This is a genomic window from Embleya sp. NPDC127516 (assembly GCF_044765325.1).
Lineage (GTDB): Bacteria > Actinomycetota > Actinomycetes > Streptomycetales > Streptomycetaceae > Embleya.
In genome coordinates, this window is record NZ_JBIWJT010000002.1 from 413,377 (window position 1) to 619,297 (window position 205,921).

Below are 205,921 nucleotides of genomic sequence, written 5' to 3' on the forward strand. Positions count from 1 at the left end.
TGCTGCTGCGCCCCGGCGACGAGAGCGACATCGCGGTGACCCGGTCCCAGGGATGGGCGGATCGGTGGCGCACCGCACTGTGGCTGGTGCTGCGGGTCGAACTGGCCTGGCTCGGCCTCGCGGTCGTGGGCCAGGCGGTGTTCACCGGGATCGCGATGATCGTGGCACCGGCCACGGACGGGGGCTTGAAGTTCAGCGGGCTCACCTTCGCGGGCGGTGCCGGGCACTGGTGGTTGATCCCGCTCGGCCTGCTCGTCATCGTCGCGGCGATCTACTACCTGGCGGGCGTGGGTTGGCTGCTGACCCGGCTCGGTACCAAGCTGCTCGGGCCGTCCGCGAGCGAGCGGCTCGCGATAGCCGAGCGTCGGACCGAGCAACTGCTCGAACACAATCGGCTCGCCCGAGAGCTGCACGACTCGATCGGCCACGCGTTGTCGGTGACGGTGCTCCAGGCCGGCGCCGCCCGGCAACTGCTCGACACCGACCCCGGCTTCGCGGACCGGGCACTCGAGGCGATCGAGGAGACCGGTCGGCAGGCCCTGGAGGATCTCGAACGCATGTTGTTGCTGCTGCGCGACGCGCCGGAGCCGGCCGCGCCCCGGCCGGGCCTGCCCGAGGTCAAGACGCTGGTCGACACCACGCGCGGCGCGGGCGCCTCGGTCGCACTGCGGATATCGGGCGCCCTCGACGCGGTGCCGGCGGTGATCTCGCGCGAGGGTTATCGCATCGTGCAGGAGTCGCTCACCAACGTGCTGCGGCACGCGGGCCCGGTTCCGGTCGACGTCACCGTGGCGGTGGACGACCACGACGTCGAGTTGACCGTGCTGAACAGCGCACCCGCCGCCGGTGCGGAGCGATCGGTGGTCGGCGCGGGCAGCGGCAGCGGGCTGCGCGGGATTCGCGAGCGGGCCGCGTTGCTCGGCGGCGAGGCCACCGCCGGCCCCCAGGACGGCTACTGGCGGGTGCACGTGCGGCTACCTCTACGGTGGGCGTCGTGACGATCACGATCATGCTGGTGGACGACGACGAACTGGTTCGGGCGGGCCTGCGGGCCATCCTGGGCGCGCAGCCCGATTTCGAGGTCGTGGGCGAGGCCGACGACGGAGCGGGCGTGCTCTCGCTGGTGCGTTCGCTGCGCCCGGACGTGCTCGTGATGGATGTGCGCATGCCGCGCGTGGACGGCATCCAGGCCACCCGGGATCTGCTCGCCCATCTCGACCAGCCGCCCAAGATCCTGATCATGACCACCTTCGAGAACGACGAGTACGTCTACGAGGCGTTGCGGGTGGGAGCGCACGGCTTCCTGCTCAAGCGGGCCCGTCCGGACGAGATCACCGGAGCGGTGCGGGCGCTGGCCACCGGGGACTCGCTGCTGTTCCCGGCCAAGCTACGGGCGTTGGTCGAGCGCCACCGGAACGCGGCCCGCGCCGACGCGGTGGCCCGGGCCAACCTGACCGACCGCGAGGCCGAGGTGCTGCGGGCGATGGCCCGGGGGCTGAACAACGCCGAGATCGCCGCCGAGTTGTTCCTGGGCACCGAGACGGTCAAGAGTCATGTGAGCGCGCTGCTGGGCAAGTTGGGTGCCCGCGACCGCACCCAGGCGGTGATCGCGGCCTACGAATCGGGCTTCGTCGGACCCGGGTGATCCGACCTGGCCGCCCGGCGGCGTCGAAGCCGATCGCTTCGAGCAAAAAACGACATAAAAAGAGATGTTCGTACTATGTGTGACCCCTCCGGGTGGTGCTCGTTGGCCATCGTGCGCACGGGCCCCGTACCGATTCGCGGGAGCCGACGAAGGCGCGGCGAAAAGGGGGCCACACATGCGACACGGCGGCGACGAGAACACACCGGACCCGGCGACCCGACCCGACCCGAACGGCCGCGGCTCGCAAGCCGACCACGGCGGTCCCGACGACCGCGCCGGGCACACCGACCGCAGTGCCCTGGGCCGCATCCGCCGCACCCGGGTCGACCTCGTCGAGCTGTGCCGACGCCGGCTGGACCAGGGGGCGGTGCGCCGCACCGAGGCCCTGCTGGTCGGGCGCTACCCCGAACTCGTCCGGCTCGCCTACCTGATCCTGCCACCCACGATGGAGCGGCACCGACGGGTGCTGGCCGCGCACGCCCTGGTCCAGGACGCGCTGCCGGGCCGACTGCGCGACCTCGGACGCGGTGCCGGCGGCCCCGACGGCGCGGACATGAGCGACGCCGACCTGCTCCGGCTGCGCGTCGTGCGCGGCGCGCTGCGCCTGAATCGTTCCACCCGGCGCCGGGTGCTGCTGCCGCAGGTCTGGGGGCTGCGCCTGTTCCCGCCGACCGGCGGCGCGGACGCGTTGGCGATCGAGCAGGCGCTCGGCCGACTGTCCGGCCCCGCCCGCGCGGTCCTCGTGCTGCGCGCGCTGGACGGCCTCGACCCCATCGAGGTGGCCGAACTCCTGCTCGCCGCCGGTGTCGAGGACGTCCTGGCCGCCGAGGCCGAGGCGGATACCGCCGAGCCCGCGCTGCGCCCGGTCGAGGCTCCGGCCGGCCCCGGGTTAGCGGCCGACCGGCTGCTGCGCGCCGACCAGTTCGACCCGTGCACGCTCCGGGCCAGCCCCTCGGACCTGCTGCGCCGCCGCCGACGCCGGCGCACCGCGCTGGGCGTACTCGCCTCGACCGGCGCGATCGCGATGATCGCCTGGTACGCGACCGACCGCACCGCTCCCTCGGGCGACCGCGGCCGGAGCGACCAGGCCGCACCCGCCGCGCAGGTGGTCGCCGGGCCGCCGCGATCGATCCCGGCCGGTGCCTGGAACACCACGACCCGGCTCGACTTCGAGGTCTGGTCCACCCGAGGCGCCCGGGCCGGTGACGAGGCGCTGACCCGGCGCGCGGTCCGGGCATGGACCGATCCCGAAGACGGCACCCCCGTCACCCTCGGCCCGGACGCCGCGGTGGGCCCGCCGTCGGGCACCCCACGCCTGCTGTATGCGGGTGACGTCGCGGGCGCCGCCGTGGTGTTGCTCGCCGACGGCACGCGCCTGGCCCGCTACACCGAGGAGCACGGCCGACACCGACTCGACGTCGCCTCGTCCGACGACTCGGACGAGCGCTCCGCTTCCGCCGTGGTGCTGCGCCGCGACCCGGCCGGCGTGCGCATGCTGCTCGCGCCCTGGGTCGACGAGGCCGCCGTGCGCGACCTGCGTCGTCCCGAGGACAAGGGCAAGCCGCTCGCGATCACCGGCGGCATCACCGCCCCGATGCCCGATCTCGGCACCGCCGCGAAGGACTGCGCCACCGTACCCGTGCTCGAACTGCTGTCCGGGCGCGCCGCCGACAACCACCCCTACCTGCTCGCGGACCTGGGCGAACTGACCGCCACGCACCTGACCTACATGCCGCCGCCGGACTACTTCCACACCGGTCGCCCCTCCGAAGCCGCCTCCAGTGAACGCGCCCTCAACACCTGGTCGCGGACCGCGTGCGCGTTGGCCACGCTGCGCGGACGGGGCCTGCGGCTGGTCAACAACTGGGAGTTCGCGCATTTCGACCTGCCCGAGTCCGCGGGGGAGGCGATGTGGTCGTGCCTGCACGCGTTCGACCGCAGGGGCGGCGGTGACGTCGTGGTCCAGTTCCTGCCGCCGGGGGCGAGCGCGACCGGCGCGCAGACCGTCAACCGGCTCACCGATTCGCCCGCGTGCAGCCGCTCCGGCAACGACATCGTCACCTCGACCTGGTGGCGCTCGCGCACCGGCACCTGGTATCTGGTCGCGGCGGGCACCCGCGACGTGGTCAAGGTGAGCGCGTCCGGCTCGGTCACCGGCTCCGCCGACGCCCGGCAACTCGTGATCAAGGCCCCTCCCGGCGCGCTTCCGCCCGCGCCGGCGCTGGCGGCCAACGTCCGCAACGGCACCACGATCAAGTCGCTCGGCTGATCGACGGGCCGCCCACACGGACGACCGGCCGGGCCGCGGGCACGATCGAGGTTTCTCCCTTGCCTAAAAGTGATATCACTTTGCTATGGTGGTGATGGCACATCGAAGCGATCGGGGAGTGACCTCATGAGCAACATCGGCTCCGAGACCATTGTGGAAATGCCGGCCCCCCAGGTCCGGGAGAAGTTGGTGACCGGCGCCCCCGGGCTGTCCGCGCTCACGGTCGGTCTGCTCTGCGTAGGCGGCGGCGTAGGGCTCACCGTCTTCGGCGCACTGCAGCACGGCGGACAGAAGGCCGCGGGCATCACCGCGGGCATCGTGATCATCGTCGTGTCGCTGTTCTCCCTGCTGGGGCTGACCACCGTCGCCCCCGGCGAGGCCCGGGTGCTCCAGTTGTTCGGGCACTACAAGGGCACGCTGCGCAAGGACGGCCTGCGCTGGGTGAACCCGTTCACCAACCGCACCAAGATCTCCACCCGCATCCGCAACCACGAGACGCAGACCGCCAAGGTCAACGACAACGACGGCAACCCGATCGAGATCGCCGCGGTCGTGGTGTGGCAGGTCAAGGACACCGCGCAGGCCAGGTTCGAGGTGGACGACTTCGAGGAGTTCGTCGCGATCCAGACCGAGACCGCGGTGCGGCACATCGCCAACAGCTACCCGTACGACGACCACGGCAACGGCGGCATGTCGCTGCGCGACAACGCCGACGAGATCACCGGCAAGCTCTCCGCCGAGATCGGCGCGCGGGTTGCCTCCGCCGGGGTCAGCGTGGTCGAGTCGCGGATCACCCGACTGGCCTACGCGCCGGAGATCGCCCAGGCGATGTTGCGCCGCCAGCAGGCGGGTGCGGTGGTCGCGGCCCGGCAGCGGATCGTCGAGGGCGCGGTGGGCATGGTCGAACTTGCACTGACCCGGCTCGAGGAGGGCGACATGGTGGAACTGGACGACGACCGCCGCGCGGCGATGGTCAGCAACCTGCTCGTGGTGTTGTGCAGCGAACAGGCCACCCAGCCGGTGGTCAACACCGGTTCCCTGTACGCGTAGTCGGTCCTCGTGACCGAGCGCAAGAAGATCCTGCTCCGACTGGACCCCGCGGTGCACGACGCGATCGCCAAATGGGCGGCGGACGAACTGCGCAGCACCAACGCGCAGATCGAGTTCCTGCTCCGGCGCTCGCTGGGCGACGCGGGCCGGATGCCGGGCAACGCCGGCCGTCCGGCCCGCCGGGGCCGACCACCCAAGGCCGACCCCGCGTCCTCCGGGCCCGCGTCCCGCGAGTCCCGGTCTTCGGAGCCCGAGTCCGCGTTCCGCGAGTCGGAGTCCTCCGAGTCCGAGTCCTCCGAGCCCGAGTCCTCCGAACCCGAGTCCTCCGAACCCGAGTCCTCCGAACCCGAGCCCGGGTCCTCCGAGTCCGTATCCGATACCGAGCCCGGCGGAGGCGACGGTGGCGATCGAGGCGACCCTGGCGGTGCTGGTCGGCGTGGTGGCCGCCGTGGCGACCCTGGCGACCTCGGTACCGCGCCGTGACGACAACCCCGACGACGATGTGACGTCCTGGCGCCGAGGAGGCCGACGTGAACCAGTCCCTGGAGGTCGACATGAACGTTTCCATGGCCCGGCAAGTGTTCCTGCTCGCCTACAGTCCCGAGCGACGCCGACTGCTGAGCCGGGCGCACCTGGGGGTGACGCTCCAGGCGGCGGCCCTGTACGACCTGTACGAGCGGGGCCTGATCCGTGACGACGACGGAAAGGTGACGGTGACCGCCCGCCGGGGCACCGTCGTCGCGCACTGCGATCTGGCTGCCGACCTGCTGGCCAGGATCACCGCGAGCGAGCGAGCGCACCGGTGGCGCCACTGGGTCAAGAAGGGCGCGCGACAGGCCGTCGGCCGAGTCGGTGCCCACCTCGAACGCGAGCGGTTGATCAGGTACGAGACGTACCGCCTGCTGGGCATCATCCCGACCCGACGCATCGTCCTGCGCCAACCGCGCCTGCGGACCGAGGCGACCAAGGCGATGTGGGGTGCGCTCAAGGGCACCCAGCCGATCACGCGCGTCCCGGCGGCGGACGCCGCGCTCGCCGCGCTGGCCTTCGAGGGCCAACTGCGCGTGGTGCTGGGCGGTCGGGAACGCCGGGCCGCCAAGGGCCGGATCCGCGAGTTGGAGGCCGGCCTGGGTCCGGTGCCCGAGACCCTGCGCAAGGTGGTGCGGGATCGGAATGCCGCCGACGCCGGGGCCGGCGCGTGAAGTGGCTTGACGATGTCCGTAGTGTCGGAGAATGACCTCCCGCACCACCGCCGACGCGACCTCGCGAGCGCTACCCGCATTCGTCGACCGGCTCCGGCCGGGAGCGCAGGGTCGCGCGGTGTTGCTGGTGCTGGCGAGCGCGTGCTCGATCCAGTTCGGCGCCGCCTTCGCGGCCCGGCTGTTCCCGTACGTGGGCCCGGCCGGCGCGGTCACCCTGCGGCTGGTGCTGGCCGCGACCATGCTGCTCGCGTTCTGCCGGCCGCGACTGCGCGGGCGCACCCGTGCGGACTGGCTCGTGGTGGTCGGCCTGGGCGTGATGTTCGCCGGCATGAACATGTTCTTCTACGAGGCCATCGCCCGGCTGCCGCTGGGCCCGGCCGTCACCCTCGAGTTCCTCGGCCCGCTCGGTCTGGCCGTGGTGTTGTCCCGGCGGCTGCGCGACATGGTGTGGATCGTGCTCGCCGCCGGCGGCGTGCTGCTCCTGGGCCGCGGCGGCTTCAGCGGTCTGGACCCGGTCGGCGTCGCCTTCGTGATGGCTGCGGCGGCCTGTTGGGCCGGCTACATCGTGGTCGCCTCGAAGATCTCCAAGCGTTTCGACGGCATCGAGGGCTTGGCGCTCGGCTTCGCGGTCGCCGCGGTCCTGGTCACCCCGTTCGGCGTGACCTCCGCCGGTACCGCGCTGTTCGAGCCCAAGGTGCTGGGCCTCGGCCTGTGCGTCGCGCTGCTGTCCTCGGCGCTGCCGTACAGCTTCGAGATGCTCGCGATGAAGCACCTGCCGACCGCGACGTTCGGGCTGCTGGCCAGTCTGGAGCCGGCCGTGGCCGCGATCGCCGGCTTCGTCGTCCTGCATCAGTCGCTGGTACTGATCCAGATCGGGGGCATCGCGCTGGTGGTCATCGCCAGCGCCGGTGTCACCGTCGCCCAGTCGCCCAGACGGGCTCGGGCGAAGTCCGATACAGCCGGGCCCGGGCCCGATCCACGACCAGTTCCCGCCGCAGGTGCCATCCCCACTCCGGCCGCAGCACCGGACGCTTGTGCGGAGTCACCACAACGAACGCGGACGTGACCTCGGTCAACGCGTACGCCAGCGCGGGCAGCCGGGACTCCGCGAGCAGGTGCAGCGCGTAGCTGCACACCACGAGCGAGTACGTGCGACCCGTCAGCGCGCCCGCCGCCACCTGCTCGAACCGCAACGGCTCGGCGTCGCGCCCGGTGCGCTCGCGGTAGGCGACGCCGGTGTACGGGTCGACGCCGGTGACCTCGCGCGCGCCGAGTTCGCGCAGCGCGAGGGTGGCCTCGCCGCTGCCGCACGCCAGGTCGAGCACGGTGTCCAGCAGTTCCGGCTCGGCGGCCGACGGCTCGGCCAGTACCTCGGCCAGCACCGCCCGGACGCGGGGCTCGTGCGGATTGCGGTACCGCGCACCATGTGAGGCGTAGAAGCCCTCGGCGCCCAGTTCCTCGTACGCGGGCCGGATCTTGTCCATGCCCTCGATTGTCTACTCCTCGCCCTCCCGCGTGGCCCCGGGTGTGCGGCCGAAGCGGAACCAGCGCTTCCAGGCGCCCTTGGGTTTGGGCGTGTCGCGCATCCGGACGTACGGCTCCAGAGTCGGCGGGTGGCCGCCGGCGATCGCGCGGGCCCGCTCCATCTCCGCGTTGTACTCCGCGCCGAGCAGGATCGCCATGTTGGTCAGCCACAGCCAGACCAGGAACACGATCACCGCGGCGAGCGTGCCGTAGGTCTTGTTGTAGGTGCTGAAGTTGGCCACGTAGTACGCGAACGCGGCGGAGAACAGCGCCCACAACAGCACCGCGAGCACGCCGCCGGGAGTGATCCAGCGAAAGCCCTGCTTGGCGTTCGGCGCGGCCCAATACAGCAGCGCGAACAGGAAGTTGACCACCACGATCAGCACCGGCCACTTCGCGTAGTCCCACAGCAGCACGCCGGCCTCGCCCACGCCCAGCGCGTGCCCCGCCTGTTTGGCCAGCGAGCCGGTGAACACCACCGCGATCGCGCAGACCGACAGCAACACCAGGGTCACCACGGTGACCGCGATCCGGGTGGGCACCGTCTTCCACAGCGGCCGGCCCTCGGGCACGTCGTAGATCGTGTTGCACGCGCGCATGAACGCGGCCACGTAACCGGACGCCGACCACAGCGCCAGGCCCAGGCCGGCCAGGGCCAGCGGGCCGGCGGCACCGCGGCTGTTCTCGAGGTTCTGGATCGCGTTGATCACGATCTGGTGCGTTTCGGTGGGCGCCACGTTCTGCACGTTCTCGGTCAGCGCGTCGGTGGCGGAGCGGCCGGCCAGGCCGACCAGGGAGACCACGACCAGCAGGGCGGGGAAGATCGACAACACGCTCTGATAGGTGAGCGCGGCCGCCCAGATGTTGAGGTCGTCCTCCTTGAATTCGCGGATCGTGCGCCACGCGGCTCGGAACCACGACGAGGTGGGCAGGTCGGTGGGGCGTTCGGGGAGGTGCGACTCGGGGGGTGGTTCGTCGGCTGTGTCGGGCTTGTCGAGGTCCACTGGTGGGGTGGGCCGGTCTTGGTTTCGGTCTTGGTCCCGGTCCCGGTCCCGGTCCCGGTCCCGGTCCCGGTCCCGGTCCCGGTCCCGGTCCCGGTCCCGGTCTCTGTCCCGGTTCCGGGGCTTGGGCTTTTCCGCGTCGCGCGGGCCCGGGAGCCGTCCGGTCTCGTCCTCGGTTCCGCCGCGCGGGGGTGGTTCCTTGGCCCGGTCCGTGCCCCCGCGCAGTGCGCGGGCGATTCGCTCCTCCCGCTCGGCGCGTTCTCTGCGTGCGTTTCGCGCGTCCTGCCGCCTGCCCATGAGCCCGCCCCCAAGGTCGTCCCGCGATGGCCGGCGTCTACCCGGCGGCGGGCGGCACATGCGATGCCGGGCACGGGTTGTGACGCGGCGTCAGCGCCGGGCGCGGACACGATCGGGGCGACGCCGACCAGGCGGACGGTTGTCCCGGCGAGGTTCCGGCGGCCCGGACGGAAACCGTGCACGATGGTCCCTCACACGAGTGAATCGGTGACGAAGACTCCGTCATACGCGGCCAGGATCCGGCCGAGGCTCGGGTTCGAGACGTACGGTGGCGATGTGTCGGGACGGTGGCGATGTGTCGGGACGGTGGCGACGTGTCGGGACGGTGGCGACGTGTCGGGACGGTGGCGAAGCGGGCTCGGGCACGGGTGTCCGGCCCGCTCTCGCGGCGCCGGTGCGGGGCGTGATCACGGACGTACGTCGAAGGCGGCTCCGGCGGCTCCGGCGGCTCGGTAGACTCGCCGCTCGTGACGTACGCGGGGCGTGATCACGGACGTACGTCGAAGGCGGCTCCGGCGGCTCGGTAAACTCGCCGCTCGTGACGTCCCAGCCTGTGCGCAAGCCCCGCATTCCGAACGTTCTGGCCAACCGCTACGCCTCCCCGGCGCTGGCCACGCTGTGGTCCCCCGAGCACAAGGTGGTGCTGGAGCGCCGACTGTGGCTCGCGGTGCTGCGTGCCCAGGCCGACCTGGGCATCGAGGTGCCCGAGGGCGCGGTCGCCGACTACGAGCGGGTGATCGACCAGGTCGACCTGGCCTCGATCGCCGAGCGCGAGCGGGTCACCCGGCACGACGTCAAGGCCCGGATCGAGGAGTTCAACGCTCTCGCCGGCCACGAGCACGTGCACAAGGGCATGACCTCGCGCGACCTGACCGAGAACGTCGAGCAGTTGCAGATCCGCTCGTCGCTGGAACTGGTCCGGGACCGTGTGGTGGCCCTGCTGGTGCGATTGGCGGAGTTGTCCGCGCAGCACGCCGAGCTGGTGATGGCGGGCCGTTCGCACAACGTCGCCGCGCAGGCCACCACGCTGGGCAAGCGGTTCGCCTCGGCGACCGACGAGCTGCTGGTCGCCTACCACCGGCTCGACGATCTGATCACCCGTTACCCGCTGCGTGGGATCAAGGGCCCGGTGGGCACCGCGCAGGACATGCTCGACCTGCTCGGCGGCGACGAGGACAAGTTGGCCGAGCTGGAGGGGCGCGTCGCGGCGCACCTGGGCTTCGAGCACGCGTTCGTCTCGGTCGGCCAGGTCTACCCGCGCTCGCTCGACTACGACGTGGTCACCGCGCTGGTGCAACTGGCCGCCGGGCCGTCGTCGCTGGCCAAGACGATCCGGTTGATGGCCGGGCACGAGCTGGTCACCGAGGGCTTCCAGCCCGGCCAGGTCGGCTCGTCCGCGATGCCGCACAAGATGAACACGCGCTCGTGCGAACGGGTCAACGGCTTCACCGTGATCCTGCGCGGCTACGCCTCCATGGTCGGCGAGTTGGCCGGAGACCAGTGGAACGAGGGCGACGTGTCCTGCTCGGTGGTGCGGCGGGTGGCGCTGCCGGACGCGTTCTTCGCGTTCGACGGCCTGATCGAGACGTTCCTGACCGTGCTCGAGGAGTTCGGCGCGTTCCCGGCGGTGGTCGCGCGCGAGCTGGACCGCTACCTGCCGTTCCTGGCCACGACCAAGGTGCTGATGGCCGCGATCCGGGGCGGGGTGGGTCGTGAGGCCGCGCACGAGGTGATCAAGGAGCACGCGGTCGCCTCCGCGCTCGCGCTGCGCGAGGGCGTCGAACGCAACGAACTGCTCGACCGGCTGGCGGCGGACGAGCGGCTGCCGCTGGACCGCGCGGCGCTGGACACGCTGCTCGCCGACCGCCTGTCCTTCACCGGCGCGGCGGCGGCCCAGGTGGCAGAGGTGGTCCGCCGCGTGGAGACGGTCGCCGCCAAGCACCCGGAGGCGGCAAAGTACCGCCCGGGCGCGATCCTGTAAGCGACCGACGACGGCGATGGGCCGGGCCGCGGGGCACACCCCCGGGTCCCGGCCCATCGCCGATTCCGAACCACGACCGGGACGCACCCGGACACCCCGCGCCCCGAGGCACGGGCCACCCACCACCCACTCCGCGCCGCTGCGGCGCGCGCCGCTGCGCCGCTGCCGGACCACCCGCGTCCCCCGTGGGTATCGCGCTTCGAACGTCTGTGTCGCTGCTGCCTGTTGTGGTCTGCGTTGACTGCGTTGAGGCGTGCATGGGCCGTTCGCTGCGCGCGCGGGTTGCATGCCCGCTACGCGGTCGCGGTCGGGCCGTTCGCTGCGCGCGCGGGTTGCATGCCCTCTACGCGGTCACGGTCGGGCCGTTCGCTGCGCGCGCGGGTTGCATGCCCTCTACGCGGTCACGGTCGGGCCGTTCGCTACGCGCCCGCACTGCCTGGTGCCCCGTCCAGGCGCCGGCGGTTTGCCTGCCTCGCCCTCGTCGGCTGTACATCGGTGGCCCGTTTCTGCTCGGGTGTTGCGCGTCGCCTGTTGCGCTCCGCTTGTCTTGCGTGGCCGTGTGGGCTGCGGATTGCCTGCCTCGTCTGGGCTGCGGGTCGTGCGTCGGTTGCTGCCGTCCGGGCGCCCGGCTCGGCCCGCGTCCGTTGTTGCTCGCTGTGGTCCGCCCGTTCCGCGTCTGCGCCCACGGCGCTCTGTCCGCCTCGCCCGCTGCGCTTCGCTCGCCATCTCCGCTCGCGCGCCGTTCTCGCTTGCTGCGGCCGGTTCGTTCTGCGTGCCTGGGGCGACTGTGCTCTGCCCTCGGCGGCCCGTCTTCGCTCGGGTGTTGCGCGTCGCCTGTTGTGCTTCGCCCGTGCGTGTCGGTGTTGCCTGTTGCGCTCCGCCTGTCTTGCGTGGCTGTGGATCGTCCGCCCGCGCGGTGTGCATCGCTCGCTCTGTGTTGGCTCGTTTTGTGTTTCGGCTGCCTTGGGCTGCGTTTCGCGGGCGGCTTTGGCCACCTTTGGCTTGCCGCGTTGCGCTTGGGCATGACAGGTCTTTGCGCCTGGGGCGTGTGGTTCGTGTGGTTTGGGGGTGGGTGGGGGCTCGGCCGGATGGGTGTCGGGGGCATGAGTCAGGGTGGGGTGGGCGATGGGGGTGGGGGGCTTGGGCGTGAGGAGTTGTGGCGTGGGGTCGCTGTTGTTTTGTGACGTGGCGGTCGTGTCGCGGGAGATCGCGGGCGAGGCCGGGCGGACCGCGAAGGCGGAGTTGGTGGCCGGGTGTCTGCGGCGGGCGGATCCGGCGGAGGCGACCGTGGTGGTGGCCTATCTCGCGGGCGCGCTGACCCAGCGGCAGATCGGGGTCGGGCCGGCCGCGTTGCGTGACGTGCCGGAGCCGGCCGCCGAGGCGTCGCTGACGCTGCTGGAGGTGGACGCCGCGTTGGAGGCGATCGGGACCACCACCGGCCCCGGGTCACAGGCTGCCCGGCGGGCGCTGATCGAGGCCCTGTTCGCCCGGGCCACGCAGGTCGAACAGCGGTTCCTGGCCGGTCTGTTGATCGGCGAGGTGCGTCAGGGCGCGCTGGACGGGGTGATGGCGGACGCCATCGCGCGGGCGGCCGAGGTGCCGGTGGCGGCCGTGCGCCGCGCGCTGATGTTGCGTGGGGCGGCCGGCCCGGTGGCCTCCGCGGCGCTCGTCGGCGGCAAGGCCGCGCTCGCCGCGTTCACGCTGGAGGTGGGCCACGCGGTGCGCCCGATGTTGGCCGCCTCCGCGCCGGATGTGTCCGCCGCGCTGGCCAAGTTGCGGGCCAAGGACCCGGAGGCGAGCGTCGCGCTGGAATGGAAGATCGACGGCATCCGGGTGCAGATCCACCGCGACGGCGAACACGTCGCGGTGTTCACCCGCAGCCTGGACGACATCACCTCGCGCGTGCCGGAGCTGGTCGAGGCCGCCCGCGCGCTGCCGGTGCGCACCGCCGTGCTCGACGGCGAGGCGATCGCGCTGCGCGCGGAGGGCCGGCCGCACCCGTTCCAGATCACCGCGTCCCGGACCGGCACCCACGACGCCGCGCGGTTGCGGGCCGAGACACCGTTGACGGTGTACCTGTTCGACGTGCTGCATGTGGACGGCGCGGACCTGATCGACCGCCCGGGCGCCGAGCGCTGGGCCGCGCTCCAGGCGCTCGCGCCGAGCGAGCTGTTGGTGCCCCGGTTGGTCACCGGCGACGCCGGCGCCGCGGACGCGTTCTTCGTCGACGCGGTCGCGCGCGGCCACGAGGGGGTGGTGGTCAAGTCGTTGGACACCCCCTACACGGCGGGTCGGCGCGGCGCCGGTTGGGTCAAGGTCAAGCCGCGGCACACCCTGGACCTGGTGGTGCTGGCCGCCGAGTGGGGGCACGGGCGGCGGCGCGGGACGCTGAGCAACCTGCACCTGGGCGCGCGCGACCCGGGCGGGGACGGGTTCGTGATGCTGGGCAAGACGTTCAAGGGGCTCACCGACGAACTGCTCGCGTGGCAGACCGAGCGGTTGCAGGAACTGGAGGTCCGTCGGGACGACTGGACGGTGTGGGTGCGGCCCGAACTCGTGGTCGAGATCGCCTTCGACGGGTTGCAGCGCAGTACCCGCTATCCGGGCGGGCTGGCCCTGCGGTTCGCCCGGGTGCTGCGTTATCGCCAGGACAAGACGGCGGCGGACGCGGACGACATGGATACGGTCCGAGCGCTGGCGTCGGACGAGTGAGACCGGTTCCCGCCGCCCACATCACCCGGACCCGGGCGCCTGGATTTTGATGGGGCGGTACAGGGCGCGCGCGTTGTCGTGCATTACGGCGGGGGCCAGGTCGACGCCGACCGCCTCGGCGATGACGTCCAGGTCGGCGTCCCGGAACGGCCTGGGCGCGCGGGTGGAGGGCAGGTCGGTGCCGGCCAGGAGCGCGCGCGGGGAGACGGCGGCCACGGCCCGGAGCGTGGCGGGCACGTCCAGGTCGACCCGGCCGAAGCCGGTGGCCTTGACGTGGGCCCCGCGTTCGACCAGGCGCAGCAGGTGCGGCAGGCCCTCTCGGGACAGGCCCAGGTGGTCGATGCTCACCTTCGGCAGCGCGGTGAGCATGGGTGCAAGGTCGGGCAGATCGCGCGCGTCGAGGTACAGCTCCGCGTGCCAGCCCGCCAGCTCGTATACGCGTCGGGCGAGCCGATCGAGCCCTTCCAGCGCGGCCGAGCCGCCCCGGCGTACGTTGAACCGGATCGCGCGCACACCCGCCGCGTCCAGCTCGCGGATCGTGTGGTCCGCGACATCGGCGCGAAGGTGCGTCACGCCGACGAAGCCGGGCCCGAGCCGGTGCAGCGCGTCGAGCAGATGGGCCGGGTCGAAGCTTTGGAACGAGCCGGACACCACGGCGCCGCCGGTGACGCCGACCGACGCGACGCGGGCGAGGTAGTCGGCGACGGTGAAGGTCGGCGGCAGGTAACCCTGGTTGACGGTGAGCGGGAAACGCGGGTCGACGATGTGCAGATGCGCGTCGAACACCCGGCGCCGGGCCGCGGGGCCGGGTACGGCGGGTCCTCCGGCCGGGAGGTGTGCCGGCGGGTCGGGCGACGCGGTGGGCGAGGGGGGCACGGCGCGGCCTCCGGGTTCGGATCGGGAACGCCGCATACCGTAGCGAAGGGTTCGTGGCCGCGGCGGGCATTGGCGTCGGCCGTGCGGGGCAGGCACATGCCACGGAAGACGTCGATACGAGGGTGGGGAGGGCAAAGGACCATGGCCGAGTTGCTGCTCGGTCCCGTGCTGCGGCACGTGGATCGTACGAGTGCCACCGTGTGGGTGGAGACGGACGCGCCGTGTGTGGTGACCGTGGCGTGCGAGGACGGTGTGGCCAGTGCCGCCACCTGGAACGTGTTCGGTCACCACTATGTGCTCGTGGTCGTCGAGGGGCTCACGCCCGGGCGATCACGGGAGTACCGGGTCCTGCTGGACGAGCGGGTGTGCTGGCCGGACGCGCGCTCGGGTTATCCGCCCAGCGCGGTGCGTACCGCCTCGGCCCACGGCGACGAGCGGGATCTGAATGTCGTGTTCGGGTCCTGTCGCTGGTCGAGCCCGCCGAGCACCGAGGCCGGTGAGGAGCGCCGGCTCGACCCGGACGCGCTGGACACGCTCGCTCGCCGACTGATGCGGGCCCCCGACGAGCCTTTGCCGGACGCGCTGCTGTTGCTCGGTGATCAGGTGTACGCGGACGAGACCTCGCGCGCGATGCAGAACCGGTTGGCGCGGCGGCGCGATCTGAGCAAGGCGCCGGGCCCGCAGATCGCCGACTTCGAGGAGTACACGCTGCTCTATCGCGAGTCCTGGTCCGATCCGCAGATCCGCTGGTTGCTGTCCACCGTGCCGAGCGCGATGATCTTCGACGACCACGACGTGATCGACGACTGGAACACGTCGCACGCGTGGCGATCCGAGATGGCCGCGACCGATTGGTGGTCCGAGCGGATCGCGGGCGCGCTCGCGTCGTACTGGGTCTATCAGCACCTGGGCAATCTCGATCCGGCCGCGTTGGCGCGCGACGAGTTGTTCGCGACGGTCAAGGCCGCGGCGCCGGGCGAGGACGTGGGGCCGCTGCTGCACGAATTCGCGCTGCGCGCGGACGCGGAGGCGGAGGGCAAGACGACCACGCGGTGGAGCTTCCGGCGCGACTTCGGCCGGACCCGGCTGCTGATGATCGACTCGCGCGCGGGCCGGGTGCTGACCGGGGACGCGCGGGCGATGATCGGTGCGGACGAGTTGGCCTGGATCACCGAGCAGGCGGACGAGGGCGGGTACGACCACCTGCTGATCGGCACGTCGTTGCCGTGGTTGTTGCCGCACGGCATCCACGACCTGGAGTCGTGGAACGAGGCGTTGTGCGCGGGCGAGCGGGGGCCGCGGGTGGCGGGCTGGAGCGAGTGGTTGCGGCGGGCGAGCGACCTGGAGCACTGGGCGGCGTTCCGCGACTCGTTCGAGGCGTTGTCCGCGTTGATCGGCCGGATCGCGCTGCACGGCCCCCGGGCGGGCGGCCCGGCGCCGGCGACGGTGTGCGTGTTGTCGGGGGATGTGCACCACGTCTACGCGGCCGAGGCGCGCTGGGTCAGTGCGGGGGAGGGGCCGCGGGCCGGGGAGGATTCGGCGGACCTGGCCCGGGTCTACCAGTTGACCTGTTCGCCGGTGCACAACTCGGTGCCCCCGGCGATTAGGGTCGGATTCCGGTTCGGGTGGGGCCGGATGGCGACCCGCATCGGGCGCGCCCTGGCCCGGCACGCGAGGCTGGCCCCGCTGCCGGTCGAGTGGACGAAGCTGGGCGGTCCGTGGTTCGGCAACCACCTGATGACGCTCACCCTGCACGGGCGCCGGGCCGTCCTGTCCCTGGATCGGGCCGAGGGCGACCGGCACAACCGGGCCGCTCGGCTGCGCCGCGTGGGCCGGGCGACGCTCCGGGAGGGGTGAGGCACGGTCCGCGCGCGGCCCCGGCGAGTCGTGGGTCGGCCGCCTCTCGTGAGGGGCTCGTCTCGTGGAAGTTGCCGAGCGCAACTAACATCTTTTATGGTGGTGGCGAGTCGCCACGAAGAGGAGCCTCGCCATGGCCACCCGGGAAGCCTGCCGGTACCTGCTCACCGAGTTCGAGGGCATCGTCGGCGTCCACCGCAGCCTCGCCAAGGCGGTTCCGATCGGCAGCCTGCCGCCCGGCTCCGCAGTCCTGTTCGCGCTTGCCCGCAGTACGCGGCCGCTGCGCGCCGGGCACGTCGCCGAACTGCTCGACTTGGACATGTCCGTGGTCAGCCGACACATCGCACACCTGGTCGAGCACGGGTGGGTGGAGCGCCGGCCGCACCCGCACGACGGCCGCTCCTTCCTGCTCGGCCTCACCCCGGAGGGTCGCGCGGTGGTCGATCGGGCCACCGACGACCGCCTGACGGTGATCGCCGAGCGCCTCGACGACTGGTCCGACGAGGACGCCCGGACGCTGTCCGAGCTGCTCGCGCGACTGAAGGCCGGGTTGGCACACCGGCCGGTATCGGTGCCGGTGGTCGTGTCACACTGACCCGCATGCCGAAGTCCGCCGCAGAGGCGCGCGCCCACTTGGAGATGTTCTACGACGCGGTGGCCCGCCGAGCCACCCGCACGGAAACGTTCGGCGCGCTGACCCTGTTCATTCGTGAGGGCCAAGGGTGGCCCTTCTACGCACGACCCACGCTCGGCAGCTCCGTCGAGCCCACCGTCGCGGACGTCCGCGCGGTGCGGGCGCGGCAGAGAGAGTTGAAAGTGCCCGAGACGTTCGAATGGGTCGACGAGACCACCCCGGCGCTGCGCGCGGCCGCGATCGAGGCCGAACTGCACGTCCACGAGCACCCGTTGATGGTGCTCGACCCGGCCGAGCTTCCGGCCGAACGCCCGGCCCTGCCCGACCTGGTGACGGTGCGTCGGATCCGGGCGGACGCGACCGACCTGGCGATCGTGCACAGCGTCGCGGCGGTCGGCTTCGCGAACCCGGGGACCGCGTCGGGGACCGACGGCCCGACCGAACGGGATACCGCCGCGCTCGGCCAGGACCCGGGACTGCTGTCCTACCTCAACGAGCGCCTGCGCACCGGCGAGACGGTGATGTTCGCCGCGTACGGCCCGGCCGGGCCGCTGTGCGTGGGCAGTTATCAGCACCTGTACGGCACCACCGAGATCGTCGGTGTGGCCACCCTCCCCGCGGCCCGACGTGGCGGCCTCGCGGCGGCGGTGACCTGGGAGCTGGCCCGGCACGCGCTCACCGACGGGAGCGAGACGGTGTTCCTGTCGGCGGGCGACCAGGACGTGGCCCGCGTGTACGACCGGCTCGGCTTCCGGTCGGTGGGGACGGCGCTGATCGCGGAGGCGCCGTGAGCACCCCGGCGCAGCCCGGACCGCCCGCGAAGCCCGTCGTGCTGCCGATCCCGCCCGGGCGCAATCCCACCGCCGCCGAAATGGCCGCCGCGCACGGCCGGACCATCCCCGACGTGATCGGACCGAACCTGCGGGTGTTGTTCTGCGGGATCAACCCCGGCCTGTGGTCCGGTGCGACCGGGCGGCACTTCGCCCGCCCCGGCAACCGGTTCTGGCCCGCGCTGTACGCCTCCGGGTTCACGCCCCGCCTGCTCGCGCCCGCCGAGCAGGACGCGTTGACCGCGCTCGGTCTCGGCATCACCAACGTGGTGGCCCGCACCACCGCCCGTGCGGACGAGTTGAGCCGGGACGAGTACGTCGCCGGCGGCGCGGCGCTCACCGCCAAGGTGCGCACGTACCGGCCGGCCTGGCTGGCCGTGCTCGGCATCGGCGCGTACCGGACCGGTTTCGGCCGGCCCAAGGCGGTGGTCGGTCGACAGGCCGAGACCATCGGCGACACCCGGATCTGGGTGCTGCCGAACCCGAGCGGCCTGAACGCGCACTGGACGGCGGCGGCGCTCGGCGAGGCGTTCGCCGAACTGCGCACGGCGGCGGCCCAGATCGAAAGCACCCGACCGGAAACGCCACGCACCGAAACCGCCGGGACCGAAAGCACCCGGACCGAAACCACCTGACCGGAAGGCACCCGGCCGGAAACCCGCCGAAACCCATCGAAGGCGGTCGAAGGCTGCCTGAATGCGGCCCGAGGACGACCCGAAGGGGCGCGACCGCCCCAGGGCGCGGTCGGTGCGCCCGGGCCGGTCCGCGCGCCTGTATCCGAGTCGATTCGTCCATCGACCGAGTGGGATCACCCGGTTGGTGGTTACTTCGCGTTCCCTCGCGCGGTTGGGTCGGCATGGAGATCCTGCGGGCCCCGTTCGGGCCGTGGCCCACCGAGGCGTTCGAGACACCCGTGTACGAGGCGTTGGTCGCGGAGTGGCGCGACTCGGGCCGGGAGGTACCCCGGCCGGTGGACCGATGCCCCGACCGCCCGGCGCGACACGCGCGCCCATCCGGGGCCGGCCCCCGCACCGGCCGCCCCTGAGGACGCCGCCGAGGCCACCTCCGAGGCAGCCCACACCGGCCGCCGGAGGCACCCGCCGACACGCCCGGCTCCCGCCTCGCCGACCCGCCCGTCGGACGCCGTACATGCCAGGCACGCCCCGCGGCCGACCGTACGCTCCCAATGCCTCGCCCTCGCCCGCTCGGCCGCCCCGCGAAGGTCTTTCCCTCGACGCCCGGACACCACGTTCGACAGGGGCTCGGCGACGCGCGCCGCGCACAACGCCGGCGTGTCGTGCAGCCATTCGGCGGCCCGCGCGCGAGTACCGTCATGCCGGGCGTACGCCGGGAGGAGACGATTCCGCTCGGCTCGGGAGGCGCCGCGACACCCGGTGTGGACGGCATCGCCGCCGGGAGTGGGCCCGTCCCGGCCGAAATCGTGGTACGTCGGGAATCGCGACACGACACAACACCTGGGGGTGCGACGACCACCCCGCCACTACATATATGCTCTGCGACGCAGCTGGTTCGCCGTTCCGGTTCAAACGGAAAGGCGACGCAAGAGGGAACCCGGTGTGAAGCCGGGACTGCCCCCGCAGCGGTAAGCGGGAACGAATGTCGTCCTGCGGCGCCGAACGCCCGGAGGGGTTCGGCGCGCGACGACCACGGGGAACTCCGCGGCCCGCCGAGCACATCGTGCCCGGTGGCGCCCCGGCATGCCCGCGAGTCCGAATACCTGCCGGCTGTCCGCGCCTTCGGGCGCGGGGTCACTGTACGTACGAGCTCGCGAGGAGAGAGCACGTGACCGTTGTGGACAGCGTGGGCGCGACCCGGATGCGGATCGACGAAAGCCCCGAGGACCAACTGGCTACCCTGGTGCGCACCCAGGCGCGCGATCTGCCGGAGGTCGATCCGGATCGGGTCGTCCGCCGGGTCGTCGCGGGTCTCAACGAGGGCGCGGACAAGGGAGCGGCCGCGGACCTGGCGGTGCGTACCGCCGCCGAGCTGATCGCGGAGGAGCCCGCCTACTCGCGGCTCGCCGCGCGCCTGCTCGCCGGCCGGATCGCGGACGAGGCCCTCGACGCGGGGGTCACCTCGTTCAGCGCGGGCATCGCGCTCGGCCGGCGCGAGGGCGTCATCGGCGCGGAGACCGCGGCGTTCGTCGCCGAGCACGCCGCCGAGTTGGACGCCGCCGTGGACGTCGACGGCGACCGGCGGTTCGAGTACTTCGGCCTGCGCACCGTGTACGACCGCTACCTGTTGCGCCACCCGGTCTCGCGCAAGGTGGTCGAGACCCCGCAGCACTTCCTGCTGCGCGTGGCGTGCGGCCTGGCCCAGGAGCCCGGCGAGGCGATCGGCTTCTACCGGCTGATGTCCTCGCTCGCCTACCTGCCCAGCTCGCCGACGCTGTTCAACTCCGGCACCGTGCACACCCAGATGTCCTCGTGCTACCTGCTCGACTCGCCCAAGGACGAGCTGGAGTCGATCTACGACATGTACGGGCGGATCGCCCGACTGTCGAAGTTCGCCGGCGGCATCGGCGTGGCGTGGTCGCGGGTGCGTTCGCGCGGCTCGCTGATCCGCGGCACCAACGGGCACTCCAACGGCATCGTGCCGTGGCTCAAGACGCTCGACTCGTCGGTGGCCGCGGTCAACCAGGGCGGCCGGCGCAAGGGCGCGGCCTGCGTGTACCTGGAGACCTGGCACCCGGACATCCTGGAGTTCCTCGAACTGCGCGAGAACACCGGTGAGGACGCGCGCCGCACGCACAACCTCAACCTGGCCAACTGGGTGCCGGACCTGTTCATGCGCCGGGTCGAGGAGGACGGCGTCTGGTCGCTGTTCGACCCGAACGAGCTGCCCGAACTGCCCGACCTGTGGGGCGCCGAGTTCGACAAGGTGTACGAAGCCGCCGAGCGGGACGGCCGGTTCGTCCGGCAGATGCCCGCGCGCGACCTCTACGCCCGGATGATGCGCACGCTCGCGCAGACCGGCAACGGCTGGATGACCTTCAAGGACGCCGCCAACCGCACCTGCAACCAGGCCGCGGAGCCCGGCAACGTGGTGCACCTGTCCAACCTGTGCACCGAGATCCTCGAGGTGACCAGCGACGGCGAGACCGCCGTGTGCAACCTCGGCTCGGTCAACCTCGGCGCGCACGTGATCGCCGGCGAGGGCATGGACTGGGACAAGCTGCGCGCGACGGTGCGCACCGCGGTGGTCTTCCTGGACCGCGTGATCGACATCAACTACTACCCGACCGACCAGGCCGCGGCGTCCAACCCGCGGTGGCGCCCGGTGGGCCTGGGCCTGATGGGCCTGCAGGACGTGTTCTTCACGCTCGGCATGCCGTTCGACTCGGTCGAGGCGCGCGAGTTGTCCACGCTGATCTCCGAGGAGATCTACCTGACCGCGCTGGAGACCTCCTCGGCGCTCGCCGAGGCGCACGGCCCGCACCCGGCCTACGCCGAGACGCACGCCGCGCGCGGCCGGCTCCAGCCGGACCTGTGGGAGGGCGTGTACCCGACCCAGACCAAGCGCTGGGACGCGCTGCGCGACCGGGTCGCCGAGCACGGCCTGCGCAACTCGCTGCTCGTGGCGATCGCGCCGACCGCGACCATCGCCTCGATCGCCGGTGCCTACGAGTGCATCGAGCCGCAGGTGTCGAACCTGTTCAAGCGCGAGACGTTGTCCGGCGAGTTCCTCCAGATCAACGCCTACCTGGTGCGCGAGCTCAAGGCCCGCGGCCTGTGGACCCCCGCGGTCCGCGACCGGATCAAGCGCGCCGAGGGCTCGGTCCAAAGCATCGCCGAACTCCCGGAGGACGTGCGGGAGTTGTACCGCACCGCGTGGGAGCTTCCGCAGCGTGCGCTGATCGACCTGGCGGCGGCCCGCTCGCCGTACATCGACCAGTCGCAGTCGCTGAACCTGTTCATGGCCGACCCGACCATCGGCAAGCTGTCCTCGATGTACCGCTACGCGTGGTCCACCGGCCTCAAGACCACGTACTACCTGCGCTCGCGCCCCGCGACGCGGATCCAGCAGGCGACCGTGCCGGCGCAGGCCTCGGCCGCGCCCGTCGAGGAGATCTCGGACCTCGAGGTCATCGCCTGCTCGCTGGAGAACCCCGAAGCCTGTGAGGCGTGCACGTGAGCCTGCTCGATCCCGGAATGAACCTCACGCTGCGCCCGATGCAGTACCCGGACTTCTACGAGAAGTACCGCGCGGCGATCCGCAACACCTGGACGGTCGAAGAGGTCGACCTGCACAGCGACCTCGCCGACCTGGACAAGCTCAGCCCGGCCGAACGACACCTCGTGCAGCGCCTGGTCGCGTTCTTCGCGACCGGTGACACGATCGTGGCGAACAACCTGGTGCTGAACCTGTACCGGCACATCAACTCGCCCGAGGGCCGGCTGTATCTGTCGCGGCAACTCTTCGAAGAGGCCGTCCATGTGCAGTTCTACCTGACCCTGCTGGACACCTACATGCCCGACCACGAGGAGCGCGAGCAGGCGTTCGCCGCGGTCGAGCACATCCCCTCGATCCGGCGCAAGGCGGAGTTCTGCTTCCGCTGGATCGACTCGGCGATGGGCCTGGACCGGCTCGAATCGCGGGACGACCGGCGGCAGTTCCTGCTCAACCTGATCTGCTTCGCGGCGTGCATCGAGGGTCTGTTCTTCTACGGCGCCTTCGCGTACGTGTACTTCCTGCGCTCGCGCGGTCTGCTCAACGGCCTTGCCTCGGGCACCAACTGGGTGTTCCGCGACGAGTCCGCGCACATGGACTTCGCGTTCTCCGTGGTCGAGACGGTGCGGGCCGAGGAGCCCGACCTGTTCGACGACGAGCTCGCCGAGGACGTACGGCGGATGCTCGCCGAGGCGGTCGAGGCGGAGACGGCGTTCGCCGAGGACCTGCTCCAGGGCGGCGTGTCCGGGATGACGGTCGCCGACATGCGCTCCTACCTGGAGCACGTGGCCGACCGCCGGCTGGCCCAGTTGGGCATGGCACCGGTGTACGGCTCGGCGAACCCGTTCGGCTTCATGGAACTGCAGGACGTGCAGGAACTCTCGAACTTCTTCGAGCGGCGGGTCTCGGCCTACCAGGTCGCGGTCACCGGCTCGGTGTCGTTCGACGAGGACTTCTGAGTCCGGACGCCTTCGCGCGATCGCGCCGCCACCGCCCTGCCGTCCCGGTCCCGGGACGGCAGGGCGGTTTCGCGTTGTCGGGGGCGTGCCGGCTCGGCGGCGGCATGATGGGGGCGGGTCAGGACCGTTCGGCCGCGCGGCCGCGCAGCGCTGTGGCGGTGGCCTCGTCGGCCGGCAGGAACGCCTCCAGGTGCAGTTCGGCCAGCGTGATGTCGGTGGCCGTCGCGAAGGACGTCAACGTGGTCAGCAGCCGCAACTCGCCCGGGCCTTCCTCCGGGTCGCGCAGCCGCAGCGGGACCGCGAAGCCCAGGTGGTCGGGGCCCAGTCGGGCGTCCGGGACATAGCCGCGCAGTTCCTCGATGAACGCGTCGAGCAGCGGGTCCGGGCTGCGCAGCGCCTGTGCGCGCATGTTCTCCAGGACGTGATGCCCCCAGGCGTCGAGGTTCGCCACACGTGGCGCCATGCCCTCGGGATGCAGCATCAGGCGCAGCATGTTCATCGGCTCCCGGAGCAACTCCGGTGACGCCCCCTCGGTCAGCACGTCGATCGCCGTGTTGGCGGCGACGATCTGCCCGTACGGGCGCAGCACCATCGCCGGGTAGGGCAGGTGGCCGTCCAACACCGCGCGCAGCGCCTCGCGCACCGGGCGCAACATCGGTGCGTCCAGGTCCGATTCGGGGAAGACCGGCGCGTACCCGGCGGTGTGCAGCAGTGCGTTGCGCTCGCGCAGGGACAGGCCGAGCGATTCGGCGAGGCGGATGATCATGGTGCGGCCGGGACGCGATCGGCCGCTCTCGATGAAGCTGAGGTGGCGCTGGGTGGTGTCCGCGCGGGCGGCGAGTTCCAGTTGGCTCAGCCGCCGGGCGGTACGCCAGCGCCGCAGCTCGGCGGGGAAGTCCGGACCGTGGGTCATCGTGCTCATGAGGGCAGTTCTAGGCACTCGGAGGTATCGCCGGCAATTCCCCGGCGGGAATTGCCGGGCTCGGGCGCCTGTCGCAGGATCCTTCCCACGGCCGCCGAACGGGGCGGTTCGTGATCGGTCGAGAGAGGCACAACGCGATGAAGAGCTACCACCTGACACCCGGCGCCGGTATCGACGGTGTCACCCTCCGTGCGCACGACGAGCCGGACCCCGCGCCCGGGCAGGTGTTGCTCCGGGTCAGGGCGACCTCGCTGAGCATGCGCGAACTGCTGGTGCTGGACGGCGACTATCCGCTGCCGGTGTCGCCCGACGTCGTTCCCGGGTGCGCCGGGGTCGGCGAGGTGGTCGCGATCGGGGCGGGCGTCACCCGGGCCCGGGTCGGCGACCGGGTGGCGGCGACCGTGTTCCCGGACTGGATCGACGGGCCGTTCGCCCTGGACCACGCGGCGCAGCTCGGTAGTTCGCGCAACGGCATGCTCACCGAGTTCGCCCTGGTCGGCGAGCGGGCGCTGGTACACATCCCGGCGCACCTGTCGTTCGCGGAGGCCGCCACCCTCCCGCTCACCGCGGTCACCGCGTGGAACGCGCTGACCGGTGGCCGACCGCCGGTGCCGGGCGAGAGCGTGCTGACGCTCGGCACGGGAGCCGTGTCCCTGTTCGCGGTACAGCTCGCCAAGGCGTCGGGTGCGCGGGTGATCGCCACCACGTCGAGCCCGGAGAAGGCGGAACGACTGCGCGCGTCGGGCGCGGACGAGGTGGTCGACTACCGGGAGCACCCGCGCTGGGGCGAGGAGGTACGGCGGGTGACCGGCGGGCGCGGGGTGGACCGGGTCGTGGACGTCGCGGGGAATCTGACCCAGTCCCTGGCCGCGACGGCGCTCGGCGGCGAGATCGCCTTCGTCGGCCACTGGTTGGGGTCGGACGCGCCCGACGCGTCGCCGTCGCCGGCCATGCTGTTCAACGCGGGCGTGGTGCTGCGTCCGCTCGCGGTGGGCAGTCGGGCACAGTTCGAGGCGCTGAACAGGGCGGTGGACATGTGGCGGCTGCGGCCGTGCGTGCACCGGGAGTTCGGCTTCGACGAGGTTCCGGAGGCGTTGCGTTACTACCGCAAGGGTGGGTTCGTGGGGAACGTCGTGATCGACCACGGGTGATGGACTGCGGCTCGCGGCTCGCGGTTCGCGGCGGTCGGGCGGTTGGCGGTTCGCCGTGGGCCTGGGCCGTTCGGCCGATCCGACGCGGCCGGTAAATCCTTTGGGGCGATCGATTCGGGGTCGCACAATGGCGGGCATGGCCATTTCGCTGCACCACATCGTCATCGACGCACACGACCTGCCGGGACTCGCTCGTTTCTGGGCCCAGGTGTTGGGGTGGGAGGTGTTGTCGGAGCGCGAACGCGAAGTGGTCATCGGGACCGAGCCGGAAGCACCGATCGGGATCTGCTTCATGCCGGTGACGGACGTGAAGAAGACCAAGAACCGACTGCACCTGGACCTGACCCCCGGAGCGGGCCCCGGCGAACGGGAGGCGGAGATCGAGCGGGTGATCGCACTCGGCGCACGCCGCGTGGACGTCGGCCAGACCGGCACGGAATCGTGGACGGTACTCGCCGACCCGGAGGGCAACGAGTTCTGCGTGGTCCGGGCGAAGCGCACGCTGATCGCCTAGGTGTCCCGACGCCCGATCGCCGCCACGCCGAAACCCGCCTGCGGGCCTGTCTGTTGCGGGCAGGCCGACCCGTGGGCGGGTTTCGGGTGAGGTGGGATGGGACCGGACGAGGGCCGGGCGTCCCGGAGTTCGCCGTGCGGCCTGGGGTGGGGCGCCGGCGTCGGTGTGGCCGGGCCGGGCAAGCGCGCTTCGAATTCGCGGGTGAGCGACGTGAGTTCGTCCCGGGGCGACGGGTCAGCCGGTGCCGGTGGGCGGGTTGCCCGAGCCGGTGCCGCCACTGCCGCCACGACCACCGCGGCGGCGGGCGAGTCGGTCCCGCACGAGCCGACGGCCCTGCTCGACCTGGCGCGGATTGCGCCGGATGTATCCCTGGATCTTCTTGATGGTGTTCGACAGCGAACTCATGCCGTGGTCCCTCCCTGAAGCCCGGGCGCCCGGGCCTCGGCGTCCCCGAGGGCGCCGATAACTGGTGTTTGCCCGAGTTCGGCCCGGGATACGCGGTGATCGAGGGCGCAATTGCCGGGATTCGGCGGTGAATCGGCTCGCCGGCGCCTTCGCGAGCCGGCCCGGTAGCCTGCCGGTATGCCGCATGTGATCTCCGTCAACCTGGCCCACCCCCGACCCAACCCGACGAAGTCCGACGTCACCACGACGGGGATCGACAAGCGGCCGGTCGACCGCCCGGTCGCCGTGCGCGCACCCGGCCCCAAGGATTCGGGACTGGGCAGCGGACTGGTCGGCGACGGGGTGTACGACCGACGGCACCACGGCGGCGACGATCAGGCCGTCTACGCGTACGCGCGGGAGAACCTGGACATGTGGGCCCGCGAGTTCGGCCGCGAACTGGGCAACGGCGGCTTCGGGGAGAACCTCACCACGTCCGGCCTGGACCTGGAGGCCGCGCTGATCGGCGAGCGCTGGCGCGTGGGCGAGGCGGGTCCGCTGTTGGAGGTCTCCGTCCCGCGCATCCCGTGCGCGACCTTCGCGCACTGGTTGGACGAGCGGCGATGGGTGCGGCGATTCACCGAACGGGCTCTCCCGGGCACCTACCTGCGCGTGATCGAACCGGGCGAGGTGCACCCGGGAGCCCCGATCACGATCGTGTCCCGCCCGTCCCACGACGTCACCATCGGCATCTGCTTCCGAGCCCTGACCCTCGAACCCGACCTGCTGCCCCGGCTCCTCGACATAGCGGAACTCCCGCACGACGTCCGCGACATGGCCCACAAACGCATCACCCCGGACGTACGCACGGGCCGACATTCCCGTCTGTCTGCTCATCGATCGTGACTTCGGCAAGGCCGTGGTGCATACGCTGCCGGGGCTCGATCGCGAAGGCCACCCCGTCCATCGGGCCCGTGCGGAAGTCGACCCGGCGGAACGGATCGTGCTGCCGCCTCCTTATCCGGAGCTGGAGTTGGGGGCTATTCGTCGACGAAGGTCGGGGGTGTGCGGTGGTGCCAGGGGAGGGCTTGTTCGAGGAGGCCGGCGAGGCGGAAGAGGGTGTCCTCGCGGCCGTAGGGGGCAACCAGTTGCACGCCGATCGGTAGTCCCGAGCTGCTTTGGGCCAGGGGCAGGCTGAGGGCGGGTTGGCCGGTGATGTTGAAGACGACGGTGAACGGGCCGTACGCGAAGATGGCCTCCAGCCAACCGCGGACCGAGTGCTTCGGGTCGTCGTAGTCCAATGTGCCGTGTGGCGCCGGGAGTTGGCCCAGCGTCGGGGTGATCAGCAGGTCGTACTCGGTGAAGAAGGTACCCACCGAGCGGGAGACCCGGTTGTGCGCGCCGAACGCGGCGAACAGGTCGAGTGCGCTCAAGTCCCCGGCGTCGCGCAGGATCTGCCGGGTGACCGCTTCCAACCTGTTCGGATCCGGTGCGCGCGGAGCGCCCAGGAGCGGTGCCGCGATGAAGGCGACCACCTCCGGGACCAGGCCGCTCAGCACGCTTTCCCAGTCGACCGTCGGGCTCGCGTCGTCGACGTGGTGGCCCAGTCCCGCGAGCAGTGCGGCGACCGACTCGGCCGCCTGGGCCACCTCGGCGTCGACCGGGACGCCGGACCACGCCCGGGTGGTCACGCCGATCCGCAACGGCGCGACGTCCGCGCCGAGTTCGGTGGCATAGGGCCGACGCGGCGGCGGCGCGGTGTACTTGTCGCCGACGCCCGGTCCCTCGACCGCGTCCAGGAGGTGCGCGGCGTCGCGGACCGTGCGGGTGAGCGCGAAGTTGTGCGAGATCCCGAAGAACGCCTCGTCCAGGTCCGGGCCGCACGGGGTACGTCCCCGGCTGGGCTTGAGCCCGACCAGGCCGCACGCCGAGGCCGGAACGCGGATCGAGCCGGCGCCGTCGGTGGCGTGCGCGACCGGTACCGCGCCGGCCGCGACCAGGGCCGCCGCGCCGCCGCTGGAGCCGCCGACCCCACGATCGAGGTCCCAGGGATTGCGGGTGACGCCGTACTTGGCCGACTCCGTCGCGAAGCTGATCGCCATCTCGGGCGCGGTGGTCAGTCCCAGGGTGACCAGACCGGCGGCCCGGAACCGGGTCATCAGGTCGCTGTCGTGCGGCGGGACGACGCCCGGTACGGCGCGGCTGCCCAGGAAGAACGGGACGCCCGCCGCGACCGGCCCGGTGTCCTTGATCAGGAACGGCACGCCGGCCAAGGCGGCGTCGGGGTCGGGCGAGCGTTCGAGCGCGGGCTCGAAGGCGGGCAGCGCGAGGCCGTGCACGGCGGCGTCGGCGACCTCGATCGCCTGCCGGGCGGCCTCCTCGACCTCGGCCGAGGTGACCTCGCCGGCGCGGATCAGGTCGCGCAGACCGATCGCGTCGTACCTCGCGTACTCGCCGAGCCGCATGCCGCTCCTTCGTTTCGCTGTGTGTCAGGCGGTCGCCGGGTGGCTCCGGTCGGTGGCCAGCTTGATCGCGAGCCCGCCGAGCACCGTGCCCATCACGTAGCGCTGGATGCGCAGCCAGGACGGCCGCCGGGCCAGGAACACCGCGATGGACCCGGCCGCAAGGACCAGGATCGAGTTCACCGTCAGGCTGATCACGATCTGGATGCTGCCCAGTGCGAAGCCTTGGAGCAGCACGTGCCCGGCGTTCGGGTCGACGAACTGGGGGATCAGCGACAGGTACATGATCGCGGCCTTGGGGTTCAGCAGGTTCGTCAGCAGGCCCATGGTGAACAGCCGCCGATTCGAGTCCGGCGCGAGCTCCTGCGGACTGAACGCCGAGACGCCACCGGGCCGCAGCGCCTGCCAGGCGAGCCAGCCGAGGTATGCCGCGCCGGCGATCTTGACCGCCATGTACAGCTCGGGCACGACGATGAACACGGCGGAGAGGCCGAGGTTGGCCATCGACATGTAGATCAGGAAGCCGAGCCCGACACCGAGCAGCGACACCAGGCCGGCCCGACGCCCCTGGGTGATGCTGCGCGAGGTCACGTACATCATGTTCGGGCCGGGCGTCAGCACCATCCCGAGCGCGACGGCGCTCACTCCGAGTATCGCGCTGGTCTCGATCACGCTTGCCCCCACTGGTGGTACGGGCGGTCGCCGCGGTCGTCGCCGCCGCCCTGGGTCGATCGCTGGTCGCGCAATTGTGTCCGGTCTGCGGTTTTCCGGGCAACCGGGTTGTCCGCCGCCGGCGCGGCGTGACGGGTGTCAGTCCCGACCCGGACCGAGCCGCGACCGCCAGGCGGGGGACAGCCGGGGGCGGAGGAGCACGACGCCCTGCCGCGTGGCGGCGGCCATGTCGGTCTTCCGCCTCCGGTACCGGCCCCCCGGCCACCCTTCCCCGGCGCGAGTGCGCTCGGGTCGCCGATCGGCAGTGGCTTCCTGGTCGTCTCCGGCGCGGTACGCGCCGCCGCGCGCGAACGCGGCGGCCCGGCGGCCTTCGAGATCGAGTACGACGAGGACGACGAACAGGGCGACGAGGTGTTGACCGCACCATGGAGGCGGGCGACGCACGCCCTGCTGCACGCCGCGATGGCCCTCGGCGCGCCACACCTGACGGCCGAGCCGGACCGGGCGATCCTGACCGGCCCGTGGCGGGCGATCGGGAACGCGGACGTCGGCCCCGGGCGCGGTCCGGCACGCTGAGCGGGACACGCGCCGCACTCACCGCGCCGTACCGCCCCAAGCGCGCCGCCCGCCGTACCGCCACGCCAACCGCGCCGCCCCCGAAACCGCTACGCCAAGCGCGCCGCGACCGCCGAGACGAACGCGTCCGGGTCCGCGGCCGGACCCGGACCCAGGTTCAGGTGGGCTTCCTCGTCCCACGCGCCCAGGACCGTGGCCCGCTCCCGCGTCACCACGTCCAAGCTCTCCTCCAGCACGAAGTAGCGCGGCTCGCCCACCACATCCGGCCCCAGCACGAGCGCGAAATGTGCCTCCGGCGGGAACAGCGCGGGCGGGAGGCGAACCAGCAACCCGGAACCCGCGCCCAACGGGACGTGGTTCATCGCGAGACCTTCGGCGGACAGCCGCTGTTCCTCGGGCAGTCGGCTGCCCACCCCGATCCACAGGTTCGTCGTACGCGCGGTCAACTCGTCGAGAGGCGCGGCGAGCAGCGCGGCCGCGTTGCGCAGGGCGATCGAGCGGAAGACCACGTGGGCGAATCGGTAGTGGTGCTGACGGGTGCTCATGGGCGAACCTTCCGGACGACTCGTCGGGGTGGCGGGTGCCGGCCCCGGAGGCGAGAAAAAACCCGTGGCAGGCCAGGCGTTCATCCGTCATCCTGTTCCGCGATGGGGATGATGGACAGCATGGCCGCCAAGGTGGCGCACGGCGCCACCGTCGAGTTTCGCCCGCGCGGGGCCTCCATGGTCCCGCTTATCCGCAGTCGCCAACTCGTGACCGTCGCGCCGGTCGACCCGGCCCGCCTCGAAATCGGGGACATCGTGCTGACCCGGGTCGCGGGGAAGATGTACCTGCATCTGGTCTCCGCGCTGGATCGCGCCCGCGCGCGCGTGCAGATCAGCAACAACCGGGGCCGCGCCAACGGCTGGACCTCGCAGGCCCGGGTGTACGGGATCTGCGTGGCGGTGGACGGCGTACCGCGACCGGGCGCGTCCCGGAAGGTACGCGCACCGGTGTCCACGGAGTAGCGCGAGCCGGGTCCGGTCGCCGGCCCGCGCGGCGGCGTCGCGGTGGTTCAGTGCAGCGAGGGGACCACGTCCCAGCAGCCGATCGTGTGCCACGATCCGGGCCCGGAGCCGATCTCCATGACCAGGTACATCACCTCGCCCACCACCGGATCGACGATGCCGTCCTCGGGCAGGCCCAGGATGCGTTCCAGCCGCCGGGTGTCGGCGGCGGTCTCGGGGCCGTAGACCCGGTCGGGGTAGTGCGTGCTGAAGCCGGTCGAGTAGTAGATCGCCTGGACGCACTGGACGCCGAACCCGGGTGCGGTGTCGGGACCGATGTCCGGCACACCCGGGGCGGCACCGGCCGGTACGACGGCGGGGCCGGCGAGGGCCAGGGACAGGGCCAGGGCCGCGCCGGCGAGCACGCGGATCACTGGTCGGCGGGTGGAGTTCCTCGGCATGGCGTTCTCCGCTCCGGCCGACCGCGCGGCGGTGCGGGCCGGCCCAGGGTGGGGGAGAGGTGCTCGACCGCAGCAGTGTCCGCTCACCGGGGCGGCCGCGGAAGGCGAATCCCGCGTCGAACCGAATCGGCACGAGTCCATGCCGGTCGGGACGGTTCGTGCGGGACGGGTCATGCGGGACGCGTCGCGCGGGGCAGGTCGTGCGGGACGGTTCGTGCGGGACGGTTCGTGCGCGGCGAGGGCTCGGCGGGCGCGTACGTTCGCCGGCCCGGTGGACTCGCCGATCGCCGCCTGGTGGACGCGTACGGTCGCCCGGGCCGATCCCCGTCCGGGCTCGGTGCGCGGAGTCCGGCTCGTGGTGGAAGTCCTGAGGAGGAACCACTTCCGCCACGAGCCGGGCGGCCGGTTCGGCCACGGCGGTGGCCGGCCGTGCCTGGGGACCGGATCGGCACGTGTGCTGTCGGCCCCCTGTCCTGGACACGCGGGTGCCGCCCGTCCGGTTGCCGGCGATCCGCGACCCCCCGGTGGGGTTGGTCCGGCGCGCATTCAGGTAGAGATTCAGCCATGAAGAAGCTGATCAATGCCGCCCGCGACGTCGTCCCCGAGATGCTCGAAGGGTTGGCACTGGCCAATCCCGGCATCGCCTTGCTGGCCGGGGAGAACGTCGCGCTGCGCGCGGACGCCCGGGCCCACGCGGAGAGCGGGCGGGTGGCGGTGATCTCCGGCGGAGGTGCCGGCCACGAACCCGCGCACGCGGGGTACGTCGGGCCCGGGATGCTCACCGCGGCCGTGTCGGGGGACGTGTTCACGTCGCCGTCCACCGACACGATCCTGGCCGCGATCCGCACCGTCGCCGGGTCGGCGGGCGTGTTGCTCGTGGTCAAGTCGTACACCGGGGACCGGCTCAACTTCGGGCTCGCCGCCGAGTTGGCGCGGGCCGAGGGGATCGCGGTGGAGCTGGTCGTGGTCGCCGACGACGTGGCGCTCGCGACCGGCGACGACACCGCGGGCCGGCGCGGGATCGCCGGGACGGTGTTCGTGCACAAGGTCGCGGGAGCGGCGGCGGAGGCCGGCGCGAGCCTGGCCGAGGTCAAGGCCGAGGCCGAGGCGGCGGCGCGCGCGGTGGGCACGATGGGCGTCGCGCTGACCCCGTGCACGGTGCCGGCGGCCGGCCGACCGGGATTCGAGCTCGGCGAGGACGAGGTCGAGCTGGGCCTGGGCATCCACGGTGAGGCGGGCGTGCGGCGGGACAAGATCGCGCGCGCCGACGAGTTCGTCACCGAACTGCTCGACCGGATCGTCGCGGAGACCGCACTGGCCGCCGGCGACCGGGTCGCGTTGCTGGTCAACAACCTCGGCGGCACCCCCACGATGGAGTTGGACATCGTGCTGCGCGGCGCGGTACGGGACCTGGCGGGTCGCGGCCTGGTGCTCGAACGGGCCTGGCGCGGCTCGTTCCTGACCGCGTTGGAGATGGCGGGCATGTCGTTGTCCCTGCTCCGGGTCGACGACGCCCGGCTCGCCCGCCTGGACGCGGCCACCTCGGCGCCCGCGTGGCCCACCCCGGTGGTCGGCCGGGTGGGTGAGGTCACCGTGCTGCCGGCCGCACCCGCACCCGGCACCGCCGACGCGGGGACCGCGCTGACCGAACCCACGCAGCTGACCCGCGCGATCGAGGCGGTGTGTGCGGCGCTGGTCGAGGCCGAACCGCACCTGACCGAGCTGGACCGGATCGTCGGCGACGGCGACCTGGGCATCAGCCTCTCGCGTGGAGCCGAGGCGATCGGGCGCGAGTTGCCCGGCTACGGCGGCGGCACCCCGGCCGCCGTGCTGCGCGGCCTCGCGGACACCGTGCGCCGGGCGCTCGGCGGCACGTCCGGGCCGCTGTACTCGGTGCTGTTGCTGCGCGCGGCCGGCGCCGTGGAGCAGGACGCGGGAACGCGCGGTTGGCGCGAGGCACTGGCCGCCGGCGCGCGGGCGATCGGCGAACTGGGCGGCGCCCGGGTCGGCGACCGCACCATGCTGGACGCGCTGGTGCCGGCCGGCGAGGCACTGGTCGGCGGCGCGAGTCTGGTCGAGGCGATCGACGCGGCCGCGGCCGGCACCGAGGAGACCGCGACGCACAGCGCCCGTCGAGGCCGCAGCAGCTACCTCGGCGACCGCGCGATCGGCACCGTCGACCCGGGCGCCGAGGCGGTGGTGATCTGGCTCCGTGCGATCGCCGACTCGCTGGACGCCGAGGATTAGGCCCTGTCCGGCGGATCTCGGTGGGTCCGCGTCGTCCGGTGCCGCGCCTCGCCGCACCGGAGAAACAGCCGAATGGAAACCACTATGCGGCTGCTTCGCCGGCACGCCGATGCACGGCATCCGCCCTTCGGGCTCCTCGCTGCGCTCACGACGCGGCCCGATCCACCAAGATCCGCAGGACAGGGCCTTAGAACCGGCTCGGAATCGGATCGGATCGGATGGCCGCAGGGAAGACGCGGATCCGGCCGGGCCGGACAGCCTCCCGACCCGGCCGGACTCACGCCGGGACCCCGGTCGGACCCCCGGCGGCGATTCCCACACCGCACCCGCCGCGGCGGCCGGCGAGTGCGGCAGCGGGTGCGGCCGGCGAGTGCGGGCGGGACGCCCACGATCACGCCCTGGCTCCGCCGCGTCGTGGGCCCGGACCCGATCAATCCGCCATCGCCCCGGCGGCGAGTTCGCCCAGCGCGTCGTACGCGATCTGGAGGAACGGCGCCCTCGGTCCCGCCGCCGTGTTCACCAGTGCCGCCAGCGCGACCCCGGCCTGCGGGCTGAAGCCGACGAAGGCGGTGAATCCGCGCGTCGATCCGCCGTGGAAGATCAGGTCGTACCCGGGCCGGGCCCGCAGATTCCAGACCAGGCACAGCCGATCGCCGGTGTGCGGCGGGATCAATCGGGGCCGGCGCACTTCGACCAACGCCTCGGCCAACGAGGCGGGTTGTACCGTCGCCGGGTCCAGGTGCGCGGCCAGATACCGGGTCAGATCCGTCCCGGTGCTGCGCAGCGCTCCCGCCGCGGGCAGCCCCGGCATCTCCCACGGTGGCCGGGGCCGGCCGCGCAGATAACCGGTCACCTGCGGCCCGTTCGGGTCGCACGTGGTCATCGTCAGGCCCAGCGGCACACCCAGCCGGGTGACCACGAGATCGGGATACGGCTGCCCGGCGGCGCGCGCGAGCGCGTGTCCGAGCAGTCCCACCCCCAGGTTGGAGTAGGACACCCGGGTGCCCGGTCGACCGCGCGGCCGGGCCCGCCCGAGCAGCGCGAACAGCCGCTTCTCGTCGTAGCCCGCGTAGGGGTTCGTGTACCACGCGGGCAGCGCCGAGCGCAGCGAACCGCGCGGCAGTCGCGGCAGTCCCGAGGTGTGCGTGGCCAGGTGCAGCAGCGTGATGTCGGACGACCAGCGCGGCCGCGAGCCCGGCGGCAGGTAGGTGATCAGCGGGTCGTCCAGCCGCGCCTCGCCCCGCGCGACCGCGTCGGCGAGCAGCAGCGCGGTGAACGTCTTGGTCACCGAGCCCAGTTCGAACCGCGAGTCGGCGTCCACCGCCGTACCGCGACACACCACCGATTGCTCGCCGCCTCGGATGGTGGCCACGACCAGCGCACCCCCGGCCGGCACGGCCCGCAGCAGCGGCGCGATCGGCGCCGCGTTCGGGTCGCTCACCCGAGCGCGGGCGCGGGCGTGTTGCCCAGCGAACGGGCCAACGTGATGGTGCCGGCCACGATCGCGACCACCGCCGTGTGCTCGTGGTCCTTGAAGGCGCGTTGCGGGTCCTCGTCCACCGGATCCGCGTCGCGCGGCAGCAGCCCGTTCGGAAGCTGTGCCGCCGCGAGTGTCTCCCAGCCCTGCGCGTCGCACACCGGCTCGGGCAGGCACGCGTCGACGATCAGCAACTCGCCCACCAGGTCGTACTGGAAGACCTCGGCCCACACATCCACCCAGACCGGGAGCCATGCCCGCAGGTAGTCGGCGATCTCGGCCGGGAGCTGTTCGGGATGCGCGCCCCAGTCGGTGATGTGGAACACCGCGTGCGTCATGTGGTACGCGGTCATCCAGTCGATCACCCACGGCTCGGGAGTCATGCCCAGCCACGAGTCGGCGGCCAGCGCGGGCCAGTCCGGCCGGTGGGTCAGCCCCGCGACGCGGCTCGCGTTGGCCACCGCGAGGCGGCGGTTGGGCATCATCTCGATCGCGTGCACCGACCGCAGCCCGGACAGGTGCGCCAGCAGCGCGTCCATCGGCTCGTGCCGGATGCCCGCCCGCACGAAGTGCGCGTACGTCTCCAGCGGGTCGGTCAGCAGCGGGTGTCGCACCTGGCGTTCGTAGAGGAAGTCCCCGTCGCGGAACTGCTCCCAGGCGAACTCGATCAGCGCCCGCGCGGCGGCCAGGTCGGCGGGCCCGGCGACGCCCTCGCGCAGCACCAGCGAGGTGGCCAGCGCGGTCTCGCCGAGCGGCTTGTACGCGCTGTCGCGGTCGTTGAAGTCGACGACGGTGTGCGTGGGCAGCGGCCCGAACCGCGCGTTCTCGTGCAGCCAGCGCAGCGCCCGCGAACCGATCGTGTGGGCGGTCTTGAGCACGTCCGCCCGGACGAGTCCCCCGGTCATGAGTCCTCCCGTGCGGTCACGTGCTGGGCGATGCGGGTGTCGAGCACGGTGCGGGTGCTGCCGCCGCCGAAGAGTCGGACGTGCCGCAACAACGGGTCCAATTCCAAGGGGAAGGCGACCCCGTCGGCGGCCACGAAGGCGAGCCAGCGGGCGATCCGGGCGGCGGTGCGGTAGTCGCGGCGCAACATCGCGCGCACCACCCCGCGTGCCAGCGAGTCGGCGTTTCGTCGGGCGGCGGCGTGGATGGGGCCGTCCAGGCCGGGCAGGGCCAGGGAGGAGAGTTGGGCCATCCGCACCGACCAGGCCTGCCAGGTCGTCGCGTCGGCGACCTGCGCGCCGTCGCCCGGCGGGGGGACGTCGACGGCCAGGCCGAAGCGGGTCAGCGTGCGGGCCGTGGCCCAGTCGCGCCAGGTGATGATCCACGCGGTCTCGGGCGAGGCGCCCAGCGTGTCGGGCGGGAACAGGTCGAACGCGCGGGCGGCGGCCTCGGCCTGATCGGCCGGCAGCGGCGTGCCGCGCAGTACGTGTGGGGCGAACGCGTCGGAGCCCAGGACGCGCAGCCCGGGCAAGTCGGCGTCGCGGTCGTGCGGTTCGGCCGCCCAGGAATCGGTGGCGGCGAATCCGGCGGGCACGACCGTGCCCTCGACGTCCATGAGGACGCCGAGGGCACGGCCTGCCACTCGCTCGACCGCCGCCGTGTAGTCCTCGTGTGGCGAGGTCTCGGCGAAGGGCATCGTTCTGATCAACTTCCCGTCGGAACCGGTGATGTCACGGACATCCGATCCGGCCTAGCGCTCCTTCGGGGGCTTCGGCGAGAGCAGCAGACCGAGCACCAGCAGTCCGCCACCGATGTCCTCGGGCGCGAACAGCGGCGCGTCACTGATGGTCGTCTCCTCCTCGATCATGAGCGTCGCGACGGTACCCGCCTGGGTCGGCGTAACCGGCGTGGACTGGCGCATGTGTTGAGTAAGCATCAGGTGCTCCCTGATCGTGACTTCAATCGCCGGGCTCGACGATGCCCCCGTGCTTTCGACCATAGGCACTTTTTATGGGCGTTTGCATTATTTGCCGGTGAGTCGCGGGTGTGATTCCCCCGTATGCGCGGGCGCGTTCCGGGCGCGGGTCGGGGGCGCGCGAGGGGAGTGCGGGACGGGCGGGGGTGGGTCGGTCGGACGGGCCCGGCTCTTTCGCCGTAACCGCGTGAATCCGCGCTCACCAGCGGGTTTTCGGCGTCGGTCAGGGGGTGATCCGGGCCAGGGCGCCGATTTCCAGGGCGACCCAGATCGCGCCGTCCGCACCCTGGGCGAGGCCGTGCGGTTCGGCCGCGGGTGTCGGCAAGTCGTACTCCGTCAGTGTGCCTTCCACGGCGAGTCGGCCCACCCGATTGGCGCCCCATTCGGTGAACCAGCAGTTGCCGTCCGTGTCGAGTGCCACCGCGTGCGGGCGGGACTGCGGGTCCGGCAGCGGGAATTCGGTGATTTCCCTATTCGGGCCGAGTCGGCCGATCGCACCCGCGCCGATCTCGGTGAACCACAGCGCGCCGTCCGGGCCGGACGTGATTCCGACCGGCGCCGCGCCCTTGGTGGGCAGCGCGTGGATGCTCACCTCGCCGCTCGTGGTGATACGTCCGATCGCGTCGGCGGCGTTCAGCGTGAACCACAACGCGCCGTCGGCGCCGGTGGTGATCGCGGACGGGAACGCGTCCGCGATCGGCAGCGCGAAGCCGGTGACCCGGCCGGTCGGGTCGATCCGACCGATGCGGTTCGCGGCCGTCTCGGTGAACCACAGCGCGCCGTCCGGGCCGGCGGTGATCCCGAACGGGCCGGATCCGGGGGTGGGCAGGTCGAAGTGGGTCACCGCGCCGGCGACGGTGATCCGGCCGATCCGGTGGGCCTTGTACTCGGTGAACCACAGCGCGTCGTCGGGACCGGTGACCAACACGGTCGGTCCGCAGCCGGGGTCGCCGAGATCGTGGAGGGTGGGTGTCCCGGCCGGGTCGACTCGGCCGATGCGACCGGCGTGCACGAGGGTGAACCACAGTGCGCCGTCCGGGCCCGAGACGATGGCGTAGGGGCCGGAGTCGGGCCCGGCGACCGGGAGTTCGCGGATGTCGGGGGTCGTCATACGAGCATTCCCTCGGTCAGGTGGATCCGGGTGCCGATGAACCGGTCGCGCAACGTTCGGTCGTGGGAGACCACGACCAGGGCGCCGGAGTAGGCGTCGAGCGCCCGCTCCAGTTCCTCGACCAGCGTGGGGGAGAGGTGGTTGGTCGGCTCGTCCAGCAGCAGGACGTCGGCCGGTCGGTCCAACAGCCGTGCCAGGGCCAGGCGTTGGCGTTGGCCGACGGACAGCGTGCCGACCCGGGTGCCGAACGTCTCGGCGGGCAGCAGGCCGCCGGCGAGCAGTCGGTCGCGGTGCTCGTCGAGATGGCCCGGGCGACCGGCCGCGTAGGTGGCGAGCACCGTGCGTGACGGGTCGGCGAAGACCGGGTCCTGGGCCAGCCGGCCGATCCGGCCGCGGCGGCGCACGGTGCCCGTGTCCGGTTCCAGGACACCGGCCAGGACCCGCAGGAGGGTGGTCTTGCCCGCGCCGTTGGCGCCCTGGACGAGCAGCCGATCGCCCGCCTCGATCCGGAGGTCGTGGACGACCAGGCGATCCGCGACCCGGACGTCGTGGGCCTCGATCAGCACGCCCGAGGCCGCGCCGGTGGGGATCCCGGTGCTGAAGCGCAGCGGTTCGGGCGGTGCGATCACCGGGTTCGCCCGCAGTCGGCGCAGCCGTTCGCGGCCCTGGCGGACCCGGCTCGCCACCGAGTTCTGCACGCGGCCCGCATTGCGGTCGTAGGCCATCTTGTTGTTGTCCTTGGCGGCCCGTCCCGGTGCGACCCGGTGCGCGGTGGTCGCGGCGAAGCCCTCGACCTCGCGGATCTCGCGGCACCAGTCGGCGTACGCCTGCGCGCGGCGGGCGCGGTCGGCGAGCCGCGCCGCGTGGTAGGCGGTGTAGTCGCCGCCGTATCGGGTCACGGTGCCCGCCTCGACCTCGACGATCGCGCGGACCACCCGGTCCAGGAACAGGCGATCGTGCGAGATCGCCACGACGGTGCCGGGGTGTTCGCGCAGGCGATCCTCCAGCCAGGTCAGGGACGTCGCGTCGAGGTGGTTGGTGGGCTCGTCGAGCAGCATCACCTCGGGGGCCGAGGCGAGCAGGCAGGCCAGGCCCAGGCGGGCGCGTTCGCCGCCGGAGAGCGCGTCGAGGCGGCGGTCGGGCGGGATCGCGCCGAGACCGAGGGCCTGGATCGCCCGGCCGGTACGTGCGTCGGCGTCGTAGCCGCCGCGCGCCTCGAAGGCGGAGAGCAGGTCGCCGTACTCGCTCAGCCGCGCCTCGGTCAGATCGGCCTCCACCTCGCGCAGTCGGCGCTCGATGGCGCGCAGGTCGGCGAGGGCGGCGTCGATGGCCTGCCGCACGGTGTGGGTGCCGGGCAGGTCGAGGGTCTGGCCGAGGTGGCCGATGCCGCCGGTGCTCGTGACGGTCACGGTGCCGTCGTCGGGGGTCTCCAGGCCGGCGATCAGGCGCAGCAGCGTGGACTTGCCGGAACCGTTCTCACCGACGATGCCGACCCTCTCCCCGGGTTTTACGGTCAGTGAGACGTCGGTGAGGACCGGGTGGTCGGCGTAGGTCTTCGCGACGTTACGCAGTGTGAGCTGGGTGGGGCGGCCGGTGCGGGTGCCGGTGGTGGCAGTGCTGCGGCTGGGGGACAAGAGGGGACTCCAGGGGGTTCTGCGGGCGGGTCGGCGGGGTGACGGTGTTCGTTGCCCGGGTCATGGCTGCGGCGCTCCCTGGTGGGTCGAGTGGTGTACGTGGACGGCTGGGCTTCCGAGAAGCTAATGCAACTCGGTTGCGTTAGGATGAGTATGACGGATGGAGAGGCGCTAATGCAACAGGGTTGCTTTTGGGTGTCGTGGACGGGGCCGGTGGTCCGGGTTCGGACGGTTCGGTCGGTCCGGACGGGCGGCGGCGGGTGAGTGGCGTCGGCGCGGTGCGGCCCGGTGGGCGGACCGCGCGGACGCGGGACGCGGTACGGCGGGCGACGCTGGCCGAGCTGGCCGAGAAGGGCTTCGACGGGCTGACCGTGGAGGCCGTCGCCGCGCGCTCGGGGGTGCACAAGACGACGGTCTACCGCCGCTGGCGGAACGCGGCGGGGCTGGCCGCCGACGCGCTGGACCTGGCGGCGGAGGAGTCGTGGCCGTTGCCGGACACCGGCACGATCGGCGGCGACCTGCGGGCGATCACCGCGCTGGTGGTGGCCGGCTTCGCGGACCCCGAACGCGGACCCACCGCGCGGGCGTTGGTGGCCGCCGCGGTGCACGAGCCGACCATGGGCGCGGCCCTGCACGGATTCCTGATCGGCAGGCTCGGTCAGGCCGAGGCGGTGGTCGAACGGGCGGTCGCGCGAGGCGAGTTGCCGGTGGGTACCGATGCGGGCGAGGTGGTCCGGGTAGCCGTCGGCGGGCTGTACTACCGGTTGTTCATCACGCACGAGCCGGTCGACGCCGGCCAGGCGCGGCGCGCGGCGGACGCGGCGGTGGCGGCCGCACGCGCGGGGGTCTTCGTGCTCGACCGAGCCTGAGCGGGTGAGCCGGCCGAGCGGGTGGCGATCGCCGGCGACCCGCGCCCGTGCCGGGTGGGTGGTGCCGGCCGGATGGTGCCGGGTTCAGCAGAACTCGTCGAGGAGACGGTAGAACTCCAGACGCTTCGGGTCCAGGGTGCCCTGCGGGTCGTAGCGGGCCAGGAAGCGGGCCGCGTGGGCGGGGGAGTACTGCGCGTCGTCGTCGTTGTGGAGGCTGCGGGTGAGCAGGGCCGGGTCGGCGTGGCGGTCGGCGCGGCCCAGGCGGCCGAGGTCGATCAGGCCGGTGACCTGCACGGTGTCCGGGTCGAGCAGGACGTTGGGCGGGCAGTAGTCGCCGTGGCCGACGACCGGGTCCTCGGTGGTCGGTACGGTCGCGGTCAGCTCGGCGAGGAGTTCGGGGCCGGTCCATCCCAGGCGGTGTTCGTCCAGGTCCTCCAGGTCGACCAGGCCGGCCGTGACCGCGTACTCGGCGGCGGGGATGGCTACCGCGAGACTGCGATCGAACGGGCAGTCGGCGAGCGGGAGTTCGTGCAGGGCGCGGGCCATGTCGGCGAGCGCGTCGACGACCGCGTCGCGTTGCTCGGCGGGCCACGGGTCGGCCGCCGAGCGGCCGGGCACGGCGCGGGTGAGCAGCCAGCCGTCGCACGCGTCGACGTCGTACTCGAGAATCTCGGCGACCGGAAGCCCCTGCTTCGCCGCCCACAGACCTCGGTCCACCTCGGCGGAGAGATGGAAGCCGGAATCCGGGTGGGAACCGGGCGCGCCGACCTTGAGATAGAACTCCTCACCCCGGCGCCGCAATCGGTGAACCCCGGCCCCGGACTTGCCGGCCGTGACCGGTTCCCACGTGTAGGCCGCGAACCGCCGTCGAAGATCGTCCGTCATCCCCCCATCCTCACCCGAGCACTACCCCGACCGCCGGCGGATTTTCCCCCGCGCCCGGTGGCCGGGCGTCGACCCCGAACCGGCATCCGGAACCGACATGATGGGGCCATGATTCGGATCGCGTTGGTTCTGGGTGACATCACCGAGCAGGACGTGGACGCGGTGGTCACCGCCGCCAACGCGTCGCTGCTGGGCGGCGGCGGGGTGGACGGGGCCGTGCACCGACGCGGTGGACCGGCGATCTTCGAGGCGTGCCAGGAACTGATCGCCTCGACCTACGGCCCGGGTGGCTTGCCGACCGGCGAGGCGGTGGCGACCACGGCGGGCGCGCTGCCGGCCCGATGGGTGATCCATACGGTCGGCCCCGTACACGGCGAGGACGAGGACGGAGTGGCCCTGTTGGCCGCCTGCCACCGCGCGTCGCTGCGCGTCGCCGACGAACTCGGCGCCGGCACGATCGCTTTCCCCGCGGTGTCCACCGGCTCGCACGGATGGCCCCTCGACGAGGCCGCCGCGATCGCGATCCGGACGGTGGTCGACGCCGAGACCGCGCTGACCGAGGCCCGTTTCGTGCTCTTCGACGAGGACACGTACGCCGCCTACGCGGCCGCCCTGGCCGGGACGGCGCACTGAACCCGGGCGCCCGGCAGGGGGGCGGGGTGGTGGGGTCAGAGTTCGAACCAGCCGGTGCGGCTGTGCCAGTGCCGGCCGGTGCGGAGGTGGTCGCCGATGGCGCGTTGGAGGGTGGTGTCGCGGGGGAGGGACTCCGGGGGCAGGTCCGGGTCGCCGAAGACGAAGCCGATCGGGGCGGTGTCCTCGGGCGGGTGGTCGGCCGGCTCGGTGTGCAGGTGGAAGCGGCGTTGGAAGCGGATGATGTTGGCGTGTTCCGGGAGGTATTCGCGCAGTTGCGGATCCAGCAGCCACGAGCCGCAGACCGCCACCGCGTAGCGCTCGGTCGGGAAGTGGCGCCGGAAGAACTCGCGGGCCAGCCGCAGCGATTCGTCGCACGCGGCCGGGGTCAACGGTCCGTGGAAGTCCGGGATGTGCAGCGCCAGCGCCGGATCCTCGGCCCGATACGGCAGTCCCAGGGCGGCGGCGCTCGCGGCGGCCCGACCGAGCAGGAACGAGCGTTGGAACTGCAAGCGACCCAGTTGATAGAGCTCACCGCGAAAGTGCAGCCTGGGCCAGTGCAGCGCGAGCAGACCACCGATGCCGCGCCGACGCCGGTGCACCGCGACGTGCCGGCCGAGGTCGGCGAGCGTTCGGCGGGACACCTCGGGCGGGATGCCGAGGGAGCGGTGGTAGGCCAGCACGTACGGGCGCGCGGCGACGAACACGTAGACGTGGAACCAGCGGCCGACCGCACCCCACGCGGGCGGCAACGGTGGGACCTCCCGGTGCGCCTCGACCGTGCCGACATCCGTGACCAGGGCCCGCACGGCGCGTTCGAACAGCTCGCGCACCTGCGGGTCGGCGAGCAACGCCGCACGGGTGGCCACGAGTTCGTTGAAGTCCTCGTGCGGGACGGACAGGTCCAGGAGTACCTCGACCAGTTCGTCGTCGGCGGGCAGGGCCACCTCGACGCCGGTGTCGAAGCCGGCCAACGTGTCGACCCAGGCGGCCAGGCGCGGATCCGCGCGGAGCGGTTCCCAGGCATCCGTCGCCGGTCCGCCCGGCCCGAGCGGCCCGGTCACGCCGAGGGTGTGCGCAGGTCGACGGAACAGAAGACCTTGTCGTAGCGGGTCGTGCCGATCGCGACGAAGTCGTGCAGCCGGCCGTACTCGACGAAGCCCAGCGAGCGGTAGAGGTGCAGCGCGTTGTCGTTGTCGCCGCGTGCGTCGAGGGTGAGGATCTCGATGGCCTCGGCGCGCGCGTCCTCGATCAGCGCCGCCGTCAGCGACCGGCCGATCCCGCGACCGTGCGCGGACCGGGCCACCGCGAGCTTCTCCAGATCGGCGTTGGGCCGGTGGGTGGGCCGGGTGTACCGGCGCCAGTAGCCGAAGCCGAGCAGTTCCTCGCCCGAGTACGCGAACCGCAGCGCGGCGTCGCCGGAACGCTGGGCCCGGGCCAGCTCGGTGAGCAGCGCGGCCACCTCGGCGAGCGGCGGCGGGTCCACCCACCCGAGCGCCGCACCGCCCAGGACCAGATCGGTCAGGATCGTGTGCACCGGTTCGGCCGCGCGCTCGGCGGCTTCCGGTCCGCGCAGCACGATCCGCCGGGTGTCTTCGTACTCGTCTGGGTTCGCGCCCGCATCCGCCGCCGTTCGGGCGGATGCGCTCGCGTTAACGTTCACCGTCACGGAGGCAAGGCTATTGAGTCCGGTGGATCGTGCGGAACGGGCCGGCGGGCGGGATCCGGCAGACTGTGCGGGTGAGTGGAACCGTTTTGGTCCTCGGGGGCCGCAGTGAGATCGGGTTGGCGGTCGCCGAGCGGCTGGCCGCGCGTGGGGCGCGGACCATCGTGCTGGCGGCGCGTCGCAGCTACGACCTCGACGAGGAGGAGGCGCTGCTGCGCAAGGCCGGCGCGCCGCATGTGGATCGGGTCGAGTTCGACGCCGACGACCTGGCCGGGCACCGCCCGATGCTGGACGAGGTGATCGCCCGGCACGGCCCGCTCGACGTCGTGGTCACCGCGTTCGGCATCCTCGGCGATCAGCGCCGGGCCGAGTCGGACGCGGCACACGCGGTCGCCGTCGTGCACACCGACTACACGGCGCACGTGAGCATCCTCACCCACCTGGCCACGGTGCTGCGCGCGCAGGGACACGGTCGGTTGATCGTGTTCTCGTCGGTGGCGGGTGTGCGGGTGCGGCGGGCGAACTACGTGTACGGCTCGGCCAAGGCCGGCCTGGACGGTTTCGCGAGCGGCCTGGCCGACGCGCTCGCGGGGAGCGGGGTGCGGCTGCTGCTGGTCCGGCCCGGCTTCGTGGTGGGACGGATGACCGAGGGCATGTCGCCGGCGCCGCTGTCCAGCACACCGGATCAGGTGGCCGACGCGACGGTCCGGGCGCTGCTGCGCGGGAAGGGCGAGGTGTGGGTGCCGGCGGCGCTGCGGCCGGTGTTCGCCGGAATGCGGGTGTTGCCTCGGCGGGTGTGGCGCAGGTTGCCGCGCTGAGTCTTCCGGTGCGAGACGGGCGGGGGTGGGCCGGCCGATCGCGACGACCGTACTGGTCGTACTGGTCGTCATGACCGTGCCGGTCGTGCCGGTCAGAGCAGCAGCGTGTCGGTGTCTATCGAGGTCAGGAAGTCGTCGAGGACCTGGAAGATTTCCCACTCGGGGCGGCCGGAAGCGGTCGCGAGCAGCGCGACCAGGCCCTGTTCCAGGGCCTCGACGCGCTTGCCCTTCCATGCCTTGTCGGCCAGGCTCACGAGCAGTTCGTCCGGATCGTCGGGATTCCATGCCGCGTGGGTGCGGGCGAAGCGGGCCCGGGCGGGCGGGACGCCCTGGGCGGTCAGCAGGTCGTAGCCCGCCTGTTCGTGGCACGAACCGGGCCCGGCCAACTCCTCCGGATGCAGGGTCTTGCCGATGTCGTGGGTGGCGGCGCCGAACAGCACCGCGTCGCGGTCGAAGGCCAGTTCCGGGCAGGTCGCCGCGACCCAGTCGCACAGCCGGTACGCGACGTCGTGCACGATGCGCAGGTGTTCGACCAGGCGTGGGCAGGGGGTGAGTTGATCCAGGAGAGTGGCCACTTCGGCGGGCAGCGGACGGAGCTTGGCGGAGGTCACCCGCACAGCGTAGGAGTCCGCCGAGGCATCAGGAAGCGGGCCCGCCCAGGGTCAGCGTCCACGCGTCGCCCATCAGCACGACCGGGTGCGCCGCCGGATCCAGTGTGCGCAACAACTCCACGACCCCTTCGGCGGGCAGCGTCACACAGCCGTGGGTCGGGCCACCGTGGTCGATGTGCAGCCAGATTCCGCCGCCGAACGCGTCGCCGCGCGGGCGCTCCGGGTCCAGCGGAGAGGTGCCGCGCACCCGGTTGTAGTCGATCGCGATCACGTGGTCGAACGTGCCCGCCAGGGGTTCTCCGGCGAAGCCCGTGCCGTCGATGGCGAAGTCGTCGGATCGGTCGTACGACAGCCTGGTGCCGGGGTCGGGCTCCAGCCCGCCCGCGTCGGTGAGCGTGTACACGCCGATCGGCGAGCGCAGGTCGTCCACGTGGTGGTCGGGCGTCCAGCCGAGCCGGCCATTGTGCGCCGGCCACGTCCCCCGGGGTTGCCAGCCGTTCGGTTCGCGGGTCCAGAACGAGGCGGCAGCCGAGTCGCTGTCCCGGCTCTCGCCGACGACCAGCAACAACTGGGTGGTCTCGACCGGGATTTCGGCCGCCCAGCGGGGCCCGACACCGGGCGGGACGGCGATCGGCGGCGTGGGTGGCTCCGGGAACGGAACACCGGCCGGACCCGGGTCCGCTCCGCCGGCCGCGCCCACGCCGATGCCCGCCGCCGCGTTCGCGTGCAATTGTGCTCCGGCGGCGGCCGCGGCTCGGGCGGCGGGCCCGGCGAGCAGGGTGAGGGCGACCGGTGCGGCACGGAACAGCGAGCGTCGGGAGATCGTCATTCGTCCACGACTACCCGCTCTCCGGGAACCACTCGTGCAGGGTGGGCGGTGTGTCCACGGGCATCACCCGGTCGGCCGTGTCGGGTGTCACTCGTCCGTGGACGTGAGGTGACGTACGGCCGCGCCGATCGGGCCGGTGAACCGCGACCGTGCCGAACGGGCCCGCGTGCCGTCGGGTCGGCGGAGCCGGTTCGGGTGGGCGTGGTCTGATGGGCCTGGTCGGCTGGGTGGGTCGGGGTTCGGTGGTGGAAGGGGAAGTATGCGGGTCGGGGTGTTGGGAGTCGGGCGGATCGGGGCGTTTCATGCCCGGGCGTTGGGTGGGATCGAGGCGGTCGAGCGGGTCGTGGTCGCGGACGCGGACCACGCGCGGGCCGAGGCGTTCGCCGCGCAGGCCGGGGTCGAGGCGGCGGGGCTGGACAAGGTGTACGGCTTGGTCGACGCGGTCGTGATCGCGGCGCCGACGGCGGTGCACGTGGAGTTGTTGCGACGGGCCGCCGACGCCGGGTTGCCGATCCTGTGCGAGAAGCCGATCGCGCTCGACCCGGGGATCGCGGGTGATGCCGTCGGGTATGTGGAGGCGCGTGGCGCCGGGTTGCAGGTGGGCTTCCAGCGTCGGTTCGATCCGATGTACGTCGCGGCGCGCGAGGCGGTGCGCGCGGGCACGCTCGGTACGGTGACCCGAGTGCACGCGGTGAGTGTGGACCGCCGGCCGCCGCCGCCCGAGTTCGTGCCCACCTCGGGCGGGATCTACCGGGACACGCACATCCACGACTTCGACATCGTGCCGTGGGTCACCGGCGTGCCGATCGTCGAGGTGACCGCGATCGGCGCGAACCGGGGTGCGGCGGTGTTCGGCGAGAACGACGACGTCGACGTCTCGGCGGTGCTCTTCCGCCTCGCCGACGGCACCCTGGGCACCGCGCACGCGGGCCGCGACCACGAGCCGGGCTACGACGTGCGCCTGGAAGTGGCCGGCACGGACGGTACGCACGCGTGCGGCGGAGTCACCGAGGGCGACTTCCTCACCCGATTCGGCGACGCGTACCGCGCCGAACTCGCCGCCTTCGTGTCGATGGCCGCCGGCCGAACCCCGAGCCCCTGCCCCGGCCCGGCCGCCCTCGCCGCCCAGGCCGTCGCCGAAGCCTGCGTCGTCTCCCGCCGCGAGGGCCGCACCGTGCGCGTCGGGTAGCGGCTGCCGCGGGCCGCGCCCGTGGCTCGCCGCTGCCGCGGGAGGTCAGGGGAGGGTCAGGATCTCCGGGCCGGAATCGGTGATGGCGATGGTGTGTTCGATGTGGGCGGCTCGGCTGCCGTCGACGCTGTGGATGGTCCAGCCGTCCTCGGCGGTGAAGCAGCGGTCCTTGCCCCCGGCGATGAGCATCGGTTCCAGGGCCAGGGCCAGACCCGGGCGCAGGAGCATGCCCCGGCCCGGGCGGCCTTCGTTGCGCACGTGCGGGTCCTCGTGCATCGTGCGGCCGATGCCGTGGCCGCCCAAGTCCTGCGGCATGCCGTAGCCGGCCTCGCGGGCGACCGCGCCGATCGCGGCGGAGATGTCGCCGAGCCGACCGCCCGGGACGGCCGCCGCGATGCCCGCCTCCAGTGCGCGGCGGGTCGTCGCGATCAGTTCGAGGTCGCTCGGGCGCGGCGTGCCGACCGTGAAGGTGATCGCGGCGTCGCCGGTCCAGCCGCGCAGGGTCGCGCCGAAGTCGACGCTCAGCAGGTCGCCGTCGCGCAGCCGGTAGTCCGTCGGGATGCCGTGGACCACGACGTCGTTGACCGACGCGCAGATCACGCCAGGAAACGGCACCGGCGCGGACCAGGGTTTGTAGCCCAGGAACGGGGACGTGGCCCCGGCCTCGCGCAGCACCGCGTGTGCGACCTCGTCCAACTCCTTGAGCGACACGCCGATGGCGGCGGCCTTGCGGGTCGCCTCCAGGGCATTCGCCACGACACGGCCGGCCTCGCGCATCGCGGCGATTTCGGCTCGGGTTTTGATCTCGACCACGAGGTCCCTCCTCGACCAATTCTTATACCGGTATTAGTATCATGGTCATGGTCCGAACCCCACTGACCCCACTGGAGCGCGAGCGCGGCCTGCATCTGGGCGCGTTGTTGCGCGGTGCGCGCGGAGAGCGCAGCATCGGCCACGTCGCCATCGCGGCGGGTCTGTCGCCGGAAACGCTGCGCAAGATCGAGACCGGCCGCGCGCCCACACCGGCGTTCTTCACGATCGCCGCGCTCGCCCTCGAACTGGGCCTGTCCCTGGACGAGGTCGCGACGGCGTGCGCGATCCCGGACCCGGACGTGCTCTCGGCTTAGGTTCCGCCCGAGGCCCTGCCCCGTGCACGGGCCGGTCGCGTCCGCGGCTCGTCCCTGCCCACGGCCCGTCCCGTCCAGGCCCGGTCCCGCCCCGGGCCTCGGCGCCGTCCGGCGGGCTCGGGCTCAGCCGGTCGGTTCGCCCGCCCGGTCCACCGGTGTGCCCGGTCGGTGGATCAGTGCCTGGATGCTCGCGATCAGCAGGTCCACCGTGAAGGCGAACTGTTCGTCGATCGAATCCACCGGGACCGACGCGGCGATCCGGCCCGTGGTGGGCAGTTCGGCGCTCGCGGCCGGGCCCGGGGGCAACCACGCGGCGGGGGCGGCGTCCCAGGTCTCGGGGTCGAGGTCGGCGGGCGGAGCGTCGTGCCAGGCGTCGTTGAGCCGCACGAACGCCGCGACCCGCAGCACCAGTTCGCGGAAGATCCGGTTCGCGGTGACCAGGTCCAGGCCGATCGCGACCAGGAAGGTCAGGATCGCCTCGTTGTTGCGCAGTGTGCGTGGGTGGATCGCGGCGGTCAGGTTCTCGTCCACCGCGATGGTCACCGCGCGCGGGTGTCGGCGATACCACGCGCGCATCCCCGCGCACAGCTCGCGCACGCTCTCGGCCGGGCGGGCCGGGTCCAGTTCGGGTACCAGCCAGTCCGACTGCCAGGCCAGCGCGGCCAGTTCGAGTACGGCCCGGCGGTCCGTCGCGTAGTTGTACAGCGCGCGCGGCGACACGCCCAGGTGCGCGGCGAGCGAGCGCATGGTCAGTTCCGCCCCGCCGTCGCGCGCGACCAACTCCAGCGCGGCTCGGCCGATGCCCTCACGGGTCAGGGTCGGTCGACCGCCGCGATGGGTGGGGCGCTTGCGGGTGGGGCCGGTGGACATGACGCCCAGGATAGGCCGGGCCGATCGGCGACCCGCGTCACGCCGGGGCATCCCGGGGGACCAGGTCGCGTTGGCGGACCAGGATCAGTGCGACGGCGGCGGTGGCCAGGGCGAGCGCCGCGACGCCGTACATCACCACCGAGGCGCCCGCCGCGTACGCGTGCTCGATCGCCCCGGTCACCGCCTCGCCGCCCCGGGCCGGCGTCAGATCCCGGACCCGGTCCGCGTCGCCGTTCCGCGCGGCGGCCACGATCCGTTCGCGGACCGCGTCCGGGACCCCGGCCCGCGCGCCGACCACCGCGTCGAACCGGGCGGCGAACGGCACGCCCAGCACCGCGATCCCCACCGCCGCGCCGATCGGGAACAGCCCGTTCGCCGTTCCGGACGCCATGCCGGCCCGCTCGGCCGGCACCGTGTTCACCGCGATCGACATCACCGGACTCGACGCGAGGCCGCTGCCCACGCCCCACACCAGCAGTCCCGGCAGGAAGTCCGGCCAGGACGCGTCGGGGGAGAAGCTCAGGCCCATCAGCAACGCGCCCAGCGCGAGCGTGGCGAAGCCCGCCGCGATGATGTGCGCGGCGGCGAGCCGGCTTTGCAGACGCCCGGCGACCAGGCCCAGGCACAACTGCGGGATGAAGATCGGCAGCAGGAGCAGGCCGGAGGACAGCGGGCTCAGGCCCAGCGCGCCCTGGAAGTAGAGCAGGAAGTACACCGACGAGCCGACCGTCACGAACCGGGACAGGAACGAGATGGACAGCGCGCCGACGAAGGTCGGGATGCGGAACAGGGCCAGGTCCAGCATCGGCGCGGGCACGCGCCGCTCGATCGTTACGAAGGCGGTCGACAGCAGTGCGGCCGCCGCGAATCCACCCACCGTCAGCGGGTGGGTCCAGCCCTGTTCGGCGCCGCGGGTGACGGTCAGGTTGAGCAGGCCCCACATGGCCACCAGGGTCGCCGCGCCCACCCAGTCGATGCGACCGGCCGACGGTGCGGGCCGGTCCCGGGGCAGCCGGGTCGCGGCGAGCGCGAACGCGCCGATCCCGATCGGGACGTTGACCAGGAACATCCACCGCCAGTTCGCCACGTCCACCAGCACGCCGCCGAGCAGCGGGGCCACCGCCGCACAGGCGCCGAGTGTGGAACCCCAGGTGGCGATGGCCATGTTGCGTCGCTGCCCCTGGTACGCGTTTGCGATCAGCGGCAGGCCGGTGGCCAGGAGCATCGCCGCGCCGATGCCCTGGACGCCGCGAAAGGCGTCCAGGACCAGGACGTTCGGGGCCAGCCCGCAGGCGAGCGAGGACAGCGTGAACAGCGCGATGCCGGTCAGGAAGACCGGACGCCGGCCGATCCGGTCGGACACGCTGCCGGCGGTCTGGAGGAACGCGCCGAAGGTGAGCGAGTAGGCGACGATCACCCACTGGAGGCCGGCCAGCGACCCGTTCAGGTCGTCCTGGATCCGGGGCAGGCCCACCGACACCATCGTGATGTCCACGACCAGCAGCACCGAGGCCACGGTGACCAGGAACAGCACCACGCGCGAGCCGTCGGCGGCCCCCGTCGGGTCGGTCGGATCCGTTGTACTCGCGGTATCTGCGCGTGCGTCGGCCACGCCGCCACCCCCGGGAATCGAAACGAAGTAAGGCTTGCCTAAGTCATCCTGGCAAGTGCGTGTGCTTAAAGTCAACGTGTGTGAAATTCAAGCTCGGCGGTCGGCCTGGCAGGCTTGTCCGCGGATCGCCGCGCGCGGCGGGTCGGGGTCGCGATGCGGGGCTCGGCCGGACGCGCGGCCGACCCCGACGAACAGGAGCCCCGCCCGTGCCCGTGCCCATGCCGAACGCCGAGACCCTCGTCTGGGTGCGCGAACTCGTCGGCGACGTCCCGATCGAGCCCATGGGCGAAGGCGCCAACCGGCTGTACGGCGTCGGCGACCTGGTTCTGCGGGTCTTCCACAATGCGGAGCGATTGACCGCGGACCCGTGGTACCGACCGGAGCAGGAGGCTCGGGTGCTGCGATTGCTCGCCGATACCCCGGTCCCCGCACCGGAGTTGATCGCGGCCCGACTCGAGGGCCCGGCTCCGGCGCTGCTGACCACGCGCGTTCCCGGCGCACCGGAGCCGCCCGCCGACCCGGCCGTACTGCTCCGGCACGCCGCCGAGTTGCTGGCGACCATCCACGCGGTGGACCCGGGCGACGCGGGTTCGGCGGAGTACGCGCCCTACTACGACCCGGCGGTCGACGGCGCGCGGACCGTGCCGACCTGGACCACCCGCCCGCACGTGTGGCGGCGCATGCTCGACGCGCTGGCCGAGGAACCCCCGTACGCAGCAACGGGTTTCATCCACCGCGACTTCCACGCCCAGCAACTCCTCTGGGTGGGCGAGCGGATCGGCGGCGTCGTGGACTGGACCACCGGCTGCGTCGGTCCGCGCGGCATCGACCTGGCCCGGATCCGGCTCAACCTGGCGCTGAGCCACGGGGTGGCCGTCGCCGAGGAGTTCCTGCCCGCGTACGCCGAGGCGTCCGGTCGGACCGACGACCACCACCCCTACTGGGATCTGCTCGACGCGGGCGACGCGCTGCTGGACTGGCCGGAGCCCAAGACCCGCGAGGAACTCGTCGAGTGGCAGCGCTTCGAGGCGTGGGTCGGCCGCGCGGTACGGACCCTGCCCAGGGGCTGAGGCGGTCCGAGACCGCGGACCCGGGACAGCCGAAGGGCGGCCGACGCGAGGTCGACCGCCCTTGTCCGGTGTGCCGCCGACTCAGCCCACCGACTCCTTCTCCCGCTCCGGCGTGTCGACACCCGCGTCCGTCACGTCCGCGCGCGCGGCCTGGGTGCGGGCCCGGTTCGGCAGGATCAGACCGACCAGGACGGTGCCCGCGGCGAGCACGATGCCGCCGACCAGGCTGGTGTGCGCGACCGCCTGGGTGAACGCGTGGTCGGCGGCCTGGACCAGCGCCTGTGCCTGCTGCGGACCCGCGACGCGGCCGACCTGCTCGGCCGCGGCGAGCGCGCCGCCGATCGAGTCCGTGGCCACGTCCATCGCGGCCGGGGGCAGCTTGCCGTCGACGGCCTCGGTCAGCTCCGACTCGTACGAGGTGGCCAGCACCGAGCCCAGGATCGCGATGCCCAGCGCGCCGCCCAGTTCCACCGCGGTGTCGTTGACGCCGCCGCCCGCGCCCAGTTCGTTCTCCGGGAACGAGCCCATGATCGCCTCCGTGCAGGGCGACACGCTCAGGCCGATCGCGACGCCGAGCAGCAGCAGCGGGGCGAGGAAGTCGCCGTAGCCCGAGCCGTCCGAGACGCGCGTCATCAGCAGTACGCCGACCGTGCCCAGCGCCATGCCGGTGGTCACCGTCACGCGCATGCCCAGCCGAGGGGTGAGTTGCCCGGTGGCGATCGCGCCCAGGCACACCGCGCCGGCCAGCGGGAGCAGTCGCACACCGGTCTCCAGCGGGGTGTACCCGAGCACGAACTGGAGGTGCTGGGTGAGGAAGTAGATCGCGCCGAAGGTGCCCAGGAAGAACAGCAGGACGGCGAGCATCGAGCCGGAGAACACCCGCTCGCCGAACTTGCGCAGGTCGAAGATCGGGCGCGGGTGCCGCAGTTCCCAGGCGATGAACGCGCCCAGACCGATCACGAAGACGACCAGCGCGGTCACCGGGCCGGTGCCCCAGCCGAAGTGCGGGCCCTCGATGATCGCGTACACCAGCGAGCCCAGCGTCGCGATCGAGAGCGCGCCGCCGACCAGGTCGAGTCGGCCGTAGTCGTGCGCCTTCGACGGCGGGACCACGAACAGGGCGGCGACCACGGCGATCAGCGCGACCGGCACGTTGATCAGGAATGTGGAGCCCCACGCGTGGCTCTCCAGCAGCCAACCCGCGAGCAGCGGGCCGAGTGCGATGGCCAGACCCGAGGTCGCGGTCCACGCGGTGATCGCCTTGGCCCGCTCGCTGCGCGGGAAGGAGGCGACCAGCAGGGACAACGTCGCGGGCATGATCACCGCGGCGCCCAGGCCCATCACCGCGCGGGCGATGATCACGCCCGAGGTCGAGTGCACCAGGGAACCGCCGACCGAGCCCGCGGCGAAGATCACCAGGCCGGTGATCAGCGCGCCGCGCCGGCTGTACTTGTCGCCGATCGCGCCCAGGATCAGCATCAACGCCGCGTACGGCACGGTGTAGGCGTCGATCACCCATTGCAGGTCACGCCCGGACAGGCCCAGGTCGCGGGTCATGTCGGGAGCGGCCACGATCAGCGACGTGTTGGCCATGACGATGATCAGCAGGCTCAGGCACAGCACGCCCAGGGCCCACCAGCGGCGTGAGTACGGCCGTTCCATCCGGTCGACCGGCGTGGTGGCGAATACGGACATCGGAACGCCTTTCGGAGCAGGCGGCCGGCGCAGCCGCAGTACTTGCACAACGATGTGCAACTTAGTTGATTGCACAGTGCTGTGCAAATATGGGGGAACGAGTCGGGGCGAATACGACGATTCGCCGCTGTGCTGCTTCGGTGTGTCGCGTCGCTGCCGTCGGGAGCGGATTTCTGGCAGGCTCCAGGTCACCCCAGAGAGGAACGCGCGATGCAGACGAAACCGGGAGCCGAGCCGGCTCCGGCCGGAGCCGGCCACGAGGAGGCCGGGTCCGCCGCACCGCCGCGTCGGCGCAACGCGCAGTCCAACCGGGAGCGCATCCTCGCGGTGGCCAGGACCGAACTGATCCGTGACGCGGACGCGTCGATGGACGACATCGCGCGGGCTGCGGGCGTGGTGCGGCGCACGGTGTACGGGCACTTCCCCAGCCGCGAGGCACTGGTCGCGGGGCTGGCCGAGGAGGCCCGCCGGGACATCCTGGGCGCGGTCGAGGACGCGACGCGGAGCGAGGACTCGCCGGATCAGGCGCTGGCCCGGTTCGCCCTTGCCGCGTGGCGCGGCGGCGATCGATACCGGCTGCTGATCAGCTTCGCCCAACGCAATCTGGGCGACGGCGGGATTCCGGCGATGCTGGCTCCGGTACGGGAACGCTCGATCGCGCTGATCACCGCCGGACAGCGGGCGGGCGTGTTCGCCGACCACCTGCCCGCGCCGGTGCTGGCGCTCGCGCTGGAGGGCATGTGTGTCGCGCTGCTCCAGGGGGTCAACGAGGACATGCGGGTGACGGCGGCGGACCAGGCGGTGGCCTCGCTGGTGGCGCTGGGCGTGCCGGCCGAGCGGGCGATCGACGTGGTCGCGCGGGTCGTGGCGTCGGACAGGGCCTAGGGCTCGGGGTCTGCCCGGGTTGCGGGACCGATCCGGTCGTCGCCGGATTCGGTCAGGGCGGCCCGGATCGCGGTGATCCAGTGTGGTGCCGCGACGTGGTGGGCCAGGTCCAGCGCCCGTCGGTAGTGTTCGCGGGCCTCGGCGGGGCGGCCGGTCGCGGCGCACAGGTCGCCCAGGTGTCGGGCGACGGGTCCCAGGGTGAGCAACCCACTGCCCGCGCCCGCCAGTTCGGCCGCCGCGGGCAGCAGTGCGGCGTGGATCAGGGCCATCGCGGGCCGATCGTCGAGCGCGACGGCGGCCCGGGCGGCCAGGCACAGACGGGCCTCCAGGAGCAGGTCGCGCGGTGACTCGGGGAGCCGCCGGAACGCCTCGGCCGCCGCGTCCCGGTGCCCGGCCGCGAGCAGTTCGAGGGGGCGGATCCACGGCGTGTCCGGGCCGGGCGCGACCTCCGGTGTCGGCTCGACCGGGCGATCGGCCTGGACTCGCAGGCAGGCGAGCGCGAACGGCAGGAAGCCATCCGCCATTCCGAGCATTCCGGTCCCCGGCAGCCGGGCCGCGAGCTTCCGGTACGCGGCCGCCGCCCCCGGGCGGTTCGCGACGGTCAGCCGCAGCGCGGCGTAGCCGTCGGTGAACACGGACACCAAGGGGAGCTCGTAGCGCTCGGCGATGTGGTCGACCGACGCGGCGTGCCGGTCGGCGGCGGCGAAGTCGGCCCGGGCGGTGTGTGCCTGGAGCAGGATCAGATGGGCGAGCACCTCGAACGCCGGCAGTTGCCGACGGTGTGCGAGGTCGAGCAACTCGGCACCGATCGCCGCGCGTTGGGCCGCGAGGCCGGCCCGTTCGAAGGTGTGCAGGAAGCGGCCGTCCAGCGCGAAGGCGAGCAGGGCCGGGTCGTCGACGCGGCGCGCGATCGCCTCCGCCTCGCGGGCCGCGTCCCGACCCCGGTCGCCGGTGGCGCCGCGCAGCTCCAGGGCGAGCGTGCTCAGCAGCCGGCCGCGTGCCTCGTCCGCGTCGGGAGGCAGTGCGGCCAGGGTGCGTTCGGTGGCCACGACGATACGGCGGGCCGATTCCGGATCGTCGGTGCGGGGCCAGATCGCCGGCACGTCGAAGGCGCCGATCACCCGTGCGGTCCGCGGCGCGTCCCCCAATTCCTCGGCGGCGGCGACGGCTTGGTCCCGATGCCGGCGGGCCGCGCCCAACTCGCCCGCGAAAGCCAGCGCCCGGACCAGGCCCATCACCGCGTCCAGTCGGGCCCGGAGGCGGTCGGCGGTGGAACCGGCCTCGGCCGAGGCGTGATCCCACGCGTCGACCGCCGCGCGCCACCACCGGGCCGCCTCGTGCGGAGCGAACCGCCGTTCGGCCCGTTCGGCGGCGGCCCGGGCGTAGTACGCGGTGCGTTCGGCCGGCACCCGGCCCTCGGCCCGAACGAAATGGTGGGCGAGCGCGTCGACATCCTCGGGGCGCAGGCGTTCCAGGGCGTGTGCGGCGGCGGCGTGCCGGCGGGCGCGGCGGGCGCGCGGCAGGTCGGCGTACAGCGTGTCGCGAACCAGGGCGTGCGCGAAACGCACCCGGTCCGGGCCCGCGTCGAGCAGGAAACCGGCCGGCAGCGCGAACTCGACCGCGTCCAGCGTGGCCTCCTCGTCGCCGGTCAGTGCGATCAACAGGTCCAGGTCGACGTCCAGGCCGAGCACGGCGGCGTGCCGGAGCACCGCGCGGGACGCCTCGGGCAGACCGGCCAGCCGATGCCGGATCACGTCCCGCACGCCCACCGGGACGTCTGCGAGCGCGTCGGCGTGCGCATCGGAGTCGGCGAGCAGCCGGGCAAGTTCGCGGACGAAGAACGGATTGCCCGCGGTGCGCCGGTGGATCGCGCGCGCGGTCGGGTCGTCCACATCCCGACCGGCGGCGGCCCGGACCAGCTCGCGAACGTGCGGTTCGGGCAGCCCGGCCAGTTCGACCCGGATCGGCTCGGCGCGCGCGATCCGGCCGAGGGCGTGCGCGAGTGCGGTGGAGACCTCGGTGTCCCGGTAGGTGCCCAGCACCAGCACCGGGCGGTCGAGGGGGTGTGCGGTCAGCGCGGTGAGCGCGGCGAGGGTCTGCTCGCCGGCCCAGTGCAGGTCGTCGAGAACCAGCAGGAGCGGCCCGTGCGCGGCCACCTCGGACAGGTGCGCCACCAGCGCCAGGTAGCGGTGGAACCGGGCGGCGGCCGGATCGGTGGGCGGCCGATCCGAATCGGGGTCGGCGGCGCGCGGGTCGAACGGGCGGCCGGTTTCGGCGCGCGACGGGTGGGGCGGGTGACCGGCCTCGGTGTGCGACGGGCCGAACGGGTGGCCGGCCTCGGCGAGTTCGGTGCCGATCTCGATCCACGGCCAGGCGGCGGGCGCGTCGGCGTACTCCGCGCTCCGCCCCCACGCCGTGGTCCAGCCGCGCTCGGCCAGGTGCCGGGTCAGCGCCTGGGCCAGCGCGGTCTTGCCCGCGCCGGCCTCACCGGAGATCAGCGCCGGCCGGAGCCGGCGGCGCGCCGCGACGGATTCGGCGGTCGCGGCGAGCCGGTGCAGCTCGGCGCCCCGACCCACGAAGAGCGCGTCGGGCGACGGCGCGCCCGTGATGGCCGGAGGCGCGGGTACGGGTGCGGGTACGCCGGCGCGGGCGGGACGGCCGTTCGGGTCGGGGGCAGGACGTGCGTCCCGGACCGTCGCCGCGCCTGCGGGCGGTGTGGTGCGCGGCTTCCGGTCGCCGGTGGGACACGGGGGCGACGAGGGCGGCGTGACGCGCGGTGGCGGGCCGTGCGGCTGCGCCGGCGGGTCGCCGGGGGTGGGTTCGTCGGGCGAGTGCGCGGGCGGTGCCGGGGTCCCGGTGGTGTACGAACGCGGCCGGTCATTGCCGGGATTGTGCTCGTCGGGTGAGTGCGCGGGCGGTGTCGGGTGTGGTGCCGGACTCTCGGCGGGGTGCGGGCGCGGCGGGTTGCCGATGGTGGGTTCGTCGGGCGAGTGCGCGGGCGGTGCCGGGGTCTCGATCGGGTGCGGGTGTGGTTGGTCGGCCGAGGTGCGTTGGTCGGGCGAGTGCGCGGGTGGTGCGGGGCTCTCGGTGGCGTGGGAGTGCGGCGGGTTGCCGATGGTGGGGTCGTGGGGTGGGTGCGTGGGTGGTGCCGGGGTCTCGATCGGGTGCGGCTGTGGTTGGTCGGCCGAGGTGTGTTCGGCGGGTGGGTGTGTCGGTGGTGTCGGGTGTGTCGGCCGTGCGGCTCGGCTGTACGGGAGGCGGGTCGTGCGGTTCAGGTGTGGTGCCTGGCGGAGGATGTCGGTTTCCAGTCGGCGCAGGTCGGGGCTCACGGTCAGGCCCAGTTCGGTGGCGAGTGCCCGGCGGGTTCGGCGAAGCAGTGCGAGGGCCTCGGTCCGGCGGCCGGTGCGGTACAGCGCCAGCGCGAGCAGGGCCCAGGCATCCTCGCGCCACGGGTGTTCCCGGACATGCGCCTCCAGGTCCGGCACCGTCTCGGCGGCCCGGTTCAGGGCGAGCGCGGCGCGGGCCCGCCGTTCCACCGCGAGCAGGCGCAGCTCGTCGAGTCGGGCCACCTCGCCCAGCGCCCAGGGCTGTTCGGCGAACTCCGCGTAGGCGGGTCCGCGCCACAGTGCCAGCGCCGCGGTGATCCCGGTGAGCGCGGGGTGCGGCCGGTCGGCGTCGAGCAGGTGTCCGCATTCCTGTACGGCCGCCTCGAATCGCCACGCGTCCACCGCGTCGGGGGCGGGCCGCAGCGCGTAGCCGGGGCCGGCGGTGACCAGCAGGCCGGCGGGTGCGCGCGGGGCCCGGTCGGGCTCGACGGCCCGGCGCAGCGCGGAGACGAAGGTGCGGATGGTGGCCACGGCGCTCGCCGGCGGGTCCGTCCACAGGTCGTCGACGAGCCGGTCGACCGGCACGACCCGGCCGCGGGCGATCAGCAGCCGGGCCAGTACCGCGCGATGTCGGGGGCCCTTGAGGTTCACCGGTGCGTGCGCGTCCTCGGCGGTCACCGGGCCGAGTACGACGAAGCGCACCGACGACGTCACGCCACACCCTTCTCCGGTCCCGCCCGATCCCGGCCAACCTATCCCGGAGCCGGCGAACACCCTGCTCGGTGCGGTGCCAGGCGCGTCGCGGACGCCGGATCGGGGTCGGGTCCGATGCCGCCGGCGGCGGTCGCGCCGACGTCGCTCATCGGGTGCTCATCGATCGCTGATCCGCGGGCCGCAGGCTGGAGCAGTTCGAGATCCGCCGTGCCGACCCGGTCGGCACGCCCACCGAAGGAAGACCGATGACCCTCAGGATTCCCGATTTCGACTACCGCCGGGTCGCCGTCGACGACGGCGTCGCGCTCAACGTCGCCGTGGGCGGGGCGGGCCGCCCGGTCGTGCTGTTGCACGGCTTTCCGCAGACCCATCTGATGTGGCGGCATGTCGCGGCGGACCTGGCCGCCGACCACACGGTCATCTGTCCGGACCTGCGCGGCTACGGCGACAGCGACAAGCCGGTGGACCGGGACGGGCTGACCTACGCCAAGCGCACGATGGCCGCGGACGTGGTGACGCTCGCCCGCGCCCTGGGCCACGAGCGGTTCGCGCTGGCCGGCCACGATCGAGGTGCGCTGGTCGCGTTCCGGACCGGGCTCGACCACCCGGGCGCGGTCCGCCGATTGGCGTCGTTGGACGTACTGCCGACCCTGGACATGTGGGACGTCCTGCACGGCACCTCGGCCGCCGTCGGCTTCCACCTTTATCTGATGGCGCAGCCGGTCGGGCTCCCGGAGCAGTTGATCGCCGGCAGCCCGGACGCCTTCTTCGGCCACTTCCTGGACCTGTGGAGCAACGATCCGGCGGCGATTCCGGCCGACGTCCGGGCCGCCTACCTGCGGGCCTCGCGGGAGGCGATCCCCTCGATCGTGGCCGACTACCGCGCGTCGGCGCTGATCGACGTCGAACACGACGAGGCGGATCGGCGGGCGGGGAATCGGCTGCGGATGCCGGTGGCCGTACTCCAGCAGGACTGGGGTGCCGCGTTGGGCTTCGACGCGGCGGCGCGCTGGCGGGCGTGGGCGCCGGACCTGCGGCACACCACGATGTCGTGCGGACACTTCATGGCCGAGGAGGCGCCCGCACAGGTGGCCGGCACCCTGCGCGAGCTCTTTCGCTGAGCGACCCCGGCCCCAACCCCCGAACGGGGACGCGGCTCCGAATCGACGTACGGATCAGCCCAGGTCGGTGATCAGGGCGGGCAGGTCGCGCATGGACTTGAACACGGTGGTGCCCGGACCCTCCAGGAGGTGCGGCGCGATCAGGTCCGTCGTGTAGGCGAAGGCGCGCATCCCGGCCGCGCGGGCGGCGAGCAGGCCGTTGACGCTGTCCTCGACCACGACGCAGTGCTCGGGGGCCACTCCCATGCGGCGGGCGGCGTGCAGGAAAACGTCGGGTGCGGGCTTGCCGTGGGCGACCTCGGTGGCGCTGAAGATGCGGCCGGCGAACCGCTCGTACAGCCCGGTGCGGCCCAGGGTGTGCGCCATCTTGTCGTGGCCGCCGCTGGACGCCACGCACGTGGCGAGACCGAGTTCGGCGAGGGTGTCCACGGCGTACTCGATGCCCTCGACCGGGCTCAGCGCGGCGTCGACCTCGACCCGGTGCCGGCTCTCGAAGCCGCGTGTCCACTCGGCGGCGGTGTCCGCTCCGACGCGCTCGGCGATCTGCTCGGCGATCGCCGCCGAGGAGCGGCCGACGAAGCGCTCGACCACCTCGGCCGGGGTGAGCGGCCAGCCGTGCTCGGCGCCGAGCGCCACGTGTACGCGGATCGCGATCGGCTCGCTGTCCACCAGGACGCCGTCACAGTCGAAGATCACGAGTCGAACGGAGTTGATCATGACCGGAGCCTAGAACGGCGCCTCCTCCGTGCGGAGCGGGGGGCCGGAGCCCCGGGGCGGCACCTACACCTCCCGCACCCGAGACAACAACGCGCCCGTGTCTGTGCCCGCCGGGAGGGTGCCGAACGCGTGGCCGCCCTCGCGGGCCAGGCGGGTGGCGCAGAACGCGTCGGCAGCCGGGCTCGCCGCGCGCACCAGTAGCGCGCCCTGGAGCACCACCGCCATCGACTCGACGATCCGCCGGGCCCGGAACTGCGCCTCGTTCGGGTCGGCCAGTTCCTTGCGCAGCGCCGCCACCGCCTCGTCCAGTCGGTGGTCCGCGCCGGCGGCCGAGTCGATCTCGGCGAAGAAGGCGTCCACGCACGCCGGTTCGCGGGCCATCGCACGCAACGCGTCGAGCGCGGCGACGTTGCCCGAGCCCTCCCAGATCGACACCAGCGGCGCCTCGCGGTACAGCCGGGGCAGCCCCGACTCCTCCACGTAGCCGTTGCCGCCCAGACATTCCAGCGCCTCGGCCGCGTGCGCCGGGCCGCGCTTGCACACCCAGTACTTCGACACGGCGACCGCGATCCGGCGAAACGCCGCCTCGCCCGCGTCCCCGCGCAGCGCCCGATCGCCGGCGCCGGCCAGCCGCAGCGCCACCGTGGTCGCGGCCTCGGACTCGATCACCAGGTCGGCCAGTACGTTGCGCATCAGCGGCTGATCGATCAGCGCCGCGCCGAACGCCCGTCGGTGCGCCGCGTGATGCGCGGCCCTGACCGCGCCGACCCGCATCCCGCACGCGGCCCCGATCACGCAGTCGAGCCGGGTGGCGTTGACCATCGTGACGATGGTTCGCACGCCCTGGCCCTCGGCGCCGATCAGGCGGGCGTACGCGCCCTCGTACTCGATCTCCGCCGACGCGTTGGAGCGGTTGCCGAGCTTGTCCTTGAGGCGCATCAGGTGGAACGTGTTGCGGCTGCCGTCCGGCAACACGCGCGGGACCAGGAAGCAGGAGAGTCCGCCCGGGGCCTGGGCCAGGGTCAGGAACAGGTCGGACATCGGCGCGGAGGTGAACCACTTGTGCCCGGTCAGCCGGTAGGAGCCGTCCGCCGAGGGCACCGCGCGCGTGGTGTTGGTGCGTACGTCCGAGCCGCCCTGCTTCTCGGTCATCGACATGCCCGCGATCAGCCCGAGCTTGCCGGCCGGCTCGCGCAGTCCGAAGTCGTAGCGGCGCGAGGCCAGCAACGGCTCGTAGAGTTCGGCCAGTTCCGGCTGCACGCGGAGCGCCGGCACCGAGGCGTAGGTCATCGAGATCGGGCACATGTGGCCCGCCTCGACCTGGCTCCACGCGTACAGCTTCGCCGCGCGCGCGACGTGCGCGCCCGGGCGGTCCTCGCGCCACGGGCTCGCGTGCAGGCCGTGCTCCACCGCGACGGTCATCAGCTCGTGCCACGCCGGGTGGAACTCGACCTCGTCGATCCGGTGCCCGTGGCGGTCGTGGCTGCGCAGGATCGGCTCGTGCTCGTTGGCCAGCCGGCCCCACTCCTGGGCCGGTTCCTCCCACGCGCGCAGCCCGAGTCCACGGACCTCGGCCTCGGCCCAGCCGGCGCCCTCACGATGCAGCGCCTCGTACAGCGCGGGATCGGCGGCGGTGTCCCGCGCGGTCGGAGCCGGGACCTGGTTGGTGACCTCGTGCGTCGACATGTCCAGCAGTCAAGCAGCGCTACGCGTCGGTAACAAGACCGGACGCGCACTGCTCGGCACGTGTCGCGCGCGGTCCACCGCGGGATTCGACGGATTCGAAGATTTGCTGGATTCTGTCAAGGTAATCCGGCATGGTCGGCGCATGCCTCAGCACACTCCCGTCGCCTTCGTCACCGGTGCCAGTCGCGGAATCGGCCGTTGCGGCGCCCTCGCCCTCGCCCGCGCCGGCTACGACGTGGTGCTCACCGCCCGTACCGTGCGCGAAGGGGAGGGGCGCGGCGGGCCCACGTCGTCCACCGCCGATCCCACGCCGTTCGCGATCCCCGGCAGTCTGGAGACCACCGCCGGCGAGATCGAGGCGCTGGGCCGGCGGGCGCTGCCGATCCGGATGGACCTGATGGACCGGCAATCCATCCTCGACGCGTGCGACACCGCGCTGGACACGTGGGGACGCGTCGACCTGCTCTTCAACAACGCCATATACCAAGGCCCCGGCGCGATGGACCGCATTCCGGACCTGCCGATCGAGGCCGCACAGAACCTGCTCGTCGGCAACTACCTGCACCAACTGGTGCTGATCCAAAGGTTGTTGCCGCACCTGCTGGAGCACCCGCGCAGTCACGTGGTGAACATGACGTCGGGCTCGGTCCGACTCGATCCGCCCGGTCCGGCCGGCGCGGGCGGCTGGGGGGTCGGCTACGCCGCGTCCAAGGCCGCGTTCGGGCGGGTCGCCGGCGTGCTGCACGCCGAGTATCGCGAGCGCGGGCTGCGCGCCTTCAACGTCGACCCCGGTTTCGTGCTCACCGAATCCCAGAAGGCGCGCGGATCCGGCGGCCACCTCCAGGCCAACTTCACCGCCGCCACGCCCGACATCCCCGGCGAGATCGTCGGCTGGCTGGCCACCGCCGAGGAGGCCGACGCACACGCGGGCACAACGGTGTTCGCCCAGCGGGTGTGGAAGGAACTGCACCCGGCGGACGCCTGAGCGGCGCGGTCGATTCCGCCGCCCACCGTTGTGTGCGAGCGATCCGCGCCGCGCGACGAGAGGAGCGCGCGGGGGTGGGCCGGCGGGTCCGGGCGAGCACGCCGTGGATAGGGTCGGGTGATGGCCACAGTCGTCGAACTCACCTACTACCCGATCAAGGGTTGCGCCGGGACGTCGTGCGATCGGGCGCTGTTGACCCGCGCCGGACTCGCCCACGACCGCGCCTTCATGGTGGTCGACACGAACGGCGTCTACCGCACCCAGCGCCGCGATCCGCTCCTGGCGTCGATCCGCCCGGAGATCGACACCGCCGGTGAACGCCTCACCCTGCGCCGGACCGGCGTCGCCCCGGTGACGATCGACGTGGACACCGCCGGTGCCCGGCGCGACGTGGACCTGTTCGGCAACCCGTTCCGGGGCATCGACCAGGGGGACGCGGTCGCCGAGTGGATCTCGGACGCGCTCGGCGTGGGCAGCCGGCTGGTCCGGGTGCCGCCGGAGCACGATCGGGTGACCGACGGCGCGATCCCGGGCACCGCCGGATACGCGGACAGCTCCCCGTTGCACGTGCTCTCCCGCGGCTCGCTCGACCTGCTCAACGCGCGACTGGCCGAGCAGGGCGAGGCGCCGCTGCCGATGAACCGCTTCCGGCCGAACGTCGTGGTCCAGGGGTGGCCCGAACCGCACACCGAGGACCGGCTCCGGCGGTTCGGCGTCGGCGAGGCGGAACTGGGCTACGCCAAGCTCGCGATCCGCTGCGCGGTCACGATGGTGGACCAGGTCGCCGGGACCAAGGCGGGCCCCGAACCGCTGCGCGCCTTCGCCGGCTACCGCCGCGCGGCTCAGGGCGGGGTGGCCTTCGGCGCCAAGTTCGCCGTGCTGCGCCCGGGCAAGTTGTCGGTGGGCGACGAACTGGTGGTCGGCGAGTGGGGCACGGCCGAGGTGTAACTCGCGGCGGGACGAGCGGTGGAAGCGCCGGGGTTGACGCCGCCGCCGGGCCGGCCGGGGTGGAGTCGGCCGAGGCCGGGCGGCTCGGGTCCGCAGAGAGCGAGCGGGCAGGGAGCGGGTGGGCGGGGGCGGACGGGCCGAGAGCGGGCCCGAGTCAGCCGATGTCGGGCCGGCTCGGCAGGAGCACGACGCCGACGAACCGGGCGGTACTCGCGCCGTCGTTGCGGTAGGAGTGCGGCCGGTCGGCCGCGAAGCGGGCGCACCCGCCGGCCGGGACGTCCACCCGCTCGCCGGCCACCTCCAGGGTGAGCGTGCCGTCCAGGACGGTGACCAGTTCGCGGACGCCCGCGCCGTGCGCCGCGCTGACGTGCGCGTCGCCGGGAGCCAGCGTCCAGCGCCACAGCTCGGCCGGGACGGGCGGGTCGCTGCCGATCAACAGGTCGCCGTGGCCGCCGTGTTCGCCCTGCCACAGCCGGGTTCCGCCGCCTGCCGGGACCACCTCGACGACCGGCGCCGGCGCCCCGTCGACCAGGCCGGTCAGCGGCAGGCCGAGCGCGTCGGCGATCCGGGCCAGGGTGAGCACGCCCGGGTTGCCCCGGCCCTGCTCGACACCCACCAGGGCACCCTTGCTCAGGCCGCTGCGCGCCGCGAGCGCCTCCAGCGACCAGCCGCGCGCGGTGCGGGCGGCCCGGACGTTGGCCGCGATCGCGCGGCTGACCGCGGGTTGACCGGGATCGGCCAACAGGTCATTATTCTGCTCCATGCGGTCTACTGTAGTGGACCGCGGCTCGACCGGTCGCCCTGTCGCGGAGGAGAACCCGAACGTGCTCACGTCCATCACCATCGACCCGGCCGTGCACGCGCTGCGCCCCGACGCGGTCGTGCTCGCCCTGGTCGCCACCGGACTGCCGGGCGGCCCCAGCGACGACGGCTCCCGCGCCGCGCTGGCCGAGGCGACCCTGTCGCTGCCCACCACCCCGCCCGAGGAACATCCGAACGTGGCCGCGTGGCGACAGGCGTACCGTGCCTTCGGCGCCAAGCCGCAGCGCACCCGCTGCTCGGTGGAGGCGCTGATGCGGCGCGGCGGGCTGCCCGAGGTCAACCGCCTGGTCGACCTGTACAACGCGGTCTCGGTGCGGCACGTGTTGCCGGTCGGCGGCGAGGACCTGTCGCGCTATCGCGGCGCGGCCCGGCTGATCCGGGCCGAGGGCACCGAGCCGTTCGAGGTCCTGGAGGCCGGGGTCCCCGCGATCGACCACCCCGCGCCGGGCGAGGTGGTGTGGTGCGACGACGAGGGCGTCACGTGCCGTCGATGGAACTGGCGCCAGTGTGTGCGCACCCGGATCACCGAGCACACCACCGACGCGCTGTTCCTGTTCGAGCGGCTGGAGCCGATGACCCTGGACGCGTTGCACGAGGCGGGCGAGGACCTGGCCAAGCGACTGCGCGACCTGTCCGCGTCGGTGCGGATCGAAAGCCGGCTGGTCGGCGTCTGACCGTTCGTCAGCGAGGCAAGGGGCCGACGTAGACCCAGGCGCCGTCGTACCGGACGAACCGGCTGTGTTCGCGCAGCGTGTCCTGCCGGCCGCGCTCGAGGTAGGTCGCGATGAACTCCACGATGCCCTCCTGGTGGAACGGCCCGCCGTCGGTGCTCGCGAGCACCTCCAGGCCCAGCCAGCGGGTGCGCTCGTCCAGGTCGAGGCGCTCCGGCCGGGTGTCGGGGTGCCACGTGCGCAGCAGATAGGCCGCGTCGCGCACGGCGAACGCGCTGTAGCGCGAGCGCATCAGCGCCTCGGCGGTGGGCGCGGGGGAGCCGGCGTGCCGCGCGCCGCAACACGCGCCGTAGGTGTCGGGCAGGCCGCAGGGGCAGGGCGAGGCGGCGGTGACGGCGTCAGGTCGGGGCCGCGGGGTGCGTCGGGACATGCCCCGATTCTGGCCCAACCGGAACGTGCCACGCCTACTCGGTGTGTTCCGGCGCCGAGGGGGTCGACGGCGCGGAGGGTGCCGAGGACCCCGAGGGTGTGGGCGGTGCCAGGCACGGCCCGGGCAACAGGTCGCGGATCATCGCCTCCCACTCGTCGGTGCTGGGCGGCGCGTCGGTGAGCAGGGCCTGGATGAGCAGCCCGTCCAGTGCGCCGACGAACACCCGGACCCGGACCGCGTCGGTGGTGAAGCGCAGCGCGAAGTCGGTGACCGCGGCCATCCAGTGGTCGGTGGACTCGCGCAACTCCGGTCGCCGCGCGGCGAGCAGGAACAGCTCGTACTCGGCGACCAGCAGGCCCGGCGACGTGCAGATGTGGTTCAGGTGTTCGGCCAACGCGCGCCGGGTGTCGCCGGGGGCGGCGGCGATCGAGCGCACGTGGATCGCGTCCGCGGTCATGCACGAGGTGAGCGCGGCGGTGAGCAGGTCGTCGACGCCGTCGAAGTAGTACGTGGAGGCGCTGGTGGGCAGGCCCGCCTCGCGCGAGACGGTGCGGTGGCTGACGCCGGCCGCGCCGTCTCGTTCGACCACCCGCAGGGTGGCCTCGATCAGCGCCCGGCGGCGGCGTTCGCCCTTGGCCCGGCGGCCGTCGACGGCTTCCTCGATCAGTGGGATTCACCTTCTCGTACGGGGGTGGCGCCGGTCGGCGGGCCGCCGACCGCGACGGTGGTCCCGCCCGCGCGCGGCGCGGTCCGGCGCAGCACACGGTATCCACCGAGGGCCATCGAGGCAGCGAGCAGGGCCGCGCCGACGGCGACGCCGAAGCCGGCCCGGGTCCCGAAGTGGTCCACGATCAGGCCGGACAGCGAGGAGCCGGCCGCGACGCCGATGCCGATGCCGGTGGTGGTCCAGGTCATCCCCTCGGTCAACCGCGCCGGCGGGACCAGGCGTTCGACCAGGCTGACGGTCAGGATCATGGTGGGCGAGATCGACATGCCCGCGAAGAACACGGCCACCGCGAGTGCGGGCAGGTTACCGACCAGCAGCAGCGGCAGGATGGTCACGGCGGTGATGCCGACGCTGATCAGCAACATCCGGGGCAGCGGGGAGGCGAACTTGAACGCGCCGAAGGCGATCCCGGCCAGGCAGGAGCCGGCCGCGTAGGTGGCCAACACGAAGCTCGCCGAGCCGCGTTGGCCGTGCTCCTCGGCGAAGGCGATGGTGACCACGTCCACGGTGCCGAAGATGGCGCCGATCGCGATCAGGGTGACCACGAGCACCTGGAGGCCGCGGATGCGCATCACCGACGTGGTCCTGCCGGCGGTGCGCGGGTGCGGCGGGGGCTCGGTGCCGCGCTGCACGGTGAACAGCAGGACGCCGATGGTGAAGAAGGCGATCGCGGCCAGCGGGCCCGCCTCGGGGAAGGCGGAGACGGAGAGCTGGACGGCGATGATCGGTCCGAGGATGAAGCACAGTTCGTCGACCACGGACTCGAAGGAGAACGCGGTGTGCAGGTGCGGCGAGCCGCGGTACAGGACCAGCCAGCGGGAGCGGACCATGGCGCCCATGCTGGGCATGCAGCCGGCGGGTATCGCGCACACGAACAGGGTCCAGGCGGGGGCGTCGTAGCGCGCGCAGAGCAGGAGCACGCCCAGCGTGATGACGCTGACGGCGGTGGCCGGGACGAGCACGCGGCTCTGCCCGTAGCGGTCCACGACGCGGGAGATCTGCGGCGCGATCAGCGCGGTGGACAGTGCGAAGGTGGCGGCCACGGCGCCCGCGAGGCCGTACTCGCCGCGCAGTTCGGAGAGCATGGTGACGATGCCGATGCCGGTCATCGAGATGGGCATGCGGGCGATGAAGCCGGCTGCCGAGAATCCCTTGGCACCGGGCGCGGTGAAGATTTCTCGGTAGGGGTTACGCACGGGAGTTCCCGTCGATAGGAAAATAAAGTGGGACGTTCGTTCCAGTTTCTATCACGGGGCGTGCGGTCCGCCAAGTCGCTTCGCGCCGGCGTCGGATGGGCCGGACGTGCGGACGCGGCGGTCGGGCCGGGGCCGACCGCCGCGTCATGGGGTGCCGCGGTGGCTCAGGCCGGGTCGACGGTCCAGTCCGGGTGTCCGGGCATCGGCGGCGTCTTCGCGCCGTACAGCCACGGGTTCAGGAACGGCGCGAGGTCGCGTCGGGCCACCTCGGAGGCGAGTTGGACGTAGTCCGCCGTGCTCGCGGCGCGGCCGCGGAAGCGGCTGGTCCAGGCACGTTCGATGTGGGCGAAGGTGTCCGCGCCGACCTCGATGCGCAGCGCGTAGAAGACCAGCGCCGAACCGTCGTAGCGCATGCGCTTGAACAGGTTGGGCTCGGTGGGCTCGGCCGGCGCGCCGGTGTCCCGGCGCCAGATGTCGTGTTGCCGGTAGGTGTCGCGCATCAGCGCCTCCAGGTTGGCGCCGCCGTTCTCCTCGCTGTAGACGCGCTCGTAGTAGCGTGCGTGCCCCTCGCTCAGCCACAGGTCGGACCAGCGCTCCATGGCCACGCTGTCGCCGGTCCACTGGTGCACGAGTTCGTGCACCATGTTGCGTTCGGCGTTGATCTTGTCGCCGAGCAGGTCGGCCTTGGGGATTAGGGACAACGACTGGGTCTCCAGCGCGACGCCGAGGTCGGTGTCCGCCACGAGCAGCCCGTAGCTGTCGAACGGATAGGGACCCAGCCTGCTCTCCACCCAGGCCAGATGACGGGGCGTCAGCGAACGGTACTGCTCGACCCGGTCGACCAGGTCCGGCGGAACCGCGTCGCGCAGCCGGGTGCCGTTGGTGGTCGGGCCGTCGATCAGCGTGTACTTGCCGATGGCGAGTTGGAAGAGTTGGCCCGCCACCGGCTGCCGGCTGTCGTAGGTCCAGCGGGTGCGGCCGGGTGCTACCCGGCGCTTGTGCGTGAGGGTGCCGTTGGACAATGCGGTGAGGTCGTCGGCGGCGGTGATGTTGACCGTGGTCCGGGCCCGCAGACTGGGGTGGTCGTTGCTCGGGAAGATCATCTTGGCGCCGTCGGGCTGCGGGTAGATCACCGTGCCGTCGGGCGTGGGAATCCAGCCGAACGTCTCGATCGCGTCGTCGCGGTGCCGCTGCTGGGTGGGGTCGGCGGTGTACTCGACCCGGACCGTGAACGCGCGGCCCTTGCGCAGCGGGCGGGTCGGGGTGATCACCAACTCGTCACCCTCGCGGGTGGCGGTCGCGGTCGTGCCGTCGACCGTGACCCGGCCGAGCGTGTTGCCCGCGAAGTCGAGGTCGAACCGGGACAGCGCCTGGGTGGCGGTGGCCTTGACGGTGGTGGTCGCCGGGAACGCCGCGCCGGGCGCCCGCCAGTCGAAGTCCAGTGTGTAGTGGTCGACGCGGTAGCCGCCGTTGCCGCTCAGCGGCAGCAGCGGATCGCCGATCCCGGGCGCGCCGGGAGTGGGCCGAGCGTCGCTCGCGTGCGCGCCGGCTGCGCCGGCCGCAGTGAGGGTGAGGGCGGTCGCGATGGCCACGAGGGCGTGTGATGGACGTCTCATGCGCCCCACCCTGTGCCGGCTTCGTCGCTCGCGGTAGTGCCCGACGCGTGCTTTCACTCGGGTGGCGTGGTCGGTTCGGGGAGTTTGCCCGGATTCTCGCTGATCGCACGAGGGAAACGGTTCCGCACCACCGTGCGAGGGCCCGGGACTCGGTGACGGATCCCGGACCCACGTACGGGTGGGGTGCGGGTCAGGCGCGCTGTTCGGCCTCGCGTTCGGCGGCCTTCTCGGCGGCCTTGTCCGCCTGGAAGCCGTCCTCGTCGCGGCCCTTGCGCCAGTAGCCGGAGAAGGAGATGTCGGTGCGCTCCACGCCGCGCTCGTCGACCAGGTGTCGGCGCAACTCCTTGACCACACCGGCCTCGCCGTGCACGAACGCGTGCACCCGGCCGGTGGGGAAGTCGAGCGCGCGCAGCGCGTCGAGCAGATCGGGACCGGCGTCTCGGGTGATCCAGGTGATGTCGAGATCGAGGTCGGGGTGGGTGGCCGGCACGGTGCCGGTGGGTGCCTCGTCGGACGTGCCCACCTCGAGGAGCGCGATCGCCTTGGCCGCGGCGGGCAGCCGCTCCAGCGAGGCGCTGATCGCGGGGTAGGCGCTCTCGTCGCCGACGAACAGGTGCCAGTCCGCCTCGGGGTCGGGGGCGTAGGCGCCGCCGGGACCGAGCAGCCGCACCGTGTCGCCGACCCGGGCACGGGCCGCCCACGGGCCGGCCAGGCCCTCGTCGCCGTGGTGCACGAAGTCGATGGTCAACTCGCCGGTGTTCGGGTTGTTCGCGCGCACCGTGTAGGTGCGGGTGCGCGGCCAGTCCTCGCGCGGGAGTTCGGCGCGGATGGTCTCCATGTCGAACGGCTCGGGGTAGTTCACCCCGGGCTGCGGGAAGAGCACCTTGACGTAGGCGTCGGTGTAGCCGTTGTCGGTGAAGTGTCGGTAACCGTCGCCGCCGGCGACGATCCGGATCAGGTGGGGGCCGACCCGTTCGGTGCTGCGTACCTGGAGTTCGATCAGTTTGCGGGTCTTGCGTACCGGGCGTTCCGCCATGGAGGTTCTCCTCGCCGTGTCACCTGCGCTGTGCGACTTAGGTAAACCTAACCTGATTGCACCTCGAATCGTTCCCCGGGGGGCACCCCGGTCCCGTCGGGTGCCCGACCGGGCCCGCGCCCGGTGCCGCGTGGTCGCTCATCGCCACAGGGTCAGGTCGGCGCGCTTGGGCGGGCGTCCGTCGCCGGAGGAGCGACCGGTGGCGCGGCGGGCGAGCCAGGGTCCCAGGTGGGTCCGGGCCCAGCGCACGTCGGCGCGCCGGCGATCGGTCCAGGCCCGCGGCGCGGCGGCGGGCAGCGGCGCGCGCCAGTCGAATTCGGCGGGCAGGCCCATCGCCTGCGCGGTGGCCTCGGCGACGCGTCGGTGTCCCTCGGTGGACAGGTGCAGGCGATCGTCGGCCCACATCCGGGGATCGTCGAAGACGCGGGCGGTGAACAGGTCGACCACGGTGGCGTCGTGCCGGGCGGCGACGGTGTCCACGAAGGCCACCAACTGCTCGATCCGCGGCATCAGTCGCGCCGACGAGCGCAGCCGGCGGGTGGGGTCGGTACTGCGGAACAGCACCAGGTGCGCGCCGCCGGCGGCGAGCTTGGCGGCGGCCTGTTCGAACACCGCGCACACCGCGCCGACGTCGCAGCGCGGGCGCAGCACGTCGTTGAGACCGCCGGCGAGGGTGATCAGATCGCCGCCGAGCGCGACGGCGGCGTCCACCTGCTCGTCGGCGATCTGGCGGATCAGCTTTCCGCGTACGGCGAGGTTGGCGTAGCGCAGCGTGGGTGTGTCCAGGGCCAGCCGATCCGCGAGCAGATCGGCCCAGCCGCGGTAGCTGCCGTCGGGACCGAGATCGGACATGCCCTCGGTGAACGAGTCACCGACCGCGACGAAGTTCGTGAAGGTGGGGTGTGGTGTGTGCATGGCCGGAAAAGCCTAGCCGCCGCGCGCGCCGATGCACGGGAGGAGGGCTCCGGTGCCGACCATTCGGCGGGTGGGGCGCCGACCGCTCAGCGGCGGCGGGCCACGCCGAAGAAGTAGTCGCCGAGGAGCGACTTGCTGCCGAGCACGTCGAGCCCGTGCCGAGGGAGTTCGGCGAGGAAGTCCCGATCGTCGAAGCGGTCCTCGATGGGGTGGTCGAACAGGAACGCGAGGGTGGGTCGGGCGAGTGCGCGGGCGGTCATCTCGGAGAAGTAGAACCGGCCGCCGGGACGCAGCACCCGGCCGACCTCGGCCAGGCACGCGCGCCAGTCGGTGATGTGGTGCACGATCGCGAAGTCGAACACGGCGTCGTAGCTCGCGTCCGCCGCGCCGATGGTGCCGCGCAGATCGGTGGCCGAGCCCTCGACCAGCGCCACCCGGCTGTTGCCGTGCCAGCGCCGGCGGGCCTTGGCCAGCGACGCGTGGTCGAGGTCGATGCCGTCCACCCGGGCGGCGCCGAAGCGGTTCAGGATCAGCTCGATGCCCCTGCCGGTGCCGCAGCCGATCTCCAGCGCGTGCGCGCCGGGGGCGAGCCGGCCGCCCAGGCGCAGCAGCAGCGGCGTCTCGTACCAGATCTGCGGGGCCCGCCGGAGGGGACTGGCGACGACGATCTTCTCGACCGTGTTCATCCGCATGGCGCACTCCCCCTGGTTGCCGAGCGTGATCGACGCTCCACGATGGGCCATGTCGTGGACGGCGTCAAGGACGAACGCGGCGAGCCGGGCGGGCCCTGCTGCCCGGCGGGCCGGAGGCGTTAGCCTTCGGGGGGTGGGTCGGTGGTGTGAGCGCGCCGAGTTCGCCGGATGGGTGCCGGTCCGGGTCGCGGGTCGGTCGGGACCGTGAGCCGAAGGTGGTGCGATGAGCCAGACCGCGATGACACGAACGCTGACGGTGTTGCTGGTGGAGGACGATCCCGGCGACGCGTTGATGATCGAGGAGGCGTTGCTCGATCGCGATGGCGGTCACACGTTGTGTCGGGTCGCGGATGGCATGGAGGCGCTGGAGTGGCTGCGCGCGAGTCCTCGACCGGACCTGGTGATCCTGGACTTGAACATGCCTCGGATGGACGGTCGCGAGGTGCTTTCGGCGATGAAGGCCGACGCGCGCTGGCGGACCATCCCGGTGGTGGTGCTGACCACCTCGGCCGCACCCGACGACGTGCGGCACAGCTACGACCTGCACGCCAACGCCTTCGTGACCAAGCCGGTCGAACTCGAGTCGTTCCTGGAGGCGGTGCGCGGGATCGACGAGTTCTTCCTGGGTCTGGTGACCCTGCCGCGCGGGTGAACCGCGGCCGACGACCGGCCATTCGGGCGCGCCCCGGTCACCCGGTCGGGGGGACCAGCAGGGCGATGCCGTCCAGCAGGCGGTCGAGTCCGAAGCCGAACAGCGAGTCCAGATCCAGTTCCACGCCCGGATCGCTCAGCGCGGCGGCGTACATCGGGAAGTGACCGCCGCGCAGGATCAGGTCCATCGCCTCGTCCTGCGCCTGCATCCATTCCTCGCTGGAGATGCCGGTGGCGCGCTCGGCCTCGAACTCGGCCGCGATGTTGACCGCGGTGCCGCGTACGTAGTTCAGCATCGTCACCGCGATGTGCATCACCACCTGCGGCGGCAGCCCCTGGAACTCGGCCATCGCCCACTCCACATGCGCCATGCCGCGCGGGGTGGGCAGCGGGCGGGTCATCGACATGACGTGGGCCAGCCACGGGTGCTCGCGGTACATCCGCCATTGCAGCCGGCACGAGGTCTCCAGGCGGGCCCGCCAGCCCACCCGTTCGTGGGACGGCAGGGGCATTTCGCCGAACACGCTGTCGGCCATCGCCGCGAGCAGATCCTCCTTGCCGGGCACGTGCCGGTACAGGGTCATCGCGGCCACCCCCAGTTCGGCGGCGATCTGCCGCATCGACACCGCCGCCAGGCCGCGTTCGTCGGCGATCGCCACGGCCGCCGAGACGACTCGCTCACGGGTGAGTTCGGCCTCGGTGCGCGGGGGGTGCACCGAGGGTACGGCGATGACCGCGGCGCGCGGGCGATCCGGCCGATCGGCGCGGGCCGCCCGGTCGGGGTGCTCGGCGACCACGGTGCCGACGCCGCGTACGGCGCGCACCAGTCCGGCCTCGCGCAGTGCGGTCAGGGCCTTGGTGGCGGTGGCCATCGCCACGCCCCATTCGGCGGTGATCGCCCGGGTGGAGGGGACCCGGTCGCCGGGCCGCAACTCGCCGGTCTCGATCCGGCGGCGCAACTCGGCGGCGATCCGGAGCGAAGGGGTGGCGGGGGGCGCGGGATTCGTGGCGGAGGCCGGCGTGGTGGGGCGTGCCATCGGGGCTCCCGGGGCTTGTCGGTGCATGGGGGCGGCGGTCAGTGCACTATAGGGCACGTTTGCCGCCGAGGTAGTGCACAAGCTTGAGTGCACTACTTGGAGAAGTCTTTATTTGTGGAGGACTTGGCTTCGTTGCACTGGTCCGTCCGAGGTGCTTACTCTGTACGCGTCGCAGCGTACGCCGTATAGGTGCATCAGTGGGGGAGAGTTCCAGTGACAACCATCGAGACATCCGAGCAGTCCGGGGCCGGGTCCGAGTCCGGGCCCGGACCGTTGGCGGGGCGGCGGGAGTGGCTCGGGCTGGCCGTCCTGCTGCTGCCGTTGCTGCTGGTGAGCATGGACGTGTCGGTGCTCTACTTCGCGGTGCCGTTCATCGGCCGCGCGCTGGAGCCCACCGGTACACAGCAGTTGTGGATCCTGGACATGTACGGCTTCGTGCTCTCCGGCCTGTTGATCGTGATGGGCGCGCTCGGCGACCGGATCGGCCGGCGCCGACTGCTGCTGGTGGGCGCGGCGCTGTTCGGCGGCGCGTCACTGGCCGCGGCGTACGCGCACAACGCGGAGACGCTGATCGCGGCCCGGGCGCTGCTGGGCGTGGGCGGCGCGGCGTTGATGCCGTCCACCCTCGCGTTGATCCGCACCATGTTCGTCGATCCCAAGCAGCGCGGGACCGCGATCGCGCTGTGGACCGCCGTGATGACCGGCGGGATCTCGCTCGGGCCGATCCTGTCCGGCCTGCTCGTCGAACACTTCTGGTGGGGCTCGATCTTCCTGATCAATGTGCCGGCGATGGCGATCCTGCTGTTCCTGGTCCCGGTGTTCGTTCCGCGCCATCGGGGCTTGGCGCAGGGGCCGTTCGACCTGATCGGCGCGGTGTTGTCGCTGGGCACGCTGTTGCCGGTGGTCTACGGCATCAAGGAGATCGCCCGCTCCGGCGCGGCCACGTTGCCGGTGTTGAGCATCGGGTTCGGGCTGATCGTCGGCACGCTGTTCGTGCGCCGTCAACTCACCGCCGCCCACCCGCTGTTGGACCTGGAACTGCTGCGTATGCGGGCGTTCGGCGGGTCGGTGGTGGCCAACGTGCTGTCGATGTTCGCGATCGTCGGCTTCGCCATCTTCACCACGCAGTACCTCCAGTCGGTGCTCGGGATGAGCCCGCTGCGGGCCGCGCTGTGGAGCCTGGTGCCGTCGGGAGCGGTGGCCGTGGCCACTCCGGTGGCCACCGTGCTGGCTCGACGGATGGATCGGGTGTGGGTGATGTGCGGCGGGTTCGTGCTGGCCGCGGGCGGCTTCACGGTGCTGGCCGGGGCCCGGTCGGACTCCTCGTTGGGGCTGTTGCTGGGTGGGTCCGCGGTGTACGCGGCGGGCGTGGTCGCGGTGATGACGCAGGTGACCGAGATGGCGATGGGCGTCGCGCCGGCCGACCGCGCCGCGTCCGCCTCCGCGGTGCTGGAGTCGGGGAGCGAGCTCGGCGGCGCGTTGGGCATGGCGTTGCTCGGCACGATCGGCGACGCGGTCTACCACCGGGCGATGGCCGACACGGCGCCGAGCGGCCCGGCCCGGGAGACGCTCGGCGGGGCCCAGGCGGTCGCGGCGGACCTGCCGGGGAACTCCGGGCGAGCGCTGGTGGACTCGGCGCGGGACGCGTTCTGCGACGGGATGAACGCGGCGGCGATCGGGGCGGCCGTGGTGATGGTGGTCGCGGCGGCGTATTGCGCGCGCTTCCTGCGGGGCGTGCCGGTGGCGAACGCCGGTGCGGAGGAGGGGACTTCGACGCCGGTGGCGGCTTCGGTCGCGGAGCGGGAGAAGGCAGAGGCCGGGGTCGGGGAGGCGGTGGACGCGGTGGACGTGCGGGCAGCGAACGGACGCGCGTGAACGGCGGGTTGGACGGCCGGCGGTGAACGGGGGCGGCGGGGGCGAGAATGTGGTCGGCTCGGTGCCGGCCGCGTTTTCGCTCCCGCCGCCGTGCACCTGCCGCCCCGCGTGCCGAGTCGGCCGTCGGGTGCCGCCGGAAGGTTCGGCCGCGATGGTTGTCGCGGGTCATCTCCGGGTGCAGGCGCGGGCGGTGTGCACGGTCGTCGCGGCCAGGTAGAAGGCGTCCGGGCGCCACAGGATGCCGGTGTCGGCGTCGGTGTCCAGCAGCGCGTCCAGCGTGGCGCGGTCCTGCGCGTCCAGGCGGTCGGCCAACAGGGCCCGGCGCTGCGTCAGTTCGGCGTGCAGGTGTTCGCGGGGCGCGGCGTCCAGAGGCGACGGCAGGTCGATCAGGAACGAATGCGAACCGGTGGGGACCAGGCCCGCCCGGGCCAGCATGGCCGGCCAGTCCTCCACCGCGGCGCGGGTGCCGGGCAGTGTCGCGCGCAGTTCGGCGAACCAGTCCTCGTGCGCGGCGTCCAGGCGGGCCTGGAGGCCGGGTCGGCCGATGCCGATGTCGCGGGGCAGGAAGCGCGGGGACAGGCCGCGTTCGACGACCGCGATCACGCCGCCCGGGCGGAGTACCCGGGCCAGCGAGTCCAGGGCGGCCTGTTGGTCGCCGAGGTGGTGTACGACATCGCCGGCCCAGACCAGGTCGGCGCTGCCCAGGGCGCCCAGGTCGGCGGGCAGGTCGACGCGGTGGGTGCGGACCCGGTGGCCCAGCCCCTCGCGCCGGGCGCGGACGCCGGTGCGTACCCGCAGGGCCGTGCTGGGTGCACCGGCGACCACCTCGGCGTTGGGGAAGTAGCGGGCCAGCAGGCAGGAGGCGACGCCGGGGCCGCCGCCGAGGTCGAGGATGCGGTCCACCCGGGCCAGCGTGTGGTCGCCGTACAGCGCGAGGTCGCGCAGACGCGCGGCGGCCTGTTCCAGGAACGGGGCGTGCAGTTCGGCTTCGCGTTCGAGGTATCGAGCGTCCGCGTCCCGATACGGGCCGTCGGGGTCGGGGTGGGTGGTCATCGCTGGTTCTCCCGAGGTCGGGGCGCTCATTGCCGTGGGCGGCCGGGTCGATCGTCCGTGTTGCGGGAGACAACGTCGGCACATGGGCGCGGTAATCCACGTCGGCGGGAACGGTCGGCCGCGACGTGGTCGGTGGCGGTGGCGGTTCCGGTACGTTGCCGAGCAGGACGGATACGTCGTTCGGCGCGTTGCACGCGTGGTGCGGCAGACGACTGTGGGGAGCGCGGGATGTCGGTGTCGGAGTCGAGGCGGACGGTGGACGACGCGGTCGTGTGCCGGGCGGAGATCGTCCGGTTGCATGAGCTGATCGAGGGTCTGCTCACCGGCGCGAACCGGGATTCGGGCGGATTCGCGCTCGCGCACGCCCCGGGTTTCACGCTGGTCGAGCCCGGCGGTGGCACGCTGACCCGGCCGGAGGTACTCGCGATGGTCGACGGCGCGCGAGGCGCGGTGCCGGGGTTGCGGATCACCATCGAGGACGTGCGCGTGGTGGCCTCGACGGGCGAGTTCGTGGTGGCGGCGTACCGCGAGGTGCAGGTGCGCGCGGACGGCGGCGGCGACACGCGGGCCGCGACGGTGGTGTTCGAACGCGACGCGTCCACGGAGCACGGCCTGCGCTGGCGGCATCTGCACGAGACCTGGGTCGAGCGCACCTGAACCGGAGCCGTTGAGATCGCGTCGGGCCGGCGGTGGGCATCGAATGCGCTCGCGTCGGGCCGGCGGCGCGGGATCGAAGACAGACCCTAGGGTCGGGGCATGAGTGACGAGATCGTCTACAAGCTGGTGGGCACCGCGGAATGGACGGCCGCGCTGCGGCGCGGGGTGTTCGAGGGAGCCGGGGTCGACCTGGTGGACGGGTACGTGCACCTGTCCACCGGTGCGCAGGTGGCCGAAACGGCGCGGCGCCACTTCGCCGGCCGCGACGCGCTGACCCTGGTCGCGGTGGATCCGGCCGCGCTCGGCTCGACGCTGCGCTGGGAGCCCTCGCGGGGCGGGGAATTGTTCCCGCACGTGTACGGCGCCGTGGAGCCGGCCGCGGTGGTGTGGACCGCGCCGCTGGACCTGCCCGCGACGCCGGACGGCGACACGGTCGCCGAGGCGGTCCTGGCGGTGTTGCGGGCGCGCGGCGGCTGATCGGCGGGCGGTCGGGCCGGGAGATCGGTGTTCGGTGATCGCACGGGGCGGGCACACCCGGGCGCCGGCCGCCCGGGCGCTCGCCCGGGGTAGGTGGCGCGTGCGGGTGGGCCGGCGTCGGGGCGCGTCGAAGTCGCGTTATTCGGGGAGGGATTGCCCCGAGAGGTTGCGCAGGTTGTCGAGTTGCTCCCAGTGCCGGGCGATGCGCTCGCGGCCCTCCGGGGTCAGCGCGACGTTGGTGTTGGGCTTGCGGTGAACGAACCGCTTCTCGATGGTGATCAGTTCGGCCTCGGCCAGCTTGGTCAGGTGGCTGGAGAGGTTGCCCTTGGTCAGCCCCGTCACGCGCTGGAGGAAGACGAAGTCGGCGGATTCCACCGTGGACAGCACCGTCATGAGGGCCAACCGGCCCGGCTCGTGGATCAGCCGATCGACGATCGGCCCGTCGCTAGACGTCGACATCGCCGTCGCCGAGGTCCGGTGCCCGGTCGGGTGCGAAGGCGCGTTCGAGCGCGGCATGATCGAGGACTCCCGTCACCATGGTTGCCACGCCGACGAGCATAAGTCCCACGTTGATCCTGGCCGTCGGCCCCACATAGCCCCAGATCGGCAGTAGGGCGACCACCACGAGCGTGCCCCAGACGGCCACGTGGTGCGGCCTCGGCCGCATGGCGACGGCGTAGGACGCGAACATGACCACCGCGAACACGGCGGTGGTCGCGGTGAGTGGCAGGTCGACGTTCCAGTCCAGGCTCACCGCGCCCGCGACCAGGGCCGCGCCGACGGCGGCGGTGACCGCGGCCCGCGTGCGGTCGCGGCCCGAAGGGGTGATCCGCCCGAAGGTCTCCGTGTAGTAGCGGTTGATCCACAGGTAGGCCGCCCCGGCCACGACCATCAGGCCGCCGACCGCCCAGGTGACCCAGGCGTGATCCAACGGCCCCCACCTCGTGTTGGAAAGCCCGGCGACGACGAACAACACACCGGTCGGAATCGAGAGCAGTCCCCTCAGGTAGGAGTAGTTCGCCGCCGCGGACTCGAGACTCGCACGATCCATCGCGCCCCTCCCAAACTGGTTTGTGTCACAGACTCTACGGCTTGCCGGGCATGTTGCAAACAGGTTTGCGACGCAAACCTGAGGTGTCGGTCGAGGAAGCGGCGGGGTGGGGTGCCCGGCTGTCCGAGGGGCGTGGTCGCGCGCACGCGGCGGGAGATGTGCCCGTGCGCAGTGACCTGGCTCACAACCTGTCACAACACTCGATCGGGAGGTGTCTTGAGGCCGAACACCTGAACACCGGAGGAGACACCATGAGCGGCAACACCGATGTGATCGTGATCGGCGGCGGATACGCGGGTGTCATGGCGGCCAACCGCCTGACCCAGCGTGACGACGTGACGGTGACGCTGATCAACCCGCGCCCGAACTTCGTCGAGCGGATCCGGCTGCACCAACTCGTGGCCGGGTCGCACGACGCGGTCGTCGACTACCGGGAGGTCCTGGGCGAGGGCGTGCGCCTGGTGGTCGACAGCGTGACCCGGATCGACCCGGCCGAGCGCGGCGTGCGCCTGGCGACCGGCGGCACCCTCGGGTACGACTACCTGATCTACGCGGTGGGCAGTGGCAGCGCCGACCCGCGCGTGCCCGGAGCGGCCGAGTTCGCCCACCCGATCGCCGGCCTGGAGGACGCGCGGCGGCTGCGGTCGATCGTCGACGCCGCGCCTGCGACGGCCGCGGTGACCGTGGTCGGGGCCGGTCCGACCGGCATCGAGACGGCCGCCGAGCTGGCGGAGGGCGGTCGCGCGGTGACCCTGGTCTGCGGTGGGGTGCTCGGCCCGTACCTGCACCCGCGGGGGCGCCGCTCGGTCGCCCGGCGGCTGGCCGCACTCGGGGTGACCGTGCTCGACGGCCCCGACACGCAGGTGACGGCGGTGACGCGCGACGCCGTGGAACTGGGCGACGGCCGCGAGGTGCCGAGCGAGGTGACCATCTGGACCGCCGGGTTCGGCGTGCCGGACCTGGCCGCGCGCAGCGGGCTGCGCACCGACGCCCTGGGCCGGCTGCTCACGGACGAGACGTTGACGAGCGTGGACGACGCGCGCATCGTCGCGGCCGGGGACTCGGCGGCGCCGTCGGACCTGCCGCTGCGGATGAGCTGCCAGGCCGCGATGCCGCTGGGCGCGCGGGCCGCCGACACCGTGCTCAGCCGGATCGCGGGTGAGCAACCCGCGGTCCTCAACCAGGTGTTCGCCGGCCAGTGCATCAGCCTGGGCCGCCGCGCCGGCATCTTCCAGTTCGCGCACCGGTACGACGTCGCGCTGTGGTTCCACATCGGCGGTCGCCCCGGAGCCAGGCTCAAGGCCATCGTGTGCGACGGCACCGTCAAGCACCTGGCCGGCGAGGCGGGCAAGCCCGGTTCGTACGGCCTGCACCGGGTCTCGGGAGGTGCCAAGCGCCGGGAACTGCTGCAGGCGCGGCGCGACGAGGCGCCGACCACCGTCGAACAGGCAGCCTGATCGATCGGGCACTCGTGGTCGATCCGTCCGACCACGACGCCTCCGCAGCGCATCCCGTGCGGCGACACCCTCGTCGCGGGGCCTCGCCGCACGGGATGCGATCATCGGCGGTCCCGCGGGTAGCGGACCGTCGCCGACCTGGCGCCGCACAGGCGAAGGAGAGGGAGCCAGACATGAGCGAGCACGCCGGTGACCAGGCGACGGAGACCTTCGTCGCGCACCGCAACCTGCTCTTCACCGTCGCCTACGAGATGCTCGGATCGGCGGCCGACGCCGAGGACGTGCTCCAGGAGACCTGGTTGCGATGGGTCGAGGTCGACCTGGAGCACGTGCGCGACCTGCGCGCCTACCTGGTCCGGATCACGACCAGGCAGGCGCTCAACCGGCTGCGCACCATGAAGCGCCGCCGCGAGGCGTACGTCGGCCAGTGGCTGCCCGAACCGCTGCTGACCGCGCCGGACGTGGCCGAGGACGTCGAACTCGCCGAGAGCGTGTCGATGGCGATGATGCTCGTCATGGAGACGTTGTCGCCGACCGAGCGCGCCGTCTTCGTGCTGCGCGAGGTCTTCGACGTCGGCTACGACGAGATCGCGGCCGCCGTGGACAAGAGCCCCGAGGCGGTGCGCCAGATCGCGCACCGGGCCCGCCGGCACGTCGACGCCCGCCGCCCCCGCCAGTCGGTCTCCCCGAGCGCGGCCCGCGCGGTCGTGGCGGCGTTCCAGCGCGCGCTGGAGACCAGGGACATGCAGGGCCTCCTCGACGTGCTCGCCCCCGAGGTCGTCCTGGTGAGCGACGGCGGCGGAGTCAAGCGGGCCGCGCTGCACCCGATGCTCGGCGCCGACAAGGTGGCCCGCTTCTACATCGGCGGCTCCGGCAAGCTCGACGGCACGCTCACCTGTGAACCCACCGTGGTCAACGGCAACCCGGCACTCGTCGTGCGCTTCGACGGCGTCGTCGACGGCGTCCTGGCGCTGCGGGTCGAGGACTCCCGCATCATCGGCCTCTACTACGTCCGCAACCCGGAGAAGCTGAAGCGCGTCGCCTCCGAGACCCCGCTCACCCTGCGCTGAGGAGCGGGAGCGGAGGCGGGGGAAGGGCCACGGCCACGGCCACGGCTACGGTGTCGCGGAGGGGATGGGGGCGGGGTTCGGGCGGGCCGGGGCGTGGTCGAGGGTGATGCCGAAGAGGTCGCGGTAGGCGGCCAGGAGGGCGGCGTCGTCGGCGAGGGGTTCCTCGTGGCGTTCGGATCCGGTGGTGCGGACGACGGTGCGGTCGGAGATGGTGATCCGGCCGTCCGATGTCGGGCGCGAACACAGCGGGGCGCGGGTGAAGTGCGATGTGGGCGCGGTCTGGTGCCACCAGCAGCCGGTCACGAAGTCGCGGAGTTCGCGCGGGCGGGATTCCAGGCGGTACTGGAGCACGCCGTCGTGGAGCACGTCCAGATCGCCGTGTTCGCCGTTCTCGTGGTCGAGGATGCGGAACACCCCTCCCGGGTCCCCCTGATCGGTGCGCACGTCCAGACGCAACGGATGGTGGGTGAACCGGCCGAAGCCGACGTCGACGAGCCACGGTTCGTCCAGGTCGACGCGCAGCGCCAGATGGTCGAACGGGATCCCGACGCGACCCTCGTCGCCGTACGTGCGCGCGGCGAGCAGGGTGACGCGGTAGCCGAGCGCGCGCAGGAGGGCGGCGAATCCGCCGCCGAGTTCATAGCAGAAGCCGCCGCGCCGCCGGTCCAGGAACTTGGCCAGGATCGCCTCCTCGGTGAGCTCGACGGGCCGACCGAGGTGGATGTCGAGGTTCTCGAAGGGCACCGCGAGCAGATGCCGCCACTGGAGGTCGGCCAGGGCCGCCGCGTCGGGGCGCGCCGGACGGGCGGCGTCGAGAAGGGCCAGATAGGCGTCGGCGCGATCGCGGTCCATCGGGTCTCCGTGCTGTGAGTGCGTGCGGCCGATCATGCCGGCCGGCGCCCGTCATGCCGACGCCGTTACGCGTCGCGCGGGGAGCCCCCGACGACACCCCAGCGTCGATCCCGAGGACCCCGCCCCCGAATCCCGGCGCGCCGAGGGTGGTTCGTCGTCCGTCGGGGCAGGTGGGCGGCCCTCGAGGGCGGGAAAATTGGGCGACACGGTTCGGGATGTGGGGACATCATGCGGGAGTGGTCGTCGCGACCCCTCGCGGGTGCCGGCCCGGTCGTGACGTTGGTTCCCGAAAGGTTGTCGTGCAGGCCGTACATGCGATCACCCCCGCCGCGTTGCCGGACGTCCTGTTGCATACCGCGCTGGTGCGGCCGGTGTTCGTGTGGGGTGCGCCCGGCATCGGGAAATCCTCGCTGGTACGGGACTTCGCCCGATCGCTCGGACTGGAATGCGTATCGTTGCTCGGCACCCAGCTCGCTCCCGAGGACCTGATCGGCGTACCGCAGATCGTGGCCGGGCGCAGTCGGTTCTGCCCGCCCGAGCAGATCGCCCGAGACGAGCCGTACTGCCTGTTCCTGGACGAACTCAACGCCGCCTCGCCGGATGTGCAGAAGGCGTTCTACTCGCTGATCCTGGACCGCCGGATCGGCTCGTACACGCTGCCGGCCGGCTCCGTGGTGATCGGCGCGGGCAACCGGGCGAGCGACAACGCGCTGGCCCGGCCGATGTCCTCGGCCCTGATCAACCGCCTGGTGCACGTACACCTGCGCGCCTCGGCCGGTGACTGGCTGGACTGGGCCGCCGCGCACGGCATCCACCCCTGGGTGCTGGACCACGTGCGGGCCCGCCCGGACCACCTGTGGAGCGCGCCGCCCAAGACCGAGGAGCCGTTCTCCACGCCGCGCGCGTGGCACATGCTCTCCGACGGGCTGTACTCGTTCGGCGCCGACGTCGTCGACGAGCACGTGCGGATGCTGGCACACGGCACGCTCACCCCCACCCACGCCGCCGCGTTCCTGGGCTACCTCAAAACCGTGCGCAACGCCTACGGTTTGGACGCCATCGTCAAGGGCGACGCCCGCTGGCCGGCCGCGCCCGCCGACCGCGACCTGCTGTTCTTCCTGGTGGAGAGCTTTCGCGCGCGTCTGGCCAAGGACCTGCCGGCGGATCGTCGACACGTCTCGCCCGCACTGCGCGAGTTCGCCTACCGGGCCAAGGCCCTCCTGGTCGAACTCGCGGAGATATCCCTGGAGATGGCCCAACTCGTGATCGCCGAGGACGACACCGGCACCGCCCCGCTGCCCGCGTGGTTCCTCGTCGAGACCGCCCGCGACCTGCCGCGCCTGGTCGGCGCGCGGCGCTGACGAGCCGCGCCGATGTCCGCGCGCCGGGCCCGAAACCCCGCCGCCGACCACGCCGAGCGGGTCCTGAAGGCCCGCAACGCCGGCTGGAAGCTGGCCTGCGTCCCGCCCCTGGACCACGTCGGACGCTTGATCACGCACACCTACGCCCCGCACGGCCCAGGCGAATTGGGCCACATCACGGACGACGGCATCCTGGTCGTCGACCGGCACCGTTACGTGCCGCCCGCGCTCTGGCGCCGCGCGTACACCCACCTGTTGCTGCACCTGGCCCTGGGCCACCTCGACGCACACACCCTGGCCGAGGTCGGTCTGGGCGATCCGGCCGCCGAGATCGACGCCGCGTACAACACCGCGTGCTGCGTCGCGGTCCACCGCTTCGCCGCCGGCCTGGGCGTCGGCACACCACTGGACGAACTGCCCGACCTGCCTGCCGGCGACGAGCGCGAACTCACCGAGCGCTGGCGCCGCGACGGCGTCCCCGAGGCGCTGCGCCGGATCGGCGCCAACGGCACCTCGCCCTGCATGCGCCGCGAACCGCCGTCCGCCCCCACCGACCCGGCGCCCCGGGACTGGCCCGCCGTGCTGGCCCGCGGCCTCGTCGAGATGGTCGCCTCCTCGCTCGACACCGCCGCCGGCGACCGCGCCGGTCGAACCGCCCGCGCCGAAGGCCCCTGGGACCGGGCGCTGTCCTGGTTCGTCTCCTCGTACCCGCTCCTGGGCGCCCTCGCCGCCGGCCTCACGATCGTCGCCGACCTCGAACTGGCCCGCTCCTGGGACATCACCATCGCCGCGGTCAGCCCCGAGCACGGCGAGATCTACGTCAACCCGCACGCCGGCCTGAGCACCGAGGAATGGCGATTCGTGCTCGCGCACGAGATGTTGCACGCCGCGCTGCGCCACGACCGCCGGCGCGAGCACCGCGACGCGCACCTGTTCAACGTGGCGTGCGACTACGTGATCAACGGGTGGCTGGTGGAGATGGGCGTCGGGGTGCTGCCGGACGGGCTGCTGTACGACCCGCGGCTGGCCGGACTGTCCGCGGAATCGGTGTACGACACGCTCACCACCGACCTGCGCCGGGCCCGCAAACTGCGCACCCCCGGCTCGCGCGAACACGGCGACGTGCTGGGCGAGTGGCTCTCCGAACCGGCCGCGGCGGCGCGGCGGTCCAGCCGCCGCGGGTCCGCGGGACCGATGCCGTGGGAGCGCGGGAGCGGCGGTTCGTTCGTCGACCTGGACGCGTTCTATCGACGCGCGCTCAGCGCCGGGCTCGCCTACCACGACCCGGGCCGAGGGCTGCTGCCCGCCGGTCTGATCGAGGAGATCCGCACGCTGGAACAGCCGCCGCCCGCGTGGGATGTTCGGCTGGCCCGGTGGTTCGACGAGCACGTGCGTCGGCCGGAACCGGTGCGCAGCTACGCGCGGGCGAGCCGCCGGCAGGCTTCCACGCCGGACATCGCGCGTCCCGGGCGGATCCGGCCGCAGGACGTCGACCGGCTGTGTACGTTCGGCGTGGTGCTGGACACCTCCGGATCGATGGACCCGTCGCTGCTGGGCAAGGCGCTGGGCGCGATCGCCTCCTACGCGACCGCGCGGGACGTACCGGCCGCGCGCGTGGTCTACTGCGACGCCGCCGCCTACGACGCCGGGTACCTGCCGGTGGAGGACATCGCGCACAAGGCGCGGGTGCGCGGGCGCGGCGGCACGGTGCTGCAACCGGGGATCCGCCTGCTGGAGAGCGCCGACGACTTTCCGGCCGACGGCCCCATCCTGGTGATCACCGACGGCCACTGCGACGCCCTCCGGATCCGCCGCGAACACGCCTTCCTGACCCCCGCGGGCGCCCGCCTGCCCTTCACGCCCCGCGGCCCGGTGTTCCACGTCCGATAAGACAATCGACCCACCCGCCGCGAGCGGGGTGGGGCTCGGGGAATCCGGATGCGCTCGGACCGGTCCGACCGGCAGGGTTCCGACGAGCAGAGTCGGATCCGGTCGCCCGCCGGCACGCGATATCGAAACTCGGAAGGACGTCGTTCGACATGCCCGACACGCTGGAGATCGTGTGGTCCCTTTCGGACCCGGACACCCGCTTCGCCCGGTTCACCGAGGAGAGCAGGCCCCGCCCGTGAACGCGGCCTCGCCCCGGGCCGACGGACTCGGCTCCTGGACCGACGGCGTGCGGCGGCTCGCGGTGCTGACCGGGGCGGGCATCTCCACCGCGTCCGGCATTCCGGACTTCCGCGGCCCGCATGGAGTGTGGACTCGCGACCCGCAACGCGAGCAGGACACCCATCGCAAGCGCCACGCGAGCGACCCGGCTGCCCGGGCTCGCCTGTGGCGGGATTTGACCGCGTCGGCGGTGACGGCCGCGCGTCCCGGTGCGGCGCACCGAGCGCTCGCGCGGGTCCGGGCGAGCATCACCACGCAGAACGTGGACGGGCTGCACCAGGCGGCGGGTAGTCCCGCCGATCGGGTGTACGAACTGCACGGCAGCCTGGCCCGGGCCCGCTGCGGGAGGTGTCGGCGCGCCGCGCCGACGGACGACGCGCTGCGGGCGATCCGGGCGGGCGCCGCCGAACCCCCGTGTCCCCGGTGCGGGGTGGGGACGTTGCGGCCGGACGTGGTCCTGTTCGGCGAGCACCCGAATCGGGACGTGTACGGGCGGGCCGCGAACGCCGTGCGTGCGGCGGAACTGTTGTTGGTGATCGGGACGTCGTTGGGCGTGGAGCCGGCCGCCTCGCTGTGTTCCGTCGCGATCGAATGCGGGGCCACGCTGGTGATCGTCAACGCCGAACCCACGCCGTACGACGACGTCGCAAGCGTCGTCTTGCGGGGTGATATCGAGGTGGTTGTGCCGCGGATTGTGGGGGCGCTGGTGGCGGGTGGGCTGTCGGTGGCGTGAGTGGGCGTACCGGTTGCTTTGGGGGTGGGTGGTGTCGGTGGGTTCGGCGGGTGTCGTCGTGGTCGGGGCCGGTCGGGGCCGGTCGGGGTGGGGTGGCGGGGGTGCACCACGCCGAGGGTGATGACCCTTGTGGGGTTGGGGGAGCGCGGGCGGCTAGGTTGGGCGGCATGCTTGTGGCGTTGATCGATTCCGGGATGGGGCTGTTGCCGACGGCGGGATGGCTGCGGCGGTTGCGGCCCGATCTCGACCTGTTGTTGTGTACGGACCCCGATCACATGCCGTGGGGCGACCGGAGTGAGGCGACGATCACCCGACGGGTGCTGGCCGCAGCGGAGCTGGCCGCCGAGCGCGGCGCCGACGGCATCGTGGTGCCGTGCAACACCGCCACCGTCACCGCGCTGGATACGCTGCGCGCGCGCTGCGAACCGGCCGTGCCGGTGGTGGGCACCGTACCGGCGATCAAGCCCGCCGCCGCGTCCGGCGCCCCGTTCGCGGTGTGGGCCACGGTCGCGACCACCGCGAGTGCGTACCAGGCCCGGCTGATCGAGGAGTTCGCCGCGGGCCGCACCGTGGTGCGGGTGGCCTGCCCCGGCCTCGCCGAGGCGATCGACCGGGCGGACCGGCCGGCCGTCGAGGCCGCCATCGCCGACGCCGCGCGCCGCACTCCCGCGGACTGCGCGGGCGTGGTGCTCGGCTGTACACACTATCCGCTGGTCACCGACCGGATCCTGGCCGCGCTGCCCGCCGGGGTGGGGTTGTACGACAGTGCCGAGGCGGTCGCCCGGCAGACGCTGCGCCGGCTGGGCCTGACCGAGGATCCGGACGCGGTGCCGGGCACGATCGAGGTCACGCTCAGCGGACGCCCCGGCACGCTGCCGCCGAACGCGCTGGCCTACCCGCTCGGCCGCGCGCTCGCCGAGGGCAGCCGGCCGGCGCCGCAGGGGTCGACCCCGGTCGGCCCGGCGGTGCGCGCGCAGCCTGCCTGAGCCGACGGGGCCGCGGCCTCGCGCCCTACGCGTTCCAGGTCCGGGTGCTGAGCACCAGGTGGTAGCCGTCGGGGTCGACGACGGTGACGCCGTACTTGTCCCAGTAGGGGTTGTGCGCGACGGTCCGGGTGCCGCCGGCGGCGACGAGGCGGTCGATCAGAGCCGGGTCGATCGGCTCGCCCAGATAGAGCACGAACAGGTCCTCGGCCGTGGGTGTGGGCGGCAGCGGGTTCTCCGGGTCGATGGTGAGCTCGAAGTGCCAGCCACCGCCCGAGAGGCCGACCATGACCAGGTCCCATTCGCCGGAGACGCGCTCGGTGGTGCGCCACAGGACTTCCAGGCCCAGGCCCTCGACGTAGAACCGCTCGGCGGCGGCCAAGTCCCGCGAGGGACGGGCGATTCGTACGTGTGTGTCGGTGCTGATCATGTGGGTGAGGTTAGCGGGCGGGTCCCCGCCCTCGGACAGGGTGTGTCTACCCCGGCTCGGCCGTCCGTCGGCCGTCCGTCAACCGTCCGCCGGCGTCCGGCGACCGGACGGAACGCATGGATCGGGCGAGCCGAGCCGGGGTGCGACACCCGCGTGCCTACCTACGCGCTAGACCGAGTTTCGATACCCGCGGAACGCGCGCGCCGACAGCCAGACCGCGAAGGCCGCCAGTGCGATCAGGGCCGCGCCGCGCTCGGCGACCATGGCCCAGTCGGGGTCCGCGCGCATCGCCGACCGGGCCGCCTCCAACGCCCAGTTCAGCGGATTGAACCGGGCGGCCTCGCGCATCCAGCCCGGCATCCGGGACGCGGGCATGAACGCCGAGGACAGGAACGTCAACGGCAACAGCAAAAACGTGTTCAGCGCGATCACCGTCTCGCGTTGCCGGGCGACCATGCCCAGGGCGTTGGAGAAGGCGCCGAAGACGGTGCCCAGCACCGAGGACCCCACGATCAGCACCAGGATCCCGGTGAGGCCACCCGGATAGTGCGCGCCGGCGAGCCGACCGAGGCCGATCATCACCAACGACTGGAACGCGGTCGAACAGCCCTGCGCCACGATGTTCGCGTTGATCAGCGCGCCGCGCCGGAGCGGGGTGACCAGGAAGCGGTCGAGCGTGCCCCGCTCGATCTCCTCCAGCATGCCCATGCCGGCCCACATGTTGGCCGAGACCGCGTTCATCACCACCACCCCCGGGACGAGGTAGTCGAGGTAGGACCCGGTGCCGAAGCCGGGCAGGTCGACGATGTCGCGGAAGAGTTGGCCGAAGAGGAAGAGCCAGATCACCGGCTGGATCAGGGTGATGACCAGGTAGGCCGGTTGGCGGGCGAAGACCCGGAACTGGCGGTCGGTCATGTACCAGGTGTGGGTGATCACCTCGCGCAGGCCGAGACCGCGTGCGGGGTTCGGCGCGGTGGTCGTCGTCATCGCGCTTCTCCCTCGCTGTCCGCGGTGTCGCCGATTCCGGCGGTGCCGGTGACGTTGGTGGTGCCGGCGCCGGTCGCGCCGAAGCGGCGGCCGGCGTGGCGCAGGTAGACGTCGTCGAGCGAGGGACGGGCCACGGTGACCGCCCCGACCCGGGCGCCGGCCCGGTCCAGCGCGGCCAACACCTCGGGTACGGCGGCGGCCCCGTCGTCCGCGCGGGCGTGCACCACACGGGCGTCGACGGTGATCTCCCGGACGCCCGGCACCCGGGCCAACACGTCCCGCACCGCCGGCCCGGCCGGATCGAGCAGGTCCACGTGCACCGCGTCGCCGCGCAGTTCGGACTTGAGCCGTTCGGGAGTGCCCTCGGCGACCACCCGGCCGCGGTCGACGATGGCCAGCCGCGCGGCCAGCCGATCGGCCTCGTCGAGGTAGTGCGTGGTGAGCAGGATGCTCAGGCCCTCGCCGGCCAGCCCGCCGATCTCGTCCCACATGTCGGCGCGGGCCTCGGGGTCGAGTCCGGTGGTGGGCTCGTCCAGGAAGAGCACCTCGGGGTGGTGCACCAGGCCCAGCGCCACGTCCAGCCGGCGCAGCATGCCGCCGGAGTAGGTGCGGACCGGGCGACGTGCGGCCTCGGTCAGGCCGAAGCGGTCGAGCAGGTGGTCGGCGCGCCGGCCGGGGTCGCGACCGCGCATGCCGAACAGGCGCCCGGTCAGGATCAGGTTCTCCCGGCCGGTGGCGGCCGGGTCGGCCCCCGAGCGCTGGGCGACCACGCCGATGGCCCGGCGGACTTGGGCCGAATCGCGGACCACGTCGTGTCCGGCCACCCGGGCCGAGCCGGAGTCGGCGGTCGCCAGAGTGGTGAGGATCTTGACGGTGGTGGACTTGCCCGCGCCGTTGGGCCCGAGCAGGCCGAAGACGGTGCCGGGAGCGACGCTCAGGCTCAGTCCGGCCAACGCCGGCACGCCCTCGGGGCGGCCCTTGAGGGGATAGGTCTTGACGAGGTCGTGCGCCTCGATCGCGGGCGCGCCGGTGCCGGCGACGCCGGTGTGGCCGGGCGCGCGACCGCCGTGGACGGTTGCCGCCGTCCGTGCGGTGTGCTCCATGACGGAGTGGATCCCTCCGGTCGACATTCGGTGCGGCGGAGCCGGATGGCTCGCCGACCTGCGACAAGAGGACCGGGGATACGATGAGTTCGGTGCACCTCGTACGTGCCGGTCCCTGTTGCCGCAGGGTTTCGGTTCGAGGTTCCCGGCCCCCGGAAGCGGTGTTCGAGCACCGTCCGGGGGCCTCTTCCTGGGTTGTTGCGGTATCGGATATGCCGGCATCACCGGCTTCGGGTTCGGCGCTCTCGGGCTCGATTCTCGGGGGGATTTCTCTCGGGGCGGTTCGGATCGGATTCGGCAGCTTCGGGGCCGGCAGTTTCGGGGCCGGCCGCTTCGGGTCCGGCCGCTTCGGGTCCGGTCGTCCCGGTCCGACGTGGTGGGATTACCGGGTGGGGTCGTCGTCGACGGCGGTCTCCCGGTGGTACGCGGCGCGTTCGGCGGGGGCGTGCTCCGGACTCGCGCCGTCCAGTTCGGCCCAGCCGGCCGGGGTCTCGCCGGTGGCGTGGAATCGGCGCCACTCGGCCACGCCGGACAACGAGCCGTCCGCGATCGCGGCGAGCAGGCCGCGCACCCACCGGCCTTCCGCCTCGGCCATGGCCAGTTCGTACTCGTTCTCGACCAGGAACACCGCCGGCAGGTAGCTCGCGAGCTTGTCCACCTCGGCGCGACCGTGCGCGATGTGCGCGTCGATGGCCTCGACGCGTCGCCGGAGCAGGTCGGTCACCTCGTCGGGAGAGAGCACGCCCATCAGGGACAGGGCGCCCTCGAAGCGCGGGAACTCGTGTACCCGGACCGAGAGCAGTTCGCCGAGCCATTCGCGCATCTCGGCGTCGCCGGTCTCGGTCACCGCGTAGGTGGTGCGCTCGGGCCGGCGGCCCTCGCGTTCGACCCCGGTGGCGGCGATCAGGCCGTGCTTCTCCAGGTTGCGGACCACGGTGTACAACGATCCGTAATTGATCTTGATGCTGTTGTCCTTGCCCCGACTGCGCAGCACCTGCGCGATCTCGTACGGATGGCGCGGCTGCTCGGCGACCAACACCAGTACGGCGAGTGCCAGCGTGCTGTCGACCTTGCGCCTCGCCATGGACCGCCTCCGGGGCCTCGATTACTCGTCATCGAATATATGACTGCGAGTAGTACGCGTCCAGGGCTCCCGCACAGTTGGCGGCAACGGATTCGCCCGTGCCCGGGATCGCCGGAATTTCCGCGTCGTTGCCCGGGGTTGGCGTTCGGTGAGGTTCAAGATCGAGGGGGAAACATGTCGAGCGGGATCGTGGTGTCGGGGAGCGTCGCGGCGGGGTTCGAGGAGGTCCGGGCGGAGTTCGCCGCCGTCCTGGCCGAGCTGCCGGACGAGCCGGGGGCCCAGCTCGCGGTGTACCGGGAGGGCCGTCGGGTGGTCGACCTGTGGGCGGGGGACCAGGTCACCGGGGACACGCTGACCCCGGTCTACTCGGCGACCAAGGGCGCCGCACACCTGGTGATGGCGCTGCTCGTCCAGGACGGCGCGCTGGACCTCAACCGCACCGTCGCGCACTACTGGCCGGAGTTCGCCGCGCACGGCAAGGGCGAACTCACCCTGCGCGAGCTGCTCGCACACCGTTCCGGTGCGATCGGCGTGGACGCCGGCTTCACCCGCGCGGAACTGGCCGACGACCGGCTGTCGGCCGAACGGCTGGCCGGACACCGGCCGTTCTGGAAGCCGGGCACGGCGTACGGCTACCACGCCTTCGTGATCGGCGCGCTCACCGGTGAGGTGGTGCGGCGGGCCACGGGGCGCTCGATCCAGGAGGTCTACGAGGAGCACGTGCGGGCGCCCTACGACCTGGACATGTACCTCGGCCTGCCCGCCGAGGCGCAGGTCCGCACGCTCGACATGTTGCCGATGGCGCCCACTCCCGCGCAGCGGGCGCGGATGAGCGCCAACGCGCCCGACCGGTTCGGCCGCACCGGCGTCGCCTTCAACCTCAACGCCGAACAACCCACCGACCTGGTCGAGTTCGCCAACTCGCGCGAGGTGCGGGCGCTGGGTCCGGCCTCCTCCGGCGGCGTCGGCAACGCGCGGGGCCTGGCCGGGATGTACGCGGCCGCGATCGCCGAGTCGGTCGGCCGGCCCGCGCTGCTCAAGCCCGAGACGATCACCGAGTTCGCGCGTGTGCACTGGCGCGGCACCGACCTGGTCACCGACGAGCACGACCACTTCGCGCTCGGCTTCGAGGCGCTGGGGGTGCGGTACCCGTTCCTGGGTGCCGACGCGTTCGGACACAGCGGCGCGGCCGGCTCCCTGGCCTTCGCCGCCCCGCACTCGGGCATCGCGTACGGCTACGCCCGCCGCCGCTTCGCCTACCCGGGCGGCGCGGCCCCGGAAAACACCCGCCTGATGCGGGCGGTGATCCGGGCGGCGAACGGCTGAGTGGAACCGTTGGGCCGGGTGCGGACATCGGCGCGGCCGGCGAGGGATCGCGAACGGCGACGAGCGGTCGGCCCGAGGCGGCCCGAGGCGGCCCGAGTCGACTCGGCCCGATCGCACGTCGTGTGGCGCTTGCGCCGGGGTCCGGGGTGTTCGGTCAGGTGAAGATGGGGGCGTGGTCGCGGGCCCAGGATTCGAACGTGCGGGGTGGGGTTTGGGTCAGGGCTTCGATCGTGGTGGTCACGAGTGCGGGCCCCGGGGGTGTGTCGGCGCCGGCGAGGAGGGCGTCGACCAGGGCGGGTGAGCGGCCGTCGGCAAGCATTCGGGCCCGCGCGTCGGCTGTCGGAACCGGCTCGAACCGTAGGTCACGGCCGATCGCCGCGCCGATCAGGTGGACCTGATCGGCGCGGCCGAGCACCTGCGGGCCGGTCAGGACGTACGTGGCGCCCGCGTGGCCGGGCTCGGTCAGGACGCGGACCGCGCAGGCGGCGACGTCGCGCTCGTCGACGATCGGCTTGGCGGGCAGGTCGGGGCCGCGTACGACGCCGGTGGAGCGGATCTGGCCGGCCCAGCCCAGCGTGTTGCTCGCGAGCGTGTCCGCCCGCAGGAACGTGCGTTCGGCGCCGGACCCGGTGACCACCCGCTCCATCCCGGCGTGCAGTGCGCTGATCGGATCGGCCTGCCGGTCGACGTCGTCGCGCACCCGCGAGGAGGAGAGGTAGACGACACGATCGGTGTGCGCCTTCACCACGTCCAGGACGCCGGGTGCGCCCTCGACGGTGAGGAAGGGCCAGATCAGGAACACCGCGTCGACCCCGGTCAGGGCAGGCCCCAGGGTGTCCGGTCCGGCCAGGTCACCGCGCACCACCTCGACGTCGGCCGGCAAGCCGGCCGCCTCGGGCCGGCGTGCCAAGGCGCGTACCCCGACCCCCGCGGCGAGCAGTTGATCCACCACCCGACGGCCGACGTTTCCGGTCGCCCCGGTCACCAGAATCATGTGCCGTCCCTCGCGATTCGCGGGTGGTGGTTCCACCCTCGTCGCCGACGATCCTGCAACCTCCACCGCACTTGAGGTCAAGGCGGCCGGGGCCGGTCCGGACCCCGTGAGAGGTGCGACCGTCGGCTACTCGATGATCTTGTCCAAAAAGGCGAACAGGTTGCCCCGGGTGCGCTCGACCTGCTCGTCCAGGGTCAGCGACTCCTCGAAACGCCCACCGGGGGCCGGCGCCTTGAGGCCGCGCACGTACAGCGAGCACGCGAGGTCGGTGCAGATGTACACGCCGACCGAGTTGCCGTCCCGGCCGGCCCGGCCGGTCTTGCGCGCCGTCATCAGCGAGACACCGCCGCCCGGGTGCGTGGTCAGGCACAACGAGCACATGCTGCGGTGCAGGTAGCCGCGACGCTGGGCGGGGAAGCGCAGGGTCACGCCGACCGGCGCACCCCGGTATTCGGTCACCAGGTAGGTGCGATCGGGCGCCCCCGGATCGCCCCAACCCAGGAAATCCAGCTCGGCCCAGGGGCGTTCGGCCAGGTCACGGGGTACGGGCAGGCGCTGGGCCTCACCCTTGGAACAATTGACGAACGACGTACGGATTGCCTGCTCGGTCAGTGGGTTCATGCGGCGGAAACTAACAGTGCCTAGGTATCCTAGGCAAATACCTAGAGGCTCTAGGAAGCTCTGGGAAGTACCGAGGGCGCGACGACCGGCGCCTCGACGGAGGAGTGGCGCGTGGCTCGAGCGGGACTGACGGCGGAACGGGTGACCCGCGCGGCGGCGGACCTGGCGGACGAGGTGGGGTTCGAGAACATCACCCTGACCGCGCTGGCCCGAGGCTTCGGGGTCAAGGACGCGAGCCTGTACTCGCACGTCAAGAACATCCAGGAGCTGCGCCTGGGGATCGCGATGCTGGCCGCCGACGAGTTGGCCGATCGCATCGGCTCGGCGGTGGCGGGCCGGGCGGGCAAGGACGCGCTGATCGCCTTCGCCCGGGCGTACCGGGAATTCGCCCTGGCGCGTCCCGGGCGCTACGCGGCCACCCAGGCGCGGATCGATCCGGCCCTGCTGGCCACCTCCGACGGCTACCGGCGCAACGTCGAGAGCACCTACGCGATGTTGCGCGCGTACGGCCTGGAGGAGCCGGATCTGACCGACGCGGGACGGTTGTTGCGCAGCGTGTTCCACGGCTTCGCGGTGCTGGAGGGCAACGGCGGGTTCGGCCACGTGCGCCGGCCGAGCGAATCCTTCGACCGGGCGGTCGAGGCGCTGCACGTGGCGTTGGAGAACTGGCCCGAGTGAATCGGTCGGGTCGATCGGGGTTCGGGTTCGGCTCGGGCGCCGGTCGTGGCGGCTCCGGCTCGGTTCCGTGGGTCCCGTTCGGATTCGGTCCGGTGCGCCTCGGCCCGGTGCGGTGTCCGTGGTGGTGTTCGGTTCGATCATGGTGCGTGGGGGACCGGCGTCCGAGCGGGTGGTCCCGGAGACGAAGGAGGCGCGTGGTGACGAAGTATGTGGCGCTGTTGCGGGGCGTGAATGTGGGCGGACACCGCCGGGTCCCGATGGCGGACCTGCGCCGCACGCTGACGGATTCGGGATACACCGAGGTCAGGACGCTGTTGCAGAGCGGAAACGTGGTGTTCGAGGCCGCGGAACAGCCGACCGCCGATCTGGTCGCGGCGATCGAGGCACGGCTGGCCGCCGAGTTCGGGTTCGGGGTGGACGTGATGGTGCGCAGCGGCGCGGAGCTGCGGGCGATGGTCGCGGCCAATCCGCTGGAGGTGCGCGAGCCGGCGAAGTTCGCGGTGGCGTTCCTGAGCCCGGCGGCCGACCTCGGTGTGCTCGCCGGGATCGACCCGGACGACTACGCCCCGGACGAACTGCGGGTGGGCGAGCGCGAGTTGTACATGTACTTCCCGGACGGGCTGGGCAAGGCCCGGCTGACGCCGATCCTGGCCCGCAAGCTCCGCGACACGGCCACCGTGCGCAACTGGAACACGGTGACCAAGCTGCTCGCGATGGTGGAGTGACGGCGACCGCACGAACGGCAGAGAAAGGGCCCGGCGGTCGGCTGCCTCCGGTTGCCGCCGGCCGTCGAAACCATTGCACAATTTCTTGTGCACAGATTATTGTGCACAGGTGACCAGGTCGCCGGAACGCCGAGACATCAGCGAACTCGAAGCGCTGAAGGCCCTGGCGCACCCCCGGCGGCAACGGATCCTTCGGGAACTGGAGGCGGGCGGGCCCGCGACGTCCGCGTCACTGGCCCGCGCGCTGGCGTTGAACACCGGCGCGACCAGCTACCACCTGCGGGAGTTGGCCCGGCACGGGTTCGTCGAGGACTTCGTGGACCCCGACGCACACGGGCGCGAACGGTGGTGGCGCGCCGTACGGCGGGATCTGCGGTTCCCGCCGCGCAGCGAGCAGAGCGAGGAGGTCCGGCCGGTCGTCGACGAGCTGAACCGCCTGGCCTTCGCGGCCGACTTGGAGGAGTACCGCGACGCGCAGAACCTGACCGAGGCCGAGGGGGGAATGGACGTGCCGTACTCGCGCGGGACCATTCACGTCACCTCGGCCGAACTGACCGAGTTCTTCGAGGAGTACATCGCCCTCCTCAACCGGTACAAGCGCACCGGCCCATTGCCCGCAGGCGCGCGCGCGATGCAGACCCGATTCCTCGCGTTCCCGACCCCGCCCGGGCTGCGGGACAAGGGCGATTCCGGGACGGAACCGGGGCCGGGGCCGGAGGCGACGGAGCCGGGTATCACCACCGGGCCTTGAACGGCTGCCCGGGCACGCCTGCGCGTGACCGGCGGGGACACCCCGGACCCGGCACAGAGCCGCAGGGCACAGAGCCGCAGCTTTGCGGAGCCACAGTTTCGCGGAGCCACGGTACGACCGGGCTCCCGATGCGCCGCGCGCCGGCGCCCGCGTCGGTGACTCCGGAGTCGGCCGGCCCGGCGCACCGCATGCGACCGGACACGCACCCCATCGGAAAAAGACAAGGGCGGCACCGCACCATGAGTTCGCACGACCAGATATTCGACGCCGTGTCCCTGACCGGAGTCGGACGCATCCACGGCAAGGGCACCGCCGCCGTCACCGCCCTGCGTGACGTCACCGTCGGCATCCGGCGCGGCAGCTTCACCGCCGTCATGGGGCCGTCGGGCTCCGGCAAGAGCACGTTCCTGCAGTGCGCGGCGGGCCTGGACCGGCCGACCAGCGGCACCGTGCGGCTCGGCGACACCGACCTGTCCGGGCTCTCCGAGACCGGTCTCACCGAACTGCGTCGCGAGCGGATCGGCTTCGTCTTCCAGGCGTTCAACCTGATGCCCTCGCTCACCGTGCTGGAGAACATCACGCTGCCGCTGCGCCTGGCCGGTCGCAAGTCGGATCGGGCCTGGTTGGCGGAGATCGTCCAGCGGGTGGGTCTGACCGGGCGCACCGAACACCGGCCCGCCGAGCTGTCCGGCGGCCAGCAGCAACGCGTCGCGATCGCCCGCGCGTTGGTCACCCGGCCCGAGGTGGTCTTCGCCGACGAACCCACCGGCGCGCTGGACACGGTCACGGCCAAGGAGGTACTCGCGCTGCTGCGCGACACCGTCGATGCGATGGGCCAGACCGTGGTGATGGTTACCCACGACCCGGTCGCCGCGTCCTACGCCGACGAGGTGCTCTTCCTCGCCGACGGCCGAATCACCGACACGCTCACCGGAGCCGGCGCGGATCGCATCGCCGACCGGATGACCCACCTGGGCGCGTGGGCCTGATGTTCTTCCTAGCCATGCGTACCCTGCGCGCCCGCAAGGGCGGCTTCATCGGCGCGTTCGTCGCGCTGGTGTGCGCGGCCGCCCTGGTCACGGCCTGTGGCGCGCTGCTGGAGACCGGCCTGCGCGGCGACATCCGGATCGAGCGCTACTCCGGTACCGACACCGTGGTCACCGCCGACCAGAACCTGCACTGGACCAAGCACAAGAAGGGCAAGACCAAGGTCAAGTCGAAGCCGCTGACCGAGCGGGCCTGGCTGGACGCGGCCGCCGTGGACAAGCTGCGCGCGGTACCCGGCCTCGAGGCCGTGGTCCCGGAACTGACCTTCTCGGCCCACGTGCTCACCGCCGGCGGCCGGGCCCTGGACACCGCCGACAACGCGTGGGGCCACGCGTGGGAGTCGGCCCGGCTGACCCCGTTCACGCTGCGCGCGGGTCGGGCGCCGACGGCGGCCGGCGAGATCGTGCTGGACGCGGATCTCGCCCGCCGGGCCTCGGTCGAGGTCGGCGGTACGGTCACCGTGCAGGCCGGTGCGGCCCCGGGGTCCTTCCGGGTGGTGGGCATCGCGGCGCCGCCCGGGCGGGACGCGCTGGCCCGGCAGGCCACCGTGTTCTTCGCCGACGCGGACGCCCGGCGACTGGCCGGGCATCCCGGACAGGTCGCCTCGGTGGGCCTGTTCACCGCGCCCGGCGCGAACCCGGGCACCGTGCGCGCGGCGGTGCGGGACGCGCTGGCGGGCACCGGCGCGCAGGTGCGTACCGGTACCGATCGCGGACCGGCCGAGTTCCCGGCGGCGGCCAAGGCCCGGGTGACCCTGGTCAGCCTGGGCGGTGCGCTCGGCGGTACCTCGCTGCTGGTGGCGATCCTGGTCGTGGTGGGCACGTTCGCGCTCTCCATCCAGCAACGCAGGCGTGAGATCGCGCTGTTGCGGGCGATCGGTGCGACGCCCCGGCAGATCCGCCGGATGGTGGGCCGCGAGGCGCTCGTGGTGGGCCTGATCGCGGGCGCGCTCGGCGCGTTCGCCGGGTTGGGGTTGGCGCGTTGGTTGCACGGGCGGTTCGTCGCGTTCGGCGCACTGCCGGACACGCTGGAACTGAGGCTGAGCCCGATCCCGCTGATCGGCGCGGTACTGCTGACGCTGCTCGCGGCCTGGACGGCGGCGCGCGTGTCGGTGCGTCGGGCCTCGCGGGTACGACCGACCGAGGCGTTGGCGGACGCGGCGATCGAACGACCGCGGTTGGGCGTCGCGCGCACGATCGGCGGTGTGGTCGCGGCCCTCGGGTACGTCGTACTCCTGCTGGTGTTGCGGACGTTGGACACCGAACCGAAGTCCACGCCGGTCACCTTCCTGACGGTGATCCTCGCCGCCGTCGCGACGGCGCTGCTCGGTCCGCTGCTCGCTCGCGCGGGCGTGGCCGTCCTGGGCTCGGTGGTCGGTCGCCTGTCGCCGATCAGCGGCTTCCTGGCGGCGCGGAACACGCGGGCCGCCGCGGAACGGGTGGCCGCCGTGGTCACGCCGCTGAGCCTGGCGGTGGCGATGGCGTCGACGATCCTGTTCACCCAGACCACGGCGAGTCATGCCGCGGGGGAGCAGGCGAAGGCGGGCACATCGGCCTCGTACACGCTGGTCTCGGGCCCCGGTGTGCCGGCCGCGGCGGCCGACGCGGTGCGGGCGGTGCCGGGGGTCGAGGTGGTGACCGAGGTGCTGCACTCGCTCGTCCGGGCCGGGCAGGACAAGTTCCCGGCCCAGGGCGTGACGCCGCGCGGGGTGGAGCGCGCGCTCGACTTGAAGACGCGCTCCGGTTCGCTCGCAGCACTGACCGAAACCACGGTCGCGGTCAGCGAACTGGCCGCCAAGACCAAGGGGGTCGGGGTCGGCGACGATCTGCGGATCACCATGGGCGACGGGGTGCAGGTCACCCTGAAGGTGATCGCGGTGTACGAACGCGGCCTGGGCTTCGGCGATCTGACCCTGCCTCATGCGGTGATGGCGGCGCACGTGGACCGGCCGGCGGCGGAGGCGGTGCTGATCTCCGGTACGACCGCGGTGTCGCGGGCGCCGTTGCAGCGGGCGATGGGCGAGTTCCCCGGGGTCCGGGTGCTGGATCGGGGCGAGGTCGAACAGGCGCGCCGGGATCAGGCCGGCACCCAGGCCCAGGTCAACTATGTCGCGATGGGGCTGATCATCGCGTTCACCGGGATCGCGGTGGTCAACACGCTGGTGATGGCGACTTCGGCGCGGCGGCGGGAGTTCGCGCTGCTGCGACTGGTGGGGACGACTCGTCGGCAGGTGTTGCGGATGCTTCGCTGGGAGACCGGGGCGGTGGTGCTGTTGGCGGCCGTGCTCGGGTCGGCGGTCGCGTATGCGACGTTGACGGCTTACAGCGTCGGGATGACCGGGAGTGCGTCTCCCTATGCGCCGCCGGTGACTTATGCGGCGGTGTTGGTGGCTGCGGGTGGGGTGGCGTTCGTGGCCACGGTCGTGCCGGGACGCGTAGCGTTGCGGGGGAATCCTGCGGACACGATGGGGTTGCGGGACTGAGTTGGCCTCATGCGCCGGCGGGGCTGGTTGTGCTCAAGCGCCGCACGGGCTGGGTGGCCTCAAGCGCCGGCCGGGCTACTTGGCCTCAAGCGCCGGCCGGGCTGGTTGTGCTCAGGCGCCGCACGGGCTGAGTGGCCTCGGACGCCGCACGGGCTGCTTGGGTTCAAGCGTCGGCTGGGCTGGGTGGTTCGGGTGGAAGCGCCGGTCGGGTCTTTGGGGCCCGGCCGGCGCTGTTGGGTTGGGGGTCAGGGGGTGAAGGTGGTGAGGACTTGTTCTGCTTCGGTGAGGAGGGTGGTGTCGTGGGCGCCGGTGGCTACCGTGTCGTAGAAGAGGTGGACTCGGGCGTTTTCGATGCCGCTGAAGTTGGTGATGCCGATTCGGAGGCGGCGGTCGAGGAGGTCGTCCCAGCCGCCCTTGGTGAAGTGTTCGTGGGAGTAGCCGGCCAGGCCGAGCCACAACATTCGTTTTCCGGCCAGGCGTGGGCGGCTGCGGCCGTAGGCAAAGCCGTAGTTCCATACCCGGTCGATCCAGCCCTGGAGTAGCGCGGGCAGCCCGAACCACCACACGGGGAAGACCACGACGATCGTGTCCGCGGCCTCGATCCGGGCCATCTGCGCGCGTACTTCCGGGCTGTAGTGCTTGTCCCGGTCGGCCCAGTCGGGTTCGTCCTCGACGGTCATCCGCGGGTCGAAGCCCTCGGCGTGCAGGTCGAGTACGTCCACGGTGTGGCCGTCGGCCAGCAGCCGATCCCGGACCCGCGCGGCGACCCGGGCGGTCAGCGAGTCGGCCCGGGGGTGGGCGAGGACGACGAGGGCGTGCGGCGCGTCGGTGGTCATATTGGGGCCTTCCTCGGTGGTGGTACCGGTCGGAGCGGTGGGGCCGGGTCAGTCGGCCAGGCGGACGAGCATCTTGCCGGTGTTGGCGCCGCCGAGTACGCCGAGGAAAGCCGCGGGGGCCTGCTCGATGCCCTCGAACACGGTCTCGTCGGTGCGCAGCGAACCCTCGGTCAGCCAACCGATCGCGCGCTCGGTGAACTCGGGGAACAGCGCGAAGTGGTCGGTGACCAACAGGCCGCGCAGGTTCAGCCGCTTGATGTACGCCTGGAAGAGGTTGCTCGGGCCGGGCACCGGCTCGGTGGCGTTGTAGCCGCTGATCGCGCCGATCAGCGCGAACCGGGCGCCGACCTTGGCGTTCGCGATGGCCGCCGCCAGGTGGTCGCCGCCGACGTGGTCGAGGTAGACGTCGATGCCCTCGGGCGCGGCCTGGGCGAGTTGGTCGCCGATCGCACCGGCCCGGTAGTCGAGCGCGACGTCGTAGCCGAAGTCGGTACGCAGCCGCTCGGCCTTGGCCGGGCCGCCGGCCGAGCCGATCACCCTGGCCGCCCCCAGCTTGCGGGCGATCTGGCCGGCCACGCTGCCGACCGCGCCCGCCGCGCCGGAGACGAACACCGTGTCGCCCGCTCGGACGGGGGACACTTCGGTCAGCGCCGCGTACGCGGTCAGGCCGGGGGTGCCCAACGCGCCCAGGTACGCCTGGGCGGGGACGGCGGAGGTGTCCAGGACGACGGCGCCGGCCGCGTCCACGACCGCGTACTCGCGCCAGCCGGCGAAGTGCGACACGGTCGCGCCGACCGGGACCGCGTCGGCACGGGAGGCGATCACCTCGCCGACCGCGCTGCCGTCCAGGACCGCGCCCAGCTCGAACGGCGGTATGTACGACTCGACGTCGTCCATCCGACCGCGCATGTAGGGGTCGACCGACATCCAGGTGTTGCGGATCAGGAGCTGACCCTCGCCCAGCGCCGGGATCGCGGCGGTGACCAGCTCGAAGTCGGCGGCGGTGGGGGTGCCCACCGGGCGGGCCGCCAGGCGGATCTCGCGGCCGGTGGTGACAAGGTTGCCGGCGGCGGCAGGGGCAGCGGCGGCGGTGCCGGTGGTGGCGGCGTCGGCGTTGGCGTTGGCGTTGACGGACATGGTGGGGCTCCCTGTTTCGGTGCTTCCCGGGCGCGGTGTGTGCTGCTCGGGGTGTCTTGTTCGGGCCGTCCCGAACTCGATGACACGACTGTGCCGCCGGCCGCGCACGGAATCCTGGGGGTCTACGCACGGGCGCCGGCGGTCCACCGTCAGAGGCCGGTTGACCTGCGCTAACGTGGCGGCATGCGCTTCGGGGTGATGGGTCCGCTGGCGGTGTGGACCGCGGACGGACAGCCGGTTCGCGTCCCGGAGTCGAAGGTGCGCGCGCTGCTCGCGGACCTGCTCGTGCATCGGGGCCGGGCGGTTTCGGCGGATCTGCTCGTCGAGGACCTGTGGGGCGCGGACCCGCCGGGCAATCCGGCGAACACGCTCCAGACCAAGGTCTCCCAACTGCGCCGGGCCCTGGAGGCGGCCGAACCCGGCGGGCGCGAACTGGTCGCCTACCGCCCGCCCGGCTACGAGCTGCGGGTCGAGGCCGGTGCGGTGGACGCGGACCGGTTCGCCGAGCTGACCGCGCGGGCGCGGGCGAGCGCCGACGCGCGGACCCGGGCCGGCTTGTTCGCGGACGCGCTCGCGCTGTGGCGTGGGCCGGCGTTCGCCGACTTCCGGGACGAGGAGTTCACCCGCGCGGCGATCACCAGGCTGGACGAACAGCGGCTGACCGCCCTGGAGGACCATGCCGAGGCGCGTCTGGAACTGGGCGAACACACCTTGCTCGCCGACGAGTTGGGTGAGCTGGTGGCGCTGCATCCGGTTCGGGAGCGGCTGCGTGCCGCGCATCTGCGCGCGCTGTACCGGTCCGGGCGGCAGGAGGAGGCGTTGGCGGGGTACGCCGAGCTGCGCGAGCGGTTGGCGGACGAACTGGGCCTGGATCCGGGGCCGGAGCTGGCGGCGTTGCAGCGGGCGATCCTGGCGCAGGATCCGGGGCTGGCGCCGGTTTCCGCAGCCGGCTCGGCGGCGGGGTCCGTGCCCGGCGCCGCGTCCGGGGCCGCACGGGTCGGCGCGGCGACGGGCTCGGTGGGTTCGTCGGCGGACCCGGCGGGAGGTTCGACGGGTGCGGCGGGGCGTGCGCGGTCCAACCTGCCTGCCGCGTTGACCGAGTTGGTCGGTCGGGAGGACGCGGTGTCCGAGGTCGGCAAGCTGCTCCGGGCCGCCCGGCTGGTGACCCTGACCGGCCCCGGCGGGGTGGGCAAGACCCGGCTCGCGCTGGAGTGCGCGGCCCGGGCGATGGACGACTTCCCGTTCCCGGACGGGGTGTGGCTGGTCGAGTTGGCCGGCCGGCGCGATCCGAGCGGCGACGACCTGGCCGATGCGATCGCCTCGGCGCTGGGCATCCGGGACGAGGTCGCGGCCGGCGCGGGACATGTCGCGGCCCAGTCGCGGACCCGGTTGGCGGACGCGCTGCGTGGCCGTCGGCTGCTGCTGGTCCTGGACAACTGCGAGCACGTGATCGAGCCGATCGCCGAGTTGGCGGACCTGTTGCTGCGGGCCGCGCCCGACGTGCGGATCCTGGCCACGAGTCAGGAACCGCTCGCGGTGGGCGGCGAGGCGCTGAGCGTGGTGCGGCCGCTGGTGGTGCCGGACGCCGGGGCGGATCCGGCGGCGTTGGAAGGGTCCACGGCGGTACGCCTGTTCGTGGCCCGAGCGGCCGCGGCGGCGCCCGGCTTCGTACTGGACGCATACACGGCGGACGCGATCGCGGCGATCTGTCGGCGTCTGGACGGGATCCCGCTGGCCCTGGAACTGGCCGCGACCCGGGTGCGCGGGCTCGGCGTTCACGGTCTCGCGGCGCGGCTGGACGACCGGTTCCGGGTGCTAGGCGTGGGTCGGCGCGGGGTGCCGGCCCGGCAGCAGACGCTGCGCGCGATGATCGACTGGAGCTGGGAACTGCTCGGCGCACCGGAACGGATCGTGCTGCGCCGGTTGGCGATTCACGCGGACGGGTGTGCTCCCGAGGCCGCCGAGGCGATCTGCTCCGGAGACGATGTGGCCCGGGTGGACGTGCTCGACCTGGTCGGTCGATTGGTCGACCGCTCGCTGGTGGTCGTGGTGGAGGGGCGGTACGGGCCCAGGTACCGGCTGCTGGAGTCGGTCGGCGCGTACTGCGTGGAACACCTGCACGCGGTGGGCGAGTTCGACGTGGTGCAGGCTCGACACGACGGCTATCTGGCCGAGTTCGTCGAGCGCGCCGGGCCGCGGTTGTACGGCCGCGATCAGTGCGAGTGGCTCGCGCGGCTGGACGCGGAGAGCGGGAACCTGCGCGCCGCGTCCGATGGCGCGGCCCGGCGCGGGGACGCGGGGCTCGCGTTGCGGTTGGCGGGTGGGGCGGCGTGGTACCGGTTCCTGCGTGGGCGCCACCGTGAGGCGTGGCGGGCGTTGGACGCGGCGTTGGCGGTCGAGGGTCGCGCGCCGGCCGCGTTGCGCGCGTCGGCGGGAGCCTGGCGGGCCGGGTTCGCGATGGTGATCGGCGACGGCAGCGATCTGGTACGGCAGAGCCGCGACGCGCTGGCGGCCTACGACGGGATCACGGAGGGGCGGGCGCGGGCCGAGTGGTTCCTGGGCCTGGCCCACCTGCACGTGGGGGACGCGGACGCGGGTGGCGAGCTGATCGATCGGGCCCTGGCGGGTTTTCGTGCGGCGGACGACGCGTGGGGGATCGCGGCGGCGTTGACCGGTCGGGCGAAGGCGGTGATGTTCCGCGGCGACCACGTGGCGGCCGGCGAGGCGGCGGCGGACGCCGCGGCGCGGTTCGCGGTGTTGGGCGAGCGCTGGGGGCTCGTCCAGGCGTCGGATCAACTCGCCTATGTGGCCGAGGTGTCGGGCGAATACGACCGGGCCGCCGAGCTGCATCGCGAAGGGCTGCGCGGGGCCGAGGAGTTGGGCCTGTGGACGGATGTGTCGTACCGGTGGTCCGGGCTGGGTCGGATCGCGTTGTTGCGGGGTGACTTCGGGTCGGCCGAGGAGTTCCACGAGCGGGCGCGTCGGCTCGCGGTCGAGCGGTCGGACCGGTTCGCGGAGGAGTTCGCGACGGTCGGGCTGGGGCTCGGCGCGCGACGTGCGGGGGACCTGGCGGGGGCCGAGCGGCACCTGCGCGGTGCGCTGGAGTGGAATCGTCGACTGCACGAGGACTACGGCGTGCCGTTCTACGGGGTGACGCTGTTGTTGGCCGAATTGGGCTTTGTGGCGGAACTGCGCGGGGACGCGGTCGGTGCGCGGGACCTGCACGAGGAGGGGTTGGCGGCGGCGCGGTCCTCGGGTGATCCTCGGGCGGTCGCGCTGGCGCTGGAGGGGCTGGCCGGGGCCGAGTCGATCTCGGGCCGAGCGGCGGAGGCGGCGACGCTCCTGGGCCGCGCGGAGGTGCTTCGGGCCTCCATCGGCGCGCCGTTGCCTGTCGGCGAACGCGGCGACGTGTCGCGGATCGCGGCGGCGGCCGGGAAGACACTCGGCCCTGCGGCCTATGCGCGGGCCTTCGACGAGGGCCTCAAGCGCGGGCCGGGCTGAGGGGTTCGGCGGGGCTTGGGTGTCGGTTGGGTTGGGTTGGCCTCAAGCGCCGGCCGGGCTGAGGGGTTTCGGCGGGCGTTGGGTGTCGGTCGGGTTGGATTGGCCTCAAACGCCGGCCGGGCTGAGTGTCGTTGGCTGATTTCGAGCTGGTGCCGTGGGGCGTGTTGGGTTGGCTGCAAGCGCCGGCCGGGCTGAGGGGTTTCGGCGGGCGTTGGGTGTCGGTCGGGTTGGATTGGCCTCAAACGCCGGCCGGGCTGAGTGTCGTTGGCTGATTTCGAGCTGGTGTCGTGGGGCGTGTTGGGTTGGCTTCAAGCGCGGGCCGGGTTGAGGGGTTCGGTGGGGCTTGGGTGTCGGTTGGGTTGGGTTGGCCGCAAGCGCCGGCCCGGCTGAGGGGTTTCGGCGGCTCGATCGAAGCCGACGTTGCCTGATGCCTTGCCGAGGAGACCGAACGTGGATGGTCGGGGGTTGGCCAACGGGTTCTCGGGCACCGGCCTGACTGTGGGGTTCGTGGGTGCTGGGTGGTTGGGAGGGTGGGGTTTTGGTGGGGTAGTAGCGTCCGGGGGTATGGAGATTTGGGTTAATCCTGCGTGTTCGAAGTGTCGGTCCGCGTTGTCGTTGTTGGATGAGGGGGGCGTCGAGTACACCGTGCGGCGGTATTTGGAGGAGCCGCCGAGTGTGGATGAGCTCGAGGCGGTGTTGGGGCGGTTGGGGTTGGAGCCGTGGGACATCACGCGTACCGGTGAGGCGGTTGCGGGGGAGTTGGGGATGGGGACGTGGGGGCGTACGACCGGCGATCGCGGGCGCTGGATCGCCGCGTTGGCGGAGCATCCGATTCTGATCCAGCGGCCGATCATCACCGCCGACGACGGCGCCACCGTGGTCGGGCGCACGCCGGAGGCGGTGCGCTCGCTGCTCGACTGAGGTGGTGACGCGTTCCCCCTCGGGACGGCGCGCCGCCGCGGTGGGGTGTGTTTTCCATCCTCTTTCGGGCTCCTCGCTGCGCTCGCCGCCCCGGCGAAACGCCCACGTGGAACCACTGGGCGGGCGCTTCGCCGGCACTCCGACGCACGGTGCCGGACGCCACGGAGTCCGACGGGGGATGGAAGGCACGCCGTAGGGCCGATCGCCGGTGCGGGTGGAAAAACGAGGGACATATGCCCGATTAGTGCTGATTTGGGCGTAATGCACCATAACGTAGCGTCATGATCTTCTCGGTGGCCTCGTACTTCGTGGTCGCGGCGATCGCCCCGTGGCTGATTCGACGCCTCGGGCGGAACGCCTTTCTCGTGCTCGCCGCGCTCCCGGTGGCGACCACGGGGTGGGCACTGGCCCAGGCCGCCTCGGTGTTCGACGGCGAGCCGGTGGTCGAATCGCGCCCGTGGATCCCCGAGCAGGGCGTCTCCCTCGCGTTTCGATGCGACGCGCTCGCGCTGCTGATGGTGTTCCTCGCGGCCGGCGTGGGTGTTCTGGTCCTGGTGTACTGCGCGCGCTACTTCGCCGCGGACGAGCCCGGGCTCGGCGCGTTCGCCGGAGTCCTGGTCGGCTTCGCCGGCGCGATGATCGGACTGGTCACCACCGACGACCTGATCCTGCTGTACGTGTTCTGGGAGCTGACCACGGTCTTCTCCTACCTGCTGATCGGCCATCGCAGCGAGCACCGGGGCTCGCGCCGGGCCGCGATGCAGGCACTGACCATGACCACCTTCGGCGGACTGGCGATGCTGGTCGGGCTGATCCTGCTCGGCGAGCGGGCGGATACCTACCGGCTCTCCGAGATCCTCGCCGACCCGCCCGGCGGCACCGTGGTGACCACCGCGATCGTGCTGATCCTGGTCGGCGCGCTGTCCAAGTCGGCGATCGTGCCGTTCGGTTCCTGGCTGCCCGCCGCGATGGCGGCGCCCACCCCGGTCAGCGCGTACCTGCACGCGGCCGCGATGGTCAAGGCGGGCGTGTACCTGGTCGCCCGCCTGGCCCCCGGCTTCGCCCAGGTCATGCCCTGGCGGCCGATCGTGCTGATCGCCGGCTGCGCGACGCTGCTCCTGGCCGGATGGCGGGCGCTGCGCGAGGACGACCTCAAACGAGTGCTCGCCTACGGCACCGTCAGCCAACTCGGCCTGCTGATCGTGGTCACCGGCGCGGGCAACCGGGACGCGGCGCTCGCCGGCATCGCGATGCTCGTCGCACACGCCCTGTTCAAGGCCACTCTGTTCCTGGTGGTCGGCATCATCGACCACGCCGCCGGCACCCGGGATCTGCGCCGACTGTCCGGCCTGGCCAAGGCCATACCGATCACCTGCGTGGTCGCGGTGGTGGCCGCGCTGTCCATGGCCGGGCTGCCGCCGATGGTCGGGTTCGTCGCCAAGGAGGCCGTGTACGAGGCGTTTCTGCACCGGGGCCGCACCGACTCCATCGTGCTGGGCGTGCTGGTCGCCGGCTCCGCGCTGACCGCCGCGTACAGCCTGCGCTTCGTCTGGGGCGCCTTCGCCCGCAAACCCGGCGTACCCACCACCGGCTGCGAACCGTTCGGCGGACTGCTGCTCGGCCCCGCGCTCCTGCTCGGCACCGGCTGCCTGGTGTTGGGCCCGGCGGCAGCGTCGCTGGACCACTGGATCTCGTCGTACGCCGACGAGTTCCCGGCCGAAGGGACCGACTACCACCTGGCCCTGTGGCACGGCCCGGGTACCGCGCTGTACCTGTCCTGCGCCGCGATCGGCGTGGGCATCGTGCTGTTCCTGGCCCGCGAGCCGGTGGTGCGCCTGCAACTGGCCACCGCGCGGATCGAACCCTCGCGGCTGTACGACGCGCTGGTGCGCGGTGTGGACCGAGGCGCCCTGCAACTGACCGGCACCACGCAGCGCGGCTCGATGCCGGTCTACGTCGGGGTGATCCTGCTCAGCCTGATCGCGACCACCGCCTCGATCGCGCTCGCCCACCTCCCGCTGCCCTTTCCGCATCCGCCACGCTGGTCCGACTCGGCCGCGCAGGTCGTGGTCGGCGTACTGGTCGCCGCCGCCGCGCTGATCGCCGCCGGCACCCGGGACCGGCTGCCCGCCGTACTCCTGGTCGGCGTCACCGGCTACGGCTGCGCGACGCTGTTCGTCCTCCAGGGTGCCCCCGATCTCGCGCTCACCCAAGGACTGGTCGAGACGGTCAGCGTGGTGGTGTTCCTGCTGGTGCTGCGCCGACTCCCGCGCCGGTTCGCGAACACCACCCGGCCGGGGCGCCGGGCCGTGCACATCGGCTTGGGCGTGCTCACCGGTGTGGTGCTCGGGGGCGTCGCGATCTCCGCGTTCGCCGCGCGCACCCACCCGCCGGTGTCCCAGGCGTTCGCCGCCGCTGCGAAGGAGGCGGGCGGCAAGGAGATCGTCAGCGTCCTGCTCGTGGACATCCGGGCCTGGGACACGATGGGCGAGATCGCCGTCCTCGCGGTCGCCGCGATCGGCGTGACCAGCCTGATCTTCGTGCGCCGGGCCCACGGCCTGCCGCGACCCGGCGACGGGGCACCGAACCCGCCGACGCCGCCCGGCGGGACCCACCCGCCGGGCGAGCCGGACCCGGCGGCAGAGCCGATCCCCGGGCCGGTCGTGGTCGGCACGCTCGCCCCCGAGCGGCGCACGGTGCTCTTCGAGACGGTCGCGCGGGTCGCCTTCCCGACCGTGCTGGTGTTGTCGCTCTACTTCCTGTTCAGCGGCCACTCCACACCCGGCGGCGGCTTCGCCGGCGGGATCACCGCCGGCCTCGCGCTGCTCCTGCGCTACCTCGCGGGCGGGCGTTACGAACTGGCCGAGGCCGCGCCGTTGCCCGCCGGGCGGCTGCTCGGCGCGGGCCTGGTGATCAGCGCGGGCGCCGGCCTGGTCGGCCTGATCGTGGGCGGCTCGGCGCTGCGCAGCACGGTGGTAGACGCCACGCTGCCGCTGTTCGGCGACGTGCACATCGCGACGTCGGTGTTCTTCGACATCGGCGTCTACCTGCTGGTGATCGGCCTCGTGCAGGACGTGTTGACCGCGCTCGGCGCGGAGCTGGACCGACGCATCGAACAGACCCGGGACCGGGACGCCGAACGGACGGTGATCGTATGAAGAGCCCGACGATGATCCTGGTACTGACCGCCGCCGTCCTGGTGGGCGTCGGGGTGTACCTGGTGCTGGAACGCAGCCTGACCCGGGTCCTGCTGGGCGTGGTGCTGATCGGCAACGGGGCCAACCTGATCGTGCTCGCCGGCGGTGGTCGCGCGGGCGGCGCGCCCGTGCTCGGGGTGACCTTGCCGAGCGCGATGAACGATCCGCTGCCGCAGGCGATGGTGTTGACCGCGATCGTGATCACGCTCGCGGTGACCGCGTTCGTGTTGTCGATGGTGCACCGGCACTGGGAACTCACCGGGACCGACGAGATCCAGGACGACGCCGAGGACCTGCGCGTGGGGCGGCGTGCCGAGCGGGGCAACCTGCGCACCGAACACCGGCGGCTGCGCCGCGAGTTGCGCAGGCAGACGGCGGAGCGTCGGGCAGTGGTGCGGCGGCTGGCGGTGGAGGCCCGGGCGAACTACGCCGACGAGTGTCGACGGCTGGGCGTGGACGAGCGAGGGCAGGGCGGCCGGCCCGAGGCGCAGCGGATCGTGGGCGAGCGGCGCGAGGAGCTGAAACTGCGGCTGCGCGGGATCAAGTCCGAGCACCGCATCCAGCAGGCCGAACTGCGGGCCCGTTTCCGGCGGGCGCGGCGCGAGCTCAATCGGCAGGCGCGGGCCGAACGGGCTGCCGTCGCCCGCGCGGACAGCGTGGTGGACGCGGTGCCCGACACCGAGTTCCCGCGCCGCGTCGATCCAACGGGCCGAGTCCGTGACGAGCAGGGCCGGAACAGGCCCCGCCGATGAATCATCTGGCGCCGCTGCCGGTCTTGTTGCCGCTGTTCGGCGCCGGGCTCAAGCTGGCGATCGGCGCCCGACTGCCGCGCGGCCAGCGGGTGATCAGCATCGGGGTGCTGACCGCGGTTCTCGGCGTGGCGATCGCGCTCCTGGTGGCCGCGGATCGGGACGGTCCGGTGGTGGCCAGGCTGGCCGGATGGCCCGCGCCGACCGGGATCGTGCTGGTCGCGGATCGGCTGTCCGCGCTGATGCTGGTGGTCTCCTGCGCGGTCACCCTCGGCGTCCTGGTCTACTCGATCGGCCAGGGCCGTGCGGACGAGGACGAGGCCACGCCGCTGTCGGTGTTCCACCCCACGTACCTGATCCTGGTCGCGGGGGTGGCGGACGCGTTCCTGGCGGGCGACCTGTTCAATCTGTACGTGGGCTTCGAGGTGTTGCTCGCGGCCAGCTACGTGTTGTTGACCGTGGGCGGCACCGCCGCCCGGGTGCGCGCGGGCGCCGGCTACGTGGTGGTCGGCCTGCTGTCCTCGATGGTGTTCCTCGCCGCGATCGCGATGGTCTACGCGGCGACCGGCACGGTCAACCTGGCCCAGCTCGCGGTACGGCTGCCCGAGGTGGATCCCGGCGTGCAACTGGTGCTGGAATCGATGTTGCTGATCGGATTCGGGGTCAAGGCGGCGGTGTTCCCGCTGTCCGCGTGGCTGCCCGACTCGTACCCGACCGCGCCCGCGCCGGTGACCGCGGTGTTCGCCGGACTGCTGACCAAGGTCGGTGTGTACGCGATCATCCGGGTGCAGACGTTGCTCTTCCCGGACGGACATCTGCGCGCACTGCTCCTGGTGGTGGCCGCGTCGACGATGATCGTCGGCATCCTGGGCGCGATCGTGCAGAGCGACCTGAACCGACTGTTGTCCTTCACCCTGGTCAGCCACATCGGCTACATGGTGTTCGGCATCGCGATCGCGAGCGCGGCGGCCCTGGCCGGCACGGTGTTCTACGCGATCCACCACATCACCGTGCAGACCTCGCTGTTCCTGGTCACCGGGCTGATCGAGCGGCGCGGCGGGAGTACCGACCTGGGCCGGCTCGGCGGGCTGGTGCGGCTGTCGCCGGCGCTCGCGGTGTTGTTCTTCGTACCGGCGATGAACCTGGGCGGGATCCCGCCGCTGTCCGGATTCCTGGGCAAGTGGCTGCTGTTGCAGGCGGGCGCGGAGAGCGGCACGCCGGCCTCGTACGTGCTGATCGGCGCGGCGGTGGGGACCAGCCTGTTGACGCTGTACGCGATGGCCCGGGTGTGGGGGCAGGTGTTCGGCAGTTCGCCGGACACCTCGGGTGCGACCGCGTACTCCTCCGGCGCGAGTCTGAGCGGGCGTGATGTCGCGGCCACCGGCGGGGCATTGCCGCGCGCGATGACGTACGCGACCTGCGCCCTGGTCGCGGTGGGGTTGGCCTTCACGGTGCTGGCCGGTCCGCTGGTCGCACTGGTCGATCGCACGGGTGTGGAACTGGTGGGCCGGGTCGGCTATGTCGACGCGGTGCCGCTGCCGGGCGGGTTCGAACGCGGGGCGGGCCGATGAGCGCGACCCGGATTCGGGCGGTGTCCCGGCGCGGGCGGATCTCGCCGCTGTTGGTGGTGTGGTTGACCGCCGTGTGGGTGGCGCTGTGGGGCACGCTGACCGTCGCCAACGTGCTGACCGGGATCGTGGTCGCGGTGCTGCTGTCGGGACTGCTGCCGCTGTCGTCCGGTCGGGGCAGGCTCGCGTTCCGGCCGTGGGGGCTGGCCCGGTTCGTGGCGATGTTCGTGGGTGACCTGGTGATGTCCTCGCTGCGGGTGGCGTGGCAGGCGTTGTGGCCGGGCAGGTTGCCGCGCAGTTCGGTGGTGGGGGTCGAGTCGGCCACCCGCTCGGACGTGCTGCTCACGCTCACCGTGCTCGCGCTGAACGTGATGCCCGGCAGCATCGTGATCGAGATCCGTCAGGGCCGGCCGACCACGCTGTTCATCCATGCCCTGGGCGCCGATACGCCGGCCTCGGTGGCGGCGGCCCGGCGGGCGGTGGTGCGCCTGGAGGCCCGGGTGGTCGCCGCGTTCGGTACCCGTGCGGAACGCGGCGTGTCCGCGGCAGACCCCGGAGGTGGTTCATGAACGCGTTCGTCGGCGGTGCCGTGATCGTATTGCTCGGCGGGGCCGCGGTGGCGGCCCTGATCCGGCTCGTGCGCGGGCCGTCGACCCTGGACCGGGCGGTGGCGGTGGACATGCTGCTCGCGGTGGTGTTGGCCGCGATCGCGGCGGAGGCCACCTTGAACCGACACACCACGACCGTGCCGGTGCTGCTGGCGCTGGCCCTGGTCGGCTTCCTGGGCTCGGTGTCGATCGTGCGCTTCTCGGCCCGCGAGGACGGCTGACGTGCGGGCCGGCGAATTCGCCGACGGCGCCTCGGCGGTGTGCCTGCTCGCGGGTTGCGCGCTCGCGTTCGTCGCGGGCGTGGGGCTGCTGCGCTTCCCGGACACGTTGTCCAGGATGCACACGGTGGCCAAGCCGCAGGTGCTCGGCCTGCTGCTGGTCACGCTCGGTCTGGGGCTGCGGCTGCGCAGCGGGATCGACATCGGGATGCTGGTGATGGTGGGGTTCTTCCAACTCACCACCGTTCCGGTGGCGACCCATCTGGTGGGGCACGCGGTCTATCGGCTGCCGCAGTTGCCGACCGGGGACCTGGCCGTGGACGAACTCGCGGACGGGGTCGACCCGAAGAGCTGAAGGTCGTCGGCGGGCAGGCGGGCAGGCGGGCAGGCGGGCGGGCGGGCGGGGGGCGGGCGGGGCCGCACGCGGTGGCAGGGCGTGGCGTCTTGTCAGCGGACCCGGTGGGCGCGGCTGATCCGGGACCACACGCGTCGATCGCAGACGCCCGCCGGGCGGCGGAAGGCGTCGTGGCCGATCGTGCGCAGCGGTCCGGTCTCCAGCCAACTGCGGCGCTCCGCGCCCGGATCCCAGGTCTTGGTGGGCATGCGCACATAGCGGTCGCGGGTGCTCTGGTCCCGGCTGGTGATCTTGAGCACGTCGGCGCCGCGCGGTCCCACCCGGACCACCAGGCACGGGCGGTCCTTGGCGGTGTCGCCCTCGTCGAAGGGCACCGAGGCCCACCAGATCTGACCGGGGGCCGGGCGGGACGAGCGGCCGGACGGCACCGGCGGCGGCGGGGTGCGCGGCCGGCGGGTCACGAACCACACGAGAGCGGCCGCGAGGAGGACGACCACGAGTGCCGGGACGAGGAACTTCATGATGCCTGTCTACCCGATCCGCGCCCGACTCCGGGAGGCCGAGGCCCTCGCCGGATGGTCATATTTCACTCCGATGCGCGAGGTTGGCGGGTCGCCCCGGCGGATAGTCGGGACGAGACAACCCTCGACCCAGGCCACCGGGCCTGCGGCTCGCGTACGTCACGGGTCCGCGGGGCAGTCGCATCCGAGGCCCGCGACCGGCGTGCCCGCACGCCGGTCGGTCGGGCCCGCGCCCGGCCGCTCGGGGCCACCGCACGTCCCGGGGCCGAGCCGGCTCTCGGTCGTACCCGCCGCAGAAAGGAATTCACGATGAATCCGGAACCCCGCGAGATCGACGAGCCCAAGGCTTCGGCATCGGCCGGCGCCGGGGCGATGTCCGGCGTCGACCCGATCGGCGGCTGAGTCGTGTCGGAGCGGGTGGCGGTGGTGGCGGTCGGCGGCCACGAGAGTGCGAACGGCGCGGCGCTGCCGGGGCTGTTCGGGCCCGAGGTGACGTCGGTGGCGTGCGGACGGCAACTGCACCGGGCGGTGTGCGCCTTGCTGCGGGGCGGAGCGGAGCGAGTGTGCGTGGTGCCGATCACGTTGGGCCGGGACGCGACGCTGGTCGCGGACACGGCGCGCACCCTGCTCGCGCTGCCGGCGGCGGAGCGGTCCCGGGTGCTGCTGGGCCGGCCGTTCGCCGGTACGGAGCAACTCACCGAGTGGCTGCGCGCGGCCGCCGCGCGAGTGCCGGCGCGGGCCGCACTGCTGATCGCGGCGCCGGCGGGGGAGCCGCACGAGGACGCCGAGTTGTACCGGATCGCGCGCCTGGTGTGGCAACACGGCACGCATCGGATCGTCGAGGTCGCGCTGATCGGCGGTGATCCGGACCTGGGCCGGGCGCTGGAGCGCTGCCGGGTGTTGGGCGCGGTGCGCACCGTCGCGCTGCCCGCGTCCTTCGTGCTGCCGCCCGTTCCGGGCGTGGCACCGCTGCTGTCCGGGCCGGCGGCGGCCGGGGTGCTGGCCGCTCGGGTCGGCCTGGCCGTCGAGCGCTTCCGCGTGCACGGCGACGACGGCCTCGCGGCGACCGGCGCGCACTGGCCCGTGCACGCCCATTCGGACCGGCCGGCGCTCGATCACGCCCATCCGCTCGGCCGGGCGCACGGACGCGAGTTCGTGCACGCGTCCCCCTTCCCCGTCGCCTAGGAGCGTCGATCCCATGGTCATGGCCCGACCACAGCGGTACCTCTACCGCGACGACCCGGCCGCGCCGGCCCCTGACCGGCCCGTGTTGACGGTCTCGGTGCGCAACTCCGGCGCCGGTGTGATCCGGGTCGGATCGCACTACCACTTCGCCGAGATCGACCCGGCGCTCGTGTTCGACCGCGCGGCGACTTTCGGCATACGAGCCAACATCGCGGCGGGTACGTCGATCCGGTTCGAACCGGGCGGCACGCGCGAGGTCGAACTGCGCCCGTTCGCGGGTACGGGCCGCCTGGTGGGCTGCACCGACCTGGCACACGGCCCCGCCGCCGGGCGGCCGGCCCGGCTCAAGGCGACGCTGCGGGCGATCGAACACGGCCTGCGCGAGGCGCACGCGCGGGCGCAGACTGGCGGCACCGACCCCACCGCGCCGCAGCCCGCCGAGGCGGAGCGGCCTGCGGGTTCGGTACCGGCCACCGCCAGGGCCGGCAGACCACCCAACCGGCCGGCCCCACGCAAACCGGGAGCCGGCCCCCCGGCAAAGCCCTCACCCACGACGCGATCCACCCGAAAAGGCACCCGCTGAAGCCGAATCCGGGACGAATGTCGGCCCGGGCCCGGGCTCCGCCTCGGCTCTGGCTCCGCCGTGGCTCCGGCTCCGGCTCCGGCCCGGGTTCCGGCCTCGGTTTCCGGCCTGGGCTCGGCTCGACTTCGGCTCTGCCCCCGACCTGCTCCGTCCCCGACCCGGTTCCGTCCCCCGACCCGGTTCCCTCCCCAGACTTGGCCCCGGCCCGGCTCCGGGTTTGGTTCCAGCCCCGGCCTCGGTTCCAGCCTCGGCTCGGCTCGACTTCGGCTCTGACCCCGACCAGCCCCCGACCTGCTCCGCCCCGACCCGGCTCCGTACCCAGACTTGGCCCCGGCCCGGCTCCGGGCCCGGCTCGGGCTTTGGCTCCGGCCCCGCCTCGGTTTCCGGCCTGGGCCCCGACTTCGGCTCCGACCCGCCTCCTGCCCCGCCCGTGGCTCAGCCCCGACCCCGACCCGACCTGACCCGATTCGGGCCGGGCTCCAGCCTGGGCCCGGGTTCCTGCCCCGGCCTCGCCCCGACTCGGGCCTCGGTTCGGGCCCCGCCGGTGCTTCGCCCCGACCCGGCGCCCGACGCCGCCCCACCGACCCTGTTTCGCCCTCGACCCTCTTCCGGCCCCGACCCCGACCCTGGGTGCGACCTCGGGACCGGTTTCGGGCCGAGTGGGCGCGGCTCGGGCCGGTTTGCCCGGGGCGTTCGGTCAGGTCTGGTGGGGGTAGGTCATTCCGATCCCGAGGGTTGATTGCATCGGGAGCAGGCCCGTGCCGATCGTGTCCATGACCGCGGGCAGGATCAGGTCGGCCAGGTGCGCGGCGCGGGTCGCGCCGATGGCCTGCCAGGGCTGGGCGGCGAGTTCGTCGGTGAGGGCCTCGACGGAGTCGCGGCCGGTCCGGCCCGCCTCGGTCGCGGTGCCGTCGGCGGTGAGCCAGCCCCGGGCGGCGAGGCGCTCACGGGCCGCGTCCCACTCGTCGGTGCTCCACTGTCGGCTTGCGAAGATCTCGGCCGGCGCCGCGCCCGCGGCGCTGTGTGAGACCAGCGCCTCGACGCCGTCCAGACGGTGGGTCACCAGTGCCGCGATGTGGCCGTCGCCCCGGTGCTCGCGCAGCCGGGTGATCGCCTGCCACAACACCAGGTGTGGTTCGCTCGCCCACGGCAGCGCGGCGTGCGCGGCGGCCAGTGGCCGGCCAACGTTGTCGGCCGCCTCGGCCGCTTCCCTGGTCAGTGCGGCGGCCTCGGCGATCTCGGGGGCGTGTACGCGCTCACCGAGCGCCGCCCGCAGCGTCGCGTCGGCCGCGCGCAGCCGGGCCGCGAGCACCGCGGTCGGATCGGCGATCTCCCAGGCCCGGGGGACGTACCGGGCGACCATCGCCGGGCTGAAGCTGTAGAACGTCGAGGTGACCAGTTCGGCGGAGGCGGCGCCCAGCGCCGCCGCGCGCATCGCGAAGTAGGCCGGCCAGCGTTCGTCCACCGCGTACCCGAGGGCCTCGGCCTCCTTGAACATCTCCGGTGAGTAGTAGTTCAGCGCGTGCAACGGCTCCAGGGTCTGCCACATCCGGCGGACCAGTCCGGGGTTCAGGGTTTCGTTCGTCGCGCTCATGTCGGTTCCTCTTCCTGGGACTTGTCTTGCGGATGTGCTTTCCGAGACGCGTCTTCCGGGGCGTGTCTTCCCGGGACTTCGCCGCCGGGTGCGGTCATCGGTCGGATCACCGAGCCGGACCCCGAACTTGTCGATGACAAGATTGCTCTTCTGGCCCAGACTTGTCAATGCCTAGATCCCGAGTAGCATCGATCCATGACCACCGGACGCCCTTACCACCACGGCGATCTGCGCCGCGCCGTGCTCGCCGCCGCGCTGGACGTGGTGGCCTCGGACGGGATCGGCGCGATCAGCCTGCGCGACCTGGCCCGCCGCGCGGGCGTGTCGCACGCCGCCCCCGCGCACCACTTCGGCGACAAGACCGGGCTGCTCACCGCGATCGCGGCCGAGGGCTACGGACTGCTTGCCGACGCGCTCGCCGAGGTGGTTCCCGGCGACCTGGACGCGCTGCGCGAACTGGGCGTGTGCTACGTGTTGTTCGCGCTCGCGCACCCCGCGCACTTCGAGGTGATGAACCGCCCGCACGCGATCGACGGCACCGATCCCGAACTGCTGCGCCAGCGCGCCCGGGCCGGCGCGTCGCTGCGCGGCGGGGTCGCGGGCGTGCCGGCCGAGCGCCGGGGCGATCCGGATCAGGCGGTACTCGCCGCGTGGTCGCTGGCGCACGGATACGCCGCCCTGCACCTGTCCGGGGGGATCCCCGCCGCCGCCGACCCGGGTGCCACGTTCCGGGCCATGGCCGGCATGTTGTTCGCCGGGCCCGTCGAGGGGTGACGGACACCCGCGCCGCGCGCTCCGGCGGACTCGGGCGTCCGCCTCGGCCGCCCGGAAGCGATGATTCCGGGCGCCGGTGTGCACCATGTGTGACCGAAGGACTCTTGACCGTGATGTCGGGGGCCCGGTACACCTGACAGTCGGGTCGAGCACGACCCGCTCGACCTTCTGGAGAAACGCGCCTCGTCGGGCCGGGGGCTTCCCGCGCTTCGACGGCACGTCCCGGTGGATGGTGTGGTTCGCGACCGGGCGTCCCGCGCACGTGAGCCCCGCACACGTGGTGCCGACCGAGGCCCAGCCGCGGTTCACCGCGCCACCGCGGGCATCGAGCGCGAGGGTGCGCGGTGCGACCCGGTGACGGGAGGCCGAGCATGCCGGAAGTGAGCGTGGTGGTTCCGCTGTACGGCGACCACGAGGCGCGCGCGGTGTTCGCGTCGGTCGCGGCGGCCTGGCTGGCGCAGAGCGTGCGCTGCGAGGTCGTGCTGGCGACGGCCGGGGAACCGGCGCCGGCCGTGCCGCCGGACCTGGACGCGTGCCGGCGGGTGCGAGTGGTCCGGGCCCCGGCCACGAACCTGGCCGCCGGGCTGCTGCGCAACGTGGCGGCGGAATGGGCCAGGGCACCCGTGTTGTACCTGACGGACGCCGACGTGGCCCCGCTCGGGCGGGACTTCGTGGCGCGGGCGCTGGAGTTGGCGGCCGGCGGGGCGTTGGCCCAGCCGTGGATGTACCGGCTCGTCGGCGCCGCCGAACTGCCGTCCGGGTGGGCCGCGGTGGACATGGTCCCGGTGGGCCGGGATCCGTTCTGCTTCGTACGGGAGGATCCGGACGGTGTGCTGCGCGGCTTCCCGGACGAGCGCATGGTGTGGGATCCGCCACCGCCCGGCGCGCCCGAGGATGTGCAGGCGATCCCGCGCGTGTTGCCCCCGCCGCGGGCGCGGGCGCCGTACGGGCCCCGAAGCCGGTTGTGGCGCGCGCCGTATCAGTGGGGGGCGATGCTGGTGGACCGCCGTACGTTCGACCTCGTCGGCGGCTATTGCCCGCGCTATGTGGGCTGGGGCAGCGAGGACGACGACCTGCTCGCGAAGGTCGCCGCGCGCACCCGGTTGCGGCGGGGCCGGCAACTCGACCGGTCCTGGAGCTGCCTGCACTTCGAGCACCGCACGCCCTACGACGGGAGCGAGCAACAGGCGGCCAACGAGCGGCTGTTGGCCGTGCGGACCGCAGCGGGGCCGGAGGCGATGATCGAACAGGACCTGGCCGCGCACGCGGACCCGGGCGGCGCGCCGTACGGCCATTGACCCTCGCCGGCCGGGGCGCGGGCGACCGATCGGCCCGCACGATCGGCCGGCGCGGCCTCGGCCACCGCCCGGTCGATCTACCGGCCCCGCCGGGCTCCCGGGTTCCGGTCGGGCCACCGGACCCGGTCGCGCTACCGGGGCCGGTTCAACCAGTCGTGGAACAGGCCGAGGCCCGCCGCGCACTGCGAGTGCAGCGGCGTGGGCAGCGCGTCGGGCGCGAACCACTCCAGCGCGTCGAACTTGTGCGGCTCGCCGATCGCGACCCGCTCCGGGTCGACCGCGACCGCGAACACCACCGCGACCCAGTGCGTCTCCACCGGCTCCCCGCGCAGCACGTTGCGCACCCCGATGGTCTCGATCGACAACGCCTCGGTCGCGTACTCCTCGCGTACCTCTCTGGCCACCGCGCGCTCGAAGGTCTCGCCCCACTCCAGCGCGCCCGCGCCGGTGTCCCACGTGCCCGCCTCGTCCCGGGCCGAGGCCGACCGGCGGGCCAACAACACCCTCCCGGCGCCGTCGTGGCACACGAAGACACAGGACACGGACGGGCCGGCGGGCCGGTCCGCCGCCATCAGAAGTGCTCCAGCAACTGCGGGAACGCGGTCAGCGTCAACACCCGGCTGTCGTTCGGATCCAGCTCGCTCTGCTCCAGGACCCAGGTATGCGCGTTCGGGATGAACACCGCGCCCAGACCCGCGCCCCGAGCGGGCAGAATATCGGATTTGGGGGAATTTCCGATCATCCAGGTCGTCTCCGGCACGAGCCCGTGCGTGCGGGTGAGGTCCAGGTAGGCGTCGACACCCTTCTCCGGCACGATGTGCACGCTGTTGAAGTGGTGGGCCAGCGCGGACGCGTCGATCTTGCGCTGCTGCTCCTCGGTGTCGCCCTTGGTCAGCAGCATCAGGTCGTGGCGCGCGCCGAGGGTGGTGAGCGTCTCGACGACCCCGGGGACCAGTTCCACCCGGTTCTCCACCAGCGCGACGGCGAGTTGCTCGATGTGCCGCAATTCCGCGGCGGTGGCCGGCCGCGCGTGCAGCCGCTCCAGCGCCTCGCCCAGGCTGCGCAGGAACATCTTGCTCCCGTACCCGTGCGTGATCGCGTTCGCGGCCTCGATGTCGTTGAGAATCGCGCGGATCTCGGTCCGGTCCAGGGTGGGGTGGTCCAGCCAGTCCAGCCAGTCCTCGATGACCCGCTCGAACAGGACGTTGTTCTCCCACAACGTGTCGTCGGCGTCGAAGATCAGGACCTGACGCGAGAGGCCCGTCGGTGTGCGCATGGTTCGATTCGTCTCTGTCCGCTCGGCGACACTGCGGCGATCATCCTAGAGCCGGCCCCCGGCATGATCATCGTGTTTTCCGGCCGACGCCGTGCCGCCGCCCCGCAACGCCCGGCGCCCGACCCGGGCAGCCCGACGAGGCAGCCCGGCCGGGCGCCGGCCGCTTATGCGCCACACGCCGATCGCCTGCCTGTGCGGACCGGTGAACAGCGCCGACGTCAACTGTGCCCGGTCGTTGACCCCGACCTTGCGGTGCATCCGCGTCAGGTGTTGCTCCACCGTGCTGACCGTGATGCAGAGCAGCTTGGCTATCTCACTCTTCGTGTGCCCCAGCGCACCAGGTCAGCGCGCCGGCGACACATGCCGCGGCGATCTCCCCCGGGGAGTGGCCCAGGACGGCGGCCGGCCGCACGCCGTGGTCCTGCCACAGCCGGGCGAGGGAGACTGAACCACGATGCGGCTTCTCCGGCACGCCGATGCACGGCATCCGCCCGTCGGGCTCCTCGCTGCGCTCACGCCGCGGAGCCCGACGGGGGATTGAAGACACGCCCTAGTACTGCTCCGCGAGTAGCTCGCGGGCGCGGCGCGCGGCTTCGGCGACGAGCGACTCCAGCGCACCCGCCGGGATCCCGGGCGGCGGCGTGATGCGCGCCGGCGCGACCGGGTCCGGGACCGGCGGCGGATCGGCGGGCAACGGGTCGGCCGGCCGGTACGCCTCCCGGGCGGTCACCCCGGACCCGGGCAGCCCGGGCCCGGTCGTTCCGGCCCCGGGCACCCCGGCCGCCGGGGCACGAACGCGGGTGATCGTGTCCCGCTCGCGCAACCGGTCCAGGAACACGCGTTCGCCCCGCCCGCGGATCAACAGCAGCACGAACGGGTCCGCGTCCAGCAGCCAGGCCGTCTGGTAGCTCAACGCGGCGGCGTGCGTGCAGGGCAACTCCCAGTCGGGACAGTCGCATTCCGGATCCAGATCGCCGATGCCGGGGAGCAGCACGACGTCCGCGTCCTCGGCGGCGCTCACCAGATCGCGCGGCATGTCCCGCTCCACGAGCGCGGCCAGGTGCCCGGCCTTGGCGGCCACCTGGTCGAGGAAGCGATCCCATTGCGCGTCGGTGAACCGTTCGACCCGCACCACGGTCTCGTACGGCGTGCCGTCCGCGTCGTGCACGGTCGCGGCGATCCGGCCCGGGCCGACGGTGATCGGGCCGACCCGGCCCGAGTTGGCGCAGGCCCGGCCCCTGCGCATCGGCTCCTCGGAAAGCGCCGAGTCCTCCAGGGCGTTGGTCCAGGCGCGGCCCCACCAGGTCTGCCCCTTGGCGCCGCGCGACCGGCGGGCGGTGAACGCGGGGAAGACGCGGGCGGGTTCGGCGCTCATCGGGCGCTCATCGGTCATCGGGCGCTCCTCAGCTCGACCAGGTCCGCGAGTTCGGTGTCGGAGAGTTCGGTCAGCGCCGCCTCGCCGCCGGTGAGCACCGACTCGGCCAGCGCGCGCTTGTCGCGCAACATCTCGGCGATCCGGTCCTCGATGGTGCCCTCGGCGATGAACCGGTGCACCTGGACCGGCCGGGTCTGGCCGATCCGGTACGCGCGGTCGGTGGCCTGTTCCTCGACGGCCGGGTTCCACCAGCGGTCGTAGTGCACGACATGGTCGGCGCGGGTGAGGTTGAGCCCGGTGCCGGCCGCCTTGAGCGAGAGCAGGAAGACGGGCACCTCGCCGTCCTGGAAGCGGGCGACCAGGGTGTCCCGGCGGGCGGGCGAAGTGCCGCCGTGCAGAAGCTGGTTGCCGATGCCCCGGGCGTCGAGGTGGCGGGCGAGCAGTCTGGCCATGGTGACGTACTGGGTGAAGACCAGGACCGCGCCGTCCTCGGCGAGGATGGTGTCCAGGAGTTCGTCGAGCAGTTCGAGCTTGCCGGAGCGACCGTCCAGGCGGGGTGCGCTCTCCTTGAGGTACTGCGCGGGGTGGTTGCAGATCTGCTTGAGCCCGGTGAGCAGGCCGACGATCCGCCCGCGCCGGGCCATGCCCTTGCTGTCCCGCAGCTCGGCCATCGCCTCGCGCACCGCCGCCTCGTACAGCCCGGCCTGCTCGCGGGTGAGCGACACGGGCTGATCGGTCTCGGTCTTGGCGGGCAGCTCCGGGGCGATGCCCGGATCGGACTTGCGGCGGCGGAGCAGGAACGGCGCGATCAGCCGGCCCAGTCGCTCCGCCGTGGGGCCGTCCCGATCGGCCTCCACCGGCTTGACCCAACGGCGGCGGAACGCGGCGAGGTTGCCGAGCAGGCCCGGGGTGGTCCAGTCGAGGATGGCCCACAGCTCGGACAGCCGGTTCTCCACCGGGGTGCCGGTGAGCGCGACCCTGGCCCGGGCCGGAATCGCGCGCAGCGCCTTGGCGGTGCCGGAGCTGTGGTTCTTGACGTGCTGAGCCTCGTCCGCGACCACCAGGTCCCACGGCACGGCGGCCAGGCGGGCGCGATCCAGGCGCATCGTGCCGTACGTGGTGAGCACGAAGCCGTCGCCGAGGTCGTCGAGGGTGCGGGTGGCGCCGTGGAAGCGGCGCACCGGGGTACCCGGCGCGAAGCGCTCGATCTCCCGCTCCCAGTTGCCGAGCAGCGAGGCCGGGCAGACCACGAGGGTCGGCGCGGCCTCGGCCGGGTCGCTGCACACGGTCCGGCGGTGCAGGTGCAGCGCGATCAGGGTGACGGTCTTGCCCAGGCCCATGTCGTCGGCCAGGCAGCCGCCCAGGCCCAGCGAGGTCATGCGATCCAGCCAGCGCAGGCCGCGCAGTTGGTAGTCGCGCAGGGTCGCGGCAAGCGCCTCGGGCGCGGCGATCGGCTCGCCGCCGGCGTCCGGATCGGCGATCCGCGCGCGCAGGTCGTCCAGCCACGTCGAGGTGCCCACCTCGATCCGCTTGCCGGCCACCTCGGTGCCGCCGGTCAGGGCCGCGTTCAGCGCCTCGATCGGGGTGAGCGGTTTGATCGAGCGGTTGCGGGCCTTGGCGGCCAGGGCGGGGTCGACCAGCACCCACTGATCGCGCAGACGGACCACGGGTCGGTGCGATTCGGCCAGCGCGTCCATCTCGGCTGCGGTCAACGGGTGCTCACCGAGCGCGAGTTGCCAGTCGAAGCCGAGCGGGGTGTCGCCGCCGAGGAAGGCGCGCAGATCACCGGGCGCCCGGTCGCGGGCGCCGACCACGGCCTTGGCGGTGAGGTCGCGGACGAGATCGCGCGGCCAGTGCACCTCGACACCGGCGGCGGCCAGCCGGGCGGTCGCGGCGCCGAGCAGCGCGCCGAGGTCGTCGTCGCCGACCACCACGCGGTCCGGCACGCCGGCGTTCAGCAGTGGTTCCAGGGCGGGCCACACCCGGGCGGCCCGGCGCAGCGCGAGCAGTACGTCCAGCCGGGCGCGTTCGCCGAAGCGCGGGTCGGTGCCGGTCCACAGGGTGTCCGCGTCGATCACCGCGGTCGGGTCGGCGAGCGAGTGCACCTGGACCACGGCCCGGAACGGCGCGTGTTCGACGTCGTACGTCTCCAGCCGCAGCGAGATCCGCACGCCGGTGTCGATCCCGGCGGCGACCCGGTCCGACCACGGGCGCAACTCGGGCAACCGGCGCGGAGCGGCGGCGGCGAACGCGGAGGCGTCGTCGGCGGACGCGGTGGAGTCGCCGACACGCGACGTCGCGGCGGTGCGCGGCATGGTGTCGGCGACCGCGTCCAGGAAGGCGCGGACCAGCGGCGCGGCCTCCGGGAGCAGCACGCCGCCCGGCGTCGGGATCGCCCGCGCCTCGCCGGGCATCGCGTCGGCGAGCGCTCGCACCCGCTCCACGTCGGCGGCGTCCAGCGGCCCGGCCCGCCACGCGTCGTGGTCGCCGGGGGAGAGGCCGGGCAACATCCGGCCGCGCGCGACCAGTTGCAGCGCGAGCACGGTGGCCGCGCCCCAGAACGCGGCGGCCGGGTGGGCGTCCGGGGCCCGGCGGGCCCGGGAGAGCAGCCGGACCGCGTCGGTGACCGGCACGCGCACGGCGGGATGGGTGTGCTCGATGCCGTCGGCGTCGAGCACGGTGACGGTGTCGGTGCCGGTCGGGTGCGGCCAGAAGGCGACGGTGCCGGCGCGGGGCGGATCGGCCGGCGCGAAGGTGGCGGCGCGTCGGATCAGGTCGGGCGGGGCGTGGGTGACGCGGGTGGCGATGTTCGTTACTCCTGTGTCGCGGGGGGTTCGGTGTGCCGGGCGGATTCCCCGGCCTCGGCGGGCTCGGCGTGCCGGGCGGGTTCGGGGGACTCCGCAGGCCGGGCGGGGTCCGCGGACTTCGCGGGCTCGCGGGAGCGGATCAGCGTCTCGATGCCGTCCAGGACCAGGCGCAGGCCGAACTCGAAGCTCGCCTCGGGCGGCTCCTCGTAGGTGCCGGCGGCCCAGACCCGGGTGAGGGTGGGGAAACGGGCGGGCTGGATCAGGCGTTCCAGGTAGGGCGTGCTCTCCGTCCACCAGTCCTCGTAGCCCACGCCGCTGTTCGCCGCGTCCCGGTTGACGTCGACGGCGACCTGGGTGACCCCGCGGACGTACGCGTCCACGAGTCCGACCACGTGTGCCATCTCGGCCTCGGTCAGCCCGAGGTCGGCGACGGTGCGCAGCGCCACCTCGGCCCGGGCGGTGATCCTGGGGCCCATCAACAGCAGTCCGGGACCCCACAGTTGCACCACCCACGGGTGCCGTTGGGCGAGCGCGTGGTCGGCGCGCGCCTGCCGCTCCAGCGCCGTGCGCCAGCCGAGCCCGATGGGGTCGGGCAGCTCGCTCTCGCCGAGCACGGTGTCGAACATGACGTGCAGCAGCTCGGCCTTGCCCGGCACGTAGGTGTACAGCGACATGGTGCCGACCCCCAGGCGCTCGGCGACCGCGCGCATGGACAGCGCGCCGAGCCCGTCGGTGTCGGCGATCGCGATGGCCGCGAGCACGATGCGGTCCACGGTCAGTCCCTGTTTGGGACCCCTGGTCGGCCCCTCGCCGGTGCGCCACAACAACGCGAGCGTCCGCGCGGGATCGGCGCGCCCACTCTTTTCTCGTGCCACGTGCGTGCCTCTCTCGGGAAACTCCGTATGGCGTACGGTACGTCATCCGGAATTGATCGACAAGTGCCGTGGATTCGATCGGGAGCACGCTTGCGCGACAACTCCGTATGTCGTACGGTACTGCGTACGGAGCAACTTCGTACGTTGTACAGAGTTGGCTTTCGAGGGCATGACCCGAGAGCGCGACAAGCCGAACAAGAAGGGGTGTACATGCCACTGGCGATCTCCGCCGAGGGTGTGACCAAGACCTACGGCGCCGAGCGGGCGTTGGACGGGTTCGATCTGGAGGTGCCGGTCGGAACGGTGCACGGGCTGCTCGGACCCAACGGGGCGGGCAAGACCACGGCGGTGCGGATCCTGACCACACTGCTGGCGTCGGACGGCGGGCGGGCCGAGGTGGCCGGGCTCGACGTGACGCGGGACGCGGCGAGGGTACGGGCCCGGATCGGGCTGCTCGGGCAGCACGTCGCACTGGACGAGATGCTCGGCGGGCGGCAGAACCTGGAGATGTTCGGCCGGCTGCACCACCTGGGTGCCCGCAAGGCCCGGATCCGGGCCGGCGAGCTGCTGGAGCGGTTCGCGCTGACCGACGTCGCCACGCGGGCGGTGACCACGTACTCGGGCGGCATGCGGCGCCGGCTGGACCTGGCCGCGTCGCTGATCCTGGCGCCCGACGTGCTGTTCCTGGACGAGCCGACCACCGGGCTCGACCCGCGCGGGCGCACCGAGGTGTGGGACGCGGTGCGCGAACTGGTGGCGGGCGGCACCAGCGTGCTGCTGACCACGCAGTACCTGGAGGAGGCGGACATGCTCGCGGACGCGATCTCGGTGGTCGACCACGGCCGGGTGATCGCCCGGGGCACACCCACCGAGCTCAAGTCCCGGCTCGGCGGCGACCGGATCGACGTGGTGGTCCGCGACCCGCTCGACCTGGGCGCGGCGGCCGCGATCCTGACCGACGTGGGCGCCGGCAATCCGGAGATCCACCACGACCAGCGGCGGGTGGGCATCGCGGTCTCCGACCGGGTGGCCGCGCTGACCGGCACGGTGCGGGCGCTGCACGACGCGGGCATCGAGGCCGAGGACATCGCGCTGCGCCGACCCACGCTGGACGAGGTCTTCCTGACCATCACCGGAGTGCGTCGGGACGAGAAACCGGACGACCGCGCGGGCGGACCGCCTCGCGCGGCGGGCAAACCCGGCACGGGCGACAAGGCGGAGGTGGCCGGATGAGTACCGCACTGCGCTGGGCCGTGCTGGACACCTGGACGCTGACCCGGCGCGCGTTCGCGCACTGGGCCCGCCAACCCGCGCCGGTACTGGTCGGGTTGCTGTTCCCGGTGCTGATGGTGCTGATGTTCGGCTACCTGTTCGGCGGCGGAATGGACGTGCCGGGTGGCGGCGACTACCGCGAGTTCCTGATGCCGGGGATGTTCGCGATGACGATGGTCTTCGGCATCGAGTCCACCTTCACGGCGGTCGCCGGCGACGCCTCGCGCGGGGTGACCGACCGATTCCGGTCGATGCCGATGTCCCGCTCGGCGGTGGTCGGCGGTCGGGTGCTCGCCGACATGCTGCACGCCGCCGTCGGACTGCTCGTGCTGATCGGCTGCGGGCTCGCGGTGGGCTGGCGCTGGCACGAGGGACCGGGACGGGCGGCGCTCGCCGTCGCGCTGCTGCTGGCGCTGCGGCTGGCGGTGTTGTGGATGGGCATCTACCTGGCGCTGCGCGCGAAGGGGCCGGAGTCGGTCGCGGCCCTGCAGATCCTGGTCTGGCCGCTGGGCTTCTTGTCCAACGTGTTCGTGGCGCCGCAGACGATGCCCGGCTGGCTGGGCACGATCGCCGAGTGGAATCCGCTGTCCGCGAGCGCGGGCGCCGGCCGCGAGTTGTTCGGGAACCCCGGCTGGGCCGGCGGCTCCTGGATCGCCGACCACGCGGTCCTGATGGCCTTCGTCTGGCCGCTGGTGCTCATCGCGATCTTCGCGCCGTTGTCGGTACGGCGCTATCGCGGACTCGGGCGGTAGGGCTGCCCCGTCCCGGCACCGGGTCGGCGTCCGGCCGCTCGCGAACCCGCGAGCGGCCGGACGCGCCATCCACGGACCGCGATCAGGCGGGCCCCTCGCCACGCTCGACCAGATCCCAGGCGTGGGCGAACAGTTCGGGCAGGGTCAGGCGCCAGACCTGGTCCTCCCACACCCGTTTGCCGATCAAGTGCACACCCAGCAGATTCGCCTTCCACACCTCGATCGGCCACAGCGGCTTGCGGGCCTCGGCCCAGTCGCCCGGCAGGAAGACCCCACGACCGGCGCGCGCCCGCTTGTCCGCGACCACCACGCCGGCCGTCACCAACGCCGCCGCGGCCTGCCGGTGGCGGGCGGCGTTCCAGCCGTTCCACAGCCGGACCCGTCGATCGCTCGGGCGCGCGATCGCGAGCAGTTGCAGGTACAGCGCGGCGGCGTCGGCGTCCACGCCGAGTGCCTTCTCGACCCGTGCGACCGTCTCCGGCGCGCTCAGCGCCGGATTGCCCTCGTACCCGCCGACCGGCAGCGCGTCGCCGGCCACCCGATCCACCACCCGCGCGCACCAGTCCCCGCGCAGCATGTCGACGGCGTCGCGCACCGGTGCGCCACCGGAGGCGACCCGCCGCAGCAGGTTCGAACGCTCGTCGTCACCGTAGAGCGCGGGCCGGAAGTACAGCCGTACGAACGGATCGGGGGCGCGTTCGGTGGGTGTGGCGAGGGTGGCGATGGTCAGGCCGTCGTCGAAGTTCGCCGACGTCAGCGGGAGCGGTCCGGCATGCGGGCGATCGCCGAACAGCGCCCGCAGGCGGTCGGCGCCCTCGTTGGAGCGCGCGGTGTAGCCGGCGTTCAGCAGCAGTCCCGGATGATCGAGCCGGGCGCGCACGGCGGCCACCACGGCGGGCAGCCCGGCGCGGACCGGATCCCCGGCGGGCAACTCGGCGTAGACGGTCGGCAGCGCGACATCGAGCGCCATCAAAAACTCCGCGAACCAGCGCTCGCCCTGCCCTTCGCTGGTGCTGTACGTCCCATGGGTGCCCTCCACCAACCACGAGTCGTGGTTCCGGCTGGTCAGCGGGTGTGTCTCGGGGGCCAGGAAGGCGGCGCACACGTGCGCGGCCGGGGTGTGCAGGGTGACGCGACCGAGCTCGGCGAGCACGGCGAGGGTCTCCTCCGGCACCGGCCGCGCCCGCCCGAACCGCTCCCGCCACGCGGCGGCGATCCCGGCCGCGAGCGCACCCGGGACGGCGTCCTCCCACAGATCGGCCGGATCCTCGGGCAACACGCGCGCGAACAGCTCCAGCCGCTCGAGTTCGGTCAGCCGGCCCAACTCGTCGTAACCGGCGTCGGCTTCGGCCGTGCTCAGCCCGAGCAGGCGGCGCTGGTCGGGATTCAGCGGCGGCAGCGTGCGGATCCCGCCGGCATCGCCGGTCAGCAGCAGCACCGCCGCCGCCCGGGACACGCCCGTCTCCTCGGCGAGCAGTCGCGCCGCCGCCGGATCCCAGGCGATCGGCCCGCGTTCGCGCACCAGCGCGACCAGGCGGCGCAGTTGCCGCGCGTCGCCCCAGCCGTGGGCGACCTCGACCCAGTCGGTCGGCTCGCCGAACACGGGCGGATCGGCGTCCCCGGCCCGCACCTGGAGCACGCCGCAACGGCCGTCACGCGGCCACGTCGTGGCGATCGTGGCCCCTCGCTCGTCGCGCACGGCCTTGGCGTCGGCGCGCGCGGAACCCACGCGTATCCGGGTCGTCGGGTCGGCCAGCGGCGTGCCCGCCCAGTTCTCCAGGAACCCCAGCAGGGCCTCGCGCTGCTGCGCCGAGGTGGTCGGGGCCGCGGCGCGCAGCGCGATCGCGCCGATCCGGCCGATCAGCGGCGGCCAGGACCCGTCGCCGATGATCCCCGGGCCGTCCTCCTCGGCCGGCGGATCCCACGTGCCGGCGAGATAGCCGCCGACCCGCTCGACGCCCGCCAACACATTCCAACTCCACATCCCCAGACCGGTGACCAGCCCCGACAATGCCGGGGAGAGCCACTGATCACGAGGATCAACCGTCGTAGGTGCCATGCCGACATCCCTATCGCGTCGCGCCGACGCGGCCGGCGGCGCCCCACTCCCACGCGTTGCCACGGCTCACGACACCGGCGAGACCGGCGACGCCGACGACGACGCTCACAACACCAGCCACAACGCGGTCGTCGACGCGACCAGCCCCAGCGGCACGGTCAGCAGCCCCAGCCGAGTGAAGGCCGCCAGGTCGGCGTCCGTGTCGTGCTCGCGCAACACCCGCCGCCACAACAGCGTCGCCAGCGACCCGACGTAGGTCAGGTTCGGGCCGAGGTTCACCCCGATCAGCACGGCGAGCACCGGCCCCGGACCCGCGCCGGTGCTCGCGGTGAGCGGCAACAGTGCGAGTACGGCCGGCAGGTTGTTGATCAGGTTCGCCAGACCGGCCGCGACGGCGGCGATCGCGAGCAGGGCCGGCCACGAGGACCCGGCCGGCAACACGTGGGCGAGCGCGTCGCCGAGCCCGTTGTCGACCACGGCGGTGACCACGACCCCCAGCGCGAGCACGAACAGGCAGAACAGCGGATCGGCCGCGCCGAGCAGGCCGCGCACCGTGGTGTGCCGGCGGCGCAGCGCGCGCACGCCGAGCACCAGCACACCGCCGAGCGCGGCCCACACCGGTTCGAGTCCGGCGAGCGAGGTGACCGCGAACCCGGCCAGCGTGCAGGCCAGGACGACCAGCACGAAGATCGGCACCCCGGTGGTCGGCGTCGCCGTCGGCGGGGTGAGCGGCGCGGCCAGGTCGGTGCGGAAGAAGCGGCGGAACACCACGTACTCGACCACGATCGCCACCAGCCACGGCAGCGCCATCAGCAGCGCGAAGCGCCCGAAGGACAGGCCGCTGACGGTGAACGCGAGCAGGTTGGTCAGATTCGACACCGGCAGCAACAGCGAGGCGGAGTTGGCCAGATGCGCACACGCGTACGCGTGCGGGCGGGCGCGGGCACCGACCCGCGCCGCCGTGGCGAACACCACCGGCGTCAGCAGTACGACGGTCGCGTCCAGGCTCAGCACGGCGGTCACCACGGCGGCGACCACGAACACCCCGGACAACAGCCGACCCGGCCGGCGCCGACACAACCGGGCCACCGCGTTCCCGGCCGCGACGAACAGGCCCTCGTCCGCGCACAGCTTGGCCAGCACCAGCACGGCGGCCAGGAACGCGACCACCGGCGACAACGTGCGCACCTGCTCCCGGGCCGCGTCGAAGGACACCGCCCCGGCGGCCACCACCAGGACCGCCGCCGGCACCGCGGCGACCGCCTCGGGCCATCCGCGCGGCCGGGCCACGGCGAACGCGAGCACCGCGGCCAGCAGCATGACGGACAACGTCTCGGCGGCGGCGGTACCCACGGTCATCTCCCCGGCGAAGGTCGGACGGTGCCGATCGACCGACCGGGTCGACGAGCGGCCCACCACCCTGCCGGCCGCCCTTTTCCGGCTCGACGGCGGGCCCGGGGTCGGGTATCCCGGGCCCGGAGTCGGGTTCCTCCGGCTCGGGGCCGCGCCGCCCGGCCCGCAGCCGGGTTCGTCCGAAGTGTCAGCTCGCCCGGGCCCGCTCCGCCGTCGCCAACGCGGCTCGCAGGAATTCCGCGGTCGCCGAGTCCTCGGCCTTGACCAATTCCGCCGGCGTGCCCTCGAACACCACCGTGCCGCCGTGCTTGCCGCCGCCCGGACCAAGGTCGAGGACGTGGTCGGCGCGCTTGACCACGTCCAGGTTGTGCTCGACCACCACGACGGTGTTGCCCGCGTCCACGAGCCGGTCCAGCAGTCGGATCAGTGTCTCCACATCGGACATGTGCAGGCCCGTGGTCGGCTCGTCGAGGATGTACACGCTGCCGGCCTTGTGCAGTTCGCTCGCCAGCTTGAGCCGCTGCAACTCGCCGCCGGACAGCGAACTCAGCGGTTGCCCCAGGGTCAGGTAGCCCAGCCCGACCGAGACCAGCGACCGCACCCGAGTGCGCAGCGCCTTCTCGGTGAAGTAGTCCACCGCCTCCTCGGCGGTCAGCGCCAACACCTCCACGATCGACTTGCCGCGCAGCCGGTACGCCAGGACCTCGTCGCGGAACCGCCGCCCCTCGCACGCCTCGCAGCGCGTGGTGACCGGGTCCATGAACGCCATGTCGGTCCGGATCACGCCGCGCCCCTGGCACTCGGGACACGCACCGAGCGAGTTGAACGTGAACATCCCCGGGTCCACGTCGTTGGCCTTCGCGAACAGCTTGCGCACGGTGTCCAGCACGCCGACGTAGGTCGCCGGCGTCGAGCGTGAGGAGATGCCCACGCCCGACTGGTCGACCACCACCGCCTGCGGGTGCGCGGCGACCAGCACGTCCGAGATCAGCGTGCTCTTGCCCGAGCCCGCGACGCCGGTGACCACGGTGAGCACGCCGGTGGGGATGTCCACGTCCACGTTCCGCAGGTTGTGCAGGTTCGCGCCGCGAATCTCCAGCGCGCCGGTGGGCCGGCGAAAGCTCGGCTTGAGCGGGCTGAGCCGGCGCAGCGCGCGCCCGGTCGGCGAGTTCGCGGCGCACAGTTCGGCGAAGCTGCCCTCGAACGTGACGGTGCCGCCGTGGATGCCCGCTCCCGGGCCGACGTCGACGACGTGGTCCGCGATCGCGATCACGTCCGGGTCGTGTTCGACCACCAGCACGGTGTTGCCCTTGTCCCGCAGCCGGGTGAGCAGGTCGTTGAGTCGGACCACGTCGCGCGGATGCAGTCCCACACTCGGTTCGTCGAAGATGTACGTCATCCCGGTCAGGCTCGAACCGAGGTAGCGCACCATCTTCAGCCGCTGCCCCTCGCCGCCGGACACCGTCGAGGTGGGCCGGTCCAGGTGCAGGTAGCCGAGCCCGATCGCGACGATCCGCTCCAACGCGACCGCCGCCGGTCGCGCGACCCGCCGCGCGACCGGATCGGCCAGTCCGGTGAGCACCTCGACCAGGTCGGCGATCTCCATCGCCGCGTAGTCCGACAACGAGCGGCCCTCGATCAGCGATGTGCGCGCCGCCTCGTTGAGCCGGGCCCCCGCGCAGTCCGGACACGCTCCGTCGGTGACGAACCGGGCGATCGTCTCGCGGCTCTTCTCCGCCAGCGCCGAGGTGTCCCGCTTGAGGTAGAGCCGGTTGAACCGGTCGACCAACCCCTCGTAGTCGATGTGGTGCCGGCCGTTGTTGTTGACGATCTCCACCTTGGCGCCGGTGCCGTACAGGAACAGCCGCCACTGCTCGTCGGTGAACTCGCGGATCGGGACGTCGGTGGGGTAGAGGTCGTGGTTCGCGTACAGCTGCCACTGCCAGCCGCCGACCGCGAACCCCGGGTGCCGGATCGCGCCGTCGCCGATCGTGCGGCTCGGGTCGATCAGCGCGTCCAGGTTCAGCCGGACGGTGTGCCCGAGGCCCTCGCAGGTCGGACACATGCCGTTCGGGTCGTTGAACGAGTAGTGGTTGGAGGGTCCGGCCGACGGGGTGCCGTGCCGCGAGAACAACACGCGCAGCAGCGGGTGGATGTCGGTCATCGTGCCCACCGTGGACCGCGAGTTGCCGCCGATCGGGCGCTGGTCGACGATGATTGCCGTCGACAGGTGCTCGATCGAGTCCGCCTCGGGGCGCTCGTGCTTGGGCAGCCGGTTGCGGATGAACGCCGTGAACGTCTCGGCGAGTTGCCGCTGCGACTCGACCGCGATGGTGTCGAACACGATCGACGACTTGCCCGATCCGGAGACTCCGGTGAACACCACGATCCGGTTCTTGGGGATGCGCAGCGACACCCCCTTGAGGTTGTGCTCCCGGGCGCCGGTGATCACGATGCTGTCGTAGTTCATGGCACCAACGTACGAAGGGGTCCCTGACACGTGTTGTCAAGGATTTCGGAGCGATTCGGCACCGGTCGCGGAACCGTCCGCTGTCGCGCGGACCGATGCGGCGGCGCACAAACGGGTTGCGCGGGACGGTGTCCATCCAGCACCATCGCCGCCATGACGAACCCGAACCGAGAGGGCGGCGACCGCCCCCGCGCGTGAACGCCCCGACGTCGGCGCCCGAGCCGATCGACCCGACCGAGACGACCGCGGCGCCTTTGAGCCCGACGGTGCACGATCCGCTCTTCGCCGGCTACGGCGACGCGACGTACCAGGCGATTCTGGCCGATCGCGACGGCCCGACGGCCCGCGAGATGTTCGCGCGAAGCGCCGATCCGGATCCGGCCGTCCGGCGGCGCGTGATGACACTGTTGACCACCGTGAGCCATGCGGTCCAGCGATGGCCGGCCGCCGCCGACATCGCCGCGAACCTGCTGATCGACCCCGACGAACGGGTACGCCGCGCGGCGGCCTGGCTGCTCGCGCAGGCCGATCTCGACCGGGCACTGCACATGGCCCACGAACCACCCGCCGACCCGGTGGCCGGCCTGGCACTCGTCGAGGCCGCGCTCGGCCGTTGGGCCCCCGGCACCGAGGCCGCGCGACTGGATCTGGCCGGGCACCTGCGCGAACACCCGGATCCGGCCGTGCGGTTGCGGGCGGGCTTCGCGGCGCTCGCGCTGTGCGCGCCGGAGCGGCGGGGGAACTGGGAGCGGGTGATCCGGGGCGCACTGGGCTCGGCCGAGCGCCTGTCCGGTCCGGGTTCGCCGGTCACGTGGAGCGCGGCCGAGCTGTTGGCCTCCGCGTTCGAGCGCGGCGGACGTGCCGAGATCGACTGGTACCTGTGGGCCGACCTGCTGATGCGTTCCCCGGACCCGGCGACGGTGCGGGTGGGGATCGGGTTCGGCCGCGAGGCGATCGGGAAGTGGCGGGCCGGCCCGGTCCGTTTGTTGCCGGCCCTCGGCCACGCGCTCGACCACGAGGACCCGGACGTACGGGCGGCCGCGCTGCACACGATCGGCGGCTCCACACAGGCCACCCGGGGCGCCGCCGACCGCCTGGCGCGACTGACGGCCGACCCGATCGCGGGCTGGCCGGCCGTCGTGGCCCTCGCGCGCGAGGGTGATCGCCGGGCACTCCCGGCGGTTCGCGCGGCACTGTTCACGGCGGCGACGGACGCGACGCACCCGGGGTTGACGCGGGCCGCGGCCGGCTTCGCCGACGACCCGTCGGCGCTCCTGCCGGCCGCCGGACTCGACCGACTGGCCAGGCACGACGCCGCCTCCTGTGTACGTTCGCTTCGCGAGCGGGGGTGCCTGCTGCCGGCGGCCGTGGCCGCGCTGAACCCCGACGCGCCGGCCGACGCGGCGGTGGTGCCCGCGTTGATCGCGACGCTGTCCGACGTGGCGAGCGTCGAGGCGCACACGTGGCCGCGCGCGCGGATCGCGCAGGTGCTGGGCGAGTTCGGCCCGGCCGCGGGCGAGGCCGTACCGCTGCTCGCGCGCCTGGTCGCCGAGGCGCCCGAGACGCTCGCACAACACGCCGCCCTCGCGCTGATCCGGATCACCGGCGATCGCCGGCTCGCGGAGGCCCGCCTCGACGCGCTCGAATCGGTGATCCGACGACCGCGCCAGGCCGTGGTGCTCTTGGAGTGGCTGGTCGACAACGGCGGCCTGAGCCCGCGCCATTCGGCCGCGCTGTGGTCGATGGCGGCGGACCCCGACCGGACCTACGCCCGCGTCCTGGAACCGCTGTGGCGGCATGCCGGCGCCGCCGCGCTGCCGGTCCTGCTCGCGTCGCTGCCGCGATTCCTGGACGCCGACGTGTACGCCTCGTCCGTGTACCGCCTGCTGGACGAGATGGGCGCGGCGGCGGCCCCGCTGCTGCCCGCCCTGGACACGATCGTCGACTCGTCCGAGCGCCCGCCGCTCCTCGACGACGACCGGGACCGGATACGCCTGGACGAGGCGCTCGTCGAGCGCGCCCGCGCCGCGCGGGCCCGGATCGCCGCAGCTATTGCAAGTGGTGTGCAAGTACTCGGTAACGGCAACTAAGCTCGTGCCATGAGTGCCTCACCCATCGTCCTCGGCATCGAATCGTCCTGCGACGAGACCGGAGTCGGCCTGGTCCGGGACGGCCGGCTGCTCGGCCACGCGGTGGCCACCAGCATGGCCGAACACGCCCGATTCGGCGGCGTCGTACCGGAGATCGCGGCCCGCGCGCACGTGCACGCGGTCACCCCGACGGTGCGCGCCGCGCTGGACGCGGCCGGGCTGCGCCGGCGCGACATCGGCGCGGTCGCGGTGACCACCGGCCCCGGTCTGGCCACCGCGCTCCAGGTCGGCGTGGCCGCCGCGAAGGGCTTCGCACTCGCGCTGGACGTGCCCCTGTACGGCGTGCACCACCTGGCCGGACACGTCGCCGCCGACACCCTCGAACACGGCGCGCTGCCCGACCCGTGTGTCGTGCTGATCGTCTCCGGCGGCCACACCTCGCTGCTGCTCGTGCGCGACCTCGCCCGCGACCCGATCACCCACCTCGGCGACACGCTCGACGACGCGGCGGGGGAGTGCTTCGACAAGGTGGCCCGGGTGTTCGGCCTGCCCTACCCGGGCGGGCCGGCGATCGATGCCGCCGCGCGCGACGGCGACCCGCGCGCCGTCGCCTTCCCGCGCGGGCTCACCGGACCGCGTGACGACCCGTACGCGTTCTCCTTCTCCGGCCTCAAGTCCGCCGCCGCCCGCTGGGCCGAGCGCTCGCGCGCCGCGGGCGCCGAGTTGCCGGTCGCCGACGGCGCCGCCGCGCTCCAGGAGGCGGTGGCCGACGTGCTGACCCGAAAGGCCGTCGCGGCCTGTGTCGCGCACGACGTGCGCACCCTCGTCGTGGTCGGCGGCGTCGCGGCCAACTCCCGGGTGCGCTCGCTCGCGGCCGAGCGCTGCGCCGCCGCGGGCATCACGCTGCGGGTGCCGCCGCCGCGCCTGTGCACCGACAACGGCGCGATGATCGCCGCCGTCGGCGACCTGCTGATCCGCGCCGGCGTCGCGCCGGCCCCGCTCGACGTGTCGATCGACCCGTCCGCACCCCTGGAGTACGCGTGCCTGCACCCCGTGGCGACACCCGCGCGAGCGGCCGGATGACCCCGGAGATCCGCCGATTCACCGCCGCCGAGCTCACCCGGTACGCGGAGGGCATCCGCGCCGTCTACGCCGAGGCCTTCGCCGAACCGCCGTGGGACGAGGGGCCGGAGCAGGCCGACGAGTACCTGCGGCGGCTGGCGGCGGACGCCGGCCGGCCCGGCTTCGTCGGCGTCGTCGCGGTGGCCGAATCCACCGGCGCCGTGCTCGGGTTCTGTACCGCGTGGACCACCACGACACCGATGCCCACCGGCCGCTCGTACGACCGGGTCGCCGAGACGCTGGGTCCGGAGCGGACCCGGGCGTGGCTCTGCGGCGCGCTGGAGGTGGACGAACTCGCGGTCTCCGGCGCGGCCCGGGGCACCGGAGCCGCCGCCGCGCTGCTGGAAGCGGTGACCGCCGACGCCGTCGACGGCCGCTCCTGGTTGCTCACCTCCACGCAGGCGGAACCGGCCCTGCGCTTCTACGCGCGCCAGGGTTGGCGGCGGATCGCCTCGGCCGAGTGGCCGGGCACGGTGGTGCTGCTGCACCCCCGGCACCCGGCGCACGATGCGGCGGTGCCGCAGGGTCAGGGCGCGGAGCGCAGCAACCAGTCGTTGTTCGCGTCGCGGCCGAACTCGGGGTCGTTGGGCGGATCGGCCGGGAGTTCCTCGACCTGATCGGCCGGTGCCACCCGCTCGGGCAGCTTGCCCCAGCGCTCGGCGCGAGCCGCCTCGGCGGTGCGATCGGCGGCCTTGTCGGGAGTCTCCTCCACCGACGGATGTCCACGCTGCTCTTCGTTGCCCATGAGCCCCTGCCCGGTTCGGACGTGCACGCTGACACCCCAACGGTACCGCCACCCGACCCGGGGATACTGGGGACGTGTATGTCGAACGTCGTTCCCGGCTGGCACCGCTGATCGTGTGGACCCGCACGGTCGAGACGGCCGGATCCGGTCGCGTGCTGCCGGACGGGTGCATGGACCTGATCTGGTCCGGCGACGAGTTGATCGTGGCCGGACCCGACACCGCCGCGCACCTGGTCCAGGACAGCCCGGGCGCGCGCCACGCGGCGGTGCGCTGCGCCCCCGGGTTCGGGCCCGCGCTGTTCGGGACGCCCGCCGACGCGCTGCGCGACCGGCGGGTCCCGCTGGCCGATGTGTGGGGCGAGCGCGACGCACGGGAGTTGGCCGAGCGAATCTCCGTCGCCGCCGACCCGGCCGCCGTCCTGGAACACGTGGCCGCCGAGCGGCTGCGCGAGCACGACGCCGACACGGCACGGTTCGCAGGCACCGTGGTCGGCGAACTGCGGGCCGGCGCGGACGTCGCCACGGTCGCGGCCGGGGTCAACCTGAGCGAGCGTCAACTGCACCGCCGCTCGCTCGCCGCGTTCGGCTACGGGCCCAAGACGCTGGCCCGGGTGCTGCGCCTGGACCGCGCGCTGGACCTGGCCCGACGGGGCGTCCCGGCCGCCAGGGTCGCGGCCGTCACCGGCTACGCCGACCAGGCCCACTTCGCGCGGGACGTCAAGGCGCTGGCCGGCGTCCCGCTGCGCACCCTGCTGGGTTGAACCCGGCGGTCGCCCCGCTGCCCAGGCCGGCTACTGTGCGGCGTCCGGCAGGGCGGCCATCAGGTCGACGCCGTTTCCGTCCGGGTCGTGCACGACCGCGTACCGCTGGCCCCAGAACGCGTCCCACGGCGGCAGGTGGCCGGTGTGTCCGGCCGCGACCAGTTCGCCGTACAGCTTGTCCACCGCGGCCGGATCGGCGCACATGAAGGCCAGCGCGGCCCGATGACCGCCGGTCGGCGCGGTCCACTCGGGGTCGAACGAGCGGACCGTTCCGACCGTGTCCAGGACCAGCAACGGCCCGCCGGGCAAGGTCACCTCGACGTGCGGCAGCGCGTCGTCCCCGGCGGGGATGTCCAGGCCGAGCGCGCGGTAGAACGCGAGCGACGCGGGCATGTCGGCGACCACGAGGCCGATGAAGTGGAAACGCAACGCGGGAGAAGTCATGCCCTCACGCTAGCCGGCGCCGGCGGCCGGGATCTTGAACGAATCGGACGTGTTCGCGCGACGGACCCGAACGTGTTCGCGTGACGCGTCCGGACGAGTTCAGGCCCGTGCCCGACGAGCCGCCGTCACGGCCAGCAACCCGGTCGCCGCGGCCAGGGCGCCGCCGAACCACAACACGGCGGACGTGGCCACCGCGTCCACCGCGACGCCGCCGAGCAGCGAACCGAGCGCGATGGCGACCTGGAAGCCGGTCACGAACACCGCCGACGCCGCCTCGGGGGCGTCCGGCGCCGAGCGCGACAACCACGCCTGCAACCCCACCGGCACCGCGCCGTACGCGAGCCCCCACGCGAGCATCGCGGCCACCGTGCCCGGCGTCCATGTCCGGGTCAGCGCGAGCAGCACGACCGAGACGCCGAGCAGCCCGGCCGCGACCGCGAGCGTGCCGTGCGGGGCGCGTCCGGTGTACGCGCCGGCCACGAAGTTGCCGACCACACCGGCCACGCCGTACCCGAACAGCAGCCCGCCGATCGGCCCCGGACCCAGGTCGCCGACCCGCTCCAGGACGGGCCGGATGTAGGTGTACGCGCCGAAGTGCCCGGCGATCACCAGGATCAGCCCCGCGGCGCCCAGGAGTACGGGACCGCGGCCCAGCAGCGCCCGCAGCTCGCTCGGTCGCACGGCCCGTTCGGCGGGCAGCGGCGGGAGCAGCAGCAACAGCGCGGCAAGGACCACCGCGGCGAGCCCGGCCATGGCGGCGAACGCGACGCGCCAACCGGCCCATTCGCCGATCATCGTGCCGATCGGCACACCGACCACCGAGGCCACCGACACCCCGCCGAAGATCATCGCGGCGGCCCGGCCGACCGATCGGGCGGGTACCAGGCGGACCGGCAGGCTCGCGCCGATCGCCCAGAAGCCGCCGAGGCCGGCGCCCACCAGGACCCGGGCGACCAGCAGGGTGGCGAAGTTCGGCGCCAGCGCGCTGATCGTGTTGGCGGCCAGCAGCACGAACATCATCACGGCCAGCACGATCCGCCGATCCACCCGACCGGCGGCGACGAGCACGATCGGCGCGGCGACGCCCGCGACCACCGCGGCCAGCGTCATGGCCAGCCCGGTGGTGCCGTCGGACACGTGCAGGCCGTGCGAGATCGGGGTGAGCAGGCCGACCGGGAGCATCTCGGTGCTGACCACCGCGAAGGTACCGACGGAGACGGCCGCGACGGCGAGCCAGGACCGGGCGCCGGCCCTCTCGGCGGCCGACCCGGATTCGGCGGCGGACCCGGGAGCAGAGGCCTCGGGATCGGCGGCGGACCCGGGATCTGCGATTGACGAAGGGGACGAAGCGGTGTCGACGACTGGGTTGGACATGGCGTCAACCCTGGTCACCGGGCCGGGACCGAACAACGGCCAAGATCGCATGCGTGCACAAGCCTCGCTTATGCTCGCAGGTCGAAGTCCGGTGCCGGGTCCGAGCGGGCATCGCGTACTGGCCCGGTCGACCCGTACCCGAGGGGGAGGAGAGCGCGGATGAGCGTGGAGTTCCGCGAGTTGGAGTGTTTCGTCGTGTTGAGCGAGGAACTGCACTTCACCCGCACCGCCGCCCGGCTCTACACGTCGCAGGCCCGGGTCAGCCAACTGCTGCGGCAACTGGAGGATCGGATCGGCGCCCGGCTGTTCGAGCGCAGCAGCCGTCGGGTCGAGCTCACGTCGCAGGGCGCACTGTTCCTGGCCGAGATGCGGCCCGCGTACGCCAAACTCACCGACGCGGTCGAGCGCGCCCGCTCCCGAGCCCGGGGCATCGAGGGTGTGCTGCGGATCGGCTTCGTCGGCACGCCCTACGGCACCCTCCTGGACCTGGTCGGCGACTTCCGCGCCGGACATCCGCAGGCCCGCGCCGACCTGGTCGAGACGCCGCTGTCGGATCCGTTTAGCGCGGTGCTGCGCGGCGAGATCGACGCGGCCTTCGTGACCCTGCCGGTGGTCGACCCCGCGCTGCGCACCGGCCCGGTGATCGCCGCCGACCCGCTCGTGCTCGGGGTCTCCACCCGGCACCCGTTCGCGCGGCGCGAGCACGTGGACGCCGAGGAGTTGGCCGAGTGCGCGCTCGTGGACATCGCCGGGCCGGCCCCGGCGCGCTGGCGTGAACTCCAGTCGCCGACGGTGACCCCGGGTGGTCGCCCGATTCCCCGCGGACCGGTCGCCGGCACCCTCCAGGAGGTGTTGTCGCTGATCGCCGCCGAGCGGGGAGCGCTGCTGTTCTGTGCGCAGTTCGCCGGCTACAACGGGCGCCCCGACGTCGCGTTCGTGCCGGTCACCGGCCTGGCCGAGTCGGCGGTCACGCTCACCTGGCGGGCCGGGCACGAGACGAACCTGCTGCGCTCCTTCGTCGCCGTGTCGAGCCGGCCGCCGATGGCGGCCTGACCCTGGGCGTGTCTTCGATCCCCGCGGGGCTTTGAAGACACGCCCTATGGCGAGCGCCCGTGGCGACGGGCCATACCGTGGGGGCGTTCACCGATGCCTGCCGAAGGACCTGGTCATGCCGCTGCTCACGATCAAGTCCGAAGGTGAGGTCGAGGTCGAGGTTCGGCGCTCGCGCTTTCTGTGCGCCGTCGCGCGGGTGGCCGACGACGCCCAGGCGCAGGCATTCCTGGCCCGGCGCCGGGCGCTGCACCCCTCCGCGCGGCACAACTGCTCGGCGTGGATCGCGGGCGGCCAGGAGAAGGGATACGACGACGGCGAACCGTCCGGTACGGCGGGTGCGCCGATGCTCCAGGTGCTCCGGCGCCGCGAGCTCACCGAGACGGTCGCCGTGGTGACCCGATACTTCGGCGGCATCATGCTCGGCGCCGGCGGCCTGATCCGGGCGTACGGCTCGGCGGTGACCGAGGCGGTGGACACGGTCGGGGTGGTCGAGTTGCGACCGATGCTGGTGCTGACGGTGGACGTCGACCACGCGCACGCCGGCCGGTTGGAGAACGACCTGCGCGGGCTCGGCCACGAGGTGCGCGACATCCGGTACGGGGCCGAGGTGGCGATCGACGTGTGCGTGCCGGAGCCGGATCGGGAGCGCTTCACCGCGCGGTTGACCGACCTGACCGGCGGCCGGGCGAGCGCCCGCGAGACGGGGCGCACGTTCGTCGAGGTGGACGCCTCCTGAAACATTTCCTGACGGACTTCTCACGCCGGTGTGCGCCGGCCCGGTTGAAACGCGCCCCAGGTCGGAACACCAAGGGGTGTATGGGGTGCTCGCACGGGGCTGCGGGAAATGAGGAAGTGATGACGGCTGGATACGACGAGAGGTCGGCGACCGACCAAGCGAAGGTCGACCGGGCCGTTCGCGAGCGGGTGATTCGGGCTCGCGCGGTGTTGTCCGAGGCCAGCGCCACGCACGACACGAACGCGTTGTCCCCCGCGTTGGACGAATTGGAGGACGCGTTGCACGCCGCACGGGAATACGGCGTGACGGTCCCACCGACGGGCAACGGCTGATCGCGCCGGGTCAGGGGTCTCGGGCAACCCCGCGTCGGCGGGTCCGACGACGAAGCGGGTGAGACGCACCCGCGGACCCGTGGCGCTACGGCGAGCAGCAGAGTGGTCCGGCGAAGGTCCGCGCGTCGGGGTCGGGGGACGGCGGTGCGAGTCGGATGGTCCTCCAGGGGTCGTCGGCGGAACCTGCCCGCATGGTGAGCGCGTCGCCGGCTCGACCCGGGTCCGCGTGGGATGAGGGCGGTAGTGCGACCGGGGACCGATTCTCCGGTCCCCGGCCGCACCCGAGGGGTCAGATCGCCTTGTGCATGCCGCCGTCCACGACATAGTCCACGCCCATGATGTTCGCGGCCCGCTCGGAGGCCAGGAACAGCACGACGTCGGCGATTTCCCGCGGCTCGGAGACGCGACCGGTGAGCACACCCATCGCCTGCGGAAGCACCTCGTCCATGAACACCTGCGCGGTGGTCCCGGCGGACGCGGCCATCATGTCGGCGAACTGCCCCGGGTCGGTCCACAGCGGCGTGCGCACCGGACCGGGCGAGACGGTGTTCACCCGCACACCCAGCGGGCCGAACTCCTCGGCGAGCGACTTCGAGTACGAGCTCAGCGCGGCCTTCGATGCCGAGTAGTGCACGAGCGACGAGGACGGGAGGTGACTGTTCAGCGAGCTGATGGTGATCACCGCGCCGCCGCCCCGGGTGACGATGGACGGCATCGCGGCCCTGGTCGCGCGCACCGCGCTGAACAGGTTGATCTCGAAGATGCGCTGCCACTCGGCGTCCTCGACCCCGATGATCGAGGGCGTCGGCGCACCGGTCCCGACGTTGTTGATCAGTACGTCGACCCCGCCGTGGGCGTCGACGGCAGCCTGCACCAGCTCGGCCGGACCATCCGGGTGAGCCAGGTCCACGGCCACCGGAAGTACGTCGAACTCCCCGCGCAGCGCCATCAGTTCGGTGGATATGGTGCGGCTGCCGGCGACGACTCGGGCGCCCTCCTCGGCGAAGCCGCGCACGATCGCCAGGCCGATGCCCTTGCTGCCACCGGTGACCACGACGACCTTGTTCTTCAGGTTCAAGTTCATGGCTCAATCATTGTTGCGCGGATAGCTCAGGTCTGGCGGAAATCCGCCGCGGTGTTTCGGCGGGGCGGGCTGGGCCTCCCGGCGCCTTCATCGGCTCGCCGGCCGGGGCGCGAAAAGCGCGGCAGGGCGGCAGTGCGGCCGGGCGCCAGGGCGGCCGGGACGGCGTCGAGATCGGTGAACGGCCCTGCCGCGACGCGCTGTTCGGCGGACGGACGGCGGCGGCACGGATTCGGGCGATGACCGAACGTGCGGCGGGCCGAGGCGACGTCGGCGGCCGGCGACGCGCGGAGGACGGTCGGTGGCAGCCGACCGGGTCAGGCGGGTCGGCTCGCCTTCAGGGCGTTGTCGAGGAGGGCGCCGGTCTCGGCGATCGCGGTGGACAGTGTCGTGGGGGTCAGCCGGGACACGATCTCGTCGACGCCGCGCAGGCCCGCGCGATCCAGCAGGGTCTTTTCGTTGGTCACCCACTCGCCGCGACCGGCCGACACCGCGTGTGCCGCCTCGCACGCCGCGCGCCCGATCGCGCCCGCGACGTCGGTGACATGGCCGTGGCCGGCGTGCGCCCCGTCGGCGTACGCGAGGGTCAGCCGCGCGTCGTCGCCCCACCTGGTGTGTCCGGTGCGGCGCAGCGCCTCCGGGTAGGAGGGGCGCGGCAGGTCGCCGAACAGCACCCGGTTGACCGCGAGTTCGGCCACCACCAGGTAGGTCGGCACGCCCGCCAGGTGGAACAGCAGCCGCTCGACCTCGAACCGGCCCTCCCGCGCCTGGGCCAACCGAAGTTCCACGTCCGCGAGTTCGCGATAGTGCAGATCGACCGCCCGGTCCTGGACGGTGAGCCAGGCGCCGCCGTTGAACACCCCGCCGCCCCACGCGCCGAACTCGGACACCTCGCCGGGCCAACCGAGGCCGCGGACCGCGTCCGGGGTGAATCCGTCCCGGTAGTAGACCGAGAAGTCCCAGTCGCTGTCCGGGCGGTGGGTGCCCTGGGCGCGCGACCCGCCGAGCGCGACCGCCGCGACGCCGGGCAGCGCCGCGAGCCGTTCGGTGACGTGGGTGGTGAAGGATGCGTCACTGGTCATGATCGCAGGCTACAACGCGCCGCGCGCGGGCCCTTCGACCCGCGCGCCTGGCCCGGCGGGGCCGACAGGACCCGCCCCTGGCCCGGCGCGGTCAGGGCCGCAGGTAGCCGCGGGTGACCGCCTCGTCGATCAGTTCCAGGGTGTAGGCCCACAACGACGGCGAGCCGTCCGCGATCGTGCTGCCCTGCTTGGCAAGCACCTGGGTGCGGGTCAGGTCGTACTCGCGCCACGTGCCGCCCTCGGTGTGGAAGTTGAGCAGGCACGGCTGGAACCGGTCGATGGCCTTGGCGAAGCGCGCGTCCGGGGTCTCGCGGGCCTCGAACTCCTCCCACAGGGCGCGCAGTTCCGCCCCCTGCGCGGCGGGCAGCAGACCGAAGATCCGGTCCGCGCCCTTTTGTTCGCGCTCGGACTGGTCCACCTCGGCGACCGAGTCGTAGTAGAACGTGTCGCCCGCGTCGATCTCGACCAGGTCGTGGATCAACAACATCCGGGTCACCCGCGCGACGTCGACCTCGGTCGCGGCGTGCTCGGCCAGCGTGCCGGCCAGCATGGCCAGGTGCCACGAGTGCTCGGCGGTGTTCTCGCGGCGCGAGGCGTCCGCGACCAGGTTGCGCCGGACCACACCCTTGAGTCGGTCGATCTCCAGGATGAAGCCGATCTGCGCGGCCAGGTGCGCGTCGGTGGGCGGGAACAGCGGGACACCGGACAAGGCAACTCCTCGGTCGAACGGTCGGGCGGCGTCCGGATCGCCCGACCGTCGCGCGGGCGCGGCGGCCGACAGCCGACGGTCGACGACTGCCGGCCGACAGCGGGTCGGCGGTGCGCGCGGTCGGCGGTGATCGCGGACGCCCCCACGATATGCAACGCGGTCGCGCCGAGGATCGCCCCGGGTCCGCGGGAGCCGCAGCCCACGCCGGCCCGCGCCGCCGCGACCGTCGCGCGGCCCCCGCATCAGCGCAACTTGGCCAGCAGCGCCGGGTGATCCGCCAGCGCGTTCTCGACCATCGCGGTCGCCATCGGTGCCAACGCGGCGACGTCCGCGCCGGCCCAGTCGATCGGCCCCTGCGGTGGCTCCGGGTCGTACTCGATACCCAACTGGATCGCGCGCGCGACGTCCGCGCCGGCGATTTTCTCGACCACGTGCAGCGCCATGTCGATCCCGGCGGACACACCCGCCGCGGTGACCACGTCGCCGTCCTCGACCCAGCGCTCGGCCACCGGTTGCGCGCCGAAGGCGGTCAGCCGGTCGCGGAACATCCAGTGCGTGGTCGCCCGGCGCCCGGTCAACACGCCGGCCTCGCCCAGGATCAGCGAACCCGAGCACACCGAGGTGGTCCAGGCGGCGGCGGCCGACGCGGTGCGCACGTAGTCGAGCAGCGGGGCATCGGCGAGGGCCAGCAGCGTCGCCTCCTCCCCGCCGGGAACACACAGCAGATACGGCGCGGGCACCTCGGCGAAGGTGCGATCGGCGGCCACCCGGAGCGGAGTGCCGGTGGACACCGGGTCGGTGTTCGCGGCGACCACGGTCACCTCGAAGCCGAGCCCGAACCGGGCCAGGGCGGTGAACACCTCGAGCGGACCGACCAGGTCGAGCAGGGTCAGGCCCTCGTACAACACGAACGCGATGGTCCTGGGAGGGGGAGCGGCGGGATCGTGCGCGGTGGATGCGGTCATGTGACGACCTTCGCGTGCCCGCGCCGGCTGTGACGAGGACGATGTCCGAATCCTTGCGATCCCCGTCCTTCGGACACTAGGTTTCCGGGCCATGGACACTCACCCGACCTCGCGCCCGGCCGCGCGCCGGGTGATCGTGGTCGGCTACCCCAACTCCGCGCTCCTGGACATCGCCTGCGTCACCGAGACGCTGATCACCGCGAACACGCTCGGCGCCGACCCGCCCTACGACGTCCGCCTGGCCGGGCTCGGCGGCCGGCCGATCGCGTGCTCGGGCGGCTTCGAGTTGACCCCGCACATCCCCCTCGAACACGTGGTCGGCGCGGTGGACACGCTGCTGATCTGCGGCGGGTACGGTCACGAGCGGGCCGCCGAGGACGAACGCTTCGTCGGCCACCTGCGCCGGGCGGCCCGGGAGGCGCGGCGGGTGGCGTCGGTGTGCACGGGTGCCTCGGTGCTGGCCGCGACCGGGCTGCTGGACGGCCGACGAGCCACCACACACTGGGCGTACGCCCGGCAACTGGCCGCCGACCGGCCCGCGGTCACGGTGGACGCGGCTCCGCTGTTCATCCGCGACGGCCGGATCTCCACATCGGCCGGGGTGACCGCGGCGCTCGACCTGACGCTGTCCTTCATCGAGGAGGACCACGGGCCGGACCTGGCCCGGCACACCGCGCGCGGCCTGGTCACCTACCTCCAGCGACCCGGCAACCAGGCCCAGGTGTCCATGTTCGTGGCCGCGCCGCCGCCCGAACACCCGCTGGTGCGGCGGGCGACCGCGTACGTGACCGGCAACCTGGACGCCGACCTGAGCACCCCGGCGCTGGCCCGCGAGGTGGGCATCGGCGCGCGGCACCTGACCCGGCTCTTCCACGCCCAGTTGGGCACCTCGCCGGGCCGGCACGTGCGAGTGGCCCGCACCGAGGCCGCGGCCCGGCTGCTGGTGTCCACTCGGCTGCCGCTGAGCGCGATCGCGCGCCGTTGCGGGTTCGGTACCACGGAGACGTTGCGGCTGGCCTTCGCCGACCTGTACGCGTGCTCGCCGTCGGCCTATCGGCGATCCGCCGGCGATCCGGACGGGCCGCCGGTGTCCGCCGCCGCGACGCCCTCGGGCACGATGTAGTCGCGAATCAGCCGTTCCGCGTCGCGCACCAGCGGCCGGAAGACCTTGTACCGGGACAGCGAGATCACCCGCTCCACCATCGGGGTGGTGCGCGCGACGAACGCGCGTGACTTGGCGCACTCGGGGGAGCGGTCGTAGACCCAGAAGAGCACGATGCCCATCAGGTGCAGCCACAACAATTCGGGCAGCAGCTCGGCGAGTTCGTCGTCGATCCGGAGCGAGGAGCCGCGCAGGACGTCGGCGAACAGCCCGGTGACCTGTTCGCGGATCGGATACGACTCCGCGGAGAACGGGCTGAGCGGGCTCTCCGGGTCCGCGGCGTTACGGAAGAACTGCACCGCGAACGCGTGGTACGGCTCGGCGACGTCCAACCACGCGGACAGCACCACCTGGAGCCGGTCGCCGAAGTCGCGGACTCCGCGCAGGTCCCGCCGGCAACGGTCGACGTGTTCGTGGGTGACCTGGTCGTAGAAGCCGTGGATCAGGTGTTCCTTGGAGCCGAAGTAGTAGTAGGCGTTGCCGACCGAGACGCCGGACTCCTGGGCGATGGCCCGCATGGTCGTCTTGTCGTAGCCGCGCTCGCGGAAGAGCCGCAGCGCGGTCTCCAGGATCAGAGACCGCGTCTGCTCGCTCTTGCCGGGCCGACCGCCCCGGTCCGGCCGCTCGCTCTTGTCGGCCGGGTTCGATGCGTCGGTGCCTTCCACGTGCTCCACGACAGGCAAGGTTAGTGCTCGAATTCGCACTGGTCGCCACACGCGACCACCGTCCACGGCTCGCGGTAGGGATCCTCGTACGGATACGGGGGGACCGGCCCCCGCCGGGTGACCGCACGGATCCGGGCCGCGGCCAGTACGGCGGCCCGGGCCATCGGCATGCCCATCGGCGTGGCGAGCCGGTAGGACAGGCCGCGGTAGGCGCGCAGTGCCCACGCCACGGTGATCCACGCGGCCGGGCCGGTCCACACCTCGCCGGCACTGCCGACGACGGTCAGTTCGCGCATGGTCGCGACGTGGTCGAGTTCGGGGTAGCGGTTGCGGGCCCGGGGCGAGCCGGCCGGAAGCAGGTCGACGGCGAGCAGGGTGGGCTGCCGGGCGATCCAGTCCGAGAGCGCCGTGCACAACGGGCAGTCGGCGTCGTACAGGACGGTGAGGCGGCGGATCGGGGTGGGCGGCTCGGGGGTGAGCGGCTCGGGGGTGGGGGTGCCGTGCCGGGCCGTCCCCTCCGATCGGCCCGGCACGGTGTTCTCGGGAAGGTTCTCGGTGGGGTGCTCGGGAAGGGCGATCATCGGGATCAGACCCCGGGTGCGGGTCGGGTCGTGCTCTGCGGGTGCACCGGCGGGCCGAAGTCCCGGCCGGAGACCTTCCGTGCCCGCCGGGCGCCGCCGTCGGTGCCGTAGGCCTCGTCCGCCAGACCGCGCTGCCGGATGCGGTTGAGCACGTAGACGTTCAGCAGGTGCAGCACACCCAGGACCAGCAGCACGGTGCCGAGTTTGACCGACAGCGCCTCGACCGAGTCGCGGGCGGTGTCGATGGTGCCGCCGCCCTTGAGGTAGAGCGCGACGAAGCCGAGGTTGACGAGGTAGAAGCCGACCACCAGGAGGTGGTTGACGGCGGCGGCGAGTTCCTCGCGTCCGCGCAGGACGTCCTGGAGGAAGACCTGCCCGCTGCGGCTGAGGGTTCGGGCCACCCAGACGGTGAGTCCGACGCTGATGACCAGGTAGATGACGTACGTGACAACGGTCATGTCCATTGACCGGCTCCTTTTTGAACGTGTTCAAACTGGCCGACGAGCGTGACTGTAGACCTGTTTTTGAACACGTTCAAGTCGCCGTGGCCAGGTGCCGGATGGAGTGGCGAACACTTCGGGCGGAAACCACGAAACCCGCCGAACACACCGCGAGTGCGGTGGGATCGACGGGTGTTCGGGGCCGGCGGGAGTGGAGTGACGGCGGAGACCCGCGCCGAGTACCTGCGTGCAGTCACCTCTGCCGAACCGGGTGGGGTCGAGGGCGTGACGCGGCGCGCGGTGGGCCGGGGTTCAGTCCCGTTCGACGTCGGTTGTGGTCAGCAGGGCGTAGCGCTCGGGGTCGGCGCGGCGGATGTGTCGGGCCATCAGCAGGCCCGCGCAGAACACGATCGGCAGCGGGACCAGCAGCGCCGCGTTCACGCCGTCGGCCGCGCCGGTGAGCAGGTCGAAGTGCGCGACCGCGAGGACGGTGAGCAGGACCAGGCCCGCGCCCGCCGCGAGCGGCGCCAGTACCACCCGGAAGCGGGAGAGCCCGCGCCGGTCGCGGCGGAAGAAGCCGAACACCGCGAACGCCGCGAGGGCCTGCATGGCCATCACGCCCAGGACGCCCACGCCGTTGGGCCACAGGAAGGTGACCGTGTACGGGTCGACGTCGGCGAGCGCGCCGACCACCACCACGGCGAGCCCGATCGCGCTCTGCACCACGACCGCGCGCCCGGGCGAGCCGGTCCGCCGGTCGACCCGGCCCAGTCCGCGCGGCAACAGCCCCTCGCGGCCGAGCGCGTACATGTACCGCGTCGCGGCGTTGTGGAAGGCGAGGGTGGCGGCGAACGCGCTGGTGATGATCAGCACGTGCATCGAGTCGGCCAGCCAGGCCCCGACGAACTCGCCGCCCGCGGTGAACACCAGGTCCGCGCCGCCCTCGCCGTTGGCCACCGCGACCGACTCCTCGCCGCCGAACGCGCCCATCACCACCCACACGGTGAACGCGTAGAACAGCGCGAGGAAGCCGACCGCGATGTAGGTGGCACGCGGCACGGTCCGCTCCGGCTCGCGTGCCTCCTCGGCGTAGATCGCGGTCGCCTCGAATCCGGTGAACGCGCCGATGGCCAGCACGAACATGCCCGCGACGCCGTCCCCGGACAGGTGGGTGGGGTCGAACACGCCCGGATCGAAGGTGGATCCGCCCCGATCGCCCAGTACGCCGATCTCCAGCACCAGCAGGACCAGTACCTCCAGGGCGAGCGCGATGCCGAGCACCTTCGCGCTCAACGTCACCCGCAACCAGCCCAGCAGGGCGACACCCGCGACACAGCCCAGCGCCCAGACCCACCACGGCAGCGCGAACCCGGTCAGGTCCTCGACGCCGGTCGAGGCGAAGTAGCCGAAGCACGAGACCATGCCGATCTCGATCAGGTTGTACGACACGACGGCGACGTACGCGGCGCCCACGCCGACGGCCTTGCCCAGGCCCCGGGCGATGTACGCGTAGAACGCGCCCGCGTTGCGGACGTAGCGGCTCATCGCGGTGAAACCGGCGGCGAACAGCGCGAGCAGCAGGCCCGAGAGCAGGTAGCCCAACGGCGCGGCCAGGCCGCCCATGCCGATCGCGGCGGGTGCGACGCCGGCCATCGCGGTCAGCGGCGCGGCTGCCGCGACCACGAAGAAGACCAGGTCCGCGGTGCCGATGCGGGCGTTCGCGAGCGTGTTGCCGGGGTCGACGGGGGCCGCGACGGAGGGCGCGGCGGAGGGCGCGGCGGTTTCCTGACGGATGGTCATGAGGGTTCTTCTCCGGGGCGGGGGAGGGGTGCGACCGGCTCGACGGGACGGGTCGAGCCGGTGGTCGGGAGGTCGGCGACCGGACGCAGGGGTGGGTGGGCCCGTGGTCGGGAATGGTCGAGAGTCGGCTGCGTGGGGCGGCTGGGCCCGTGGTCGGGCGAGTGGGGTGGCGCCGGTCGGTGCGGTGTGGTCAGCCTGCGAGTCGGCCGTCGGTGGCGACCACCCGGCCGCCGTGCAGCACCAGTCGGCGGGCGGGGTGTGCGGCGACGGCGGCCTGCGTCGAGGTCGCCTCGACCACCACCAGGTCGGCGCGCGCGCCGACCCGCAGCCCGTAGTCGGCCAGGCCGAGCGCCGCGGCGGCGGCGTCGGTGACCAGGTCGGCGGCGACGGCGAGTTCGGCGTCGGTGCACAGGTCCTGGCGCAGGCCGACGATCGTCGCGCGTTCGAGCATGTCCCCGGTGCCGTACGGCCACCACGCGTCGCGGATGTTGTCCGAACCGGCGAACACCCGCACACCGCGCTCGCGCAGCGCGAGCACCGGCGGCATCGGGCCGCTCGGGCCGTTGGTCAGGATCGACACGCCGGCCGCCGCGAGGGCGTCGGCGGTGCGGGCGAACTCGGCGGGGGCCAACGCGCCCAGACAGTACGCGTGGCTGACCGTGACGGTGTCGGCCAGGCCGAGCGCGGCGGTGCGCGCGGCGATCTCGCGCAGCTGCGCCGCGCCCGGCTCGCCGCCGTCGTGCAGGTGCAGGTCGATGCCCGCGCCGTGCCGTTCGGCGAGCCCGAAGACCACGTCCAGGTGGCCGGCCACGTCGCCGTCGAAGCCGAGCGGGTCCAGGCCGCCGATCAGGTCGGCGCCCTCGCGCAGCGCCGCGTCGAGCAGGTCGGCCACTCCCGGGGCGGTGACGATGCCGCTCTGCGGGAACGCCACGAGCTGCATCGACAGCAGATCCCGGCAGCGCTCGCGCAGTTCGACCAGCGCGTGCAGGCCGGTCAGACCCAGCCACGGATCCACGTCCACGTGTGAGCGCACGTGCCCGGTGCCCAGTGCGACGACCCGGCGGACCAAGTGCTCGGCCCGCTCGCCGACCGGCACCCGCACCCGTTCGCGCAGCGCGCGCTCGGCGGCGACCCGCTCGCGGATCGTGCCGCCCGTCACGTGTGGTTGCCAGTCGGCGCCCAGGAAGGTCTTGTCCAGGTGGATGTGCCCGTCCACGAACGCGGGCAGCACGAGCGCCCCGGCCAGGCCGAGCGCGCCTGTGGGAGGTGGGCCGAAGCGCTCGACCGCAGGCGTCACGGCGGCGATGCGGCCGTCACGAAGGGTGAGGTCGGCTCGGGTTCCATCGGGCAGCGTCGCGTCGACAAGCAGGTCGGGACGGGATGTTACGGACAATGGATCGGACAAGGCGACCTCTTCTCGGAGAGCGGAGGTTGCTCAACGTAGCTGGTATACCGAATACCAGACAAGAGTTTCGCGGGTCTCGATTCGACTCCGGGCACACACTGCGATGATCTGCGGAGCCGACGATCGACGACCGGCCGTTCGCCGGACGAGGCCGGACGGGCCGAGGAGGGAAGTGCGGGGCATGGAGGACAACGGGCCGGCCCGACCTCGGCCGAGCATCGGCGCGGCCGACCGCTCGCTGCGCGATCAGGTGTACGAGGAACTGCGCGAACGCATCATCGAGGGCGACCTCGAACCCGGCCGCCGGCTGGTCGAACGCGAGATCGCCGCCGAGTTGGAGGTCTCCCGGGTACCGGTGCGCGAGGCCGTGCAGCGTCTGCAGGCCGAGGGCTTCGTGACCGGGCACCCGCGCCGGGGCGCGGTGGTCGCCCGACTGCTGGGTCCGGACCTCGCGCACTTCTTCGACATCCGGGAAAGCCTGGAGGAGTTGGCCGCGGGCCTGGCCGCCGAGCGGGCCGACCCTGCCGGCCGGGATCGGCTGGGCGCCTTGCTCGCCGCCGCGCGGCGGGCGGGCGAGGCGGGGGCGGCGGGCGAGATCGCCGCGTCGAACGCGGCCTTCCACGCGGAGATCGTCGCGCTGTCCGGCAACCCGATGCTGGTCGCCATCATGGAGCCGCTGAACGGCCGACTGCGCTGGTTGTTCCGGCTCACCGCGCAGCCGGAGGACCATCCGGTGATGTGCCGCGAACACGAGGCGATGTACGCGGCGATCCGGGCCGGCGACGCGGATCGGGCGCGGCGGCTGGCCCACGACCACGTGGTCGCCAACCGCCGGATCACCATGGCCGCCCTCGCCGACGCCGACCGGACGCCCTGAGCGCCGCCCCGACCGGCTACGCCCGCACCGTCGGCGGCAGCCGGACGTTCCGGGCGTCCGCCGCCGTCAGCGCTCCGGCGTCGGGGCCCACACCCCGGCCGCGGTACCGGCGCGCACGTGCCCCTCGTACGCGACCACCTTGCCGTGGATGACGTCCAGGCTCGCGTTCAGGTCGGCGACCCGGGCCCGCACGGTCTCCTCGTGTTCGCGCAACAGGGCCAGTCGCTGCGGCTCGTTGCCCGGGCCCGAGCGCACCAGCGCGGCGAACTCCTTGAGCCGGGCGATCGGCAACCCCGAGTCGCGCAGCCGATTGCACAACAACAGCCAGTCCACGTCCGCGCGTTCGTATACCCGCCGGCCGCCGGCGGAGCGCGGGATCGGGCGCAGCATGACGCCCTCGCGCTCGAAGAAACGCAGCGCGTGCACGCTCAGCCCGGTCGCCTCGGCGACCTCGCCGATGGACAGGCGATCCGTGTCCTCGATCCCACCGACAGTCCCACCGACAGCCCCGGTCATGCCGACGAGGCTACCTCGGCCGGACGTTGACCTAGACCGCACTCCAGCTTCTAGCGTCGCGTACATGATCAGCACACAACGCCGGATCGGCTCCGGCTTCGGCGCCCACAGCAGCACCCACGACGTCCTGGCCGGCATCGACCTGTCCGACACGACCGCGCTGGTCACCGGCGGATACTCGGGACTGGGCCTGGAGACCACCCGCGCGCTGGTCGCGGCGGGCGCGCACGTGATCGTGCCCGCCCGCAGGGTCGATCCGGCCCGGGCCGCGCTGGGCGACCTGCCCGGCACCCGGGTGCACGCCCTCGACCTCGCGGACCAGGAGAGCATCCGCGTCTTCGCCGACGGGCTCCTGGCCACCGGCCGCCCGCTCGACCTGATCATCTGCAACGCGGGTGTGATGGCCTGGCCGAAGACCCTGGTCGGGCCGGGCTGGGAGGCCCACTTCGCGATCAACCACCTCGGCCACTTCGCCCTGGTCAACCGGCTGCTTCCGGCTCTGACGCCGGGTCGCGCCCGGGTGGTGTCGGTGGCCTCCTCGGGACACTTCCTCTCCGACATCCGATGGGCCGACCCGCACTTTCGCGACGGCTACGACCGATGGGTCGCGTACGGGCAGTCCAAGACCGCGAACGCGCTCTTCGCCCGGCACCTGGACGAGCTCGGCGCGGGTCGGGGTGTGCACGCCTTCGCCCTGCACCCGGGCAGCATCCTGACCCCGCTGCAACGGCACATCCCCCGCGAGGAGCAGCTCGCACAGGGTTGGATCACCCCCTCCGGCGCACCGGCCGCCGGCTTCAAGACACCCGCCCAGGGCGCGGCCACCACCGTTTGGGCGGCCACCTCGGCACTGCTCGACGGGCACGGCGGCGCCTACCTCCAGGATTGCGACATCGCCGAGCCCGCGACCGGCGACGACATGCTGATGGGCGGGGTCAAGCCCTGGGCCGCGGACCCGCAGCGGGCGGCCCGCCTGTGGCGGATGTCGGCCGGACTCACCGGAGTGGACGCGTTCGGCTGACCGCGGAGAGCCGGTCGCGCGGGGCCGGCGTGGCGCGTTCCGGTCGGTCCCGCCCGGTCGTGTGGCGGCCTTATCATCCACATGATCGACAACTCGGTGACCGCGCTCGGCCCGAGCGCGCCGGGTGGCGACGACCCCGGGAGCGACCTTGTCCGACGCGCTGGAATACCACGCCCTGCATATCGCGGTGGAGACGGAGAGCGAGGGGCGGGCGATCCTCGAGGAACTCGCCCGGGACCCGGGCCGGTTCGGCGAGATCGCCCGGAAACGTTCCAAGGATCCGCTGTCCGCCGCCAACGGCGGCGATCTGGGTTGGGGACAGGAGGACGACTACGCCGACGCGTTCGCCGAGGCGTTGGTGCGACTGCGTCCCGGTCAACTGAGCGATCTGGTCGCGTCCCAGTACGGCTTCCACATCATCAAGCTCGCGGGCACCCGCCCGGCCCGCTTCGTCGACGAGGACTGACCGAGCGGCGCGTGCCCCGCGCGCGGCCGGGCCGGGCGCGAGCGCCGGGCGGGTTCGATCGCGGTGCCGGGCGGGTTCGGATGCGGGCGTCGGACGGTTCCGGGCGTGGGCCGGGCGGGTCCGATTGGTGCAAGCGCTCTTCGCGTGCGGGCGGGGGCGGGCGCGAAAGGGGATGCATCCGCAGGGCGACCGCGTGCGTGCAAAGGGTAGGGCCGTCGGTTCCGTCGGGACCCCGTGGCACGGCCGTCCGATCGAAAGGGACCGCGAGATGACTCGTACTCGGCAGACGCAGGACACTCACCGACGCACGTCGAGGAAGGTGTTCGGCGCTGCGGCCGTCGCGCTCGCCGCGATCGGCGTCTGCGCGGCGCCCGCCTCGGCCGTGCGCTTCGGCACCGACGCGCCCGCCGGTGCCGCGCCGTACGCCGTGGCCCTGCTCACCGCCGACGGCCAACACTTGTGCGGCGGAACGCTGGTGGCCCCGAAGAAGGTGCTCACCGCGGCGCACTGTGTGAACGGGCTGGAGGACCCGACCGCCATCACGGTGGTCGCCGGACGTCTGGACCTGTCCGGCACGGGCGGACAGACCCGCAAGGTGACGAAGACCAAGGTGCACCCGAAGTTCGAGGAGGGCACGCTCACCTACGACGCGGCCGTGCTCGAACTGGACCGCTCGCTGAGCCAAAAGCCCCTGCCGATCGCCGGCGCGAAGGACGGCGCGCTCTACAAGGTCGGCAACAAGGCGACCGTCTACGGGTGGGGCAAGACCGATGGCGGCGCGACGACCACGCGACTCAAGCGGACCACCCTGGTGCTCTCGCCGCTGGCGCAGTGCGAGCCCTACACGTTCCCCGAGGACAGCCCGGCCACCCGGGTGTGCGGCCAGGCGCCGGCCGACAACCCCGGCACCAGCATCTGCCGCGGCGACTCCGGCGGGCCGCTGGTGGAGAAGGGGAAACTGATCGGGATCGTGTCCACCGGCAACAAGTACTGCACGGGCGAGCAGCCCGAGTCGGTGTTCACCCGGGCGAGCGCCGTGGCCAAGGGGCTCGGCCTCTGAGTGGTTCCGGGAGTCCGGAACAGCGCGTGATCCGTCTCGGCTGAGCAGGTGGGTTCGGCCGAACAACCGCATTCGTGAGGACGAGGGCGCGTCGCCGATCGGGCGGCGCGCCCTCGTCGATCCCGTCGTACGCCCGTCCGTACACCCACCCTGGTGCCCTCCATCAGCCCGGTCCCGCGCGGGTCGACCTCGCTATACACACTAGGTATACCTGCTGTGTATAGTGCTCCGCATGTCAATCGGACACACCCTGCTCGGGCTCCTGGAGTCCGGCCCCCGCCATGGCTACGACCTCAAGCGCAGCTTCGACGAGCGCTTCGGGCGCGACCGTTCGCTCGCCTACGGCCAGGTCTACTCGACCATGTCGCGGCTGCTGAAGAACGGGCTCGTGGAGATAGACGGCCTCGAGACCAGCGGTGGCCCCGAGCGCAAGCGCTACTCGATCACCGACGCCGGGGTCACCGACGTCGAGCAGTGGCTCGGCCAACCCGAGAAGCCCGAGCCCTACCTCCAGTCGACGCTCTACACGAAGGTCGTGCTCGCGCTGCTCACCGGCCGGGACGCCAACGAGATCCTGGACACCCAACGCGCCGAGCACCTGCGCATGATGCGCGACCTCACCCGGCGCAAGATCGACGGCGACCTCAGCGACCGACTGATCTGCGACCACGCGCTGTTCCACCTCGAGGCGGACCTGCGGTGGCTGGAACTGACCACCGCACGCCTCGGCGAACTCACCCAGGAGATCCGCACGTGACCGACGCCCTGCTCAGTGGCCAGGATCTGCACAAGACGTATGGTGCGACGCCCGCGCTGGCCGGCGCGGAGTTCACCATCCGCGCGGGCGAGGTCGTGGCCATCATGGGTCCGTCCGGATCGGGAAAATCCACGCTGCTGCACTGTCTGGCCGGCATCGTCCGGCCCGATTCCGGCGCCATTCGCTACGACGGCCGCGACGTGACCGCCATGACGGACGGGCAACGCAGCGCGCTGCGCCGCGGCGACTTCGGTTTCGTCTTCCAGTTCGGCCAGTTGGTACCCGAGTTGACCTGCCTGGAGAACGTCGCGCTGCCGCTGCGGCTGAACGCGGTCAAGCGCAAGGAGGCCGAGGCGAGAGCCCGCGAGTGGATGGAGCGCCTGGAGGTCGCCGACCTCGCGGGCAAACGACCCGGTGAGATCTCCGGCGGGCAGGGTCAGCGGATCGCGGTGGCCCGCGCCCTGGTGATCCGCCCGCGGGTGGTGTTCGCGGACGAGCCGACCGGTGCGCTGGACTCGCTCAACGGCGAACGTGTCATGCAGATGTTGATCGAGGCGGCCCGCACCACCGACGCGGCGATCGTGCTGGTCACCCACGAGTCCCGGATCGCCGCCTACTCCGACCGCGAGATCGTGGTCCGCGACGGCCGGTCCCGAGACATGGCGCGTGCCGCGTGAAGGTGTTGCGCGACCTGGGCATGGGCGCCGGATTCGCGGTCACCGGCGGCCGGGAGGGCTGGACCCGTACGCTGCTGACCGCGATCGGGGTCGGGCTGGGTGTGGCGCTGTTGCTGCTGACCACCGCGATCCCCGGCGCGCTGGGCGCCCGGGACGACCGCGGGCGGGCCCGGGACGAGCACGCGGGCCGGGCGGCCGAAGCCGGCGCGAACACCCTGCTGATCGGGATGGCGGACACCGCCTACAAGGGTGAGGACATCCGCGGCCGGATCCTGCGCGCGGAAGGCCCGGACGCGCCGATCCCGCCGGGACTGCGCAAGCTGCCCGGCCCGGGCGAGATGGTCGTCTCGCCCGCCCTGGCCGAACTGCTCGGCTCGGACCGGGGGCGGTTGCTCAAGGAGCGCTTCCCCTACCGCACGGTGGGCCGGATCGGCGACCGGGGCCTGATCGGTCCGGACGAACTGGTCTACTACCTCGGCAGCGACGCGCTCGCCGCGGACTCCATGTCGACGCTGCGGATCACCGAATTCGGCAACTCGATCCCGGCGGAGAAGCTGGACGCCAGGCTGCTTCTGCTCGTCCTGGTGATGTTCGTGGTGCTGCTGATGCCGGTCGCCGTACTGATCGCCACGGCTGTGCGGTTCGGCGGCGAACGGCGCGACCGACGGCTCGCGGCGCTGCGGCTGGTGGGCGCGGATTCCCGGACCACCCGCTGGATCGCGGCCGGTGAGGCGTTCGCGGGCTCGCTGTTCGGGCTGCTCCTCGGGCTCGGCTTCTTCCTGATCGGTCGGCAACTGACCGATGTCGCGGCGGCGTTCGACTTGAGCATCTTCCCGAGCGACCTGGATCCGAGCGTGCCGCTCGCGGTCCTGGTGGCGCTCGCGGTGCCGGCCGCCGCCGTCGCGGTGACGTTGTTCGCACTGCGTTCCGTGGTGATCGAGCCGCTCGGCGTGGTGCGTACCAGTACGCCGATCCGGCGCCGGGTGTGGTGGCGGTTGTTGCTGCCGCTCGCGGGCGTGGCGCTGCTGTTCCCGATGATCCGCCGAGGCGCCGATCGCGGCGAGTTCAACGAACTGCAGGTGGTCGCCGGGACGGTGCTCCTGCTGGTCGGTGTCACCGCGCTGCTGCCGTGGCTGGTCGAGGCAGTGGTGTTCCGGCTCGGCGCCGGTCGGGTGCCGTGGCAACTCGCGGTGCGCCGGCTGCAACTGGGCAGTGGCCTGGCCGCGCGGTCGGTCAACGGCATCGCGGTCGCGGTGGCGGGCGCCATCGCATTGCAGATGCTCTTCCTCGGCGTCGATCAGGACTACGTCAAGGAGACCGGCCAGGACACCGAGCGGGCGCAGATGTCGATGTCGTCCGATGTGCGGGCGGGCAGCGACAAGGTCGCCGAGATCACCCGGGCGATCCGGGAGAGCAAGGGTGTGCGGTCCGCCTTCGGGTACGCGAGCACCCGGATCGGCGATCGGGCGGAGGACCCGGCCGGCTCGACCTCGTTGACCATCGGGAACTGCGACGCGCTGCGCGAGCTGGCCCGAATCGATCGATGCGCCGAAGGCGACACGTTCGTCATCGAGGCCCGCGCGAACCCGTTCGGCGAGATGCAGGTGGCCGCCGGGCAGCAGGTGATCGTCGATCCGTCGTACGGCCCGAACTCGGAACGGTCGGCCCGCACGCCGTGGCGGATTCCGGCGGCCGCGGCGACGGTTCCGGGGCGGGCCGACCCGCGCGGACGTTCGTACGACGGCGTGCTGGCGACGCCGAGCGCGGTGCCGGCGGCCGCGACCAAGCGCCTGACCCTCTCGATGGACATCCGAATCGACCCGGCGGCTCCGGACGCCCGGGACCTGGTCCGCAACGCCGCGGCCCGGGTCGACCCGCTGTCCTCGGTCTACGATCTGTCCTCGATCGAGGAATCGCGGCGGTTCGCCAACGTGCGCACGGCGCTGTTCATCGGCACGGCGGTGGTGCTGGCGCTGATCGGCGCGAGTCTGCTGGTGACCATGCTGGAGCAACTGCGGGAGCGGCGGAAATTGTTGTCGGTGCTGGTCGCGTTCGGCACCAGGCGCAGCACGCTGAGCTGGTCGATCCTGTACCAGTCGGCGATCCCGGTGGTCCTGGGGCTGATGCTCGCGGTGGCCACCGGTGTGGGGCTGGGTGCCGCGCTGCTCGGGATGGTGGGTCGGCCGTTCACCGTGGACTGGTCCGGCATGGCGGCGATGACCGGGATCGGCGCGGGCGTGGTGTTGCTGGTCACGGCGTTGAGCCTGCCGCCGCTGTGGCGGCTGATGCGACCGGATGGACTGCGTACGGAGTAGCGGTACCCAGGCTCCGGTCGGTGGATGGTGGTGGTGCCGGGTTCGGATTTCCGAGTCCGGCATCGCCGTGTCGTGGGTGGTGTCCTGCCACCGCACCGGCGGGGTATTCAGGGGCCGCTGTGGAGATATGCCGAGCATCGTGCACCCGTTCAGGCGAAACCTGCCGAGGGTGCGTTCGTTGTCACAGACATGGACGAGATGGAGGTCGTGTTGGTCGGGCCGGTCACGGCGGTCGCCCGGGTCTGCGTGCGGCTGCGCGAGACCGGCGACCTGGTGGCGGCCGATCGGATCGTCTCGGCCGAGGAGGACCCGGGGTTCGGCTCGTGCCGGGTGCGGATGACGGTGCCCGGGCGCGCCGCGACGGACCCGGAGCCGCCGCCGAGCCGGGGCGCGTCGGTCGGCCTGTTCACCGCGATGGCGGCGTATCTGGGCAACCCGGCGCAGTGCCGGCGCGGTTCGGGTCGGCATCGGGCGCCACCGAGAGCGTGAGCGCGCCCCCGGGGCATGGGGCGCGCGTTGTGGCGCGGCCGCCCGGGGGCGGTGGGCCGGGCTCGGCGGGTGTCAGGTCTTGCGGGCGACCGCGCCGAACTGCGGTACGACCGGCGGCAGTTCGTCGGCGGGGGCATCGGTGCGCCAGCGGGAACAGGTCACGATGCCCGGTTCGAGCAGTTCCAGACCCTCGAAGAACCGGGTGAATTCGGCGCGGCTGCGGGCGGTGATCGGCGGTTTCGCGTTCTCGTTCCAGAACCGCATCGCCTCGACGTTGCCCTCGCCGCCGAGTTCCGTGGTCGGGTGGGTCACCACGAGGTAGCTCCCGGAGGGCACCGCCGCCATGAGCCGGTGCACGATGTCCACGGCCGTGTCGGTGTCCAGGATGAAGTTGAGGCTGCCCAGGAGCATCACCGCGATCGGTCGCTCGAAGTCCAGCGTCGCCTTCGCGGTCGCGATGATCGCGTCCGGGTGGTGCGCGTCGGCGTCGATGTAGTCCGTGGCGCCTTCGGGGGTGCTGGTGAGCAGGGCTCGGGCATGCGCCAGCACCAGGGGATCGTTGTCCACGTACACGATCCGCGCGGCGGGGTCGACCCGCTGGGCGACCTCGTGCGTGTTGTCGGCGGTGGGCAGCCCGGTCCCGATGTCCAGGAACTGGTCCACGCCCGCCTCGCCGGCCAGGAATCGCACCGCGCGGCCCAGGAAGACCCGATCGGCTCGGGCGACTTCGCCGATCGAGGGGAACATGTCGGTGACGTGGTCGCCGACCTTGCGGTCGATCGGGTAATTGTCCTTGCCGCCCAGCCAGTGGTTCCAGACCCGGGCGTTGTGCGCCACGTCCTGACTCGATGTCGGCATGCCCTCGTCGGGTCGACTCTCGCTCACGGGGTGGTTCCTCTTCCCTGTGCGCCGTGCACCCGGCGCCTGTTCGCCGTTCGGCGGGCGCGTTTCCAACCAAGGGCGGCACCGACCGGCGCGATCGAACCGATTCCCGAACCATTGTGCCAGGTGCCGACCGTTCGGTTCGCTTCGGTGACCGGGCGTGTCGGGCTCGGGTGGACCGGCGCGTGCGCGCCTCGCCATCGTGCCGATCGGCGCCGCTGTGGCCGGGGCGCGGCGGGTTGGCGATGGTGGAGGGATGACCGAACGGCGGTTCGACACCCGGGCGCTCGGCGACGCGTACGAGCGGTCCATGGGGCGGTGGAGCAGGGCGGTCGCGGCCGAGTTCGTGACATGGCTCGACGCGGACGCGGGGCTGCGCCGGGTGGACGCGGGCTGCGGTACGGGCGCGTTGACCGCGACCGTGGTGGACCGGTGCCGGCCCCGGTGGGTGCTCGGGCTGGACCGGTCGGCCGGGTTCGTGGCGCGGGCTCGGGCCGGGGTGCCGGCGCCGGCCGGGTTCGTGGTCGCCGGAGGTGCTGACGGGGTTCGCCGGCTTCGACGAGCTGTGGGAGCCGTTTCTGGCCGGACAGGGACCCGCGCCCGGCTATGTGGCCGCGCTCTCGCCGCCCGCCCGGGACCGGCTGCGGGAGGCGCTGTGCACGGCGGTGCCGACCCGGGCGGACGGGTCGATCACGCTCACGGCCCGGGCCTGGCGATCCGGGGCACGCGGGCGGGGCACGGAGTCCGGTGCGTGCGGGGCCGAGCGCGGAGTCGGGTGCGCGGGCCGCCGGGCAGTACGTCGGGTGCGCGGGCTGCCGGTGAGCGTGGTCGGCAACGACGAATACGAACGCACCCTCGGAGGAATTCCGGTCCGGGGCGCGTGCGCGGGCGGGTGGCGACGGGTTGTCTGTGCGCCGGAGTGGGCGTGGGGGTGCGGCGGGTGGGGTCGGTGTCGGGATTGTCGGAATTCCCGAATGGAGCGGAGGTCGCTGCTTTGCATATGCAATTGCATGCGTATCACTCGGGAGGGTGGATTCGCCATGCGCGCGGGTCCGCTCGGGGGTAGGCGCGAAAATCGGGCCGATCGGACGCTTTGCCGATTTCCGATCGAATTTTGGCGTCGCCTGTACTTTTATGTTTCCGGGCCTGCGGTTCTCGACGGTTCGGCGGTCGCTGCCGGCGGATCGGCAGGACGTCCTCGATCGTTTCGGATGCCCGGGGCCGTGTCCGTGCATTTGCATTTCTGCGGATTCGTTGGTGCCCGGGAAATTCTGGGAGTAGCTTCCGAAACGTCGAATGACCCCGGATGGCGGTCACCCGTCCGGGGTCATCGGGAACAACGATCAAGGAATCGAAGATGTTGATCGAGTTATCCGGCGGAGGGTTTTCGGACCGCCTCCGGCGATTCCCGAAAGTACCATTCCGTGCTTTTGCCCGGGGGGAACGATGCGAAGTCCGAGGATCGACGAGGCGGGGTGCGGGGACGGGGGGATCGCGAGCCGTGCGGGGGTCGCGGGCGTTACGCGTGTCGCGCCCGGATCGGGCGCCCGGGGGTCGTTCGTGAGGCGCGTGCGTATCGCGAGCCGGGACGTTTCCGGGCTCGCGGTCGCCGCCTCGGTCGAAGCCGGAGGGGAGAAACAGGGGATGAACGCCCGGAGGGGCATCACCCGGTGCGCGGCGTGCGGTCGACGATTCGCACAGCGCAAGGTGACCGGCCGCAAGCGGCTGTACTGCGACCCGACCTGTCGGCAACGGGCGCAGCGGGCGCGCGAACGGGCGCGGGCGCAGGCGCGGGCACAGGTGCGTGGGATGTCGGTGCGGGTCGAGGCGGGCGAGCAGGCTGCTCGGGTGCGGGCCGCCAGGGCCGTCGAATCCACCGAATCCACCGAATCCACCGAGCACGCCGGTCGGGTCGATCCTCGCGCTCTGGAGACGGGAATCGTGGCGATCCTGCGCCGGGTGGCGTGCGCGCTGGAGGAGGCCGAGCGCACGCGTGAGCCGCTGCGGGTGCGGCTCGCCTACGCGGATCGGCTCAGCGGCGAGACCCGGCGCTATCGGGCGGTGGTGGGGGAGGAACGTCCGAACTCGGCGACGCGGCCGCGTCCGGAGTGGTCCGCGCAATTGGCCGCGCGGCTGGGCGCCCGCGCGGACCCCGGCGCGGACGCCGGCGGCGACGAGGACCTCTCGTCGTCGCAGCACGCGGGCGAGCGGTTGGCCGCCGCGTTGCGTGAACTGCGCCGTGCCGACGGCGTGACCGTCGCGGAACTGGCCTGGCAGGCGGGGATCAGCGAGGGCTTCCTGGACCGGATCCTGGCCGGCGAGGTCTGGCCGTCGTGGCCGGTGGTGGAGACGCTGGCCGGAAAACTGGGCGGCGAGGCCCACGAGTTGCGTGCGCTGTGGGAGTGCTCGCGTGGGATCGACCACCACATCCGGCGGGAACTTCGGGACCTGGCAATGCTGTTGGCGCAGATGTTGCGCGGCCTGTGGCTGGCCGCCGGGCGACCCGTGTCGGACCGGATCGGCGGCGCGCCGCTCACCCCCGACTCGGTGGGGCGCATCCTGGCCGGCGAGCTGATTCCGGATCGCGGCACCGCCGAACTCCTGGTCGTACGCCTGGGCGCGCACCCGGACGTGATCCGTCGGTTGTGGACCCACGTGCACTACGGCGTCCTGACCCGCCTCGGCGACACCGGATTCCCACCCGGTGGGCTCCCCTTCACGGCACTCGCGGGCGCCGACCCGGGTGTGGACGCCGGTCCCGGTGTTGCCGATGTCCGGTGACCCGCGTGCGACCCGGCCCGTCGGTCTCGTCACGCCCGCCGGAGTACGCGCACGTGCAGGCGCAGGCGTGGTCGGGCGGTCCCGTGCTCCGCTCGACTTCGCCGCGTTCTGCCTGCTCTACCGGGCCCGTTGGGCGCAATACGCCCGCCTGCGGGTGGGTGACCGGGTCCGCGGGGATCGAGCCGTGCAATCGGCGGTCGCGGAACTGGCCGTCAACTGGGCGGACATCCTGCGCGGACCGAACCCGACCGCCGGTGCGTGGCGGATCCTCGGCCGGGCGGTCACCCGCGCTCCCGGCCCGATGCCCGTCCCCGCGCGGGACACTCTGCACGACGCGCTCCCTGGTCCTCAGGCGGACGCGGTGCTGCTCCACTATCGGCTGGGCCTGACGCTCACCGCGACCGCCGACCTGATGGGCACCGACCCACCCGAGGTGGCGGCACACCTGGTCGCGGCCGAACGCAGCCTGCCCACCGCCATGGTCAAAACCCTCGAACGCGACCCCGAAGCGAGCCACGGCCCATCGTGACGGAGGATGCCGACCGCGTCGGGCCGCGACGGACTTCGTCCGGTGGATGGTTTCGGCGGCGCTCGACGGCGGGCGGGGCGTATCGCGTCGCCATCACAAGCGGGTCGTGCGCGGGGCTTCTCGAAGGAGTGGCTGTCCGGGGGCCGGGTGCGCGCCTAGCATGGCCGGGGGCGGCCGGGACGGTGGCGGTGTGCCCGGGCGGGTGCGGAATCGAGGGGGTCTGGTGGGGGACGCGGAGAAGCACGTTTTCGAGATCGACGTGGACACGCCCAGTGCGGCTCGGATGTACGACTGGTATCTCGGCGGTACGGACAACTACCCCGCCGATCGGGTGGCCTGTGAGGAACTGCTCAAGATCGTCCCCAGTACCCGCGAACTTGCCCGCAACAACCGGGCGTTCCTACAGCGGGTGGTACGGGTGCTGGCCGCCGAGTACGGGATTCGCCAGTTTCTCGACCACGGATCCGGGTTGCCGACGCGGGAGAACGTGCACCAGGTGGCCCAGGGCGTCGATCCCGGTTCCCGGGTGGTGTACGTCGACAACGACCCGATCGTGTTGGCGCACGGCCGGATGTTGCTGGAGGAGAACGACAACACCGCGGTGATCCAGGCGGACATGACCGACACCGCCGGCATCTTCGACCACCCCGACGTCCGGCGGCTGATCCGACTCGACGAGCCGGTGGCCGCGTTGTTCGTGTCGGTGCTGCACTGTCTGCCCGATGCGGCAGAGCCCGCCGCGATGATCCGTCGGGTCGCCGAACGGCTGCCCTCGGGCAGCTTCATGGTGATCTGCCAACTGGTCAGTGAGGACGCGGAGATCCGGGACGGGGTCAGCGACTTCATGGCCGAGGCGACCGGCGGCAACTGGGGACGGGTGCGTGAACCCGCCCAGGTGGACGCGTACTTCGCCGGGCTGACGATTATGGAACCGGGCCTGGTCGAGGTCTCCACGTGGCGACCCGACTCGCATGTCACCGCGCGCCAGGAGACCGAGGAGTGGATCGAGTACGGCGGCCTGGCCCGGATTCCCTGACCGCACCCGCACCGCCCGCCGAGCACCGGGACACCGGCGCACGGGTCAGTCGGTCCGGCCCGCCGCGAACCGCCGTTCGGCGTCGCGCAGCATGCGTTCGCTGGACAGGCGGTCCTCGGCGGCGGCCCACAGTCGCAGCAGGATTTCCCGATAGGCGTCGATGTCCGCGCGCCTGCTCAAGTACGTGGCGCTATTGGCCTGTTCCAGGTAGATCATCTCGCTGGGGCCGCCCGACGCGAAGCGCAGATACGTCATCGGCGACGGCGGCGTGATGCTGGCGGCGCGGTCGAAGCGTACGACGCGGATGTTGATGCGATCCCGCCCCGACTCCGCCAGCAGGTGGCGCATCTGCTCGGCCATCACCTCCGGGCCGCCGACCGGGCGACGCAGGATGCCCTCGTCCAGCAGCGCGGTCAGGTCCGGTCGGCGCTCGTCCGCGAGCAAAGCCTGGCGCCGGCAGCGCAGATCGATCCGTCGCTCGACCTCCTCGTCGTCGGCGCGCGGCAGCCCGGTGCGTACGATCGCGCGGGTGTACGAGGGCACCTGCAACAGGCCCGGGACCACGTGCACCTCATAGGTGTCGATCTTGGTGGCCGAGTCCTCCATGCCGATCAACCGTGCCAACCAGCCCGGCATCACGTCGCTGTAATGGCTCCACCACGCCCGCTCCAGCGCCTTCTTGAGCAACTCCTCTATCTCGGAGAGGGATTCCTCGTCCCGCACCCCGTAGAAGTGGACCAGGTCGAAGACGTCCCGGGCGCGTGGCGGGCTCTCGCCCCGCTCCAGACGGCTGATCTTGGACATCGAGGCCCGGATCGCCTCGGCCGCGTCCTTGAGTCCCTTGCCGTTGTCCAGGCGCAACTTGCGCAGCGTGGCCCCGAGCACCTTCACGGCCGCGGCCGGATTGCTCTGCTGGGTCAGTGACACCACGGGTGCGATCGACGGGGCGCGGGCCGGGCGGTCGGCGGACATACGGGCTCCAGGAATGGACGTGTCGACGCACGCCATTATCGCGAGTCGAAACCCGCCTGTCCGTCGATCCCACGGCCGAGCCCGGGCCCGGACCTTCCCCAACCTCGCCCGCACCGCCCGCGCCTCGCCCGGACCCCGCCCGGATCAGTCGATCGGGGAATCGACCCCGCCGTTCTTGGCACCCGCGACGAACGCGGCGATCTCCGCCCGCGCGTAGACCAGAGCCGGTCCCCGCGCGCGCTGCGAATCGCGCACCGCGACCTCCCCCTCGGGCAGCACGGCGAGTTCGACACAGTTGCCCTCGGCCGTGCTCGCGCTGCTCTTCACCCACGTCACGGACCCGAACGAGTCCGCCGGATCCCCGTTGCCGGCACGCATCCTCATCACCCTTTCCGATCCCGCCCGATCGCGACCCGCACGGCGCGATCACGGACGCGACAGCCGTCTCGCAAAACCACCTGCATTTGCATCATGGGACCGAGTGAACGTCCCGTCACGGGAAACCGACCCGGAAGTCCCTCGAAAGAGTGCCCGATCCGGGTCGGCGCAGACCCCCCGAAGTCGCACCCGATCCCGCCCGATCGCCCCCGTCCCCCGAACGACCGGCCCCGTAACCCGGGGCGCCCGCGGCAACCGACCCGACCCCTCGAAACCGGTCTCCGGCAGAGAGATCCGGCCGAAATCAGAGGGTTGACCGGCGCCCGGAGCGAACTTGGGATTTGTTCAACACACGGTCACAAGATCCTTGCGCGCAGTTGGCAATCGGGACTTGTGGCCCGCCGCCGCAATGGCGTAACAAGGAACCCGCCGATGGTGTGACACAGCTGATCGGCGTGCCCCACACCGCGGTTCCGCGACCGCGGAACCCGACGGGGAGGGGCCGCGCGGCACGACCGGAACCACCCACGCACGGCTGGACAGGCGGGACGTCCTCCCACGTCCCGGAACGAGACACACCGCTCCGGCCCCGCGGGGAGCCGCCGGCGGCGTCCCCGACGAGCAACGCTGTGCCCACTTTCCCCGCACAGCGCCGCGGTGGGGGCCGCGCCCGGGGGAAGGGACGCTTCAGTGGAACCGGAGCGGGTATCCGAACTTTCCGATCTACTCGCGTACGCACGCGCTTCTCGTACCGGCGCCGGCGGGCGAGCCGTGATCATCAGAACCCCGTCCGGCATGTGGTGCCGTGAACTGCTCGTCGAGTTCACCGACCGACAACGCCGCGCCGGCGCCGCGCCGATCCTGGTCTCGTGCCAACACCGCGACGCGGACCAGCCTTTCGCCGCGCTGCGCCAGCTGCTCACCGGCCTCGACGACGCCGCCGACACCCCCGGCGACTCTCGCTTCGACGAACTGCGCCGGGCCCTGCCGCACGCCGTCCCCGACAACGACCGGCAGCTGTTCGACGAGCTCTACGAGGCGCTGCTGCCCGCGGTGCGGCGCTGCCCCCGAGTGATCGTCGTCGACCACGCGCAGTGGATGGACGACGCCTCGCTGCGGTGGTTCGCGCACCTGGTCCGCCGACTGTCCCGACTGCCGCTGCTGGTGGTGCTCGGCGTACGCGTCGACGACGACCTGCCCGCGCGCGACGCGCTCGAGGACATCGGCGCGCAGGCCGCGTGCCACGAGACCACGCTGCGCCCGCTGTCCGTGCACAGCGCCCGCGAACTCGTGCAACGGGCCTACGGCGGCCGAGCCCCCGACGAACCGTTCGTACGGCTGTGCCACCAGGTCACCGGCGGCGTGCCCGAATACCTGGCCCGGCTGGTCGACACCCAACTCCAGGCCGGGCTGCCCCCGGAACTCGGGCCCACCCGCTCCGGGATCCACGTCGACGGCAGGCCCCGGCTCACCCGGGCCGATCACATCCGCCGCATCGCCGCCCGGATCGAGGCCGCGGCGGTGACCACCCGGCTGGCCCGACAATCCGAGCGGGTCCGCGCGCTGGCCCAGACCGCCGCGTTGTTCGGCGACGGCGCCGACCTGGACATCGTCGCCGACCTGCTGGGCACCGGTCCGGACCGGCTGGACGGCCCGCTGGCCGAACTGGTCCGGATCGGCGCGCTGCGCCGCGCCCCGGTCGGCAGCCGGCTGATGTTCCGTACCCCCGAACTGCGGGACGCCGTCCACGACACCATCCCGGAGAAGCTGCTGCGCGACCGACACCTGCGTGCCGCCCGGCGCCTCGGCGACTATGGCGCACCCCCCGTACGCGTCGCCGAACACCTGCTGCGAATCGACACGCTGGACCTCGACGACCACGCGTGGGCGGGTGCGGTGCTGCACGAGGCGGGCCGCACCGCGCTGGAGGCGGGCGCGACGCTGCGCTGCGCCGAGTACGCCCGGCGGGCCCTGCGCGACGACCCGGCCCCCGAACACCGTGCCCGTCTACTCGTGTTGCTCGGACGGGCCGAGGTGCCGACCGCGCCCGAGGCCGCCGCGCGGCACCTGGAGGAGGCGCTGCGACTGCTGACCGACCCGGCCGAACGCGCCGAGGCGGTCCTGGAGTTGTGCCACGCGCACGTGCTGCGCCAGGGGGACTGCGTGGAGTCGGTGATGCGCCCGGCCCGCAGCACCGCGTCGCGACTGGGCGAACTGGCCGAGCAGGACTGCCCCGACCCCGACGTGCGGCTGCGCCTGCGCGCCGTCGTCCACCAGGGGGCACCGCACGGCGGCCGGCCCACACGCGAACTGCCGCACGGCACGGATTCGCCGGTGGACTTCACACGAGTCACCGGAGTCACCGCCGGCGAGCGCGAACTGCTCGCCGCGTTGGCCTCGGACAGTGCGTGCCGGGCCGAACCCAGCTCGGTGGCGCTGGACCTGATCGAACGCGCGCTCTCCGGGGAAGCGCCGCGCGGCAGCGCCTCGGCCCTGCTCCTGCTGCGCAGTGTCGTGGTGTTGGCCTGGGCCGGACGGCTCGACGAGGCCCGGGCGTGGGCGGCGGGCCTGACCGCGACCATCCCGATCGGGCCCGCGCACTCGCGGATCGGCCTGCCCGCCGTGGTCGCGCACTGCCTGTGCGCGGACATCGCGCTGCGGGCCGGGAACCTGCCCGAGGCGCTGTCCGAGGCGCGCACCGCGAGCCGACTCGCGCGCGGCCCCGAACTGTCCGCCCTCGCCCAACTGACCCGCGTGCAGTTGGCGCGCATCCGGGTGATCCTGGGCCAACACGACGCAGCCACCGCGATGTTGCGTGGATCCCTGGGCGTACCCCGGGCCCGGGCCACCGCGCTGGGCGTGCGCGGGCGATGTCGGCACGCGATGGGGGACATCCGAGGAGCACTGACCGACTATCTCGAATGCGGCCGGCGACTGGCCGAGCTGGGCATCGTCAACCCGGCGTTGAGCGACTGGCGAGGTGGCGCGGCACTGGCGCTGACCGAACTGGACCGGTGCGCCGAAGCGGTGCCGCTGCTGGACGAGGGTCTGGACATCGCGCGGCGCTGGGGCGCCGCGGCCACCATCGGTGAGGCCCTGCGCAACCGGGCACGGATCGAACCCCCGCGCGCCGCGGCCCGACTCCTGGAGGAGTCGGTCGCCGTCCTCGAACACTCCGGCGCCCGTCTGCAACTGGCCGAGTCCCTGGTGGAGTCGGGCCGGATGTACGCGCTGGCCGGGCAACCGGCGGCGGCCCGGCAGTCGTTGCGGCGCGGGATGGGCCTGGCCCAGGAGTGCGGTTGGGACCTGCTGGTCGAGCGGGCGCACAAGGACCTGCTGGCCTGCGGCGGCCGACTGCGCCGCACCAGCCTGTCCGGTCCCGGTTCGCTGACCCCCTCCGAACGCCAGATCGCCGAACTCGCCGCCGCCGGGCACACCAACCGTGCCATCGCCGAGTTCCTGTGCGTCACGCGCGGCACGGTGGAGGTGCACCTGACGCACGTCTACCGCAAGCTGGGCATCTCCGGCCGCTCCGCGCTGTCCACCCGGCTGGCCTCGAAGTAGCCGCCGACGCCGACCCGGGCCGGCCCGACCCGCGTCTCGCCCGCGCCGAACCGCGCCTATGGCGCGCTTCGGCGCGGGCGAGACGCGGTGTGCCCGGCCCGGGGCACCCGCCCACCCACCGCGAAGCCCAGCAGCATGGTGAACCCGTCCAGCGCGACGAACCGCTCCCACGCCGCCATCGCCCTGGCGTACACGCCCAACCCCAGGACGCCCCGCTCGACCAGCGGGAGCAACCGTTCCGGGGACAACTGCGGCCCGAGCGCGCCGACGCCGCCGACCTCGTCGCTGGTGTAGGCGAACGGCCGTACGGTGATCTCCTCCAGGCCCGCCGCCCGCAGGATCCGCGGCAGCCTGCGCGCCACCAACCGGTCCCCGCCGTCCGCCGCCTGGGCCGAACCCAGCGCCCGGTAGGCCTCGGCGGAGAAGGCCGACATGTCCGGGTCGGCGCAGCCCCACAGCCCGGCGTCCACGTCGACGACGGCCAGCCGTCCGCCCGGCCGCACCAGGCTCGCGAGGGACCGCGCGGCCCCGACCGGGTCGGCCAGATGCTGGAAGACGTACCGAGCCAGCACCAGATCGAACCCCGCCGCCGGCAACGGGGGGCGGGCCAGGTCGCCCGCCACGTAGCGAATCCCGTCGTCCGACCCCTGCACCCGAGCCACCGCCAACAGTCGCTCGTCCGCGTCCAACCCCACCACCCGCGTGCCGGGGTCGACCAGTCGCGCCCGCAGCCGCCGGGTGACCGCTCCCGTGCCGCAGCCCGCGTCCAGCACCGCCCCGCCCGAGGTCGGCGCCCACTCGGCGAGCACCCGCCACTCGTGTGCCCAGCTCAACTCCGCCTGGGTCTCCAGCCGGCGCACCTCGGCCGGCACCCCGCCCCACTCGGCCTGCGGCCGGTAGCTGCCGCCGGGGTGGATCGCGCCGCTCACCGCGCGCCGCCGTCCGCGAGCAGGTGCGGCGTCATCAGCAGCCCGTCCCGCGGGCGCAGCGTCACCAGTGCCTCCGGCACCACCGGATGGCCGACCACGCCGCGCAGTTCCAGCCGTTGCAGGATGGTGGCCAGTACCAGGATCGCCTCCGTGGTCGCGAACGACTGGCCGATGCACACCCGGGGCCCGCCGCCGAAGGGCACGTACGCGTGCGCGGGTCGCCCCTGCCGCGCGGTCGCGGTGAAGCGGGCGGGCCGGAACTCCTCGGGTGCGTCCCAGACGCGCGGGTGCCGGTGCAGGGTCCACGGACTGATGCACACCAGCGTGCCCGCGGGCACCGTGAGTCCGTCGAGGACGTCCTCCGTGTTCGCCCGCCGGGAGATCAGCCACACCGGGGGATACAAGCGGATCGCCTCCTCCAGGCAGCGCCGGGTCAGATCCAGGCGCGGCAGGTCCTGGGCCCGGGGCGCTCGGCCACCGAGCACCTCGGCCAACTCCGCCCGGACCGCCGCCGCGTACTCCGGCCGGCGGTCCAGCAGATGCACCGTCCAACTCAGCGCCTTGGCCGTGGTCTCGTGCCCGGCCATCACCATGGTCAGCACCTGATCGTGCAACTCGCGATCACTGAACGCGTCCCCGTGCGCGTCGCGCGCGGCGAGCATCGCGTCCAACAGGTCGGCGGGGCGATCCGACGGCGGTCCGGTGTAACGGCGTGCGGCCACCAGCATCCCGACCACCCGCTCCAGGAAGGTTTGCGCGGCCAGGTACGACTCGCGCAGCCGGCGGAACGCGACGTCGTCCACGACCGACGCGTTCGGCTCGCCGTCGAAGTGGCCGATGAAGCGGTTGATGTCGTCGACGGCACGCCCGAATCCGGGCCCGGCCGCGGCCAGATCCGCGCCCAGCAGGGCGTCCGCGACGATCCGCAGGGTCAGCGCGGTGAAGTCGTGGTCCACCCGCACCGGGCGACCGGCCCGCGCGGCCTCGCTCCACGCGTCGGCGAGATCCGTGGCGGCGTCGGTCATCAGGGTGTCGAACGCCTCCACCTGCCGGGCTCGGAACGCCGGCGCGCACAAACGCCGTTGCCGCTCCCAGGTCGGCCCGTCGCTGGTCAGCAGCCCGGTGCCGAGCAGCGGAGTGAGCATGAAGTCGTCGGGCGTGCCCGCCTTCGTCCACGCGGTGTAGTTGTCCTTGAGGACGTGCCGGACCAGATCGGGGCGATTGACGAACCACACCACCTCGCCCCGGGTGCGATGGCTGCACAGGTCGCCGTATTCGGCGGCGAGTTCGGTGAGGAAGGCCAGCGGGTCGTCCCGGATGCCGGCCAGGTCGAGTTCGTCGGCGGGCCCGGGTGGACGCCGGCGGACGGGGGATTCGGACACGAGGAACCTCCTGGAGCCGGCCTGCGGATACCGGCGACGGACGCGAAATCGGCCACGAACTAGGCCATCTGACGTTGCACCAGCCGGTGGAACAGCCCGTCCTCGTCGGCCAGCAACTGGTCCGGCGGTCCCTGCTGCACCACCCGCCCGGCGTCGAGCACGATGATGCGGTCGGCCTGCATCACCGTGGACAGCCGGTGCGCGATGATGATCCGGGTGGCGTTGAGCCGGCGGGTGCTCTGGGTGACCACCTCCTGTGTGCGGTTGTCCAGCGCGCTGGTCGCCTCGTCGAAGAACAGGATGCGCGGTCGGCCGATCAGTGCCCGGGCGATCATCAGGCGCTGCCGCTGGCCGGCGGACAGGGTCACCGCACCGTCGTTGAGGACGGTGTGCATGCCCATCGGCATATGGCCCAGGTCGTCGTCCAGACCGGCCATCTCGGCGGCCTCCCATGCCTCGTCGAGGGTGTAGTCGCGCAGCCCGCAGATGTTGTGCAGCACGCTGCCCGCGAACAGTTGGCCGTTCTGCAACACCACGCCGAATTGGCGGCGCACGGCCGCCACATCCAGCGACGCCAGGTCCTGCCCGTCGTAGAGCACCGAACCGGTGGTCGGCTCCTCGAAGCCGATCAACAACCGCAGCAGGGTCGACTTGCCGCAGCCGGTCGGCCCGACGATGGCCACGAACTCGCCGGGACGGGCCCGCAGGTTCACGTCCTCCAGTACCGGCGGGCTGTCCCGGTGGTAGCTGAACGACAACCGGCTGACCTCGATGCCGCCGTACAGATCACCGGGCGGCTGCTTGGACTCCAGGACCTCGGGCAGCGCCCGCAGCACCGGCTGCACGCCCTCGTACAGCGGCACCGCCGCGGCCACCATGGTCACGCTCGCGGTCATCTGCAACATCGAGCCGAGCATCAGGGTGAACGCGACGTTGAAGGACAGGAAGTCGCCGACGTCCAGTTGCCCGGAGGCCGGACCCGAGACCATCGCGAACAGCACGAGCGTGCAGGCGAGCAGGTAGGCCGAGTTGAACACCGTGACCAGGTTCTGCAGGCGGCGGGTGCGTACGGTCAGCATGCGGCCGCGGGCGAAGGCCATCGCCCAGAACGCGAACGCCCGGTCCTCGGCCGCTGCGACACGCAACTTGGGCAAACCGGAAAGAAGTTGGAACATACGGCCGGACAACAGGTGATCCTCGGCCACGAGTTCGCGCTGCCAGCGCATCTGGCGCAGTCCGGCGACCGCGCAGACCGCGCCGCCCAGCAGCGCGAGCAGGCAGGCCACCAGTGCGAGCGGCACGCTGTAGAAGAACAGCAAACCCAGATCGACCGTGAAGACCAGGAACGCGGGGACGAACAACGCGGTGACCCCGCTGAGGATCTCGCGCAATCCGCTGATGCCCATCGCGGCGCTGCTGAGCGAGCCGGAGGAGACGGAGGCGAAGAACCCGGTGGGCAGCCGGAGCAGCCGATCCCACACAGCCGCCTGCGCGGACGCCTCGAACCGGCCCTCGATCCGCAGCAGGGACAGGTTCTGCACCGCGGAGAAGGCCGCGGCCAACAGGGCGGACGCGATCAGGACCACGCACATCTGGGAGACCAGGACCCGATCGCTCTGCGGCACGAACACGCCGAGCACCTTGCCGGTCAGCACCGGTACCAGCAGACCGAGCAGGGCCGCCGCCAACCCGCAGGCGAGCAGCACGAGCAGATCGCGTGCGCTGCCCCGGACGCCGAAGCGCAGCAGCGCGCCCCGGCCGCCGGGCTGCTCGGGCAGCGGCGGGTAGAACATCGTCGCGCGGCGCTCCAGCGTGTCCGCCAGCGCCCGGGTCACCGGCCTCCAGTCGGCGCCGGAGGAGTCGAGCACGTGATAGCGCCGCCGCCGCCACACCAGCGCGACCGGGCGGCGGGTGTCCGGATCGTTGTCCACCGCGCGCACATGGCCGACCAGCGGGCCCGAGTCGGTGCGCCACCAGCGGTCCACCAACTGCACGTCGCGCACCCGGAACCCGGAGGAGACGGCGATCCGCTCCAGCGGGTGCAGTCGCGCGTCGGAGGCCTCCGAGGTGCCCGAGCGGGTGACCCGGACACCGCCCGCCTGTCCGACCACCCGGGCCACCGCGAGGTAGTCGTCCTGATCGGCCGCGTCCAGGCCGGGCCGGTGGGCCGGCCGATACGGGTCGAGCACCGCGCCCAACGCGCGCGAGGAACGGCGCAGCGCGTCCGCGTCGACCAGCCGCCGGGCGTCCAGTTCCCGACCCGCGTTGCCGCGTCGGCCGCGCAGCCGTTCGTCCACGCGCTGCATCAGGGTGTGCTGATGGCGGGCCAGGTCGGTGGCGAACACCGCCTCCGAGAGCACGTCGCGGGTGCGGACCGCGTGCACGAACGCGCCGCCGGCGGAGTACAGCCAGTCGGCCGCGCCGATCGCGAGCCGGCCGCCGAACCCGACGGTGGGCACCGCCTCGGCATCGCCGGCGTCCTCCGCGGCGGGTCGGATCGCGCCACCCGGTCCACGCTCGTCGGGCTCGACGGCGTCCTCGTTCGGCCCGCCGATGGCAACGGAGCCGGAGAGCACCCGCACCCACAAGGTGCCCTCGACCGAGCGGGCCGAGCCGCCGGCGGGCATCTCCGCGCCGTCCCCGGCCTCCAGGGCGGTGAAGGTACGCGGTGGCAGGCCCATTCGGACCGCGTCGGCCAGCGCGCCCAGGCCGCGGTCCAGGCAGGCCGCGAAGCAGCCCGCGAACGCGTCGTCCCCGGCGGCGGCGGTGAGCACGTCGGTGAGCGCGGCGGTGCGCACGGCCCCGCCGGGCAGCGGTTTGCCCAGCATCGCGGTGCCGCCCGCCGGCACCCCGCACAACGCGGTCCCGGCGCCCACCCGGCACAGGAACTGCCAGCGACCGCCCTCCTCCTCGGTGGTGGCGAACACGTCCACCATGCCGGCGGTGACGAACCACACCTCGTGCGCGCCGACGAGCGGGAAGGCACCGGCGACGTCGGGCCCCAGCCGGTCACCCAGCGCGCGCAGGTCCAACGGGGTGTCGTCGGGCGGCTCGGCGGGTTCGAAGCCCTGCGGGGGCTCGGTCATCCTGCTTCCTCCATCGGGCGGTTCGCGGGCGGCGGGCAAGGCGTGCGGGTGATGGCGTCCGGTGCCGGGGACGTTGCCGGCGACCGTGACGGGCACGGCGTCGAAGGCGATGGGTCGGCCGAGGCGCCGGCGGAACCGCGCCTCGGCCGACGCCTACTGGTCGCGGATGAGTTCGGCGTACGGCCCGGCGACGGCCGCCAGCGCGTGGTGGCTGCCGCGTTGCGCGACCCGGCCCTGTTCGAGCACGACGATCTCGTCGCTGTCGCGCACCGTGGACAGGCGGTGCGCGATGATCACGCACGCACAGCCCCGCCGACGCAGGTTGTCGTCGATGGTCGCCTCGGTCTGCGCGTCCAGCGCGCTGGTGGCCTCGTCCAGGACCAGCACACTGGGATTGCGGACCAGCGCGCGGGCGATCTCCAGGCGCTGCCGCTGGCCGCCGGAGAAGTTCTTGCCGCCCTCGGCCATCGGGCTGTGGATGGTGCCCGGGCGGGCCGCGACCACGTCGTACACGGCCGCGTCGCGCAGCGCGGCCACCACCGCCTCGTCCGGGATCGAGTCGTCCCACAGGGTGACGTTGTCGCGCACGGTGCCCTCGAAGAGGAAGATGTCCTGGTCCACGAACGCGACCGCGGTACCCATCACATCGCGCGGATAGTCCCGTCGCGGCCGGCCGTCGAAGAGCAACTCGCCGGTCCACGGCTCGTACAGGCCGGCGATCAACCGGCTCACCGTCGATTTGCCGCTGCCCGAACCGCCGACCAGCGCGACCCGCTCGCCCGGGCCCACCCGCAGCGAGAAGTCGTCCAGGAGCGGTTTGCCCAACGGGCTGTAGCCGAAGGTGACATGGGAGAGCTCGACCCGACCGGCGAGCACCGGGGTGGTGTCGTGCCCGTTCCCGAACCGGGCCCGGCGGGCCTGTTCGTCCTCCAGGAACTCCGGTGCGGGCGGGAACTTCTCGATGTCCTTGAGCCGGTGCAGGTCGGCGGTCACGTCCTGCAGGCGCGGCCCGAGGTTGGCGAGTTGGGCCACCGGTCGGCTGAACGAGTTGACCAGTGTCTGGAAGGCGACCAGCAGGCCGATCGACATGTGCCCGTCGATCGCCCGCAGTCCGCCGATCCACAACAGCAGGCCGCTGTCCACCGCGGCCAGCAGCGGCGGGACCACGGCCAGGATCGAGGTGGGCGCGCCCAGCGTCTGCTGTCCGGACACCACCCGGGCCTGGAACCCGGCCCAGCGCTTGAAGTAGTCGCCCTCGGCGCCGGATGCCTTGAGCGTCTCGATCAGTTGCAGGCCGTTGTACGAGGCGGCGACCAGGCCGGAGCGGTCCGCGCGCAGCCGGGCCACGGTGTCCGTGCGCATCCGCGAGACCAGCTTGAGCACCACGATGTTGAGCATCGCCACGCCCACCCCGACCACGGTGAGCTGCGCGTCGTAGGTCCACAACAGGCCCGCGTAGACCAGCACCAGGAGCGTGCTGACCGCGGTGGTGGCCACGTCGCGGGACAGGATCTGCGCGATCGTGGCATTCGAGGAGACCCGTTTGCCGATCTCGGCGGGACTGCGCTGGGTGAAGAACACCACGGGCAGACGCAGCAGATGGCGCACCACGCGTACCGAGCTGCGGATCGAGGACGCGGACTCGACGCGCAACAGGTGGGCCTGTTGCAGCATGGTCAACCCGACCGTGACCGCCGCCGCCAGCCCCATCGAGGCGAGCAGCGCGGGCAGGAACGAGTGGTCGCCGCCGGTGAGGACCCGGTCGATGTACACCCGGGTGAAGGCGGGCGCGGCCAGCCCGGGCAGGATCAGCAGCAGGCTGGCCAGCAGCGCGAGCAGCAGCGCGCCGCCGCTGCTGCGGTAGCGCGCCCGCAGGTCGGCGAGCAGTCGGGGCGAGTGCCCGCCGCGGCGGAAATCCGGGCCGGGCTCGAAGGTGAGCACGATGCCGGTGAACGCGGCGTCGAACTCCTCGAGGGTGACCACCCGGCGGCCCTGCGCCGGGTCGTTGAGGCGCATCACCGGTCGGCCGAGCCGGCGGGCCGGGCCCTCGTAGACCACGAAGTGGTTGAACTTCCAGAACAGGATGGCCGGCGGCCGGCCGCGGAGCAGCGCGGCGGTCTCCATCTGCATGCCGCGCGCGGTCAGACCGTACGCGCGCGCGGCGCGCAGCAGGTTCGCCGCCTTGGCGCCGTCCCGGGAGACGCCGCACGCGTGGCGCAGTTCCTCCAGCGGCACGTGACGCCCGAAGTGGGCGAGCACCATGGCCAGCGCGGCGGCGCCGCATTCGACGGCCTCCAACTGGATGACCGTGGGGGTGCGGACCGACGTCCGGCGTTCGCCGGACTCGCGGCGGCGTCTTCCGGGCTCGGCCGGGGCGGGAGGTCCGGTCGGTGCCCCGGCCGGCGGGGGCGAGGTGGTGGTCATCCAGGAAGCAGCCAATCGAGCGGGCGCTCGCCCGGCAGGCGGGCGAAGCCGGTGATGGGGGTCTGCGAGTCGATCCGGAACGGCGGACCGGACTTGTTGGTCCACCGATAGCCGCTGAGTGTGCGCGGATCGGTCTCCAGGTCGACGGTGACCCGGACCGCGCCGCCGGCGGACAACAATCGGGCCGCGGCCTGTTGGTCGCCGCCGAGGAAGTCGGTCACCTGTTGGGCGGTGTAGGGGAACTGGTCGATCGCGGTGATCCGGCCGCGCAGCAGTCCGAACGCCTGGGAGGGCGCGGACTGGACGGACACGTCCACCTGGGTGCCCGGGCGCAACATGCCGGCACTGCGCGGCGAGACGAACAGCGTGGCCAGCAGTCGGTCGTCGTTGGCGTCGGTGCGCTCGACGGTCATGAACGTGGTGCCCACCGAGATGTACTGGCCGCTGGAGACCAGGACGCCGATCACCCGGCCGGCGAACGGCGCGCGGACGATCTGGGTGGCACCCTGCTGGTCGACCACGGACAACACCGGGGTGCCCTTGGGCACCAGCGTCGCCGAGTCCACGAACAGGTTGGACACCAGGCCGGTCTGCGGGCTCTGCACCCGCGAGACGCCCAATGGGTGGGTCAGGATGCCGGGCACCTTCACCTTGCGGGGGAGGGTGCCGGTCGCCGACCACCCGGCGGCGCAGCCGACCAGCAGGGCCAGGGCCAGCAGCAGGGCCCACGCGCGGGGGCGGGCCAGGCGGATCGGCGCGTCCAGTTCCTCGGGTGCCTTCAGCGCCTCCAGGGCCTCACGACGAAAGTGCATCGCGGCCTCCCATCGGGCCCGCGCGCTCGGGGTGGTGCGGCTCGACCCGGTGCGGCTCGACGCGATCCGGGTCGAGGTGATCGGATTCGACGTGATCGGGTTCGACCCGGTGCGGCTCGGGGCCGACCGTGCCGAGCAGGAACTCGCCGACGCTGCCCTCGTGTTCCCACCGGTTGCCGGTGGCCAGCGCGAACATGTCGGAGTCGCCGCCGCCGAGCCCGCACGCGGCCAGGCCCATCGCGGTCGCCACCAGGTACATGGTCTGGTAGAGCACGCCCACGTGCTTGAGCACGAGCGCGTAGCCCATCGTCTGGTACTTCCACATCACCCGGCCGAAGCGCGCGCTCACCACCAGCACCACCTGCGGCGGCGCGGTCATCAAGGACGTGGCGCGGGCCACCTCGGACAGCCGGTGCACCGCCGGGCCGGGCTCGGCGACGCGTTCGAGGCGATGCTCCCGCGGGTCGTAGTGGTAGAGCCCGGGCTCGATGCCCTCGACGTTGTTGATCAGCGGGTACAGCTCCAACTCGTGGCAGCGCCCGCCCGAGGGGTAGGGGCGGTCGCCGATCTCCTGGCGCTCCTCGTGGAAGATCGCCCGGTTGCGGGCCGTGCGGTACAGGAACTCGCCGAGTTGGTCCAGGGTCAGCGGCGCCGCGTCGTCGTGCGCGCGGATCGAGCGGCGGCCCTCCAGTACCTCGGTGAGGGTGGGGTCCGTGCGGCGCACCGCGTCCAGGTCCGGGCGCGGCAGGTCGATCGCGTCGCCGGGGAACGCCGGGCGCACCGCGGGCAGCGGCGGCGCCGAGGCGGCCCGCCAGTAGGTGCCGCCGTACGGCAGGTCGTGGCGCCCGGCGCGGGTGCGGCCGTGGAACCACAACTCGTGCGGCGACCACTGGGCCCGGTCCGGATCGGCGTCCTCGGTCTCGGGATCCACCAGCAGGCCGTGTCGGGCCAGCAGGTCCAGCGCCCGGCCGACGCCCGGTGGTGATTCGGCGGGCCGGTGTGGCAGGCCGGCGAGCAGCGCGGCCAGCGCCGGGTCGAGCAGGTCGGCGGCGACCGGGGCCAACGGCGACTCCAGGACGGTGTGTTCGCCGTCGCGGCGCAGCACCGCGAAGCGGGACAACCGCAGCCGGGTCCGGTCCACGGCGGCGGTGCCGCGCGCGGCCTGCGGCGCCGGCGGCGCGAGCGGACGCAACGTCAGCAGGGGCCGGCCGGCCGCCTCCAGGCGGATGCTCAGCCAGCCGCCGGTGCGCAGCCGGCGCAGCAGCGTGGGCAGCTTGAGCAGCGCCGCCTCGCCCTCGCGCGCGATGACCACCTGATGCAGGTCGTCCTCGACGCACGGATGGGCGGCGAGCAGCGCGACGGCCGCCGCGACGCCCGGCGTGAGCACGCCCAGTGCCAGCCCGCGCGGGCCGAGGAAGAGCAGCGTCGCGCCGTCCGCGCCGGTGCTCACCCGGGCGCCGGGATGCAGGGCGATGCGTTCCACCGGCGCGGACTCGGTGGGTGTGGCGACCGCCGCCGCGGGCGGGGTGCCGAGGCTGGTCATGGAACCTCCGGGGCAGGTCGGGCCGTACGAGGGCCGCGCCGGGGCGGGCGGTGCGGCCGGTCCGGGGCGCGAGGCCGGAGCCGGCCGGCCCCGGGGCGCGGGACGAGGCCCCGCCCCCGGGCCGCCCGGGTGCTCAGAAGAAGACGCTGTACGGGTTGAGCTCGGCCTCGGGGGTGGGCGCGTCGAGCCAGCCGAGCCGCACCGGCGTGTCGTACATCCGGCCCGGACCCAGGCGCCGCCAGAAGTGCCGCAGCCCCGGCACCATCACCTTGGCCACGTGCAACTCCAGGTCGGGCAGCGACTGGTCGAGCACGATCACCTCCAGGTCGACCGCGCGCAGCCGGTCCACCGTGTTGCGGATGTCGCGCGCGATGTCCCCGCTGTGCAGGGTGCCGTAGCCGGCCAGGGTGGTGGCCGGCAGGTGCGGCGCGGGCAGCGCCCACGGCTCGCGCTCGGCGGTGGCGGTGTGCAGCCAGGCCAGGGTGTGCGGATCGTCCTCCCAGTACTTGGTGGTGCCGTCCGGGTTGCGGTTGATCACCGCCGGGAGGAACTGGTTGACCTCGGTGAGCGCGCGCAGCACCGCGATCCGTACGTCCAGGTGCGCGCCGAAGCCCAGCAGGATGTCCTCCACCGGGTGGTCGGTGCGCCGCGAGACCGCGGCGAACGTGGGCACACCCAGGTCGGTGGTGATGTCGACGACCTCCAGCGTGCGCTGCATCCCGGCGTAGAACTCGCGCAGGGTGTCCACGTACGGCTCGCGCAGCGAGTCCAGGTCGAAGCCGGGGCGCAGCGCCCGGTTGTACCACCACAGGCCGACCGCGTCCCGCTCGCAGCTCTCGAACAGGCCCTGCATGATCGCCTCTTCGAGGGTGTTCCCGGAGGCGTTGCCGTTGCCGTCGCTGAAGCAGAAGAAGTGCTCGTGCAGGTCGGGGTGGCCGAACCAGGAGTAGCCGGCCGGCACCAGGCGGGGCCGGTCCCCGGTCAGCGACCACGCGCGGGACCACTGCAGGCGCCGGTCCTCGTCGAAGCGCTCGGGCACCAGGTGCAGCCGCCCGGCCGATTCGCGGTTCCACCTCTCGCGCGTCTCGTACTGGTTGTCGGAGTACAACAACAGGTCGTAGGGGTGCACGGCCAGGTCCGGGCCCAGTTCGGCGAACGAGCCCGGCTCGGTGGTGCGGTCCGCGCGCCATACGCCCGAGTAGCGCTCGATCGCCTCGCAGACCCCGCTGACCCGCGCCTGGACGTCACTGCGGCCCTTGCCGCCGCTCTGCCCGCGCAGGTTGCGCCGCAACATCGCGATGTTGTGCCCGGGGACGGCGAAATTGTGGCTCGCCGAGTAGCTGAAGGTGACGCCGTTGTCGACGTCGTTGAGCAGGCGCAGCGAGCTGATCGCGCCCAGCAGCCGGCTGATGTGCTTCTCCAGGCGCTTGAACGTGTCGTCCGGGCGCATCGTGCGGTGGCCACCCTCGTCGTCGAACACCACCGGCTGGTCCGCGAGTTCGATTCTGGGGTCGCGGTCGAGCAGGAGCGTGGGGTCGCCGCAGGCCGGACACTGGGGTTGGCGGATCAGGCGATGTTGTTCCAGGCGCCGGCCGGCAACGTGCAGGGAGACCAGGACGCCCTCGTGGTCGGAGCGCCCGGCGGCCAGCAGTTCGGCGGCGGCCGCGGCGACCAGGTGCGCGGACAGGCCCACCGACCACGCGGTGGCGGCCAGCGACGTGCGGATCGGCTCGTCCGCGACGGTGCCGTCGTCGCGCCGCCGCAGGAAGGTTTCCACCTGCTGGTTGCCGGCCAGCCGGTGGGCCAGGCAGTGCCAGCAGCCGGTCTTCCCGGGGACCAGGTAGGGGCCGGTCCACACCTCGGCCCCAGTGGGCTTGGCGAGCAGCCACGGCAGTGCCTCGGCGCGCAACCGGGCGTCCATCGCGTCCAGTCGGGGGTCGAGGTAGTCGTCGGTGAGCACCACCGTCAGGTCCGGTCCGCGCCGTCCCTCACTCGCCCCGGCGCCGACCTCGGCCGGGGTCACCGGGGTCACCGTCGCGCCGATCTCGCGCAGCGCGGCGACCACGGCGGCGGCGTCCACCGCGCCCAGCGCGGCCACCTCGATCCGCGCCTCGCCGAGCCGGCGCAGCGCCGTCGCGGCGTCCAGTCCCAGGCCCTCCCAGGCCGCGGCGGTGGCCCTGTCCTCGCCCACCGCGCCGTCCACCAGGTGTCCGAAGCGCTGGAACTTGGAGACGGCGAAGACGACTTCACCCATGGTGAAGCGTTCGGCCAGCTTCTCGGTGATCTCCGCGATGGTGTGCGTGCCGTCGAGATACGGCAACACGGCGGTGACCGCCTTGCCCTGCACGAGGTAGTGGCCGTCCTCGCAGACGAGGAAGACCCGGTCGGGACCGAAGGCGCGAGCGACGAGATGTGCCTTGAGACGAGGCAGGTCCACGAATTCTCTCCCGGCGTAGTCGAAATTCCACGAGCGGCGTCGACGGCTGCTGCCGGTAATTCTTAGCCGCCGCCGATACGCCCGGACAAGGTCGTTTCGGCGATTCTCCGCTGTTTCTCCGGTGGTCGTGCACTCGGGCATGGGGGTGCCCCTCGGATCCCTATCGGGGGGTGCCGCCTAACGTTGGGGGGTGTCTCGATTAGCTTCCCGGACCGGCGCTTTGACCTGCGGGAGGTGAGGGTCGAGGTGTGGGGGAGGGGCGCCCTAATCATGGGATCCGGTAATTATGAATTCGGGCATTGACGGGCCACCGGCCGCCTCCGCATGCTTCCGGTATCGCAGCCGACGTCGATCCGAAACCGGGCGTGAACAGGCGCCGAGCAGGTGGGACGTCGTTATTCCGGACCGATTCGAATCGGCGCGGAATTTGCTGCACGACCCGAAGTCGGACCCCATGAAGGAGATTCGGATGGACCCCAGGGACAGGGCCGCGTTCGTCAGGTCCTACACGAAGGTGTTGACCGCGGCCTGGTCGGACGACGAGTACGCGGCCCGGCTCGAGAACGACCCGCGCTCCGCGCTGGCCGAGCACGGCCTGGAACTGCCCGCCGGCGCCACGGTGCGCATCGTGCGCAACCTCGGCGGCGAGCCGGACCTGGACAGCCAGGTCGAGCTGTGGGAGAGCGGCGCCGAGACCAACTCGTACGAGCTGCGGGTGCCCAACTCGCCGCAGATCGAGATGCGCGAGCTCTCCGAGGCCGACCTCGAGTCCGTCGCCGGCGGCGGCCTGGACTCGCCGCAGAACCCCGACGACACCACGTACTGCTGCTGCTGTTCTCCGTGCTGCTGCTGCACCTGATCCGCAGCGCACCCGACCGACGTCGCGGAGAGGAAGGCTCGCATGGAGCCCAGGGAAAGAGCCGCGTTCGTCGGCTTCTACGCCAAGGTGCTGACCTCGGCGTGGTCGGACGACGACTACGCGGCCCGCTTGGAATCGGACCCGCGAGCCGCCCTCGCGGAAATGGGCTTCGAGCTACCCGCCGGTGCCACGGTCAGCATCATCCGTGAGGCCGGTGGCGAGCCCGACCTGGAGGCCCAGGTGCACGCCTGGGCGGAGGGCGCCAAGACCGGTCGATACGAACTGTGGGTACTGGACTCGCCGTTGCTCGAGACGCGCGAGTTGTCCGAGGCCGACCTGGACTCGGTCGCCGGCGGCGACGCGTACAGCTGTTCCTGCTCGCCGTGCTGCACCAGCACCTGATCGACGCCCGCTCGGTCGGGTGAGCACCGATCGGCGCCCGATCGAGTGCCGATCGGCCGCACCCGCACGCGATCGCCCGCATCCGCACCCGAGCGGCACGTGGGGGACCGCCTGATCCACCGCTGTCCGTACAGCCGGTTCCGGCGCCCCGGGAGTCGTCCTCCCGCGGCGTCGGAACCGCCCCGTTCCACCGACCCGAGGCGGAGAGAGATGCCCGGACCAGCCGCGCCGGATGTGCGCGCACCGCGCCCCCTTCCGGTGCGCGTCACCTCCACGCCCGGCGACGCCCGCCGGGCGGCCTCGGGCGTTCGCCGCCGACTGGCCACGCTGGTGGCGGCCGTGCTGGTCGCCGGCGCCGTGCTGGCCGGCTGCGGGGACACCCCCGCCGACCCCAAACCGGCCACACCCCAGGGCGCCGCACCCCCGGTGGGCGTGGAACAGGCCACCCGGCTGCTGCACGAGTACGCCGCGGCCAACACCCGGATCAACGCGAGCCTGGACCCGGCCGCGGTGGACGCGATCGAAATGCCCCCCGCCTCGACCGGCAGCAAGGCCGGACTCCAGGTGGCCAAGACCCAGGCGGTCGTGGTGCCCACGACCGGATACGTGCAGCCCAGGTTCGTCTTCCCCCGACTGACCGGCTATCCGAAGTTCTTCGTCGCGATCACCCAACTGCTCCAGTCCGACACGGTCTCCCCCTCGCCCAAGTACCTGCTGTTCGTGCAGGAGCGCGAGGACGCGCCGTGGAAGGTCGCCTACTACCCGTTCGTCACCGACCGCTCCGAGATCCCCGAACTGGAGCAGGACGCCACCGGCGGCGCCCCGGCGGTCGCCGACAGCGCCGGTCTGCTCGCCGATCCGGCCGCGCTGGGGCGCGCGTACCAGGACTACGCCCAGGGCAAGCGCGACCCCAAGGTGCCGCTGTCGCCGACCAAGACGCTCACCGGGCAGCTCACCGGCGGCTGGACCGCCGGAGTGCAGGCGCTGCGCGCCAAGGGCGCCCTGCTGGAGCGGGTGATCCCCACCGACGCGCCGCGCTACCCGACGTTCCTGCTGCGCACCCGCGACGGCGGCGTGCTCGCCTTCACCGCCGTCCAGGTCCGGGACACGATGACCGCCGCCGGCGGCAAGGACGGCGTACCGCTGGACGCGGGCAGCCGCGAGGCCGCGCTCGCGGGCAGTCCCGAGGGGGCCCGCGCACCGCAGTACGTGGTCGACCGCCTGGTGGTCTCGCTCAGCCACATCCCGCCGGCCGCCACCCCGGGCACCGGCGTGCAACTGATCGCCTACGGCGACTACGCCCTCTCGGTCACCTGAGCACCCGTCGGCCCGTCCGCTTCGTCACCGACCCCAGCAGGAGGCTCCCCGGATGTCGCCGTCGCCCGCCGCACCGGCCCGTCGCCGCCAGGTTCACCTGGTCGAGCTGACCGTGATGCCCGGCGTCCGCTACAGCGCCGTGCTCGGCCAGCTCCAGGCGGCGGCCCAGGCCGACCCCGGGCTGGCCGCCGCGACGAGCTTCCACAAGCACGTGCACCTCCAAGGCGGCGGCGCCTACGCGCGCGCCGCCCGTACCGTGCTGGACAGCCTCGACGACCCGCTCGTGGTGGCCTTCACCGTCTACTTCTGGAACCGGGCCCGCACCCTGGAGCTGGCCCGGCGGGTCAAGGAGCGCTGGCCGCGCTGTCGGATCGTGGTCGGCGGCAACGACGTCACCCACCAGCAGCGCGAGCTGTTCGCCCAGGCGCCCTGGGTGGACGTACTCGTGCACGGCGAGGGCGAGTTGCGCTTCCGGGACCTGCTGCGGGCCTTCCTCGCGCATCCCGACGCCCCGCTCGCCGACCCGATGCTCGGCGCGGCGTTGGCCGCGATCCCCGGGATCAGCCGGCCCGGGCCGAACGGGCGCCCGATCGACACCGCCGACGCGCCTCGGGTGAGCGACCTGGACGCGCTCCCCTCCCCGCTGCTGGACCCGGGCGTGTGGTCGGACCAGGACCTGGCCGCGTCCCGGATGATCGTCTACGAGACCAACCGGGGTTGTCCGTACTCGTGCGCGTTCTGCTACTGGGGCGGCGCCACCAACTCCAAGGTCCGCCAATACTCGCTGGAGCGCATCCGGGCCGAACTCGACCGGATCGTCACCCACGCCGGCAACGGCACCCAACTGTTCATCGCCGACGCCAACTTCGGCATCCTCCCGCGCGACACCGAGATCGCCCGGCACCTGGTGGAGCTGTGCGCGCGGCACCGCAAACGGCTGCTGGTGATGACCAACTGGGCCAAGAACACCAACGGGCGCGTCGTGGAGATCGCCTCGATCCTGCACCGGGCCGGCCTGACCGGCGCGATCACGCTGTCCGCGCAGTCCTTCGACGCCGAGGTGCTGCAACTGGCCAACCGCACCAACATCCGGGTGGACAACTACCGGCGCATGCAGCGGCAGTTCCGCGACCGGGGCATCCCGACCTACACCGATCTGATCTGGGGCCTGCCCGGCGAGTCGCTGGCCACCCACCTGGACGGCGTCGAGGAGGCGGTCGCCGCGGGCGGATCGCCGGTGGTCTACCCGCTGCTGCTGCTCAACAACACCGACTACACCCACGCGCGCTTTCGGGACGAGCACGCGCTGACCACCCGACGCATGCCGTGCGACCCGGGCAACACGGACCTGATCGCCGACGTGGTCACCGGACACGCCCGGATGGACTTCGAGGACTGGCTGCGCGGCATGGAACTGCGCATCCCGCTCACGCTGTTCCACAAGTGCCTGCTGCGCTGCACCCTGCGCGTGCTGGCGCACACCACCGGCACCCGCACGGTCGACCTGGTCGCGGCGCTGGGCGAACACCTGCGCACGGGCGGCCCCGACCCGATCGCCGCGTACTGGTTCGGCGACTACACCCGCTCGTGGCGCGAACCCGAGCGTTTCCCGCGCGAGGCGCTGTACGCCGAACTCGGCGACGAGTTGATCCACGAGGAGGTGCACTACCAGGCGATCCTGCATAGCATGGTGCGCAACCCCGACCGTGCCCGGCAACACGCGCACGCGGCCGTGGACTTCCTCTACGAGCGTCTGGGCGCGGACCCGGTCGCGGCGGCCCGGCTGCCCGGGCGCGCGGACCTGGAGCGGGTGACGGAACTGGACCTGGCCGCCGCCGCGGTGTTCCGGGCCGGCATCCACAAGGTGGCCGAGACGCACGAGTTCGCGGTGCCCGGTGCGCTGTGGGCAATCCTGCGCGAGCACGGCGACGTCCCCCCGGCCGACGACGAGATCGCCGCCGACACCGACGCCGGCTTCGGCGTGGACGCCGATGCCGACACCGACCCCGGTCCGGTCCGGGGCCGGGTCGCGGTGCCGCAGGCCCGGATCCATTACCCGTTCAGCGCGTACGCCCTGTCCGTGTGGCACGGCAGCGGCCGGCCGATCCACGACTGCGCGACCACCGCCCGATCCGCCGGCCGGCCGCTGCCGGCCTCCACGCTCCAATGAGATCGAGGCAGTCATGAATCGCACCGTGCGGGTGGCCGCCCCGATGCTCTACGCCACCGCGATCGTCCTGGCCTTCATGCTCGACACCCGGGCGGGCGTGGTGGTCTGCGTGGTCGGTGGCATGCTGCTGGGCGTGTTGTTCACGGTGGCCCGTCGCCGCCGACCGTCGCGTCCGCAGCCACCATCCGGCCCACCAACGACTCGGTGAACGCGGCGACCGTCGGGAACTCCCAGAGCGCGTCCGGTTCGATCTCGAAACCCACACGCTCCTCGGTCTCGGCGAGCACGGACAACGCCGCCACCGAGTCCAGGCCGTAGTCGGTCATCGGCGTGCCGGGATCGATCGCATCGCGTGAGAGTTTCAACTCCTCGGCCAGAAAGCCGCAGAGCCAGCTCTGCAATTCGGCCCGCAGGACGTGCGCGGGAGAAGCGGGCATGTGCGGCTCCTTGGTCACGGCGGTGCGCTGCGCAAGGATCGGACCGATCCGATCCGGCGCGCCGGCGCGGACGGCTACTGCGGATCCCGGTAGAGCGAGGCCAACCTGCCCTCGTGGAACAACTCGCGCATCGCCGAGCGCTGGACCTTGCCGCTGGTGGTGCGCAACACGGTACCCGGGCTGAGCAGCGCCACCGTGCCCACCCGCACGCCGAACTCGCGGCCTACGGTGTGCCGCATCGCGGCCGCGAGCGCGGGCAGGCGCTCCTGGGGCACCCCGGTCACCTCGTGGGTGACCACGACCTCGGCGGACCCGGCGGTCGAACCGTTGGTGCCGGTGTCGAACACCACGCCCACCCGGCCCAGTTCCGGATGATGTACGCGCAACTCCTGCTCCACGTCCTGCGGATACACGTTGCGTCCGTGCACGATCAGCATGTCCTTGAGGCGGCCCTGTACGTACAACTCGCCGTCGTGGAGCACTCCCAGGTCGCCGGTGCGCAGATAGTCCCCGTCCTCGCCGAGTGCGGTGCGCGCGCCGAACACACCGCCGCCGTCGCCGTGTCCCCAGTAGCCGTCCGCCACGCCCGGACCGCGCACCCAGATCTCGCCCAGGCGGCCCTCGGGCAGCACCTCGCGCGAGTCCGGATCCACCACGCGGATCTCGCACGCCTCGGTGGGCGGGCCGCAACTGATCACCTCGCGCGTGGCCCCACCCCGCGTCGCGGGCACGAACGTGCCCCGGGCGAGCGCGCCCAGGTCCACGCGCGTGGTCAGCGGCGTGCGTCCGCGCCGCCCGGACACGTACAACGTGGCCTCGGCCAGGCCGTAGCCGGGCAGCAGGGACTGCGGCCGGAAGCCCGCCGGGGCGAACCGCTGCGCGAACGCGGCCAGCACGCGCGGGTCGATCGGCTCCGAGCCGCACACCGCCACATCCCAGCGGGACAGGTCCAAACCGGCCACATCCGCCTCGCCGATCTTGCGCAGGCACAGCTCGAAGGCGAAGTTGGGCGCGAACGAGACGTTGACGCCGTACGCGTCGATCAGCCGCAACCAGCGCAACGGGCGTCGCACGAAGGCGCTCGGCTGCATCTGCACGGCGCTGCCGCCGGCCAGCAGACCCCACAACAACTGGGCGTTGAGTCCCATGTCGTGGTAGAGCGGCAACCACCCGCCCAGCCGCATGTCCTCGGGCCAGGTCATGCCGCGCATCCCGGCGTGGGCGTTGTGCAGGATGTTGCCGTGCCGCACGACCACGCCCTTGGGACTGCCGGTGGAGCCCGAGGTGTATTGCAGCAGAGCGGTCGTGGATCGGTCCAGCGGCACCGGTGTCCAGGCGTCCGCGTCGTCGGCCAGGCCCGGTTCGTCGCCGGCGACGACCGGGACGTCGGCTGTTCCCGAGCCGGCGAGCCACTCGCGCACCTCGGCCGCGTCGGCGCACGTGGTCAGCACGGCGCCGATCCCGGCGTCCGCCGCGATCCCGACGAGCCGTTGCCGCTGATGCCGGTAGCGCCCGGGCAGGGGAGCCGGGATGGCGATCATCCCGGCGTACAGGCAGCCCAGGAAGGCCGCGACGAATTCGAGACCGTTGGGATGCAGCAGGAGCACCCGTGAGCCCGGCGCGAGGTGCTGTTGCAGCCAGGCGGCCCGACCGCGGGCCTCGCGGTCCAACTCGGCGTAGCTCCGGCGCCGCAATCCGCCCACCGGATCGTCCGGATCGGCGAGAAAGGCGACCGCCTCGGCCTGCGGCCGCTCCGCCGCGTGCCGGCGCAGCAGCGTTACCAGATCCGGCGCGTGGTCCAGGTCATCGATCATGCGAGTGTCCTTCGGCGGCCGGGCGGAAGTGCTCGGGCATGGGAAGGTGCGTGCTGCGGGAACGGACGAGGGCACGAGCGAGCGCCCCGGCACCCCGGTCCATGGCCACCGGACACTACCGGCGCCGTCACGGGGCGGACAGGCCGGCCGGCCGCGGCGGCGGGTACACCGCGGCCCCGGGCGCCCGGCCGGTCCGGGCGTTCAACCGGTGCGCCGCCGCAGTTGAACGCCTGTACGAGGCGGTGTGGTTGTCCGTCCGCCCGGCCGGTCCGAAAATGGCAGCGGCGGTGCCCGCATCACCCTTCTGCCCGGGCGCCTTCGTCCAGGGCCGACGTCGGATGTCCGCCGATGGCGCCGGTCGCGCCGCCGTGAGCGGCGCACGACGCGGCGCACGCACGCCATGGTTGCCTGGTCTGCCCGCCAGGGTCGTCCATTTCCCCGGATCTCCTCGAAGCGGAGTGCCCAGATGACGGATACACCTGTTTTCCTGCGCTCGAAGGTCATCGTCGAACCACTCGTGGACAGGTTCTACGCCTGGCTGCACACGGTGGCGCCGATCCAGGCGGCGATGAACCTGGCCTACCTCCAGGTGCCGATGCTGGAGTCGTACGTGCAATCGCCCCAGGTGCACATCGCCGCGAGTGACAACCCGGCGCTGCGCGGCGGCTACTTCGTCAACATCGGCGCGGAACGCTCCGCCGAGGTCAAGGAGTTGTTGGAGACGATCAAGCGGGAACGGGCGGACATGCTGCGCCTGGCCGCGGCGGTGGCCGAGGCGCAGGAGCTGCTGCGGGCCAACGCCACCGGGTTCGACCTGACCCCGCTGTACCCCAAACTCCCGCCCGAGCTGGGCGGCCTGGTCGAGTTGGCCTACGACACCGACAACCAGGCCTCGGTGCGCTTCATCGAGCCGCTGGCCTACGCGAGCGAGGCGTACGTCGAATCCCGGCAGTCGGTGCAGCTCTCGCTGGAGCCGGGCACCGAACGGCCGTTCATCCTGAGCACGCCCCGGCTGCCCGGACCTGACGTGCTGGAACTGCCCATCCCCTTCCGGCATTCCGGTCTCGAGGAGTTGTTCCGGGCCCGCACCACGGCGAGCACGCTCGGCCGACTGCGCGAGGCGCTCGAACTCGACGACGCCCAGGCCGTGCAACTGGGCACGCTGCTCAGCGATCGGCCCAGTCTGTCCGAGGATCGGCACATCGAGGCGGGCGGCCGGATCCGCTACTTCGGGCACGCGTGCCTGGTGCTGCAGACCCCCGAAGCGGCCATCGTGACCGACCCGTTCATCAGCGCGGACAGCTCCGCCGGCGACCGGTACACGCTGGACGACCTGCCGGACCGGATCGACCTGGCGCTGATCACCCACGGTCACCAGGACCACATCGTGCTGGAGACGCTGCTGCAACTGCGCGGTCGGGTCGGGGCGATCGTGGTCCCGCGCCCCTCGCGCGGCAACCTCGAGGATCCCTCCATGGCGCTGATGTTGCGGCACATGGGCTTTCCCGTGATCGAGGTCGACGACTTCGAGGAGGTGCCGTTCCCGGGCGGCAAGGTGGTCGCCACGCCGTTCCTGGGCGAGCACTGCGACCTGGATATTCGCGGCAAGTCGACGTACTGGGTGGAGTTGGCCGGACGCACCGCGTACGTGGGCGCGGACTCCTCCGGGATCGACCCGCAGCTCTACCGGCACGTGCGCAACCACCTGGGCACCGCGCACTACGCGTTCCTGGGCATGGAGTGCGACGGCGCGCCGCTGACCTGGCTCTACCAGGCGCTGCTGACCAAGCCGGTGACCCGCAAGATGAGCAAGTCCCGCAAGTTGTCCGGCTCGAACGCGGAGCAGGCCGCCGCGATCATGACCGAGCTGGGGGCGAACGAGGCGTACGTCTACGCCATGGGCGAGGAGAGCTGGCTGGGTCACGTGATGGCCACCACTTACAACGAGGACACCTACCAGCTCAAGCAGGTGGACGAGTTCCTGACCTGGTGTGCCGACCACGGGATCAAGGCCGGGCACCTGTTCGGGCAGCAGGAGTGGCGCTGGTGACGTCCCGGCGTGCCGGCCGGCGCCCGCGTGCGCGGGAGTCCTGACCCGGCGCCGACCCGCACACACGATCGGCCGACCGCGTCCCACGCGGTCGGCCGATCGTGTGTGCGGGGCAGGGAACGGGGGCGGTGGCCGGCACGATCGGACCGGCCATCGGCTACCGGCTCAGGTGAGGTTGCGGGGGATGCGCCAGAGCGCGAAGCCCGCGAGCAGCAGCGCGCCGCCGAGGAAGATCGCGGTCTCGGCCCACTGGAAGGTCCAGTACCGGCCGGCGGGCTGGTACTTCACGTCGAAGTGCAGGTTCTGCGCGGCCAGGCACTCGCCGGACTCGGCCAACCCGGACTTCGCGGGCTCCAGGCAGCTCTGCACTTCGGGGCCGGTGGTGGCGGGTTTGCCGTCGGCGGTGCGGATCTTGGTGGATCCGGTCAGCACCCACGCGCCGGGCATGCGGTAGTCCTCGATGCGCAGCGTCGCGCCGGTGGAGACCCGTTCGTCCGGTCCGCCGGCGTCGCCGTCCAGGATGAAGCTGCTCACCCGGGGCAGCGTGGTGCCGTTCACCGCGACCGCCGCCTCCTTCGCCGGGAGCATGTGCGGCCGCACGTACGGCATCACCACCTGCACGACGGCGAAGAGCACCAGCGTGACGGCCATGGCCGGCAGCGTGCGGCGGATCAGCAGGCCGATGGTGGTGCCCAGGACGAACGCGAAGACGGCGTAGCCGAGCGGCACGAGGTTGCGCGCGTCGAAGACGAGCGGGGTGAACCGGGTGCCCTGGAGCCGGTCGAAGGGGCGGGCCGCCCAGGTCAACAGGGCGGAGAAGACTCCGGTGAGGATCAGCGCGGCGACGGTGATCACGGCGAGCTTGACCGCGAGCCAACGCGCACGGGTCACGCTCTGGTTCCAGACGAGTCGGTGGGTGCCGCTCTCCAGCTCGCGGGTGACCAGCGGCGCGCCCCAGAAGGTGCCCAGGACGGCGGGGACGACGATGAGCAGGGCCCCGAGGAGGGTCAGTTGCGCCTTGTAGTCGGATTCGAAGGCGTCCTTCGCGGTGGCGCAGGTGTTCAGCGCCTGGCAGCCGACGATGTGCGCGTCGTAGTCGTCGCGGATGGACAGGCCGAGGAAGACCAGGTAGATCGCCAGCACGGCCAGCGCGCCGAGCGCGATCAGGGCCTGGGTGCGAAATTGTCGCCAGGTGAGCCAGATCATCGCGGGGCCTCCGAGGTCTGGATCCGGGTGCGCGGCGCGGGCAGGCCCGCGGCGCTGTCGGCGGCCTGGGTCATGTAGGCCAGGACCATGTCCTCCAGGTCCACATGCTCGGCGGCACTGACATGGTGCGGCACCGAGCCGGAGGTCCGCACCACCAAGGTGCTTTGGCGGGCGGTGTGTTCGGCGGTGACCACGTCGATCGCCGCGGGCAGCGCGTCGAGTTCGCCGCGTGCTCCGGTCAAGCGGTAGTGGCTGGCCAGCAGTTCGTCCACCTCCCCGGCGAGTTGCACGCGCCCGGCGGCGAGCACGATCAGGTAGTCGCTGACCCGCTCCAGGTCGGAGAGCAGGTGCGAGGAGAGGATGATGCTCACGTCGATCTCGACCACGACCTCCATCAGGTTCTGGAGGAACGCGCGGCGCGCGAGCGGGTCGAGGGCGGCAACCGGTTCGTCGAAGATCAGCAACTCGGGGCGTTTGGCCGCGGCGATGGTGAGCGCGAGTTGGGCGCGCTGGCCTCCGGAGAGGCGGCCGGCCTTCTGTGCCGGGTCCAGGCCGAGTTGGCGGATCCGCTCCTCGGCCAGCCGCCGATCCCAGCGCGGGTTCAGCCGCGCCCCCATGCGCAGGTGGTCGGCGATCGTCAGGCCCGGGTAGACCGGGGTGTCCTGCGCGACGAAACCGACCCGGGCTAACTGGTCGGCGCTCGCGGCGGGTCGGTTGCCGAGCACGCTGATGGTGCCCGCGGTCGGGGCGATCAGGCCGCAGGTCAGACCCAGCAGCGTCGATTTGCCGGCCCCGTTGGGGCCGACCAGGCCGATGATGCGTCCGGAGGGCACACTCAGCGTGCAGTCGGCCAGGGCGTCGTGCCGGCCGTAGCGCTTGCCGAGTCCCTCGGTTTCCAGAACCGGAGTCATTGCCTCACCTTTCTGGTGTTCGCACGTTTTCCGTATGGGCTGCTTCGGTGGACCGCAGCGTGGTCCGGAAGGTGGTCATGAGCAGAGCCTCGATGCTGTCCGTGGTCAGGCCCGCTTCCTGGGCCCGGTCCAACCAGCTCCGCAACTCCTCGCGCAGGCTCTCGTGTGCCGCCAGCGAGCCGTCGGTGAGAGTGCGGGTGACGAAGGTGCCCACGCCCGGCCTGGGCGAGACCAGGCCCTCGTGTTCGAGCTCGCGATAGGCCTTGAGCACGGTGTTGGGGTTGATCGCGAGCTTGGAGACGACCTCCTTGACCGTCGGCAGTTGGTCGTCGACCGACAACATGCCCAGACGCAGGGCCTGTCGGACCTGATGGACCAACTGCAGGTACGGGGATACACCGGAGCGGGTGTCCAAATGGAAGTCGATCATGGTCACTCCGCTTTAACTAGGATGCTAGCACTTTAGTCTACTGTGTGTGGCGTGGCGCACACGGATTCGAACACGATCGCCCACCGGCGAAACGACGAAACGGCCGGGGTACGCCGCGACATCGCGGCGTACCCCGGCCGTTCCCGGGCGGACCGGGGCGGTGGGACGGGGGAGAGGGGCGTAGCGGTCAGGCCGGTCCCGGCGCGGAGGTCTCCGGGAGCAGGTCCGGATCCGGGACGTCCTTCCGCTCGGCGAACTGCGTGCGGTACAAGTCGGCGTAGATCCCGCCGGCCGCCAACAGGCCGTGGTGCGTGCCGCGTTCCACGATCCGACCCGCGTCCACCACCAGGATCTGGTCGGCGTCGCGGATCGTGGACAGGCGGTGCGCGATCACCAGCGAGGTCCGGCCCTTGAGCGCGGTCTCCAACGCCTGCTGGATCGCCGCCTCGGACTCCGAATCCAGGTGCGCGGTCGCCTCGTCCAGCACCACGATCGGCGGCGACTTCAGCAACAGCCGCGCCAGCGCCACCCGTTGCTTCTCGCCGCCGGAGAGCCGGTGGCCGCGGTCACCGACCACGGTGTCCAGGCCCTCGGGCAACGCGTCGATCACCTCCTGGATCCGGGCCGCCTCGCACGCGGCGACCACCTCGGCCTCGGTCGCCTCCGGGCGGGCATACAGCAGGTTCGCCCGGATCGTGTCGTGGAACAGGTGCGCGTCCTGGGTGACCACGCCGATCGTGTCCCGAAGCGAGGTCAGGGTCAGCTCGCGCAGGTCGTGCCCGCCCACCCGGACCGCGCCGCGAACCGGGTCGTACAGCCGCGGCACCAGATTGGTGATCGTGGTCTTGCCCGCGCCCGAGGAGCCGACCAGCGCGGTCATCCCGCCCTGCGGCACGGTGAAGCTCAACTCCCGCAACGTCCAGTCGTCCTGCGCCGACTCCCGCACCCGCGCGCCGGTGCTCTCCAACGAGGCCAACGAGACCTCCTCGGCGCTCGGATAGCGAAACCACACGTCGTCGAACTCCAGATCCAGGCCCGACGTGCCGTCGTCGCCCGCCGCGGGCAGGTCGTGCGCCCGCGGGTGCTCCACGATCAGCGGTTGCAGGTCCAACACCTCGAAGACCCGGTCGAAGCTCACCAGCGCGGTCATGAAACTCGCCTGAATACTGGAGAGTTGATTGATCGGCCCGTACAACCGCAACAACAGCGCGACCATCGCCACCAGCGCGCCGATCTCCAGGGTGCCGTCGATGGCCAGCCGCCCGCCGAACCCGTAGACCAGCGCGGTGGTCAGCGCGGTCAACAACGTCGCCAGGATGAAGAACAGCCGCGCGTACACGTTGGAGACCACCGCGATGTCCCGCACCCGGGCCGCCCGCCGCGCGAACGCGTCGGACTCCTCCACCGGGCGGCCGTACAGCTTGACCAGCATCGCGCCCGAGACGTTGAAGCGCTCGTTCATCATCGAGCCCATCTCGGCGTCGAGTTGCATCTCCTCCCGGGCCAGTCGTTGCATGGCCCGACCGAAGTACCGCGCGGGCACCAGGAAGATCGGGATCAGCACCAGCGCGGCCAGGGTGATCTGCCACGAGAGGTAGAACATCGCGGCCAGCACCAGTCCGACCGTCAGGAACGTGGACACCGCCTGCGTCAACAACGTCGTCACCGCCTGCTGCGCACCGATGATGTCGGTGTTCAACCGGCTGACCAGGGACCCGGTCTGGGTGCGGGTGAAGAACGCCAACGGCTGCCGCTGTACGTGCGTGAACACCTCGGTGCGCAGCTCGTAGACCAACCCCTCGCCCACCCGCCCGGAGAACCACGCCTGGCAGTAGATCGCGCCCGCGTCCACCACGGCCAACACCGCGATGGTCACGGACAACCACACCACGACGGAGAAGTCGCCCGGCCGGATGCCGTCGTCGATGACCGTCTTCAACATCAACGGACTCGCGGCCATGATGACCGCGTCCACGATCGTCGCCACCAGCGCCAACACCACCCAGTGGCGATGGCGGCCCGCGTACGGGAGCACGCGCCGGACCGTGCCCGGCGAGACCCGCTGCCGGGTGATCGAATCGTCCAGGCGCAGCGTCGGCCCCATGCCCGGGGCGGCCATCATGCTCACGGAACTTCCTCTCAGTACTTTTCGAGGAACTCGACGATCACCGAGTTGACCTCCTCGGGACGTTCCAGGTGGCCCAGATGGCCCGCGTGGGGGATCGTGACCAGGTCGCAGTCCGAAATGGCGTCGGCCACCTCTGCGGCCAGATGCACGGGCGAGATCAGATCGTCGGCGAACGCCACCACCCGACACGGCACGGTGATCCGGCCCAACTCCGCACGCCGATCCACGTCCAGGTCCACCCAGGCCTGGCCACCGGTGGAATCCGCGTCGCCGGACAACTCGAAGATCTCCAGCCACGTCGCGGCCGAGTCGTCGTCGTTCAACGTGGTCGGCGACAACATCTGGATCGCCGTGTTCAACGCGCGATAGGCGGGCGGCAGGCGGACACCGTCCTGATCCACCGCCCGTTCCGCGAGGGTCTGCGCCCGCCGGATGGCGTCCGAACGGGCCCGCGTGGCGATGAGCACCGCACTGCGCACCGACTCCGGGTGGTGCAGCGCGAGTTCCTGTGCGATCAAAGCACCCAGGGAAAGCCCGACCAGGCGACAGGGAGCCAGATCCAACGCGTCGATCAGACCTTTGGTATCGGCCACCATGTCCTCGAGCGAATATTTCCCCGGCGGAGCATCCGAGGGCGCGATTCCCCGATTGTCGAAGACGACCGTCTCGAATCCGGCCCGATGCAGCGCGGGTGTCTGATGCATGGTCCAGACCCGACCCGCGGCGCCCGAACCCATGATGAGAAGAACACTTTCCCCGCGACCCGAGCGCTCGTAGGAAAGACGGATGCCATTGGCGTGCAGGAAAGGCATGGTCGATGAGTTCCATTCGCCGTCGGGAACGGGATGCCGCCCCCGGGCCACGCCGGCCCGAGCGTCCGCGCCCCGACCGTAGCGGGCGCCGAGGCGACCGGCTCGCCGCGATCCCGCCGCGATTCACCATGTCATCGGCAGGCCGCCGGGCTCAACGCGACCACCTGGGACGACGCCCGCGAGCGGGGCCCGCGGGTGTTCAACCGTGGCGCCGCCGCAGTTGAACGAGCGGCGCCCAATCCGCCGAACGCCCGCCCCCGATCGGCCGGTTGACATCCCCCGAGCACGCTGATGAGGATGACGGCCGGAAGCGAGGAGAATCCCGAAAAAGCCGCCCCGGCAAGGCCGGACGCCCTCGACCGGAAGGGCGGCAGCGAATCCGGTCGAGTCGGATCCGGCCGAGAATACCGTCGACGCACGGGTGAAACCGACGACGGATTCCCGAATCGGCACACGCCGCGGACCACACTCGTCTCGGCCGGTCATCACGGATCTCTATGGAGAAGTACCGACCTTCTCCCGGTCGCGGCCGCCGACATCACCTGGGGGAGAGCGAATGGCCGCAACCGCGCCTGGGCTTTGGGAACTGACGGCCGGTCAACTGGGCGTATGGTACGCGCACCAGGTGGCGCCGGAGCACACGGTCTACAACGTCGGCGAATACCTGGAAATCCACGGCGACGTGGACGTGGACCTGTTCGTGAGCGCCGTACGCCGCGTGCTCGACCAGGCCGAGACCCACCGGCTCCGCTTTCGCACCATCGACGGCGCACCCCGCCAATACCCGGACCCGGCGGACGAGCACCCCGTGCGCGTGGTCGACGTCGGCGCCGAAGCCGACCCGCGAGCCGCCGCCGAAAACTGGATGCGCCGCGACCTGGCCCGCAGGCTCGACCCCTGCACCGACCGCCTGTTCACCTCCGTCGTGCTCACCCTGGCGCCCGGCCGGGTGTTGTGGTACCAACGCGCCCACCACCTCGTGATGGACGGCCACGCGGGGTCGCTGATCGCCGACCGGGTCGCCCGCGTCTACACCGCGCTGCTGGCCGGCCGCACCCCCGACGAACCGCCCCTGGAATCGGTCTCGGTGCTGATCGACGCCGACCGCGCCTACCGCGCCTCGGCACACTTCGAACGGGACCGGCGGTACTGGCACGACACGCTCTCGGGCCCCGCCGAGACCTCGTCCCCGGACACCCGGTACGCGCGCAGCCTGCCCAGCGCGCAGACCCGGCACAGCGCCGCGGTCGACCCGCGCGACACCACCCGACTCAAGGCCGCCGCGGCCCGGTTGCGCACCAACCTCCCCGCACTGGTCATCGCCGCCGCCGCCGCGCACCAACACCGCGGCACCGGCGCGCGCGACGTGATCCTGGGCATTCCCGTCCTGGGCCGAACCGGGCGTCGCGCACTCGCCATCCCCGGCATGACCTCCAACGTGATGCCGCTGCCACTGCGACTGGACCCGCGAACCACCGTCGGCGAACTCGTCGCACAGACCTCCACCGCCGTGCTCTCCGGCCTGCGCCACCAGCGCTACCGCTACGAGGACATGCTCCGCGACCTGAACAGCGTCGACGGCGCCGCGCTGTGCGGCCTGGTCGTGAACGTGATGAGCTTCGACTACTCGATGCGCTTCGGCGACTGCCCCGCCACCGTCCGCAACCTCTCACACGGCCCGATCGTCGACCGCCAGCTCAACGTCTACGACCGATCCGCCGACACCGGCCTGGACATCGACGTCGACGTCAACCTCGACCTGCACGACCCCGAGACGGCCGGCGACCTCGCCACCCGCTTCCTGCGCATGCTGCACCGCATCGCCGCCGCCGACCCCGCCGACCCGATCGGCCGGATCGACCTGCTCGACCCGGACGAGCGGCACACGCTCACCACCCGCGGCAACGACACCACCGCCCCGGTACCGGCCCTGACCGCCACCGACATGTTCCGCGCCCGGGTCGAACACACACCGCACGCCCCCGCCGTGCTCTGCGACACCGACCGGATCGACTACGCCGAACTGGACGCCCGCGCGAACCGCCTGGCGGCCCACCTGACCGCACTGGGGGTGGGCCGCGAATCGGTGGTCGCGGTGGTCCTGGACCGAGGCGTCGACCTGATCGTCGCACTGACCGCCGTACTCAAGGCGGGCGCCGCCTACCTGCCCGTCGACCCGCGCCAACCACTCGAACGCCTCGCGTACATGCTCACCGACAGCCGCGCCTCGGTCCTGCTCGGCTCCGACGACCTCCTCGACGACCTCCCCGTCCGCGGCCTGCTCACCGTCGCCCTCGACGACCCCTCGGTCCGCGCCGCGATCGACGCCCGACCCGCCGACCCGATCCCCACCCGCGCCCGGCTCGCCGACCTCGCCTACGTGATCTACACCTCGGGCTCCACCGGACGACCCAAGGGCGTGGCCCTGACCCACGCCGGCATCGCCTCCCTGGTCACCGCCCAGGTCGACCGGCTCGACGTCACCCCGGACAGCCGGATCCTGCAATTCGCCTCCATCGGATTCGACGCCGCGACCTGGGAAATCGTGATGGCGCTATGCACCGGCGCGGCCCTGGTGGTCGCCCCGGCCAAGGAACTGCTCCCCGGCGGCGGCCTCGCCGACGTGATCACCCGACACCGCGTCACCCACGCCACGCTGCCCCCGGCGGTGCTCCCCGTCCTCGACCCCCGAGAGCTGACCTGCCTGCGCACCCTGGTCTCCGCCGGCGAGGCCCTCGGCCGCGAACAGGCGAGCCGATGGGCACCCGGCCGACGCATGATCAACGCCTACGGGCCGACCGAGACCACCGTCTGCGCGACCATGTCCCGGCCCCTGCACCCGGACACCGACCCCGACATCGGCACGCCGATCACCAACTCCCGGGTGTACGTCCTCGACCACTGCCTCGCGCCGGTCCCGATCGGGGTCACCGGCGAGCTCTACGTCGCCGGCGCCGGCCTGGCCCGGGGCTACCTGCGCCGCCCGGGGCTGACCGCCGAACGCTTCGTCGCCGACCCATTCCGGGTCGGCGGGCGGATGTACCGCACCGGAGACCGGGTGCGCCGGACCCCCGACGGGCAACTCGCCTTCGCCGGGCGGGTCGACGAACAGATCAAGATCAGAGGCTTCCGAATCGAGCCCGCCGAGATCGAGGCGGCACTGCGGACCCATCCCCTCGTCGGCCAGGCCGTGGTGATCGCCCGGGAGAGCGAATCCGGCGACCGGCGACTGCTGGGCTACGTGGTCGGCCCGGAGTCCTCGGGCGAGGCCCACGGCGGCGCCGTCGACACGGTCGCCGGCCTCGATGTGTGGGGTGACGGCGCCACGGCCGAGGCGCTGCGCCGGTACCTGGTCGAGCGACTGCCGGAGTACATGGTGCCCACGGCGATCGTGCCGCTGCCCGCGTTCCCGCTGACCGTCAGCGGCAAGATCGACCGAAGCGCGCTGCCCGACCCGCGCCGGCACACGGCCGTCGACAGGTCGACCACCCCGGAAGAGGACATCCTCCGCGGGATCTTCGCCGACGTCCTGGACCTGGCGGCGGTGGGACCGGACGCCAACTTCTTCGAACTCGGCGGCCACTCACTGCTCGCCGCCCGACTGATCTCCCGCGTCCGCGCACTGCTGGGCGTCGACCTGGAGATGCGCGAGCTGTTCCGCACCCCCACCCCCGCCGGCCTCGCCGCCCACCTGTCCGGCGCGATCACCGGCTCGACCCGGAACCGGCCCGTGCTCGTCGCGCGGCCTCGCCCCGGCCGGATCCCGCTGTCCTTCGCACAACAACGACTGTGGTTCCTGGCCCAGTTGGAAGGGCGCGGCACCACCTACAACGCGCCGATCATCCTGCGGCTGTCCGGAGATCCGGACCCGGCGGCGCTGTCCGCAGCGCTGCGCGACGTGCTGGAGCGGCACGAGGTGCTGCGCACGGTGCTTCCGGCCGAGGACGGCCGTCCGTACCAGCGGATCCTGCCGACGGACGAGGTGGGGTGGAGCCTGTCGACGATTCACCTCCCGGAGGACGAGCTTCCCTCGGCCGTACAACGCGCGGCGACGCACGCGTTCGACCTCGCGGTGGAACCCCCGTTTCGAGCCTGGCTGTTCGCGGGCGATGGCGAGACTCCCGACGCCGGAGCCGAGGCCCGGACCGGTTCCGATTCCGGTCCCGCCTCCACCCTCGGACTCGGCGCGTACGTGCTGGTCGTGGTGGTGCACCACATCGCCGCCGACGGCTGGTCGATGGGACCGCTCGGCCGCGACATCTCGACCGCGTACACGGCCCGGCGGGCGAACCGGGCGCCGAACTGGGCGCCGTTGCCGGTGCAGTACGCCGACTACGCGCTGTGGCAGCGGGAGTTCCTCGGCTCGGAGGACGATCCGGACAGCCCGATCCGGGCCCAGATCGACCACTGGCGCACGGCCCTGGCCGGCGCCCCCGAGGAGTTGGCCCTGCCCGCCGACCGTACCCGGCCCGCCGTGGCCGGCCATCTCGGGCACAGCGTCCCGCTCGACGTGCCCGCGGACCTGCACCGCGCGCTGGTGGAACTGGCCCGGGCCGAGGGCGTGACCGTCTACATGGTGCTCCAGGCGGCCCTGGCCCTGCTGCTGTCCCGTCTGGGCGCCGGTACGGACATCCCGATCGGCTCGGCGGTCGCCGGCCGTACCGACGAGACGCTGGACCCCCTGATCGGTTGCTTCGTCAACACGCTCGTCGTGCGCACCGACCTCACCGGCGACCCCGAATTCACCGAACTGCTGGCCCGGGTCCGACGCACCACCCTGGGCGCCTTCGCCCACCAGGACGTGCCCTTCGAGCGACTCGTCGAAGAACTCGCCCCCACCCGGTCCACGGCCCGACACCCGCTCTTCCAGGTCGTGCTGACGATGCAGGAAAGCGTCGAAACGGTTCTGGAACTGCCCGACGTCACCGTCGAGTTGTTGCCGGAAGAACGCCCCGGGGTGAAGTTCGACCTCGACGTCATGGTGGCCGAGACCTTCGACGAGCAGGCCCAACCCGCCGGACTCACCGGGTCGGTGACCGCCGCCGTCGACCTGTTCGACGCGGATTCGGCCCGTTCCATCGCGGAGCGCTGGGTCCGGGTGCTGCGCGCGGTGACCGAAACCCCCGACATCCGGGCCGGCCGGGTGAACCTGCTCGACCGGGCCGAGCGGACCCGCGTGTTGGCCGAGTGGAACGACACCACGCTCCACGTCCCGCACCACACCATCGCGCAACTCTTCCGCGCCCAGGCGGCACGTACCCCCGGCGCCCCGGCGGTGACCTGCGGCGAAACGCACACCTCGTACGCCGAACTGCGCGAGCACGCCGACCGGGTGGCCCGATACCTGCTCGGATCCGGCGTCGGACCGGAGTCGGTGGTGGGCCTGTGCCTGCCCCAGGGCCTCGCGATGACCTCGGCGATCCTGGGCGTATGGCAGGCCGGCGCCGCGTACGTCCCGATCGACGCCCGCCAACCGGTGGACCGGATCGCCTTCCTGCTCACGGACAGCCGGGCCGTGCTGCTGATCGCCACCGAAGAGGTCCTGGACGACCTCCCGGCGGGCAAGGTGCGCATGGTCTCGATGGACGACCTGCCCACCGGCCCGGGCACGGCGGACCCCGTACCGGATCCGGTGCTCGATCCGGCCGGACTGGCCTACGTGATCTACACGTCCGGTTCGACCGGCACACCCAAGGGCGTCGCGGTCACCCACGGTGCGCTGGCCAACTACGTGACCTCGGTGCCCGCGCGCATCGGCCTCGGCACACCGGGAGCCCGCTACGCGCTGCTGCAGTCCCAGGTCACCGACCTGGGCAATACGACCGTGTTCACCTCCCTGGTCAGCGGCGGCCACCTGCACATCCTCGACGCCGACACCGTGCTCGACCCCCAAGCCGTGACCGACTACCTGGCCGAACACCGGATCGACCACGTCAAGGCCGTACCCTCCCACCTGGCCGCGCTCGCCGAACGCGGCGGCCCGGCCGCCATACTGCCCGCCCGCACCCTGATCCTGGGTGGTGAGGCGGCCCCGGCGCCGTGGGTACGCGACCTGCTGCACGCGGCCGGCGACCGCGCCGTTTTCAACCACTACGGGCCGACCGAGACCACCATCGGCGTCACCACCACCCGGCTGACCGCCGAGATGGTCGAGCACGGCGTGGTCCCGATCGGCACCCCCATCGGCAACACCCGGGCCTACGTCCTCGACGACGCCCTGAACCCGGTGCCGATCGGGGTGACCGGCGAACTCCACATCGCCGGCGCCGGCCTCGCGCGCGGCTACACGAACCGACCCGGGCTGACCGGTGAGCGCTTCGTGGCCTGCCCGTTCGGCACGGGTGAGCGCATGTACCGCACCGGCGACCGAGCCCGTTGGACCCCGGACGGACGACTCGCCTTCGCGGGTCGGGCCGACGACCAGGTCAAGATCAGAGGCTTCCGGATCGAACCCGCCGAGATCCGGGCCACCATCCTCACCCACCCCCTGGTCGCCCAGGCCGCGGTGATCGCCCGCGAGGACGCACCGGGCGGCCCCCGCCTGATCGCCTACCTCGTTCTCGACGCGAACCGCGACGACGAGGAACCGGTCGACACGGTGCGGGCGTTCCTGGCCCGACGGCTGCCCGAGCAGATGCTTCCCTCGGCCCTGGTCGTCCTGGACGCACTGCCCCTCACCGGCAACGGCAAGCTCGACCGCGACGCGCTGCCTGCGCCGGAACCCGGTGCCGCCGAATCGACCGGACGTGGGCCCGCCAACCCGCGGGAGGAAATCCTGTGCGGCGTCTTCGCCGACATCCTCGGCCTGGACGCGGTGGGCGTGGACGACAACTTCTTCGAACTGGGCGGCCACTCGCTCCTGGCCACCCGACTCATCTCCCGGGCCCGCTCCGCGCTGGGCGTGGAACTCGAGGTCCGAGCCCTGTTCGAGACACCGACCCCGGCGGGCCTCGCCACCGCGCTCGCCGGCGCCGATCCGGCCCGAACGGCCCTGGCCGCCCGGAGCCGCCCGGAGCGCATCCCGCTCTCCTACGCCCAGCAACGGCTGTGGTTCCTCGACCAGTTGGACGGCCCCGACCCGACCTACAACATCCCGGTGGTCGCCCGCCTGACGGGCGACCCGGACCGTACGGCCCTGCGCGCGGCGCTGCGTGACGTGATCGCCCGGCACGAGGTGCTGCGCACCGTGTTCACCGTCGTGGACGGCGAGCCGTACCAGGAGATTCCGGGCTCCGACGAGGTCGCATGGCAGCCGACCTTCGTCGACGTCGCGGCGGACGACGTGGTGGCCGAGGTGGCCCGAATGGCGACGTGCACCTTCGACCTGACGACCGAGCCGCCGATCCGGGTGTGGCTGCTGTCCGTGAACGCCCGCGAACACGTCCTGGTGGTGGTGCTCCACCACATCGCGGGAGACGGCTGGTCCTGGGGACCCCTGGGCCGGGACATCGCGCTGGCCTACGCGGACCGACGCGCGGGACGGGCGCCCGAGTGGGCGGCGCCGTTGCCGGCCCAGTACGCCGACTACGCGCTGTGGCAGCGGGAGTTGCTCGGCACGGCCGACAATCCGGACAGTGTGCTTGCGCGACAGGTGGGTTTCTGGCGCGAGGCACTGGCGGGCGTCCCGGAGGAGCTCGAACTGCCGGTCGACCGCCCGCGTCCGGCGGTGGCGAGCCGCGCCGGCCACAGCGTCCCAGTCGAGGTTTCGAGCGAACTACACGGCCGATTGGTCGAGTTGGCGCGGTCCGAAGGCGTCACGGTGTTCATGGTGCTTCAGGCGGCGTTGGCGGTGTTGTTGTCGCGGTTGGGTGCCGGGACGGATATCCCGATCGGGTCGGCCGTGGCGGGGAGGACGGACGAAGGGCTGGACGAGCTGGTCGGGTGTTTCGTCAACACGCTCGTGTTGCGCACCGACCTGTCCGGCGATCCGGCCTTCCGGGACGTGCTGGGCCGCGTTCGCGAGACGGGCCTGGCGGCGTTCGGGAATCAGGATGTGCCGTTCGAGCGGTTGGTGGAGGAGTTGGCGCCGGCGCGGTCGTTGGCGCGGCATCCGCTGTTCCAGGTGATGTTGACGCTGCAGAACGCCGGTCGGGCCGGGTTGGAGCTCGACGGTCTGGACGTCGAGACGGTCTCGGGAATCAAGCCGGCGTCGAAGTTCGACCTGGAACTGAGCCTCGCGGAGATCGTGGACGAGCGTGGTCGCGCGATCGGTCTTTCGGGGGGTCTGACCGGCGCCGCCGATCTGTTCGACGCGGACTCGGTGGCGGAGATCGCCGAGCGGCTGGTCCGGGTACTGCGGACGGTCGCCGCTGCGCCGGACACTCGGCTCGCCGCGGTCGATGTGCTCACCGACGATGAGCGGTCTCGGGTGTTGGTGGGGTGGAACGACACCGCTGTGGATCGGGATTCGGTTTCGGTTGTGGGGTTGTTCGAGGCTCGGGTGGTGGCGTCGCCGGGTGCGGTGGCGGTGGTGTTCGAGGGTGTGGAGGTGTCGTTCGCGGAGTTGGATGTGCGGGCGAATCGTTTGGCGCGGTGTCTGGTGGGGTTGGGGGTGGGTCCGGAGTCGGTTGTCGCGGTGGTGTTGGAGCGCGGGATCGACCTGGTCGTGTCGTTGTTGGCGGTGTTGAAGGCGGGCGGCGCCTATTTGCCGATCGATCCGGAGTATCCGGATGAGCGGGTCGGGTTCCTGTTGCGGGACGCGGGGCCTGTGTTGGTGGTGACGGATACGGCGTCGGCGCCTGTCGTCGACGGTCGGCCGGTTCTGGTCGTGGACGAGCCTGAGGTTGTGGCGCGGGTGGCCGGGTTCGACGGTGGGGTGTTGAGCGATGCGGAGCGGTTGGGTGCCCTGCATTCGGGGCTTCCGGCGTATGTGATCTATACGTCGGGTTCGACGGGGGTGCCCAAGGGTGTCGTGGTGCCGCATGCGGGTGTGGTGAATCGCCTGGTGTGGATGTGGGATCGGTATGGGTTCGGTGTCGGTGATCGGGTGATGCACAAGACGCCGTTCGTGTTCGACGTGTCGGTGTGGGAGTTGTTCGCGACGCTGTTGTCGGGTGCGGCGATGGT

Annotated in this window: 176 protein-coding genes, 4 pseudogenes and 1 riboswitch (1 of these 181 cut by a window edge); of the genes and pseudogenes, 89 read left to right on the forward strand and 91 right to left on the reverse strand. The window is 72.6% G+C overall.

Annotated elements, in window-relative coordinates; all coding sequences use genetic code 11:
- From ACIRL2_RS04330 to ACIRL2_RS04360, 7 genes and pseudogenes are all read left to right on the forward strand, one after another.
- On the forward strand, nt 1-998 hold the 3' portion of the coding sequence (locus tag ACIRL2_RS04330) for a sensor histidine kinase (protein WP_395868310.1). Its footprint begins 256 nt before the window's first position; only the last 998 of its 1,254 coding nucleotides appear in the window; its start codon lies beyond the left edge, outside the window; it ends in the stop codon at nt 996-998.
- Between the two features lie 11 nt (nt 999-1,009).
- Complete coding sequence (locus ACIRL2_RS04335; protein ID WP_395868449.1) at nt 1,010-1,645, forward strand: response regulator; 636 nt, start codon at nt 1,010-1,012, stop codon at nt 1,643-1,645.
- Between the two features lie 175 nt (nt 1,646-1,820).
- Nucleotides 1,821-3,914, forward strand: coding sequence for an RNA polymerase sigma factor (locus ACIRL2_RS04340; protein ID WP_402230059.1), 2,094 nt, complete (start codon nt 1,821-1,823; stop codon nt 3,912-3,914).
- A gap of 126 nt (nt 3,915-4,040) precedes the next feature.
- Complete coding sequence (locus tag ACIRL2_RS04345; protein ID WP_395868306.1) at nt 4,041-4,964, forward strand: SPFH domain-containing protein; 924 nt, start codon at nt 4,041-4,043, stop codon at nt 4,962-4,964.
- Nucleotides 4,965-4,973: 9 nt separating this feature from the next.
- A pseudogene (locus ACIRL2_RS04350) lies at nt 4,974-5,183 on the forward strand (hypothetical protein); the annotation flags it as partial.
- A gap of 311 nt (nt 5,184-5,494) precedes the next feature.
- On the forward strand, nt 5,495-6,166 hold the full coding sequence (locus tag ACIRL2_RS04355; protein ID WP_402230061.1) for a GPP34 family phosphoprotein: 672 nt from the start codon (nt 5,495-5,497) through the stop codon (nt 6,164-6,166).
- 31 nt (nt 6,167-6,197) lie between these two features.
- Nucleotides 6,198-7,232 carry an EamA family transporter gene (locus ACIRL2_RS04360; protein ID WP_402230064.1) on the forward strand — a complete coding sequence of 345 codons (1,035 nt, stop codon included), beginning with the start codon at nt 6,198-6,200 and terminating at the stop codon, nt 7,230-7,232.
- Between the two features lie 16 nt (nt 7,233-7,248).
- Here the strand turns inward: ACIRL2_RS04360 and ACIRL2_RS04365 are convergent.
- Together ACIRL2_RS04365 and ACIRL2_RS04370 are read right to left on the reverse strand one after the other, a co-directional pair.
- Nucleotides 7,249-7,650, reverse strand: a pseudogene (locus ACIRL2_RS04365) (class I SAM-dependent methyltransferase); the annotation flags it as partial.
- A 12-nt stretch (nt 7,651-7,662) separates the two neighbouring features.
- Nucleotides 7,663-8,988, reverse strand: coding sequence for a YihY/virulence factor BrkB family protein (locus ACIRL2_RS04370; protein WP_402230067.1), 1,326 nt, complete (start codon nt 8,986-8,988; stop codon nt 7,663-7,665).
- Nucleotides 8,989-9,526: 538 nt separating this feature from the next.
- On the opposite strand from ACIRL2_RS04370, the gene purB reads away from it, so the two are divergent.
- Both purB and ACIRL2_RS04380 read left to right on the forward strand, forming a co-directional pair.
- Nucleotides 9,527-10,969 carry an adenylosuccinate lyase gene (gene purB / locus ACIRL2_RS04375; RefSeq protein ID WP_395868298.1) on the forward strand — a complete coding sequence of 481 codons (1,443 nt, stop codon included), beginning with the start codon at nt 9,527-9,529 and terminating at the stop codon, nt 10,967-10,969.
- A 1,170-nt stretch (nt 10,970-12,139) separates the two neighbouring features.
- Entirely contained in the window at nt 12,140-13,681 is a 1,542-nt protein-coding gene (locus ACIRL2_RS04380; protein WP_395868447.1) for an ATP-dependent DNA ligase, read from the forward strand.
- A 21-nt stretch (nt 13,682-13,702) separates the two neighbouring features.
- On the opposite strand, the gene ACIRL2_RS04385 is transcribed toward ACIRL2_RS04380, so the two are convergent.
- Nucleotides 13,703-14,557 carry an amidohydrolase family protein gene (locus tag ACIRL2_RS04385; RefSeq protein WP_402230069.1) on the reverse strand — a complete coding sequence of 285 codons (855 nt, stop codon included), beginning with the start codon at nt 14,555-14,557 and terminating at the stop codon, nt 13,703-13,705.
- A gap of 141 nt (nt 14,558-14,698) precedes the next feature.
- Between ACIRL2_RS04385 and ACIRL2_RS04390 the strand changes: the two genes are divergently transcribed.
- The 6 genes from ACIRL2_RS04390 (at nt 14,699) to ACIRL2_RS04415 (ending at nt 23,028) form a co-directional block, all read left to right on the forward strand.
- Nucleotides 14,699-16,414, forward strand: a complete 1,716-nt coding sequence (locus ACIRL2_RS04390) for an alkaline phosphatase D family protein (RefSeq protein WP_395868294.1) — start codon at nt 14,699-14,701, stop codon at nt 16,412-16,414.
- A gap of 133 nt (nt 16,415-16,547) precedes the next feature.
- Nucleotides 16,548-17,009 carry a MarR family winged helix-turn-helix transcriptional regulator gene (locus ACIRL2_RS04395; protein ID WP_402230073.1) on the forward strand — a complete coding sequence of 154 codons (462 nt, stop codon included), beginning with the start codon at nt 16,548-16,550 and terminating at the stop codon, nt 17,007-17,009.
- Between the two features lie 5 nt (nt 17,010-17,014).
- Complete coding sequence (locus ACIRL2_RS04400; RefSeq protein WP_402230075.1) at nt 17,015-17,839, forward strand: GNAT family N-acetyltransferase; 825 nt, start codon at nt 17,015-17,017, stop codon at nt 17,837-17,839.
- An 80-nt stretch (nt 17,840-17,919) separates the two neighbouring features.
- Nucleotides 17,920-18,513 (forward strand): G/U mismatch-specific DNA glycosylase, encoded by a 594-nt coding sequence (gene mug, locus ACIRL2_RS04405; RefSeq protein WP_395868445.1) that lies wholly within the window; start codon nt 17,920-17,922, stop codon nt 18,511-18,513.
- A gap of 874 nt (nt 18,514-19,387) precedes the next feature.
- Nucleotides 19,388-19,639, forward strand: a riboswitch (cobalamin riboswitch).
- Nucleotides 19,640-19,714: 75 nt separating this feature from the next.
- Nucleotides 19,715-22,033, forward strand: coding sequence for a ribonucleoside-diphosphate reductase subunit alpha (locus ACIRL2_RS04410; RefSeq protein WP_395868443.1), 2,319 nt, complete (start codon nt 19,715-19,717; stop codon nt 22,031-22,033).
- Between the two features lie 17 nt (nt 22,034-22,050).
- Nucleotides 22,051-23,028 carry a ribonucleotide-diphosphate reductase subunit beta gene (locus tag ACIRL2_RS04415; protein ID WP_395868441.1) on the forward strand — a complete coding sequence of 326 codons (978 nt, stop codon included), beginning with the start codon at nt 22,051-22,053 and terminating at the stop codon, nt 23,026-23,028.
- Nucleotides 23,029-23,146: 118 nt separating this feature from the next.
- Here the strand turns inward: ACIRL2_RS04415 and ACIRL2_RS04420 are convergent, their stop codons facing one another.
- Nucleotides 23,147-23,950, reverse strand: a complete 804-nt coding sequence (locus ACIRL2_RS04420; protein WP_395868288.1) for a helix-turn-helix domain-containing protein — start codon at nt 23,948-23,950, stop codon at nt 23,147-23,149.
- A gap of 137 nt (nt 23,951-24,087) precedes the next feature.
- Here ACIRL2_RS04420 and ACIRL2_RS04425 point away from each other — a divergent pair, with 137 nt between their 5' ends.
- Nucleotides 24,088-25,101, forward strand: coding sequence for an NAD(P)-dependent alcohol dehydrogenase (locus ACIRL2_RS04425; RefSeq protein WP_402230077.1), 1,014 nt, complete (start codon nt 24,088-24,090; stop codon nt 25,099-25,101).
- A 136-nt stretch (nt 25,102-25,237) separates the two neighbouring features.
- Nucleotides 25,238-25,615 (forward strand): VOC family protein, encoded by a 378-nt coding sequence (locus ACIRL2_RS04430; protein WP_395868284.1) that lies wholly within the window; start codon nt 25,238-25,240, stop codon nt 25,613-25,615.
- A 234-nt stretch (nt 25,616-25,849) separates the two neighbouring features.
- Here ACIRL2_RS04430 and ACIRL2_RS04435 read toward each other — a convergent pair whose 3' ends face one another.
- A complete protein-coding gene (locus ACIRL2_RS04435) occupies nt 25,850-26,020 on the reverse strand; it encodes a hypothetical protein (RefSeq protein WP_395868282.1) in 171 nt (56 codons plus the stop codon).
- 177 nt (nt 26,021-26,197) lie between these two features.
- Here ACIRL2_RS04435 and ACIRL2_RS04440 point away from each other — a divergent pair, with 177 nt between their 5' ends.
- The gene (locus ACIRL2_RS04440; protein WP_402230080.1) at nt 26,198-26,905 is read left to right on the forward strand and encodes an MOSC domain-containing protein; all 708 of its coding nucleotides are present in this window, start codon (nt 26,198-26,200) and stop codon (nt 26,903-26,905) included.
- A gap of 134 nt (nt 26,906-27,039) precedes the next feature.
- Here the strand turns inward: ACIRL2_RS04440 and ACIRL2_RS04445 are convergent, their stop codons facing one another.
- Nucleotides 27,040-28,464 (reverse strand): amidase, encoded by a 1,425-nt coding sequence (locus ACIRL2_RS04445; protein ID WP_402230083.1) that lies wholly within the window; start codon nt 28,462-28,464, stop codon nt 27,040-27,042.
- Between the two features lie 24 nt (nt 28,465-28,488).
- On the reverse strand, nt 28,489-29,133 hold the full coding sequence (locus tag ACIRL2_RS04450) for a LysE family translocator (RefSeq protein ID WP_395868276.1): 645 nt from the start codon (nt 29,131-29,133) through the stop codon (nt 28,489-28,491).
- 135 nt (nt 29,134-29,268) lie between these two features.
- On the opposite strand from ACIRL2_RS04450, the gene ACIRL2_RS04455 reads away from it, so the two are divergent.
- Entirely contained in the window at nt 29,269-29,709 is a 441-nt protein-coding gene (locus ACIRL2_RS04455) for a hypothetical protein (protein ID WP_402230085.1), read from the forward strand.
- 89 nt (nt 29,710-29,798) lie between these two features.
- On the opposite strand, the gene ACIRL2_RS04460 is transcribed toward ACIRL2_RS04455, so the two are convergent.
- Nucleotides 29,799-30,254 (reverse strand): hypothetical protein, encoded by a 456-nt coding sequence (locus ACIRL2_RS04460; protein WP_402230088.1) that lies wholly within the window; start codon nt 30,252-30,254, stop codon nt 29,799-29,801.
- A 120-nt stretch (nt 30,255-30,374) separates the two neighbouring features.
- Here ACIRL2_RS04460 and ACIRL2_RS04465 point away from each other — a divergent pair, with 120 nt between their 5' ends.
- The gene (locus tag ACIRL2_RS04465) at nt 30,375-30,716 is read left to right on the forward strand and encodes a S26 family signal peptidase (RefSeq protein ID WP_395868270.1); all 342 of its coding nucleotides are present in this window, start codon (nt 30,375-30,377) and stop codon (nt 30,714-30,716) included.
- A gap of 47 nt (nt 30,717-30,763) precedes the next feature.
- On the opposite strand, the gene ACIRL2_RS04470 is transcribed toward ACIRL2_RS04465, so the two are convergent.
- Entirely contained in the window at nt 30,764-31,156 is a 393-nt protein-coding gene (locus tag ACIRL2_RS04470; protein WP_395868268.1) for a peptidoglycan-binding protein, read from the reverse strand.
- Nucleotides 31,157-31,720: 564 nt separating this feature from the next.
- Here ACIRL2_RS04470 and ACIRL2_RS04475 point away from each other — a divergent pair.
- Nucleotides 31,721-33,403, forward strand: a complete 1,683-nt coding sequence (locus tag ACIRL2_RS04475) for a dihydroxyacetone kinase family protein (RefSeq protein ID WP_395868266.1) — start codon at nt 31,721-31,723, stop codon at nt 33,401-33,403.
- A 430-nt stretch (nt 33,404-33,833) separates the two neighbouring features.
- Here the strand turns inward: ACIRL2_RS04475 and ACIRL2_RS04480 are convergent, their stop codons facing one another.
- The 6 genes from ACIRL2_RS04480 to abc-f form a co-directional block, all read right to left on the reverse strand.
- The gene (locus tag ACIRL2_RS04480) at nt 33,834-34,844 is read right to left on the reverse strand and encodes a serine hydrolase domain-containing protein (RefSeq protein WP_395868264.1); all 1,011 of its coding nucleotides are present in this window, start codon (nt 34,842-34,844) and stop codon (nt 33,834-33,836) included.
- Nucleotides 34,841-35,785, reverse strand: coding sequence for a DUF6895 family protein (locus ACIRL2_RS04485; RefSeq protein WP_395868262.1), 945 nt, complete (start codon nt 35,783-35,785; stop codon nt 34,841-34,843). The genes ACIRL2_RS04480 and ACIRL2_RS04485 overlap by 4 nt, the downstream gene beginning before the upstream one ends.
- Nucleotides 35,782-36,519: a hypothetical protein gene (locus tag ACIRL2_RS04490; RefSeq protein WP_395868260.1), complete on the reverse strand. Its 738-nt coding sequence runs from the start codon at nt 36,517-36,519 to the stop codon at nt 35,782-35,784. The genes ACIRL2_RS04485 and ACIRL2_RS04490 overlap by 4 nt, the downstream gene beginning before the upstream one ends.
- A 54-nt stretch (nt 36,520-36,573) precedes the next feature.
- Entirely contained in the window at nt 36,574-36,759 is a 186-nt protein-coding gene (locus ACIRL2_RS04495; RefSeq protein WP_395868259.1) for a hypothetical protein, read from the reverse strand.
- Nucleotides 36,760-37,021: 262 nt separating this feature from the next.
- Nucleotides 37,022-37,909, reverse strand: a complete 888-nt coding sequence (locus ACIRL2_RS04500) for a virginiamycin B lyase (RefSeq protein ID WP_395868257.1) — start codon at nt 37,907-37,909, stop codon at nt 37,022-37,024.
- On the reverse strand, nt 37,906-39,543 hold the full coding sequence (abc-f, locus tag ACIRL2_RS04505) for a ribosomal protection-like ABC-F family protein (protein WP_402230093.1): 1,638 nt from the start codon (nt 39,541-39,543) through the stop codon (nt 37,906-37,908). Before abc-f ends, ACIRL2_RS04500 begins: the two co-directional genes overlap by 4 nt.
- A gap of 260 nt (nt 39,544-39,803) precedes the next feature.
- Here abc-f and ACIRL2_RS04510 point away from each other — a divergent pair, with 260 nt between their 5' ends.
- Entirely contained in the window at nt 39,804-40,412 is a 609-nt protein-coding gene (locus ACIRL2_RS04510; RefSeq protein WP_395868253.1) for a TetR/AcrR family transcriptional regulator, read from the forward strand.
- Nucleotides 40,413-40,496: 84 nt separating this feature from the next.
- Here ACIRL2_RS04510 and ACIRL2_RS04515 read toward each other — a convergent pair whose 3' ends face one another.
- Nucleotides 40,497-41,297, reverse strand: a complete 801-nt coding sequence (locus ACIRL2_RS04515) for an APH(3') family aminoglycoside O-phosphotransferase (protein WP_395868251.1) — start codon at nt 41,295-41,297, stop codon at nt 40,497-40,499.
- Between the two features lie 108 nt (nt 41,298-41,405).
- Here ACIRL2_RS04515 and ACIRL2_RS04520 point away from each other — a divergent pair, with 108 nt between their 5' ends.
- Nucleotides 41,406-41,930 carry an O-acetyl-ADP-ribose deacetylase gene (locus ACIRL2_RS04520; protein ID WP_402230096.1) on the forward strand — a complete coding sequence of 175 codons (525 nt, stop codon included), beginning with the start codon at nt 41,406-41,408 and terminating at the stop codon, nt 41,928-41,930.
- 35 nt (nt 41,931-41,965) lie between these two features.
- On the opposite strand, the gene ACIRL2_RS04525 is transcribed toward ACIRL2_RS04520, so the two are convergent.
- On the reverse strand, nt 41,966-42,991 hold the full coding sequence (locus tag ACIRL2_RS04525; RefSeq protein ID WP_402230098.1) for an acyltransferase domain-containing protein: 1,026 nt from the start codon (nt 42,989-42,991) through the stop codon (nt 41,966-41,968).
- Nucleotides 42,988-43,509, reverse strand: a complete 522-nt coding sequence (locus tag ACIRL2_RS04530) for a GNAT family N-acetyltransferase (protein ID WP_395868439.1) — start codon at nt 43,507-43,509, stop codon at nt 42,988-42,990. Before ACIRL2_RS04530 ends, ACIRL2_RS04525 begins: the two co-directional genes overlap by 4 nt.
- 158 nt (nt 43,510-43,667) lie before the next feature.
- Between ACIRL2_RS04530 and ACIRL2_RS04535 the strand changes: the two genes are divergently transcribed.
- Complete coding sequence (locus ACIRL2_RS04535) at nt 43,668-44,411, forward strand: SDR family NAD(P)-dependent oxidoreductase (protein WP_395868245.1); 744 nt, start codon at nt 43,668-43,670, stop codon at nt 44,409-44,411.
- 92 nt (nt 44,412-44,503) lie between these two features.
- Here the strand turns inward: ACIRL2_RS04535 and ACIRL2_RS04540 are convergent, their stop codons facing one another.
- Both ACIRL2_RS04540 and ACIRL2_RS04545 read right to left on the reverse strand, forming a co-directional pair.
- Nucleotides 44,504-45,028: an HD domain-containing protein gene (locus ACIRL2_RS04540; protein ID WP_395868243.1), complete on the reverse strand. Its 525-nt coding sequence runs from the start codon at nt 45,026-45,028 to the stop codon at nt 44,504-44,506.
- A gap of 22 nt (nt 45,029-45,050) precedes the next feature.
- Nucleotides 45,051-45,851 carry a L,D-transpeptidase family protein gene (locus ACIRL2_RS04545; protein ID WP_395868241.1) on the reverse strand — a complete coding sequence of 267 codons (801 nt, stop codon included), beginning with the start codon at nt 45,849-45,851 and terminating at the stop codon, nt 45,051-45,053.
- A gap of 259 nt (nt 45,852-46,110) precedes the next feature.
- Between ACIRL2_RS04545 and ACIRL2_RS04550 the strand changes: the two genes are divergently transcribed.
- Nucleotides 46,111-47,040: a Gfo/Idh/MocA family oxidoreductase gene (locus ACIRL2_RS04550; protein WP_395868239.1), complete on the forward strand. Its 930-nt coding sequence runs from the start codon at nt 46,111-46,113 to the stop codon at nt 47,038-47,040.
- A 45-nt stretch (nt 47,041-47,085) separates the two neighbouring features.
- Here ACIRL2_RS04550 and map read toward each other — a convergent pair whose 3' ends face one another.
- A complete protein-coding gene (map, locus tag ACIRL2_RS04555; protein WP_395868237.1) occupies nt 47,086-47,853 on the reverse strand; it encodes a type I methionyl aminopeptidase in 768 nt (255 codons plus the stop codon).
- Between the two features lie 47 nt (nt 47,854-47,900).
- Here map and ACIRL2_RS04560 point away from each other — a divergent pair, with 47 nt between their 5' ends.
- On the forward strand, nt 47,901-48,167 hold the full coding sequence (locus ACIRL2_RS04560; RefSeq protein WP_395868235.1) for a helix-turn-helix domain-containing protein: 267 nt from the start codon (nt 47,901-47,903) through the stop codon (nt 48,165-48,167).
- A gap of 123 nt (nt 48,168-48,290) precedes the next feature.
- Here the strand turns inward: ACIRL2_RS04560 and ACIRL2_RS04565 are convergent, their stop codons facing one another.
- On the reverse strand, nt 48,291-49,037 hold the full coding sequence (locus ACIRL2_RS04565) for a TetR/AcrR family transcriptional regulator (protein ID WP_395868234.1): 747 nt from the start codon (nt 49,035-49,037) through the stop codon (nt 48,291-48,293).
- 37 nt (nt 49,038-49,074) lie between these two features.
- Nucleotides 49,075-50,649: an MFS transporter gene (locus tag ACIRL2_RS04570; protein ID WP_402230102.1), complete on the reverse strand. Its 1,575-nt coding sequence runs from the start codon at nt 50,647-50,649 to the stop codon at nt 49,075-49,077.
- A 206-nt stretch (nt 50,650-50,855) separates the two neighbouring features.
- On the opposite strand from ACIRL2_RS04570, the gene ACIRL2_RS04575 reads away from it, so the two are divergent.
- Nucleotides 50,856-51,719: a phosphotransferase family protein gene (locus tag ACIRL2_RS04575; protein WP_395868231.1), complete on the forward strand. Its 864-nt coding sequence runs from the start codon at nt 50,856-50,858 to the stop codon at nt 51,717-51,719.
- Nucleotides 51,720-51,800: 81 nt separating this feature from the next.
- On the opposite strand, the gene ACIRL2_RS04580 is transcribed toward ACIRL2_RS04575, so the two are convergent.
- Nucleotides 51,801-53,414 carry an MFS transporter gene (locus tag ACIRL2_RS04580; protein WP_402230105.1) on the reverse strand — a complete coding sequence of 538 codons (1,614 nt, stop codon included), beginning with the start codon at nt 53,412-53,414 and terminating at the stop codon, nt 51,801-51,803.
- A 210-nt stretch (nt 53,415-53,624) separates the two neighbouring features.
- Here ACIRL2_RS04580 and ACIRL2_RS04585 point away from each other — a divergent pair, with 210 nt between their 5' ends.
- Entirely contained in the window at nt 53,625-54,299 is a 675-nt protein-coding gene (locus ACIRL2_RS04585; protein ID WP_395868227.1) for a TetR/AcrR family transcriptional regulator, read from the forward strand.
- On the opposite strand, the gene ACIRL2_RS04590 is transcribed toward ACIRL2_RS04585, so the two are convergent.
- Nucleotides 54,296-56,875 (reverse strand): ATP-binding protein, encoded by a 2,580-nt coding sequence (locus tag ACIRL2_RS04590; RefSeq protein ID WP_402230294.1) that lies wholly within the window; start codon nt 56,873-56,875, stop codon nt 54,296-54,298. The two genes, ACIRL2_RS04585 and ACIRL2_RS04590, sit on opposite strands and share 4 nt — an antisense overlap.
- A 696-nt stretch (nt 56,876-57,571) precedes the next feature.
- Nucleotides 57,572-58,327, reverse strand: a pseudogene (locus ACIRL2_RS04595) (BTAD domain-containing putative transcriptional regulator); the annotation flags it as partial.
- Between the two features lie 257 nt (nt 58,328-58,584).
- On the opposite strand from ACIRL2_RS04595, the gene ACIRL2_RS04600 reads away from it, so the two are divergent.
- Nucleotides 58,585-59,460, forward strand: a complete 876-nt coding sequence (locus tag ACIRL2_RS04600; protein WP_402230107.1) for an alpha/beta fold hydrolase — start codon at nt 58,585-58,587, stop codon at nt 59,458-59,460.
- 54 nt (nt 59,461-59,514) lie between these two features.
- Here the strand turns inward: ACIRL2_RS04600 and ACIRL2_RS04605 are convergent, their stop codons facing one another.
- Nucleotides 59,515-60,177 (reverse strand): HAD family hydrolase, encoded by a 663-nt coding sequence (locus ACIRL2_RS04605; RefSeq protein ID WP_395868224.1) that lies wholly within the window; start codon nt 60,175-60,177, stop codon nt 59,515-59,517.
- 63 nt (nt 60,178-60,240) lie between these two features.
- Nucleotides 60,241-61,863: an acyl-CoA dehydrogenase family protein gene (locus tag ACIRL2_RS04610; protein ID WP_395868222.1), complete on the reverse strand. Its 1,623-nt coding sequence runs from the start codon at nt 61,861-61,863 to the stop codon at nt 60,241-60,243.
- 142 nt (nt 61,864-62,005) lie between these two features.
- On the opposite strand from ACIRL2_RS04610, the gene ACIRL2_RS04615 reads away from it, so the two are divergent.
- Both ACIRL2_RS04615 and ACIRL2_RS04620 read left to right on the forward strand, forming a co-directional pair.
- Nucleotides 62,006-62,848 carry an SDR family NAD(P)-dependent oxidoreductase gene (locus ACIRL2_RS04615; protein WP_402230110.1) on the forward strand — a complete coding sequence of 281 codons (843 nt, stop codon included), beginning with the start codon at nt 62,006-62,008 and terminating at the stop codon, nt 62,846-62,848.
- 120 nt (nt 62,849-62,968) lie between these two features.
- Nucleotides 62,969-63,796, forward strand: coding sequence for an MOSC domain-containing protein (locus tag ACIRL2_RS04620; protein ID WP_395868218.1), 828 nt, complete (start codon nt 62,969-62,971; stop codon nt 63,794-63,796).
- Between the two features lie 154 nt (nt 63,797-63,950).
- Here the strand turns inward: ACIRL2_RS04620 and ACIRL2_RS04625 are convergent, their stop codons facing one another.
- Nucleotides 63,951-64,559, reverse strand: a complete 609-nt coding sequence (locus ACIRL2_RS04625) for a helix-turn-helix domain-containing protein (protein WP_402230113.1) — start codon at nt 64,557-64,559, stop codon at nt 63,951-63,953.
- Nucleotides 64,560-64,620: 61 nt separating this feature from the next.
- On the opposite strand from ACIRL2_RS04625, the gene ACIRL2_RS04630 reads away from it, so the two are divergent.
- Nucleotides 64,621-65,292 carry a B3/4 domain-containing protein gene (locus tag ACIRL2_RS04630; RefSeq protein WP_402230116.1) on the forward strand — a complete coding sequence of 224 codons (672 nt, stop codon included), beginning with the start codon at nt 64,621-64,623 and terminating at the stop codon, nt 65,290-65,292.
- A gap of 7 nt (nt 65,293-65,299) precedes the next feature.
- On the opposite strand, the gene ACIRL2_RS04635 is transcribed toward ACIRL2_RS04630, so the two are convergent.
- The 7 genes from ACIRL2_RS04635 to ACIRL2_RS04665 form a co-directional block, all read right to left on the reverse strand.
- Complete coding sequence (locus ACIRL2_RS04635) at nt 65,300-65,719, reverse strand: YchJ family protein (RefSeq protein ID WP_402230119.1); 420 nt, start codon at nt 65,717-65,719, stop codon at nt 65,300-65,302.
- Nucleotides 65,720-65,753: 34 nt separating this feature from the next.
- Complete coding sequence (locus ACIRL2_RS04640; RefSeq protein WP_395868214.1) at nt 65,754-66,308, reverse strand: TetR/AcrR family transcriptional regulator; 555 nt, start codon at nt 66,306-66,308, stop codon at nt 65,754-65,756.
- Between the two features lie 74 nt (nt 66,309-66,382).
- Entirely contained in the window at nt 66,383-67,642 is a 1,260-nt protein-coding gene (locus ACIRL2_RS04645; protein ID WP_395868212.1) for an MFS transporter, read from the reverse strand.
- Nucleotides 67,643-67,806: 164 nt separating this feature from the next.
- A complete protein-coding gene (locus tag ACIRL2_RS04650; RefSeq protein ID WP_402230122.1) occupies nt 67,807-69,258 on the reverse strand; it encodes a M1 family metallopeptidase in 1,452 nt (483 codons plus the stop codon).
- Between the two features lie 190 nt (nt 69,259-69,448).
- Nucleotides 69,449-70,294: a siderophore-interacting protein gene (locus ACIRL2_RS04655; protein ID WP_395868209.1), complete on the reverse strand. Its 846-nt coding sequence runs from the start codon at nt 70,292-70,294 to the stop codon at nt 69,449-69,451.
- 138 nt (nt 70,295-70,432) lie between these two features.
- On the reverse strand, nt 70,433-71,209 hold the full coding sequence (locus ACIRL2_RS04660; protein ID WP_395868207.1) for an SGNH/GDSL hydrolase family protein: 777 nt from the start codon (nt 71,207-71,209) through the stop codon (nt 70,433-70,435).
- Between the two features lie 86 nt (nt 71,210-71,295).
- A complete protein-coding gene (locus ACIRL2_RS04665) occupies nt 71,296-71,952 on the reverse strand; it encodes a class I SAM-dependent methyltransferase (protein WP_395868205.1) in 657 nt (218 codons plus the stop codon).
- A gap of 172 nt (nt 71,953-72,124) precedes the next feature.
- Between ACIRL2_RS04665 and ACIRL2_RS04670 the strand changes: the two genes are divergently transcribed.
- The gene (locus ACIRL2_RS04670; protein WP_395868203.1) at nt 72,125-72,553 is read left to right on the forward strand and encodes a response regulator; all 429 of its coding nucleotides are present in this window, start codon (nt 72,125-72,127) and stop codon (nt 72,551-72,553) included.
- 37 nt (nt 72,554-72,590) lie between these two features.
- Here ACIRL2_RS04670 and ACIRL2_RS04675 read toward each other — a convergent pair whose 3' ends face one another.
- Complete coding sequence (locus ACIRL2_RS04675) at nt 72,591-73,589, reverse strand: TetR/AcrR family transcriptional regulator C-terminal domain-containing protein (protein WP_395868201.1); 999 nt, start codon at nt 73,587-73,589, stop codon at nt 72,591-72,593.
- Nucleotides 73,590-73,802: 213 nt separating this feature from the next.
- Here ACIRL2_RS04675 and ACIRL2_RS04680 point away from each other — a divergent pair, with 213 nt between their 5' ends.
- A complete protein-coding gene (locus ACIRL2_RS04680) occupies nt 73,803-75,464 on the forward strand; it encodes an MFS transporter (protein ID WP_395868199.1) in 1,662 nt (553 codons plus the stop codon).
- Between the two features lie 165 nt (nt 75,465-75,629).
- Here ACIRL2_RS04680 and ACIRL2_RS04685 read toward each other — a convergent pair whose 3' ends face one another.
- The gene (locus ACIRL2_RS04685; protein ID WP_402230126.1) at nt 75,630-76,517 is read right to left on the reverse strand and encodes a class I SAM-dependent methyltransferase; all 888 of its coding nucleotides are present in this window, start codon (nt 76,515-76,517) and stop codon (nt 75,630-75,632) included.
- A gap of 228 nt (nt 76,518-76,745) precedes the next feature.
- Here ACIRL2_RS04685 and ACIRL2_RS04690 point away from each other — a divergent pair, with 228 nt between their 5' ends.
- Together ACIRL2_RS04690 and ACIRL2_RS04695 are read left to right on the forward strand one after the other, a co-directional pair.
- Nucleotides 76,746-77,174, forward strand: a complete 429-nt coding sequence (locus tag ACIRL2_RS04690; RefSeq protein WP_395868195.1) for a DUF4440 domain-containing protein — start codon at nt 76,746-76,748, stop codon at nt 77,172-77,174.
- A 99-nt stretch (nt 77,175-77,273) separates the two neighbouring features.
- The gene (locus ACIRL2_RS04695) at nt 77,274-77,651 is read left to right on the forward strand and encodes a DUF952 domain-containing protein (RefSeq protein WP_402230128.1); all 378 of its coding nucleotides are present in this window, start codon (nt 77,274-77,276) and stop codon (nt 77,649-77,651) included.
- Between the two features lie 138 nt (nt 77,652-77,789).
- Here ACIRL2_RS04695 and ACIRL2_RS04700 read toward each other — a convergent pair whose 3' ends face one another.
- A complete protein-coding gene (locus ACIRL2_RS04700) occupies nt 77,790-78,110 on the reverse strand; it encodes a winged helix-turn-helix domain-containing protein (protein WP_395868192.1) in 321 nt (106 codons plus the stop codon).
- Nucleotides 78,097-78,702, reverse strand: coding sequence for a hypothetical protein (locus ACIRL2_RS04705; protein ID WP_395868190.1), 606 nt, complete (start codon nt 78,700-78,702; stop codon nt 78,097-78,099). Before ACIRL2_RS04705 ends, ACIRL2_RS04700 begins: the two co-directional genes overlap by 14 nt.
- 251 nt (nt 78,703-78,953) lie before the next feature.
- Between ACIRL2_RS04705 and ACIRL2_RS04710 the strand changes: the two genes are divergently transcribed.
- Together ACIRL2_RS04710 and ACIRL2_RS04715 are read left to right on the forward strand one after the other, a co-directional pair.
- Nucleotides 78,954-80,159 carry an NAD(P)/FAD-dependent oxidoreductase gene (locus tag ACIRL2_RS04710; RefSeq protein ID WP_402230131.1) on the forward strand — a complete coding sequence of 402 codons (1,206 nt, stop codon included), beginning with the start codon at nt 78,954-78,956 and terminating at the stop codon, nt 80,157-80,159.
- 173 nt (nt 80,160-80,332) lie between these two features.
- Nucleotides 80,333-81,229 (forward strand): RNA polymerase sigma-70 factor, encoded by an 897-nt coding sequence (locus ACIRL2_RS04715; RefSeq protein ID WP_395868187.1) that lies wholly within the window; start codon nt 80,333-80,335, stop codon nt 81,227-81,229.
- Between the two features lie 45 nt (nt 81,230-81,274).
- Here ACIRL2_RS04715 and ACIRL2_RS04720 read toward each other — a convergent pair whose 3' ends face one another.
- Nucleotides 81,275-82,081, reverse strand: a complete 807-nt coding sequence (locus ACIRL2_RS04720; RefSeq protein WP_402230133.1) for an arylamine N-acetyltransferase — start codon at nt 82,079-82,081, stop codon at nt 81,275-81,277.
- Nucleotides 82,082-82,380: 299 nt separating this feature from the next.
- Here ACIRL2_RS04720 and ACIRL2_RS04725 point away from each other — a divergent pair, with 299 nt between their 5' ends.
- The 4 genes from ACIRL2_RS04725 to ACIRL2_RS04740 all read left to right on the forward strand — a co-directional run bounded on the left by ACIRL2_RS04725 (nt 82,381) and on the right by ACIRL2_RS04740 (nt 87,330).
- Nucleotides 82,381-83,442 (forward strand): ATP-binding protein, encoded by a 1,062-nt coding sequence (locus tag ACIRL2_RS04725; protein ID WP_395868183.1) that lies wholly within the window; start codon nt 82,381-82,383, stop codon nt 83,440-83,442.
- 12 nt (nt 83,443-83,454) lie between these two features.
- Nucleotides 83,455-85,332, forward strand: a complete 1,878-nt coding sequence (locus tag ACIRL2_RS04730; RefSeq protein ID WP_402230136.1) for a hypothetical protein — start codon at nt 83,455-83,457, stop codon at nt 85,330-85,332.
- Nucleotides 85,333-85,567: 235 nt separating this feature from the next.
- The gene (locus ACIRL2_RS04735) at nt 85,568-86,344 is read left to right on the forward strand and encodes an SIR2 family NAD-dependent protein deacylase (protein WP_395868179.1); all 777 of its coding nucleotides are present in this window, start codon (nt 85,568-85,570) and stop codon (nt 86,342-86,344) included.
- Nucleotides 86,345-86,511: 167 nt separating this feature from the next.
- Nucleotides 86,512-87,330, forward strand: a complete 819-nt coding sequence (locus tag ACIRL2_RS04740) for a glutamate racemase (protein ID WP_402230138.1) — start codon at nt 86,512-86,514, stop codon at nt 87,328-87,330.
- Between the two features lie 25 nt (nt 87,331-87,355).
- Here the strand turns inward: ACIRL2_RS04740 and ACIRL2_RS04745 are convergent, their stop codons facing one another.
- The 4 genes from ACIRL2_RS04745 to ACIRL2_RS04760 all read right to left on the reverse strand — a co-directional run bounded on the left by ACIRL2_RS04745 (nt 87,356) and on the right by ACIRL2_RS04760 (nt 90,931).
- Complete coding sequence (locus ACIRL2_RS04745) at nt 87,356-87,757, reverse strand: VOC family protein (protein WP_402230141.1); 402 nt, start codon at nt 87,755-87,757, stop codon at nt 87,356-87,358.
- A gap of 168 nt (nt 87,758-87,925) precedes the next feature.
- Nucleotides 87,926-88,744 (reverse strand): ABC transporter permease, encoded by an 819-nt coding sequence (locus ACIRL2_RS04750; RefSeq protein ID WP_402230144.1) that lies wholly within the window; start codon nt 88,742-88,744, stop codon nt 87,926-87,928.
- Nucleotides 88,741-89,847, reverse strand: a complete 1,107-nt coding sequence (locus ACIRL2_RS04755) for an ATP-binding cassette domain-containing protein (RefSeq protein WP_402230147.1) — start codon at nt 89,845-89,847, stop codon at nt 88,741-88,743. The genes ACIRL2_RS04750 and ACIRL2_RS04755 overlap by 4 nt, the downstream gene beginning before the upstream one ends.
- Before the next feature lie 382 nt (nt 89,848-90,229).
- On the reverse strand, nt 90,230-90,931 hold the full coding sequence (locus ACIRL2_RS04760; RefSeq protein WP_395868170.1) for a PadR family transcriptional regulator: 702 nt from the start codon (nt 90,929-90,931) through the stop codon (nt 90,230-90,232).
- A gap of 174 nt (nt 90,932-91,105) precedes the next feature.
- Here ACIRL2_RS04760 and ACIRL2_RS04765 point away from each other — a divergent pair, with 174 nt between their 5' ends.
- Nucleotides 91,106-92,257: a serine hydrolase domain-containing protein gene (locus ACIRL2_RS04765; RefSeq protein ID WP_402230150.1), complete on the forward strand. Its 1,152-nt coding sequence runs from the start codon at nt 91,106-91,108 to the stop codon at nt 92,255-92,257.
- A 154-nt stretch (nt 92,258-92,411) separates the two neighbouring features.
- Here ACIRL2_RS04765 and ACIRL2_RS04770 read toward each other — a convergent pair whose 3' ends face one another.
- Nucleotides 92,412-93,251, reverse strand: a complete 840-nt coding sequence (locus ACIRL2_RS04770; protein WP_395868167.1) for an NAD(P)H-binding protein — start codon at nt 93,249-93,251, stop codon at nt 92,412-92,414.
- Between the two features lie 126 nt (nt 93,252-93,377).
- The gene (locus ACIRL2_RS04775) at nt 93,378-93,872 is read right to left on the reverse strand and encodes an FBP domain-containing protein (protein WP_395868165.1); all 495 of its coding nucleotides are present in this window, start codon (nt 93,870-93,872) and stop codon (nt 93,378-93,380) included.
- 111 nt (nt 93,873-93,983) lie between these two features.
- Between ACIRL2_RS04775 and ACIRL2_RS04780 the strand changes: the two genes are divergently transcribed.
- The 5 genes from ACIRL2_RS04780 to ACIRL2_RS04800 all read left to right on the forward strand — a co-directional run bounded on the left by ACIRL2_RS04780 (nt 93,984) and on the right by ACIRL2_RS04800 (nt 99,555).
- Entirely contained in the window at nt 93,984-94,550 is a 567-nt protein-coding gene (locus ACIRL2_RS04780) for a TetR/AcrR family transcriptional regulator (protein ID WP_395868163.1), read from the forward strand.
- 197 nt (nt 94,551-94,747) lie between these two features.
- Nucleotides 94,748-95,275, forward strand: coding sequence for a DUF1697 domain-containing protein (locus ACIRL2_RS04785; protein ID WP_395868161.1), 528 nt, complete (start codon nt 94,748-94,750; stop codon nt 95,273-95,275).
- Between the two features lie 109 nt (nt 95,276-95,384).
- Nucleotides 95,385-96,026, forward strand: coding sequence for an ArsR/SmtB family transcription factor (locus ACIRL2_RS04790; protein ID WP_402230153.1), 642 nt, complete (start codon nt 95,385-95,387; stop codon nt 96,024-96,026).
- 239 nt (nt 96,027-96,265) lie between these two features.
- Complete coding sequence (locus tag ACIRL2_RS04795) at nt 96,266-97,015, forward strand: ABC transporter ATP-binding protein (protein ID WP_402230155.1); 750 nt, start codon at nt 96,266-96,268, stop codon at nt 97,013-97,015.
- Nucleotides 97,016-97,029: 14 nt separating this feature from the next.
- A complete protein-coding gene (locus ACIRL2_RS04800; RefSeq protein ID WP_402230158.1) occupies nt 97,030-99,555 on the forward strand; it encodes an FtsX-like permease family protein in 2,526 nt (841 codons plus the stop codon).
- Nucleotides 99,556-99,800: 245 nt separating this feature from the next.
- On the opposite strand, the gene ACIRL2_RS04805 is transcribed toward ACIRL2_RS04800, so the two are convergent.
- Together ACIRL2_RS04805 and ACIRL2_RS04810 are read right to left on the reverse strand one after the other, a co-directional pair.
- Complete coding sequence (locus ACIRL2_RS04805; RefSeq protein WP_395868137.1) at nt 99,801-100,391, reverse strand: NAD(P)H oxidoreductase; 591 nt, start codon at nt 100,389-100,391, stop codon at nt 99,801-99,803.
- Nucleotides 100,392-100,439: 48 nt separating this feature from the next.
- A complete protein-coding gene (locus ACIRL2_RS04810; protein ID WP_402230161.1) occupies nt 100,440-101,528 on the reverse strand; it encodes an NADP-dependent oxidoreductase in 1,089 nt (362 codons plus the stop codon).
- A 183-nt stretch (nt 101,529-101,711) separates the two neighbouring features.
- Here ACIRL2_RS04810 and ACIRL2_RS04815 point away from each other — a divergent pair, with 183 nt between their 5' ends.
- The 8 genes from ACIRL2_RS04815 to ACIRL2_RS04850 all read left to right on the forward strand — a co-directional run bounded on the left by ACIRL2_RS04815 (nt 101,712) and on the right by ACIRL2_RS04850 (nt 112,645).
- A complete protein-coding gene (locus tag ACIRL2_RS04815; protein WP_402230163.1) occupies nt 101,712-105,029 on the forward strand; it encodes an AfsR/SARP family transcriptional regulator in 3,318 nt (1,105 codons plus the stop codon).
- Between the two features lie 564 nt (nt 105,030-105,593).
- On the forward strand, nt 105,594-105,950 hold the full coding sequence (locus ACIRL2_RS04820; protein WP_395868132.1) for an arsenate reductase family protein: 357 nt from the start codon (nt 105,594-105,596) through the stop codon (nt 105,948-105,950).
- 281 nt (nt 105,951-106,231) lie between these two features.
- A complete protein-coding gene (locus ACIRL2_RS04825) occupies nt 106,232-109,108 on the forward strand; it encodes a Na+/H+ antiporter subunit A (RefSeq protein WP_402230166.1) in 2,877 nt (958 codons plus the stop codon).
- A complete protein-coding gene (locus tag ACIRL2_RS04830) occupies nt 109,105-109,899 on the forward strand; it encodes a Na(+)/H(+) antiporter subunit C (RefSeq protein ID WP_402230168.1) in 795 nt (264 codons plus the stop codon). The genes ACIRL2_RS04825 and ACIRL2_RS04830 overlap by 4 nt, the downstream gene beginning before the upstream one ends.
- On the forward strand, nt 109,896-111,467 hold the full coding sequence (locus ACIRL2_RS04835) for a Na+/H+ antiporter subunit D (RefSeq protein WP_395868129.1): 1,572 nt from the start codon (nt 109,896-109,898) through the stop codon (nt 111,465-111,467). The genes ACIRL2_RS04830 and ACIRL2_RS04835 overlap by 4 nt, the downstream gene beginning before the upstream one ends.
- Nucleotides 111,464-112,033, forward strand: coding sequence for a Na+/H+ antiporter subunit E (locus ACIRL2_RS04840; RefSeq protein ID WP_402230170.1), 570 nt, complete (start codon nt 111,464-111,466; stop codon nt 112,031-112,033). The genes ACIRL2_RS04835 and ACIRL2_RS04840 overlap by 4 nt, the downstream gene beginning before the upstream one ends.
- On the forward strand, nt 112,030-112,293 hold the full coding sequence (locus tag ACIRL2_RS04845) for a monovalent cation/H+ antiporter complex subunit F (RefSeq protein WP_395868127.1): 264 nt from the start codon (nt 112,030-112,032) through the stop codon (nt 112,291-112,293). The genes ACIRL2_RS04840 and ACIRL2_RS04845 overlap by 4 nt, the downstream gene beginning before the upstream one ends.
- Nucleotide 112,294: 1 nt before the next feature.
- Nucleotides 112,295-112,645: a cation:proton antiporter gene (locus ACIRL2_RS04850; RefSeq protein WP_395868125.1), complete on the forward strand. Its 351-nt coding sequence runs from the start codon at nt 112,295-112,297 to the stop codon at nt 112,643-112,645.
- A 92-nt stretch (nt 112,646-112,737) separates the two neighbouring features.
- Here the strand turns inward: ACIRL2_RS04850 and ACIRL2_RS04855 are convergent, their stop codons facing one another.
- Nucleotides 112,738-113,166, reverse strand: coding sequence for a type II toxin-antitoxin system PemK/MazF family toxin (locus ACIRL2_RS04855; RefSeq protein ID WP_395868123.1), 429 nt, complete (start codon nt 113,164-113,166; stop codon nt 112,738-112,740).
- A 405-nt stretch (nt 113,167-113,571) separates the two neighbouring features.
- Between ACIRL2_RS04855 and ACIRL2_RS04860 the strand changes: the two genes are divergently transcribed.
- Nucleotides 113,572-114,351 (forward strand): sirohydrochlorin chelatase, encoded by a 780-nt coding sequence (locus ACIRL2_RS04860; protein ID WP_402230175.1) that lies wholly within the window; start codon nt 113,572-113,574, stop codon nt 114,349-114,351.
- A gap of 19 nt (nt 114,352-114,370) precedes the next feature.
- A complete protein-coding gene (locus tag ACIRL2_RS04865; RefSeq protein ID WP_402230177.1) occupies nt 114,371-114,934 on the forward strand; it encodes an urease subunit beta in 564 nt (187 codons plus the stop codon).
- Nucleotides 114,935-115,631: 697 nt separating this feature from the next.
- Here ACIRL2_RS04865 and ACIRL2_RS04870 read toward each other — a convergent pair.
- Entirely contained in the window at nt 115,632-116,528 is an 897-nt protein-coding gene (locus ACIRL2_RS04870; RefSeq protein ID WP_395868117.1) for an SCO6745 family protein, read from the reverse strand.
- Between the two features lie 195 nt (nt 116,529-116,723).
- Between ACIRL2_RS04870 and ACIRL2_RS04875 the strand changes: the two genes are divergently transcribed.
- Together ACIRL2_RS04875 and ACIRL2_RS04880 are read left to right on the forward strand one after the other, a co-directional pair.
- A complete protein-coding gene (locus tag ACIRL2_RS04875) occupies nt 116,724-117,302 on the forward strand; it encodes a TetR/AcrR family transcriptional regulator (protein WP_402230180.1) in 579 nt (192 codons plus the stop codon).
- Nucleotides 117,303-117,673: 371 nt separating this feature from the next.
- Complete coding sequence (locus ACIRL2_RS04880; RefSeq protein WP_402230183.1) at nt 117,674-118,600, forward strand: galactosyltransferase-related protein; 927 nt, start codon at nt 117,674-117,676, stop codon at nt 118,598-118,600.
- A gap of 131 nt (nt 118,601-118,731) precedes the next feature.
- Here ACIRL2_RS04880 and ACIRL2_RS04885 read toward each other — a convergent pair whose 3' ends face one another.
- The 7 genes and pseudogenes from ACIRL2_RS04885 to ACIRL2_RS04915 all read right to left on the reverse strand — a co-directional run bounded on the left by ACIRL2_RS04885 (nt 118,732) and on the right by ACIRL2_RS04915 (nt 124,933).
- Nucleotides 118,732-119,172 carry an NUDIX domain-containing protein gene (locus ACIRL2_RS04885; RefSeq protein WP_402230186.1) on the reverse strand — a complete coding sequence of 147 codons (441 nt, stop codon included), beginning with the start codon at nt 119,170-119,172 and terminating at the stop codon, nt 118,732-118,734.
- Nucleotides 119,172-119,876 (reverse strand): HAD family hydrolase, encoded by a 705-nt coding sequence (locus ACIRL2_RS04890; RefSeq protein ID WP_395868109.1) that lies wholly within the window; start codon nt 119,874-119,876, stop codon nt 119,172-119,174. Before ACIRL2_RS04890 ends, ACIRL2_RS04885 begins: the two co-directional genes overlap by 1 nt.
- 45 nt (nt 119,877-119,921) lie before the next feature.
- Nucleotides 119,922-120,155, reverse strand: a complete 234-nt coding sequence (locus ACIRL2_RS04895) for a hypothetical protein (RefSeq protein WP_402230188.1) — start codon at nt 120,153-120,155, stop codon at nt 119,922-119,924.
- Nucleotides 120,156-120,201: 46 nt separating this feature from the next.
- Nucleotides 120,202-120,321: pseudogene (locus ACIRL2_RS04900) on the reverse strand (acyltransferase domain-containing protein); the annotation flags it as partial.
- A gap of 105 nt (nt 120,322-120,426) precedes the next feature.
- Nucleotides 120,427-121,269 carry an SWIM zinc finger family protein gene (locus ACIRL2_RS04905; protein WP_402230190.1) on the reverse strand — a complete coding sequence of 281 codons (843 nt, stop codon included), beginning with the start codon at nt 121,267-121,269 and terminating at the stop codon, nt 120,427-120,429.
- A complete protein-coding gene (locus ACIRL2_RS04910) occupies nt 121,266-123,929 on the reverse strand; it encodes a DEAD/DEAH box helicase (protein WP_402230193.1) in 2,664 nt (887 codons plus the stop codon). The genes ACIRL2_RS04905 and ACIRL2_RS04910 overlap by 4 nt, the downstream gene beginning before the upstream one ends.
- 134 nt (nt 123,930-124,063) lie before the next feature.
- A complete protein-coding gene (locus ACIRL2_RS04915) occupies nt 124,064-124,933 on the reverse strand; it encodes a TetR/AcrR family transcriptional regulator (protein ID WP_395868098.1) in 870 nt (289 codons plus the stop codon).
- A gap of 210 nt (nt 124,934-125,143) precedes the next feature.
- Here ACIRL2_RS04915 and ACIRL2_RS04920 point away from each other — a divergent pair, with 210 nt between their 5' ends.
- Nucleotides 125,144-126,166, forward strand: coding sequence for an ATP-binding cassette domain-containing protein (locus ACIRL2_RS04920; protein WP_395868096.1), 1,023 nt, complete (start codon nt 125,144-125,146; stop codon nt 126,164-126,166).
- Nucleotides 126,163-126,957: an ABC transporter permease gene (locus tag ACIRL2_RS04925; RefSeq protein WP_395868094.1), complete on the forward strand. Its 795-nt coding sequence runs from the start codon at nt 126,163-126,165 to the stop codon at nt 126,955-126,957. Before ACIRL2_RS04920 ends, ACIRL2_RS04925 begins: the two co-directional genes overlap by 4 nt.
- An 82-nt stretch (nt 126,958-127,039) precedes the next feature.
- Here ACIRL2_RS04925 and ACIRL2_RS04930 read toward each other — a convergent pair whose 3' ends face one another.
- The 3 genes from ACIRL2_RS04930 to ACIRL2_RS04940 all read right to left on the reverse strand — a co-directional run bounded on the left by ACIRL2_RS04930 (nt 127,040) and on the right by ACIRL2_RS04940 (nt 132,839).
- Entirely contained in the window at nt 127,040-129,016 is a 1,977-nt protein-coding gene (locus ACIRL2_RS04930; RefSeq protein WP_402230196.1) for a hypothetical protein, read from the reverse strand.
- Between the two features lie 105 nt (nt 129,017-129,121).
- Entirely contained in the window at nt 129,122-130,375 is a 1,254-nt protein-coding gene (locus ACIRL2_RS04935) for an SLC13 family permease (protein ID WP_402230199.1), read from the reverse strand.
- Between the two features lie 181 nt (nt 130,376-130,556).
- Nucleotides 130,557-132,839 (reverse strand): ATP-binding cassette domain-containing protein, encoded by a 2,283-nt coding sequence (locus ACIRL2_RS04940; RefSeq protein WP_395868088.1) that lies wholly within the window; start codon nt 132,837-132,839, stop codon nt 130,557-130,559.
- A gap of 194 nt (nt 132,840-133,033) precedes the next feature.
- Between ACIRL2_RS04940 and ACIRL2_RS04945 the strand changes: the two genes are divergently transcribed.
- From ACIRL2_RS04945 to ACIRL2_RS04955, 3 genes are read left to right on the forward strand one after another with little or no spacing between them, the layout of a single operon-like run.
- The gene (locus ACIRL2_RS04945) at nt 133,034-134,929 is read left to right on the forward strand and encodes a hypothetical protein (RefSeq protein WP_402230202.1); all 1,896 of its coding nucleotides are present in this window, start codon (nt 133,034-133,036) and stop codon (nt 134,927-134,929) included.
- A 9-nt stretch (nt 134,930-134,938) separates the two neighbouring features.
- The gene (gene tsaD / locus ACIRL2_RS04950) at nt 134,939-136,012 is read left to right on the forward strand and encodes a tRNA (adenosine(37)-N6)-threonylcarbamoyltransferase complex transferase subunit TsaD (RefSeq protein WP_395868084.1); all 1,074 of its coding nucleotides are present in this window, start codon (nt 134,939-134,941) and stop codon (nt 136,010-136,012) included.
- Nucleotides 135,970-136,668: a GNAT family N-acetyltransferase gene (locus ACIRL2_RS04955; RefSeq protein WP_395868082.1), complete on the forward strand. Its 699-nt coding sequence runs from the start codon at nt 135,970-135,972 to the stop codon at nt 136,666-136,668. The genes tsaD and ACIRL2_RS04955 overlap by 43 nt, the downstream gene beginning before the upstream one ends.
- Here ACIRL2_RS04955 and ACIRL2_RS04960 read toward each other — a convergent pair.
- Nucleotides 136,578-136,823 carry a hypothetical protein gene (locus ACIRL2_RS04960; protein WP_395868080.1) on the reverse strand — a complete coding sequence of 82 codons (246 nt, stop codon included), beginning with the start codon at nt 136,821-136,823 and terminating at the stop codon, nt 136,578-136,580. The genes ACIRL2_RS04955 and ACIRL2_RS04960 overlap by 91 nt on opposite strands.
- A 47-nt stretch (nt 136,824-136,870) precedes the next feature.
- Here ACIRL2_RS04960 and ACIRL2_RS04965 point away from each other — a divergent pair, with 47 nt between their 5' ends.
- Nucleotides 136,871-137,557, forward strand: coding sequence for a helix-turn-helix domain-containing protein (locus ACIRL2_RS04965; RefSeq protein ID WP_402230207.1), 687 nt, complete (start codon nt 136,871-136,873; stop codon nt 137,555-137,557).
- Between the two features lie 30 nt (nt 137,558-137,587).
- On the opposite strand, the gene ACIRL2_RS04970 is transcribed toward ACIRL2_RS04965, so the two are convergent.
- Nucleotides 137,588-138,001: a VOC family protein gene (locus tag ACIRL2_RS04970; RefSeq protein WP_402230209.1), complete on the reverse strand. Its 414-nt coding sequence runs from the start codon at nt 137,999-138,001 to the stop codon at nt 137,588-137,590.
- A gap of 99 nt (nt 138,002-138,100) precedes the next feature.
- Nucleotides 138,101-139,375 carry an MFS transporter gene (locus tag ACIRL2_RS04975; protein ID WP_402230211.1) on the reverse strand — a complete coding sequence of 425 codons (1,275 nt, stop codon included), beginning with the start codon at nt 139,373-139,375 and terminating at the stop codon, nt 138,101-138,103.
- Nucleotides 139,376-139,534: 159 nt separating this feature from the next.
- Here ACIRL2_RS04975 and ACIRL2_RS04980 point away from each other — a divergent pair, with 159 nt between their 5' ends.
- The 3 genes from ACIRL2_RS04980 (at nt 139,535) to ACIRL2_RS04990 (ending at nt 141,496) form a co-directional block, all read left to right on the forward strand.
- On the forward strand, nt 139,535-140,428 hold the full coding sequence (locus ACIRL2_RS04980; RefSeq protein ID WP_402230213.1) for a LysR family transcriptional regulator: 894 nt from the start codon (nt 139,535-139,537) through the stop codon (nt 140,426-140,428).
- 115 nt (nt 140,429-140,543) lie between these two features.
- A complete protein-coding gene (locus ACIRL2_RS04985) occupies nt 140,544-141,164 on the forward strand; it encodes a YigZ family protein (RefSeq protein ID WP_402230215.1) in 621 nt (206 codons plus the stop codon).
- Between the two features lie 119 nt (nt 141,165-141,283).
- Nucleotides 141,284-141,496 (forward strand): hypothetical protein, encoded by a 213-nt coding sequence (locus ACIRL2_RS04990; RefSeq protein ID WP_395868069.1) that lies wholly within the window; start codon nt 141,284-141,286, stop codon nt 141,494-141,496.
- Between the two features lie 289 nt (nt 141,497-141,785).
- Here the strand turns inward: ACIRL2_RS04990 and ACIRL2_RS04995 are convergent, their stop codons facing one another.
- From ACIRL2_RS04995 to ACIRL2_RS05010, 4 genes are all read right to left on the reverse strand, one after another.
- Nucleotides 141,786-142,580: an SDR family NAD(P)-dependent oxidoreductase gene (locus ACIRL2_RS04995; protein WP_402230217.1), complete on the reverse strand. Its 795-nt coding sequence runs from the start codon at nt 142,578-142,580 to the stop codon at nt 141,786-141,788.
- Between the two features lie 314 nt (nt 142,581-142,894).
- Entirely contained in the window at nt 142,895-143,659 is a 765-nt protein-coding gene (locus tag ACIRL2_RS05000) for a nucleotidyltransferase domain-containing protein (RefSeq protein WP_402230220.1), read from the reverse strand.
- Nucleotides 143,660-143,750: 91 nt separating this feature from the next.
- On the reverse strand, nt 143,751-144,368 hold the full coding sequence (locus ACIRL2_RS05005) for an HD family hydrolase (protein WP_402230222.1): 618 nt from the start codon (nt 144,366-144,368) through the stop codon (nt 143,751-143,753).
- Between the two features lie 242 nt (nt 144,369-144,610).
- The gene (locus ACIRL2_RS05010; protein WP_395868061.1) at nt 144,611-145,333 is read right to left on the reverse strand and encodes a DJ-1/PfpI family protein; all 723 of its coding nucleotides are present in this window, start codon (nt 145,331-145,333) and stop codon (nt 144,611-144,613) included.
- A gap of 91 nt (nt 145,334-145,424) precedes the next feature.
- On the opposite strand from ACIRL2_RS05010, the gene ACIRL2_RS05015 reads away from it, so the two are divergent.
- Complete coding sequence (locus tag ACIRL2_RS05015) at nt 145,425-146,456, forward strand: GlxA family transcriptional regulator (protein WP_402230225.1); 1,032 nt, start codon at nt 145,425-145,427, stop codon at nt 146,454-146,456.
- Here ACIRL2_RS05015 and ACIRL2_RS05020 read toward each other — a convergent pair.
- From ACIRL2_RS05020 to ACIRL2_RS05040, 5 genes are all read right to left on the reverse strand, one after another.
- On the reverse strand, nt 146,384-147,169 hold the full coding sequence (locus tag ACIRL2_RS05020) for a TetR family transcriptional regulator (protein WP_395868057.1): 786 nt from the start codon (nt 147,167-147,169) through the stop codon (nt 146,384-146,386). The two genes, ACIRL2_RS05015 and ACIRL2_RS05020, sit on opposite strands and share 73 nt — an antisense overlap.
- A gap of 11 nt (nt 147,170-147,180) precedes the next feature.
- Nucleotides 147,181-147,741 carry a thiol-disulfide oxidoreductase DCC family protein gene (locus ACIRL2_RS05025; RefSeq protein ID WP_395868055.1) on the reverse strand — a complete coding sequence of 187 codons (561 nt, stop codon included), beginning with the start codon at nt 147,739-147,741 and terminating at the stop codon, nt 147,181-147,183.
- A gap of 5 nt (nt 147,742-147,746) precedes the next feature.
- Nucleotides 147,747-148,205, reverse strand: a complete 459-nt coding sequence (locus ACIRL2_RS05030; RefSeq protein WP_402230229.1) for a hypothetical protein — start codon at nt 148,203-148,205, stop codon at nt 147,747-147,749.
- 288 nt (nt 148,206-148,493) lie between these two features.
- Nucleotides 148,494-149,981: an APC family permease gene (locus tag ACIRL2_RS05035; protein ID WP_402230230.1), complete on the reverse strand. Its 1,488-nt coding sequence runs from the start codon at nt 149,979-149,981 to the stop codon at nt 148,494-148,496.
- Between the two features lie 190 nt (nt 149,982-150,171).
- Nucleotides 150,172-151,386 (reverse strand): amidohydrolase family protein, encoded by a 1,215-nt coding sequence (locus ACIRL2_RS05040; RefSeq protein WP_402230233.1) that lies wholly within the window; start codon nt 151,384-151,386, stop codon nt 150,172-150,174.
- A 181-nt stretch (nt 151,387-151,567) separates the two neighbouring features.
- Here ACIRL2_RS05040 and ACIRL2_RS05045 point away from each other — a divergent pair, with 181 nt between their 5' ends.
- Complete coding sequence (locus ACIRL2_RS05045) at nt 151,568-152,263, forward strand: GntR family transcriptional regulator (RefSeq protein ID WP_395868047.1); 696 nt, start codon at nt 151,568-151,570, stop codon at nt 152,261-152,263.
- Between the two features lie 66 nt (nt 152,264-152,329).
- Here the strand turns inward: ACIRL2_RS05045 and ACIRL2_RS05050 are convergent, their stop codons facing one another.
- Nucleotides 152,330-152,779, reverse strand: coding sequence for a MerR family transcriptional regulator (locus ACIRL2_RS05050; protein ID WP_402230235.1), 450 nt, complete (start codon nt 152,777-152,779; stop codon nt 152,330-152,332).
- Nucleotides 152,780-152,843: 64 nt separating this feature from the next.
- Here ACIRL2_RS05050 and ACIRL2_RS05055 point away from each other — a divergent pair, with 64 nt between their 5' ends.
- The 7 genes from ACIRL2_RS05055 to ACIRL2_RS05085 all read left to right on the forward strand — a co-directional run bounded on the left by ACIRL2_RS05055 (nt 152,844) and on the right by ACIRL2_RS05085 (nt 159,564).
- Nucleotides 152,844-153,800: an SDR family NAD(P)-dependent oxidoreductase gene (locus ACIRL2_RS05055; protein WP_402230237.1), complete on the forward strand. Its 957-nt coding sequence runs from the start codon at nt 152,844-152,846 to the stop codon at nt 153,798-153,800.
- A 148-nt stretch (nt 153,801-153,948) separates the two neighbouring features.
- Nucleotides 153,949-154,266: a peptidylprolyl isomerase gene (locus ACIRL2_RS05060; protein WP_395868042.1), complete on the forward strand. Its 318-nt coding sequence runs from the start codon at nt 153,949-153,951 to the stop codon at nt 154,264-154,266.
- Nucleotides 154,267-154,534: 268 nt separating this feature from the next.
- Nucleotides 154,535-155,326: a S1 family peptidase gene (locus ACIRL2_RS05065; RefSeq protein WP_402230239.1), complete on the forward strand. Its 792-nt coding sequence runs from the start codon at nt 154,535-154,537 to the stop codon at nt 155,324-155,326.
- A gap of 232 nt (nt 155,327-155,558) precedes the next feature.
- Complete coding sequence (locus ACIRL2_RS05070; RefSeq protein ID WP_395868038.1) at nt 155,559-156,083, forward strand: PadR family transcriptional regulator; 525 nt, start codon at nt 155,559-155,561, stop codon at nt 156,081-156,083.
- Entirely contained in the window at nt 156,080-156,760 is a 681-nt protein-coding gene (locus ACIRL2_RS05075) for an ABC transporter ATP-binding protein (protein ID WP_395868036.1), read from the forward strand. The genes ACIRL2_RS05070 and ACIRL2_RS05075 overlap by 4 nt, the downstream gene beginning before the upstream one ends.
- A gap of 20 nt (nt 156,761-156,780) precedes the next feature.
- The gene (locus ACIRL2_RS05080; RefSeq protein WP_395868433.1) at nt 156,781-159,075 is read left to right on the forward strand and encodes an FtsX-like permease family protein; all 2,295 of its coding nucleotides are present in this window, start codon (nt 156,781-156,783) and stop codon (nt 159,073-159,075) included.
- A gap of 189 nt (nt 159,076-159,264) precedes the next feature.
- Nucleotides 159,265-159,564, forward strand: a complete 300-nt coding sequence (locus ACIRL2_RS05085; protein ID WP_402230243.1) for a hypothetical protein — start codon at nt 159,265-159,267, stop codon at nt 159,562-159,564.
- 72 nt (nt 159,565-159,636) lie between these two features.
- Here the strand turns inward: ACIRL2_RS05085 and ACIRL2_RS05090 are convergent, their stop codons facing one another.
- Nucleotides 159,637-160,422, reverse strand: a complete 786-nt coding sequence (locus ACIRL2_RS05090; RefSeq protein WP_395868431.1) for an SAM-dependent methyltransferase — start codon at nt 160,420-160,422, stop codon at nt 159,637-159,639.
- A 1,668-nt stretch (nt 160,423-162,090) separates the two neighbouring features.
- Between ACIRL2_RS05090 and ACIRL2_RS05095 the strand changes: the two genes are divergently transcribed.
- The 3 genes from ACIRL2_RS05095 (at nt 162,091) to ACIRL2_RS05105 (ending at nt 164,792) form a co-directional block, all read left to right on the forward strand.
- A complete protein-coding gene (locus tag ACIRL2_RS05095; protein WP_402230245.1) occupies nt 162,091-163,227 on the forward strand; it encodes a helix-turn-helix domain-containing protein in 1,137 nt (378 codons plus the stop codon).
- 67 nt (nt 163,228-163,294) lie between these two features.
- Nucleotides 163,295-163,756 carry a hypothetical protein gene (locus ACIRL2_RS05100; RefSeq protein WP_402230247.1) on the forward strand — a complete coding sequence of 154 codons (462 nt, stop codon included), beginning with the start codon at nt 163,295-163,297 and terminating at the stop codon, nt 163,754-163,756.
- A 223-nt stretch (nt 163,757-163,979) separates the two neighbouring features.
- Nucleotides 163,980-164,792, forward strand: a complete 813-nt coding sequence (locus ACIRL2_RS05105) for an SAM-dependent methyltransferase (RefSeq protein WP_402230249.1) — start codon at nt 163,980-163,982, stop codon at nt 164,790-164,792.
- A 45-nt stretch (nt 164,793-164,837) separates the two neighbouring features.
- On the opposite strand, the gene ACIRL2_RS05110 is transcribed toward ACIRL2_RS05105, so the two are convergent.
- On the reverse strand, nt 164,838-165,764 hold the full coding sequence (locus tag ACIRL2_RS05110; protein WP_395868026.1) for a Scr1 family TA system antitoxin-like transcriptional regulator: 927 nt from the start codon (nt 165,762-165,764) through the stop codon (nt 164,838-164,840).
- 144 nt (nt 165,765-165,908) lie between these two features.
- The gene (locus ACIRL2_RS05115; RefSeq protein ID WP_402230251.1) at nt 165,909-166,142 is read right to left on the reverse strand and encodes a DUF397 domain-containing protein; all 234 of its coding nucleotides are present in this window, start codon (nt 166,140-166,142) and stop codon (nt 165,909-165,911) included.
- A gap of 690 nt (nt 166,143-166,832) precedes the next feature.
- Between ACIRL2_RS05115 and ACIRL2_RS05120 the strand changes: the two genes are divergently transcribed.
- Nucleotides 166,833-169,706 carry a LuxR C-terminal-related transcriptional regulator gene (locus ACIRL2_RS05120; RefSeq protein ID WP_402230254.1) on the forward strand — a complete coding sequence of 958 codons (2,874 nt, stop codon included), beginning with the start codon at nt 166,833-166,835 and terminating at the stop codon, nt 169,704-169,706.
- 56 nt (nt 169,707-169,762) lie between these two features.
- Here ACIRL2_RS05120 and ACIRL2_RS05125 read toward each other — a convergent pair whose 3' ends face one another.
- The 7 genes from ACIRL2_RS05125 to ACIRL2_RS05155 form a co-directional block, all read right to left on the reverse strand.
- Nucleotides 169,763-170,635 carry a class I SAM-dependent methyltransferase gene (locus ACIRL2_RS05125; protein ID WP_402230255.1) on the reverse strand — a complete coding sequence of 291 codons (873 nt, stop codon included), beginning with the start codon at nt 170,633-170,635 and terminating at the stop codon, nt 169,763-169,765.
- On the reverse strand, nt 170,632-172,017 hold the full coding sequence (locus ACIRL2_RS05130; protein ID WP_402230257.1) for a cytochrome P450: 1,386 nt from the start codon (nt 172,015-172,017) through the stop codon (nt 170,632-170,634). Before ACIRL2_RS05130 ends, ACIRL2_RS05125 begins: the two co-directional genes overlap by 4 nt.
- 59 nt (nt 172,018-172,076) lie before the next feature.
- The gene (locus tag ACIRL2_RS05135) at nt 172,077-175,103 is read right to left on the reverse strand and encodes an NHLP bacteriocin export ABC transporter permease/ATPase subunit (RefSeq protein WP_402230260.1); all 3,027 of its coding nucleotides are present in this window, start codon (nt 175,101-175,103) and stop codon (nt 172,077-172,079) included.
- Nucleotides 175,104-175,256: 153 nt separating this feature from the next.
- Nucleotides 175,257-177,527: an NHLP family bacteriocin export ABC transporter peptidase/permease/ATPase subunit gene (locus tag ACIRL2_RS05140; protein WP_395868016.1), complete on the reverse strand. Its 2,271-nt coding sequence runs from the start codon at nt 177,525-177,527 to the stop codon at nt 175,257-175,259.
- Nucleotides 177,524-178,339, reverse strand: a complete 816-nt coding sequence (locus ACIRL2_RS05145; protein ID WP_395868014.1) for an HlyD family efflux transporter periplasmic adaptor subunit — start codon at nt 178,337-178,339, stop codon at nt 177,524-177,526. The genes ACIRL2_RS05140 and ACIRL2_RS05145 overlap by 4 nt, the downstream gene beginning before the upstream one ends.
- Complete coding sequence (locus ACIRL2_RS05150) at nt 178,323-179,882, reverse strand: SagB family peptide dehydrogenase (RefSeq protein WP_395868013.1); 1,560 nt, start codon at nt 179,880-179,882, stop codon at nt 178,323-178,325. The genes ACIRL2_RS05145 and ACIRL2_RS05150 overlap by 17 nt, the downstream gene beginning before the upstream one ends.
- Nucleotides 179,883-180,015: 133 nt before the next feature.
- The gene (locus tag ACIRL2_RS05155) at nt 180,016-182,319 is read right to left on the reverse strand and encodes a TOMM precursor leader peptide-binding protein (protein WP_395868011.1); all 2,304 of its coding nucleotides are present in this window, start codon (nt 182,317-182,319) and stop codon (nt 180,016-180,018) included.
- A 469-nt stretch (nt 182,320-182,788) separates the two neighbouring features.
- Between ACIRL2_RS05155 and ACIRL2_RS05160 the strand changes: the two genes are divergently transcribed.
- The 5 genes from ACIRL2_RS05160 (at nt 182,789) to ACIRL2_RS05180 (ending at nt 187,275) form a co-directional block, all read left to right on the forward strand.
- The gene (locus ACIRL2_RS05160; RefSeq protein WP_395868009.1) at nt 182,789-183,178 is read left to right on the forward strand and encodes a hypothetical protein; all 390 of its coding nucleotides are present in this window, start codon (nt 182,789-182,791) and stop codon (nt 183,176-183,178) included.
- A 42-nt stretch (nt 183,179-183,220) separates the two neighbouring features.
- Entirely contained in the window at nt 183,221-183,580 is a 360-nt protein-coding gene (locus tag ACIRL2_RS05165) for a hypothetical protein (protein WP_395868007.1), read from the forward strand.
- 210 nt (nt 183,581-183,790) lie between these two features.
- Nucleotides 183,791-184,897 (forward strand): hypothetical protein, encoded by a 1,107-nt coding sequence (locus ACIRL2_RS05170; RefSeq protein WP_402230264.1) that lies wholly within the window; start codon nt 183,791-183,793, stop codon nt 184,895-184,897.
- Nucleotides 184,898-184,949: 52 nt separating this feature from the next.
- A complete protein-coding gene (locus ACIRL2_RS05175; protein ID WP_402230266.1) occupies nt 184,950-187,067 on the forward strand; it encodes a radical SAM protein in 2,118 nt (705 codons plus the stop codon).
- A gap of 13 nt (nt 187,068-187,080) precedes the next feature.
- The gene (locus ACIRL2_RS05180; RefSeq protein WP_402230269.1) at nt 187,081-187,275 is read left to right on the forward strand and encodes a hypothetical protein; all 195 of its coding nucleotides are present in this window, start codon (nt 187,081-187,083) and stop codon (nt 187,273-187,275) included.
- On the opposite strand, the gene ACIRL2_RS05185 is transcribed toward ACIRL2_RS05180, so the two are convergent.
- Both ACIRL2_RS05185 and ACIRL2_RS05190 read right to left on the reverse strand, forming a co-directional pair.
- Nucleotides 187,208-187,504, reverse strand: a complete 297-nt coding sequence (locus ACIRL2_RS05185; protein WP_395868002.1) for an acyl carrier protein — start codon at nt 187,502-187,504, stop codon at nt 187,208-187,210. The two genes, ACIRL2_RS05180 and ACIRL2_RS05185, sit on opposite strands and share 68 nt — an antisense overlap.
- Nucleotides 187,505-187,578: 74 nt before the next feature.
- Nucleotides 187,579-189,318, reverse strand: coding sequence for a fatty acyl-AMP ligase (locus ACIRL2_RS05190; RefSeq protein WP_402230272.1), 1,740 nt, complete (start codon nt 189,316-189,318; stop codon nt 187,579-187,581).
- Between the two features lie 466 nt (nt 189,319-189,784).
- Between ACIRL2_RS05190 and ACIRL2_RS05195 the strand changes: the two genes are divergently transcribed.
- Nucleotides 189,785-191,368 carry an MBL fold metallo-hydrolase gene (locus ACIRL2_RS05195; RefSeq protein WP_402230274.1) on the forward strand — a complete coding sequence of 528 codons (1,584 nt, stop codon included), beginning with the start codon at nt 189,785-189,787 and terminating at the stop codon, nt 191,366-191,368.
- Nucleotides 191,369-191,533: 165 nt separating this feature from the next.
- Here ACIRL2_RS05195 and ACIRL2_RS05200 read toward each other — a convergent pair whose 3' ends face one another.
- The 5 genes from ACIRL2_RS05200 to ACIRL2_RS05220 form a co-directional block, all read right to left on the reverse strand.
- The gene (locus ACIRL2_RS05200) at nt 191,534-192,574 is read right to left on the reverse strand and encodes a hypothetical protein (protein ID WP_395867996.1); all 1,041 of its coding nucleotides are present in this window, start codon (nt 192,572-192,574) and stop codon (nt 191,534-191,536) included.
- Entirely contained in the window at nt 192,571-193,485 is a 915-nt protein-coding gene (locus tag ACIRL2_RS05205) for an ABC transporter ATP-binding protein (protein WP_395867994.1), read from the reverse strand. Before ACIRL2_RS05205 ends, ACIRL2_RS05200 begins: the two co-directional genes overlap by 4 nt.
- 4 nt (nt 193,486-193,489) lie before the next feature.
- Entirely contained in the window at nt 193,490-193,915 is a 426-nt protein-coding gene (locus ACIRL2_RS05210) for a GntR family transcriptional regulator (protein WP_395867992.1), read from the reverse strand.
- 187 nt (nt 193,916-194,102) lie between these two features.
- A complete protein-coding gene (locus ACIRL2_RS05215; RefSeq protein WP_402230296.1) occupies nt 194,103-196,037 on the reverse strand; it encodes an ABC transporter ATP-binding protein in 1,935 nt (644 codons plus the stop codon).
- A gap of 17 nt (nt 196,038-196,054) precedes the next feature.
- Complete coding sequence (locus ACIRL2_RS05220; RefSeq protein WP_402230276.1) at nt 196,055-196,747, reverse strand: alpha/beta fold hydrolase; 693 nt, start codon at nt 196,745-196,747, stop codon at nt 196,055-196,057.
- A gap of 664 nt (nt 196,748-197,411) precedes the next feature.
- Between ACIRL2_RS05220 and ACIRL2_RS05225 the strand changes: the two genes are divergently transcribed.
- On the forward strand, nt 197,412-205,921 hold an 8,510-nt coding region (locus ACIRL2_RS05225), incomplete at its 3' end, for an amino acid adenylation domain-containing protein (protein ID WP_402230278.1).

What these genes read in the sequence shown, in the direction of transcription:
- ACIRL2_RS05055 (WP_402230237.1), top strand. Translation starts at nt 152,844, where the DNA reads ATGATCAGCACACAACGCCGGATCGGCTCCGGCTTCGGCGCCCACAGC.
- ACIRL2_RS04345 (WP_395868306.1), top strand. Translation starts at nt 4,041, where the DNA reads ATGAGCAACATCGGCTCCGAGACCATTGTGGAAATGCCGGCCCCCCAG.
- ACIRL2_RS04665 (WP_395868205.1), bottom strand. Translation starts at nt 71,952, where the DNA reads ATGGCCCATCGTGGAGCGTCGATCACGCTCGGCAACCAGGGGGAGTGC.
- ACIRL2_RS04600 (WP_402230107.1), top strand. Translation starts at nt 58,585, where the DNA reads ATGACCCTCAGGATTCCCGATTTCGACTACCGCCGGGTCGCCGTCGAC.
- ACIRL2_RS05085 (WP_402230243.1), top strand. Translation starts at nt 159,265, where the DNA reads ATGGACGAGATGGAGGTCGTGTTGGTCGGGCCGGTCACGGCGGTCGCC.
- ACIRL2_RS04360 (WP_402230064.1), top strand. Translation starts at nt 6,198, where the DNA reads ATGACCTCCCGCACCACCGCCGACGCGACCTCGCGAGCGCTACCCGCA.
- ACIRL2_RS05195 (WP_402230274.1), top strand. Translation starts at nt 189,785, where the DNA reads ATGACGGATACACCTGTTTTCCTGCGCTCGAAGGTCATCGTCGAACCA.
- ACIRL2_RS04655 (WP_395868209.1), bottom strand. Translation starts at nt 70,294, where the DNA reads ATGGCGGAACGCCCGGTACGCAAGACCCGCAAACTGATCGAACTCCAG.
- ACIRL2_RS04720 (WP_402230133.1), bottom strand. Translation starts at nt 82,081, where the DNA reads ATGGACCGCGATCGCGCCGACGCCTATCTGGCCCTTCTCGACGCCGCC.
- ACIRL2_RS05070 (WP_395868038.1), top strand. Translation starts at nt 155,559, where the DNA reads ATGTCAATCGGACACACCCTGCTCGGGCTCCTGGAGTCCGGCCCCCGC.
- ACIRL2_RS05185 (WP_395868002.1), bottom strand. Translation starts at nt 187,504, where the DNA reads ATGCCCGCTTCTCCCGCGCACGTCCTGCGGGCCGAATTGCAGAGCTGG.
- ACIRL2_RS04800 (WP_402230158.1), top strand. Translation starts at nt 97,030, where the DNA reads ATGCGTACCCTGCGCGCCCGCAAGGGCGGCTTCATCGGCGCGTTCGTC.
- ACIRL2_RS05140 (WP_395868016.1), bottom strand. Translation starts at nt 177,527, where the DNA reads ATGACCACCACCTCGCCCCCGCCGGCCGGGGCACCGACCGGACCTCCC.
- ACIRL2_RS04750 (WP_402230144.1), bottom strand. Translation starts at nt 88,744, where the DNA reads ATGACGACGACCACCGCGCCGAACCCCGCACGCGGTCTCGGCCTGCGC.
- ACIRL2_RS04875 (WP_402230180.1), top strand. Translation starts at nt 116,724, where the DNA reads ATGACCACCGGACGCCCTTACCACCACGGCGATCTGCGCCGCGCCGTG.
- ACIRL2_RS04650 (WP_402230122.1), bottom strand. Translation starts at nt 69,258, where the DNA reads ATGAGACGTCCATCACACGCCCTCGTGGCCATCGCGACCGCCCTCACC.
- ACIRL2_RS04975 (WP_402230211.1), bottom strand. Translation starts at nt 139,375, where the DNA reads ATGTCCAACCCAGTCGTCGACACCGCTTCGTCCCCTTCGTCAATCGCA.
- ACIRL2_RS05205 (WP_395867994.1), bottom strand. Translation starts at nt 193,485, where the DNA reads ATGACTCCGGTTCTGGAAACCGAGGGACTCGGCAAGCGCTACGGCCGG.
- ACIRL2_RS05095 (WP_402230245.1), top strand. Translation starts at nt 162,091, where the DNA reads ATGAACGCCCGGAGGGGCATCACCCGGTGCGCGGCGTGCGGTCGACGA.
- ACIRL2_RS04810 (WP_402230161.1), bottom strand. Translation starts at nt 101,528, where the DNA reads ATGTCCGTCAACGCCAACGCCAACGCCGACGCCGCCACCACCGGCACC.
- ACIRL2_RS04705 (WP_395868190.1), bottom strand. Translation starts at nt 78,702, where the DNA reads ATGGATCGTGCGAGTCTCGAGTCCGCGGCGGCGAACTACTCCTACCTG.
- ACIRL2_RS04445 (WP_402230083.1), bottom strand. Translation starts at nt 28,464, where the DNA reads ATGCGGCTCGGCGAGTACGCGAGGTACGACGCGATCGGTCTGCGCGAC.
- ACIRL2_RS04410 (WP_395868443.1), top strand. Translation starts at nt 19,715, where the DNA reads ATGCGGATCGACGAAAGCCCCGAGGACCAACTGGCTACCCTGGTGCGC.
- ACIRL2_RS04430 (WP_395868284.1), top strand. Translation starts at nt 25,238, where the DNA reads ATGGCCATTTCGCTGCACCACATCGTCATCGACGCACACGACCTGCCG.
- ACIRL2_RS04475 (WP_395868266.1), top strand. Translation starts at nt 31,721, where the DNA reads ATGAAGAAGCTGATCAATGCCGCCCGCGACGTCGTCCCCGAGATGCTC.
- ACIRL2_RS04440 (WP_402230080.1), top strand. Translation starts at nt 26,198, where the DNA reads ATGCCGCATGTGATCTCCGTCAACCTGGCCCACCCCCGACCCAACCCG.
- ACIRL2_RS04495 (WP_395868259.1), bottom strand. Translation starts at nt 36,759, where the DNA reads ATGCTTACTCAACACATGCGCCAGTCCACGCCGGTTACGCCGACCCAG.
- ACIRL2_RS04460 (WP_402230088.1), bottom strand. Translation starts at nt 30,254, where the DNA reads ATGAGCACCCGTCAGCACCACTACCGATTCGCCCACGTGGTCTTCCGC.
- ACIRL2_RS04995 (WP_402230217.1), bottom strand. Translation starts at nt 142,580, where the DNA reads ATGAACTTGAACCTGAAGAACAAGGTCGTCGTGGTCACCGGTGGCAGC.
- ACIRL2_RS04710 (WP_402230131.1), top strand. Translation starts at nt 78,954, where the DNA reads ATGAGCGGCAACACCGATGTGATCGTGATCGGCGGCGGATACGCGGGT.
- ACIRL2_RS04370 (WP_402230067.1), bottom strand. Translation starts at nt 8,988, where the DNA reads ATGGGCAGGCGGCAGGACGCGCGAAACGCACGCAGAGAACGCGCCGAG.
- ACIRL2_RS04985 (WP_402230215.1), top strand. Translation starts at nt 140,544, where the DNA reads ATGCCGCTGCTCACGATCAAGTCCGAAGGTGAGGTCGAGGTCGAGGTT.
- ACIRL2_RS04805 (WP_395868137.1), bottom strand. Translation starts at nt 100,391, where the DNA reads ATGACCACCGACGCGCCGCACGCCCTCGTCGTCCTCGCCCACCCCCGG.
- ACIRL2_RS04585 (WP_395868227.1), top strand. Translation starts at nt 53,625, where the DNA reads ATGCAGACGAAACCGGGAGCCGAGCCGGCTCCGGCCGGAGCCGGCCAC.
- ACIRL2_RS04660 (WP_395868207.1), bottom strand. Translation starts at nt 71,209, where the DNA reads ATGCACACACCACACCCCACCTTCACGAACTTCGTCGCGGTCGGTGAC.
- ACIRL2_RS05080 (WP_395868433.1), top strand. Translation starts at nt 156,781, where the DNA reads ATGGGCGCCGGATTCGCGGTCACCGGCGGCCGGGAGGGCTGGACCCGT.
- ACIRL2_RS04610 (WP_395868222.1), bottom strand. Translation starts at nt 61,863, where the DNA reads ATGTCGACGCACGAGGTCACCAACCAGGTCCCGGCTCCGACCGCGCGG.
- ACIRL2_RS04500 (WP_395868257.1), bottom strand. Translation starts at nt 37,909, where the DNA reads ATGACGACCCCCGACATCCGCGAACTCCCGGTCGCCGGGCCCGACTCC.
- ACIRL2_RS04625 (WP_402230113.1), bottom strand. Translation starts at nt 64,559, where the DNA reads ATGGAGCAGAATAATGACCTGTTGGCCGATCCCGGTCAACCCGCGGTC.
- ACIRL2_RS04795 (WP_402230155.1), top strand. Translation starts at nt 96,266, where the DNA reads ATGAGTTCGCACGACCAGATATTCGACGCCGTGTCCCTGACCGGAGTC.
- ACIRL2_RS05190 (WP_402230272.1), bottom strand. Translation starts at nt 189,318, where the DNA reads ATGATCGATGACCTGGACCACGCGCCGGATCTGGTAACGCTGCTGCGC.
- ACIRL2_RS05200 (WP_395867996.1), bottom strand. Translation starts at nt 192,574, where the DNA reads ATGATCTGGCTCACCTGGCGACAATTTCGCACCCAGGCCCTGATCGCG.
- ACIRL2_RS05015 (WP_402230225.1), top strand. Translation starts at nt 145,425, where the DNA reads ATGGACACTCACCCGACCTCGCGCCCGGCCGCGCGCCGGGTGATCGTG.
- ACIRL2_RS04855 (WP_395868123.1), bottom strand. Translation starts at nt 113,166, where the DNA reads ATGAAGTTCCTCGTCCCGGCACTCGTGGTCGTCCTCCTCGCGGCCGCT.
- ACIRL2_RS04580 (WP_402230105.1), bottom strand. Translation starts at nt 53,414, where the DNA reads ATGTCCGTATTCGCCACCACGCCGGTCGACCGGATGGAACGGCCGTAC.
- mug (WP_395868445.1), top strand. Translation starts at nt 17,920, where the DNA reads ATGGCCGCCGCGCACGGCCGGACCATCCCCGACGTGATCGGACCGAAC.
- ACIRL2_RS05090 (WP_395868431.1), bottom strand. Translation starts at nt 160,422, where the DNA reads ATGCCGACATCGAGTCAGGACGTGGCGCACAACGCCCGGGTCTGGAAC.
- ACIRL2_RS04515 (WP_395868251.1), bottom strand. Translation starts at nt 41,297, where the DNA reads ATGACGGACGATCTTCGACGGCGGTTCGCGGCCTACACGTGGGAACCG.
- ACIRL2_RS04635 (WP_402230119.1), bottom strand. Translation starts at nt 65,719, where the DNA reads ATGTCCCGACGCACCCCGCGGCCCCGACCTGACGCCGTCACCGCCGCC.
- ACIRL2_RS05115 (WP_402230251.1), bottom strand. Translation starts at nt 166,142, where the DNA reads ATGCGTGCCGGCAACGGGGATCCGGCGGACTCGTTCGGGTCCGTGACG.
- ACIRL2_RS04395 (WP_402230073.1), top strand. Translation starts at nt 16,548, where the DNA reads ATGGCCACCCGGGAAGCCTGCCGGTACCTGCTCACCGAGTTCGAGGGC.
- ACIRL2_RS05210 (WP_395867992.1), bottom strand. Translation starts at nt 193,915, where the DNA reads ATGATCGACTTCCATTTGGACACCCGCTCCGGTGTATCCCCGTACCTG.
- ACIRL2_RS05045 (WP_395868047.1), top strand. Translation starts at nt 151,568, where the DNA reads ATGGAGGACAACGGGCCGGCCCGACCTCGGCCGAGCATCGGCGCGGCC.
- ACIRL2_RS04690 (WP_395868195.1), top strand. Translation starts at nt 76,746, where the DNA reads ATGTCGGTGTCGGAGTCGAGGCGGACGGTGGACGACGCGGTCGTGTGC.
- ACIRL2_RS04435 (WP_395868282.1), bottom strand. Translation starts at nt 26,020, where the DNA reads ATGAGTTCGCTGTCGAACACCATCAAGAAGATCCAGGGATACATCCGG.
- ACIRL2_RS04970 (WP_402230209.1), bottom strand. Translation starts at nt 138,001, where the DNA reads ATGACTTCTCCCGCGTTGCGTTTCCACTTCATCGGCCTCGTGGTCGCC.
- ACIRL2_RS05145 (WP_395868014.1), bottom strand. Translation starts at nt 178,339, where the DNA reads ATGCACTTTCGTCGTGAGGCCCTGGAGGCGCTGAAGGCACCCGAGGAA.
- ACIRL2_RS04560 (WP_395868235.1), top strand. Translation starts at nt 47,901, where the DNA reads ATGGTCCGAACCCCACTGACCCCACTGGAGCGCGAGCGCGGCCTGCAT.
- ACIRL2_RS04420 (WP_395868288.1), bottom strand. Translation starts at nt 23,950, where the DNA reads ATGAGCACGATGACCCACGGTCCGGACTTCCCCGCCGAGCTGCGGCGC.
- ACIRL2_RS04605 (WP_395868224.1), bottom strand. Translation starts at nt 60,177, where the DNA reads ATGATCAACTCCGTTCGACTCGTGATCTTCGACTGTGACGGCGTCCTG.
- ACIRL2_RS04715 (WP_395868187.1), top strand. Translation starts at nt 80,333, where the DNA reads ATGAGCGAGCACGCCGGTGACCAGGCGACGGAGACCTTCGTCGCGCAC.
- ACIRL2_RS04905 (WP_402230190.1), bottom strand. Translation starts at nt 121,269, where the DNA reads ATGACCGATGAGCGCCCGATGAGCGCCGAACCCGCCCGCGTCTTCCCC.
- ACIRL2_RS04470 (WP_395868268.1), bottom strand. Translation starts at nt 31,156, where the DNA reads ATGCCGAGGAACTCCACCCGCCGACCAGTGATCCGCGTGCTCGCCGGC.
- ACIRL2_RS05135 (WP_402230260.1), bottom strand. Translation starts at nt 175,103, where the DNA reads ATGACCGAGCCCCCGCAGGGCTTCGAACCCGCCGAGCCGCCCGACGAC.
- ACIRL2_RS04755 (WP_402230147.1), bottom strand. Translation starts at nt 89,847, where the DNA reads ATGGAGCACACCGCACGGACGGCGGCAACCGTCCACGGCGGTCGCGCG.
- ACIRL2_RS04545 (WP_395868241.1), bottom strand. Translation starts at nt 45,851, where the DNA reads ATGACGATCTCCCGACGCTCGCTGTTCCGTGCCGCACCGGTCGCCCTC.
- tsaD (WP_395868084.1), top strand. Translation starts at nt 134,939, where the DNA reads ATGAGTGCCTCACCCATCGTCCTCGGCATCGAATCGTCCTGCGACGAG.
- ACIRL2_RS05030 (WP_402230229.1), bottom strand. Translation starts at nt 148,205, where the DNA reads ATGGACATGACCGTTGTCACGTACGTCATCTACCTGGTCATCAGCGTC.
- ACIRL2_RS04815 (WP_402230163.1), top strand. Translation starts at nt 101,712, where the DNA reads ATGCGCTTCGGGGTGATGGGTCCGCTGGCGGTGTGGACCGCGGACGGA.
- ACIRL2_RS04865 (WP_402230177.1), top strand. Translation starts at nt 114,371, where the DNA reads ATGGCCCGACCACAGCGGTACCTCTACCGCGACGACCCGGCCGCGCCG.
- ACIRL2_RS04835 (WP_395868129.1), top strand. Translation starts at nt 109,896, where the DNA reads ATGAATCATCTGGCGCCGCTGCCGGTCTTGTTGCCGCTGTTCGGCGCC.
- ACIRL2_RS05025 (WP_395868055.1), bottom strand. Translation starts at nt 147,741, where the DNA reads ATGATCGCCCTTCCCGAGCACCCCACCGAGAACCTTCCCGAGAACACC.
- ACIRL2_RS05175 (WP_402230266.1), top strand. Translation starts at nt 184,950, where the DNA reads ATGTCGCCGTCGCCCGCCGCACCGGCCCGTCGCCGCCAGGTTCACCTG.
- ACIRL2_RS04935 (WP_402230199.1), bottom strand. Translation starts at nt 130,375, where the DNA reads ATGACCGTGGGTACCGCCGCCGCCGAGACGTTGTCCGTCATGCTGCTG.
- ACIRL2_RS04930 (WP_402230196.1), bottom strand. Translation starts at nt 129,016, where the DNA reads ATGGCACCTACGACGGTTGATCCTCGTGATCAGTGGCTCTCCCCGGCA.
- ACIRL2_RS04940 (WP_395868088.1), bottom strand. Translation starts at nt 132,839, where the DNA reads ATGAACTACGACAGCATCGTGATCACCGGCGCCCGGGAGCACAACCTC.
- ACIRL2_RS05165 (WP_395868007.1), top strand. Translation starts at nt 183,221, where the DNA reads ATGGAGCCCAGGGAAAGAGCCGCGTTCGTCGGCTTCTACGCCAAGGTG.
- ACIRL2_RS04465 (WP_395868270.1), top strand. Translation starts at nt 30,375, where the DNA reads ATGGCCGCCAAGGTGGCGCACGGCGCCACCGTCGAGTTTCGCCCGCGC.
- ACIRL2_RS04845 (WP_395868127.1), top strand. Translation starts at nt 112,030, where the DNA reads ATGAACGCGTTCGTCGGCGGTGCCGTGATCGTATTGCTCGGCGGGGCC.
- ACIRL2_RS04925 (WP_395868094.1), top strand. Translation starts at nt 126,163, where the DNA reads ATGAGTACCGCACTGCGCTGGGCCGTGCTGGACACCTGGACGCTGACC.
- ACIRL2_RS04700 (WP_395868192.1), bottom strand. Translation starts at nt 78,110, where the DNA reads ATGTCGACGTCTAGCGACGGGCCGATCGTCGATCGGCTGATCCACGAG.
- ACIRL2_RS04760 (WP_395868170.1), bottom strand. Translation starts at nt 90,931, where the DNA reads ATGGCGAGGCGCAAGGTCGACAGCACGCTGGCACTCGCCGTACTGGTG.
- ACIRL2_RS04920 (WP_395868096.1), top strand. Translation starts at nt 125,144, where the DNA reads ATGCCACTGGCGATCTCCGCCGAGGGTGTGACCAAGACCTACGGCGCC.
- ACIRL2_RS04730 (WP_402230136.1), top strand. Translation starts at nt 83,455, where the DNA reads ATGTCCGCGCGCCGGGCCCGAAACCCCGCCGCCGACCACGCCGAGCGG.
- ACIRL2_RS04695 (WP_402230128.1), top strand. Translation starts at nt 77,274, where the DNA reads ATGAGTGACGAGATCGTCTACAAGCTGGTGGGCACCGCGGAATGGACG.
- ACIRL2_RS05035 (WP_402230230.1), bottom strand. Translation starts at nt 149,981, where the DNA reads ATGACCATCCGTCAGGAAACCGCCGCGCCCTCCGCCGCGCCCTCCGTC.
- ACIRL2_RS04745 (WP_402230141.1), bottom strand. Translation starts at nt 87,757, where the DNA reads ATGATCAGCACCGACACACACGTACGAATCGCCCGTCCCTCGCGGGAC.
- ACIRL2_RS04820 (WP_395868132.1), top strand. Translation starts at nt 105,594, where the DNA reads ATGGAGATTTGGGTTAATCCTGCGTGTTCGAAGTGTCGGTCCGCGTTG.
- ACIRL2_RS05065 (WP_402230239.1), top strand. Translation starts at nt 154,535, where the DNA reads ATGACTCGTACTCGGCAGACGCAGGACACTCACCGACGCACGTCGAGG.
- ACIRL2_RS04885 (WP_402230186.1), bottom strand. Translation starts at nt 119,172, where the DNA reads ATGGCGGCGGACCGGCCCGCCGGCCCGTCCGTGTCCTGTGTCTTCGTG.
- ACIRL2_RS05160 (WP_395868009.1), top strand. Translation starts at nt 182,789, where the DNA reads ATGGACCCCAGGGACAGGGCCGCGTTCGTCAGGTCCTACACGAAGGTG.
- ACIRL2_RS04880 (WP_402230183.1), top strand. Translation starts at nt 117,674, where the DNA reads ATGCCGGAAGTGAGCGTGGTGGTTCCGCTGTACGGCGACCACGAGGCG.
- ACIRL2_RS04400 (WP_402230075.1), top strand. Translation starts at nt 17,015, where the DNA reads ATGCCGAAGTCCGCCGCAGAGGCGCGCGCCCACTTGGAGATGTTCTAC.
- ACIRL2_RS05180 (WP_402230269.1), top strand. Translation starts at nt 187,081, where the DNA reads ATGAATCGCACCGTGCGGGTGGCCGCCCCGATGCTCTACGCCACCGCG.
- ACIRL2_RS04740 (WP_402230138.1), top strand. Translation starts at nt 86,512, where the DNA reads ATGCTTGTGGCGTTGATCGATTCCGGGATGGGGCTGTTGCCGACGGCG.
- ACIRL2_RS05010 (WP_395868061.1), bottom strand. Translation starts at nt 145,333, where the DNA reads ATGACCGCATCCACCGCGCACGATCCCGCCGCTCCCCCTCCCAGGACC.
- ACIRL2_RS04770 (WP_395868167.1), bottom strand. Translation starts at nt 93,251, where the DNA reads ATGATTCTGGTGACCGGGGCGACCGGAAACGTCGGCCGTCGGGTGGTG.
- ACIRL2_RS04840 (WP_402230170.1), top strand. Translation starts at nt 111,464, where the DNA reads ATGAGCGCGACCCGGATTCGGGCGGTGTCCCGGCGCGGGCGGATCTCG.
- ACIRL2_RS04425 (WP_402230077.1), top strand. Translation starts at nt 24,088, where the DNA reads ATGAAGAGCTACCACCTGACACCCGGCGCCGGTATCGACGGTGTCACC.
- ACIRL2_RS04765 (WP_402230150.1), top strand. Translation starts at nt 91,106, where the DNA reads ATGTCGAGCGGGATCGTGGTGTCGGGGAGCGTCGCGGCGGGGTTCGAG.
- ACIRL2_RS04415 (WP_395868441.1), top strand. Translation starts at nt 22,051, where the DNA reads ATGAACCTCACGCTGCGCCCGATGCAGTACCCGGACTTCTACGAGAAG.
- ACIRL2_RS04980 (WP_402230213.1), top strand. Translation starts at nt 139,535, where the DNA reads ATGAGCGTGGAGTTCCGCGAGTTGGAGTGTTTCGTCGTGTTGAGCGAG.
- ACIRL2_RS04335 (WP_395868449.1), top strand. Translation starts at nt 1,010, where the DNA reads ATGCTGGTGGACGACGACGAACTGGTTCGGGCGGGCCTGCGGGCCATC.
- ACIRL2_RS04620 (WP_395868218.1), top strand. Translation starts at nt 62,969, where the DNA reads ATGGCCACAGTCGTCGAACTCACCTACTACCCGATCAAGGGTTGCGCC.
- ACIRL2_RS05050 (WP_402230235.1), bottom strand. Translation starts at nt 152,779, where the DNA reads ATGACCGGGGCTGTCGGTGGGACTGTCGGTGGGATCGAGGACACGGAT.
- ACIRL2_RS05170 (WP_402230264.1), top strand. Translation starts at nt 183,791, where the DNA reads ATGCCCGGACCAGCCGCGCCGGATGTGCGCGCACCGCGCCCCCTTCCG.
- ACIRL2_RS05220 (WP_402230276.1), bottom strand. Translation starts at nt 196,747, where the DNA reads ATGCATCAGACACCCGCGCTGCATCGGGCCGGATTCGAGACGGTCGTC.
- ACIRL2_RS04890 (WP_395868109.1), bottom strand. Translation starts at nt 119,876, where the DNA reads ATGCGCACACCGACGGGCCTCTCGCGTCAGGTCCTGATCTTCGACGCC.
- ACIRL2_RS04670 (WP_395868203.1), top strand. Translation starts at nt 72,125, where the DNA reads ATGAGCCAGACCGCGATGACACGAACGCTGACGGTGTTGCTGGTGGAG.
- ACIRL2_RS04870 (WP_395868117.1), bottom strand. Translation starts at nt 116,528, where the DNA reads ATGAGCGCGACGAACGAAACCCTGAACCCCGGACTGGTCCGCCGGATG.
- ACIRL2_RS04615 (WP_402230110.1), top strand. Translation starts at nt 62,006, where the DNA reads ATGCCTCAGCACACTCCCGTCGCCTTCGTCACCGGTGCCAGTCGCGGA.
- ACIRL2_RS04830 (WP_402230168.1), top strand. Translation starts at nt 109,105, where the DNA reads ATGAAGAGCCCGACGATGATCCTGGTACTGACCGCCGCCGTCCTGGTG.
- ACIRL2_RS04485 (WP_395868262.1), bottom strand. Translation starts at nt 35,785, where the DNA reads ATGACCGGGGGACTCGTCCGGGCGGACGTGCTCAAGACCGCCCACACG.
- ACIRL2_RS04675 (WP_395868201.1), bottom strand. Translation starts at nt 73,589, where the DNA reads ATGGCACGCCCCACCACGCCGGCCTCCGCCACGAATCCCGCGCCCCCC.
- ACIRL2_RS05000 (WP_402230220.1), bottom strand. Translation starts at nt 143,659, where the DNA reads ATGACCAGTGACGCATCCTTCACCACCCACGTCACCGAACGGCTCGCG.
- ACIRL2_RS04490 (WP_395868260.1), bottom strand. Translation starts at nt 36,519, where the DNA reads ATGCCCTTCGCCGAGACCTCGCCACACGAGGACTACACGGCGGCGGTC.
- ACIRL2_RS05215 (WP_402230296.1), bottom strand. Translation starts at nt 196,037, where the DNA reads ATGATGGCCGCCCCGGGCATGGGGCCGACGCTGCGCCTGGACGATTCG.
- ACIRL2_RS05150 (WP_395868013.1), bottom strand. Translation starts at nt 179,882, where the DNA reads ATGACCAGCCTCGGCACCCCGCCCGCGGCGGCGGTCGCCACACCCACC.
- ACIRL2_RS04565 (WP_395868234.1), bottom strand. Translation starts at nt 49,037, where the DNA reads ATGTCCACCGGCCCCACCCGCAAGCGCCCCACCCATCGCGGCGGTCGA.
- ACIRL2_RS04685 (WP_402230126.1), bottom strand. Translation starts at nt 76,517, where the DNA reads ATGACCACCCACCCCGACCCCGACGGCCCGTATCGGGACGCGGACGCT.
- ACIRL2_RS04390 (WP_395868294.1), top strand. Translation starts at nt 14,699, where the DNA reads ATGGCCGAGTTGCTGCTCGGTCCCGTGCTGCGGCACGTGGATCGTACG.
- ACIRL2_RS04520 (WP_402230096.1), top strand. Translation starts at nt 41,406, where the DNA reads ATGATTCGGATCGCGTTGGTTCTGGGTGACATCACCGAGCAGGACGTG.
- ACIRL2_RS04550 (WP_395868239.1), top strand. Translation starts at nt 46,111, where the DNA reads ATGCGGGTCGGGGTGTTGGGAGTCGGGCGGATCGGGGCGTTTCATGCC.
- ACIRL2_RS04825 (WP_402230166.1), top strand. Translation starts at nt 106,232, where the DNA reads ATGATCTTCTCGGTGGCCTCGTACTTCGTGGTCGCGGCGATCGCCCCG.
- ACIRL2_RS05110 (WP_395868026.1), bottom strand. Translation starts at nt 165,764, where the DNA reads ATGTCCGCCGACCGCCCGGCCCGCGCCCCGTCGATCGCACCCGTGGTG.
- ACIRL2_RS04775 (WP_395868165.1), bottom strand. Translation starts at nt 93,872, where the DNA reads ATGAACCCACTGACCGAGCAGGCAATCCGTACGTCGTTCGTCAATTGT.
- ACIRL2_RS04340 (WP_402230059.1), top strand. Translation starts at nt 1,821, where the DNA reads ATGCGACACGGCGGCGACGAGAACACACCGGACCCGGCGACCCGACCC.
- ACIRL2_RS04990 (WP_395868069.1), top strand. Translation starts at nt 141,284, where the DNA reads ATGACGGCTGGATACGACGAGAGGTCGGCGACCGACCAAGCGAAGGTC.